General features: G+C 50.5%; 192 protein-coding genes, 4 tRNA genes, 1 other RNA gene and 1 pseudogene. 147 read left to right on the plus strand and 51 right to left on the minus strand.

Annotation, left to right across the window (positions count from 1 at the left end; all coding sequences use genetic code 11):
- Positions 1-163: 163 nt before the first annotated feature.
- The 8 genes from NFR55_RS00005 to NFR55_RS00040 all read left to right on the plus strand — a co-directional run bounded on the left by NFR55_RS00005 (position 164) and on the right by NFR55_RS00040 (position 9289).
- Positions 164-1366: an acetate/propionate family kinase gene (locus NFR55_RS00005; RefSeq protein ID WP_251545087.1), complete on the plus strand. Its 1203-nt coding sequence runs from the start codon at positions 164-166 to the stop codon at positions 1364-1366.
- A 2-nt stretch (positions 1367-1368) separates the two neighbouring features.
- Positions 1369-2181 (plus strand): hypothetical protein, encoded by an 813-nt coding sequence (locus NFR55_RS00010; RefSeq protein ID WP_251545088.1) that lies wholly within the window; start codon positions 1369-1371, stop codon positions 2179-2181.
- Between the two features lie 178 nt (positions 2182-2359).
- Entirely contained in the window at positions 2360-4882 is a 2523-nt protein-coding gene (locus tag NFR55_RS00015) for a glycyl radical protein (RefSeq protein ID WP_420851534.1), read from the plus strand.
- Positions 4883-5192: 310 nt separating this feature from the next.
- Positions 5193-5984 carry a glycyl-radical enzyme activating protein gene (locus tag NFR55_RS00020; protein ID WP_251545090.1) on the plus strand — a complete coding sequence of 264 codons (792 nt, stop codon included), beginning with the start codon at positions 5193-5195 and terminating at the stop codon, positions 5982-5984.
- Between the two features lie 131 nt (positions 5985-6115).
- Positions 6116-6466: a BMC domain-containing protein gene (locus NFR55_RS00025; protein ID WP_251545091.1), complete on the plus strand. Its 351-nt coding sequence runs from the start codon at positions 6116-6118 to the stop codon at positions 6464-6466.
- 126 nt (positions 6467-6592) lie between these two features.
- The gene (locus NFR55_RS00030; RefSeq protein ID WP_251545092.1) at positions 6593-7408 is read left to right on the plus strand and encodes a class II aldolase/adducin family protein; all 816 of its coding nucleotides are present in this window, start codon (positions 6593-6595) and stop codon (positions 7406-7408) included.
- Position 7409: 1 nt separating this feature from the next.
- Positions 7410-7907, plus strand: a complete 498-nt coding sequence (locus tag NFR55_RS00035) for a GlcG/HbpS family heme-binding protein (protein WP_251545093.1) — start codon at positions 7410-7412, stop codon at positions 7905-7907.
- Entirely contained in the window at positions 7898-9289 is a 1392-nt protein-coding gene (locus tag NFR55_RS00040) for an aldehyde dehydrogenase family protein (RefSeq protein WP_251545094.1), read from the plus strand. The genes NFR55_RS00035 and NFR55_RS00040 overlap by 10 nt, the downstream gene beginning before the upstream one ends.
- 39 nt (positions 9290-9328) lie before the next feature.
- On the opposite strand, the gene NFR55_RS00045 is transcribed toward NFR55_RS00040, so the two are convergent.
- The gene (locus tag NFR55_RS00045; protein ID WP_251545095.1) at positions 9329-9487 is read right to left on the minus strand and encodes a hypothetical protein; all 159 of its coding nucleotides are present in this window, start codon (positions 9485-9487) and stop codon (positions 9329-9331) included.
- 374 nt (positions 9488-9861) lie between these two features.
- On the opposite strand from NFR55_RS00045, the gene NFR55_RS00050 reads away from it, so the two are divergent.
- The 13 genes from NFR55_RS00050 (at position 9862) to malQ (ending at position 18822) form a co-directional block, all read left to right on the plus strand.
- Complete coding sequence (locus tag NFR55_RS00050) at positions 9862-11064, plus strand: zinc-dependent alcohol dehydrogenase (RefSeq protein ID WP_251545096.1); 1203 nt, start codon at positions 9862-9864, stop codon at positions 11062-11064.
- A gap of 11 nt (positions 11065-11075) precedes the next feature.
- Entirely contained in the window at positions 11076-11390 is a 315-nt protein-coding gene (locus NFR55_RS00055; protein ID WP_251545097.1) for a BMC domain-containing protein, read from the plus strand.
- Between the two features lie 18 nt (positions 11391-11408).
- Positions 11409-11690 carry a BMC domain-containing protein gene (locus NFR55_RS00060; RefSeq protein ID WP_251545098.1) on the plus strand — a complete coding sequence of 94 codons (282 nt, stop codon included), beginning with the start codon at positions 11409-11411 and terminating at the stop codon, positions 11688-11690.
- A gap of 24 nt (positions 11691-11714) precedes the next feature.
- Positions 11715-12083 carry a BMC domain-containing protein gene (locus NFR55_RS00065; RefSeq protein ID WP_251545099.1) on the plus strand — a complete coding sequence of 123 codons (369 nt, stop codon included), beginning with the start codon at positions 11715-11717 and terminating at the stop codon, positions 12081-12083.
- Between the two features lie 89 nt (positions 12084-12172).
- Positions 12173-12451, plus strand: coding sequence for a BMC domain-containing protein (locus NFR55_RS00070; RefSeq protein WP_251545100.1), 279 nt, complete (start codon positions 12173-12175; stop codon positions 12449-12451).
- A gap of 132 nt (positions 12452-12583) precedes the next feature.
- Complete coding sequence (gene pduL / locus NFR55_RS00075; protein WP_251545101.1) at positions 12584-13234, plus strand: phosphate propanoyltransferase; 651 nt, start codon at positions 12584-12586, stop codon at positions 13232-13234.
- Positions 13235-13492 carry a EutN/CcmL family microcompartment protein gene (locus tag NFR55_RS00080; protein WP_251545102.1) on the plus strand — a complete coding sequence of 86 codons (258 nt, stop codon included), beginning with the start codon at positions 13235-13237 and terminating at the stop codon, positions 13490-13492.
- 12 nt (positions 13493-13504) lie between these two features.
- The gene (locus NFR55_RS00085; protein WP_251545103.1) at positions 13505-14821 is read left to right on the plus strand and encodes a 4Fe-4S dicluster domain-containing protein; all 1317 of its coding nucleotides are present in this window, start codon (positions 13505-13507) and stop codon (positions 14819-14821) included.
- A gap of 52 nt (positions 14822-14873) precedes the next feature.
- A complete protein-coding gene (locus tag NFR55_RS00090; protein WP_251545104.1) occupies positions 14874-15422 on the plus strand; it encodes a BMC domain-containing protein in 549 nt (182 codons plus the stop codon).
- 145 nt (positions 15423-15567) lie between these two features.
- A complete protein-coding gene (locus NFR55_RS00095) occupies positions 15568-16341 on the plus strand; it encodes a DeoR/GlpR family DNA-binding transcription regulator (protein ID WP_251545105.1) in 774 nt (257 codons plus the stop codon).
- Positions 16342-16348: 7 nt separating this feature from the next.
- Positions 16349-17134 (plus strand): ParA family protein, encoded by a 786-nt coding sequence (locus NFR55_RS00100; protein WP_251545106.1) that lies wholly within the window; start codon positions 16349-16351, stop codon positions 17132-17134.
- 22 nt (positions 17135-17156) lie between these two features.
- Positions 17157-17339, plus strand: a complete 183-nt coding sequence (locus NFR55_RS00105; RefSeq protein ID WP_251545107.1) for a hypothetical protein — start codon at positions 17157-17159, stop codon at positions 17337-17339.
- A 16-nt stretch (positions 17340-17355) separates the two neighbouring features.
- Entirely contained in the window at positions 17356-18822 is a 1467-nt protein-coding gene (gene malQ / locus NFR55_RS00110) for a 4-alpha-glucanotransferase (protein WP_251545108.1), read from the plus strand.
- Positions 18823-19463: 641 nt separating this feature from the next.
- Here the strand turns inward: malQ and NFR55_RS00115 are convergent.
- The 3 genes from NFR55_RS00115 to NFR55_RS00125 all read right to left on the minus strand — a co-directional run bounded on the left by NFR55_RS00115 (position 19464) and on the right by NFR55_RS00125 (position 20654).
- A complete protein-coding gene (locus tag NFR55_RS00115; protein ID WP_251545109.1) occupies positions 19464-19724 on the minus strand; it encodes a helix-turn-helix domain-containing protein in 261 nt (86 codons plus the stop codon).
- A gap of 378 nt (positions 19725-20102) precedes the next feature.
- The gene (locus NFR55_RS00120; protein WP_251545110.1) at positions 20103-20339 is read right to left on the minus strand and encodes a helix-turn-helix domain-containing protein; all 237 of its coding nucleotides are present in this window, start codon (positions 20337-20339) and stop codon (positions 20103-20105) included.
- Positions 20340-20426: 87 nt separating this feature from the next.
- The gene (locus NFR55_RS00125) at positions 20427-20654 is read right to left on the minus strand and encodes a helix-turn-helix domain-containing protein (protein ID WP_251545111.1); all 228 of its coding nucleotides are present in this window, start codon (positions 20652-20654) and stop codon (positions 20427-20429) included.
- Between the two features lie 86 nt (positions 20655-20740).
- Here NFR55_RS00125 and NFR55_RS00130 point away from each other — a divergent pair, with 86 nt between their 5' ends.
- The 3 genes from NFR55_RS00130 to NFR55_RS00140 all read left to right on the plus strand — a co-directional run bounded on the left by NFR55_RS00130 (position 20741) and on the right by NFR55_RS00140 (position 22733).
- On the plus strand, positions 20741-21400 hold the full coding sequence (locus NFR55_RS00130) for a hypothetical protein (protein WP_251545112.1): 660 nt from the start codon (positions 20741-20743) through the stop codon (positions 21398-21400).
- 74 nt (positions 21401-21474) lie between these two features.
- A complete protein-coding gene (locus NFR55_RS00135) occupies positions 21475-22008 on the plus strand; it encodes a hypothetical protein (RefSeq protein ID WP_251545113.1) in 534 nt (177 codons plus the stop codon).
- A 14-nt stretch (positions 22009-22022) separates the two neighbouring features.
- The gene (locus NFR55_RS00140) at positions 22023-22733 is read left to right on the plus strand and encodes a hypothetical protein (protein ID WP_251545114.1); all 711 of its coding nucleotides are present in this window, start codon (positions 22023-22025) and stop codon (positions 22731-22733) included.
- A 31-nt stretch (positions 22734-22764) separates the two neighbouring features.
- Here the strand turns inward: NFR55_RS00140 and NFR55_RS00145 are convergent, their stop codons facing one another.
- Positions 22765-24027, minus strand: a complete 1263-nt coding sequence (locus NFR55_RS00145) for a hypothetical protein (RefSeq protein WP_251545115.1) — start codon at positions 24025-24027, stop codon at positions 22765-22767.
- 176 nt (positions 24028-24203) lie between these two features.
- On the opposite strand from NFR55_RS00145, the gene NFR55_RS00150 reads away from it, so the two are divergent.
- Positions 24204-25688: a uracil-xanthine permease family protein gene (locus NFR55_RS00150; RefSeq protein WP_251545116.1), complete on the plus strand. Its 1485-nt coding sequence runs from the start codon at positions 24204-24206 to the stop codon at positions 25686-25688.
- Positions 25688-26323 carry a uracil phosphoribosyltransferase gene (gene upp / locus NFR55_RS00155; RefSeq protein ID WP_251545117.1) on the plus strand — a complete coding sequence of 212 codons (636 nt, stop codon included), beginning with the start codon at positions 25688-25690 and terminating at the stop codon, positions 26321-26323. The genes NFR55_RS00150 and upp overlap by 1 nt, the downstream gene beginning before the upstream one ends.
- Before the next feature lie 129 nt (positions 26324-26452).
- On the opposite strand, the gene NFR55_RS00160 is transcribed toward upp, so the two are convergent.
- On the minus strand, positions 26453-26935 hold the full coding sequence (locus NFR55_RS00160) for a hypothetical protein (RefSeq protein ID WP_251545118.1): 483 nt from the start codon (positions 26933-26935) through the stop codon (positions 26453-26455).
- Positions 26936-27071: 136 nt separating this feature from the next.
- On the opposite strand from NFR55_RS00160, the gene NFR55_RS00165 reads away from it, so the two are divergent.
- The 13 genes from NFR55_RS00165 (at position 27072) to recR (ending at position 39206) form a co-directional block, all read left to right on the plus strand.
- Entirely contained in the window at positions 27072-27827 is a 756-nt protein-coding gene (locus NFR55_RS00165; RefSeq protein WP_251545119.1) for a hypothetical protein, read from the plus strand.
- Positions 27828-27885: 58 nt separating this feature from the next.
- Positions 27886-28422, plus strand: a complete 537-nt coding sequence (locus NFR55_RS00170) for an RNA polymerase sigma factor (RefSeq protein ID WP_251545120.1) — start codon at positions 27886-27888, stop codon at positions 28420-28422.
- Positions 28409-29410 carry a TM1812 family CRISPR-associated protein gene (locus tag NFR55_RS00175; protein WP_251545121.1) on the plus strand — a complete coding sequence of 334 codons (1002 nt, stop codon included), beginning with the start codon at positions 28409-28411 and terminating at the stop codon, positions 29408-29410. Before NFR55_RS00170 ends, NFR55_RS00175 begins: the two co-directional genes overlap by 14 nt.
- A 91-nt stretch (positions 29411-29501) precedes the next feature.
- The gene (locus tag NFR55_RS00180; RefSeq protein ID WP_251545122.1) at positions 29502-30449 is read left to right on the plus strand and encodes a hypothetical protein; all 948 of its coding nucleotides are present in this window, start codon (positions 29502-29504) and stop codon (positions 30447-30449) included.
- A gap of 223 nt (positions 30450-30672) precedes the next feature.
- Complete coding sequence (locus tag NFR55_RS00185) at positions 30673-30909, plus strand: TM1266 family iron-only hydrogenase system putative regulator (protein ID WP_251545123.1); 237 nt, start codon at positions 30673-30675, stop codon at positions 30907-30909.
- A 369-nt stretch (positions 30910-31278) separates the two neighbouring features.
- Positions 31279-32280 carry a substrate-binding domain-containing protein gene (locus NFR55_RS00190; protein ID WP_251545124.1) on the plus strand — a complete coding sequence of 334 codons (1002 nt, stop codon included), beginning with the start codon at positions 31279-31281 and terminating at the stop codon, positions 32278-32280.
- Positions 32277-33026: an ABC transporter permease gene (locus NFR55_RS00195; protein ID WP_251545125.1), complete on the plus strand. Its 750-nt coding sequence runs from the start codon at positions 32277-32279 to the stop codon at positions 33024-33026. The genes NFR55_RS00190 and NFR55_RS00195 overlap by 4 nt, the downstream gene beginning before the upstream one ends.
- 34 nt (positions 33027-33060) lie before the next feature.
- Positions 33061-34008: an asparaginase domain-containing protein gene (locus NFR55_RS00200; RefSeq protein ID WP_251545126.1), complete on the plus strand. Its 948-nt coding sequence runs from the start codon at positions 33061-33063 to the stop codon at positions 34006-34008.
- 137 nt (positions 34009-34145) lie between these two features.
- Complete coding sequence (locus NFR55_RS00205; protein ID WP_251545127.1) at positions 34146-35573, plus strand: hemolysin family protein; 1428 nt, start codon at positions 34146-34148, stop codon at positions 35571-35573.
- Positions 35574-36572, plus strand: coding sequence for a putative manganese transporter (locus tag NFR55_RS00210; RefSeq protein ID WP_251545128.1), 999 nt, complete (start codon positions 35574-35576; stop codon positions 36570-36572).
- A 54-nt stretch (positions 36573-36626) separates the two neighbouring features.
- A complete protein-coding gene (dnaX, locus tag NFR55_RS00215) occupies positions 36627-38168 on the plus strand; it encodes a DNA polymerase III subunit gamma/tau (RefSeq protein ID WP_251545129.1) in 1542 nt (513 codons plus the stop codon).
- Between the two features lie 121 nt (positions 38169-38289).
- On the plus strand, positions 38290-38619 hold the full coding sequence (locus NFR55_RS00220) for a YbaB/EbfC family nucleoid-associated protein (protein ID WP_251545130.1): 330 nt from the start codon (positions 38290-38292) through the stop codon (positions 38617-38619).
- Positions 38620-38621: 2 nt separating this feature from the next.
- Positions 38622-39206 carry a recombination mediator RecR gene (gene recR, locus NFR55_RS00225; RefSeq protein ID WP_251545131.1) on the plus strand — a complete coding sequence of 195 codons (585 nt, stop codon included), beginning with the start codon at positions 38622-38624 and terminating at the stop codon, positions 39204-39206.
- Between the two features lie 31 nt (positions 39207-39237).
- On the opposite strand, the gene NFR55_RS00230 is transcribed toward recR, so the two are convergent.
- A complete protein-coding gene (locus NFR55_RS00230) occupies positions 39238-39867 on the minus strand; it encodes a hypothetical protein (protein ID WP_251545132.1) in 630 nt (209 codons plus the stop codon).
- Positions 39868-39879: 12 nt separating this feature from the next.
- On the minus strand, positions 39880-40773 hold the full coding sequence (locus tag NFR55_RS00235; protein ID WP_251545133.1) for a hypothetical protein: 894 nt from the start codon (positions 40771-40773) through the stop codon (positions 39880-39882).
- Between the two features lie 297 nt (positions 40774-41070).
- On the opposite strand from NFR55_RS00235, the gene NFR55_RS00240 reads away from it, so the two are divergent.
- Positions 41071-41562, plus strand: a complete 492-nt coding sequence (locus NFR55_RS00240; RefSeq protein WP_251545134.1) for a hypothetical protein — start codon at positions 41071-41073, stop codon at positions 41560-41562.
- A 77-nt stretch (positions 41563-41639) separates the two neighbouring features.
- Here NFR55_RS00240 and NFR55_RS00245 read toward each other — a convergent pair whose 3' ends face one another.
- Positions 41640-41888 (minus strand): Veg family protein, encoded by a 249-nt coding sequence (locus NFR55_RS00245; protein WP_251545135.1) that lies wholly within the window; start codon positions 41886-41888, stop codon positions 41640-41642.
- Positions 41889-42019: 131 nt separating this feature from the next.
- Here NFR55_RS00245 and NFR55_RS00250 point away from each other — a divergent pair, with 131 nt between their 5' ends.
- Complete coding sequence (locus NFR55_RS00250) at positions 42020-43525, plus strand: DUF3794 domain-containing protein (RefSeq protein WP_251545136.1); 1506 nt, start codon at positions 42020-42022, stop codon at positions 43523-43525.
- A 20-nt stretch (positions 43526-43545) separates the two neighbouring features.
- Here NFR55_RS00250 and NFR55_RS00255 read toward each other — a convergent pair whose 3' ends face one another.
- Complete coding sequence (locus tag NFR55_RS00255) at positions 43546-44331, minus strand: histidinol-phosphatase HisJ family protein (RefSeq protein ID WP_251545137.1); 786 nt, start codon at positions 44329-44331, stop codon at positions 43546-43548.
- A gap of 93 nt (positions 44332-44424) precedes the next feature.
- Here NFR55_RS00255 and NFR55_RS00260 point away from each other — a divergent pair, with 93 nt between their 5' ends.
- Positions 44425-45372, plus strand: a complete 948-nt coding sequence (locus NFR55_RS00260; RefSeq protein WP_251545138.1) for a M23 family metallopeptidase — start codon at positions 44425-44427, stop codon at positions 45370-45372.
- A gap of 74 nt (positions 45373-45446) precedes the next feature.
- Here NFR55_RS00260 and ssrA read toward each other — a convergent pair.
- The 4 genes from ssrA to NFR55_RS00280 all read right to left on the minus strand — a co-directional run bounded on the left by ssrA (position 45447) and on the right by NFR55_RS00280 (position 48921).
- Positions 45447-45818: a transfer-messenger RNA gene (ssrA, locus tag NFR55_RS00265) on the minus strand.
- 36 nt (positions 45819-45854) lie between these two features.
- Positions 45855-47255 carry a rhamnulokinase gene (locus tag NFR55_RS00270; RefSeq protein WP_251545139.1) on the minus strand — a complete coding sequence of 467 codons (1401 nt, stop codon included), beginning with the start codon at positions 47253-47255 and terminating at the stop codon, positions 45855-45857.
- 13 nt (positions 47256-47268) lie between these two features.
- Positions 47269-48531 carry an L-rhamnose isomerase gene (locus NFR55_RS00275; protein WP_251545140.1) on the minus strand — a complete coding sequence of 421 codons (1263 nt, stop codon included), beginning with the start codon at positions 48529-48531 and terminating at the stop codon, positions 47269-47271.
- A gap of 314 nt (positions 48532-48845) precedes the next feature.
- Positions 48846-48921: transfer RNA gene (locus NFR55_RS00280), tRNA-Met, on the minus strand.
- Positions 48922-49029: 108 nt separating this feature from the next.
- Between NFR55_RS00280 and NFR55_RS00285 the strand changes: the two genes are divergently transcribed.
- Complete coding sequence (locus tag NFR55_RS00285) at positions 49030-49287, plus strand: hypothetical protein (protein ID WP_251545141.1); 258 nt, start codon at positions 49030-49032, stop codon at positions 49285-49287.
- Here NFR55_RS00285 and NFR55_RS00290 read toward each other — a convergent pair whose 3' ends face one another.
- The 3 genes from NFR55_RS00290 to NFR55_RS00300 form a co-directional block, all read right to left on the minus strand.
- Positions 49288-50211 carry an SPFH domain-containing protein gene (locus NFR55_RS00290; protein ID WP_251545142.1) on the minus strand — a complete coding sequence of 308 codons (924 nt, stop codon included), beginning with the start codon at positions 50209-50211 and terminating at the stop codon, positions 49288-49290.
- Positions 50212-50228: 17 nt separating this feature from the next.
- Positions 50229-51875: a hypothetical protein gene (locus NFR55_RS00295; protein ID WP_251545143.1), complete on the minus strand. Its 1647-nt coding sequence runs from the start codon at positions 51873-51875 to the stop codon at positions 50229-50231.
- A 63-nt stretch (positions 51876-51938) separates the two neighbouring features.
- Positions 51939-52739, minus strand: coding sequence for an SDR family NAD(P)-dependent oxidoreductase (locus NFR55_RS00300; protein ID WP_251545144.1), 801 nt, complete (start codon positions 52737-52739; stop codon positions 51939-51941).
- A gap of 152 nt (positions 52740-52891) precedes the next feature.
- Between NFR55_RS00300 and NFR55_RS00305 the strand changes: the two genes are divergently transcribed.
- From NFR55_RS00305 to NFR55_RS00330, 6 genes are all read left to right on the plus strand, one after another.
- Entirely contained in the window at positions 52892-53665 is a 774-nt protein-coding gene (locus NFR55_RS00305; RefSeq protein ID WP_251545145.1) for a metallophosphoesterase, read from the plus strand.
- 67 nt (positions 53666-53732) lie between these two features.
- Positions 53733-54386, plus strand: coding sequence for a hypothetical protein (locus NFR55_RS00310; protein WP_251545146.1), 654 nt, complete (start codon positions 53733-53735; stop codon positions 54384-54386).
- Between the two features lie 61 nt (positions 54387-54447).
- Positions 54448-54522: transfer RNA gene (locus NFR55_RS00315), tRNA-Val, on the plus strand.
- 401 nt (positions 54523-54923) lie between these two features.
- The gene (locus tag NFR55_RS00320; RefSeq protein WP_251545147.1) at positions 54924-55694 is read left to right on the plus strand and encodes a GNAT family N-acetyltransferase; all 771 of its coding nucleotides are present in this window, start codon (positions 54924-54926) and stop codon (positions 55692-55694) included.
- 224 nt (positions 55695-55918) lie between these two features.
- Positions 55919-56635, plus strand: a complete 717-nt coding sequence (locus tag NFR55_RS00325; RefSeq protein WP_251545148.1) for a Pr6Pr family membrane protein — start codon at positions 55919-55921, stop codon at positions 56633-56635.
- A 14-nt stretch (positions 56636-56649) separates the two neighbouring features.
- Positions 56650-58035 (plus strand): DUF4832 domain-containing protein, encoded by a 1386-nt coding sequence (locus NFR55_RS00330; protein ID WP_251545149.1) that lies wholly within the window; start codon positions 56650-56652, stop codon positions 58033-58035.
- A gap of 135 nt (positions 58036-58170) precedes the next feature.
- Here the strand turns inward: NFR55_RS00330 and NFR55_RS00335 are convergent, their stop codons facing one another.
- Positions 58171-59046, minus strand: coding sequence for a LysR family transcriptional regulator (locus NFR55_RS00335; RefSeq protein ID WP_251545150.1), 876 nt, complete (start codon positions 59044-59046; stop codon positions 58171-58173).
- 194 nt (positions 59047-59240) lie between these two features.
- On the opposite strand from NFR55_RS00335, the gene NFR55_RS00340 reads away from it, so the two are divergent.
- Genes NFR55_RS00340 through NFR55_RS00355 form a run of 4 tightly spaced genes read left to right on the plus strand, consistent with a single transcriptional unit; the run spans position 59241 to position 61398 of the window.
- Complete coding sequence (locus NFR55_RS00340) at positions 59241-59729, plus strand: sugar O-acetyltransferase (protein WP_275556895.1); 489 nt, start codon at positions 59241-59243, stop codon at positions 59727-59729.
- A complete protein-coding gene (locus NFR55_RS00345) occupies positions 59729-60016 on the plus strand; it encodes a flavodoxin family protein (RefSeq protein WP_338052304.1) in 288 nt (95 codons plus the stop codon). The genes NFR55_RS00340 and NFR55_RS00345 overlap by 1 nt, the downstream gene beginning before the upstream one ends.
- Before the next feature lie 25 nt (positions 60017-60041).
- Positions 60042-61208, plus strand: coding sequence for an iron-containing alcohol dehydrogenase (locus NFR55_RS00350; protein ID WP_251545152.1), 1167 nt, complete (start codon positions 60042-60044; stop codon positions 61206-61208).
- A 19-nt stretch (positions 61209-61227) separates the two neighbouring features.
- A complete protein-coding gene (locus NFR55_RS00355; protein WP_251545153.1) occupies positions 61228-61398 on the plus strand; it encodes a hypothetical protein in 171 nt (56 codons plus the stop codon).
- A 210-nt stretch (positions 61399-61608) separates the two neighbouring features.
- On the opposite strand, the gene NFR55_RS00360 is transcribed toward NFR55_RS00355, so the two are convergent.
- Positions 61609-62562 carry an ArsR/SmtB family transcription factor gene (locus NFR55_RS00360; protein ID WP_251545154.1) on the minus strand — a complete coding sequence of 318 codons (954 nt, stop codon included), beginning with the start codon at positions 62560-62562 and terminating at the stop codon, positions 61609-61611.
- Positions 62563-62752: 190 nt separating this feature from the next.
- Here NFR55_RS00360 and NFR55_RS00365 point away from each other — a divergent pair, with 190 nt between their 5' ends.
- The 14 genes from NFR55_RS00365 to secA all read left to right on the plus strand — a co-directional run bounded on the left by NFR55_RS00365 (position 62753) and on the right by secA (position 85710).
- Positions 62753-64513: a glycoside hydrolase family 2 protein gene (locus NFR55_RS00365; protein WP_251545155.1), complete on the plus strand. Its 1761-nt coding sequence runs from the start codon at positions 62753-62755 to the stop codon at positions 64511-64513.
- A gap of 19 nt (positions 64514-64532) precedes the next feature.
- On the plus strand, positions 64533-65492 hold the full coding sequence (locus NFR55_RS00370; protein ID WP_251545156.1) for a carbohydrate ABC transporter permease: 960 nt from the start codon (positions 64533-64535) through the stop codon (positions 65490-65492).
- Between the two features lie 16 nt (positions 65493-65508).
- Entirely contained in the window at positions 65509-66411 is a 903-nt protein-coding gene (locus NFR55_RS00375; RefSeq protein WP_251545157.1) for a carbohydrate ABC transporter permease, read from the plus strand.
- 26 nt (positions 66412-66437) lie between these two features.
- Positions 66438-67802, plus strand: coding sequence for a hypothetical protein (locus NFR55_RS00380; protein WP_251545158.1), 1365 nt, complete (start codon positions 66438-66440; stop codon positions 67800-67802).
- 28 nt (positions 67803-67830) lie between these two features.
- Positions 67831-69405 carry a type 2 periplasmic-binding domain-containing protein gene (locus NFR55_RS00385; protein ID WP_251545159.1) on the plus strand — a complete coding sequence of 525 codons (1575 nt, stop codon included), beginning with the start codon at positions 67831-67833 and terminating at the stop codon, positions 69403-69405.
- 6 nt (positions 69406-69411) lie between these two features.
- On the plus strand, positions 69412-73098 hold the full coding sequence (locus NFR55_RS00390) for a hypothetical protein (RefSeq protein WP_251545160.1): 3687 nt from the start codon (positions 69412-69414) through the stop codon (positions 73096-73098).
- A 258-nt stretch (positions 73099-73356) separates the two neighbouring features.
- Entirely contained in the window at positions 73357-74910 is a 1554-nt protein-coding gene (locus NFR55_RS00395; RefSeq protein ID WP_251545161.1) for an ADP-ribosylglycohydrolase family protein, read from the plus strand.
- A gap of 4 nt (positions 74911-74914) precedes the next feature.
- On the plus strand, positions 74915-75613 hold the full coding sequence (locus NFR55_RS00400; protein ID WP_251545162.1) for an SGNH/GDSL hydrolase family protein: 699 nt from the start codon (positions 74915-74917) through the stop codon (positions 75611-75613).
- Positions 75595-76848 carry an MGH1-like glycoside hydrolase domain-containing protein gene (locus tag NFR55_RS00405; protein WP_251545163.1) on the plus strand — a complete coding sequence of 418 codons (1254 nt, stop codon included), beginning with the start codon at positions 75595-75597 and terminating at the stop codon, positions 76846-76848. Before NFR55_RS00400 ends, NFR55_RS00405 begins: the two co-directional genes overlap by 19 nt.
- A gap of 4 nt (positions 76849-76852) precedes the next feature.
- Positions 76853-78850 carry a beta-glucosidase gene (locus NFR55_RS00410; RefSeq protein WP_251545164.1) on the plus strand — a complete coding sequence of 666 codons (1998 nt, stop codon included), beginning with the start codon at positions 76853-76855 and terminating at the stop codon, positions 78848-78850.
- Positions 78851-78982: 132 nt separating this feature from the next.
- Entirely contained in the window at positions 78983-79741 is a 759-nt protein-coding gene (locus tag NFR55_RS00415) for an ABC transporter ATP-binding protein (protein WP_251545165.1), read from the plus strand.
- A 1-nt stretch (position 79742) separates the two neighbouring features.
- Positions 79743-82085, plus strand: coding sequence for an ABC transporter permease (locus NFR55_RS00420; RefSeq protein ID WP_251545166.1), 2343 nt, complete (start codon positions 79743-79745; stop codon positions 82083-82085).
- A gap of 56 nt (positions 82086-82141) precedes the next feature.
- Entirely contained in the window at positions 82142-82981 is an 840-nt protein-coding gene (locus tag NFR55_RS00425) for a prephenate dehydratase (protein ID WP_251545167.1), read from the plus strand.
- 20 nt (positions 82982-83001) lie between these two features.
- Positions 83002-85710 (plus strand): preprotein translocase subunit SecA, encoded by a 2709-nt coding sequence (secA, locus tag NFR55_RS00430; protein ID WP_251545168.1) that lies wholly within the window; start codon positions 83002-83004, stop codon positions 85708-85710.
- A gap of 47 nt (positions 85711-85757) precedes the next feature.
- On the opposite strand, the gene gdhA is transcribed toward secA, so the two are convergent.
- Complete coding sequence (gdhA, locus tag NFR55_RS00435) at positions 85758-87089, minus strand: NADP-specific glutamate dehydrogenase (protein ID WP_251545169.1); 1332 nt, start codon at positions 87087-87089, stop codon at positions 85758-85760.
- A 236-nt stretch (positions 87090-87325) separates the two neighbouring features.
- Here gdhA and NFR55_RS00440 point away from each other — a divergent pair, with 236 nt between their 5' ends.
- On the plus strand, positions 87326-88207 hold the full coding sequence (locus tag NFR55_RS00440; protein ID WP_251545170.1) for a mechanosensitive ion channel family protein: 882 nt from the start codon (positions 87326-87328) through the stop codon (positions 88205-88207).
- 70 nt (positions 88208-88277) lie between these two features.
- Here NFR55_RS00440 and NFR55_RS00445 read toward each other — a convergent pair whose 3' ends face one another.
- Positions 88278-88490: a helix-turn-helix domain-containing protein gene (locus tag NFR55_RS00445; RefSeq protein ID WP_251545171.1), complete on the minus strand. Its 213-nt coding sequence runs from the start codon at positions 88488-88490 to the stop codon at positions 88278-88280.
- Positions 88491-88595: 105 nt separating this feature from the next.
- Between NFR55_RS00445 and NFR55_RS00450 the strand changes: the two genes are divergently transcribed.
- The gene (locus tag NFR55_RS00450) at positions 88596-89246 is read left to right on the plus strand and encodes a DUF975 family protein (protein WP_251545172.1); all 651 of its coding nucleotides are present in this window, start codon (positions 88596-88598) and stop codon (positions 89244-89246) included.
- 72 nt (positions 89247-89318) lie between these two features.
- On the opposite strand, the gene NFR55_RS00455 is transcribed toward NFR55_RS00450, so the two are convergent.
- Together NFR55_RS00455 and NFR55_RS00460 are read right to left on the minus strand one after the other, a co-directional pair.
- On the minus strand, positions 89319-90209 hold the full coding sequence (locus NFR55_RS00455) for an ATP-binding protein (RefSeq protein ID WP_251545173.1): 891 nt from the start codon (positions 90207-90209) through the stop codon (positions 89319-89321).
- A gap of 10 nt (positions 90210-90219) precedes the next feature.
- Positions 90220-91638 (minus strand): DnaD domain-containing protein, encoded by a 1419-nt coding sequence (locus tag NFR55_RS00460; RefSeq protein ID WP_251545174.1) that lies wholly within the window; start codon positions 91636-91638, stop codon positions 90220-90222.
- Between the two features lie 107 nt (positions 91639-91745).
- Here NFR55_RS00460 and NFR55_RS00465 point away from each other — a divergent pair, with 107 nt between their 5' ends.
- The 11 genes from NFR55_RS00465 (at position 91746) to NFR55_RS00515 (ending at position 106236) form a co-directional block, all read left to right on the plus strand.
- Positions 91746-92882 carry a metallophosphoesterase family protein gene (locus NFR55_RS00465; RefSeq protein ID WP_251545175.1) on the plus strand — a complete coding sequence of 379 codons (1137 nt, stop codon included), beginning with the start codon at positions 91746-91748 and terminating at the stop codon, positions 92880-92882.
- The gene (locus NFR55_RS00470) at positions 92879-95545 is read left to right on the plus strand and encodes an AAA family ATPase (protein ID WP_251545176.1); all 2667 of its coding nucleotides are present in this window, start codon (positions 92879-92881) and stop codon (positions 95543-95545) included. Before NFR55_RS00465 ends, NFR55_RS00470 begins: the two co-directional genes overlap by 4 nt.
- 84 nt (positions 95546-95629) lie before the next feature.
- On the plus strand, positions 95630-96172 hold the full coding sequence (locus NFR55_RS00475) for a hypothetical protein (RefSeq protein WP_251545177.1): 543 nt from the start codon (positions 95630-95632) through the stop codon (positions 96170-96172).
- Positions 96169-96432 carry an ACT domain-containing protein gene (locus tag NFR55_RS00480; RefSeq protein WP_251545178.1) on the plus strand — a complete coding sequence of 88 codons (264 nt, stop codon included), beginning with the start codon at positions 96169-96171 and terminating at the stop codon, positions 96430-96432. Before NFR55_RS00475 ends, NFR55_RS00480 begins: the two co-directional genes overlap by 4 nt.
- A 430-nt stretch (positions 96433-96862) precedes the next feature.
- Positions 96863-98224: a PFL family protein gene (locus tag NFR55_RS00485; protein ID WP_251545179.1), complete on the plus strand. Its 1362-nt coding sequence runs from the start codon at positions 96863-96865 to the stop codon at positions 98222-98224.
- A 38-nt stretch (positions 98225-98262) separates the two neighbouring features.
- Positions 98263-100038, plus strand: a complete 1776-nt coding sequence (gene pepF, locus NFR55_RS00490) for an oligoendopeptidase F (protein ID WP_251545180.1) — start codon at positions 98263-98265, stop codon at positions 100036-100038.
- A gap of 1 nt (position 100039) precedes the next feature.
- Positions 100040-101008, plus strand: coding sequence for a hypothetical protein (locus tag NFR55_RS00495; RefSeq protein ID WP_251545181.1), 969 nt, complete (start codon positions 100040-100042; stop codon positions 101006-101008).
- Between the two features lie 74 nt (positions 101009-101082).
- Positions 101083-102906 carry a translational GTPase TypA gene (typA, locus tag NFR55_RS00500; RefSeq protein WP_251545182.1) on the plus strand — a complete coding sequence of 608 codons (1824 nt, stop codon included), beginning with the start codon at positions 101083-101085 and terminating at the stop codon, positions 102904-102906.
- A 16-nt stretch (positions 102907-102922) separates the two neighbouring features.
- A complete protein-coding gene (dnaB, locus tag NFR55_RS00505) occupies positions 102923-104488 on the plus strand; it encodes a replicative DNA helicase (RefSeq protein ID WP_251545183.1) in 1566 nt (521 codons plus the stop codon).
- Between the two features lie 497 nt (positions 104489-104985).
- Positions 104986-105462 carry a DUF308 domain-containing protein gene (locus tag NFR55_RS00510; RefSeq protein ID WP_251545184.1) on the plus strand — a complete coding sequence of 159 codons (477 nt, stop codon included), beginning with the start codon at positions 104986-104988 and terminating at the stop codon, positions 105460-105462.
- A 150-nt stretch (positions 105463-105612) separates the two neighbouring features.
- Positions 105613-106236, plus strand: coding sequence for a M23 family metallopeptidase (locus NFR55_RS00515; RefSeq protein ID WP_251545185.1), 624 nt, complete (start codon positions 105613-105615; stop codon positions 106234-106236).
- 270 nt (positions 106237-106506) lie between these two features.
- On the opposite strand, the gene guaA is transcribed toward NFR55_RS00515, so the two are convergent.
- Positions 106507-108048: a glutamine-hydrolyzing GMP synthase gene (gene guaA / locus NFR55_RS00520; RefSeq protein ID WP_251545186.1), complete on the minus strand. Its 1542-nt coding sequence runs from the start codon at positions 108046-108048 to the stop codon at positions 106507-106509.
- A gap of 120 nt (positions 108049-108168) precedes the next feature.
- Between guaA and NFR55_RS00525 the strand changes: the two genes are divergently transcribed.
- From NFR55_RS00525 to asnA, 5 genes are all read left to right on the plus strand, one after another.
- Positions 108169-109827: a 2-isopropylmalate synthase gene (locus tag NFR55_RS00525; RefSeq protein ID WP_251545187.1), complete on the plus strand. Its 1659-nt coding sequence runs from the start codon at positions 108169-108171 to the stop codon at positions 109825-109827.
- 27 nt (positions 109828-109854) lie between these two features.
- Positions 109855-111243, plus strand: a complete 1389-nt coding sequence (locus tag NFR55_RS00530; protein ID WP_251545188.1) for an MATE family efflux transporter — start codon at positions 109855-109857, stop codon at positions 111241-111243.
- A gap of 85 nt (positions 111244-111328) precedes the next feature.
- Positions 111329-112549 (plus strand): zinc-binding metallopeptidase family protein, encoded by a 1221-nt coding sequence (locus tag NFR55_RS00535; protein WP_251545189.1) that lies wholly within the window; start codon positions 111329-111331, stop codon positions 112547-112549.
- Positions 112550-112614: 65 nt separating this feature from the next.
- On the plus strand, positions 112615-113997 hold the full coding sequence (gene asnS / locus NFR55_RS00540; protein ID WP_251545190.1) for an asparagine--tRNA ligase: 1383 nt from the start codon (positions 112615-112617) through the stop codon (positions 113995-113997).
- 354 nt (positions 113998-114351) lie between these two features.
- Positions 114352-115359 (plus strand): aspartate--ammonia ligase, encoded by a 1008-nt coding sequence (asnA, locus tag NFR55_RS00545; protein ID WP_251545191.1) that lies wholly within the window; start codon positions 114352-114354, stop codon positions 115357-115359.
- 2 nt (positions 115360-115361) lie between these two features.
- On the opposite strand, the gene cysS is transcribed toward asnA, so the two are convergent.
- The 3 genes from cysS to NFR55_RS00560 form a co-directional block, all read right to left on the minus strand.
- Positions 115362-116750 (minus strand): cysteine--tRNA ligase, encoded by a 1389-nt coding sequence (gene cysS, locus NFR55_RS00550; RefSeq protein ID WP_251545192.1) that lies wholly within the window; start codon positions 116748-116750, stop codon positions 115362-115364.
- A 25-nt stretch (positions 116751-116775) separates the two neighbouring features.
- Complete coding sequence (gene cysE / locus NFR55_RS00555; protein ID WP_251545193.1) at positions 116776-117405, minus strand: serine O-acetyltransferase; 630 nt, start codon at positions 117403-117405, stop codon at positions 116776-116778.
- Between the two features lie 138 nt (positions 117406-117543).
- Positions 117544-117912, minus strand: coding sequence for a MarR family winged helix-turn-helix transcriptional regulator (locus NFR55_RS00560; RefSeq protein ID WP_251545194.1), 369 nt, complete (start codon positions 117910-117912; stop codon positions 117544-117546).
- A 561-nt stretch (positions 117913-118473) separates the two neighbouring features.
- Here NFR55_RS00560 and NFR55_RS00565 point away from each other — a divergent pair.
- The 5 genes from NFR55_RS00565 to NFR55_RS00585 all read left to right on the plus strand — a co-directional run bounded on the left by NFR55_RS00565 (position 118474) and on the right by NFR55_RS00585 (position 131548).
- Positions 118474-126783 (plus strand): substrate-binding domain-containing protein, encoded by an 8310-nt coding sequence (locus tag NFR55_RS00565; RefSeq protein ID WP_251545195.1) that lies wholly within the window; start codon positions 118474-118476, stop codon positions 126781-126783.
- Between the two features lie 237 nt (positions 126784-127020).
- Complete coding sequence (locus tag NFR55_RS00570) at positions 127021-127560, plus strand: phosphoribosyltransferase family protein (RefSeq protein ID WP_251545196.1); 540 nt, start codon at positions 127021-127023, stop codon at positions 127558-127560.
- A gap of 205 nt (positions 127561-127765) precedes the next feature.
- Positions 127766-129175 carry a spore germination protein gene (locus NFR55_RS00575; RefSeq protein ID WP_251545197.1) on the plus strand — a complete coding sequence of 470 codons (1410 nt, stop codon included), beginning with the start codon at positions 127766-127768 and terminating at the stop codon, positions 129173-129175.
- Positions 129172-130341, plus strand: coding sequence for a GerAB/ArcD/ProY family transporter (locus tag NFR55_RS00580; protein WP_251545198.1), 1170 nt, complete (start codon positions 129172-129174; stop codon positions 130339-130341). Before NFR55_RS00575 ends, NFR55_RS00580 begins: the two co-directional genes overlap by 4 nt.
- Entirely contained in the window at positions 130328-131548 is a 1221-nt protein-coding gene (locus NFR55_RS00585) for a Ger(x)C family spore germination protein (RefSeq protein ID WP_251545199.1), read from the plus strand. The genes NFR55_RS00580 and NFR55_RS00585 overlap by 14 nt, the downstream gene beginning before the upstream one ends.
- A 9-nt stretch (positions 131549-131557) precedes the next feature.
- Here NFR55_RS00585 and NFR55_RS00590 read toward each other — a convergent pair whose 3' ends face one another.
- Genes NFR55_RS00590 through NFR55_RS00605 form a run of 4 tightly spaced genes read right to left on the minus strand, consistent with a single transcriptional unit; the run spans position 131558 to position 135072 of the window.
- Positions 131558-132250 carry a potassium channel family protein gene (locus NFR55_RS00590; RefSeq protein ID WP_251545200.1) on the minus strand — a complete coding sequence of 231 codons (693 nt, stop codon included), beginning with the start codon at positions 132248-132250 and terminating at the stop codon, positions 131558-131560.
- A 36-nt stretch (positions 132251-132286) separates the two neighbouring features.
- The gene (locus NFR55_RS00595; protein ID WP_251545201.1) at positions 132287-133690 is read right to left on the minus strand and encodes a TrkH family potassium uptake protein; all 1404 of its coding nucleotides are present in this window, start codon (positions 133688-133690) and stop codon (positions 132287-132289) included.
- A 19-nt stretch (positions 133691-133709) separates the two neighbouring features.
- Positions 133710-134846 carry a 2-C-methyl-D-erythritol 2,4-cyclodiphosphate synthase gene (gene ispF, locus NFR55_RS00600; RefSeq protein WP_251545202.1) on the minus strand — a complete coding sequence of 379 codons (1137 nt, stop codon included), beginning with the start codon at positions 134844-134846 and terminating at the stop codon, positions 133710-133712.
- On the minus strand, positions 134833-135072 hold the full coding sequence (locus NFR55_RS00605; RefSeq protein ID WP_251545203.1) for an RNA-binding S4 domain-containing protein: 240 nt from the start codon (positions 135070-135072) through the stop codon (positions 134833-134835). The genes ispF and NFR55_RS00605 overlap by 14 nt, the downstream gene beginning before the upstream one ends.
- A gap of 249 nt (positions 135073-135321) precedes the next feature.
- Here NFR55_RS00605 and NFR55_RS00610 point away from each other — a divergent pair, with 249 nt between their 5' ends.
- The 6 genes from NFR55_RS00610 to queF all read left to right on the plus strand — a co-directional run bounded on the left by NFR55_RS00610 (position 135322) and on the right by queF (position 138743).
- Positions 135322-135537, plus strand: coding sequence for a hypothetical protein (locus NFR55_RS00610; protein WP_251545204.1), 216 nt, complete (start codon positions 135322-135324; stop codon positions 135535-135537).
- A gap of 362 nt (positions 135538-135899) precedes the next feature.
- Positions 135900-136319, plus strand: coding sequence for a 6-carboxytetrahydropterin synthase QueD (gene queD, locus NFR55_RS00615; RefSeq protein WP_251545205.1), 420 nt, complete (start codon positions 135900-135902; stop codon positions 136317-136319).
- Positions 136320-136323: 4 nt separating this feature from the next.
- Positions 136324-136986, plus strand: coding sequence for a putative 7-carboxy-7-deazaguanine synthase QueE (gene queE / locus NFR55_RS00620; protein ID WP_251545273.1), 663 nt, complete (start codon positions 136324-136326; stop codon positions 136984-136986).
- Positions 136987-136994: 8 nt separating this feature from the next.
- Entirely contained in the window at positions 136995-137561 is a 567-nt protein-coding gene (gene folE / locus NFR55_RS00625; RefSeq protein WP_251545206.1) for a GTP cyclohydrolase I, read from the plus strand.
- Between the two features lie 2 nt (positions 137562-137563).
- The gene (gene queC, locus NFR55_RS00630; protein WP_251545207.1) at positions 137564-138250 is read left to right on the plus strand and encodes a 7-cyano-7-deazaguanine synthase QueC; all 687 of its coding nucleotides are present in this window, start codon (positions 137564-137566) and stop codon (positions 138248-138250) included.
- Position 138251: 1 nt separating this feature from the next.
- Entirely contained in the window at positions 138252-138743 is a 492-nt protein-coding gene (gene queF, locus NFR55_RS00635) for a preQ(1) synthase (RefSeq protein ID WP_251545208.1), read from the plus strand.
- A gap of 194 nt (positions 138744-138937) precedes the next feature.
- Here the strand turns inward: queF and NFR55_RS00640 are convergent, their stop codons facing one another.
- Entirely contained in the window at positions 138938-139561 is a 624-nt protein-coding gene (locus NFR55_RS00640) for a DUF6064 family protein (RefSeq protein ID WP_251545209.1), read from the minus strand.
- A gap of 159 nt (positions 139562-139720) precedes the next feature.
- Between NFR55_RS00640 and NFR55_RS00645 the strand changes: the two genes are divergently transcribed.
- Entirely contained in the window at positions 139721-140323 is a 603-nt protein-coding gene (locus NFR55_RS00645) for a TetR/AcrR family transcriptional regulator (RefSeq protein WP_251545210.1), read from the plus strand.
- A 284-nt stretch (positions 140324-140607) separates the two neighbouring features.
- On the opposite strand, the gene NFR55_RS00650 is transcribed toward NFR55_RS00645, so the two are convergent.
- Positions 140608-141078 carry a hypothetical protein gene (locus NFR55_RS00650; protein ID WP_251545211.1) on the minus strand — a complete coding sequence of 157 codons (471 nt, stop codon included), beginning with the start codon at positions 141076-141078 and terminating at the stop codon, positions 140608-140610.
- A 107-nt stretch (positions 141079-141185) separates the two neighbouring features.
- Between NFR55_RS00650 and NFR55_RS00655 the strand changes: the two genes are divergently transcribed.
- The 6 genes from NFR55_RS00655 to NFR55_RS00680 are packed head-to-tail and all read left to right on the plus strand — an operon-like array spanning position 141186 to position 144245.
- Positions 141186-141638: an AraC family transcriptional regulator gene (locus NFR55_RS00655; RefSeq protein WP_251545212.1), complete on the plus strand. Its 453-nt coding sequence runs from the start codon at positions 141186-141188 to the stop codon at positions 141636-141638.
- Between the two features lie 6 nt (positions 141639-141644).
- The gene (locus tag NFR55_RS00660; RefSeq protein WP_251545213.1) at positions 141645-142304 is read left to right on the plus strand and encodes a nucleotidyltransferase domain-containing protein; all 660 of its coding nucleotides are present in this window, start codon (positions 141645-141647) and stop codon (positions 142302-142304) included.
- Positions 142301-142765: a GNAT family N-acetyltransferase gene (locus NFR55_RS00665; protein WP_251545214.1), complete on the plus strand. Its 465-nt coding sequence runs from the start codon at positions 142301-142303 to the stop codon at positions 142763-142765. The genes NFR55_RS00660 and NFR55_RS00665 overlap by 4 nt, the downstream gene beginning before the upstream one ends.
- A 41-nt stretch (positions 142766-142806) precedes the next feature.
- Positions 142807-143007, plus strand: coding sequence for a 4-oxalocrotonate tautomerase DmpI (dmpI, locus tag NFR55_RS00670; RefSeq protein WP_251545215.1), 201 nt, complete (start codon positions 142807-142809; stop codon positions 143005-143007).
- Positions 143004-143765, plus strand: coding sequence for an MBL fold metallo-hydrolase (locus tag NFR55_RS00675; RefSeq protein ID WP_251545216.1), 762 nt, complete (start codon positions 143004-143006; stop codon positions 143763-143765). Before dmpI ends, NFR55_RS00675 begins: the two co-directional genes overlap by 4 nt.
- A 21-nt stretch (positions 143766-143786) precedes the next feature.
- On the plus strand, positions 143787-144245 hold the full coding sequence (locus NFR55_RS00680; RefSeq protein WP_251545217.1) for a YbhB/YbcL family Raf kinase inhibitor-like protein: 459 nt from the start codon (positions 143787-143789) through the stop codon (positions 144243-144245).
- Between the two features lie 39 nt (positions 144246-144284).
- Here the strand turns inward: NFR55_RS00680 and NFR55_RS00685 are convergent, their stop codons facing one another.
- Positions 144285-144683 carry a winged helix-turn-helix transcriptional regulator gene (locus tag NFR55_RS00685; RefSeq protein ID WP_251545218.1) on the minus strand — a complete coding sequence of 133 codons (399 nt, stop codon included), beginning with the start codon at positions 144681-144683 and terminating at the stop codon, positions 144285-144287.
- A 152-nt stretch (positions 144684-144835) separates the two neighbouring features.
- Between NFR55_RS00685 and NFR55_RS00690 the strand changes: the two genes are divergently transcribed.
- The 3 genes and pseudogenes from NFR55_RS00690 (at position 144836) to NFR55_RS00700 (ending at position 147439) form a co-directional block, all read left to right on the plus strand.
- Positions 144836-145720, plus strand: coding sequence for a radical SAM protein (locus tag NFR55_RS00690; protein ID WP_251545274.1), 885 nt, complete (start codon positions 144836-144838; stop codon positions 145718-145720).
- 667 nt (positions 145721-146387) lie between these two features.
- Positions 146388-147200: pseudogene (mobV, locus tag NFR55_RS00695) on the plus strand (MobV family relaxase); the annotation flags it as partial.
- 50 nt (positions 147201-147250) lie between these two features.
- Positions 147251-147439 (plus strand): hypothetical protein, encoded by a 189-nt coding sequence (locus NFR55_RS00700; RefSeq protein ID WP_251545219.1) that lies wholly within the window; start codon positions 147251-147253, stop codon positions 147437-147439.
- Positions 147440-147604: 165 nt separating this feature from the next.
- On the opposite strand, the gene NFR55_RS00705 is transcribed toward NFR55_RS00700, so the two are convergent.
- Positions 147605-147931, minus strand: coding sequence for a winged helix-turn-helix transcriptional regulator (locus NFR55_RS00705; protein ID WP_251545220.1), 327 nt, complete (start codon positions 147929-147931; stop codon positions 147605-147607).
- 177 nt (positions 147932-148108) lie between these two features.
- Here NFR55_RS00705 and NFR55_RS00710 point away from each other — a divergent pair, with 177 nt between their 5' ends.
- Positions 148109-148459: a cupin domain-containing protein gene (locus tag NFR55_RS00710; protein ID WP_251545221.1), complete on the plus strand. Its 351-nt coding sequence runs from the start codon at positions 148109-148111 to the stop codon at positions 148457-148459.
- A 134-nt stretch (positions 148460-148593) separates the two neighbouring features.
- On the opposite strand, the gene NFR55_RS00715 is transcribed toward NFR55_RS00710, so the two are convergent.
- A tRNA-Leu gene (locus NFR55_RS00715) sits at positions 148594-148676 on the minus strand.
- A gap of 93 nt (positions 148677-148769) precedes the next feature.
- The gene (gene pnuC / locus NFR55_RS00720; RefSeq protein ID WP_251545222.1) at positions 148770-149462 is read right to left on the minus strand and encodes a nicotinamide riboside transporter PnuC; all 693 of its coding nucleotides are present in this window, start codon (positions 149460-149462) and stop codon (positions 148770-148772) included.
- A 130-nt stretch (positions 149463-149592) separates the two neighbouring features.
- On the opposite strand from pnuC, the gene NFR55_RS00725 reads away from it, so the two are divergent.
- The 3 genes from NFR55_RS00725 to NFR55_RS00735 are packed head-to-tail and all read left to right on the plus strand — an operon-like array spanning position 149593 to position 152784.
- Positions 149593-150717: a galactokinase gene (locus tag NFR55_RS00725; protein WP_251545223.1), complete on the plus strand. Its 1125-nt coding sequence runs from the start codon at positions 149593-149595 to the stop codon at positions 150715-150717.
- 14 nt (positions 150718-150731) lie between these two features.
- Complete coding sequence (gene galE, locus NFR55_RS00730; protein ID WP_251545224.1) at positions 150732-151742, plus strand: UDP-glucose 4-epimerase GalE; 1011 nt, start codon at positions 150732-150734, stop codon at positions 151740-151742.
- Positions 151743-151755: 13 nt separating this feature from the next.
- On the plus strand, positions 151756-152784 hold the full coding sequence (locus NFR55_RS00735) for an aldose epimerase family protein (protein ID WP_251545225.1): 1029 nt from the start codon (positions 151756-151758) through the stop codon (positions 152782-152784).
- On the opposite strand, the gene NFR55_RS00740 is transcribed toward NFR55_RS00735, so the two are convergent.
- Positions 152777-154267: an MATE family efflux transporter gene (locus NFR55_RS00740; protein ID WP_251545226.1), complete on the minus strand. Its 1491-nt coding sequence runs from the start codon at positions 154265-154267 to the stop codon at positions 152777-152779. The genes NFR55_RS00735 and NFR55_RS00740 overlap by 8 nt on opposite strands.
- Positions 154268-154427: 160 nt before the next feature.
- On the opposite strand from NFR55_RS00740, the gene cysK reads away from it, so the two are divergent.
- Complete coding sequence (gene cysK, locus NFR55_RS00745) at positions 154428-155354, plus strand: cysteine synthase A (protein ID WP_251545227.1); 927 nt, start codon at positions 154428-154430, stop codon at positions 155352-155354.
- Positions 155355-155560: 206 nt separating this feature from the next.
- Here cysK and NFR55_RS00750 read toward each other — a convergent pair whose 3' ends face one another.
- Both NFR55_RS00750 and NFR55_RS00755 read right to left on the minus strand, forming a co-directional pair.
- Positions 155561-155878 carry an L-rhamnose mutarotase gene (locus NFR55_RS00750; protein WP_251545228.1) on the minus strand — a complete coding sequence of 106 codons (318 nt, stop codon included), beginning with the start codon at positions 155876-155878 and terminating at the stop codon, positions 155561-155563.
- A gap of 10 nt (positions 155879-155888) precedes the next feature.
- Positions 155889-157568 carry a M3 family oligoendopeptidase gene (locus NFR55_RS00755; protein ID WP_251545229.1) on the minus strand — a complete coding sequence of 560 codons (1680 nt, stop codon included), beginning with the start codon at positions 157566-157568 and terminating at the stop codon, positions 155889-155891.
- Positions 157569-157968: 400 nt separating this feature from the next.
- Between NFR55_RS00755 and NFR55_RS00760 the strand changes: the two genes are divergently transcribed.
- The 6 genes from NFR55_RS00760 to NFR55_RS00785 all read left to right on the plus strand — a co-directional run bounded on the left by NFR55_RS00760 (position 157969) and on the right by NFR55_RS00785 (position 165141).
- Positions 157969-158787: a polysaccharide deacetylase family protein gene (locus NFR55_RS00760; protein ID WP_251545230.1), complete on the plus strand. Its 819-nt coding sequence runs from the start codon at positions 157969-157971 to the stop codon at positions 158785-158787.
- A gap of 203 nt (positions 158788-158990) precedes the next feature.
- The gene (locus tag NFR55_RS00765; protein WP_251545231.1) at positions 158991-159788 is read left to right on the plus strand and encodes a sugar phosphate isomerase/epimerase family protein; all 798 of its coding nucleotides are present in this window, start codon (positions 158991-158993) and stop codon (positions 159786-159788) included.
- A 45-nt stretch (positions 159789-159833) separates the two neighbouring features.
- Positions 159834-161309, plus strand: a complete 1476-nt coding sequence (locus NFR55_RS00770) for a hypothetical protein (protein ID WP_251545232.1) — start codon at positions 159834-159836, stop codon at positions 161307-161309.
- A 75-nt stretch (positions 161310-161384) separates the two neighbouring features.
- A complete protein-coding gene (locus tag NFR55_RS00775) occupies positions 161385-163208 on the plus strand; it encodes an ABC transporter permease (protein ID WP_251545233.1) in 1824 nt (607 codons plus the stop codon).
- 4 nt (positions 163209-163212) lie between these two features.
- Complete coding sequence (locus NFR55_RS00780; RefSeq protein ID WP_251545234.1) at positions 163213-164358, plus strand: ABC transporter ATP-binding protein; 1146 nt, start codon at positions 163213-163215, stop codon at positions 164356-164358.
- A gap of 123 nt (positions 164359-164481) precedes the next feature.
- Positions 164482-165141, plus strand: coding sequence for an MgtC/SapB family protein (locus NFR55_RS00785; protein WP_251545235.1), 660 nt, complete (start codon positions 164482-164484; stop codon positions 165139-165141).
- Positions 165142-165200: 59 nt separating this feature from the next.
- On the opposite strand, the gene NFR55_RS00790 is transcribed toward NFR55_RS00785, so the two are convergent.
- On the minus strand, positions 165201-165746 hold the full coding sequence (locus tag NFR55_RS00790; RefSeq protein ID WP_251545236.1) for an inorganic diphosphatase: 546 nt from the start codon (positions 165744-165746) through the stop codon (positions 165201-165203).
- A gap of 75 nt (positions 165747-165821) precedes the next feature.
- Between NFR55_RS00790 and NFR55_RS10485 the strand changes: the two genes are divergently transcribed.
- Entirely contained in the window at positions 165822-165950 is a 129-nt protein-coding gene (locus NFR55_RS10485; RefSeq protein WP_275556896.1) for a hypothetical protein, read from the plus strand.
- Between the two features lie 404 nt (positions 165951-166354).
- Here NFR55_RS10485 and cls read toward each other — a convergent pair whose 3' ends face one another.
- On the minus strand, positions 166355-167887 hold the full coding sequence (gene cls, locus NFR55_RS00795) for a cardiolipin synthase (RefSeq protein WP_251545237.1): 1533 nt from the start codon (positions 167885-167887) through the stop codon (positions 166355-166357).
- A gap of 89 nt (positions 167888-167976) precedes the next feature.
- On the opposite strand from cls, the gene NFR55_RS00800 reads away from it, so the two are divergent.
- Complete coding sequence (locus tag NFR55_RS00800; protein ID WP_251545238.1) at positions 167977-168234, plus strand: hypothetical protein; 258 nt, start codon at positions 167977-167979, stop codon at positions 168232-168234.
- A 1-nt stretch (position 168235) separates the two neighbouring features.
- Here NFR55_RS00800 and NFR55_RS00805 read toward each other — a convergent pair whose 3' ends face one another.
- Positions 168236-169018 (minus strand): hypothetical protein, encoded by a 783-nt coding sequence (locus tag NFR55_RS00805; protein WP_251545239.1) that lies wholly within the window; start codon positions 169016-169018, stop codon positions 168236-168238.
- A 58-nt stretch (positions 169019-169076) separates the two neighbouring features.
- Here NFR55_RS00805 and NFR55_RS00810 point away from each other — a divergent pair, with 58 nt between their 5' ends.
- The 12 genes from NFR55_RS00810 to NFR55_RS00865 all read left to right on the plus strand — a co-directional run bounded on the left by NFR55_RS00810 (position 169077) and on the right by NFR55_RS00865 (position 180018).
- Positions 169077-170081, plus strand: a complete 1005-nt coding sequence (locus NFR55_RS00810; protein WP_251545240.1) for an L-threonylcarbamoyladenylate synthase — start codon at positions 169077-169079, stop codon at positions 170079-170081.
- Positions 170082-170287: 206 nt separating this feature from the next.
- Positions 170288-170770: an arsenate reductase/protein-tyrosine-phosphatase family protein gene (locus tag NFR55_RS00815; protein WP_251545241.1), complete on the plus strand. Its 483-nt coding sequence runs from the start codon at positions 170288-170290 to the stop codon at positions 170768-170770.
- A gap of 102 nt (positions 170771-170872) precedes the next feature.
- Positions 170873-171319, plus strand: coding sequence for a ribose 5-phosphate isomerase B (rpiB, locus tag NFR55_RS00820; RefSeq protein ID WP_251545242.1), 447 nt, complete (start codon positions 170873-170875; stop codon positions 171317-171319).
- A complete protein-coding gene (locus tag NFR55_RS00825) occupies positions 171316-171636 on the plus strand; it encodes a hypothetical protein (RefSeq protein ID WP_251545243.1) in 321 nt (106 codons plus the stop codon). The genes rpiB and NFR55_RS00825 overlap by 4 nt, the downstream gene beginning before the upstream one ends.
- Positions 171637-171646: 10 nt before the next feature.
- Positions 171647-173608, plus strand: coding sequence for a V-type ATP synthase subunit I (locus NFR55_RS00830; RefSeq protein WP_251545244.1), 1962 nt, complete (start codon positions 171647-171649; stop codon positions 173606-173608).
- A gap of 173 nt (positions 173609-173781) precedes the next feature.
- Positions 173782-174246 (plus strand): V-type ATP synthase subunit K, encoded by a 465-nt coding sequence (locus NFR55_RS00835; protein WP_251545245.1) that lies wholly within the window; start codon positions 173782-173784, stop codon positions 174244-174246.
- Between the two features lie 64 nt (positions 174247-174310).
- Positions 174311-174898 carry a V-type ATP synthase subunit E gene (locus tag NFR55_RS00840; protein ID WP_251545246.1) on the plus strand — a complete coding sequence of 196 codons (588 nt, stop codon included), beginning with the start codon at positions 174311-174313 and terminating at the stop codon, positions 174896-174898.
- Position 174899: 1 nt separating this feature from the next.
- Positions 174900-175856 carry a V0D/AC39 family V-type ATPase subunit gene (locus NFR55_RS00845; RefSeq protein WP_251545247.1) on the plus strand — a complete coding sequence of 319 codons (957 nt, stop codon included), beginning with the start codon at positions 174900-174902 and terminating at the stop codon, positions 175854-175856.
- Between the two features lie 2 nt (positions 175857-175858).
- On the plus strand, positions 175859-176173 hold the full coding sequence (locus NFR55_RS00850; protein ID WP_251545248.1) for a V-type ATP synthase subunit F: 315 nt from the start codon (positions 175859-175861) through the stop codon (positions 176171-176173).
- 23 nt (positions 176174-176196) lie between these two features.
- Positions 176197-177960 (plus strand): V-type ATP synthase subunit A, encoded by a 1764-nt coding sequence (locus NFR55_RS00855; RefSeq protein WP_251545249.1) that lies wholly within the window; start codon positions 176197-176199, stop codon positions 177958-177960.
- A 25-nt stretch (positions 177961-177985) separates the two neighbouring features.
- Positions 177986-179356 (plus strand): V-type ATP synthase subunit B, encoded by a 1371-nt coding sequence (locus NFR55_RS00860; protein ID WP_251545250.1) that lies wholly within the window; start codon positions 177986-177988, stop codon positions 179354-179356.
- Between the two features lie 26 nt (positions 179357-179382).
- Entirely contained in the window at positions 179383-180018 is a 636-nt protein-coding gene (locus NFR55_RS00865; RefSeq protein ID WP_251545251.1) for a V-type ATP synthase subunit D, read from the plus strand.
- A gap of 67 nt (positions 180019-180085) precedes the next feature.
- Here the strand turns inward: NFR55_RS00865 and NFR55_RS00870 are convergent, their stop codons facing one another.
- The gene (locus tag NFR55_RS00870) at positions 180086-180361 is read right to left on the minus strand and encodes a TIGR03905 family TSCPD domain-containing protein (RefSeq protein ID WP_251545252.1); all 276 of its coding nucleotides are present in this window, start codon (positions 180359-180361) and stop codon (positions 180086-180088) included.
- Positions 180362-180388: 27 nt separating this feature from the next.
- Positions 180389-180913 (minus strand): DUF4364 family protein, encoded by a 525-nt coding sequence (locus NFR55_RS00875; protein WP_251545253.1) that lies wholly within the window; start codon positions 180911-180913, stop codon positions 180389-180391.
- 141 nt (positions 180914-181054) lie between these two features.
- On the opposite strand from NFR55_RS00875, the gene NFR55_RS00880 reads away from it, so the two are divergent.
- Positions 181055-181642, plus strand: a complete 588-nt coding sequence (locus tag NFR55_RS00880; RefSeq protein ID WP_251545254.1) for a biotin transporter BioY — start codon at positions 181055-181057, stop codon at positions 181640-181642.
- Between the two features lie 251 nt (positions 181643-181893).
- On the opposite strand, the gene NFR55_RS00885 is transcribed toward NFR55_RS00880, so the two are convergent.
- The 4 genes from NFR55_RS00885 to NFR55_RS00900 form a co-directional block, all read right to left on the minus strand.
- Positions 181894-181968: transfer RNA gene (locus NFR55_RS00885), tRNA-Arg, on the minus strand.
- 44 nt (positions 181969-182012) lie between these two features.
- Complete coding sequence (locus tag NFR55_RS00890) at positions 182013-182549, minus strand: SIR2 family protein (protein ID WP_251545255.1); 537 nt, start codon at positions 182547-182549, stop codon at positions 182013-182015.
- Positions 182550-182584: 35 nt separating this feature from the next.
- Complete coding sequence (locus NFR55_RS00895) at positions 182585-182932, minus strand: hypothetical protein (protein ID WP_251545256.1); 348 nt, start codon at positions 182930-182932, stop codon at positions 182585-182587.
- Positions 182925-183344, minus strand: coding sequence for a winged helix-turn-helix domain-containing protein (locus tag NFR55_RS00900; protein ID WP_251545257.1), 420 nt, complete (start codon positions 183342-183344; stop codon positions 182925-182927). Before NFR55_RS00900 ends, NFR55_RS00895 begins: the two co-directional genes overlap by 8 nt.
- Positions 183345-183569: 225 nt before the next feature.
- Between NFR55_RS00900 and NFR55_RS00905 the strand changes: the two genes are divergently transcribed.
- The 15 genes from NFR55_RS00905 (at position 183570) to NFR55_RS00980 (ending at position 211826) form a co-directional block, all read left to right on the plus strand.
- Positions 183570-185528 carry a DNA gyrase/topoisomerase IV subunit B gene (locus NFR55_RS00905; RefSeq protein ID WP_251545258.1) on the plus strand — a complete coding sequence of 653 codons (1959 nt, stop codon included), beginning with the start codon at positions 183570-183572 and terminating at the stop codon, positions 185526-185528.
- A gap of 8 nt (positions 185529-185536) precedes the next feature.
- A complete protein-coding gene (locus NFR55_RS00910; RefSeq protein WP_251545259.1) occupies positions 185537-187975 on the plus strand; it encodes a DNA gyrase/topoisomerase IV subunit A in 2439 nt (812 codons plus the stop codon).
- 458 nt (positions 187976-188433) lie between these two features.
- Entirely contained in the window at positions 188434-188694 is a 261-nt protein-coding gene (locus NFR55_RS00915) for a hypothetical protein (protein WP_251545260.1), read from the plus strand.
- Positions 188695-188760: 66 nt separating this feature from the next.
- Positions 188761-190224, plus strand: coding sequence for a M1 family metallopeptidase (locus NFR55_RS00920; RefSeq protein WP_251545261.1), 1464 nt, complete (start codon positions 188761-188763; stop codon positions 190222-190224).
- Between the two features lie 16 nt (positions 190225-190240).
- Positions 190241-190930, plus strand: coding sequence for an N-acetylmuramoyl-L-alanine amidase (locus tag NFR55_RS00925; RefSeq protein WP_251545262.1), 690 nt, complete (start codon positions 190241-190243; stop codon positions 190928-190930).
- A gap of 283 nt (positions 190931-191213) precedes the next feature.
- Entirely contained in the window at positions 191214-198794 is a 7581-nt protein-coding gene (locus tag NFR55_RS00935) for a leucine-rich repeat protein (RefSeq protein ID WP_275556897.1), read from the plus strand.
- Positions 198794-199939: an InlB B-repeat-containing protein gene (locus tag NFR55_RS00940; protein WP_251545263.1), complete on the plus strand. Its 1146-nt coding sequence runs from the start codon at positions 198794-198796 to the stop codon at positions 199937-199939. The genes NFR55_RS00935 and NFR55_RS00940 overlap by 1 nt, the downstream gene beginning before the upstream one ends.
- Positions 199940-199977: 38 nt before the next feature.
- Positions 199978-202569 (plus strand): ABC transporter substrate-binding protein, encoded by a 2592-nt coding sequence (locus tag NFR55_RS00945; protein WP_251545264.1) that lies wholly within the window; start codon positions 199978-199980, stop codon positions 202567-202569.
- A gap of 15 nt (positions 202570-202584) precedes the next feature.
- Entirely contained in the window at positions 202585-203577 is a 993-nt protein-coding gene (locus NFR55_RS00950; RefSeq protein WP_251545265.1) for an ABC transporter permease, read from the plus strand.
- A gap of 16 nt (positions 203578-203593) precedes the next feature.
- A complete protein-coding gene (locus NFR55_RS00955; RefSeq protein WP_251545266.1) occupies positions 203594-205219 on the plus strand; it encodes an ABC transporter permease in 1626 nt (541 codons plus the stop codon).
- Between the two features lie 151 nt (positions 205220-205370).
- Positions 205371-206414 (plus strand): ABC transporter ATP-binding protein, encoded by a 1044-nt coding sequence (locus tag NFR55_RS00960; RefSeq protein WP_338052306.1) that lies wholly within the window; start codon positions 205371-205373, stop codon positions 206412-206414.
- Position 206415: 1 nt separating this feature from the next.
- Positions 206416-207438: an ABC transporter ATP-binding protein gene (locus tag NFR55_RS00965; RefSeq protein ID WP_251545267.1), complete on the plus strand. Its 1023-nt coding sequence runs from the start codon at positions 206416-206418 to the stop codon at positions 207436-207438.
- Positions 207431-207673: a hypothetical protein gene (locus tag NFR55_RS00970; protein ID WP_251545268.1), complete on the plus strand. Its 243-nt coding sequence runs from the start codon at positions 207431-207433 to the stop codon at positions 207671-207673. Before NFR55_RS00965 ends, NFR55_RS00970 begins: the two co-directional genes overlap by 8 nt.
- Before the next feature lie 16 nt (positions 207674-207689).
- Positions 207690-210389, plus strand: coding sequence for a hypothetical protein (locus NFR55_RS00975; protein ID WP_251545269.1), 2700 nt, complete (start codon positions 207690-207692; stop codon positions 210387-210389).
- A 108-nt stretch (positions 210390-210497) separates the two neighbouring features.
- Entirely contained in the window at positions 210498-211826 is a 1329-nt protein-coding gene (locus NFR55_RS00980; RefSeq protein WP_251545270.1) for an MATE family efflux transporter, read from the plus strand.
- Positions 211827-211853: 27 nt separating this feature from the next.
- Here NFR55_RS00980 and NFR55_RS00985 read toward each other — a convergent pair whose 3' ends face one another.
- Positions 211854-212432 (minus strand): folate family ECF transporter S component, encoded by a 579-nt coding sequence (locus tag NFR55_RS00985; protein WP_251545271.1) that lies wholly within the window; start codon positions 212430-212432, stop codon positions 211854-211856.
- A gap of 44 nt (positions 212433-212476) precedes the next feature.
- A complete protein-coding gene (locus NFR55_RS00990) occupies positions 212477-213979 on the minus strand; it encodes an oligosaccharide flippase family protein (protein WP_251545272.1) in 1503 nt (500 codons plus the stop codon).
- Positions 213980-214313 lie beyond the last annotated feature (334 nt).

The raw sequence follows: 214313 nt of genomic DNA on the forward strand, positions 1-214313 counted from the left end.
GGAACAAGTACAGTCACTATTCCGTTCTCATGCAAGAGATTGCTTCGTCGCAGTGCTCCTCGCAATGACAAGAAAGCAGTGGCAATCCCATCCGTTAGAAACTAAACCAACACTGTTGCGTTAACGTCGAACAAAAAATAAAAAAGAAAGGAAATAGGAAAAAATGAAAATACTTGTTATAAACGCGGGAAGCAGTTCTCTGAAGTATCAGCTCATAGATATGGAAACCGAAGCCGTTATGGCTAAGGGCGTGTGCGAGCGCATAGGCATAGACGGAAGCATGCTCACGCATAAAGTCGGCAAAGCCGAAACGGTTATAAAGTCGCCCATGCCCGACCATAACGAAGCCATTCGGCTTGTGCTCGAGGCTCTCGTGGATAAAAAGCACGGAGTTGTAAAGAGCATGAGCGAGATTGGCGCGGTGGGGCACAGAATGGTGCATTCCGCCGAGGATTTCACCGAGTCGGTGCTCGTTACCGATAAGGTAATGGAAATCTGCCGCAACAACGGCGAACTTGCGCCGCTCCATCAGCCTGCGAACATAATAGGGGTGGAGGCGTGCAAAAAGGCTATGCCGGGCGTTCCCATGGCTTTGGTGTTCGATACGGCGTTCCACCACACAATGCCCAAAAAAGCGTACATGTACGGACTGCCTTACGAGTATTACAAAGACTACAAGGTGCGCCGCTACGGCTTCCACGGAACGAGTCATAAGTTTGTGGCGAGCGAAGCCGCAAAGTTTGTGGGCAAAGATATAAAAGACCTTAAAATCATAACCTGCCACCTCGGCAACGGTTCTTCGATAAGCGCGGTAAACGGCGGCAAGTGCGTGGACACCTCCATGGGCTTCACGCCGCTCGAGGGGCTTCCCATGGGCACGCGTTGCGGCGATATAGACCCGTCGGTAATCGAGTACATGATGGGCAAAACGGGCATGAACGTGCACGATATGCTCAACGTATGCAACAAAAAGTCGGGCATGCTCGGCTTGAGCGGAGTTTCGAGCGATTTCCGAGACCTTACCGCGGCGGCGGAAAAGGGCGACGAACGTGCAATTCTCGCGCTCGACGTGTTCGGCTACACCGTTAAAAAATTCGTGGGCGCGTATGCCGCGGCAATGAACGGACTCGACGTTTTGGTGTTTACCGCGGGCGTGGGCGAGCACACCCCCGAGGTGCGCGAGCGCGTTGCCGAAAACATGGAATATCTCGGTATAAAGATAGACGAGAAGAAAAACTACAGCGGCGAGCGCGGAATAGCACGCGAGCTTTCCACTCCCGACTCGCGCGTTAAAGTGCTCATTATTCCCACCAACGAAGAACTCGTTATAGCGAGAGAAACAAAGGAACTCGTGGAGAGTAAGTAAAAGTGTCGCTTAAAACAAGACGCATACTGTTTATACTGTTTTTTGCTTTGTGCGCAGGCGTGGTATCTTTGGGCGTAGTGCTCGACATAAGAGAGTTGACCGCCGCGGGCATAATCGTGTTTGTGAGCGGTTGCGTTGCCGTTGCGGTTATTCTTTCTATGGTTTCCGTCGTGAAAATCGTTAAAAAACCTTCGGGCGACGAGGACGATGAAACGTGCGAGGACTCCGAAACCGACGAATACGCAACCGACCGCGACGAAAAAAATGCGAACTCCGCAAACGATGAGGAACTTCGCATGATAGAAGAGATAAACTCCGCGTCGGGCGCGGAAAACCGCATTGCCTATGCTCGGCATGCCGTATCCGACGCAAAAAAGGCGTATGCCGCTTCCGATAAAAAAACGAGAGTTTTGGGGCGTATATTTTTGACGGCGCTTCTCGCATTGATTTTCGGCGGCGTGGCGTTTACCTTTTTGGGCTATTACGTAGTCGGGCTGTCGTGTTTGGGCGGTTTTGCGGGCATTATTCTTATTGCGGTTATAACCGTATCTATAAAACAGCGCATTTCGCTTGGCGGCAAAGGTTTCGAAGAAGAAGTTTTCGACGCTACGGTTAAGTTGAGCGTGATTTCGAGCAAGCGCACGCAAGAAAACAACGACGTAATCACGATAACGGACGTGGTGTATAAAATTATTTTAGACGTGAACGGCGAAGAAAAAATCGCTTATTCGCGCACTTGCTACAACGAGGGCGACTCGGTAAAAGTCCGTTTGCACGAAAAGAGCAAATCCGCCGCCATGATAGATGAAGATTAGAGGCGGCAAACGCCGTATTTGCAAATAACCACAAGAACACAATTTGGTTTTTGTGGTTTTTCTTTTATATAACCGTTGACATGTGTGGGATTATGTGGTATACTACACTAAACGGTATACTCATAGCGACTATACCGTAGAGCAAAATTTGCTTTGCAAAATCAAGAGGGACATGAGCATGAAATTCGAAATAAAAGAGTGCGATAAAACGCCGAGAATAACCAAACTCGTAGACGACCTTTTCAAAAAGATGCCGCAGATTGAGCATTACCGCGCCGTGCTTTATACGGAGTCGTTCCGTTCAACCGAGGGCGAGCCCATAGTGCTCAGAAAGGCGAAAGCGTTTTACAACGTGTGCAAAAACATTCCCATAGTTATCCGCGACGGCGAACTTATAGTGGGAGCGAACTCGGTGAGCCCGCGCTCGTGTCCCACCTTTCCCGAGTTTTCGTTCGAGTGGCTGGAGAGCGAATTCGACACCGTTGCCACACGTTCCGCCGACCCTTTCGAGATAAGCGAGGAAAGCAAAGCGGCATTGCGCGAGGTTCACAAATATTGGCGCGGAAAGACCACGAGCGAGCTTGCAACCTCGTATATGGCGCCCGAGGCACGCACGGCGTTTGCGCACAATATGTTCACTCCCGGCAATTACTTTTACAACGGCATAGGGCACGTAACCGTGCAATACGATACCGTTATAAACGAGGGACTCGACTCGATAACCGCTCGCGCCGCGAAAGAGCTTGAAAAAGCGAGCGTTGCCGACGCCGACTACGCCCGCCGTTCGGCGTTCTTAAAGGCGGTAATAGTTGCGTGCGAGGCGGCAAAACTTTACGCCGCGCGTTACGCCGAACTTGCCGCGTCGCAAGCCGCCAAAGAAAAAGACCTCGCTCGCAAATCCGAGCTTGAAAAGATAGCGCAAAACTGCGCGAGAGTGCCCGCCAAGCCCGCACGCGACTTTTGGGAAGCGTGCCAATCCTTTTGGTTCGTTCAGCAACTCTTGCAGCTCGAGTCGAGCGGCCACAGCATAAGCCCCGGCAGGTTCGACCAATATATGTATCCCCATTACGCCGCCGACCTTAAGAGCGGCAAAATCACGCGCGACAGGGCGCAGGAACTTATCGATTGCATATTCGTTAAACTCAACGACCTCAACAAAGTGCGCGACGCGGCTTCGGCGGAGGGCTTTGCCGGCTACTCGCTTTTCCAAAACATGATAGTGGGCGGGCAGAACGCCGACGGCATAGACGTAACCAACGACTTGTCGGTTATGTGCATAGTGGCGTCTAAGCACGTGATGTTGCCGCAACCGTCGCTTTCCATAAGAGTATGGAACGGCAGTCCGCACGAGCTTTTGATAAAGGCGGCGGAACTTACGCGCACCGGCGTGGGATTGCCCGCATACTACAACGACGAAGTTATAATACCGTCGCTCATAAGCCGCGGGCTTACCATGGCTGACGCTCGCAACTATAATATTATAGGTTGCGTAGAGCCGCAGTGCCCCGGCAAAACCGACGGCTGGCACGACGCGGCGTTCTTCAACATGTGCCGCCCGCTCGAAATGGTGTTTTCGCGCGGCATAGATAAGGGCGAGCAGGTGGGGCTCGATACGGGCGACGTGCGCGACTTTGACACTTACGAAAAGTTTAAGCAGGCTTACGTTAAGCAGATGAATTACGCAATAGAACTGCTCGTAAACGCCGACAACGCCATAGATTACGCGCACATGGAGCTTGCTCCGCTCGCGCTCGAAAGCTGTCTTGTAGACGATTGCATAGCGAGCGGCAAGAGCCTTCAGGAGGGCGGCGCGATTTATAACTTTACCGGTCCGCAGGGCTTCGGCGTGGCTAACATGGGCGACGCGCTGTACTGCGTGAAAAAGCTGGTGTTCGACCAAAAGAAATTTACGCTCGAGGAATTAAAACGCGCACTGTACTACAATTTCGGCAATCTTACCGAGGAGCGGGTTGCGGATATCACCGCCGACGTGGTTAGAGCCATGCAGGCGAGCGGCAAAGCGGTTTCGGAAAAGGAAATACCCACGGTGCTCGGCGGCGTTATTTCGTCGCTTACCGACTCCGACAAAAAGCGGTTTGCCGACATAAAGAGCATGATAGACGGCGTTGTGCATTTCGGCAACGACGACGACGAAGCCGACGCGTTTGCGAGAGAGGCGGCGTACATGTATACCCGTCCGCTCGAAACCTACAAAAACCCGCGCGGCGGAATGTTTCAGGCGGGGCTGTATCCCGTTTCGGCAAACGTGCCGCTCGGAGCGCAGACGGGAGCTACTCCCGACGGAAGATTTGCCTACGCGCCCGTTGCCGACGGCGTAAGTCCCACGGCGGGGCGGGACGTGAGCGGGCCTACCGCCACGGCTAACTCGGTGAGCAAGCTCGACCATTTCATAGCGAGCAACGGAACTTTGTTCAATCAGAAATTTCACCCGTCGGCTCTTGCGGGCAGGGAGGGGCTTGAAAAGTTCGTTGCGCTCATTCGCACCTATTTCGACCAAAAGGGAAGCCACATGCAGTTCAACGTGGTTAGCCGCGAAACGCTTTTGGACGCGCAAAAACACCCCGAAAATTACAAGCACCTCGTTGTGCGCGTAGCCGGTTACAGTGCGCTCTTTACCACTCTTTCGCGCTCTTTGCAAGACGATATTATTAACCGCACGGAACAAGCCTGGGGAAATTAGCGGCGGCATATACAAGCACATATACGCGCTACGTGCTTGTGCCCACGTGGTCACGTACGTTTAAGTACGCTCCCGTGCGGGCACTGCGCCTGTTGCGCGTCTCTGCACTTGTCTCTGCAGCCTCGGCACCTTGTCATTGCGAGCGTAGCGAAGCAATCCCCTGCATGAGAAAGCAAAAGTAACTTTTCCTGCTCCATGCCCGAGATTGCCACGGGTGCGAGCACCCTCGCAATGACAATATTACTAATCCCGTCATTGCGAGGCATGAAATGCCGAAGCAATCCCCTGCATGAGAAATATTTGAGGAAATATGACCGACAACGACGTAAAAGGACGAATATTCGATATTCAACGCTACTCGATACACGACGGGCGGGGCATTCGCACCATAGTGTTTCTCAAGGGGTGCGTTTTGCGGTGCAGATGGTGTTGTAATCCCGAGTCGCAAAGTTACGAGATACAAACCATGAAAACGCAAGACGGAGTAAAAACCGTTGGGCGCGACGTAACCGTGGGCGAGGTTATGGAAACGGTGGAGCGCGACCGCGGCTATTACAGGCGGAGCGGCGGCGGGCTTACTCTTTCGGGCGGAGAGAGTTTGTGTCAGCCCGAGTTTGCGCTTGCGCTCCTCAGAGAAGCCAAATCGCGGGGCATAAGCACGGCGATAGAGAGCATGGGGTGCGCCGAGTGGAGTACCGTAGAAAAACTGTTGCCGTATATAGACCAATATCTGCTCGATATAAAACATACTAATCCCCAAAAGCACCGCGAATTTACGGGCAAGTCCAACGAACTCATGCTCGAGAACGCGAAAAAGATTGCGGCGAGCGGACTCACCGAACTTACGGTGCGCGTGCCCGTTGTGCCCACGTTCAACGCGAGCAGGGAGGAGATTGCCGCCATAGCGAGGTTTGCCGATGCTCTTTCGGGAGTTGCGGGGTTGCACTTACTGCCGTATCACCGTTTGGGGCAAGATAAATACGAGGGACTGGGGCGCGAATACTCCATGGCGGATATAGTTCCGCCGAGCGGCGAACTTATGAACGAATTACTCGAAACGGCGAAGGCAAATTGCAATTTGCACTGCCAAATCGGAGGCTGAACGGGCATAATGCCCGAGATTGGGCTGTTCGCATAGCACCCTCGCAATGACGAGAACCGCACCCCTGTCATTGCGAGCGAACGCAGTGAGCGTGGCAATCTCAAACATGAGGAAAATCAGGAGGCTGAAAAATGGAACTCGAAGAAAAAATGCGCATAGTGCAAGAACTCGTGCCGGGCAAACAAATCTCGCTCGCGCACATCATAGCAAATCCCGACGAGTCGTTTTATGCCGCCGCGGGTTTGGAAAACAAGGGCGGCGCGATAGGAATAGTGAATACCTCTCCCGCGGAGTTCGCGCTCATTGCGGGCGATATTGGGGTAAAGGCGTCGGGCGTGAAGATTGTGCACATTGATTATCACGACAGCGGCACGCTCATTCTTACCGGCGAGGTGAGCCAAATGCAGTCGGCTCTTTCGGCTATTTCGGACTACTGCCGCAGTAAACTCGATTTTTCGGTGTGCGAAATAACAAAGACCTGATAAAACCATAACAATTCACGCAAAACCACATAAAAAGTATTGACATTTTGCGCGGTACGCGTTATAATATAGAAAAACAACAACAAAAAACAAAAAGAAACCACACAAAACAAGGAGTAAATAAAAATGGTAAACGAGTTTGAAATCAAAAAGCAGATTTGCGATATCGGCAAGCGCATTTACAACCGCGGCATGGTTGCGAACAACGACGGAAACATTTCGGTTAAAATTTCCGAAAACGAGTTTCTTTGCACTCCCACCGGCGTTAGCAAAGGATTTATGACTCCCGAGTTCATATGCAAAGTAGACGCAACCGGCAAGGTTATACAGGCGAACGCGGGCTTTAAGCCGTCGAGCGAAATAAAGATGCACATGCGCGTTTACAAAGAACGCCCCGACGTTAAATCGGTAGTTCACGCTCACCCGATGTACGCAACGGCGTTTGCCATAGCGGGAATCCCGCTCACTCAGCCCATAATGCCCGAAGCGGTTATCGCGCTCGGTTGCGTGCCCATCGCAAAATACGGCACTCCGTCCACCAACGAAATACCCGACGCCGTTTCCGAATACGTGCAGTATTTCGACGCGGTGCTCCTCGAGAACCACGGCGCGCTCACTTTCTCGGACAGCCTTTTGGCGGCATACAACAAAATGGAGTCGGTGGAATTCTACGCTCAGCTCCTTTACCTGTCCCGTCAGCTCGGCGGACCCAAAGAGCTCAGCGACGCGCAGGTACAGCGTTTGTACGAAATTCGCCGTCAGTTCGGCATGACGGGTAAGCACCCCGCAAACCTTTGCCCCAACAACAAAGACGGAAAGCCTTCCTGCCACAACTGCGGCGGAAAGAATTCCTGCTCGGGCAACTGCGGCGGCTCGGCTAACGCGAGCGAAGAACTCGTAAAGAACATCACCGCAAAAGTTATAAAGGAACTCGGTTTATAAAATGAACGCCGCGGACGTGGAAAAAATAGTGAGTGCCGCGGTAAAGCAGGCTCTCGGCAAGCGCACATGCGTGCGGAAAGAGCACGCCGTAACGCTTGCATGCGCCGAAGCGGTAATAAAGAAAGTGTTCGAAGAAGCCGCGGCAATGGGGCTTAACGCCATAGCGGCGGTAGCCGACGAGGGCGCGAACACCGTTGCGGCAATGCGCATGGACGGCGCGATACTCGCAAGTTACGATATCGCGGTGAACAAGGCATACACCTCGGTTGCGCTCAAAATGCCCACCGAAAAACTCGCCGAACTCGCCGCGCCGGGCGGGGAACTGTACGGAATACAGCACACGAACGGCGGCAAAATAGTAATATTCGGCGGCGGCGAACCGCTTTACTCAGGCGGCGAGGTAGTGGGAGCTATAGGCGTATCGGGCGGCACGCTTAAACAGGATACGGAGCTTGCGAAAGCGGGCAGAAAGTATTGGGAGAACGTAATATGTCATTAAACGAAAACATGGTTTCGGATATCGTAAAAGAGGTGATGGCTCGGCTCAGCTTGAGCGACGCGGGCGACGCGCCCATGCGCGGCATTTTCACCGATATGAACGAGGCGATAGCCGCAGCCAAGAAAGCGCAGCAAGTAGTTAAAAAGATGACTATGGACCAGCGCGAAAAGATAATAACCAACATAAGAAGAAAGGCGAACGAAAACGCCGAAATAATGGCGAGAATGGCTGTGGAAGAAACAGGCATGGGCAACGTGGGGCACAAGATACTCAAAAACCGTCTTGTAGCCGAAAAAACGCCCGGCACGGAGGATATCACCACCACGGCGTGGAGCGGCGACCGCGGACTCACTCTCGTGGAGATGGGACCGTTCGGCGTGATAGGAGCCATTACTCCTTGCACCAATCCCACCGAAACGGTGCTGTGCAACTCCATGGGCATGATAGCGGGCGGCAACACCGTTGTGTTCAATCCGCACCCCGCGGCGGTAAAGTGCAGTAACTTTGCCGTAAATCTCATAAACGAAGCGTCGCTCGAGGCGGGCGGACCCGTGAACATAGTTTGTTCCATGGCAAAGCCCACGCTCGAAACAAGCGCGATAATGCTAAAGCACAAAGACATACCGCTAATCGCGGCAACGGGCGGACCGGGCGTGGTTACGGCGGTGCTCAGCAGCGGCAAGCGCGGCATAGGCGCGGGCGCGGGCAATCCTCCCGCACTCGTGGACGATACCGCCGATATAAGAAAGGCGGCGGCGGATATAGTGAACGGTTGCACGTTCGACAACAATCTGCCTTGCATAGCCGAAAAAGAGGTTGTTGCGGTGTCGAGCATTTGCGACCAACTCATGAAATACATGATAGAGGAGCAGGGGTGTTACCTTGCAAGCCCCGAGGTGCAGAAAAAGCTCGTTGACTGCGTGCTTACTCCCAAAGGACTTAACCGCAAGTGCGTGGGCAGAGACGCCAAAACCCTCCTTTCCATGGTGGGCGTGGAAGTGCCGAGCAACATTCGTTGCATAATATTCGAAGGACCGAAAGAACACCCGCTCATTACCGAAGAGCTCATGATGCCCATTCTCGGCGTAGTGAGAGTGAAAGACTTCGAGGAGGGCGTGGAAACGGCGGTTTGGCTCGAACACGGCAATCGCCACTCCGCTCACATACACAGCAAAAACATAGACAACATTACAACTTACGCCAAAGCGATAGACACGGCGATACTCGTAAAGAACGCGCCGAGCTATGCGGCGATAGGTTTCGGCGGCGAGGGCTTCTGCACCTTTACGATTGCCAGCCGCACCGGCGAAGGGCTTACGAGCGCGTCAACCTTTACGAAACGCAGGCGGTGCACTATGAGCGACAGTTTGTGCATACGATAACCGCTGACGCGGTGTCGCCCAAACGCAACACCCGCTGCGCTAACGCTTGCTTAACCCGTGTTGGGCGAACTTAAAAAGGAGTCCTTTCGCGGTACACGCCCGCGAAAGTCCGATATTAAGTTCGGTGCGGTGCGGGCACTGCGCCTGTCGTGCGCATCCGCAACCCTTCTCCGCCGCCTTTGCGGGATACCGTGTCATTGCGAGCGGCGTAGCCGCGTGGCAATCCCCTGCGGAACACCCCTGTCATTGCGAGCGAGCAACGCGAGCAGCCCAATCCCCTGCATGGAACAAGTACAGTCACTATTGCTTTCTCTCGGCTGAGATTGCCACGGGTGCAAGCCCCCTCGCAATGACGTTGTTTCGATTAACCCGTGTCATTGCGAGCGAGCAACGCGAGCGTGGCAATCCCCTGCATGGAACAAGTACAATCGCTATTGCTTTCTCTCGGCTGAGATTGCCACGGGTGCAAGCACCCTCGCAATGACGTTGTTTCGATTAACCCGTGTCATTGCGAGCGGCGTAGCCGCAACCCAATCCCCTGCATGAGAACAAAAATATTCGAGGAATAAAAAATGGAACAAGGCAAAATCGAAGAAATCGTAAAAAAAGTGCTCGGCGAGCTTAACGCGAACAGTTCCGCGACGGGCTCGGCAAAAGCGAGCGGCGGCGCAATTCCCAAAACCGCGCACGTTGCCATGCTTACCGGCATAGAAAAAATGGAGATAAAAGAATTCCCCATGCCCGAGGTGGGCGACAACGATATGCTCGTTAAAGTGGAGGGTTGCGGCATATGCGGCACCGACGCTCACGAGTATCGCAAAGACCCGTTTTCGCTAATACCCGTTGCGCTCGGTCACGAGGGTACGGGCGAGATAGTTAAGATGGGCAAGAACGTAAAAACCGACAGCGCGGGCAAACCTCTTAAGCTCGGCGACAAGGTGGTTACGTGCATGATATTCAAGGATAACCCCGATATAACCATGTTCGACCTCAACAAGCAGAACGTGGGCGGCGCGGACGTATACGGACTTTTGCCCGACGACGACGTGCATCTTAACGGGTGGTTCGCCGATTATATACTCGTTCGCGGCGGTTCCACCGTGTTCAACGTGTCCGACCTCGACCTGTATTCGAGAGTGCTCATAGAGCCGTGCGCAGTGCTCGTGCACGCAGTGGAGCGCGCGAAAACCACCGGCATACTGCGCTTTAACTCGCGCGTGGTGGTGCAAGGTTGCGGACCTATAGGACTCATTTGCATAGCCGTATTGCGCACTTTGGGCATAGAAAACATCGTTGCGGTAGACGGCGAAGAAAAACGGCTTGCGTTTGCCAAAGAGATGGGTGCGGGCAACACCGTAAACTTTAAGGAGCACAAGGGCATAGAGGCTCTTGCGGGCGCGGTGAAGAAAGCGTTCGGCGGATACGAAGCCGACTTTGCGTTCCAGTGCACGGGCTCTCCCGCGGCTCACTCCAACATATACAAGTTTATCCGCAACGGCGGCGGACTTTGCGAACTCGGTTTCTTTATAAACGGCGGCGACGCCACCATAAATCCGCATTTCGACTTGTGCGCAAAAGAGATTACGCTTGTGGGTTCGTGGGTGTACACGCTTCGCGACTACGCCACCACGTTCGACTTTATAAAGAGAGCGAAAGGCATAGGGCTTCCGCTCAACAAACTCGTAACTCACGCGTTCCCGCTCGAGGAGATAGACGAGGCGTTTAAGACCAACATACGCATGGAAGGTCTTAAGATAGCAGTTATCAACAAGTAAGGACGGCGAATATGGGAGAAGCACTCGGATTACTCGAAGTATACGGACTCGTGGCGGCGTTCGCGGCGGGCGACGCGGGAGCAAAGGCGGCAAACGTAACGCTCGAACCGTTCGACCGCAACAAACCCGCAAACGCCGATAAATTGCCGGTTCCGCTTCTTATAACGGTGAAATACCGCGGAAGCGTGGCGGACGTGAAAGCGGCGGTTGCCGCGGGCGAAGAAGCTGCAAAAAAGGTGTCGGGCGTGGTTACGAAACACATAATAGCAAAGCCCGAACAAGATACGGAAAAAATGTGCAAGTTGTGCGCATTCGATAAAAACTGAAAAGGAGACTGAAACAAAATGGCTAATTTGGCACTCGGAATGGTTGAAACGAGAGGACTCACGGCGGCGATAGAGGCGGCGGACGCAATGACCAAAGCCGCGGAGGTAACTCTCATAGGCACCGAAAAAATCGGCAGCGGACTCGTAACCGTTATGGTTCGCGGCGACGTTGGCGCGGTTAAAGCGGCGGTAGACGTGGGAACGGCTTCGGCGAGCAGACTCGGAGAACTCGTGGCGGCGCACGTAATTCCTTCGCCTCACACCGACGTGGAACTCATTTTGCCCAAGTTCAACGGCTAAAGGCAAACGGGGAAACGCTTTAAGATGTATAACGCACTCGGATTTATAGAAATATCCGGAACTACCGCGGCTATAACCGCGCTCGATATCATGTGCAAGACAGCAAACGTGGAACTTGTAACGTGGGAGCGCAAACTCGGCGGCAGGCTGGTAACGCTTGTTGTTACGGGCGAGGTATCGGCTGTTACCGACTCTATAGAAGCGGCGAAGAGAAACGGTTTGATTGCGCCGGTTGCAACTCTCGTGTTGCCCAATCCCCACGGGGAAACGCTCAAACTCGTGGAGCTGAGCGCGGCTCGGCTCAAGCGCAAAAACGCGCCCGACGATACGAGCAAGCTCGCGCCCGATATGCGGCAGAGCGAGCCCGTCGCAAGCAAGAAAAACAGCAAATAACTACTTAATTCAGTGTAATTTCGGCAAAACAAAAAACGCCGTTTACAACAATAAAGAAAAAAAGAAATATTTTTCGGAGGTAAAGAAAAATGGCACAGGAAGCACTCGGAATGGTTGAAACCAGAGGTTTGGTAGCTGCGATAGAGGCGGCGGACTCCATGCTCAAAGCGGCGAACGTGGTACTCGTAGGCACCGAGAAAATCGGCAGCGGACTCGTATCCGTTATGGTTCGCGGCGACGTAGGAGCGGTTAAAGCCGCAGTTGAAGCCGGCGCAAACAACGCAAGCCACCTCGGAGAACTCGTTGCTACGCACGTAATTCCCCGTCCTCACACCGACGTTGAAAAAATCCTTCCGTCGCTTAAATAAGGCGGCTTAAGGGCAAGAGCGTCATTGCAAACAAATCGAATGCCGTCCCGCGCGGAGATGAATTCGCGCGGGGTGGAATTTCGGTTTACTTAAAACAAAGTATTTTCTCGTATTTTATACAAGGAAAAGCATATGGAACAGTCTAACGTAGAAATGATAACAAAACTCGTGATGGAAGCTCTCGAGCATAAGCAGACCTGCGGTTTTGCCGTGCCCATAGGCGTGAGTGCGCGGCACGTGCATCTTACGCAAGCCGACGTGGAAACGCTGTTCGGCAAATGCTACGCGCTCACTAAGAAAAAAGAGCTTATGGGCGGTCAGTACGCCGCAAACGAAACGGTTACCATAGTTGGGCTTAAATTACGCGCAATAGAAAACGTGCGCGTGCTCGGTCCTACGCGTAAGGCGAGTCAGGTGGAGATATCCGCCACCGACGCCGTAAAGCTCGGCATAAAAGCTCCAGTACGCGAATCGGGCAATATCAAGGGCAGTGCGCCCATAGCGATTGTGGGACCCAAAGGCGCGGTGTATTTAAGCGAAGGTTGCATAATCGCAAAGCGGCATATACACATGGCTCCCGCCGACGCGGCGGCGGCAAAAGTGCAAGACGGCGACATAGTTTCGGTGCGCGTAGACAACGAGCGCGGCACTACGTTTAACAACGTGCAGATACGCGTAGACGACAGCTTCACGCTCGAAATGCACATAGATACCGACGAAGCCAACGCTTCCAAGATATCCACGGGCGCGGTTGCCGTAATAGTCGATAACAGAGGTGCGTAAATGATAATAGGTAAAGTGGTCGGCTCGGTTGTTTCCACCCGCAAATGCGAAAACCTGACCGGCAGTAAATTTATGATAGTAGAACCCGTGCCCAGCCTTAAAATCGATAACCGCATAGTGGCGGTGGACAGAGTGGGGGCGGGCATAGGCGAATACGTGCTCGTAACCACGGGAAGCGCGGCGAGAGTAGACGCGCCGTCCGCGCCCATAGACGCGGCGATAGTGGGAATTATCGACGACGGAAGCAGTTTGGAATAATTCGGAAAAATAATGACCCTTGACGAGATAAAAACTCAATTGCAGACCGCGGGAGTGGTAGGCGCGGGCGGCGCGGGATTTCCTTCCTACGCCAAACTTGCGAGCGGCGCGGACACGCTCATACTCAACTGCGCCGAATGCGAGCCGCTGCTCACTCTGCACCGTCAGCTCCTTGCCGACAAAAGCGTGGAGATTATTTCCGCGCTGTCCGAACTCGGCAAAGCTCTCGGTGTGAAACGGTGCGTGATAGGAATTAAAAGCTCGTACAAAACCACGCTCGAGGCAATCACCCCCGTAGTCGCCGAATTCGACAACGTGGAGATAAAAACGCTCAAAGAAATGTATCCCGCAGGCGACGAAATCGTGCTCATATATCAAGTTACGGGCAGACGGGTGGACGCGGGCGCGTTGCCCTTATCGCAGGGCGTGATAGTTTACAACGTGGAAACGGTGTACAACGCCTACTGCGCGTTGCACCGAAATAAAGCGGTTACCGATAAACTCGTAACGGTTGCTTGCGAGGTGAAAAAGCCGCAAACGGTGCGAGTTCCGCTCGGCACTGAAATAGACGAACTCGTAAAATTTTGCGGCGGCGCAACCGTGCCCGAGCCGGTGTATATTTCGGGCGGCGCAATGATGGGCAAGATTGTTTCGGGCAACGATACCGTAACCAAAACCACCAACGCCATACTCGTGCTCTCGCCCGAGCATGCGGTGGTGAAATCCAAGCGCAGAAATCCCGCCATCGACGCGCACAGGGCGGCGAGCGCATGTTGCCAATGCCGTATGTGCAGCGAGCTTTGCCCGCGGCATTTGTTGGGTCACCCTATAGACCCCGCGAGATTTATGCTTGCCATAGCTCACCGTAATTTGAGCGACACCGAAGCGTACTACAACGCCCTCTACTGCTCGGGTTGCGGACTTTGCGAGTCTTACTCGTGCATGCAGGGGCTAAGCCCGCGAGTGTTGCTCGACTTGGCGAAACGCGAACTAAGGGCTGGCGGCATTAAACCCGAGGTGAAAAAGGCGGAAGGCGTTCATCCCGCTCGCGACTCGCGCAGAGCACCCGTGGAGCGGCTGTCGTCGCGGCTCGACCTTGCGCGTTATAACGTGCCCGCGCCGCTAAGCGGCAGTATGAAAGTAAAATCGGTGCGAGTGCCGCTAAGTATGCACATAGGCGCGCCGAGCGAACCCGTAGTTAAAGCGGGCGATAAAGTTACCGAAGGGAGCATGATAGCAAAGCCCGCCAAAGGGTTGAGCGTTGCGATACACGCGCCCATAAGCGGAACGGTGAAACTCGTGGGCAAAGATATTTATATCGAGAGTTAGCGAGCGGCGAGTTAAGCAGGCGAGTTAAGATTGGTTGAACCGAGGAGTAAAAATGGCAAAAGCGATAGCTGTATCGGAATATAAAACGGTGTCGGCGGGCGTGACCGCGGCGGACGCGATGCTCAAAGCCGCCGACGTAGACGTTGCGGAAGCGGCAACCGTTTGTCCCGGCAAATACATTATAATCATTACGGGCGAGTTAAGCGCGGTAAAGGCGGCGTCCGACGCGGCGAAAACGGCGTATCCCGCCCAGCATATAGGCACGTTCGTGCTCGGCAATCCGCACGAAGGACTTTTCGAAGCAATGTACGGCACGGCGGACGTTAAGGAACTTAAGGCTCTCGGCGTGCTCGAAACTTTCGACGTGGCGAGCATGCTCGTTGCCGCCGACAACGCCGCGAAAACGGCGGACGTAAAACTTATAGAAATGCGCCTTGCCCGCGGAATGTGCGGCAAAAGTTACCTCATGCTCACGGGCGAGGTTGCGGCTGTGCAAGCGGCGATTGACAGGGCGAAGAGTACCGCCGAAAACGAAGGCATGTTTCTCGACAGCAGCGTGATAGCGCGTCCCGACTCTAAACTTATAAAGTCTATAATATAGAAGCGTGTCATTGCGAGGAGCGCGACAGCATTACGCGGCAATCCCATTCACGGCATCTCTCCGTGTCATTGCGAGGAGCGTAAGCGACGAAGCAATCCCATTCATGAGAAAGTAAAATCTCTGCGCCGAAAAAAGGAGAAAACGTATGCTTGCATTAGAAAGAAGAAATCAAATTCTCGAACAGTTGCAACGGGAAAAGCGCGTTGTGGTGAGCGAACTGAGCGCGTTTTTCGGCGTGAGCGAAGAAACCATACGGCGCGACCTCGAAAAGCTGAGCGAAGACGGGTTTGTGATTAAAACATACGGCGGCGCGGTGCTCAACGAAGACAACGTGGTGGATATGCCGTTTGTGATACGCAAAAACATCAACGCGGGCGAAAAACAAACAATAGGCAAACTCGTTGCAGCCATGATACAGGACGGCGAACACCTCGTACTCGACGCCAGCTCCACGGTGGTGAGTGCGGCTCGATTTTTGAAATCGAAGAACAATCTTACCGTAATTACCAACTCGGTGGAACTGCTCATAGAAATGAGCGACGTGTCGGGATTTAACATAATCTCCACGGGCGGGGTGCTCAAAGAGGGCACGCTGTCGCTCACGGGCGCGCAGGTGGGCAGGAGTTACGCTTCATACAACGTGGATACCGCCATATTTTCGGCAAAGGGAATGGACGCCGAATGCGGCGTAACCGACGCGAACGAAACCAACGCTTACATAAAGCAAACTTTGCTTTCGCAGGCAAAGCGCAAGGTGCTCGCGCTCGACCATACCAAATTCGATAAAAAAGCGCTCGTGCGCATTTGTAACGTTAGCGATATTACGCACGTTGTTACCGACGAAAAACCGAGCGACGAATGGCTCAACTGCTTTGCGGCCAATAATATTACTTGCGTTTATCCGAAAAGTGTAATATAATAAAACTATGGGCAATACAAAAATAATCGCATTTGCGAACAATAAAGGCGGAAGCGGAAAGAGTACGAGCTGTTCGTGTATAGCCGCCGCGCTCAGTAAGCGCGGCAAGCGGGTGCTTGCGGTAGACGGCGACATGCAGCTCAATCTTACGCTTTCGTTTTTTAGTGAAGAAAAGGCGTTCGAGTTTGCCAAAAGCGACTTTAATACCTACACGCTTTTGACCCGCAACGCCCACGTTAAATCGTGCATACGCCGCACCGAATTCGAAAACGTAGACGTTTTGCCGAGCAGTACGCTCATGTCGGGCGTGGAATACGAGCTGTTTTCCAAATGGCAACGCGAAACCATTATGCGCCGCGCGTTCGAGGATTTGCGAAAATCGGGCGAATACGACTACATACTGCTCGATGCGCCGCCCACGCTCGGTTGCCTTGTAATGAACGTGCTCGCCTGCGCCGACTATCTTATAATACCGCTCGAGGCGAGCCCGTGGGGGCTTTTCGGACTTGCAAACATGTTTGATTTCGTGGAAACGGTAAAGGGCATAAACCCCGCGCTCGAGGTGCTCGGCGTGCTCGTAACCAAGGTGGACACGCGCAAAAACTACTTTAAGCAAACCATAGAAGCACTCGAGAATTTGGGCAACGTGCATGTGTTCAAAGAGGTGATTAGGCTCGATAGCGCGGTGGAATGGGCGCAAGACAACAGCAAGCCCGTAGTGTTTTACAAACCGAGCAGTCGCGCGAGCAAGGAGTTTGAGAGTGTGGCAGAAGAAATAATGGATTTGGTATAAAATATAAAAGAGGTGAAAAATTATGGCAGTGGGAAAATCGAGTTTGAACAGAGTGGCAAACGCCAAAGTAATTGCGGCGGCGGAGCCGGAGGTTGCCGCGGCGGTTATGCCGCAGGAGAAAGAGCCCGAAAAGAAGGCGACGAAAAAGAACACGCGCGTAAAGATTTACGCGGTGGGCGATAAGTTGCCTACGTATTTGTTGTAACGGTTCGTTTCTTATAATGAAAAAAGACTGCGGAGTATTATTGCATATTTCGAGTTTGCCCGCCGACTACGGCATAGGCGATATGGGGCGGCGAGCTTACGAGTTCGCCGACTTTTTGCATGCGGCGGGGCAGAGCTATTGGCAGGTGTTGCCGCTCGGACCTACCTCTTACGGAAACTCGCCCTATCAGTCGCCGTCGGCGTTTGCGGGAAATCCCTATTTTATAGATTCGGAACGGCTTTGCGAGAGCGGTCTTATTACTCGCGACGAACTTTCTTCGGCGCGTATGCCTGCGGGCGAAATCGATTACGGTGCGCTGTTTGCTACGCGCATGCCGCTTTTGCGCAAGGCGTTTGCGCGGTTTAAGCCGAGTGCCGAATATAAAGAATTTTGCGAACGTAACAAAGATTGGCTCGAGCCTTACGCGCTGTTTTGCGCTCTTAAAGAGCGGTTCGAGTTAAAGCCGCATTGGGAGTGGCAAAGCGAATACCGCGATTACAATTCCGCAGAGGTAAAAAAATTTGCCGCCGACAACGCCGAGCAAACGGAATTTATATGCTTTACGCAGTATTTGTTCCACACGCAGTGGAAGCGGCTAAAGGCGTACGTAAATTCGAAAGGCATAAAAATAATAGGCGACGCGCCCATATATGCGGCTTACGACAGCGCGGATTTTTGGCGTTTTCCAAATATGTTCGCAGTAAACGGGCAGGGAGAGCCGAGCGAGGTTGCGGGCGTTCCGCCCGACTATTTTTCCGCCGACGGTCAACTTTGGGGCAACCCTTTGTATAATTGGCAATATCTTTCGGAGCACGGATACGGCTTTTGGGTAAAGCGCGTTACCCGTGCGCTCGAGCTGTGCGATTTATTGCGTATAGACCATTTCCGCGGCTTCTGCGCGTATTACTGCGTGCCTGCGGGTGCGAACACCGCTCGGGAGGGAACGTGGCGCACAGGCCCCGGGAAGGCGTTATTCGACGCGCTCGAGTCCGCGCTCGGCAATCCGAGCATTATAGCCGAGGACTTGGGCACGTATTCTCCCGAGCTCGGCGAACTGCTCCGCGCGTGCGGATATCCGGGCATGAAAGTTGTTCAGTTCGGGTTCGACGGCGCGGCGAAACAAAACGCGCACGCCGTATGCAACTTTACCGAAAATTCCATAGGATACACGGGCACGCACGACAACGACACCGCGCTCGGGTGGTACGGTTCGCTTAATGCTCATATGCGCAAACGTGTGCGCGGCAGACTGCCCGCAGGTTGCGGCGATATTGCCAAAGCCATGATTTGCGCGCTTTACGGTTCTAAATGCAAAACGGCAATAGTGCCCGTGCAAGACTGGTTGCGGCAGGGGAGCGAAGCTCGAATGAACACACCGGGCGTTACCTGCGGAAATTGGCGTTACAGACTGCAAAATATTCCGCCCGAGTCGCTCGCCGAAGAAATGAAACAAACCGCATTAAAATACAATCGTGCAAAATAATTCGAACATACGCAAAACGCCGCCAGGTTATCATGACGGCGTTTTGCATTCTTGCATGCATGGTGAAATGTCGTATTGGGTTATTGTATGCGGTTTATCTCGTCATTAACGAGGATACGGGTTGCATTGTCATTGCGAGGGCACTTATGCCCGTGGCAATCTCCTGCGATGTTACGTTGTCATTGCGAGGGTGCTTGCACCCGTGGCAATCCCATACATGGAGCATGTAAAGTTGCTATACCTTTCTCATGGCTGAGATTGCCGCGCTCGCGTTGCTCGCTCGCAATGACAAGGTTACCCGTCATTGCGAGGGCATTTATGTCCGTGGCAATCCCATACATGGAACAAGTACGGTTGCTACACCTTTCTCATGGCTGAGATTGCCGCGCTCGCGTTGCTCGCTCGCAATGACAAGGTTACCCGTCATTCCCATACAATGACAACGCCTGCCTGTCATTGCGAGGGTGCTTGCACCCGTGGCAATCTCTTGCATGGAGCAAGTAAAGTTGCTACACCTTTCTCATGGCTGAGATTGCCGCGCTCGTTTCACTCGCTCGCAATGACAAGGGTATACCGCATGAGATTGCCGCGCTCGTTGCACTCGCTCGCAATGACATAATAACCCGCATGCAATTATGTGTTTACGTAATGTCAAAAAATTCTTCGTAATCGATATCCAAAACGTACATAATGTTGAATAAATCAAAAATTTTCGGTTCGCGCCGTCCTTGCTCCCAATTTGCATAAGTGCTCGGCGGTATACCCAATTTTTCCGCAAAAGCTATTTGAGAAAGATTGCTTGCTTTGCGTAATCGGGCAAGGTGCTTGCTGAAATTTTGGGACACTGCGCCCGTGTATTTCATTCTTTCCGCTTCTATAAGTTGTTTAAGTTTGTTGTCCATATTTTTAGAAAGAGGGTTTGCCCGTCATTGCGAGGGTGCTTGCACCCGTGGCAATCCCATACATGGAGCAAGTAAAGTTGCTATACCTTTCTAATGAGGGAGATTGCCGCGCTCGCGTTGCTCGCTCGCAATGACAAGGTTACCCGTCATTCCCATACAATGACAACGCCTGCCCGTCATTGCGAGGGCACGCAGTGCCCGCGGCAATCCCAAACATGAAACAAGTACAGTTGCTACACCTTTCTCATGGCTGAGATTGCCGCGCTCGTTTCACTCGCTCGCAATGACAAGGGCATACCGCAGGGGATTGCCGCGCTCGCGTTGCTTGCTCGCAATGACGGGAAGGGCAACATTACGCTCGCAATGACGGGGAAAGAGTCAGTTGAATTTTCCGCGCAAACTTTCTACGTCAAACAGTTCGTTCGGCGACATATCCAATCTCTCGCAAAGAAACACAATTTGGTCGTAATTAAGTTCTATGTTGCCCGTTTCGTAGTCGCTGTAGTCGGGTTGATATTTTTTCAGTTCGTCAGCGAGTTGCTTTTGCGTAATATTGCGTGCTTTTCTTGCCTGAGCAAGATTTCTTCCGATTTGTTGCGCATTTGTAAGGCTCATTTTTTTGCTCCTTCAAAATTATAGGATTTATTACAATAAAACACTTGACATATAGGAGTTTTATCTATATAGTATAAGTATCGGAATTTAATTTATTCCGAATAAATCGTTTGGCGTAATATCTAAACGATTGCATAGATATACGATTTTTTCATAGTCAAGTTGAATTTTGCCTGTTTCGTATTCGCTGTAATCTGGTTGATATTTATGTAATTCTTTTGCAAGTTGAGTTTGCGTTATACCCATAGCTTTTCTTGCGGCGGCAAGATTTTCGCCTACTGTTTTAGCAATATTAGATGCAACTGTTCTTTTCATATTTGCAGTATAGGAGAAAATCCGCTATATATCCGTAAATATAGGAAATATTACTATCCACAATACTTAAGGAGTAAAAAATAAAAATGTCACTGTTTGATTTCAGATTTGAACTGCAAGCGCAATCGAGAGTAGTTTTGGAGCTTGACGAGCCGAGAGAGAGTATAACGTGGAACAGAATAGGGGATAACGACGTTTTCGAAAACGGGGAGTTAAATCAAGTATATTTCAACCCTTTGAGTTTGGAAGATTGCCGCCGTAACTTTTACAATTACAATATGTTCCGCATACTTGTGAGCTGCAGCGTTCGTAAAGACGAGAGCGAAGACGAATGGGAAGAATACAAAAAGCAACTGCTTGATTACATAAACGAAAATTTTGCGCTGTTTAACGAGGTAGTGAGCACAAAAATAGAAGACACGCCGAACGAAACAACATCGGCGTATGAGTTTTGGGATTTGGTTTCTTCGCGGCTTGGTATATCCAAACTATGGCGGCAAATATATTTGGGGCGGAAAAAGGTAGGAGATAAAGTAAAAAGTTATTTTGATTTTGAAAACTACTTACCCGAATTTGTGAAAAAGGTTGTACGTATAAACAAAAACGGATACGTGCTTAGGGTTGCCGACGCGAGCCGTTTGGAATACAAGCTCGGGCTGTTTTCATTGTTTCTTTTCTTGATGGGAGAGGAATGCGGCGTAATGGAACTTAAATGCCGAAAATACTACGAGTTGCATGCAAAATAAAAAAGACTTGCTTTATAAGCAAGTCTTTTGCTTTCTCATGCAAGAGATTGCCGCGCTCGTTTCACTCGCTCGCAATGACAAGGGTATACCGCATGGGATTGCCGCGCTCGTTGCACTCGCTCGCAATGACAACGCCCGCCCGTCATTGCGAGGGCATTTATGCCCGTGGCAATCCCATACATGGAACAAGAAAAGTTGCTACACCTTTCTCATGGCTGATATTGCCGCGCTCGTTTCACTCGCTCGCAATGACAAGGGCATACCGCAGGGGATTGCTTCGCTATGCTCGCAATGACAAGGACATACCGCATGAGATTGCCGCGCTCGTTGCACTCGCTCGCAATGACAAGGGCATACCGCAGGGGATTGCCGCGCTCGTTTCACTCGCTCGCAATGACAAGGGCATACCGCAGGGGATTGCCGCGCTCGTTGCACTCACTCGCAATGACAAGGGTATACCGCAAGAGATTGCCGCGCTCGCGTTGCTCGCTCGCAATGACAAGGTTACCCGTCATTGCGAGGGTGCTTGCACCCGTGGCAATCTCCTGCGTAATACCCGTACTATTCGCTTGAAAAATCGGGGCGGGCATGCTATACTTTACGTATAGGAGAGAGCGAAAATTTGAAAGCCAAAGAACGTATAAAAGAGCGAATAAAGCGCAACCGATACGGCAAAATGTTTTTGGAGCTATACGGCTTCAAAACTGCTGTTTTGGCGGTATGTTCTGCGGTAATAAATTTCGGGTTTGCGGTAGGAAACCTTGTGTGCGCCTTTGTTTACGGTTCTGCGTGGTATTACGCTTTTTCGGCATATTATTTCGCTCTCATAATCTTTCGTTTGGCGGTGGTGCTTGCCGACAACAAACTTGGCAAAAAATATGCCGAAGACGACAAAAAACACCTGCTCGCTCGCAACAGAATACAGCTTGCCGGCGGCATATATTTGGTGCTTGTTGAAATAGCAATGGCGGTGGGAATATCGCTCACTATAATATTCGGCAGACCGGCAAAAAGCGGCGAGATTATGGCTATAGCAACGGCGGCTTACGCATTTTTCAAAATAACTATGGCGTCGATAAATCTCGCTCGCGCAAAGCGGCACGGCGACCCCGTTGTGCAATCTTTGCGCAATCTGAACTTTGCCGACGCGTGCATGACCATGGCTTCGCTTACCGTGATACTGCTCGCCACGTTCGGGAAGAGGGAGGAGGCTCGTTTCGCAACCGTTATGAACTCCGCCGTGGGATTTGCCGCATGTTTGGCTGTGCTCGCGCTCGCCGTCTTAATGATTTCGGACGCCTTAAAGAACATAAAAAGACTTACGCGAAATTAGCGTAAGTCTTTTTGTTCGGGGGAGTTTGCGGTCAGTCGCAGTTTCTGCCTACGTCGGTGTTGTCGCAGGTGCGGCAACGCAGTTCTTTTACGGGATGTTGGGTTTCTTGGAAGCGGTAATCTTCGCCCGCCTCGGTGATATACTGCTCTATCACGTTGTGGCTTGCCACGCTTCCCGACGAACCGTTTACGGTATCGTTGTATTTGAAAAATTCGTAATTTTCGGGAACGGAGCACACCTCGGCATATTCCTCGAGCACGCTCGTGTTTTTAACGGTGTTTTTGAGTACGTCGCGCACATGTTTTTTGTTGTTTTCGATATTTTTGTTAAACGACAAAAGCATGGGGAATTCGCCTACGGGGATTACCTGTTGCCAATCCTTGCGCTCGTATTTTTTGAGCATGTTGGCGGCGGCGTGAAGGTGCGCTATTTCCATGTTGAAATGTTCTTCCCAAATATCGCGCACGTGCGAGTCGGTTTCGTCTTCCATCATGGAGTAGTAGAGGTAGCACTCGGCGTATTCGTGGCAAAGCGCCATTTCCATCCAGGTGGAGTTGGGGTCTATAAGGCTTTCGTACTGCGTTACGTGCTGTTCTTCTATCATGGCGATTTCGCTGTAGAGCCTGCGCCCCAGCTCGCTCTTGTGCGTTTGACCTATATTCATATAGTAGTTCATGGTTTGCTGTTCGGCGGCGGTGATTATCATGGTGTGCAGATTGGTGAGCATATCGCTCGACCCTATGGGCGCAAATCTGCGCACGTCGTCGAAGGGATAGCGGTGCTCGCTTATGGTGGGTCTGCCCGGCATTATCTCGGTGTAACTGCCAACGAGCCTTTCGCCGCGAATGCCTTCTTCCATTTCGAGCAGGTCGCTGTAGCGGTAAAGGTGGTCGAAATCCTCCAAAAGCGCAAAGTCGAGCGCGGCTTTCACGTAGGGGTCGGGGTCGTACTGCGCCATAATCGCGGTGAGGTCTACGGCGAGTTGTTCGTAAGAAATGGTGGTTTCGAGAGTGCTCTCGTCTATGGGCTTAAGCATGCTGATTTTCTTTTGCTGTTGCTGTTCTATGCGGCGGGTGAGAGCAAGCTCTCTGCGTATATCGTTGTTGTTGCAGTGCCGCGCAAAGTTGTGCAAAAACCATTGCGCTTCGAATTCGGTGCCGTTCATGAGAATTATGCGCACCTTGGTGTAGGGGTCTGCTTCGTTTTTGTCGTATGCCTTGGGGTAAAGTTTGTTCCAGTTACCGAAGCACTTGTTCATGGGCATCGGCTTGAGAGTGAAAGGGTTTAATGACATGTTTCGTCTCCTTGTTTTTGATACTCGGTAGTTTGCCCGAAAAAAGGTAAAATTATACAGCGTTCAAACGTGTCGAATATTCGCGAATTATGCCCGTTTCGGTTGACTTTTGAAGCCGCGAAGTCTATAATAAAAACTCGGGAGCTTTCCTTAAAAAACAAAGAGAGGGTATTGAAATGAAAATGATTTACGGCGTAAAAGACAAGCCGCCCGCAGGCAGACTCATACTGTTTGCACTCCAGCAATTGCTTGCTATTTTGGCGGCAACGATAACCGTTCCGATTGCGGTAAACGGCATTACCGGTGCGCAACCCGACAAGTTTTTACCTGCGAATTTGTCTACTTCGGCGGCGTTGGTGGGCGCGGGAATAGGCACGCTCGTTTACCTGCTGTTTACTCGTTTTCGCAGTCCCGTATTCCTCGGCAGTTCGTTTGCGTTTATAGAGTCTATGGCGGCGGCGTTCGCCGGCGGCGTTTCCATGTCGCTCGGATATCTCGGGCTTATCATAGGCGCGGTTTTTGCGGGGCTTGTATACGTTGTTATATCGCTTGCCGTTAAATTCGCGGGGACAAAATGGATAGATAAAATAATGCCTGCGGTGGTTATAGGACCTACCGTTGCAATTATAGGACTTTCGCTTTCGGGTAGCGCCGTGGGTAATCTTATGCAGGGCGGCATGGCCGTTGAATTTTCGCCTTACGCCGCGCTTGCATGCGGACTTGTCGCGCTCGGAGTAACTATAGTGTGTTCGGTATACGGCAAGAAAACTCTTAAAATGATACCGTTTATAATAGGCATTTTATCGGGCTATGCGCTTGCCGCAATTCTTACGGGAATAGGGCATGCGGCTAATGTAGACGCCATAAAACTTATAGATTTTTCGGCTTTCAAAAATATGAAATGGTATCCCGATTTTGCGTTCGTGGAAATTTTCAAAGGCAAGTTTACCGCCGATATAGGAATAGGGGCTTACATAGGAGCTATAGCGGTTGCATACGTGCCCGTTGCGTTCGTTGTGTTCGCCGAGCATCTTGCCGACCATAAAAACATTTCGTCTATAATAGAGCATGATTTGCTCAAAGACCCGGGGCTTCATAAAACGCTTCTCGGCGACGGTATAGGTTCGGTTGCGGGCGCACTCTTCGGCGGTTGCCCCAACACCACTTACGGCGAGTCGGTGGGTTGCGTGGCTATATCGGGCAACGCGTCGGTGCGAACTATATTCGTTACGGCTCTTATGGCTGTGGTGGTTGCGTTCATTGCGCCGTTCGTTACATTCCTTTCGACTATTCCGCCTTGCGTAATGGGCGGCGTGTGCGTTGCGCTTTACGGATTTATAGCCGTATCCGGACTTAAAATGGTGCAAAAGGTAAATCTGAACGATAACCGCAATCTCTTTACCGTTTCGGTTATTTTGGTTGCGGGCGTAGGCGGACTCGCGCTCACTTTCGGAAAGGTGACGATAACCAACGTTGCCTGCGCGCTCATACTCGGCATACTCACGAATTTGCTCGTGAACATAGGCAATAAAAACAAAGCGGTAAAAGAGGATAACGCCGAGGGTAGCGCAGAGGTACAAGACCAAACCGAAGAAATACCCGCCGAACAAAAAGCGGAAATGCCCGCGGACGAGGCGGCGGCTACGGAGGAAACGAAATAATGAAAGAATACAAAAACGTGCACGTTTTGAACCACCCGCTCATATGCCATAAAGTGGCGATACTGAGAGACGAGAACACGGGCACGAAACAGTTTCGCGAACTTATAGAAGAGATAACCACATTGCTCACGTTCGAGAGCTTTAATAACGTGCCCACCAAAACGGTGAAAGTAAAAACGCCGCTCGAAGAGTGCGAACAGCAAACGGTAGACGGCGAGATAGCCATAGTGCCCATACTGCGAGCGGGGCTGGGCATGGTGAGCGGAGTGCACACTCTTTTCCCTACGGCAAAAGTGGGGCACATAGGCATGTACCGCGACGAGCAAACGCTTCAGCCCAAAGAGTATTATTGCAAGCTCCCCGAGGGCATAGAAAAAATGCGGGTTATACTGCTCGACCCCATGCTCGCAACGGGCGGCAGCGCGTGCGACGCCATAGACCTGTTGAAGCGCAGAGGGTGCAAAGATATAAAACTCATGAACGTGATAGGCGCTCCCGAGGGTGTGGAACGTGTGGCGAAAGCTCATCCCGACGTGAACGTATACATTGCCACGCTCGATAGGTGCCTTAACGAAAACGGATATATTTTGCCGGGGCTGGGCGACGCGGGCGACAGGTTGTTCGGCACGAAATAGAATAACCCATATAAAATTTCACACCGCAAAATCAGCCTACGGTAAGCTATAGGCGGATTGGGCAAATTTTCAGTCGGCGTTTTTCTCAATCGGTTTATAAAGCGCAAATTTTTGATATACGCCGCGAATTTATAAAAGATTACGGTCGTCTGTTCTGCCTAAAAGGTAGTCGAGGCTCACTTTGAAATAATCGGCGAGAGCCTCGAGGTATATTAAAGAGGGCAAAGTTTTCTTGTTTTGCCACTCGTAGAAAAAGGTTTTTCCGAACGGCATTTTGTTTGCCAATTTGCAGTACGTAGTGCCTTTTTCCGCAACAAGTTCTTCTATGCGCGTATGGAAATCAGACGGGTTGTCGCTTTTGTCGAACTCCTTGCAATCCGTTTCGCCGAGTATATACCGTATGGATGCGCCGGCATAGTCGGCAAGTTTTATGAGCAACCGCAAACTCGGGATTATTCCGTAAGTGGCGGCGTTGTTTATCACAGAACCGCTTACGCCCACGAGCTTTGCAAATTCACTCTTTTTGCAGTCGGAGTCTTGTATGAGCGATACTATACGTTGTTGGAACGAGGTGGAAATACGTTTGTCTGCTTCTGCTGGTATTTTCGGCATAATTCTACATTTTCCTACAAAATTGTTAGTTCAGATAAATAGATTTTCTGACTTTATTATGATATGATATTTTCAAATACGGAAAGTACATATAAACACTTATATATACTAAATATTTACGAAGAGGAGAAATTTTATGCAGACCAACGAAACACAAACGAAGCAAGCCGATATTAAAAACGCTCTTTCCTCGCTTTTCGCGAACGAAGACTTGAACAATTACGCAATGGAAAACGCTGTGCTCGGGAAAATCAGTGCGGGCGACGACGTGCCCGTGCAAATCTACGCCAAAGAATTGAAACTGCCCGAAACACTGTTTTCGGAGCTCGAGTCGAACTCGGAGGGGAGGGCTATAGACGAAAACGGCAAACTGCGCGAAAATCTCGAGGACGAAAACTTTCGCAAAGATTTTTACACGTTCGGCATGAGCATAGTATTCGACAAAGCTCCCAAAAACTCGTACGATTTCGACGACGACGGACTGTTGCCGTTTAAGTTCGGGTTAAAAGAGTATTTGCTCGAATTGTTTCCCTTATTCGAACAAATTGCGGCTTATCCCATAGAGCACGACGCGTTCGATTTGATGCGTGCGGACTCGGAGCAAGCTCAAGAAAGCGTTTGCGCCTGCCGCGAGCTGATAGCGAATATCAAAATAAAAGGTATTAAGCAAGGCAAATGCGTGAACAAATACGTAAAAAGTTTTTCGCATATTCCGTACTTTGCTTGCAAACTGCTTACCGAAACCAAGGGCAAATTCGTTTTGAGCAACGCCGACGTACAGTCGCTTGACTATAAACTCGCGCTTTTATCGCTGTTGCCGTTTCGCAATCCCGAAAACGCGGCGTTGTTCGAACTTAAGGCAAAAGCATGGTTCGAAAAAAATTATCGATAAATTTTAACCGAAGCGAGAATTTCAAGCAAGTATTTTCGTATATAGATTGGAGCGAAAAGTGACCGGCAGACTCATTGAATTGATACGGCGACTTAAGCGGGGCGATAAAAACGGCTTCGAAGAGTTTTACCGCCTCACCAAAAGTGCGGTGTGGTATGTGATTTCGCGCAAGCTTTTCGACAGGCAAAAAGCCGAAGACGTAATGCAGGAAACCTACGTTAAGTTTTTGAATTCGCTTCAAAAGGTTGACGAAGAAGGCAATCCCATGGCGTATTTGCTTACCATAGCCAAAAACAAGTCGCTCGACGAGTACAAAAAAAACGCCAAAGAGCAACTTTCGGACGAGATGGAAGAGCATGGCGGCAGAGCGGATTTTTATTCGCCGCTCGCCGACTCGCCGCTTTTGTGCCTGTGCAAAGAAAAGCTCGCCGCGGAGGAATTCGAACTGCTCGAACTCACCGTTGTGTTCGGTTACAGGCGGGTGGAGGCCGCGAAAATGCTCGGAAAGCCCGTTTCCACCGTAAACAGGCAATACCACTCCGTTCTGAAGAAAGTTAAAAAACTGTACAAGGAGGCTTACGATGAACGCAGGTAAAAAGATACGTAAAGAATTGAATTGCGCCGCGCCCGACCTTGCCGACAAAATAGCCGAGTCGGTGAATTGGGACAAAATCGCCGCCGAAAATTCGACTGCGAAAAAAGAGAAGAAACCCTTCGAAAAATCGTTTGTATGGAGTTTGGCGGCGGCGTGTTGCGCAGTGGTTTTGTGTTTGGGCATATTGCTTCCCATCTATTTATCGGGCGGAGAGGGCGGCGGCAAACCTCGCGTTTCCGCCTATTCGGTAACGATACAGGTAAATCCGAGCATACGGCTCGATTTCGACGAGCACGATATCGTGACTCGTCAGTACGGGCTTAACGAAGACGGCGTTTTGTTTTTGCACAAAGAAAATTACGTGGGGCAAACGGTTGACGAGGCGACGGAGGCGGTGGTGCGAAAACTCGGAAAGCACGGCTTTTTGAAGGGCAACGCCGTGAAGGTGTGCGTTAAAGACGGCAAGGGAAACGACTACGACTCCAAGCAGAGCGCGGTTGCGAAAACCATGGAAAAATATCTTACCGCGCTCGGGAGCGGAAGCGTTTCGTTTTTGGACGAAGACGAGTTCAAAAAGCTCGAAGACGATTTCAAAGACAAAAATCTCGGAGAATACGAAAAATCACTGATAGAGCGTTACAAAAACACCGTTCTCGAACTTGCCAAAGAGAAAGAAGCGACTATGCGAAATTTGATTTCGCTCGTTTCCCCTTATGCGGAAAAAGACGGTAAAAAGCCTATACCGAATTTGCCGTGTTTATCCGAGCTTACCGGTTTTGCTCAAAAGTACGGCTACGAATACGATTTCGAAACGGATGAAATAACGGGCAAAGACCTGTACGAACTCATAAAAGACTTAAACAAAGAAATCGAGGACTTGCTCGAAGCCGTGGAAGAAATAGAAGATGGCAAGGATGAGGACGATTTCAAAGACCTTTTGAAAGATTTGTACGAGCTTGCCGAAGACCACTTGTTTGAAGAAGACTGAAAAATTTTTTGAAAATTTATATAAAAAGCGAGAATTTTTTCGATTGCGTTTCGTATATAGGGTAGATGACATTTTCGGAGGTACGAAAAAAATGAAAAAAGCACTGTCTTACATTTGTTCGGCGTTGATAGTCGCCGTGTTCGCTTTGGGGCTTACCGCATGCGCGAACGATAAACCGTCGGCGCAAAGAGTTTCTTCGCGCGACGTTTACGCGCTCAGCGCGATTTCGGGCGCGTCGTATTTGCGCACGTCGGGCGCGGCAAGCTCGAGCGTGCTGTACGGCTCTCGTTCCGCGCTTAATACGGGCGATAAAGCGGATAAGACCCGTCCGTCGACGATTACGGACGCCGACGTTGCGGGCATAAAAGACTGCCTTACCATGTTCGAAGGCATTTTGACGAGCGGAGTAAAGCAGACTGTTACCGAAAACAACGATACGGGCGAATATGCCGATTACGCTTTTGTAATGACTATGAACGTGCCTGACACGGCGGGCGGATACGAACGGTTCGTAATGTATTACAACGAGGTGGAAACCGAGACCGAAACGGAAATAAAGAACGGCGTGGAAGAAAGCGAAGTTTCCACCAAGCTCGATGGCGTAATGGTTGTTGGCGACGAAGCGTTTGACGTGAGCGGCGAACGCGAGGTGGAAAAAGAGGGCGACGAAATAGAGTCGAGCATAGAGTTTACCACCAAGAGCCGCACTCATTCCGATGATTTCGTTAAGGTAAGTCAGTCGGTGGAAAACGGCGAAATAGAATACGAATACGAGATATACAAAGACGGAAAGAAGATACGCGAACTCGAGGTGGAAATAGAGCAGGACGAATTCGGCGGCGCGGAACTTGAATTTTCGCTCAAAGACAAGACGGGCGACACGTTGAACAAGACCAAATACAAGGCGGAAAAGAAAGCGGACGAAGACGCGTTTGAAATAAAGTTCTCCACCGAAACGGCTACCGACTCCATCGTTGCCAAAAAAACCGAGGGCGGCTACGAATTCGTTTACTCGAACGGATTTACCGAAACGGTATAAATTCGTTGACAAATTCGTAAATCGGCGTTATAATATTTTCGAACCTGAACTCTAAGCGGACTTACGCTGAAAGCAAAGGGGAGAAACATAAGGTAAATTCACGCTCGGGCGCTTTGTGTTCGAGCGGTCGCCGCGCTACGGTGCGTGCGGCTGAATTATATATTACCGTTACTCCCCGCGGAGTAGCGGTTTTCTTATTTTATGCTGGGTAGCGGAGATAAAAATGATAGCTCTTGTGGGAATAATAGTACAAGACGAAAGTTCGGTTGAAAAGGTAAACGCGGTTTTGCACGATTACGGCGATTGCATTGTGGGCAGAATGGGTTTGCCGTTGCGCTCTAAGAGCATGAACGTAATCAGCATAGTGCTCGACACCGACTCGGGGCGCATAAACGCGCTTACGGGAAAGTTGGGGAGCGTGGGCGGCGTTCGCGCCAAAGCTCTTTACGGCAACGTATAGCGGCGCACCTGCGACTATTTTCCGTCATTGCGAGGAAACTTGTTTCCGAAGCAATCCCTTGCATGAGAAAGCAACAGTGGCTGTACAAGTTCCATGCCCGAGATTGGGCTGCTCGTTTCACTCGCTCGCAATGACATAGGCATGTGTACTTGTCATTGCGAGGAAACTTGTTTCCGAAGCAATCCATTGCATGAGAAAGCAACAGTGGCTGTACAAGTTCCATGCCCGAGATTGCCGCGCTCGTAAACTCGCTCGCAATGACGGTGTAACCGGCAACCGTGTCATTGCGAGCGGCGTAGCCGCGTGGCAATCCCTTGCATGAGAAAGCAACAGCTACTGTAATCAAACACATCTTAAAGGAGAAAAAACATGAAAAAAATACTTGCGGTTGTGATTTCCGCGTTGCTCGGATTGAGCGTGCTCATAGGGTGCAGTTCGGATACTCCGTCGGGCAAAGTGGAAGAACTCGAAGGGCTTAAAGGCAGAGTGGTTTACAGCATAGGGCAGGGCAACGTGCCCGATTTGGTTTTTCGTTGGTTGCTTAAATCGGCGGGCGTGGAATACGGCTTTTCGGACAAGGCGCAAGACGGAAAAGTGTCGCTCGCATACGTGGCGGAAGGCGCGGAATTTATAGGCGGACTTGCGGCGGGCAAGATGAATTACGGCGTGATAAGCGAGCCTGCGGCAACGCAGTCGCTCGGAAAAGCAGAGGGTGCGACTCGCATGCTCGATATACAAACGCTATATAAAAACGCGGCGAAGTCCGAAAAGGGATATCCGCAAGCCGCGCTTGTGGTTAAGAAAACTTTTCTTGCCGAGCACCCCGGCTACGTTGCGCAATTCGCGGCGGCGTTCGAGTCGGGCGCAAAGTGGGCGGAGAACGAACCCGCGCTCGCGCTTGCGGCAATCAAAAAGGCGGGAAGCACAACCGTGCCCGCTCTCACCGCGGAAATAGCGAAAGGTTGCAACCTCGGATTTACGCGGGCGGCGGACGTTAAGACCGACCTGTTGAATTTTTACGCCGCGCTCAACGAGGTGAAGCGCGAGGGCGAAAGCGGAGTGGCTGAAATGCCCGAAAACGAATTTTTCGCGGGTCAAATCTCGGGCGAGAGCGAAACGGGCGTATCGGCAAAAGTATACGTGCCCGACGGTGCGCCCGCGATAGGCATGGCGAAACTGATTGCCGACGGGTACGAGGGCGCGGAGTTTCACGTAGTGCCGCCCGCGCGGATAATGGAAAACTTTGTGAGAAACGCCGATATTGCGGTAATGCCCACCAACGCCGCGGCGATACGCTACGCCGCCGATAAGAGCATAATCATGCTCGGAGTAACCAATTTCGGCAGCTTGTATTTGATAGGCAGGGAATGAAAAGCAGAGCCGTCAAAAACGTAATATATACGGTTGCGGGTGCGGCGTTGTTTGTTGCGGTGTGGTGCGTAGCCTCCGCGGTTTACGGCAAGGAAACGATTTTTCCGTCGCCCGCCGTCGCGCTCGAGCGACTCGTGCAAGAACTCGCGAGCGCGTACTTTTGGCGCGGTTTCGCGCTTACGCTTTTGCGGTCGGTAATGGGATTTTTGTGCGCCTGCGTGCTCGCGCTTTTGTGTGCCTTTGCGGGCAAGGCTTTTTCGCCGCTAAGGAACGTGCTCGCGCCCGTAGTGGGCATACTCCGTTCGCTTCCCACCATGAGCGTTATTTTGTTTTTGGTGATTTGGACGAGCGGTTTTCTTACCCCCGTTATAATTTCGGGACTCGTGATATTTCCCGTGCTGTACAGCGGTATAGACGCCGCGTTGTGCTCTGTTCCGCGCGAACTCGAGGAAACGGCGCGGCTGTACGCCAAGTCGTCGGTATACAAGTTTTTTCGCATATATCTTCCCATGTCGGCGCCGCCCTTTCTCAAAGTGGCGGGCGGGGCGGCGAGCCTGTCGCTCAAACTCACCGTTGCGGCGGAGGTGCTCGCGCAAACGGCGGACAGCATAGGGTTTATGATGCAACAAACGCGCATAGTATTCGATATAGGCAAGCTCATGGCTCTCACCGTTGCGGTGGTGGTTGCCGCGCTCGCGCTCGAGTTTGCGGTGTATCTCGTGCGGAAATTGTTTGAATACGATTGAAGATATTTCTTTTTTACATATAAGGAAAAAGCATATGAAAAAAATTACGCTTATAAACAGCGGCGGCACTATATCGAGCGACTACGACGGCATGATTATGCGCCCCGGTTTGGTAACGAGTTTCGACGAGCTCGGCGACAGAATACAAAAGGTAAAAACGCCGTTTTGCATGCTCAGCGAAAACATGACCTGGAATACTCTTCGCGCCCTCGGCGATTGCATAGAAGAGGAGCTTGAGAGCGCGGAAGCTGTAATTGTTACGCACGGCACGGATACGCTTGCGTATACCGCCGCGTATCTCGGCTTGCGGCTCGCGGGCACGAGCGTGCCCGTTATGATAGCTTCGGCGGATATGCCGCTCAGCAATCCCATGAGCAACGGCGGCGCGAACCTGATGTGCGCCCTTTCCGCCATAGACGGCGGAGTCGGCGGCGTTTTCGTGCCGTATCGCAACCCCTACGAACGACCCGTTTTGCACGTTTCCACAAGGCTGTTGAGCAGTAGGGATTTCGACGGCGGATTGTATTCCGCGCTCGGAAAGATTTGCGGATACACCGACCGTACGGGCAAATTCATGTTGCAGGAAAAAATCTCCGCGCATAAGTTCGCTCTTTCGGGAAACGGCGACGGCAAAGCCGTGCGGCTTGTTTTCGCAAATCCCGGCATAGACTACGCCGCGCTCGCGCGTTCGGCAAAGCAGGAAAATTCCGCAATTGTGTTTGCGGGCTATCACACGGGAACGATAAACAGCGGGGCGGACGGCATAGGGCAGCTCGACGGCGTGGAAACCTATCTTGCGGGCGGCTTGAGCGGTGAAAAGTATCAATCAATCGAGCAGATGCCCGGTTTTGTGCGCGTTATAGACAACATTGCGCCCATAACTTTATACACAAAGGTGCGTTTGGCGCATGAAAATTTCTCGTCGGAAAAGGAGCGCGAAGCCTACATAAACGCCGACACGTTCGGAGAATATTTTCAATAGCGCGTAAAAATCTTATAATACGCACTCCAAAAAAGTTGTACGTTGCGAAAAAGTATGGTATAATATACTAATAAAACCTAATTTAATTTTTCAGGAGCAACACGAAAACTTAAATGCACCCATCTCAGATAGGTATATTGGTAACCGTTGTAGTGATGATACTCATGTCGGGATTTTTCTCGGCAACGGAAATGGCGTATTCAACCGCCAATAAAATCAGACTTCGCACGCTCGAGGCGGACGGCAACCGTTCGGCAAAAAAGGTACTGCGCCTGCTCGACAGGTACGACAGGCTTTTGAGCACCATACTCATAGGCAACAACATAGTAAACATTGCGGCGTCTACTCTCTCCACGCTTTTGTTTGCGAGTCTTATAGCCAACGAGCAGTTGGCGGCTGTGGTTTCCACCGCGGTGGTTACCGTCGCCGTGCTCATTTTCGGCGAGATAACGCCCAAAACTTTGGCGAAGAACTTTGCCGAAGGATACGCCATGCGCGTGTGGCCCTTTCTTTGGTTTTTCATAATTCTGTTTTTCCCCATAGATATACTGCTTGTGCCGTGGAAACGGCTTATAGGCAAAATCAAGAACAAGAACGCCGCGGCAATCACCGAAGACGAACTTATCACTTACGTTGAAACGGCGCAGAACGAGGGCGGCATAGACGAGCACGAGTCGCGCCTTATTCGTTCGGCCATAGAGTTCGAGGACCTCGACGTAGACGATATCATGGTGCCGCGCGTAAACGTGGTGGCTATAGAGGAGCACGAAACGTTCGATTACATTGCCGACCTGTTTTTAGACAACGGATTTTCGCGCATGCCCGTGTTCAGCAAAACCATAGACAGCGTGATAGGCATTATACACGAAAAGGACTTTTACAAGCTGTACCGCATGGCGGAAGACAAACGCCCCGAGTCGGTTAAGAGCATAGTTCAGCCCGTGGTGTGCGTATCGCCGAGCATGAAAATAAGCACGGTGCTTCGCATGCTCCAAAAAGCCAAGATACACATGGCGATAGTAGTGGACGAATTCGGCGGCACCGAGGGCATAGTTACTCTCGAAGATATCCTCGAGGAGCTTGTGGGCGAAATATACGACGAGCACGACGAGGTGGAGGTGCTCAGCCGCAAGGTGGGAGACGACACCTATCTCGTAACGGGCACGCACAACCTCGAAGACTTGTTCGAGGAATTCCGCATGAACGTAAAAGAGGAGTTCGACTCCACCACGGTGGGCGGCTGGATAACCGAACAGCTCGGAAAAATTCCCGCGGCGGGCGAGAAATATTCTTTTGAAAATCTCGATATAATAGTTACCAAGGCGAACAACAAGCGCGTTCTCGAACTCAAGATAAAAGTAAATCCCGTAGAGGAAGAGGAGCACGAGAGCGGACTCGAAAAGTTGCTTTCCGCGCTCGACCGCGAGAAAGAACACGCGGGAGAAAAGAAAGCCGACCGAAACGAGGACGTACAACCCGTTCTTATAGGCGGCAACAGCGATACGCAAGAAGAGTCGAACGAAACGCGGGAAGAAGAAAAATCCGTTAAAAAAGAGAGTGAGTAAATGCCCGAACTGCTTTTAGACGCTCTTTTGGATACTCTCAAGCTCGTGCCCTGGCTTTTGGTTATGCACGTGCTTATAGAGGTATTCGAATATAACGCCGTATCCAAAATAAAACTCAATAAGGTGCTCAGAGGACCGCTCGCGCCGCTTATAGGCGGAGCGTGCGGTATTTTGCCGCAATGCGGCTTCGGAGTGGTGGCGGCGGATTTGTACAGCCGCCGCAGTATCAGGCTGGGTACAATGATAGCGGTGTTTATCGCCACGAGCGACGAAGCCGTGCCCATACTTTTGAGCGCGCCCACCGCCGACTCGGTGATTAAACTCGCGGTACTGCTCGGCTTTAAGCTACTTGCCGCGCTCGTCGCGGGCTACGTTCTCAATTTTATTTTGAGAAATCGCGAACTCACGGAGATACAGCCCGAGCGGGCTGTGCTTAAAGGTTGCCATCGTCACGAACTCGGAGAACACACTCACGAGCACGGAGAAGAAAAAAGCCTCGTTGAGAACGAACAAAACGGCACGCTGCCCGACGGGGGTGCCGTCATTGCGAACGAGCGTAGCGAGTGTGGCAATCTCCCGCATGAGAAAGAAAAACGTCCGTTTGATTTCAAGTGTTTCGTGGTGCATCCTCTTTTGCACACTCTCACCGTAACGGCGTACATTTTGGGCGTAAACCTGCTTTTCGCCGTCGCGCTTTATTTCGCGGGCGAAAACCGACTCGCCGACTTTTTGGTTTCGGCAAAGCATTTTCAACCCATGCTCGCGGGACTTGTGGGACTTATACCCAATTGCGCGTCGAGCGTGATAATAGCGCAACTTTTCGCCCGCGGCGGCATCACGCTCGGCGCGGCGTTTGCGGGACTTAGCGTTAACGCGGGTTTGGGGCTTGCCGTGCTTCTGCGCAAAAATCGCCCGTTTAAGCACACGTTCGCCATTGCCGCGGGTTTATACCTTTACAGCGTGGCTGTGGGCATGCTTCTCGGCTTTGTTCCGATGTAACCAAACAACACCATAAACTTGACTCCGAGCGGCAAAAATGATATACTTGAATTTATGAGTTATACCGCACTTTACAGAAAATATCGCCCCACGGTTTTCGAGGACGTGATAGGGCAAGACCATATCACCGAAACGCTTAAAAATCAGCTCAAATCGGGCAGGGTGGGGCACGCCTATCTTTTCACGGGAAGCAGAGGAACGGGCAAGACCACGTGCGCCAAAATTTTCGCCCGCGCCGTAAATTGCCTTGAGCCGGTGAAAGGCTCGCCGTGCGGAAAATGCAAAACCTGCCAAGCTCTTGCGAGCGCGTCGGATATAGACATACTCGAGATAGACGCGGCGAGCAACAACCGCGTAGACGAAATCCGCGAAATACGCGAGCGCGTGAAATATCCGCCCGTGAACGGCAAGTACAAAGTCTATATTATAGACGAGGTGCACATGCTCACGGACAGCGCGTTTAACGCCCTGCTCAAAACGCTCGAAGAACCGCCCGAATTCGTTATATTCATTCTTGCCACTACCGAGGCGCACAAGTTGCCCGCAACCATACTTTCGCGTTGCATGCGTTTCGATTTCAGACTTGTATCCATAGAGCTGTTGGCGGAGAATATAAAGAAGATATTCAAAGCCGAGGGCAAAAAGTACGAGGAAGAAGCGGTGCGCTACATAGCCGGCGCAGGCGAAGGAAGCGTGCGCGACTCGCTCTCTATTGCCGATATGTGCTTGAGCCGAAGCGAGGGTAAACTCACGCTCTCTGACGTGCTCGACGTTTTGGGAGCCGCCGACCGCGGAAAGATACGCTCGCTTACCGAAAGCATACTTACGGGCAACGCCCGCGAAATACTCGTTAAAATAGACGAACTCGTCTCGCTCGGCAAATCGGTGGGCAGAATAGCGAAAGACGTGCTTTTGTGCGCCCGCGACTTGCTTGCGATTCGCACGGGAGCGGAGTCGCTCGTGATAGATACCGCCGAAAACATAGCCGAACTGAAAGAACTTGCCGCTTCGGCGGGCGAAGAAGAACTCGCGGCGGTTATACGCTTGCTCGGCTCGACAGACTCCGAAATACGCTACAGCGTGAGTCCCAAAATCGTGCTCGAAACGGCTTGCCTGCGTGCGGGCAAACTCGTCGGCGACGACTCCGACGTGCTTGCGGCTCGCATTGCAAGACTTGAAAAGCAGGTTGAAACTCTGATTGCAAACGGAGTTTCCGCGCCCGCGAGAGCGGCGGAAAAACAGCCCGAACCCGCGCCCGCCGCGGAGCAAACGCCCGACGACAGGAGCATATGGGGCAGGCTGATAACCTATTTCAGAAAGAACGGACCGATGAACGTGTACTCGCTGTTGTGCAACGCGCACGACGTTACGGCAGACGGCGGCATTATATCGGTATGCCCCGACACGGACGCGGAGTTTTTGCAGTTTTCGGATGCGGAAACGCAGTCGCAACTTACTCGCGCGCTTGCGGAAATGGGCTTGAATTTCACCTTCAACATAGTTAAGCGCGACTCTAAACCCGATATGGACAGCGAGATAGACCGCATAAAGAAGATGATTGCGGGCGGCAAAGCAAAACTCAATATAACGCGGTAAGGGTATGACTAATGCCGAAGCAATCTCATACGGTGAGCTCATGTCATTGCGAGGAGGGCAACGCCCGACGAAGCAATCTCATACGAAAGAACATAAAACATATAACAAGGAGTGTAATATAATGGGTAAAGGATTTAACGGTTTCGGCGGCGGCGGTTTCAATATGCAGCAAATGATGCGTCAGGCTCAAAAGATGCAGGAGCAAATGGCAAAGGCGCAGGAAGAGCTTGCCGAGCTTTCGGTAACGGGCAGTGCGGGCGGCGGCATGGTGGAGATAACTCTTTCCGGCAAACGCGACGTTGAAGCGGTGAGCATAAAGCCCGAGGCGGTAGACCCCGACGATATCGAAATGCTCGAGGACCTCATTGCCGCGGCGTTCGGCGACGCGCTCGCGAAAGTTGCCGAAGAGGAAAAAAGACTCATGCCCTACGGTGCGCAGGGGCTGATGTAGGCATGAAACAGCTCGATTGCATAATGCGGCTGAGCAACAAGTTCGCGCGGCTTCCGGGCGTGGGCGCGAAAACCGCACAGCGTTATGCGTACAGCATAATAGATATGCCTTGCGCCGACGTAGAGGACTTTTGCGCCGCGTTGAAAGATGTGAAAAACAGCGTGCGCTACTGCGCCGAGTGCGGCAATTTCACAGATAAAGAGGTTTGCGAAATCTGCGCCCGCCGCGACAAAAGCATAATATGCGTGGTTGCTTACCCCAAAGACGTACTCGCGCTCGAGAGAGTTTCGGGCTACAGGGGAGTGTATCACGTTTTGCACGGAACTCTTTCGCCGCTTGAGGGCAGAGGACCGGACTCGCTCAAAATAAAAGAACTGCTCGCCCGTTTGGAGGGCGCGGAAGAGGTCATACTCGCCACAAACACCGACGTTGAGGGAGAAGCTACGGCTATGTATCTCGCGCGGCTCATAAAGCCTATGGGCGTTAAAGTGAGCAGAATTGCGCAGGGCATAAGCATTGGGAGCGAACTCGAGTATGCCGACGAGGTTACGCTCACGCGTGCGCTCGAAAAAAGAACGCCGTTATAAAAAACGGCGTTGGTTCTATACGTCTAAAAAATTATTCTTCTTCCGCCGGTACGAATTCCACGTTGCCGGCGTTTGCTTTGTAAAGTATTTGCCGCGATATAAAACACGTAACCGCCGACGCCGCCGAAACCGCAATGTTTATCGCGCCCCATACTCCGAATTTGTATACCGACACCGCTATTTCCGCGGCGGCAACCAAAACGTGCAGAGCGTTAAACAGTTCGTAAGAGGTGAACGTGCGCCTGTCGAGTCCAGAACGCGGAGCGTCGCACTCGCGTATTTCGCGCTTTATCTTTTGGCGCGTGCGGTTCATAACCGATATAAACACCGATAGGGCAATGAGCACCACGAGCGATATCACGTAAAGAGTGAACAGCGCAAACAGCGGCTTGTTGTCGCTAAGTCGCGCCCGCCCTTCCACTTCGAGGAATAGCGAAATCGCAAAAAAAAGCGTGCTCAAATACATGAAAAGCGATTTCTTGCGTTGCAACGCGTCAAGCTCTTTGTCCGAAAGTTTGGATACGAACTTGCCGTCGCGCTTGCGCCTTTTATACATGTTGAGGGCGAGTTCTTCGGTTTGTTCCGCGGTTTGTTCGGTTTCCGCTTGCTCTTTTTCGGTTTGTTCTTCTATTTCGTTTTCGTTTTTCTTTTCGTCTTGCATGTTAGTTTTTGTTTATGCCGCGCCGTCTATCACGGCGAGAGCGGCGGAATTTCCGTCCGCCAAAGCGTTGTCGCGCAGAGATTTGCCGCCGTAGCAGTCTTTGGCGGAGTAGCCGTGCGCAAACATGTATTTGAGCATTCTGCCGCCGTCGTTGAACGCGGCTCGCGCCGCTTTTTTGAGAAACTCGGGGTTGTGCTCGAAGGAGTAGCCGCAGGCGATAAGCATATCGAGCACTTCGGTACTGCCCGTGAATATTGCCTGACTAACCGCTTTTTCGCTCGGCTCGAGTTTTACTTTGCCGCCTTTAATGAGGTATTCGAGCACCACCCAGTCGCCGCCCGACACCGCCAAGTCGAGTGCGGTGGGGTCTTGCCAATCCACGTGCCCGTTTATGAATTCCAGCATTTCGTCGTGCGTGTTGAGAATTATTTCGAATATGATGCGTATGTAAACCGATTTCGCCACCTCGGCTTCGGTAAGATAGTATCTTTTCATGAGAGCGCGCAACTTGTCGAGCCTGCCTTGCACCGCCATGGAATTTATGTACGGCACGAATATATCTATATCGGCGTTGCCGTTAACGCGGCGAACGTTGTCGAGCACCTCGAAAAACTCGGCTTCGCACTCTTCCGAAAAGCCTTTGTTGTTGCACATGTTGGCTATTATACTGCGGCTCACGGGTTCGGCGAGAACGCCGTTATCCACCAAAAAGGATACGAGCGAAAACCTATTGAGTTTTGCCGCCCAGTGCAGAGCCGCCGCGTGCTTATAGCAAACGTCGGCGCCGTTTAAGCACATTGTGCGCAGGGTATCGAAATTGGGACTGTCGGCGCGGCACTCGGCTACAAGTAGCTCGCCGAGCGTTTTTGCCCGCTCCTTTTGCAGCAGTTGCTCTTTGCTTGCCATAAAGCCTCCTTAAATCGGATTTTTAACGATATTTAATTATAGCACAGCCCGACCGATTTGTAAAACGTTTTTGCGATTTGCCGCCGCAAGACCTGTCGAAAATAATCGAACGCGAATACATGAGGCACGAAAAAGCGGAATTTTACGTACCGTTTCTTTTAAGTTGCATAAAGTAAAACGAGGGGAGTGAAAAATATTATCGAAATTTATGAAAAATTTATTAAAAACACCTCGAAAACAGTTTACAAATAGAAAAATTATGATATAATAGTTCCGAGAAAAACGGGGGCGTGTTCCGTGAAAAAAGAAGAAAAGAAACAAGCGTATATTTTGTGTCCGAGATGCGAGCTTAATTATATAGTGAGCAAGGATAAATACTGCACCGTGTGCAAAGCCGAAATGGGTTTGTTGGACCCCAGCATTTTGTTACCCGACGACGAGGAGGCGGGCTTTGAAAAGCTTTGCCCCGTTTGTCAGGTGAACTATATAGGCGAAGACGAAGAAATTTGCTTTTTGTGTCAGAAAGAGCGCGAGGAACGCGAAGCCGCCGAGCACAAGAGCGAGTGGGACGAACTCGACCGCGACGACGACCTCGACGACCCCATAGGCATAATACCGCTCGAGGAAGACACTCTTTTGAGTTCGGACGACGAGCAGGAAGAGGAGGACGACTCCGAGCCGGATAAAGAGGACGATTTCGATTATCCCGATTTCGAAGAAGAAGATTTCGAAGACGACGATTTTGACGACGAGGACGAAGAAGAACTCGAAGAAGACGACGATATGTAACGGCGTATATATAATATAGAATAAAAAAACAGGCTCGGGCAAACTCGCCCGAGCTTATTTTTTCGTTGTGCGCTGATTTATCTTGCCGTGGCTTCGCTTAGTTTGATATCGCCGCAAATGATATCGGAGTAGGAGCAGGAGAGCAGTTCGAGGTTTTTGTTGTCGGCAATCTTTAGGGTGAAAACCTGCGGATACACCGCGAGCACGCTTCCGCTGTAACGTATTATTTTTTTCCTGCCCTTGTTAACCGAAATCTTGAGAGGGCTTCCCACAAGATTACGCACGTAGTCTTTTACTTCGTCTATACTTTTGGCGCATTTTCTCATGATAAAAGTTTTTCCGAGCGCAAAAACAATTATACGAACTATTTGAAAATTTTGTTCTAATCGGGACGAGCGCGGTATATAATATAGTGTTATTTAGGACAAATCATGTTTTTTTAGGAGGCAAGATACTTATGGCATTTGAACCTGTTTATTCGCTTCTTTCTCCGTCTTATCCCGCGACGATGGCGTCGGGGCAGGCGGTGGTGGAAGCGAGACTGCTGCCGTCGGGCTTTGCGGTGGGCAAAGTATTGTCGGCGTCGGCGGACGTGAGCGTGACTGCGGGCGAAGTATTCACCGGAGAAGCGCGGTACAACGGCAAGGCTACTTTCCGCGTGCTCGTGCTCGACGAAGAAGGCGTTTGCCGCAGTTTGGACTACGTGGCGGAATTTTCCGACAAGCTGACCGGCGAGGGCATAACGGCGCAGACTCAGCCGCAATTGAGTTGCAACGTGCTCGACACCGACATAGTGCTTGCAACCGAGCACGAAATAAAACTCGCCTGCGTGGCGGAGGTAAGGCTTTGCGCGGTTGCGGGCGAAGACGTAAGGTGTCTTACCGCGGGCGGCGACGGCATATACACTCACGACGACAGAGTGGATTTTACGAGACTTAGCGCGCGCGGCGGCGAAACTCACTCGTTTGCCGACAGCATAGAAGCGCAGGGTGCGGAAGAACTGCTCTTTTGCGAGCCGCGTTGCTGCATAGTAAAGCGCGTTACGGGCAGCGACTGCGTGAGCGTGGAGGGCATAATAGTTACCGATATCGCGGCGCGTACCGGCGACACCGTGACTTCGTTGCGCGGAGAAACTCCCTTTTCTTTGGAAATAGGGGCGATAGGTTGTCATGCGGGCGACTTGTGCACCGTTTCGGCTTGCATTCGTTCTTCTCACGCCGAACTCGTGGGCGGCGAGAGCGCGAGCGTGGCTTGCGACTACACCGTGGAATTTACCTGCTGCACCTTTACCGAGGACGTGATAAATCCCGTTTGCGACGCGTTCAGCGTAAGCAACGAACTGCTCATTTCGGGCGAGTCGGTTAAAATACCCGTGCCCGTGTGCGAAGATACGTTTTTCGAGAGAGTGGAAGGCAAAGTTCAGCTTGACGAGAATATGCCCGCGGCGGACAGAATTTGCGCGGCGTGCGGCTCGCGGCTCAACATTACCGACGCGCTTGCGGGCGACGGCAAACTCACGGTGGAAGGCATGGCTTCGGCGAGCATAATTTACTGCGCCGAAGACGGCAAAAAGGCGTCGGCGGCGGTGGAATTGCCCTTTGCGATAACCGTATCCGCACCGCTTCGCGAGGGCGACTCGGTTTCCGCCAAAGGAGTTGTAACCAACGTGAGCGTAAAGATACGCCGCGACGGAGAACTGGAAATAAAAGCGGATATCGCCGTTGAATATTCGGCTACCCGCTCCGAAGTTAAATACGTTATATGCGAGCTTGCGCTCGGAGAAGAGCGCGCGTTGCCCACGGGCGCGGTGGCTATCCACATTGCCCGCAAAGGCGAAACTTTATGGGAAGCGGCGAAAGCTCTCGGCACAACTCCCGAAAACGTGCTGTTGCAAAATCCCGGAATATCGCTCCCTCTTTCGGGCGGCGAACGCGTAATAACTTACAGATGCTTGAGTAACTGACGCAATCGCGCAAAAACCTCCTAAAACGGTAACTCGCTCTCCTTGCCGCCTATAACCGCGGTTTGGCACAATATGCCCGCTTCGGCGGCAAGGGAACGGGCTGCTTCGTAATTTCGGCAGAGGTCTTGCGCGGTGTGAGCGTCGGAGGCGAAACACAATTTTTTGCCGCCGAGGGCGGCGTAACGCAATATTATTTCGCGCGGAGGAAGAACTTCGCCCGATTTGTAACCGCTCGTGTTTATCTCGAGTATTTTTCCTTTTGCGACTGTCTTGCCGAGTATTTCGTCTACGAGGTCGGGGCGGAGCGAATAAACGGAGTCGTTAAAGGGAGCTTTGCGCGTAACGTAGCCGAGATGCCCTACGGCGTTGTATTCATACGGCGCGTCGAGAGAGTCGAGCACGGCTTTGAGATATACGGAAACAGCCTCGTAAGGCGTTTTACCTACAAAATATTGCGGATAATAGGGGTCTGAACCGTCTGCTTCGTGAACGGAATTTATCACGTAGTCGGGGCGGTGTTTTTTTATAAGCTCGGCGTTGAGCGTTTTGTTGGCGTTCGTGTAGCCTATTTCCAATCCCGCCGCTATACTTATGCGCCCCGCGTACTTTTCTTTGAGCATGCGCATATGAGCAAAATAGGCGGTGAGGTCGCCCGTTTGAAACGAGGGGTCGAAGTACAGCAAATCCGCGTGTTCGGTGAAAGCAACGTGCTCGAGTTTAAGCTCGATTGCTCGCAAAACGAAATCTTCGGGGTTTCCCTTTCCGTCGGGTGAAAAGGATGTGTGAATGTGATTGTCGGCTGTCATGGCTTGCTCCTTTATTGTATAAAGTATAGCACGAGTGCGCTTATGTGTCAAGATAAGTATAAAAATACGGTGCGGGCGCACAAACTATAGCGTATGAAAAAGAATAAATTCATTGCCGCAGTATTGCTGTTGTTCGCCGTTAGCGCGTGTTTCGGTTTCGTTTCCGCACCTACGGTGAAATGGGTTGATTTCAACGCGAGCGAGTGGGCTTTGCGCGAATGTTTGCGATACGAACAAAAATTTTACGGAGGCGACTCGGGTTACGATTTCTCGGACGCCGTAGCCTATCTCGCGCTCAAAAACGGCAATCGCTTTTCGGTGAGCAAAGACAAAAAGACTCTCTCGGGGCTTGTGAAGCGTTTGGAGAGCGGTGAGAAGATGAACGATATTTTTCCCGAGAGCGATTACGCCGACTATCTGAGAACGTGCTACAGGGCTGTGCTCGGCAATATGGTGGGCGATTACACCGACGGCGAGGGCGGAGAGGTAAAGCACGGGCTAAGGTGCTGTTTTCCGCTTGCGGCGGGGCACTGGTATAATCATTACGACGATTTCGGCAATTCGCGCAGTTTCGGCTACAAGCGCAAGCACTTGGGGCACGATATTATGGGCAGCGTGGGCACGCCCATAGTTGCGGTGGAGGGCGGCACGGTAACAGAGTGCGGCTGGAACAAATACGGCGGCTGGCGCATAGGAATACGTTCCGACGATACTTTGCGCTACTATTATTACGCGCACCTGCGCAAAGACCGTCCGTTTGCCGCGGGCATGGAGGTGGGCAAACGCGTAAACTCGGGCGACGTGATAGGCTATCTCGGCGTAACGGGATATAGCAACAAAGAAAACGTAAACTTAAAATCTTGCAGTCCGCACCTTCATTTCGGCTTGCAACTCATCTTTTCTCCCGAGCAGGAAAAGGGACCAAAAGAGATATGGGTTGACTTATACGCGCTTACCCGTTTTCTCTCCTCGTACCGCGTTACTACCGCAAAAGACGAAAGCGGCGAACATCATGTAACCTCCCGCCGCATTTGGGCATAACCCGTTCGCTTAAATTTAATTTCAGACTCGAAAGAAATGCGCACGCCGAACAACGGCATGCGCATTTTTCGTAGTGGTGGAGGTGATGAGAGTTGAACTCATTTCCGACTCGGGATAGAGCGGGCTTTCTACAAGCTTAGCTTTTTGCAAGGTTTAACGGCAGGGGAGCAAAGAGCAAATCCCACAGCCGCGAGTTTTTTGAATTTCGCCCGCGCGGGCAAAAACGAACCGCGCGAACTACCTCGCCTTAATGTTTGCGCCGCACCCGTTCAAGCGAGCCGAAAGGGATTGACGACAGCTTATAAGTTAAGCTGCAAGGGCAAGCGCGGGTGCGCTTACCGTTTTTTGAGTTTTAGCGTTTAATTTTTTTCGCGTTTTTGAGGCAGCCGACGCCTGCCGCTTGCTTTTCCCACGCCGCACCGAACCGTCGAAGCCGGTACACCCCCATGGGAAAATAAGCATATCACAACTTTGCGATTTTGTCAAGAGGGTAAATACTCTTTGAGCGAAACGCTTCGTTTTATTATCTTGCGGGCTTCTTTCAAGTTCTTTATCGCGCCTATCGCTATGAGCTGAACGGCGGCGTTGCCCATTACCGTGGCTTCGCTCGGACCCGCATACACGGGCAGGCGAGTGGAGTTTGCGGTGAGTTGACATAATAAGGTTGCGTTGATGCCGCCGCCTATCATGTGTATCGCGCTCTTTTTGCCGGTGAGTTTAACGAGCAAATCGGTTGCTTCGCGGTAGCAGTCGGCAATGCTGTCGTATATGGCGCGGGCGATTGGACCTATGCCTTCGGGAGCGGGTTTGCCGCGTGAAATGAACCAGTTGCGAACTTTTTCGGGCATATCGCCGGGATACATGAACTCGTCGTCGTTTACGTTAAATATGAACTTTCCGCCCTCTTCCTTTTCGGCAAGAGCGGCGATTTCGCCGTAGCCGAGCGATTTGCCTTGCTTATCCCACGTGCGCTTGCTTTCGTTTATTATCCACAAGCCCATTATGTTTTGCAAGTACCGCACTGTGCGGTCGTAGCCTATTTCGTTGGTGTAGTCGGGGCAGTCGAACAGCGGCTTTTTGAGTTCGGTGCCGAGCAGACTCCATGTGCCGCAACTTATGTATTCGAAATTGTCCTCTTCGGAGGGAACGGAAACCACTGCGGAGGCGGTGTCGTGGCAACATACCGCGATTACGGGCACCGACTCCACTTGCAGTTCGGCGCACACCGCTTCGGAAAGATTGCCGTACACGCTGCCGCTGTCGACAATGGCGGGGAAGAGCGAACGCTTAAGACCGAGTTTGTCTATAAGCCCCCATGCCCAGTCGCCCGTGCGGGGGTCTACGAGCTGACCCGTGGACGCAATCGTGCGCTCGCAAACTTGTGCGCCCGTGAGGAAATATGCGAACAGGTCGGGTATCATTATGAATTTGTCGGCGCGTTCGTACTCGTCGGGGCAGTGGTTTTTGAGATACATGAGTTGGTATACGGTGTTAAAGTCCATAAACTGTATGCCGGTTGCGTTATATATCTCTTCGCGGCTTACGAGTTTGAATACCTCTTCCTGCATTTTTTCGGTGCGACGGTCGCGGTAGTGCACGGGATTGGAAAGCAACTTGCCGTTTTTGTCTATGAGACCGAAATCCACGCCCCAAGTGTCTATGCCTATGCAGTCGAAACCGCCCGCGAGTTTAGCCTTTACTATACCCGTTTTAAGCTCGTGATAGAGGCGCAAAACGTCCCAATACAGTACGCCGCCCACCTCTACGGGGCTGTTGTCGAAACGGTGAAGTTCCCGTATGTCTATTTTGCTTCCGTCGAACGAGCAGAGCATGGCTCTGCCGCTCGTTGCCCCGAAATCTATAGCAAGTACGCGTTTTGTCATGATTTTTCTTCCCTTAGCGGTTGGCTATGTATTTTTTGGTGTAGTCGCGAACCGACTCGAGCCAATCTTTGCCTACGGGCACGCCCGCTTTGAGGCACGCCATATCCCAAACTGCGTTGAACGGGAGAGCTTTGGCTTCTTCGCTGAGCGCAAGGCGCTCGCTGTAATCGCCGCCGAGTTCGGCTTTTTTAATCATTGCGGTGGGTTCGAGTATTGCGCGGAGCATTGCGCGAGATGCGGCGCGCATGCCTATTGCCGACGCGTATACGCGGTTTATGCTCGCGTCGAAATAGTCGAGTCCTATGTGGAAATGTTCGCTTCCGAGAAGGTTTGCGCGTTTTGCTTCGGTCATGATGGAGGTGAGCGAATCGTCGTCTATTACAACGTGGTCGCTGTCCCAGCGAACGCCGCGGCTCACGTGAAGGAGTATGTCTTCGAAGAAGAATTTGAGTGCGCTGAATTTATCGGATATTTGCTCGGTGGGGTGGTAGTGCCCGCTGTCGAGGCAGATGCCGAGATTGTTTTTCATGGCGTATGCGAGATAGAAATCGTAACTGCCCGCAACGAAACATTCCGTGCCTATGCCGAACAGCTTGCCCTCGAGCGCGTCAACAAGGTGCTTTTTGTCGTATTTCTTTTCAAAGCCCTTATCGAGGCTGTCTATCAAAAGTTCGCGCCAATACGAGCGGTCGGCGGGATTGTCTTTGAGTCCGTCGGGTATCCAGGTGTTGAGAACGCACACGTCGTTCATTTTCTTGCCTATATTATAGGCGGTTTCGCGGGTGGACTTGAGGTGCTCAATCCAAAAATCGCGTACCTCCTTTTTGGACGAGGTGAGCGAAAGAGTGCCGTCCATCATCTTGTGAGCAAAGAACGAACCGTTATAATCTATGCCGGCGTTGTTCTCTTTTGCCCAGTCTATCCATTTATCGAACGCGGTAACGTCGAGTTTTTCGCGGCTCGTGGGTTTGTGCGGCTCGGCGTATACCGAGTGTATGTTAATCTTTTTGCCGCTCGGCGTGAGAGAGAAAACGTACGCAAGGTCTTGCCGAACCTCTTCGGCGTTGCGAGCCGCTCCGGGAAAATTGCCCGTTACCACGTTTTGGCTCTCGGCTTGCCCTTCTTCGAAACCTTTTATGTCGTCTACCTGCCAGCAGTGAAGCGAAATGCGCGCTTTAGAAAGCGTTTCCATCGCTTTGTCGGTATCCACTCCGAAATCTTTATACGTTTCTTTCGCAAGCTCGTATGCTTTCAATACTTTATTGTCGTTTGCCATTATATTTGTACCTCCGATTGTTACATTCATTGTAACATATCCCACAGGATTTGGCAACCGAAAACAATAAATTTGTTACCGATTAAGTGGTTTTTTTTGTGGTTTTGTGGTTTTTGTAAAAGGACATAAAAAAAACGCTTTCACATGAAAGCGTTTTTAATGGTTGCGGGAGTAGGACTTAGTCAATGCGCCGCAGGCGTATTCACGGAGCGAAGCGGAGTTACCTACGACCTTCGGGTTATACTCGCTGCGCTCGTGTTGCATAAGAGCCCGACGAGCAAGCAAAAAACGCTTTCTCATGAAAGCGTTTTTAATGGTTGCGGGAGTAGGACTCGAACCTACGACCTTCGGGTTATGAGCCCGACGAGCTACCGACTGCTCCATCCCGCGGCAGTGTGATAAGTTTAGCATAATAAAACCGAATTGTCAACCGAATTGGGGCATTAAATAGGGATAAATAAATTTGCAAGCGGCAAACTATACGTGGAGGAACACACAATGCAAAACAACAACGATAACAATAACGGTTTGCAAACCGAGCGCGAAATGCTGAAAAAAATTCTCTTGCGCCGTTGCGGCAACTGCGAAACCGACGAATTTGCCGCCGACGAGTTGGAACTTATGGAGCGGCTCGAAGGGCGCGATTGCGAGTGCGGAGAAGATAATCCCGAGATAGGCGAGAGCGAATATTTTTCCACCTGCGAGTATACAATGATACCCACCGACGACGACGCGATAAACAGTCAGGGGAGCTGATTAAATAAGTTTGTTTCCGCACTCGGGACAAAATTTTGTTCCGGGCGCGAGCTTTGTTCCGCACTCGGGGCAAAATTTGGGGGTAGGCGAACCTGCGGCTATGCCCGCGCCCGCGGCGGCTTCTTTACCGAGCGCAACGCCGATTCCCACGCCCATAACCGCGCCCGCCGCTCCGCTTTTTGCGGCTTCTTTCAGGGCGTCGGCTTGAGCGAGTTTGGCGTAAACGTCAACGTTGTCGCGCATGATGCCGAGTCGAGCGTTTTCGTCGAGGGCTTTTTCGAGTTCGGGAGGAACCGAAAGATTTTCTATATCGAACGCGGTGAGAGTTATGCCGAGTTCGGAGCAACGGGGCGCAACCGAGTTTTTGACTTCGGCGCCGAGTTCGGCATAGCGCGAAGTCATGTTTGCAAGCGTAACGCCGCACGCACCGAACGCCGTGGAAATACCGCCCACCACAAGCGAGCGCAAAGAGTCGCACACTTGCCTTAACGCATAGTAACTTTCCGTTCCGCCCATAGACGAAAGGAACGCCGCGGGATTTGTTATTTTGAACGAGTACGAGCCGAAGCCGCGCAATCTGACTACGCCCGCCTCGGTACTTACGGGCACGGGATTGGATGTGCCCCATTTTATGCCCGTGAACTCTTTGGTGTTTACATAGTATATTTCCGATTTGAAAGGCGTTTCAAATCCGTATTTCCAACTTAAAAGTTTTGTTATTACTGGCAAGCTGTCGGTGTTCAGTTTGTATGTGCCGGGTAAAAATACGTCGGCGGTTTTGCCCTTGTCGCAAAATACCGCGGCTTGTGTTTCGCGCACGGTGAGAACCGAGCCTTTTTTAATAACGTTGCCCTTAAGGTCGAACTTTTGCATTACCGCTTCGCCGTCGAAGCGGGGGAGTTCTATGCTTTTGAGTAGTCCCATTTTTTATCTCCGATAAATCATATTTTGTTGAATTGCATTGTTTTTACCGCGTGCTCGAAGACGGGCGCCCAAAACCAACGGTCTTTGCTCAGGCAGTTCCACGAGCCGATGCCCTGCTTGCCGAAATGCGAAAAGAAGAACATTGCGTTGTAAATGCCTTGGTCTAACCCCGCCGTTATAAAGTCTACGAAAAAGACGTTTCGAGGTTCCGTCAGTTTTACGGCTTCGCCGAATTTAGCCGTAGAGTGTACGTTTTTGAGAGCCGCAAGCATTTGTTGACCGAACGCGAACACGTCTTTTTCTTCGAGCGGACCGAGAAAATTCACGTTGAAATTTACCGTTGCGTCGGGCGTGGTGTATATGTATTTGGGTGCGTTCGCGGGATATTTTATGCGACGGATATCTTCGGACATGACCATAAAGTTTTTGGGCATTACGGCGGTTATCGCGCCTTCCGCTATTTTTGCGCGTACGAATTGCACTTTGGGCAGTTCCGCGCCCTCGGGCATATCGGCTTTTATGCTTTCGTAGTCTAAGCCCGTAACGCCGCTTTTTAAGTCGCTTCCGCTCACGGCAAAGGTTGTGCCGCATGCCGAGCAGTATGCCGTTTTGCCGTTTTCGTCAAGTTTTACGGGCGAGCCGCATTGCGTGCAAACGAGGGCCTCCACGTTTTTGCCTTGCCTTATCGTTATGTTGCCGCTATCGTTTTGTTCCGCGGACTTTCCGCAAGCCGTGCACGTGCCGCCGAAATCGAGCGAGCCGCCGCAGTAGGGGCAAACGTTGCCCTTAAGTCTGCCTTCGTCGCTCACTTTTATGTTTACGTCGGCGGCGGAGAGAATTTTCACGCCGTCTTCCGAGGTTTTCTTTTTGCCTTCGGTTTTGGCTCCGTAATGAAAATACCGCTTTCCGTCTATGTACGCGTCGCCCGCGCGCAAGTTTACCTTTTCGGCTATGCGCGAGAGTATTTCGGTCAAATCGTCGCCGAGTTCGCGTTTGCGCGCGTCTTTGCCTTTTCCGCGTTCGTAAGCTATGTATACCGTTTCGTCTTCGGTTTCACGCCCGTTTTCGTGCAAAAGCCGCATGTTTACCCTGTAGCCCGACTTTATATCGGGGTAAGAACAGTCTTTTTCGAGCGGTACTACGTCTGCCGTAAAGGCGTAAAATCCTTTGTCGCGCAAAGCCTCCGCCGCCCAACGGTCTATAGATACGGTAAGTATTGCCGAGTCGGTTTCGGCAATTACGTCGCCGTTCTTTTTGTACTCTTTTACGAGCCGCTTGTGTGCGTCCTTAAACGCCTCTTGCTCCAAAACGGCAAGGCTGAATATCTCCTTTTCTTTGTCGGTGTATCTGCCGTTTTTCATGGCGTACAGCCAACTGCCCACCATCGCCGCGTCTTCGTTTAGGTTGAGCAGGGAGCGCTCGAGGTATTTCATATCGCTCGCTACGAGAACGTCTTCTTCTATGCGTTTGCGAACGTAATATACGGCGGCGTAGTCGTCGCCGTTGTCCGCAAGTTGCTTGAGTCGGTCCGTGCTCGCCTTTTCGTATTCTGCGCGTATAGCTTCTTCTTCGTCGATTGCCTCGCCGAGTTGCTCGAAAAATTCTTCGGCAAGGTCGAGTCGGTTGTTCTTTACAATATCTTCAACTTGTTTATTGCTGAACACAAATATCACCTCGCAAATTCGTTACGGTAATATTATAGTACTTGCATAAAGCTTTGTCAATTGTTAGCTTAAATTGTATTTGTCGTTAACAAAGTGCCGGGTAAGTTTTTCGGGCAGTATCTTTTGCGTAAGGTAATACGCTTTGTTGGCAAGTCCCGAAGCTACCACTGCGGGCGGGTTGTCGGATAACAGCGTTTTTATTATAGTGTCGGCAACCTCGTCGGCGTCCATGCCGCCTTGCTCCATGCCTGCGAGCGAGCCTACCGACTTGTCCATATCCGCGGCGTATACGCCCGCCTTTTCTTCGGGATAAACTTTGCGCTTAAACGTGAAGCGCGTTGCGGTGCCGCCGGGGAGCACAGCCGACGCGTTTATTCCGAAAGGCGCGACTTCCATGTTAAGCTCTTTGGCAAGCATGATGAGCGCGGCTTTGCTCGAGGAATAAAAGGCGTCGTACGCTATGGGAAGAACGCCGCCCATAGACGATACGAGCGCAATTCTTCCGTATGCTTGCTTGCGCATATGCGGCAATACCGCGCGTATAGCCGCGAGTGCGCCGAAATAGTTCACGTCGAACAGATAGCGGTAGTCTTTTTCTTCCGCAAACTCCACGGGCGCAGCCATAGAGCAGCCCGCGCTGTAAATAAGTTGTTCTATTCGTCCCGTTTCTTCGGTTATGCGAGTTACCGCGTCGAATACCGTCTTTTCGTCGGTTACGTTAACGCAAAGAGAGGTAACTCGTTCGTCGGGGCAGGGCGTGCGCGAACCGCAATAAACTATATTGCCTTCGTCGCAAAGCTTTTTTGCCGTGGCAAGTCCTATTCCGCTGCTCGCGCCTATGATGAACACAACTCGTTTTTTCATATTATATATAACTCCTTTCGGATTTAGTGTAAGCAATAACAAAATAAATATTAGTTTTGTAGACATTTTTCTCGCCTTGTGATACACTCGTAGAGTACGCAATCGTTAAAATGCGGTTATAGAAAAGGCAAAGAAAGCATATAATTATGAAAATGATTACATCGGAGTACAAAATAGTTTCCCAAAGTGTGCCGCCCGGCTTCAACGGTTTTACCGTTGCCCACGTGTCGGACTTGCACAACCGCGAGTTTAACGGCGAACTTGTCAGCCGCATAGCGGAGGTCAAGCCCGATATTATAGTGATTACGGGCGATATGATACACCGCGAAAACGAAACCGAGGCGGCGGAAAAATTCGCGCTCGGGGCGGTGCAGATTGCGCCCACGTACTACGTTTCGGGCAATCACGAAAAAGTACTGTTGTGCTATCCCGATTTTGCGTCGCGCATAGCGGATATGGGCGTGAAAGTAATGAAAAACGAATACGCGCTAATCGAGCGCGGCTCGGATAAGTTGGCTGTGATAGGCATGAGCGACCCCACGTTTTTCGCGGGCGGCAAAACCGATTTTACGGCGGAACTCAATTCGCTTAAGATTAGAACGGAAGAGGAACAGGCGGATTTTACCGTTCTGTTGAGTCACCGCCCCGAAATGTTTCCGCGCTACGTTGCCGCGAGAATAGATTTGAGTCTGTGCGGACACGCGCACGGCGGGCACGTGCGTTTGCCGTTTATAGGGGCGTTTTACGCGCCGAGTCAGGGGCTTTTTCCCAAATACACCGAAGGCGTGTACGAGCACGGCGGCAAATTCATGGCGGTGAGCAAGGGGCTGGGCAAAAGCAGCTGGGTGCCGCGCATGTTCAATCCGCCCGAACTTGCGGTTGAGATTTTGTGCCGCCCGCCCGAAACGACCGCCCAAAAAGGTTAAATCGCTTGCCTTTTGTTTTCGGGGAGAGTATAATAGTAACATAACTGTATCCGAGGTTTACGCGTATATGAAAAAGACTGTAACACTGCGCTGCCCGACTTGCGGCAATACTTATACTTTCAATGTGGGAGCGGGTTCGGAAATGAGCTGTTGGCGCGAAATATCCGCGCTCATTCCCGATAAAAAAGAAGCGGAGAAGCTCAAGGAAATATACGTTAAACTTTCCGAAAAGAGAAGCAAGGCCGCAATAAGCGAGCTTACGCGCAACCATGCCGACGCGCTCGGCAACGTGTGCTATTCCGATTTGGGAGAAGACGTTGTAAAACTTTTGAGCGAGGAGCAAGCCGAGGAGTACTCCGCGCTTTTGAACGACAAAGCCAAAGAGAGCGTTGCCTCGAGTGCCGCCAAGTGGCAGGCGGCTTTGCAAAAAGAGGGACTTACCGCGTTCGAGGCAATATACATATGCCCCAAATCGCGCAAACCCAAGCAGGGAATGCACGTGTCGCTCCGATACAAAGACGATAACCGGCAAGACAACGTATACGTTGTAAAGAACAAGTGCGACGACTGTTCCGCCGCGCCCGTACTTGCCGATGACGGCGGCGCGGGTTTTATGCACGAGGGTTGCGTAACGTCGGCATACTGCGATAAATGCTCCGTACCGCTCGTAATAGACTCGGTATCGTTCCGCATAGCTCAAAAAGAAAATCCCGAAGCGTAAAAAGCAATTACATAAAATAGTTTGACAAACAACCGCCGTAATGCTATAATAATACGGCTTAGGGCAATTAACTCAGCGGGAGAGTGCTACCTTCACATGGTAGAAGTCACAGGTTCGAACCCTGTATTGCCCACCAACGCACAGCGCACCCCTTGCGGGTGCGTTTTGCGTTGGTGAAACATATAGGGATGAGGAGACGGAGCCGCAGGCGACTGTTCGCGGTGGCGCGGACGAATATTCGGAAAAGTTGAAATAAGTTCCGTGCGCCACCAAGGGAGCGAAGCGACCGCCACCCTGTATTGCCCACCATATAAAACCTAAAATCAGTTTCTTTTGCGGGAATTGTTTTTAGGTTTTTCTTTTGCATTATTTTAGCCGCCGCTTTGCTTTTTCGGCGGTTTCTCGGTTTGCCTTTTTTGTTTATTCAGGTACACGCCACAGTGCCATTTTGTAAATTGATTTTACAAAAACATTGATTTTAGTTTCCTTATATGCTATAATCAACTTACGATAATAGTAACTTATTAAAGAGGAAAAATGACTAACGAAGATATTTTGCGAGTTGCAATGCGTCAATCGGCTGTGGATTTGGGGTGCAATGAAGAAGACTTCTTAAACAAAGAAAACCGAATTGTAATTTCAAAAAAAGATAATCATGCGAGGAAATATCTCGAACTTCCTTTTGAATGTAACCTTGTTTCATACGGCAACAATATTGTAGCGTCGGTTCGTGAGGATATTAAATACGTGGTAAAAGATTATATCGAGCGGTATCGGATTGAGCATTGTTTTGAAACACCTAATTTAAATGTGTTGAGTGAAGCTTTGGCAAGATATGATTTGAAGATATGTTTTATGGCGGAATATTTTCTTCCCGATGTAACACTCTTGCAAAAAAAACATTGCATATACAAAACAAATCTTTTAACCCAAAAAGATTTTGCGGATTTGTACAAACCGGAATGGAGTAACGCGCTTTGCGAAAAACGCAAGGAACTTGATATTCTTGGCGTAGGGGCATACGATAACGGCAAATTGGTTGGTCTTGCGGCGTGTAGCGCCGACTGCGATGATATGTGGCAGATAGGTGTAGATGTTTTGCCAAATTATCGTCGTCAAGGTATTGCCACAGTCCTTACGTCGAATCTTGCATTGGAAACATTGAAACGCGGTAAAGTTCCGTTCTACTGCACGGCATGGTCTAATGTAAAATCGGTGCGCAATGCAATCAAAAGCGGATTTCGCCCCTCTTGGGTCGAGATGACTGCAAAAAGCAGTAAATTTGTTGACGAAATGAACAAGATTTAACTTTTAATTAAGCGTGAAAATTCGTTTTAAGTTACTACCGCTCTCACCATATAAAACCTAAAATCAGTTTCTTTTGCGGGAATAGTTTTGGGTTTTTCTTTGCTGCATAAATATGGTTGCGTACTTGGTTGCGAATTTGTGAGAGATTTTGCTTAAAAAACTTGCGTGAAATGCAATTTGATGATAAAATATACTGCGCATGATTATATACGGAGGGTTAAATCGTGTTCGGTAAAAATTTGCTTACGCAGTTGATTTACAGAGTTGTTTTGTGTTGCGTGTCCGCGCTTGCGGTGTTGCTTACGTTCGGCATATTTTATGCGGGGCAAGGACCCGAAGAGCTCAGTTGGGAATTTTTGAAATACTATACCAATTTGAGCAATTACTTTGTGTTCGCGGTGTCGGTTATTATTCTTGCCGATACGGCAAAGCGGGTGCGAGCGGGCGAGAGAGAAGGGTATTGCAACAAAGTGAAAATGCTCAAGTTCATGACAACGGTTATGATACTCGTTACTTTCCTTGTTTATTTGATACTTTTGGGCAAACCGTTCACCGCCGATTTTTGGCGCAATCTCGGCAACATTTCCTATCACGTTTTCGCGCCCCTTATGTTTATTGCGGATTACTTTTTATTCGAGCAAAAAAAGACGGTTTCGGTTTTTGCGCCGTTGTTCAGTCTTATAATTCCGCTCGCGTACGTATGCTACACGTTCATACTCGGCGCGGCGATAGACGGGTTCGAGTATCCGTATTTCTTTTTGGACGTAAACGACTTGGGCTACGGCGGAGTTATGGCATGGGTGGGCATACTCGTAGCCGTGTTCACCGTGCTCGGATATCTGCTTTGGTTGTATAACAGAATAGTAAATACGGACGGCAAACTCAAAGTAGATTTGAAAAACATTAAATGGTTGCGCGCGCCCTCCGCCGCCCGAGAATAAAAGAGGGAAGAAATATGAAAGTGCGTTTGTACGCCGCGTTAGCCGCGGTAATTATGGCTTCCGCGCTGTTTTCGGCTTGCAAAAACGAAACCGAGCTTACGGGCACGGTTCAGGCGCTCGATTACAATGAGAGCACGGTTGCGATATCGAATCCAGACAGAGGATTTTACGGCGCAGTGTACGTTACCGTAAACGAAAACGGCGCGATATACAATAAAGCCGTGTTCGGCGACGCGCACTCGCTGTATCATTTGCGATGCGATATCGGCGCGTTTTCCGCCGCCGTGAACGGCAAAGAAGATATGCCGCTTACTCAAAAGGCGGTAGACGGTTTGGACGGACTGCTCGCGTATCTCAGAGAAAACGACAAAAACGCAATAGTGCGATTTGCATACGACCCCAAATTCGGCGGCAGTGCAAACAAAGAGCCGTCGCTCGGCGTTATGCTCGGGCATGTGCGGCAGATTTGCGAAGTGCTCAATCGCTACCCGAACACGGTTACGGCGATAGAAACGGGTCTTATAGGTCCGTGGGGCGAAATGCACTCGAGCAAAATAGCCAACGCCGAGCACATAACGCCGCTTGCGGACGAGTTTTTAACTCAAACCTCGGGTATTCCCGTTTTGTTGAGAACGCCCAAAATGATATACGATTATCTGCAAAAGAAACCGTCGGAAGCGGAAGATATAGTTTTGACGCCTGCGGACAAAGCGTACATGCTCGGAGTGTATAACGACGGATATCTCGGCTCGGAAAACGATTTGGGAACGTATACCGACAGGCGGCGCGATATAGCCTTTCTCTCCCGCCAAACCGCGCATTTGCCGTTCGGCGGAGAGGTGGTCGTGCCCGAGAGCAAACTGCACGATATAGAGGTGTGCTTGCCGGAGATGAACGAGTTGCATTTGAGCTATCTCAATATAGCTTGGAACAACGTAGTGATAGACAAATGGAAAAAGAGCTATTACACTCAAAGTTGCGGGTCGGACTCGGCGTATTACGGCAAGACCGCGTTCGACTACATAGAGAGCCGCATGGGTTACAGGTTCGTTTTGAAAAACTCGGTTTTTTACGGTTCGAACGCTCAATCGGATATTAAAATAGAACTCTCTTTGCAAAACGTAGGGTTCGGCAATCTTTGCAAGAAAAAACGCGCAAAACTCCTCTTTACGGACGAGAGCGGCGCGGTTGCGTTCGAGTGCGACGCGGGAGAATTTAACGGCGAGAACGGTTTTACCGCGAGCGCGTCGCCTACTCTCGCAAGCGGAAAATACGACGTATATCTCAGGCTTTACGGCGAAGAGCACAACGGCGCGCCGTTGTACTGCGTGCGCTTTGCGAACGACGGCTTGTGGAACGCCGAACTTAAAGCCAACAAAATAGGGAATATAGCGCGATAGGCGCCGAACAAAAAAAGCACCCGTAAGGGGTGTATTTCATAGGGGATTTGGAAAAAATGAAATTTAATATGAATACACCGATTTAGGGCAAGTCAAAGAAAACAGGATTTGGTTATTCCAAATCCTGTTTTTCTACTATATAATTTCTTGTAAGCGTTTCAAAAATATTTCTGCACATTTAGGAAATACCTGATATTTCTTCCACGCAATATCGAGGTGCGATATAAGTTCGGGGAAAAGCGGTCTGAAACATAAAAAAGAATTGCCCGACGTGTTTATCAATCTGTCCAAACTTACGGCATAGCCTATTCCTTGCTCAACGAGAATGGACGCATTGTACAAAAGATTATAGGTAGCTACGATATTGAGTTCTTCCGATGGTTTGCGAAACCAATCTGATATTATGCCTTTACCCAACGAGTGTTTGGAACGTATAAGAGGCTTATCCCATAAATCTTCGGGCGTAATAAATTCCTTATCGGCAAGCGGACTGTCTTTTTTCATAAGTACGCCCCAAGTATCGACAAGAGGTAACCGCATATATTCATATTTTGAAAGGTCGGCAGGTTCTATGAAAATGCCGAAGTCAATAAGACCTTTATCAAGTTTTTCGCCAACGGCAACCATATCACCGCTGAATAGGTGAAAGCGAACATTGGGATATTGTTCCTGTACTCTATGCGCCGCCTTTGCTATGATACCCATAACGTAGCTTTCGCCGCCGCCGATATAAATATCGCCGCTAATATCCGTAATGGGCGCATTGAGTTCATTTTCGGTTTTATTATACAATTCTATAATTTCTTCCGCACGCTTGCGAAGTAACTGACCTGCTTCCGTGAGCGTGATTTTTCTTGTTCCGCGAATAAAGAGTTGCTGCCCTATTTCCTTTTCAAGATTTTGCATTTGTCGGGACAAATTAGGTTGCGTAACGAATAATGCTTCTGCCGCTTTGGAAATGCTTTGTTCACGGGCAACCGCCAAAAAATATTTTAACACTCTTAATTCCATAATACACCGCCTTTGATATAATATAACATAAATCAATATGCGTGTCAATTATGGGTTTAATATAAAATATAAGCATTTGACATATTTATGGGCGCAATCTAAAATATCAGTATGAATATCGAACAATACAAAGAGCTGATGAAAAGCAAACGTATATCGTAGCAAATTCCGAAATGCACCTGCATATGCACGAAATGGCGCAGAGGGCGAGAAAGATAACCGTTGAAATGAATAAAGAATACCGCACGCCCGAAGAAATACGCAAATTGTTTTCCGAGCTTATCGGACAGGAAGTTGACGAGGGCTTCGGACTGTTCCCGCCGTTCAATGCCGACTACGGACAAAATATTAAAGTGGGCAAAAACGTATTTATCAATTCCGGTTGTTGCTTTCAAGACCAAGGCGGCATAGAAATCGGAGATAACGTACTTATCGGGCAACAAGTCGTAATGGCTACAATAAACCACGACTTAAATTCCGAAAAGCGTAAAAATATGTTGCCTGCACCCGTTAAAATCGGTAACGGCGTATGGATAGGCGCACACGCAACAATTTTGTCGGGCGTAACAATAGGTGAAAATTCGATAGTTGCGGCGGGCGCAGTTGTTACAAAGGACGTACCCGAAAATGTTGTAGTTGCGGGTGTTCCTGCTAAAATCATTAAAAAAATAGAGGTGAAATAATGAAAGTCTTATTATTCAACGGAAGCCCGAGAGCTAACGGCTGTACTTATACCGCTCTTTCGGAGATTGCGAGCGTACTCAACGTACAAGGAATAGAAACGGAAATATTGCAAATTGGGAACAACCCTGTGCAGGACTGTATCGGCTGTAACGGTTGCGTGAATAAAGGCAAATGTGTATTTAATAACGATTGCGTAAACGAGTGGATGGAAAAATCGAAAGCGGCAGACGGTTTTGTGTTTGGAACGCCCGTATATTACGCCCATCCTACCGGACGAATTTTATAAGATAAAAATTATTAGGAGATAAATTATGTTAGGAAACTTTACTTATTCAAATCCCACAAAACTCTATTTTGGCAAAGATGCGCTTGACGGTCTTAACGAAGAACTGCCCAAATACGGCAAGAACGTATTGCTTGTTTATGGCGGCGGCTCTATTAAGAAAAACGGCATTTATGACAAGGTGGTTGCCATTCTCAAAGCAAACGGCAAAACCGTTTATGAGGACGCAGGCGTTATGCCTAATCCAACGAGCGAAAAACTGAACGAGGGAATTGAGCGTGCGAAAAAGGCAAAAGCCGATTTGATATTGGCTGTCGGCGGCGGCTCGGTGTGCGATTACGCAAAAGCGGTTTCCGTTTCGGTAAACTGCAACGACGACGCTTGGGATAAATATTTTATACGTTTTGAAGAGCCCGCCTGCGAAATAATCCCCGTCGGTTGCGTTCTTACAATGGTTGGTACGGGCAGCGAAATGAACGGCGGCTCGGTTATTACCAACCACGCACAAAAACTCAAAATAGGACACGTTTTCGGAGATAAGGTGTTTCCAAAATTCTCTGTAATGAACCCCGAATTTACCTATACGCTTCCTAAATATCAAATGGTTTCGGGGATTTACGATATAATGTCGCACATTCTCGAACAGTATTTTTCGGGAACGGACGACAACACTTCCGACTATATTATGGAAGGGCTTTTGCGCTCGCTTATCCATAGCGCAAATATAGCGGTGGAAAATCCCACCGACTATGAAGCAAGAAGCAACATTATGTGGACTGCGACTTGGGCATTAAACACGCTTGTAGCAAAAGGCAAGACTACCGATTGGATGGTACATATGCTCGGTCAAGCGGTTGCAGCTTATACGGACGCAACGCACGGAATGACGCTTGCGGCAGTAACTATGCCGTATTACAAATATATCTTACCTTATGGAACGGCGAAGTTTGCTCGCTATGCCGTAAACGTCTGGAACGTAAACCCCGAAGGCAAGACAGACACGCAGGTTGCTTACGAAGGCTTGGCGGTTATGGAAAAATGGATGCGCAAAATCGGACTTGTAATGAACATAGCCGAACTCGGCGCAACCAAAGAAATACTTGACGGAATGGTAAAAAGTACGCTTGTTATGGACGGTGGCTATAAAGTTATGGACGAGAAAGATATTCGTGCCGTTTTGCAAGCAAGTTTCTAATTGATTGCAGAGGAACGATATGAAAAAACTTTTAGGAGTAATATTGGTAATCATTATGGCAATATTCGGATTAGCGGCTTGTAATAGTAACAGTTCGGCTGATAACGGCGGTACGGGCGGAAACGGAAATTCAGGCAGTGGGAATAACAATCCACCCATAATCACTACAAACAATGTCTTGATTATCTAATAAATAAGTCAAATAAATAAAAATTTTAATACGGCAAGCGTCGTCAAGCCGTTGAAATCATCTACAACTGTGTGGGAGTGATTCCAACCCCCACGCAAGAGTAGAACAAATATCCCAACACGGAAAAGCGGCATAGCTTTTCACTATGCCGCCACCCGAAGGGATTAAATAATCCCTATGAAATACACCGTCAAGGGTGTTTTTTGTTTGCTATTTGAGAGTCATTATTATGGATTGCGGGTAGTCGCCGAAGTTTTTGCCGAAAAGATTTAGCCCGCCGCGGTGCACGGCGTCGTCTTTTATGCCGATATCGAGCTTGATTGCCGAGCCGTCGTATAACTTTAGGTCGGAAAGGCGCACTTTGTCGGATACGAAGCTGTTGTCTACATAAACGCCGTTTTCGTTCACGGTGATTTTTTTAAGCAGTCCGAACTGCGTGCTCGTAACGGGCCAGTAGAGCGGAGTGTATTTGCCGCGCCTGCCGCCGAAATCGCCCGGCGATTTGAAAGTTACCGTTTCAACGTCGTTAATGCGTATTGTGATATCGCTCGGCCAGTTGTTGTTGTAGTATATCGTTTCGGAGCATATTTCGAACGAAAAAGTAATTTCGGAAAACTTTTGATTGCGGGGGAAATCGGCGGGGAAGTTGTAGCTTATAAATCCGCAGTCGAACCAAATGCACTCGGCTTTGAGTCGCACGGGCGAAAAGAAGATATTGGGGTTGTCGAAGCCCGCGATTTCGCCCTCCGCCCCCGTCATGCCGCAGGGAGCTTTTATGTGGCAGTGACTGAACATGCCGAGCGGCATTTCCACCGTGTATTCGGGCTTCACGTCCTTTTCGGTTTCGAGCGGCTCGAGCGACAGCGTAAACGACAGCACCGCCTGCGAGCAGTATTTGGTGTGCCCTTTGGGTCCGGGCTGATAAGATGTGAAGATAAGCCCCGCCTCGGTGAGGATATCAACGTGCCGCGCCACGCTCGACACGGGCATATCAAGCTCCTCGGAGAGCATGGAAAGATTTTTAGACGACTTGAGAAGGCTTTTGAGAATTGCCACTCGCTCGGGCACCGAAAAAGCCCGCCCCAAGTTGGCTATAATCTCGTGGTCGGCGAGGTTGTCTACGTTTAACACAAAGTGCTTTTGCGGCGTTAAAATATCGCTCATGGCGGTTCCTCCGTAATTACATTATCCGCTATTTTAACGGGAATGTCAACAAAATTTTGTATTCTTTCCGAAATTTGGGAAGATACGCTCGACAAACAGTCAAATATCGGAAAGGTCAAACCCCTTGAATTTACAAAAAAGCGTGTTATAATGATAGTGCGATTAAGGAAACGACTAAACGAAAAGGAAAATGACAGTGTACAGGAACGAACATCCAAATCCCCAATTTGAAAGAGACGGATACGAATGCTTAAACGGTGTTTGGGGTTTTTCTTACGGAAAAGTTGTAGGTAGGGAGAACTGTGCGCTCGATAAAACCATACAAGTGCCGTTTTGTCCCGAGTCGGAACTCTCGGGCATAGGCAACACGGAGCTTAACGCCGATTGCGTGTACACTCGCGAGATAGAGGTTAAAAAAGCCGACCTTGCGGGAAAGCTGTGGCTCAAGTTCGGCGCGGTGGACTACGAGGCTTGCGTTTACGTGAACGGCGCGTTCGCGGGCAAACACGCGGGCGGATACACCGCTTTCGATATAGATATAACGCCGCACGTAAAAGCGGGCAAAAACCGCGTTACCGTTGCCGTGCACGACGACGTGCGCGAGAACGTGCCGAGCGGCAAGCAAACGGCAAAGGCGGTTTCGTTCGGCTGTTTTTATACTCGGGTAACGGGAATATGGCAAACGGTGTGGCTCGAGCGAACGCCGCTCGATTACATAAAAAGCGTTAAATTTTATCCCGACGCCGAAAACGCAAAAGTAAAAGCGGTAATACTAACCGAGGGCGAGGGAGAGATAGAAACTTGCGTAACCTACCGCGGGCGCGAAACGGGAAGAGCCGCGGGCGCGACGAACGGCGGGGTTTGCGTTTTGGAAATCCCCTTAAGCGAAACTCATCTGTGGGAAGCGGGTTGCGGCAGACTGTACGACGTATCCGTAAAATTCGGCGCGGACGAGGTGAAGAGCTATTTCGGACTTAGGAGCGTTGAGTGCAAAGACAAAAAGTTTTTGCTTAACGGCAAAAGCGTGTTTCAGCGGCTCGTGCTCGACCAAGGCTATTATCCGAGCGGCGTGTACACGGCGCAGTCCTCGCTGGAAATGCGCGAAGATATATTGCGAGCCATGGATTTGGGCTTCAACGGCGCAAGACTGCATCAAAAAGTGTTCGAACAGCGTTTTTTATACGAGTGCGACAAAGCGGGCTACCTCGTTTGGGGCGAATACGCGAGCTGGGGCGTTGAGTACGAAAACACCCGCGGCATGGGCGCGTTTTTGGGCGAGTGGACGGAAACGGTTGAGCAGTATTTCAACCACCCGAGCATAATAACCTGGTGTCCGCTCAACGAAACGTGGGAAAACATTCATAACGGCAAAACGGTGCGCGACGCGCGAGTGCCCGAGTGCGCCTACGCCGTTACCAAAATACTAGACCCCACGCGCCCGTGCGTGGATACGAGCGGCGGATATCACGGCAGGTTCACCGATATAGCCGATTTCCACAGCTACGAGGACTACCGCACTCTCAAAGTGCGCATAGACAAAGCGGCGTACGCTAAGCCCGATTTCGCAAAGATGTATCTCGACGGAGAGCAAACGGGCTACGGCGGCGAGCCGCTCCACTTGAGCGAGTTCGGCGGCGTTACGTTTACGGGCGCGTCCGTGCCCGAGTGCGCCTGCGTGTGCGAAACCGAAGCCTGGGGCTACAACGCCGTTGCCGACGAAGCCGCGTTTGTGGCCAACTACGTAAAAACGGTGAAAATGTTGCTTGCATGCAAAGCTCTTACGGGCTTTTGCTACACGCAGCTGTACGACGTGGAGCAGGAGCAAAACGGATTTTACACCTACGACCGCAAGCTCAAGCTCTCTGCGGAGGCGGTAAAAAAAATCGCGGAATGCAACCGCGAAACGGCGGCGACGGAAGCTGACGAACAGTCCGTTGCGCTCGCGAGGTAAGGAGGTAAAGGAGTAGAAAATGGAACTGTTGCCCGTTGTTGCAAAAAAGCGGAAGCTGACGAAAAGAACGCTCAAAGAGTGGCTTTTCGTGTACGGCATGCTCTTAATTCCGCTCATTCAGTTCGCAATATTCTACATTTGGATAAACGCGAACTCCATAATCATGGCTTTTCGGGAGTTCACTTTCGAGTGGGACGAAAACGACAATGAAATATACGTGTGGTCGTTTTACAATTTCACGCGGTTTTTCAAAGAGTGGTCAAACCCCGAGTCGGTCATAGTTTCCGCACTCATGAATACGCTCAAGTACTTTGCGGCGGGCGTAATCATGGTGCCCGTAACCTTCTTCGTGTCTTACTTTTTGTACAAAAAAATATGGGGATACAAGATGTTCCGCGTGGTGTTCTTCTTGCCGAGCATAGTGAGCGCGGTGCTCTTCGTAACCACGTATATAGAGCTTATTAAGTTCGGAGGAGCGCTGAGTACCGTTTGGAGTTGGTTCGGCGCGGAACTGCCCGAGCTTATAAACGACCCCGAGCGCACGACGGGCACCATAATAGCGTTCACCGTTTGGACGGGGTTCGGCGTAAACATGATACTTTATCAGAGCGCGATGAGCCGCGTTCCGCAGGAAATAATAGAGGCGTCAAAACTCGACGGTTGCCCGTGGTATAAAGAACTGTGGTCTATAATAATACCCATGGTTTGGTCCACCGTTTCCACCACTCTCATATTGCAGTTCACAACGCTGTTCAACAGCACCGGTCCCATACTGCTGTTTGCCGACGCGGGGCGGCAGGCACTGCTCGACAACAAAGAGGTCACCACGATAGCGTTTTGGATATACCAAAAAACTCGGGGGGGGGTAGACCTTAACTATCCCGCCGCGATAGGCTTGTTCTTCACGGCGGTAAGCGTCCCGCTCGTGTTCTTGGTGCGTTGGGTGTTCAACAAAATCGACCCCGACGTAACGTATTGACGGGAGGGAGGAGAATATGCAAACCGCTGTAACTCAAAACTCGGCGACAGTCGAGAACGAGAATAAGAAAGCAAAAAAATTCGATAAAAGTTATCTTCCCGTTAAGATAATAGTGTTCGTGCTGTTCGCGCTGTATGCGTTCACGCTGTTTTACGCCATGCTTTGGGCAATCGGAACGTCGCTCAAAACTCAAGAGGAGTATTACGAGAACATAAACGGCTTGCCCGAGCAGTGGAAATTCATAAACTATGTCACCGCGTTCAAGTCTGTTAAAGCGGGCGAAAACGGCATGATAACGATGTTTATAAACTCGCTGTGGTACGCGTGCGGCGGCTCGATTTTGGGCGTGCTCACCTCCGCCGTGGTTGCCTACGTGGTGTCTAAATATAAATTTCCGGGCAGGGGCTTTTTGTACGGACTCGCGCTCGTAACGATGATGATACCCATAGTAGGCTCGTTTCCTTCGCAGTATCGCGTGTATAACATGTTGCACATTTTGGATAACCCCATGATACTCGTTACCAAAATGGCGGGCTTCGGCTTCAACTTTATAGTGCTGTATTCGTTCTTCAAAACGCTCTCGTGGACTTATGCCGAGGCGGCGTTTATAGACGGCGCGAGTCACTTAAGAGTGTTTTTGCGGGTAATGCTTCCTATGTCGTTGCCCGTAATGGGTTCGCTGTTTTTGGTTGCCACGATAGGCGCGTGGAACAACTACATGGAGCCCATACTGTTCTTGCAGTCTTATCCCACGCTCACGAGCGGACTGTATATATTCCAGCTCGAAACCTCGCGCAACGTGGATTATCCCGTGTTGTTTGCGGGACTCATAGTAAGCGTAGTGCCCGTAATACTGATGTTCGTCTTCTTCCAAAACACCATTATGGAGTCGATGAGCGTGGGCGGAATAAAAGGTTAATAAATCCTATAGGAGGAAAATAAATAATGAAAAGAAAAGGCAAAATAGCGGCGTTGCTGCTCGCGCTCGTAATAGGCGCGTCTATGTTCGCGGGGTGCGCTACGGAGATATCCGAGGACTATCCCGAGTACGCCGACGACAAAGCGATTTGGATAGGCGGTTGGGACGTTCCCATAAACACGCTCGAAGATTATCAAATGGCGAAAGACATGGGGCTCACCCACATGTTTATAGACAACATGTTTGCCAAAAAAGGCACGCCCGAATACTTAAAGCAGCTCGAATATTGCGAGCAGGTCGGATTAAAAGCCATAGTGGGCTCAGACACCTCGCTTTCGGGCGAGGGACTGGGAAGCCCCGAAAACGTAACCATAGAGGAATTCGACTACGCGCAGTATCCCGCCGTGGATATGCTCAATATTTGGGACGAACCCGGCTCGGCGCATTTCGGAGAGGTTGCAACGCGCATAGAAAAACAGTATGCGTTTTATGAGAAAGAGGGCAAAACCGCTCCCACAATGTACGTTAACCTCGACCCCGCATATCACGTATCGCATCAAACCAACGCGGTTGAAGAAGGCATGCGTCCGTACGCCCAAAAGTTTGTAAACGAAGTGCTTACAAAAGTTAAGGGCAGAAAGATAATAAGCACCGATATTTACCCGCTCATGTCTTCGCCCGACGGCAGTCATTTTTCGATACTCGCCACATGGCTCGTAAATATGGAAACGCTCAAAGAGGTAGCCGTTGAGGCCGACGCCGAGTTTATGATGTTTATACAAAACTACAGCGAAAGTACGCGCCGCGAAATTATGAACAAAGAGGACCTTTCGTTTCAGGTTTATACCGATATGGCTTTCGGCATAAACGGATTTTCCTACTTTACCTATCGCCAGTCGTTCCTCAATTTCGGCGGCGGTTGCGTGAGCAAAGACGAGAGCTGCACCCCGTTCGATAACTACTACTGGGCGCAGACGCTTAACGCCGAGATAGCGGAGTGGGACCACGTGTTCCTCGCGTTCGATAAGTGGAAAGGCGTTATGACGGTGAACGGAACGAACAACCTCGAGGAGTACGACGAATACAACAACGACTGCTTCGTGCTCGAGCATCCGGTGAAAAAGCTGGACTGCGCAAAGAGCGTAACCGCTACCGAAGATACGATAATAGGTCAGTTCGAAGACAAAGACGGCAGAAGCGGACTCATGGTGGTAAACTTTAACGACCCGCTCGACAAAATAACGGACACCGTTTCTTTCACGTTCGAAAACGCCAACCGCGCAATGGTTTACGTCGGCGGCAAGCGCAAAATATACGAGGTGAAAGACAACAAGCTTACGCTCGATATAGGCGTGGGAGAGGGTATATTCGTAATACCCCTTGCAATGTAATAAAGTAATCTAATTCCGGGAGGAAAAAATGAAAAAAATATTAAGTGTAATTATGTGTGCTTTCCTTGCGCTCGGCATATGCGTAGGGTGTAGCGTAGACGGCGGCTCGGGTAGCGGCACGAACGGCACGGGCGGCAAAAACGGCTCTATAACCGTGCACTACATGGCGGGCGGCTTCGGCGACGACGCTTACAAGAACCTTGCCGCCGACTACAAAGCTCTCACGGGCGTAAGCGTTGTGTATAAGCCCAGCTATTCGCAAGGCGAAATACAGCAGCTCTTAAACAGCAAGCAGGAGCAGTACGATATTGTTATGCCCCTTCTCAACATGTACGCCGCGCAAGACTCGGGCAAACTCGAAAACCTCGACGAAGTATATAACGCAATACCCGAGGGCGAAACCGTAGCCATAAAAGACAAGATGAACAAGGATATGTGCGATTACCTGTTGGCTGACGACGGACACCGTTATCAAATGGTTTCCAACGACTCGGTTTCCGCCATCTGCTATAACGCCGACACTTTGGACGAAGCGTTCGGCGCGGGCAATTGGGAGCTTCCGCTCACCACGAACGAGCTTTTGAAAATGTCGGACGATTTGGTTGCAAAAGGCTATTACGCTTTTTCCACCTCCGCCGCCATAAACTACTATTGGGAGTATATGGGCATAGTGTGGTGGGCGCAGTACGAGGGACTCGAAAGTTTCGATAATTTCTACGAGGGCAAATATCTCGACGGAACGGAATGGAAATACGGACCGGCAATAAACGACGCCAAGGGCAGAGAGATTGCGCTTACCACTCTTTCCGAGATAATGAACGTAGGCAAAGGGCGCATGCACTCGCGCGTAGTAAACATGGACTTTAAGAGCGCGCAACGCGCCTTCCTCGGCAAAGGCTACGTGAACGACACCAAGAAAGTGGGCTTTATGGTTAACGGCGACTGGCTCGAGAACGAAATGGCTTCCGTGCTCATTTCTTCGCCGCAGAATATAGGCATGATGCGCGCGCCCGTTGTGAGCGAACTTGCGGATAAACTCGCTTCCGTTCGCACCGAAGTCCGCCTTGCCGCTATCGTGAAAGCGGTAGACGAAAACAAGACCTATGCCGAAACGGCTACGGGCGACCTTGCCGACCTTACCGAAGCGGACTATGAGCACGTGCGGGAAGCTCGACTCATGGTATACACCGCAACGCCCAACTATCCCATAGGCATACCCTCGTATCGCCCCGAGTCCAAAAAGAAGCTCGCAAAAGATTACCTTGTGTATCTTTACTCCGACCGTGCGCAGAAAATAATAGCGCAGTCTTTGAAAGGACTTACGTATCCCGCGGGTTATAACGTGCTCGAAGCCGAAAACGTGAACGTGAGCGACTTTGTAAAATCCCGCCACGTAGCGTTCGGCAACGACAAAATAAACATATTCCCCCGCAACTCCTCGCCGCTCGTGTATCTCGGCGGCTTGGGCGACACTCCCGGTTCGGGTTCGGGCATAGACAGTTCGCTTTGCTCGGGAGCTAAGGCTTCGTCGCTTTTGCAAGCGAGCAAAACCAACCTCGAACACAATTGGGAAAACATAAGTAAGTATATTAAAACCGAATAAGGAGAAATGATGATGAAAAAGGGTAGAAGCAAATTCGGCGTTTGGCTTTGCTCGGCTTTTATGGGCTTAATCATGCTCACAATGGCTATGGGACTTGCCGCTTGCGGCGACGCCAAAGACCTTAAAATAGACGTGCCGAGCCGCATGGAAGCCGACCTCGGCACAGGCACTTACGTTGTGCCGCGTTACGACGTGGTAAACAGCAAAGGACTTATAATGGCGGGCTATAACGTGCGCTTAAAGTCCGCCAAAAACCCCGACGGCACGGCTGCGGATATAGCGCAGGAAGCGAGCACCGTGGTTACACTTTCGGGCGCGGGCGAGTATACCTTTGTGTATACCGCCGACAACAAGAACGTGCCCGACGCAACCGTGATAATGGATTTTGCGGATAGGAAAGCTCCCACGATAAAACTTTCTTCGTCGCAGTTCCCGTCCTTCTTTATAAAGGGCAACACCTACGCGGTTCCCGAGTATACGCTTGAGGGCAACTACGACGCCTCCAAGTGCTACACTAAAGTGTATTACAATTCGGGCGCGGAAAACGAGCAAGACTCCGAAATTACGCTCACCAACGGCTACTTTGCCGTAGACCGCGAAACGGGCAAATATACCGTGCTCATTCACGTTGAAAACGCTTCGGGCGTGGGCAACGATTACCGTTACACGCGCAGCGTTTACTCGCCCGAAAACTACGAAGAAGATATAGTGATATATTTCAACGAAAAGTTCGGCGAGCGTCAGGTTGCGCCCGATGGCAACTACGCGGGCGAGTACGTTTCCGTGCTTGACGGCGGCAAAGCCTACGGCGACGAGCTCGGCTCGTATAAAGTGGAATTTACGGGTGAGACAACCGAAAATAACGAAGCGTATTTCGCGCTCAACGTGCCCGCCATAACCAACGTTATGGACAACAAAGAGCTTGAAATGTACGTGTATATAGACGATGCGGACTGCCAAAACGAAAAAAAACAGTGGGTGATAGGCTCCAAATGGTGGAACGACCAAACGGTAAAAGTAGGCGAGTGGACTCGCGTTACCTGGAGCATAGACAACTGGGGTAACGGCAAGGGCGCGAACTGCGGCGCGAATACAACGCAGGTAATTTCCACAGATAACATTTCCGGCACGCGTATACGCCTTATTCCGGACTCTGACTACGGCAGTAAAACGCCTCCGCACGGCACGGTTTATTTCTCGGCAATGCGCCTTGTGCCGCACAAGTGGGCAACCATAACCGCCGAAAACGGAGTGGTTGCGCCCAACCGCGCATATGTGGGGCAAACTATCACGCTCACCGAACCGCAAGCTCCCGCGGGCAATTATTTCGATTGCTTCATTATAGACGGCAAACCCGTTTCGGGCAACACGTTCGTGGTGAACAAAGAGGGTACGCTCACCGTAGGCGCGAAATTCTCCGATAACGAGATTAGCAAAGACAACTTTACTTGGGGAGAATTCGAGTTCTCCGCGCTCTCGGGCAACGACGCTCAAACCGCCAAAATAGGCAGTTCCGAATACTGGGCGCTCGAATACGAGGTTTACGGCATGGAAAGCGGCTGGACTTACACGGCGGCTTACGTGGGCGGCACCCATCAGCTCGTAGGCTTCGAACTTAACGGCAAGAACGACAAACTTTCCACTTACGGCGGCGCATGGAAAACGCCCAACGTGATAAGTCTTACCGAGGCGCAGAGCGGAATATTGCGCAACGCAACCGAAAGCAGTCCCGCAAAGGTTACTTACGTTCGCGCAGCCGACAAAATAGCGGTGCTGTTAAACGGTGAATTAATGGGCGTGTACTCCTTTGCCTCGCTTGAAATTAAGGGCGACGGTTTCGGAATAGGCGGTCGTGCCGGCACTATCAAAAACGGCACTCTTAAAAACATAAAATACGTTGTGGGCGAAACCCGCGTAGGCTTCGTGCAAGAACAGTACCTCGGTGTTACCGTTACGGCGCAAAACGGAGCGCATGCCGATAAAACAATTTATTTTATAGGCGATACCGTTACTCTCACGCACGACGCGCCTTCGCAAGAAGGCAAAGAGTTTGCGTATTACACGGTAGACGGACAAAAAATAAGCGGCGACTCGTTTGTGGCAACAAAGAAAAATCACGTCGTTAAAGCCGTGTATGAGGATATATGCAGTCTTACTCTCGCTAACGGTATAACAGCCAACGGACAAAGCGGCGCAACCGTAAGAGTAGTTAAAGGCTCGGTGGTAACGCTCGCTTATACCGGCGAACCCGAGCAAGGCAAAGTGCTTAACGGCTATAAATTAAACGACTCTCAAACTATATACGGCAATATGTTCGTTGCAACCGAAAATACGTACGCGATAACCGCCGACTGGGTGAACGCGAGCGATATAGTTTGGGGCGAAAAGAACGACTCGCACGACTACAAAACCGTTATGAGCGGTTCGGACGCGACTTTGCAAAATTACAAATACGTTGGCACGGCGTTCGGCACGTCGGAATACTGGGCGATAAAGTTAGACGTTAAACATACCCGCGAATGGGAAAATCTCGACTTTGTCGTGGGCGAAAAAGTTATGCTCCGTATGCGTTATCATCAGGGCGGCTATTTCGGTATAGGTTTGCACGTTAAACCCGGAGGCGACGATACTTACCCGCAAACGCACAGCGAATTTTATCCCGCATACCCGCACCATTCCGACGAAAGCAAAGCTATAGCGGCGAAATTCGTTGCCGGCACTACCGTTACTTGCGTACGCTACGGGAACAAACTGTCTTTGTATGCCGATAACGAACTGTTCTTTACTACCGAATACGCCATAGATTACACGGGCAACTGGTTCGGCGTAGGTTACGACACCGAAAGCCCCGATAACGTTGCGGCAGACAACAGTCTTCAAGTTCCCAACCATAAAAACGTTAAGTTTATCATGGGGCAAGACAAAATAGACGCTTTTATGGAATCGGTAAAGAAATTAAACGCGCCCGAGTACGACAGCCTCGTGAAATATGCGGGGGGGGGAACGTTTGAATATACTTTGCCCGTAGCTACGGTAACCGACATGGCGGGTAAAACCGTTAATCAAAACGTAACCGTTACTGCTACAGGCATAAACGGCGCAATTACCGTAACCGACGGCAAAATCACGCTTCCCGAATATAACGGAACGCAAAACGTAACCGTCACGTATTCGTCGGCAGATTGCATAAACGTTTCTATAACCGTAACTTTCTACAATACCTCTGTTGCTCAAATCAATGAAATTAAAAATGCGACCGCAAAAGACTCGTCTGCAATAGAATACATTTCGTCGAATATTCCCGAGGGAAGACCCGATGAAATAAGCGAGTCGGGAGTGCTTAAAGTATTAGCCGGCAGTGGTGACGTAGGACTTACTACTAATGTAAATTATAATACCATATCGGCGAATTATTCTGAAATTTACTTTTATATATACATGGAGTCGGAAGCCGATTTGAATAATATCGGATGCGGCGCTTATTGGCTAAACGGAGAAGGCACTGTGGTTAAAAATCAGTGGGTAAAGATAACGTTTAACAGTGAAATGATTGCACAACTTTCCAGCGGAGCCGCCGATGATTTAAGTAAATTTACTTTTAGAGTAAACACGCAATCGTGGTTGCAAGGAACGGAAGTTTCGGGTAAAACATTCTATATTACTTCTTTGTACGGAGTAGAGAAACAGGCGTAAAACTGCTTGCCGAATTATCGCGAAGTCCCCGAAAGCCGATACTTTCGGGGGCTTCCTTTCTTACCGAGTCATTGCGAGGGCATTTGGTTTTACTGTCATTGCGAGGGCGCTTGCGCCCGCGGCAATCCCATACATGGAGCAAGTACGGTAACTGCTCGTTCCTCATGCCCGAGATTGCCGCGCTCACTGCGTTCGCTCGCAATGACAGCGGTTTGAAACTTTCTTGACTTTATAAAGGAATTATGACATAATACCACCATGAAACTTAACTACAAAGAATACAAAAACAAAGTGAAAGGGTGCTTCCTCGGCAAAAATATAGGCGGCACGCTCGGTGCGCCGTTCGAGTGCTATAGGGGCGTGTACGATATTGACTTTTTCATGCAAGACGTGTCGAGTCCCGTGCCCAACGATGACCTCGACCTACAGCTTGTTTGGCTTTCGGCGATTGAGCACGAGGGCAAAAACGTTGACAGCCGCGTTCTTGCCGAATATTGGGAAAACTACGTAAGCGCGGTAATAAGCGAATACGGCACTGGCAAAAACAACTTTGCCATGGGCATTATGCCTCCGCTGTCGGGTTATATGCGCAACGAAAACCGCGAGAGCAACGGCGCGTGGATACGCACGGAAATTTGGGCGTGTTTGTGCGCGGGCAATCCCGCTCTTGCGGCAACGTATGCGTATTACGACGCTTGCGTGGACCACAGCGGCGAGGGAATATATTCGGCGGTGTTTATCGCGGCGGCGGAAAGCGCGGCGTTTTTCGAGACCGATACGAACGAACTCATAAACATAGGGCTTAGCTATATACCCGAAGACTGCGCCACACGCGGCGCGGTAGAGCTTGTGCGCAACTGTTTCGAAAGCGGCGACGGCTTGCAGACGGCTCGCAAAAAACTGCTCGCGGCGTACCCCTCGAGCTTCGGAGAAATAGGCGGCGAGTGGCAGGGTACGGAGCTTGTTGCGGCGTGCGAAAAATGCCCCGCGCAACAAAAGGACAAATCCATACCGGCGGCTACTCACGGCTACGACGCGCCCGCGCACGTGGGCATAGTGCTTATAGGCTGGCTGTGGGGCGGCGGAGATTTCGGCAAGAGCATATGCCTTGCAACAAACTGCGGCGAGGATACCGACTGCACGGCGGGCACTTTGGGCGCACTGCTCGGCATAATACGCGGAGAGAGCGGGTTGCCCCAAAAGTGGAAAAAGGGTTGCAGTGAAAAAATCGCAACGTGCACGCTGAGGCACGACCTTTTGCTCAACGCACCCGCAACCGTTTCCGACCTGTGCGAGCGGGTGGTGAAGCAGTTTCCCGTTGTGTCGTCGGGCGCGTGCGAGTTTACCGAGCGCGGGTTCGAAATCACGCCCAACAAGAGCTTGAGATATTCTCAAACCGAGTTTTATCCCTACCAACAGGAAGACTGCCTGAAAATCATATCCGAGCAAAAAGACACCGCCCGTTTCAATTTCCGCCCGTATACGGTGAAAGTAAAGTTTAACGATACTCTCGCTTATATTCGCGAGGGCGAGCAAAAGGAACTTACCGTAACGGTGAGCAACAATTTGTATTTGCCGCAGTACGTTACCGTGCGGGCGTTCGGATTGCCCGAGGAGTGGAAGATTACGGGCAAAGAGCGTTGTTTGGGGCTCGAGCATTGGCACGGCAGTAAAACCGAGCACACGAAAAGTTATACGTTGAGCTTTGTGCCCGAGTCGGTTTGCTCGGGCAAATACACGCTCACGCTCGAAATCACGGCGAACGGGCGGGGCGAACGCAACTACGTGCCACTGACTTTTATAGCGGAGTGACAACGTGAAAATTTGTTCCGATTTGATACGCAACGACGTGCCCGCCAAAGGTCAGCTCGCCGATGCCGAACTCGTTTCGTTTTGCGTTTGCGATAACGCCGACTTGAAGATTTTGTTTGCGGGCAACTCCATTACTCGGCACGGCGTTGCCGAGAATTTGGGTTGGCTCGGCGATTGGGGCATGGCGGCTTCGGCGCGGGAAAAAGACTATGTGCATTTGGTTGTGAATAGCCTCGAGCTTGCGGGCAAGAAGGTATCTTACTGCGTTGCAAATTTCGGCGAGTGGGAACGCAGTTGGAACGACTCTTTGCTTGCCGAAAAGTATTCCGCGGTGCGCGATTTCGGCGCGGATATCGTTGTAGTTCGATTGGGCGAAAACGCGCAACTTTTGAACCGCGCGGACGAGTTCATGCCGCACTACGAAAACTTGATACGCTTTTTTGCGGGCGACCGCGCCCGAGTGGTGCTCACCGACTTGTTTTGGCAATACGAGCCGTTCGATAAAGCTGTTGAGCGGTTGGCGAAAGATAAGGGCTACGGCTTTGCGAGTCTGCGCGATTTGGGCGACCGCGACGAAATGAAGGCGCACGGAAAGTTCGAGCATGCGGGCGTAGCGGCACACCCCGGCGACAAAGGCATGGCGGAAATAGCGAGCCGAATTTATAAGCAAATAGAGAAAATAATATGGAAACCGAAAACATAAAGAAATATTTTTTGCAAAACATAAAAAACATACTCAAGCCGCCCGCCGCGAATTTGCGCTATCCGTTTATAGTGCCCGGCGCGGGATACATGAGCGAGCTTTGGGGTTGGGACGCCTACTGGGTTGCTTTGGCGTTGCGAAAGGCGTTCGGAGTATTTGACGAGAGCGAGTTGGAAAGGGCGGGAATATCGCGCGAAACGGCTATAGCGCACATGCGCGGGAGCGTTCTCGACTTTTTGGACTCGCAGCAAGCGGACGGCTACATACCCGTTATGACGGCGAGCGAGGGCTTGTTTGCCGGCTTTTTCGAAAGCGAGTACAAGAAGGGCATACCGCACAATCAGCACCTGCCGTTTTTGTGCAGGTTCGCTTTGCTTGCGAGCGAGTTTTCGGGCGAATACGATTGGTTCGATACGGATAAGCTCGTTGCCTACACGGAGTATTTCGAGCAAAAGCAGTATTGCAAGCGGTCGGGACTGTACTTTTGGCAAGACGATATCATGATAGGCATAGACAACAACCCCACCGTGTTTGCTCGCCCGCCCGCGAGCAGTGCCGATATATTCTTGAACTGCTTTATGTATCTCGAGTATGACGCGCTTTACGAATTATTGAATAAGTCGGGCGACGGCAGGGCGGAGCACGCGCTCGAAATGCGCGAAAAGCTCAAAGAGGCGGTAAATTCCGAAATGTGGGACGAGCGCGACGGAATTTACTATTCGCAAGATATAAACTTGCACCGCACGAAATGCGTTGTTAAGGGCGTTGAACTGCACTCGGGTTTGCCGCCGCATTGGAACTCCGTTCCGCTCAAAATTCGTTTTTGGGGCTGTTTTCTGCCCATGTACGCGGGCATTTGCTCGCCCGAGCGAGCGCAAAGAATGTGCGCTCATCTAACCGAAAACGACGATATTCTTGCCGCATTCGGTATTCGCACTTTGGCGAAAAACGAAAAGGCGTACAGTCTTGTAAAGAGTGCGGGCAATCCCTCCAACTGGCTCGGCGCGATTTGGACGATTGCCAACTACTGCGTATACAAGGGGCTATGCAGATACGAAAAGGCGGAGCTTGCCGAGAAAGTGCGCGGCGCAACGCTCGATTTGCTTAATAACTCGCTCTCGAAATACGGCGACTTTTTCGAAAGCTACAATCCCGACAGCGGCGCACCGTTTATGCACGCGGGCTTTTTGAGTCACAATCTGCCCGTTATAGATATGCTCGAAAAGGAGAGTTAAAACGATGAAAAAGATTACCGTAAAAGATTTAACCGCGCAGGAAAAGTTGCGCCTAATTTGCGCCGACGGTTTTTGGTACACCTCCGATTTGGGCGGCAAATTGCCTACGGTGTGCGTATCCGACGGACCCGTGGGGTTACGCGCCGAGCGCGTGAACGACAAGGGCGAAAAGTACACCGTGCCCGCCGTATCGTATCCGAGCGTGCAAATGCTCGCAAATTCGTGGAGCACGGAGTGCGCGAGAGAAACGGACGAGTGTCTTGCCTGCGACTGCGCCGAACAAAACGTGGATATACTGCTCGCGCCCGGCGTGAACATAAAACGCCACCCGCTCAACGGGCGCAATTTCGAGTATTTTTCGGAAGAGCCGTATTTGGCGGGTGTGCTCGCCAAAGAGTATATTTCGGGATTGCAAAACAACGGCGTGGGCGCGTGCTTAAAGCATTTTTGTTGCAACAATCTCGAATACAACCGTTTCAATCAGTCGAGCGAAGTGGACGAGCGCACGTTGCGCGAAATATACTACAAGCCGTTTGAAATCGCGTGCGAGGCAAAGCCCGTTTCGGCAATGTGCTCGTACAACCGCATAAACGGCACTTACGCGTCCGAATACAAAAAGGGCTTTGACGTGCTCAGAAACGAATTCGGTTTTACGGGCGCGGTATATTCCGATTGGGACGCCGTGCGCGACCGCGCCAAGGCGGCAAAGGCGGGCGTGGATATAGAATTTCCGTACAACGGCGGCAACTACGAAAAGCTCGTTGCCGACTACAACGCGGGCAAACTTACCGACGAAGAACTCGACGCTTGCGCCGCGCGGGTTATAGAGCTTGCGTATAAGTGCGAGGAGATGAGAAAGAACCGCAAGGCGGGCAAGACTCGCGCCGACCGACTGGAGTTGTCGCGCAAGGTTGCCGAGGAGAGCATGGTGCTCTTGAAAAACGACGGCGCGTTGCCGCTTAAAAGCGGGTCGGCGGTTGCGGTGTGCGGCTGTTACGCCGTGCCCGAGCCCAACATGATAGCGGGCGGCGGCAGTTCGCACGTTGAGTGGATAGGCAACGGATTTAACTTGCCCGAGCTGCTTGCCGAGCGGCTGAATAAGGGCGTAAAATACGAAAAGATGTTTTCTTACGACGGAGTTGTGGGGCACGGAGCATACGGCGCAAATCCCGCAACGGGACTTTTATACGCGGCGGAGTCGGACTCGGTAATCGTGTGCGTTGGCACGGGCACTCCCTTTGAATACGAGAGCGTGGACCGCAAAACCATGCGCCTGCCCGAGGTTCAGGAGCGAGCCATACTCGATATAGCCGAGATTAACGAAAACGTGACGGTTGCGGTGTTCGCGGGAGCGGCAATCGATATGTCGGCGTGGATAGACAAAGTTCGCGGCGTTGTGTTCGCGGGATTTTGCGGCGAAAACGGCGGAGCCGCGCTCGCCGATATTCTCACGGGCAGAGTCAATCCGAGCGGCAAACTTTCCGAAACTTTTCCCCTAAGCGCGGAAAAAGTGCCCGCGGTAACCGCGCACACGGACACCCGCGTAACGCGCTACTCGGAGGGCTTGGACGTGGGGTACAGGTATTTCGACCGCCACGCGGACGGCGTGCTTTTTCCCTTTGGCTTCGGGCTGAGCTACTCGCGGTTCGAGTATTCGGACTTGCGCGTTGCCGCATGCGCGGACGGCGCGGAAATAGAATACGCTATAAAGAACGTATCCGATACGGACGGAAAAGAGGTGAGTCAGGTTTACGTGCGCGAGGTTGCGCCGCCCGTATACCGCCCGTACAAAGAGCTCAAGGCGTTCGATAAACGCGCCGTTTCGGCGGGCAAGACTCAAAAAGTAAAGCTGTCGTTGCCGCTTTCCGCTTTCTCGCACTGGTCGGAAGCGCAAAGCGCGTGGGTTATATCCGACGGCTTATACGAAATTCTCGTTTGCTCGAGCAGTGCGGATATTAAACTTAGAACCCGAATTCGCATAAATGACGGCAAGATAAATTAAGATATGGCGGTGCGCGGTATATTTTTGCGAATATTACCTATAGGAATAATCTCCTTTTATTTTGATTTTTTAATCTGAAATTAAAGACAACGCGATTAAAAAGTTGTATAATTATGATAAAAGGAGACGGGAATGAAAGAAGTTATACTTAAAGCCGAAAATCTCTGCAAGACTTTTTCGGACGGCGGAGTGCAACGGCACATTTTGAAAAACATAGATTTGGAGCTTTACCGCGGCGATTTCACCGTTATAATGGGCGCGAGCGGCGCGGGCAAGTCCACTCTTTTATACTCTCTTTCGGGCATGGACGCGCCCGACGAGGGTACTCTGACTTTCGGCGACAAGGTTATTTCCGACCTGTCGCAAGACGGACTCGCTGTTTTCAGGCGGGAGCATTGCGGCTTTGTTTTTCAGCAAATATATCTCATAGACGGTATGAGCGTAACGGACAACGTGCTTTGCGCGGGATTGCTTGCGAGCAAAGACAAAAAGCAAATTATAAGCAGGGCGAAAGAACTTTTCGCTTCGGTGGATATTTCGGAGGATACGCAGAAAAAGTTCCCGTATCAGCTTTCGGGCGGCGAGGCGCAACGCGCGGGTATAGTTCGCGCGCTTATAAACAGCCCCGAAATTTTGTTTGCCGATGAGCCGACGGGTGCGCTTAACTCCAAAACGGGACTCGACGTGCTCGACACTCTCACCGAATTCAACGAGCGGGGGCAAAGCGTTGTGATGGTCACGCACGACGTCCGCTCGGCGCGGCGCGGTAACCGCATTCTGTACTTAAAAGACGGCGTGATTATGGGCGAGTGCGATTTGGGCGCGTACGAGCACGGCAACGCGGAGCGGCACGAAAAACTCGCGGCTTTTCTCAAAGATATGGGGTGGTGACGTGAAAAAGAGTTTTCTGATGGCGCGTTCCAACTTGCGGAGAGCCAAGGGGCAGACGGTTGCCATTTCGGCTCTTGTATTGATTGCGGCTATGATGCTCAATTTATGGCTTATGCTCGCCACCGATTACGGCGAAAATTTCGTGCGCTGTCACGAAAAAGCCAACGCAGAGCACGTCACCGTGGCGGTAAGCGGCACCGACGACGAAATAAAGAACTTTCTCGCTCAAACGCTGGACTCCGAACCGAACGTGAGCGAGTATATAATGAACGACTGCTTTAACATGACTTGCACGTTTGACTACAACGGCGGCGAGACGAACGGTTGGTTTGTGTTTATGAACGAACAAACCGCGCTTTCCCGCTCGGTTGGCAAAGTGGAAATAACGGAGAACGGCGGTGCGCAGAGCGGCGTTTATCTTCCCATGATATACGAAACGGGCGATATTCGCGCGGGCGGGACTATAGATATAAACATAGGCAGCAACACCGTAACGTATAACGTGTGCGGATTTTTCAACAGCGTAATGATGGGTTCGCACAACTGCGGGCTTGTGCAGGTTATACTCACTCAAGACAAATACGACGAGCTCTCGGAGTTAGGCTACGCCTTCGGCGCAACGCTTTGTTCCGTTCGCCTGAAAGATATTTCGGTAAACGCGGACTACGAAGCCGAACTCAAATCCAAAATATCCGAGCGGTTCAACAATATCATGATAAACGGCAACTGCTACGACTTGGTGCGGCAGTCGCGCTACATCGCGCAGATGATTTGCTCGGGCGTGATAAGCACTATGGCGTTGTTGGTGCTCATGATAGCCCTCGTAGTTATAGCCTCGAACATTGTAAACTACATACAGGTAAACATGAAAAATCTCGGCGCGCTCAAAGCGGTGGGCTACACCTCGGGTCAGCTCGTACGCACGCTTTTGTTGCAGTTTACGGGGCTTTCAATGCTTGCGGCTTTGGCGGGCGCGGGGCTTTCTTATTTGCTGTTTCCCGCGGTGAACGATATGATGATATCGCAAACGGGCATACCTTACGCCGTGCGGTTTTTGCCGTTTCCTATGTTTGTAGCGGTGGCGATATCGGCGTGCGCGGTGTCGCTCTCGGTGTGGCTCTCCGCTCGCAAGATTAAAAAAATAGAGCCGATAACCGCCTTGCGCTCGGGCGTGCAGGCGCAAACGCTCAAGCGCAATCATATTCCGCTCGATAAAGCCAAAGTGCCTCTGAACGCCGCTCTCGCGCTCAAAACCGCGCTTTCGGGAATTAAACACAACGTAACGGTTTGCGTAACCGTGCTCGTGCTGTCGCTCGTGGTGGTGTTTTCGGGCTTAATGGCGGAGAACGTAATCGGCGATTTCACGCCCTTTCTCAATCTCATAGTGGGCGAAACGGCGGACAGTTGCATAAACGTGGAAGCGAGCGCGGAGCAAGAGTTTTTGCAACAAATGCGCTCCGACGACCGCGTGGAAAAGATTTATCTTTTCCACTCTCTCAATGTGGTGCATGCGGGCGGTGCGGAACTTATGGCAACAATGTACGACGATTTTTCGGAACTGAACAATAAAAGCGTTGTGTACGAAGGGCGGTTTCCCGAGCGCGCCGACGAGATTGCCGTAGCGGGAAAATACGCGGGCGAAAACGATTTGAAAATAGGCGACGAAATAAGCATAACCGCCAACGGAAAAACCGAAAAATACGTTATATGCGGATATACGCAGATAAGCAACTATCTCGGGCGGGACTGTTTGCTCACGCGCAAAGGGTATGAGCGGCTCGGCTCGATTATAAGCGCGAGCTACTATATAAATCTTGCGAACGGCGTGGATATAGACGAGTTCAACGCAGAGGCAAAAGAGAAATTCGCGGGCAAAATAAGCACCGCGGTGAATATAAAAACGGTTATGGAGGGCGCGGCGAAAGTTTACGTAACGCTCATGAAAATCATAGTTATAGCGATACTCGTTTTGTCCGCTCTCATTATCGCGTTCGTGCTCTACCTTTTGGTGCGCACCATGCTAAACAACAAAAAGCGCGACTACGGAATACTCAAATCGCTGGGCTTTACCTCGGGTCAGCTCGTTATACAAACGGCTTTGGCGTTCATGCCCGCCGTAATACTCTCTACCGTGGCGGGGCTTATTCTCGGCAGTATCGTGATAAATCCGCTTATGAGCTTGTTTTTGAGCGGCATAGGCATAGTGAAATGCACCTTTACCGTGCCCGCGGGATTTGTGACTGCGGCGGGCGCGGGAATTATCGCGCTGTCGTTCGCCATTGCGTGTTTGCTGTCGCTTAAGGTTAAAAAAATCGCGCCGTGCGCTCTTTTGCGCGGCGAATAAACGCTTTACAAACTTTCGCACTTATGATATAATCGAATTTGGCAAAAATTGCATAAGTGCGGAAAGGAGCCGAAGAAAGCGCGTTGAAAATAGCCTATTTCGGAGACAAGTTGAGTCATACCTACGCCGCCGCCGTTGCTTTATACGGAAGCGGCGGTTTTTCGGATAGCGAGTTTTGCGGTTTCGACACGCTGTACGACGCGCTCGAAAGCGTGCGCACGGGCGAGTGCGAGGTTGCGGTTGTGCCCATAGAGAACAGTTTCGAGGGCACGGTTGCGGCGAGCGAAGACGCTCTCGGCGAACTCGGACTTTTCATTGTTCGCGAAACGGTACTGAAGATAGAACAAAAGCTCATTGCAAACGGCGGCGTAAAATTGGGCGACGTAAAGAGGGTGTACTCGCACCCGCAGGCGCTCGCGCAGTGCTCGGCTACGCTCAGAAAACTGTTGCCGAATGCGAAAACCGTTTCGGTGGCGTACACGTCGGCGGGGCTCGATATGCTCGACGGCGAGAGCGCGGCTATAGCTCGCGCACCCAAAGAAGGGCAGTGCGTTTTGCGTGAAAACGTAGCCGATTCCGAAAGCAACTGCACGAGGTTTTTGGCGGTAAAGGCGAATTCGGAGCAAAGCGGCGAAAAGGTGAGCGTAATGTTTTCGGCGGAAAACAAACCGGGCGCGTTGCTCGGAGTGCTCGAACTACTGCGCGAGCGGGGGCTCAACATGACCAAAATAGAGTCGCGCCCCGCAAAGAAGCGCATGGGGCAGTACGTGTTTTACGTAGACTTTTTGTTCGGCGGCACTCGGCGCGAGTTGAGCGGACTGCTCGGCGAGCTTGACGGCAAATGCGAGGGCATACGCTTTTTGGGCAGATACCCCGAATACAAATTCAGTAAATAAGCATAGAGGATATAAAAAGAATGGGACTTATCAGTTTTATAACGGGCAGCGACAACCGCAAGCATCTTAAAAAGCTCGAGGCTATCGCGCTCAAAGTGGAAGACTACGAAGAGGAGTACAAAAAGCTCTCCGACGACCAACTCAAAGCCAAGACCGAGGAGTTTCGTCGCAGATACAAGGAGAACTACGAAACTCTCGACGACCTTTTGCCCGAAGCGTTCGCAACGGTGCGCGAAGCAAGCGCGCGAGTGCTCGGCATGCGGCATTTCCACGTTCAGATACTCGGCGGCATAACCCTTCATCAAGGGCGCATAGCCGAGATGCGAACGGGCGAAGGCAAAACGCTCGTTTCCACTCTTCCCGCATATCTCAACGCCGTAACGGGCGAGGGCGTGCACATAGTAACGGTAAACGACTACCTTGCCAAGCGCGACGCCGAGTGGATGGGCAAAGTGCACCGCTTTTTGGGTCTTACGGTGGGCGTTGCGGTATCGGGCATGACTCCCGAGGCGAAACGCGCGGCGTACAACTGCGATATAACGTATGCAACCAACAACGAGCTCGGGTTCGATTACCTGCGCGACAACATGGTTATATACAAAGAAGAGATGGTGCAACGCAAGCTCTCCTACGCCATTATAGACGAGGTGGACTCCATTCTCATAGACGAGGCTCGCACGCCGTTAATCATATCGGGCAGGGGCGAAAAGTCGAGCGACCTTTATATAAGAGCAAATCAGTTCGTTAAGCGCGAAATAAAGGAAGACGATTTCGAGTTCGACGAGAAGAAAAAGGCGATAAACCTCACCGAGTCGGGCGCGACCAAAGCCGAAACCTTTTTCGGCATAGAAAACTTTGCGGATATAGAAAACAGCGATATAGCGCACCACGTAAACAACGCCCTTCGCGCTCACAAGATAATGAAGCGCGACCAAGACTACATTGTGTCGGACGGCGAAGTTGTTATAGTAGACGAGTTCACCGGCAGACTTATGGTGGGGCGGCGTTATTCGGACGGCTTGCATCAGGCGATTGAGGCAAAAGAAAACGTAACGATACGCAACGAGAACAAGACTCTCGCAACGATAACTTTCCAAAACTATTTCCGACTTTACGACAAGCTCGGCGGCATGACGGGTACGGCAAAGACCGAGGAGAGCGAGTTCAAGGGCATATACGGGCTTGACGTAGTGGAAATTCCCACCAACGTGCCCAGCCGGCGCGTAGACGAAAACGACGTAATCTACACCACGGTAAACGGCAAACTCCGCGCTGTGATAGACGATATAAAGGAGTGCACCGACCGCGGACAACCCGTGCTCGTGGGCACAACCAACGTGGAAAAGAGCGAAGAACTTTCTCGGCTTTTAACGGGCAAGCGCATAACTCACAGCGTGCTCAACGCGAAGAACCACGAAAAGGAAGCGGAGATAATAGCTCAGGCGGGCAGAGTGGGCGCGGTTACCATAGCCACCAACATGGCGGGCCGCGGCACCGACATACTGCTCGGCGGCAACCCCGAATACGCGGCGAAAAAGCGTATGCGCGACCTCGGAGTGGACGAAAAACTCATAAGCGCGGCAACAGCATATTTCACCACCGAAGACGCCGACGTGCTTGCGGCTCGTGCGCAGTATAAGAAATTCTACGACGAATACAAGAAAGAAGCCGACGAGGAGAAAGAGAAAGTAATAGCCGTGGGCGGCTTGCGCATAATAGGCACCGAACGCCACGAGTCGCGCCGTATAGACAACCAGTTGCGCGGTCGTGCGGGCAGACAGGGCGATATGGGCTCGAGCATATTCTATCTTTCCATGGAAGACGATTTGTTGCGTTTGTTCGGCGGCGACAGAATGAAGCGCATTGCCGAGATGTTCCATGCCGACGAAGACACTCCGTTTTCAATGAAACTGCTTACCCGCCAAATAGCCAACGCGCAACGTAACGTGGAGGGACGCAACTACTCCATACGTAAGCAGGTGCTCGAGTACGACAACGTAATGAACACCCAGCGCACCATAATATACAAGGAACGCAACAAGGTGCTTCAGGGCGAGAGCGTGCACGAGCAGATAGACGTAATGATGCACGAGCAGATAGAGAAGATTGTAGACACCTACACCGACCCCAAAGTGGATTGGAACGAATGGGACTACGAGGGACTCAACAAGGAAATAGAGCGCAAGCTAATCCCCGGCGACACCACGTTCTTAACCGAGGACCGCATGGAAAAGTGGGCGCTCGAGGAAATAAAAGAACAGGTTTACACGGCAATGCAAACCTATTACACGCAGAAGACCGACAACGCAAAGGAACTCGGCGTGGATTTCGAGGAGATAGAGCGCGTTATACTGCTTAAAGTGGTTGATAAGCAGTGGATGGACCACATAGACGCCATGGACGCGTTGCGCCGCGGCATAGGGCTCAAAGCCTACGGTCAGCAAGACCCCGTAATAGCTTACAAGCAAGAGGGCTTTGCCATGTTCGACGATATGATAGACCGCATACACGAAGAAACGGTTGCTCTTTTGATGCGCGTTAACGTGGAGCGCGCGCCCAAGCGCGAGGGGCAGAACCTCGACTTGGTGGTTTCGAGCGGCGGAAGCAAGCAAGCCAAAGCTCCCAAAGCGAACCGGAGCGAAAACAAGGACGTGGGGCGCAACGACCCTTGCCCTTGCGGAAGCGGCAAGAAATACAAAAACTGCTGCTGGGACAAAGACCATAAATAGAAAAAAATCCTCGTCTAAGCAGACGAGGATTTTTTTGTTGCGTTTTTTTACTGTATGCCTTGAGCCACCATTGCGTCGGCTACTTTCTTAAAGCCCGCTATGTTCGCGCCTACGATAAAGTTGTCTTTGCTGCCGTACTTTTCGGCGGCGGCAGCCATATTGCGGTATATGTTTATCATAATGCCGTGCAGTTTGGCGTCCACTTCTTCGAAAGTCCAACTCAGGCGTTGGCTGTTTTGGCTCATTTCGAGCGCACTCGTTGCCACGCCGCCCGCGTTTGCCGCCTTTGCGGGAGCGAACAGCACGCCGTTTTTAAGGAATACTTCTTGCGCCTCGGGGGTGGAGGGCATATTCGCGCCTTCGCCAACGGCGATAACTTTGTTCTTTACAAGCGTTTTGGCGTCGGACTCGTCGAGTTCGTTCTGCGTGGCGCAGGGCAGGGCGATATCGCACTTTACCTGCCACACTCTGCCGGAGGCGGAGTATTGCGCTTTGGGGCGATAGTTCTTGTATTCGGAAAGTCTGCCGCGCTTAACCTCTTTGATTTCCTTTACTGCGGCAAGGTCTATGCCGTTTTCGTCGTATATCCAGCCTGTGGAGTCCGACATGGTTACTACCTTTGCGCCGAGTGCCGTTGCTTTTTCGGCGGCGTAGATTGCCACGTTGCCGCTTCCCGATATTGCCACGACAGAGCCCTTAAAGCTCTTGCCTTTGGCTTTTAGCATTTCTTCGGTGAGATACACAAGCCCGTAGCCGGTTGCTTCGGTGCGGGCAAGCGAGCCGCCGTAGGTAAGACCTTTGCCCGTGAGCACGCCCTCGTAAAGATTGGTTATCTTTTTATAAGTGCCGTACATAAAGCCTATTTCTCTCGCGCCCGTTCCGATATCGCCGGCGGGAACGTCTACGTCCGCGCCTATGTGGCGATAAAGTTCGGTCATGAAACTGCGGCAAAACTCGAATATTTCGCGGTCGCTCTTGCCTTTGGGGTCGAAGTCGCTGCCGCCCTTGCCGCCGCCTATGGGCAGACCGGTCAAGCTGTTTTTGAATATCTGCTCGAAGCCGAGAAACTTTATAATGGATAGGTTAACGGAGGGGTGCAAACGTATGCCGCCCTTGTACGGACCTATGGCGTTGTTGAATTGAACGCGAAAGCCGCGGTTAACGTGCGCCACGCCTTTATCGTCCGTCCAGGGAACGCGAAACATTATTTGGCGGTCGGGTTCTATGATGCGCTCGAGTATGGCGTTGCGGCGATATTCGGGGTGTTCGTTTATAACGCTTTCCAAACTTTCGAGCACTTCCTTTGCCGCCTGCCTGAATTCGGGTTGCCCGGGATTGCGTGCGTCGAGTTCTTGCATTGCTTCGCTTACATAAGACATATTGAGTTATCCTCCTGAAAATTTATGAAAAAAGACGCCGTTCCTGTTTGGGGACGACGCCTTTGTCCTTAACTGATTTGTGCAATAAATATACCACAATGAGTTGCCGATGTCAAGCGTTTTTTATGGGAAAGAAACATTGTTTTTCGGCACACAAAGCCCTTAAAACTTTGACATTTTATTTAATAAGGCGTATAATATGTTTGTAAACCGAGTCAAATAAAAAAGGAGAACACATGAACATATTCGCAATGATTGCGTCCGCCGCCGAACCCGGCTTTTTCGAGAGGATTGCGGCGTCGCTCAAGGGGTGGTTTATAGACGAACGCGGCTGGGTGCGCATACTCGTATTCTTGGCCGTGGTCTTTATAGGACTGCTCGTAATTAAGATTTTGCTTACCGTTGTGCGCAAGATAATAGGGAGAAGCAAACTCAAAGGGCTTGCGGGCGATTTCATTACAACCATACTTAAAATAGCGTTGGTGTTTATTTACCTTATGGTGATACTCGGCGTGCTCGGAATAGACACAACGAGTTTCGTGGCGTTGTTTACCGTGGGCACTCTCGCCGTTTCGCTTGCAATTCAGTCGGTTATATCGAATTTTGCGAGCGGACTCATACTCGTTACAAATCATCCCTTCCGTGAGGGCGATTTCGTAGACGTTGCGGGCGTGAGCGGCACGGTAATCAAAATTTCGCTGTTTGCAACCAAAATTAAAACCACCGACAACAAGGTTATTTTCGTTCCCAATTCCGCGGTGGCGGGCGGCAGTATAGTTAACTATTCCGCCGAGAAAAAGCGCAGGGTAGACCTTGTGTTCGGCGTGGCTTACGGCACGGATATAGACAAAGTGAAACTTACCGTTCAGTCGGTGCTCGACGAACACGAGCTTGTTTTGCACGACGACGGCTACACGGTGCGCCTTAACGAGCAGGGCGACAGTTCGCTGAATTTCGTGTGCCGCTGTTGGGTGAACAGCGAGGACTACTGGACGGTGTATTTCGATATAAACGAAGCCATAGTAAAACGCTTCGAACTCGAGGGCATTGAAATACCGTATAACAAACTCGACGTAAACATTATTTCCAAAGCGGAAGAACAACCCGCAAAACAATAATATAGTATTTTACCCGCTTGAAAAACGCGCCGCCCGAACATTCGGACGGCGTGTTTTTTCGGTGCGCAAATCAGTCTTCGAGCCCTAACAGGTAATCGGCGGATACGTCGAGAAATTTACATATGAGATAAAGCGTGTCTATGCTCGGTACGCTTTTTCCGGATTTGTAATCCGAAACACATTGTTTCGATACGTTTACCGCCGCCGCCAAATCTACTTGCTTTACGCCCGAAAATTTCAAACACTCGGTAAACCTTTCGTGGAACGCAGTCAGTTTATCCATGATTTCAGTATAACGCAACAGTACGTTTTTACTTGACAAGTACGTTATAGGCGTACTATAATATAAGTACGTTATTAACGTACTATTTTGCGGAGGAGCGAATTTATGTTGAAAGCAAAAGATTACAGGAAGGAGGCTTGGGGCAAACTCGGCGGCAAATGGGGCACGATGGCTCTTTGCACGCTTATCGTGACTATAATAGGCGGCGTGTGCGCCGGGTTGTCGTTTTTCGTTGTGGGCGCGTTTGCGTCGCTGTTGATTACCGGGCCGCTTGCGGCGGGTACGGCTTTGCTTGCCGTAAGCGTTATACGCGGCAACAACGTAAGCGTTGAAATGCAGTTTTCGGGGTTTAAGAACTTTGTAAAAACGTTTTTGCTAAACCTTATTAACGGTATATTTATCTTTCTTTGGTCGTTGCTGTTTTTTATTCCCGGCATTATAAAGACTTTTTCGTATTCCATGAGTTATTACGTATTGCTCGATAACCCGTCTATGTCTTCTAACGACGCGCGCAAACGCTCCATGGAAATCATGGCGGGCAATAAGTGGCGTTTGTTCTGTTTGGAATTCAGCTTTATAGGCTGGGGAATATTGTGCTTGCTCACTTTGGGCATTTTGTCGTTTTGGGTCGGTCCTTATATGGAAAGCGCGAAAGCGGCGTTTTATCAGAGCTTGGTTAAAAAGGACGAGGCGGAAAAACCCGATGCGGAACAGCCCGAGGTTAAGCCCGAGGAAAGCGAAGCTACGGCGGAATAACAAGAATACAAACGAAAAGACTGCTCGCGCGGCAGTCTTTTTTTATATGCGTATTTATTGCGGTGAAAGCAGTCACAGTGCTTTTCTTATATCTTTGCCCGTAAGATAGGCGGTGAAAGAAAGCGACTTATCGAAAAGGCGGCTGTATATGCGTTCGCCGTAACGGGAAAGGATATTGTCGGGGAAGAGATTGGTTGTAATCAAAGTGAGTTTGCCGCGGGTGTTGCGCTCGTTTACAAGTTGGTAAAGGTATTCGAGAGTTACGTTTTTGAGTATGCTCTCCGTGCCGAGGTCGTCTATTACGAGCAGTGCGCAGTCGAGCATAGTATCGAGATAAGCCGATTTGTTTTCGTCGAAAGTGGTGTGATATTTCAAAAACCTGTCGTTTGCCGCAAACGCCGTAACAGCCATTACGCTCATGCCGCGCTCGAGCATTTTTTGCGCCGCGCAACCCGCAAGATAGGTTTTGCCGTTGCCCGTGCCGCCGCCTATTATAACGCACCGTTTTTTGTTGGCGGGGTAAGTAGAGCAAATTTTTTCGATTTTATCGAACAGAGTTTTGTATTCCGCGGCTTTTTCGCCGTATACCGAAAAATCCACGTTTGCGAATGTGTGCATAGGTATGCCTATCTCGCCCGCGCCGCTCTTAACCGCGAGCGCGACGGCGCAGTCGCAGTATTTGCCGCCCGTCTTGCCCGTGTCTTTGCAGTGCGGACAGCGCGGGGCGGGGGGAAACAGTCCGAGTTTTGCGCGTATCCGCTTGTTTTCGGCGGTGATTTCTTTGAGCCGCGTCTTATCCGTGCTTTTTCCGAGCGTGATATCGAGAGTGAGCGAGCGCAGTTCCTTTTCATTTCGGGCAAATTCCGCGTTGGAGGAGAGCAGGTCGAGTTCGGCTTGCTCGTATGCGCATATGCGCCGTTTATAGTCGGCAACTATTTGCCGCACCGCTTCGGGATAAGTCATGGCTTCTCCTTTATAATTCTTCGTTGAGTTTCGCAAAGGCGGCGTTTATTTCGTCGGCGGAAAAATTGGTTACTATCCTGTGTTCCGCGGCGGGCTTTACTATCGCCGAGCTTCCCTCTTTTTTTGCCGCCTCAACCGTGCTCACGCCCTTTTCGTGCCATGCGGCGAGTACGGAGTTCAGATAGGATAGGGGGCTGTCCGCCTTTTTGCTTTGGCTCGCGGCGTATAGTATAACCTCTTTGGGCATGTTCCAGCCGTAAGTCCAGGTGCGGAAATAGTCGCGGTCGCGCGAGGTTACCGCGCGGCTCACTCCCGCCGCCTCGAAAATTTCCTTTATTTCGTCGTCGCTCCTTGCAGCGTCGAGCACGAATTCGGCTATGCTTTCGCCCGTTACAACGCCCTTTTTGTAGAACTTTTTGAGAGTGTCGTTCATTGCCTCGAGTGTGCGCAACCCGTGCTTAAAGCAGTAATCGGCTACGTTTTCCAGCGTTTGCGCGTCAAAGCCCATATCCAGCCACTTGAGAGTGTAGGTTTCTATCACGTAGTCGAGTTGTTCGTAGTACACGCCTATAATGCGGTTTACGTTTTTGGTGAGTTCGTAAAGCTCGTCGCGCTTTTTCTCGTAGTTGTTTATTTCCGCGGCGGTGAATAAGTGCAGTTCGTAATATTTGGTAAGTTTGGAGTCAAGCCTGCCCATGCCGCCTTTTTTAATCTGCTTGGCTACCTGTATCACCGTTGCCGAGTCGAACCCCAAACTTTTGGTCCACTTTATGTATAGCCTGCGGTCTTCGTGGTCTATGTTCTTTTTGCCCACCGCTTTCACCACGGCGCGAAGCTCGTCGGTATAAAGTTCGAGCTCGCTTATTTTTTCGTTTACGCGGTCGAAAGTCACGTATCCTTCGGCGGCGAAATTACGCGCAACCGCGGCTATGTATGCGTAGTTTATATCCTCGCCCTTAAGCTGTTTGCAATACCCGATTATGGTGAGCATGGCTTCGATTTCAATATTGAAAGTTTCCATAACGGAGTAATATTCGTTGTATTCGGCGGGGAGTATGTTGCGCGACGGAAAGAGCGCGTGCAACTGGTCGTTGAAAGCGCGGTATTTCTCCTTGCTGAACTTGCGTATCTGCCGCGAGCGGGGCACTACGGGCAGATATTCCACCGCGCCCGAGTCGGCGGCTATGTGCACAAGTCCCTGTTCTTGCCAGTACAAAAACGCTTCGGAAACGGTCTTTTCGTCGCAAAACAGCCGTGCCGCAACCGTTTCGAACGCTCTGTCGGGCGAGGAGAGTGCGCAAAACAAACCGGTAAGATAAATCTTAACGTAATTTTCGGGCGCGGACGGCATGTATTCCGTAATAAACGCGCCGTCTACGGTGAGTTTTTGTTTGTTCGCCAAACTTTCGCTGATACGTATTGAGCCCATTGCCTTCCTCTCTTTATAAAAAGCATTGCAATTTTCGACGGTATATACTATAATAACACTATACGCGGAATTTTTCAACCTAAAAACGTGCGGCAGAGGAAAATAATTTGAAAATAATACATACCTCCGATTGGCATCTCGGAAAAAAAACGGAAGGCAAGAGCAGACTCGAAGAACAAAGACTCGCGCTCGACGAACTGTGCGAACTCGCGAAAAGCGCGAAAGCCGACGCGGTTATTGCGGCGGGCGATATCTTCGACACCGTAAACCCCTCGGCGGAAGCCGAAGAACTTTTCTATTCGTACTGCCTTAAACTCAGCAGAACGTGTCCCGTAATAGCGGTTGCCGGCAACCACGACAACCCCGAGCGATTGAACGCGCCCCGCGGCATTGCGGGCGAGTGCGGCGTTTTACTGTGCGGCGGCATGGACGATTCGCGGGCGAAAGAGCCGTTTTGCGGCGGCGAGGGGTTCGTGACTTTGCGCAAAGGGACGGAGCGGGTGAATTTCGCGTTGCTTCCGTATCCGTCGAGCGCGAGAATGTCCGCGCTCGGATACGTTCCCGACCCCGAAAAATCTTACGCCGAAAACGTGCGCGAGTGGCTCGCTGTTTGCGCCCGCGGCTTTACCGCCTCGGACTGCAACATAACGGTGAGTCATCTCTTTATGGAAAAGAGCGAGAGGGCGAGCGACGAAGCCGAGCTAGGCACGGCCGCGCTTTTGCCGCTCGGCGTTTTGCCGGATGCGCACTACACCGCGCTCGGGCACGTGCACAAGCCGCAGTGCGTGAGTAAGTCGCGTAGCGTTTACTACAGCGGCAGTTTACTGCGCTACTCGTTCGACGACACGAGCGAAAAGTTTTTCAACGTGCTGAATACCTCGGCGGCGGGCGTGAAACTCGAAAAAGTTCGTATCGAGTCGGGCAAGAAACTCGTTACCGTGCAGGCGGAAAGTTTCGACGAAGCAATGCGTGCTCTCAAAGAAAACGCCGACGCCTACGTGCGAATTTTGTATAACAGTCCGCAACCTCTTAGCGCGGGGCGATACGCCGAAATGCGAGCGGAGCAAAGTTTCGCTGCGTTTAGGAGCGTTTACGTTTCGCCCGAAATAAAACGCGCCGCACGGCGACTGCGTTCCGACGGCGAGTATTTTTCCGATTATTACAAGCTCGGGCACGACGGAGAGGAGCCGCCGCGCGAACTGCTCGAAATGTTCGAAAAGGCAATGAGGGGGGAAGAATTATGAAACCGCTCAAACTCGTTATAGAGGGCATAAACAGTTTCGTGCAAGCACGTGAAATAGATTTCGAGCGGTTGGGCGCGCACGGCATATTTTGCGTGTGCGGTCCTACCGGCAGCGGCAAGACCACCATACTCGACGGCATTATACTCGCGCTGTACGGCGAAAACAAAAACCGCGGCAATCTTGCCGACTACATAAACACCAAGTGCGACAAGGGCAAGATAACTTTGGAGTTCGAACTCGAGGGCGAGCGTTACTCGGCATACAGAGAACTGCGCCGCAAGACGGGCACTGCGGCGGCAAGGCTGACTAAAATCAAAACGGGCGAGATAGTTGCCGACAGGTCGGACACGGTGAACGCGTGCGTAAAGGAAATGCTCAAACTCGACAAAGACGAGTTCACCAAAGTCGTGGTGCTCGAGCAGGGCAAGTTCGCGCGTTTTATGCAAATGACGGGCAAGGACAGGAGCAAGACCGTAGCCAAGCTGTTTTCGCTCGAGCGGTTCGAAAAGCTGAAAGAAACTTTGGCTACGGCAAAGAACAAATACGATAAACTCGCCGACGCGGCGGAAGCCGCGCTCAAGCAGTACGAGGACGCAACCGAAGAAAAGTTTGCCGATAAGCAAAGGGAGATAAAGCGGCTTAAAAAGGAAACGGAGCAAAAGCAAAATGGCGTGGAGCTTGCCGAAAACGAGCTTAAAACCATGGAGCAGTTAAAGGCGGCGGCGGATAAGCGAGCCAAAGCGGAGTTTGCAGTGGCGCAAGCCCGAGCCGAGCTCGAGAAGATAGCGGAACAAAAGCGCGAACTTTGCGCCGAGCGCGAAAGTTTGGATACGCTTAAGCGCGAACTTGCCGAGCTTAAGGTTGCGGCTGACTCTGCGCAGGGCATGATTGCCAAAATAGCGGAGTGCGTAGCCGACGAAGAAGCGAAGAAGAAAAAGGAACAAGAGCGCGGCGAGCTTTTGAAAGCGTATAAAGATACGGACGGAAAGATAAAGGAGATAACGGAGCGAACAAAGTCGCAAAACGAAACAAAAGATAAAAATTCGTCGAAAGCGGCGAGTATTATGCGTGACGTATCACTGCTCGGCTACTCCGGAAAAGAGGTTAGCGAAGCGGCGTTTTCCGCCATTGCCGCAACCGCTCTGGCGGATTACAAAACCTTGAAAGATGCGGAGAGCAAGCGAGCGCAGGCGCAAAAAGAGCTTGAAAAATTCACTCTCCTTGCGGAGAAATACATAAAAGGTGAAAACGAGTCCAAGCAAAAAACGGAGAGTTTGAAAGCGGAAGCGGAGCGAGCGAAGAACGAGTACGAAACGGCGCGAATAAATTTCCAAGCCGAGTCGGTGCGGGCTTCGTTGCACGATGGCGATATTTGCCCCGTGTGCGGCGGAGAGTATCGCGGAGCGCGTAATACCGATAACGGCAACGCCGCCGAACTCGCCGCACTCAAAGAGAAAAGCGAGAGTGCGGCAAAGCGGTACGAAAAGGCGGCGAACGAATACAAAGATATTTTGCGCGAACAGCAAATTAACGGCGAGAACAGGGCGAGAGCCGAAAAGGATTGCGCCGAGCAGGGCGAGATACTGAGCGGCAAGAGTTCGGAAAACGCATGCCGAGCCGCGGAACTTGCCAAAGAGGGCGCGGAGTCGGCAAAAGCCGCGGCGGACGCGGAACGGGCTATTTCCGATTACGCCGCGCCGCTCGCTACGGCGAGGGCTAAACTCGAAAAGATTGAAGCGGACGGCAAGCGACTGCGAGCCGAAATAGACGGGCTGAACGAAAAGATAGCGGAGCGGCTCGGCGGGGCGAATATAGCCGCCGCCCAAGCCTCGGCGAATAAAGCCATACAAGACCACAAAGCCGCGCAGGAAAAGTCGGACAAGCTCACGGAAGAGCTTAACAAAAAGAGCGAGGATATAACCGGCCGAGAGTTCTCCGCCAAAGCCGTAGAGGAGGAGAACAAAAAAACTCTCGCCCAGCTTCCCGCCTCCGATTTTAACGCGGAGCTGTACGGCGAAAAGCTCTCCGCTCTAAGCGAGTTGAAAGAAAGCGTTGCCGTTTTGCAAAAGGACGCGGGCGGCATGGAAGCGGAAGCGAAATCGCTCCGCGAGCGTTTGAACAAAAAGAAAGAGCTTGCGGCGGAAAAGCGCGAAATATCCAAAACGCTCGAGCGCGTGCTCGAACTCAACGCCTGCGTGAAAGGCGACAACAAACTGCTCTCGTTCGTAGCCGAAGAATACGTGCAGTCGTTTACGGCGGCGGCGAGCGAAACGCTTTCGCGGCTTACGGGCGGCAAGTACACGCTAATATACGAGGGCGGCGAATTTTGGGTGGAAGACTTTTTCGCCGACAACGCGCGGCGCAAGGTAAAAACGCTTTCGGGCGGCGAAACTTTCCTTGCGAGCGTTAGCATAGCCATGGCGATATCGCGCGAGATTGCCGCCGACCGACGGTACGAGTTTTTCTTTTTGGACGAGGGCTTCGGCACGCTCGACGAACGCGCAATAGAAACGGTGACGGAAGCTCTCGTGTCGCTTAGCCGCGACACTACCGTGGGCATAATTACCCACAGGGCGGAACTCGCGGAAAGGATAGGGGCGCGGCTCTCCGTAATACCCGCCACCGAAGACGAGGGCAGCAGAGTGGAATTTACGGGCGTGTAAGCGGGTAAAGCGGTCATTTACTTTACTTTTTGTATTATGCTGTGATATAATATTTCAGTATGCTCGGCATGCAACGGAGATAATATGACTTACGTATTCGACGAAAAAGAAAAGGCGGCGGCAAGGCGGGAAAAGAGCGTTTTGTTTTGGACGTGGTTTGCCGTGCTCGTTGCCGCGCTCGTGATTATAGCCGTGCTCGTCACCGTGGCGGTGTATCAGGTTGAGGTGAACCGCAACCGCGACTACACGGTGCTCTTGGGCGTGATATGCGGCTTTATCGCGGTAACGTACGGGTGCTACACGCTGTTTTTCTTCGCCATAAAGTTCAGGCTTACGCGCAAGTTCGTGCGCATGCTCAAAGATATGGACCGCGGACTCAAGGACTCGTTTGACGCAAAGTTCGTATGCTATGAAGACAATCTTTCCATGAAAGACGGCGTGTATTTCTACACCATGGTGCTCAAAACCAAACCTTTGCGGCGCGACGATATAGACGAACGCAAACTGCTCGTGGAACACACCGTGCCCAAAATCGAGCTTACGGAGGGCACGCGGCTAAAGCTAATCAGCCACGCCAACATTTTAGTTGCATACGAAATAATAGAAAACGGAGATATAACACAATGAAAGCGGTTGTAACCGTAGTAGGAAAAGACAAATCGGGCATAATTGCCAAAGTTACGTCGTTTTTGGCGGACGCGGGCGTTAACGTGGAAGATATAAGCCAAACCGTGTTGCAAGATTATTTCGCAATGATAATGCTTGCCGAAACGGGCAAAGCCAACATATCCGACTTAAGAAAGAGCATGCTCGAACTCGGCAAAAAGATAGGCGTGGAAATATCGGTACAGCATGAGGATATATTTTCCGCCATGCACAGAATATAGTACGGCAGGCGTATAGCGGCACATCTACGCACTACGTGCTTGTGCCCACGTGGTCACGTACCAAAAAGTACGCTCCCGTGCGGGCACTGCGCCTGTTGTGCGTATCTGCACCGCTCTCCGCCCGCCGTTCGGCGGTATCCGCGCGTGCGTTGCCCCTGTTGTTGCAATCCGCAACCCTTCTCTGCCGCCTTTACGGGCTACCGTGTCATTGCGAGGGCACGCAGTGCCCGTGGCAATCCCCTGCATGGAACAAGTACAGTAACTATTATTTTTCTCTCGGCTGAGATTGCCGCGGGTGCAAGCACCCTCGCAATGACGTTATACCGCAGGACACCCGTGTCATTGCGAGGGCACGCAGTGCCCGTGGCAATCCCCTGCATGGAACAAGTAAATCTGCCTAACTATCTTGACTTATATGGAGTTAAACTCAATGATAAATTTCAATAAAAACGAAATACTCGAAACGGTGCGAATGATATCCGACCAAAATCTGGACGTGCGCACCATAACGATGGCGTTGTCGCTTTTCGATTGCGTGGGGCGCACAGCCGACGAAACCGCGGAGCTTGTGTATAAAAAGATTATTTCACGCGCGGGCAAGCTCGTTAAAACGGGCGACGAAATAGCCGAAAAGTACGGCGTGCCCATTGTGAACAAGCGCGTTTCGGTAACGCCCGTGAGTCTTATAGGCGCAAAGTGCGGCGGCTACGCAAAGATTGCCGCGGCACTCGACAAGGCGGCGGAAGAAATAGGAATAGACTTTATAGGCGGATACACCGCGCTCGTGCAAAAGGGCATTACGAGTTACGAACGCGACTTTTTAGAAAGCATACCCGAGGCGATAGCCGCCACCAAAAAAGTATGTTCGTCGGTAAACGTGGGCGGAACGCGAAGCGGCATAAACCTCGACGCGGTGCGGCTCATGGGCGAAAAGATTAAAGAACTTTCGCTTCTCACCGCAGACAGCGGCGGACTCGGTTGCGCCAAACTCGTAGTTTTTTGCAACGCCGTGGAAGACAATCCGTTTATGGCCGGCGCGTTTACGGGCGCGGGCGAGGGCGACGCGGTGATAAACGTGGGCGTGTCCGGGCCGGGCGTTGTGTACAGCGCACTCAAAAGGCTGGGCAAAGAAGCCGATATTGCGGAGGTTGCCGAGGAGATAAAGCGCACTGCGTTCAAGATAACGCGCGTGGGTCAGCTCGTGGCAAACGAGGCGGCGGAGCGACTGGGCGCGAGCTTCGGCATTGTGGATTTGAGCCTTGCGCCCACTCCCAAAGTGGGGGACAGCGTTGCGCAGATACTCGAAGAAATGGGACTGGAGAGCGTTGGCGCGGCGGGCACTACGGCGTGCCTCGCCATACTCAACGACGCGGTGAAAAAGGGCGGCGTTATGGCGTCGAGCAGCGTTGGCGGATTGTCGGGCGCGTTTATACCCGTATCCGAAGACGCGGGCATGATTAAAGCGGTGCGCCGCGGTGCGCTCACCCTCGAAAAGTTGGAAGCCATGACTTGCGTGTGCAGCGTGGGGCTCGATATGATAGCCGTTCCGGGCGACACCTCGGCGGCAACGATAAGCGCGATAATAGCCGACGAGTGCGCGATAGGCATGATAAACAACAAGACCACCGCGGTGCGCATAATTCCCGCGCCGGGCAAAAAGGTGGGCGACGAGGTGGAATTCGGCGGGCTTTTGGGCACTGCGCCGGTAATGCCCGTAAATCCTTACGCGGCGGACGCGTTCATTAAGCGCGGCGGAAGAGTGCCCGCGCCCATACATTCTTTGAAAAATTAACCCCCCCCAAAAAAAAATCCAACCGAGAGGTAATAAATATGAAAAGAAGCGAAGTAAACGAAAGAGATATTTGGCGCACCGAGGATATATTCGGCTCGGTTGCCGAGTGGGAAAAAGAATTTTCCGAACTCAACAAAACACTGCCGGGGATATTGCAATTCAAGGGTAAGCTCGGCGACAAGTACGAATTTCTTGCGTGCATGGAGTTCAATTCGTCTGTTTGCCAAAGACTCGAACGGCTTTACTGCTACGCGCACTTAAAACACGACGAAAACAGTGCGGACGAAACGGGTCTCGGGCTGTTCAGCCGTGCGCAGGATATGTATATGCACTACTCGACTTACGAGTCGTTCGTAACTCCCGAGCTGGGAAAACTCGACGAGGTTACGCTTTCGGCGTATATGAACGACCCCGAGCTTGCCACCTATAAGTACATGCTCAGCGAAATTCGCCGCAGTAAAAAGCACATACTTTCGGCGGAAGAGGAGAGAATACTCGCGCTCGGGCAAACTGCGTTTTCGGGCTTTACGAGCGTGTTCGGCATGATAAACAATGTGGATTTGCCCTTTCCCAAAGTGGATATAGACGGCAAAAAAGTAAAACTCACGCACGGACTTTACGCGCAGTGTCTCGCTTCGCCCAACGCGCTTGTCAGAAAAAAAGCGTTTGAGGGCATGTATAAGGCTTTGGGCAGTTTGATAAACACCATAGCGGCGAACTATGCGGCGTCGGTTGCAAAAGACAACTTTTTGGCAACGGCGAGAGGATACAAATCGGCGGTGGAAAAATCCACCGATAACGACAACGTGCCCGGCGAGGTTTACACGAAGCTCGTTAAAACGGTGGGAGCGCACCTCGAACCCGTGCACCGCTACGTTGCTCTTCGCAAAAAGGCTCTCGGCGCGGACAAGCTCCATATGTATGACCTTTACACCTCCATCGTGCGCGAAGCCGACTTAAAGTTGCCCTTCGAGCAGGCGTTCGAGCTTGTGCTCAAAGGACTCGCGCCCATGGGCGAGGAGTACGTGGGGCTTCTCAAAACCGCGCGCGAAAACCGTTGGATAGACGTGTACGAAACGGAGAACAAGCGCAGCGGAGCTTACAGCATGGGCGTAACGGGCGTTCATCCGTATGTGCTACTCAATTACAGTTCCACGGCGCACGACGTGTTCACCATAGCGCACGAGCTGGGGCATTCCATGCACTCATATTATTCCGACAAAGCGCAGGACTACGTGAACGAGGACTACTCCATTTTCGTTGCCGAGGTTGCAAGCACGGTGAACGAAGTGTTGCTTCTCAAGCACATGCTTTCGAGCGAGAAAGACCCCGCAATGCGCAAGTTCCTGCTCTCGTATTACCTCGATATGTTCCGCACCACGCTTTTCCGTCAGACCATGTTTGCCGAGTTCGAGCTTAAGAGCCACGCAATGGCGCAGGAAGGAAAGCCGCTCACGGTGGAGTCGCTTTCCCGCGAGTATCTCAAACTCAACAAAAAATACTACGGACCCGACGTTGTGCACGATAAGCAGATTAGGCTCGAGTGGGCGAGAATACCGCATTTCTACTCGGCGTTCTACGTGTACAAATACGCAACGGGCATTACGAGCGCGGTGAATATTGCGCACTCCATTCTCACCGAGGGCGAAAGCGCGGTGAAACGCTACAAGGAAAAATTCCTTTCGGCGGGCGGAAGCAAATCGCCTTACGATATTTTGTGCGACGTGGGCGTAGACCTCAAAACCGACGAGCCGTATATGGTAGCCATGGACGAATTCGCAAAAACTCTCGCCATGCTCGAGGAGTTGATATAATTTGAAAGCCGCGTGCAAAACGGTAAAAGCGTTTGCGCTTGCAGTCGCGCTGATTGCAACTGCGTTGTTCGCGGGTTGCGACGCGGGCGTTTCGCTGTATGAAGCCCGAGGCGAGGACGGTTGGTATTTCGCTTTGGACGTGAGCGTGGACTCCGCGCTCGAGAGCGAACTCCACGCCAATGCGGCGTATTCGGATAAGCTCGGCAAAGAGTGGACTCTCGGCGACTGGCTTTACGATTATTTCGGTCTTACGAGCGAAATTTACGGCTACGAATTCAAGTACGACGGAGTGCGCAACGAAAAGGGCGGGCGCAGAGTGTACGGTTTTTACGATATATTCGTGCCCGATAAAACTTTGCGCGGAGAGCTTAGCGACGGGCTTACGCTCGAAGGCGAAACCGACGTGACCACCAACCTGTTTATGCGCACCGTGCGCGTTGTGCGCGACGGGCGGTTCGACTTTTGGATACGCTCGCTCGAAGACGCCGTTTCAAGCGGCGACTCGGGCGAGGGCGGCAAAACGCTTATGGGCATGATTTTATACGGCGTGGGGCACTACGAAACCAAAGACGGCGAACTTACGTATGTGGAAGATTTGCCCGGATTTACAACTGCGTTCGGCGTTCCGCTCAACGGCTATACCGAAATGCTGCTCACCGATTTTTGGCTGGCTTCCAAAAAGATGAACGTGGCGTGCGACGCGAAATTGGGCACGGACGACTCCAAAAACGTGTATTACGTGTTCAACAGGCGGCTGGGCGACGAGGACGAAAAAGTGGAGTACGAGTATTTTCGCGCCGACCCCACGGGTTGGTATCTCGTTGCGATAGCGGCGGGCGGCGCGGCTGTGGGCATAGGCATACTTGCGGCGAACATAATAAAACGCCGCAAAGACAAAAAGCCCAAACCGACCGTGCGCGACAATTTCCCTTACGACCCTTTCGACGGCAACATAGACCCGTTTGCATAACGAATACACAAAAAACCAACACGAGGAGAACGGATACTTTTTAAGAACAAACGCGGTGTCCGAGAATTAAAAAAATGACTAACGAACAAATAAGAAACGTGGCGATAATCGCGCACGTAGACCACGGCAAAACCACGCTCGTGGACCAAATGCTCAAGCAGGGCGGCGCGTTCCGTTCCAATCAGGTAGTAGCCGAGCGCGTTATGGACTCCAACGCCCTCGAGCGCGAGCGCGGCATAACCATACTTGCAAAAAATACGTCGGTGAAATACGGCAACTATAAGATAAATGTGGTTGATACTCCGGGTCACGCCGATTTCGGCGGCGAGGTGGAGCGCATACTCAAAATGGTTAACGGCGTGGTATTGCTTGTAGACGCATACGAGGGAACGATGCCGCAAACCCGTTTCGTGCTAAGCAAAGCTCTCGAGCTGGGGCACAGAGTAATAGTTGTGGTAAACAAGATTGACCGCCCCGACCGCAGAGTGAGCGAGGTTTGCGACGAGGTGATAGAGCTTTTAATGGAACTCAACGCAACCGACGAGCAACTCGACAGTCCCATAATATACTGCTCGGGGCGCAACGGCACGGCAACCGTCAATCCCGACGAGCCGGGCACCGATTTAATCCCGCTTTTCGAAACCATAGTAAGGCACATTCCCGCGCCGAGCGGCGACGCGTCCGCTCCCGTGCAAATGCTCGTTTCCGCACTCGACTACAGCGAGTACGTGGGCGCGATAGGCATAGGGCGCATAGAGCGCGGCACGCTGCGCACGGGCATGAACGTGCTGTTATCCAACTATCACACCGACCGCCCTCCGCTCAAAGCCAAAGTAACCAATATATATCAGTTCGAGGGACTCAACCGCGTAGCCGCGGAGGAAGCCACCGTGGGCGATATAGTGTGCGTTTCGGGCGTGGAGGGAGTGAGCATAGGCGACACGCTTTGCGACCCCGCCGACTCAACACCCATAGAGTTCCCCAAAATAAGCGAACCGAGCGTTGAAATGACTTTTTCGGTAAACGACAGTCCGTTTGCGGGCAAAGAGGGCAAGTTCGTAACGAGTAGGCATTTGCGCGCCCGCCTTTATAAAGAAGCGGTGCGCGACGTGAGCATTCGCGTGTCCGACACCGACACGAGCGAGGCTTTCAGAGTGTGCGGCAGGGGCGAAATGCACCTTTCCATACTCATAGAAAACATGCGAAGGGAAGGATACGAGTTCCAAGTATCCATGCCGAGAGTGCTGTTTAAGGAAGAGGACGGCGTTGTAACCGAGCCCATAGACTTGCTCATTGCCGACGTTCCGAGCGACTGCGTGGGCGTAGTAATGGAAAAAATGGGGGTGCGCAAGGGCGAACTCAAGAGCATGACGCCCATAGGCGAGCGCATGCGGCTCGAATTCGAAGTGCCCAGCCGCGGACTGTTCGGCTACAAGTCGGAATTCCTCACCGACACCAAGGGCGAGGGCATACTCACTTCGGTGTTCGAAAAGTACGACTCTTACCGCGGCGAGATAGACCGCCGACCCGCGGGCAGTCTTATAGCGTTCGAAACGGGCGAAGCCGTGGGCTACGGACTTTTCAACGCGCAGGACAGGGGAACTTTGTTCATAGGCGCGGGCACTAAGGTGTACGAGGGCATGATAGTGGGCGAAAACCCCAAGGGCGACGATATAGCCGTAAACGTGTGCAAGCGCAAGCAGATGACCAACATGCGAGCTTCGGGCAGCGACGACGCGCTCAGGCTCACTCCGCACAAGGTGATGAGTTTGGAGCAGTCGCTCGACTTTATAGCCGACGACGAATTGCTCGAGGTTACGCCGAGCAACATAAGAATAAGAAAGAAGATATTGAACGCCGAAATGCGCGCCAAAGCCAAAGCGCACGCCAAGAAATAAACAGAAGGAGAAAGCCATGCCTAAAAAGTATGCGGGCGAGCCCGACCAAAACCACCCCAACTTAAAAGCGAGAGTACTTCCGCACAACAACGAGGCGGAACAGGCGGTGCTCGGTTGCGCCTTGCTCGATAACGACGCAACCATACATATCATACCCGAGCTTACTCCCGCCGACTTTTACGGCAAAGCGCACGCGAACATTTACGACGCAATGGTGCGCATATCCCGCCGCGACGAGCCGATAGACGTGGTAACTCTCACGCAGGAGCTTGACACAATGGGCATGCTCGAGAACGTGGGCGGACTGACTTACCTTGCCGACCTATCCAACTGCGTGCCCGGCGCGTCCAACTACAAGCATTACGTGGGCATAGTAAAAAAGCTGTCAACGCTCAGAAAATTGATTTCTTCGGCGCAAAAGATTACCGACGTTGCGTTTGTGGGCGACCCGCAAAACGACGCCATTGCATTTGCGGAGCGCGAGATATACGCGCTCAGCGAGGAAAACGACCGTAGCAGTCTGCGCGAGATACAGCCGAGCATAGTGGAAGCCATATCGCGCATGGAGCTTATGTATCGCGACCCCACCGCGGGCAAGGGCATACCCACCGGCTTTAAGGGGCTTGACGCCATACTGAACGGCTTTCAGCCCTCCGACCTCATACTTATAGCCGCCCGCCCCGGTCAGGGAAAAACGAGTATAGGCATGAACTTTATTTCGCACGCCGCAATGCACGCGAGCCGCAAGACCGCCGCGGGCAAAGACGACCCCTACCGCTGTGCGGTGTTTAACCTCGAAATGCCCGCAATTCAGCTTGCAAAGCGTATGATTTGCAGCGAAGCCCGCATAGATATGAGCAAGGCGAATTCGGGCAGACTTTCCGCCGACGATTGGAAAGCCATAGTTGCGGCAAAGGCGCGACTCGATAAAGCGCAGATATATATAGACGACAGCTCGCTCACCAACCCCATAGAAATACTTTCCAAGTGCCGCAGGTTAAAACGCGAAAAGGGTCTTGACCTCGTTATGATAGACTATTTGCAGCTCATGACGAGCGGCGAGAGGGTGGAGAGCCGTCAGCAAGAGGTGAGCACCATTACGCGTATGATGAAGATAGCCGCAAAGGAACTCAACGTGCCCATTCTGTTGCTCAGCCAGATGTCGCGCGAGGTGGAAAAGCGCACCAACAAAAAACCGCAGATGTCCGACCTTCGCGAATCGGGTGCGATAGAGCAAGACGCGGATATAATAATGTTTATTTACCGCGAGTTCGATAAAGACGACGTATCGGTAGACGAAGAAAAACGCAACAAAGTAGAGCTTATAATAGCCAAGCACCGTAACGGCGAAACGGGCTCGGTGGAACTCAAATGGGACGGTCCTTCGGTGCGCTTTTTGGACGTGGACCGCTCGCGCAACACGGCTTCGCTCGAAAGGAACATACCGCCCGAGCGCGGCGGCGGCAGTTTCGGTGGATACGACGACGTACCGCCTCCGCCCGAACCGTTCGTTATGAGCGAAAAGACGGCGGAAGAAATTTTGGCGGTGCCGGACAACGCCGACCCCGACGACATCTTTTAATGCGGCGTATAAGGGCGCATCTACGCACTACGTGCTTGCTCGCAATGACACAGTAAGCCGCTACTACCTGTCATTGCGAGGAGGGCGTGCCCCCCCCATGTCATTGCGAGGAGGGCGAAGCCCGACGAAGCAATCTCAGCCGAGAGAACTGAGCAGCTACTTTACCTGTTCCATGTAGGGGATTGCCACGCTCGTTTCACTCACTCGCAATGACACAGTAAGCCGCTACTACCTGTCATTGCGAGGAGGGCGAAGCCCGACGAAGCAATCTCAGCCGAGAGGACTGAGCAGTAACTTTACATGTTCCATGTAGGGGATTGCCACGCTCACTGCGTTTCGCTCGCAATGACGGGTTGCCCTTTCGCAATAGCGGTACAAAAATATTGCGGGGTGTGGAATTTTAATTTGCCATAAAGTGTTTTTCGCTTGACAAATAATGTGCGCAGGATTAAAATAGAAACAACAGTAAATAATATTCAATATAAAGGAGAAGAAAAATGGCAAAATCAAAGCTCAGTTTGTCTATGACAAACATCCTCAACTGTGTGCTCTATGCGGTAATCGGCATATTGCTCCTCATCTTCAAAGCAGGCTCGCTTGATATTCTTTTCACGATTGTAGGTATCCTGTTTATCGCGCTCGGCGTGTACGACGTGATAATGAAGAGCCTTATTCGCGGCGTTATAGAGGCTGTGATAGGTATCGTAATCCTTGTCTGCGGTTGGACTATTGCGGAATGGGTGCTTCTTATATTCGGTATCCTTCTCATAGTTAAAGGTGCGCTTGACCTTATCCAAAACTTGCACAGAGGACTTATTGCATGGGTAATGCCCATAGTTACCATTGTGCTCGGCGTACTTTTGGTTGTTTCGAAATTCCAGGCTCTCGATATCATATTTATCATTGCCGGCATCATCTTCCTTGTTAACGCCGTTCTCGCGCTTTTCGGCACGAGTCTTAGCAAGAAGAGATAATTTCCGATAAGATTATAAAAAGCGGTTTCTGCAAAAACGAAGCCGCTTTTTGTTTTGTAAAAAAATTTTTCTTTTTATGCGTATAAACTCCGAAAATGTGTTCATAATTCATGTGCAATAAAAAAAGAACTTTTTCGGAGGTAAACAAAAATGAGAACGTATAAGAGTAACCGCCCCTCGGCGGAGAAGACCAAGCAACGCATGCCCAAACGCGGAGTGCAAGCCGCCGTGATTAGCGCGGCTATAATAGTTATAGCCGTTGTGCTCACGCTTTCGCTCGTGTTCGGACTGCGCAAAGCTCCCGTTGAAAACGACGTGCCCACCGTAACGCCGCCGGTAGAAGAGAAGCCCAACCCCATAACCTTCTCCGCTCCGCTTACGAGTTGCACCGTTATCAAAACCGCCGCGCTCGACAAGCTCGTGTATAACGACACCCTCAAGCAGTGGCGCACCCACAACGGCGTGGATTTCGAAGCCGCCGCCGGCAGCGACGTGTTCACCATAGCGGCGGGCACGGTAACGAGCGTGGAAAACACCATTTTGGACGGTATGGTTGTTACCGTAGAACATGCGGAAGGATACTCGTCCACCTATAAAGGACTCGAAAAAGCCGCCGTTGCAAAGGGCGACAAAATAGAGTCGGGTGCTAAAATCGGCACTGTAGGCAACATGATGAGCGAACAAAACTCGGGCGCACATCTTCATCTCGAAATGAAGAAAGACGGCAAATTCGTTGTAGTCACCGACTACATCAACGTAGAAAACGACAAGTAGATATGCAGGAAAGCCTTCCGTTTTTATGCGGAAGGCTCTTTTGTTTTCTAATGAAGGAGATTGCTTCGTCGCAATGCTCCTCGCAATGACACGGAAATGCTCCATGGAGATTGCTTCGTCGCAATGCTCCTCGCAATGACACGGAAATGCTCCATGGAGATTGCTTCGCTACGCTCGCAATGACACGGTTACCCTATAAAACGTCATTGCGAGGGCACGCAGTGCCCGTGGCAATCTCATGCATGGAACAAGTACGGATTGGGGTGCGTTTTATTCCCATTCTATGGTTGCGGGGGGTTTGCTCGTGATATCGTATACTATGCGGTTAATGTGCTTAACCTCGTTTACTATGCGCACCGATACCTTTTCGAGTACGTCGTAGGGAATGCGCGAAAAGTCCGCGGTCATAAAGTCGGTGGTGGATACGCCGCGAAGCGCGAGCGTGTAGTCGTAAGTTCTGCCGTCGCCCATAACGCCCACCGAGCGCATGTTGGTGAGCACGGCAAAGTATTGATTTATGCTCCTGTCCAGTTTCGCCGCCGCGATTTCTTCGCGGAATATGGCGTCGGCGTCTTGCAGTATCGCCACTTTTTCGGGAGTGATATCGCCTATAATGCGAATTGCAAGCCCCGGACCGGGGAAGGGTTGCCGCCAAACGAGTTTGTCGCTGAGTCCGAGCGCAATGCCGAGCGCGCGCACCTCGTCTTTGAAAAGCAGTCTTAAAGGTTCTACTATCTCTTTGAAATCCACGTAATCGGGAAGTCCGCCCACGTTGTGGTGCGATTTAATCACGTCGGCGTCGCCGAGTCCCGACTCGATAACGTCGGGATAAATGGTGCCTTGAGCCAAGAAATCCACTTTGCCGATTTTTTTAGCTTCTTCTTCGAACACGCGAATGAATTCTTCGCCTATTATCTTTCTTTTGCGCTCGGGGTCGGATACGCCCGCGAGCTTTCCGAGAAAACGCTCGCCCGCGTTCACGCGCACGAAATTCACGCCGCTGTCCTTAAACGCCGCTTCCACCTCGTCGCCCTCGTTTTTGCGCATTAGTCCGTGGTCTACGAATATGCAGGTAAGCTGACTGCCTATGGCGTTTGCCAACAGCTTGCAGGCAACCGAGCTGTCCACTCCGCCCGAGAGGGCGAGCAAAGCCTTGCCGCTTCCTATTTTTTCGCGCAGTTCGCGCGTTGCGGTTTCGGCGTAGCTTTCCATCGTCCAGTCGCCGTTGCAACCGCACACGTTTTTAAGGAAATTTCCGAGCATATCGAAGCCCTGCTCGGTGTGGTTAACCTCGGGGTGGAACTGCGTGCCGTAAAACTTTTTCTCGGCGTTTTCTATAGCTCCGTAAGGGCACTTTTCGCTGTGCGCTATGGAGCGAAAGCCGCTCGGCAGTTTTTTTATGTAGTCGTTGTGGCTCATCCAAACAACCGATTTTTTCTTGAGTTTGGAGAAAAGGGGCGAGCCCGTGTCGAACTCGCAGTCCGTTCTGCCGAATTCCGCCGCGGCTTCCGCGCTTGCCGCGCCTATTTCGCCGCCGAGTCCGTAAACCAAAAACTGCGCTCCGTAGCAAATGCCCAAAATGGGCACGCCGAGCGTGAAAATTTCTTTGTCCATTCTGGGGGAGTCGGCGAGATACACGGATTTGGGACCGCCCGTAAATATTATGCCTGCGGGTTGCATGGCGCGTATTTCGCTAATCGGCGTTTTGTAAGACTTCACTTCGCAGTATACGTTTTGTTCGCGCACTCTGCGGGCGATAAGTTGGTTGTACTGCCCGCCGAAGTCGAGCACCAAAACGGTTTGTTTTTTCATTATGAGAGTTCCTCTTTGGATAATATATAAATAAGTATACTACATAGCAATGGAATTTGGCAATTAAATCGGCGCGTTTGACTTGACAATATGCGAAAAGTCATGTAAAATGTTTGCAACATGAAAGCGAATAAATACAGTCGCGGCTACTTTATGCCGCCCGAAGAATGTTTGGATTGGACGCGCCGCGAATACGTGGAGCACGCGCCCGTTTGGTGCAGCGTGGATTTGCGCGACGGCAACCAAGCGCTCGTAAACCCCATGAGTTTGGACGAAAAAGTCGAGTTTTTCGCAAAGCTCGTGCATATGGGATTTAAGGAAATAGAGATAGGTTTTCCTGCGGCGAGCGACACCGAATACGCTTTCTGCCGAAAACTTATAGACGACGGACTCATTCCCGCCGACGTTACGATACAGGTGCTTACGCAGGCGCGGGAGCACATAATAAACAAGACGTTCGAGGCGGTGAAAGGGGCGAAGAAAGCCATAATTCACCTGTACAACTCCACGAGCGTGGCTCAGCGCGAGCAGGTATTTCGCAAGAGCAAAGAGGAAATAAAGAATATCGCGGTAGAGGGCGCAACCCTTCTGAAAAAACTCGCCGACAAAACGAGCGGAAACTTTTTGTTCGAGTATTCGCCCGAGAGTTTTACGGGCACCGAACCCGAATACGCGCTCGAGGTGTGCAACGCCGTGCTCGGCGTATGGAAGCCCTCGCCGAATAAGAAAGTGATTATCAATCTGCCCGTAACTGTGGAAATGAGCTTGCCGCACGTGTACGCGAGTCAAGTGGAATATATTTGCAAGAACATAAAGTACAGAGACGGCGTGGTTATATCTCTGCACCCGCACAACGACCGCGGCACGGCGGTTGCCGACGCCGAACTGGCGCTTTTGGCGGGCGGCGAACGCGTTGAGGGCACGCTTTTCGGAAACGGCGAGCGCACGGGCAACGTGGATATTATCACGCTCGGCATGAACATGGTTATGCACGGAGTAGAGCCGAAGCTCGATTTTTCGTTTTTGCCCGAGCTTACCGAAATGTACGAGCGGCTCAGCGGCATGACGGTAAGCCCGCGCCAACCTTATTCGGGCTCGCTCGTGTTCACGGCGTTTTCGGGCTCGCACCAAGACGCAATCGCAAAGGGGCTTGCATGCCGCGAGAAAAACAAAGACGGCGTGTGGAGCGTGCCGTATCTTCCCGTAGACCCCGCCGACGTGGGCAGGAGTTACGACGCCGACGTAATACGCATAAACTCGCAGAGCGGCAAGGGCGGCATAGGCTATGTGCTCGAAAACAAATACGGCTTTTCGCTTCCCGCAAAAATGCGCGAGCACGTGGGCTACTCGGTTAAACGCGTTTCCGACGTTGCCCGCAGAGAACTTTCTACGGACGAAGTTCGCGACGTGTTCGTGCGCGAATACGTAAATCTCACCTCGCCGGTGGAACTCGAATATCACTCGTTCAGCAAGCACGAAGGCAAAGTGTGCGTAACGATGTACATAGTTAACGAAGGCTCGCGCGACGCGATATACGGAGAGGGCAACGGTCAGCTCGACGCGGCGGCGGACGCGCTCAAACGCGCTTTCGATTTGGACTTTACCATAACCGACTACACCGAGCACGCGCTCGACAGCGGCTCTAATTCTCGTGCGTGCGCCTACGTGGGAGTGAACGGCGCAAGCGGCAAATTAAGTTACGGCGCGGGCATAGACACCGATATCATGTCGGCTTCGATAAAAGCGCTTATAGGCGCGGTGAACAAACTTTTGATTTGATTTTAATCGTTTTGCGTTTGATTTTCAATGGAAAGAACGGAGAAAAAAGCCAAACCTCAGGCGGATTTATGCACGCGCCCTCTTCTTAAAAAGACGGTGCTGTTTACGTTGCCGCTCGTGTTCACGTCGGTGTTGCAACTGCTTTACAGCGCCGCCGATATCGTGGTGCTCGGGCAGTGGGCGAGTTCAAACCCTGCGGTGCGCGAGGCGGCTGTGGGCGCGGTGGGGAGCACGGGCGCGCTAATAAACTTAATCACAAATCTTTTTATAGGGCTTAGCGTGGGCGCGCTCGCAGTCGTAGCCCGCTTCGTCGGCGCGCGAGACAACGAAAAGGTGAGCCGAAGCGTGCACACCGCCGTGCTCGTATCGGTCATAGGCGGCTTTATTGTGGGCGTGTTCGGCTTTTTCGCGTCGGGCGTTATGCTCGAGTGGATGAACACTCCCGAGGCTGTGTTGCCCCTTTCCGCGCTGTATCTCAAGATATATTTTTGCGGCATGCCCTTTAATTTGCTGTACAATTTCGGGGCGAGCATACTGAGAGCTTGCGGCGACACGAAACGCCCGCTCATAGTTCTCGCACTTGCGGGAGTGGCGAACATAGGGCTGAATATTCTTACCGTGGCGGGGCTTAAGATGAGCGTGGCGGGCGTGGGCGTAGCCACGACGGTTGCGCAGGCGATAAGCGCGGCGGGCGTTGTAATCGCGCTTATGCGCAGGCGCGACGCGGCTCGGCTTGTATTCAAAAAGTTGCGCATACATAAAGCGGCGTTTTGGGATATAATCAAAATAGGGCTTCCCGCCGGCGTGCAAGGCACGGTGTTTTCCGTATCCAACGTGGTAATTCAGTCGTCTATAAACGGCTTCGGAGAAACCGCGGTTGCGGGCAACGCCACGGCGGCAAACATAGAGGGTTTTGTGTACGTTGCCATGAACTCGGTTGCGCAGGCGTGCCTGACCGTGGTGGGGCAAAACTACGGCGCGGGCAAGCCCGAAAACATAGACCTTTCGCTCGTGCAATGCCTGTTGCTCGTAACGGGCGCGGGGCTTGTGCTTGGCGTGGGCGCGTGGCTGGGCGGCGGTTTTTTGCTCGGACTGTACGGGAGCGAGGGCGCGGCTCTCGAGTACGGCATAGAGCGTATGAAAATCATATGCGTAATGTATTTCATGTGCGGCGTAATGGACACTCTCGTGGGCGCACTGAGAGGAATAGGCAGTTCGCTCGTGCCCATGCTCGTATCGGTGTTCGGCGTGGTGGGCGTGCGCATACTGTGGATTTTTACGGTGTTCGGAAAGTATCACACCCTTACCGTGCTGTACATTTCCTATCCCGTGTCTTGGTTTATTACGCTTTCGGTGCACCTCGTTTGTTATTTGGTTTTGCGCAAAAAAAAGTTCGCCCAACTCCGCGGACAATGACGTTATGCCGCAGGTTATCCGTCATTGCGAGCGAGAGAAACGAGCGAAGCAATCTCATGCATGAGAACATAAAAAGGAGAAAATAATGGAACTCAAAGAATTTTTGAACAATTCGTATACCTGCTACCATGCCGCAAAACTCGGGGCGCAAATGCTCGAAAAAGCGGGCTTTGCGGATATAGACTCAAACGCCGACTTTAAGAAAGCGGCGGGCGCGTACCGAGTTTGCGGCGGCTGTCTGCTCGCTGTAAAAAAGGGAAACGACAAAATAAATCTCGTATTGAGTCATACCGACTCACCGAGTTTGCGACTGCGCACCGACGAAAACGCCTCCGCCGCAAATTCCATAACTCTCTCTACCGAAAAATACGGCGGGGGACTGCTCCGCTCCTATTTCGACCGAAAAATGAAAATTGCGGGCAGGGTGATACTCAAGCAGGGCAACGCGCTTGTGAGTAAGTGCGTAAGCTCGGATTACAACGTGGTAATTCCCTCGCTCGCCGTGCACCTCGGCGCGGGCAAAGAGGGCGAAACCTTTTCTGTTTCGCGCGATATGCGCCCGCTTGCAGGCGATTGCGAAAACCTCTGCGAGTCGCTCGGGGCGGCGGACGCCGTGGACTCCGACCTTTTCTGCGTGCCCGCCGAGGAGGCTTACGACTGCGGCGTTCGCGGCGAATACGTGTGCTCGCCGCGCATAGACAATCTCGTCAGCGTGTATGCGTCGCTACGCGCTTTAATCGACTGCAAAAACGTATCGTCGGCGGTTGCGGCGTGCTACAACAGCGAGGAAACGGGGAGCGAAACGCGCGAGGGCGCGGAAGCGAACATGCTTGAGGAGTTTTTGCAAAAGGCGTTTGCGGCGTTCGGGCAAAAGGCGGACGCGCGTTCTGTTTTGCGCTCGTCGTTCGCGCTCTCCTGCGACGGAGCGCACGCGTTGCACCCCAACCGCAAAGAGGTGTATTCGGACAACGCGCCCGTGCTCGGCGGCGGCGTTGCGATTAAGCGCAACGACCGTTACGCAACCGACGCGCTCACCTGCGCCGCGGCTCGGGAGATTTTCGCACGCGCGGGCGTGAGTGCGCAAACGTACCGTCATCACGCCGATATGCGGTGCGGCTCCACCATAGGGCTTACGGCGGCGCACACGCTCGGATGCGCCGTGTGCGATATAGGCGTGGCTCAGCTTGCCATGCACTCCGCCGTGGAAACCGCGGCAAAAAAGGATATTGCCGCGCTAAGAGGCGGACTTACGAAATTTTTCGAGAGCGATATAGCGGTGTCGGCGGACAGGATAGAAATAAAGTAAGGAAAAACAGTTGCCTATAAGGGGCGCAAAGTGGTATAATAATCAACAAAAAGAGAGGGCATACAATGAAACGCATAGAACTCGGCGAACTTACCGCGCAAAAAGAAAAGTATCTCGGCAAAGAGGTTACCGTTTGCGGCTGGGTGCGCACCTCGCGCGACAGCAAGAACGTGGCGTTTATAGAGCTTAACGACGGCTCTTCGCTCAAACACACGCAGGCGGTTTTGGATAAAAGCAAATTTACCGCGGATAAACTTGCGGGCTGTTTGAACCTCGGCGCGGCTGTGCGCGTGCGCGGCAAACTCGTTGAGGGCATGAAAGCCGAAGCGGTGGAAATTGCCGCCGACTCGGTGGAACTTTTGGGCGAGTGCCCGCTCGAATATCCGCTTCAGAAAAAGCGGCACACAATGGAGTATCTGCGCACAATTCCGCACTTGCGCGTGCGTAGCAACACCTTTAACGCAATGTTCCGCATACGCAGCGAACTTTCTTACGCCATACACGAGTTTTTCCACAAGAACGGATTTTACTACGTGCATACGCCCATAATTACGGGCAGCGACTGCGAGGGCGCGGGCGAGATATTCAAAGTAACCACAATGGGTTACGCGCCCGCCGTTAAATCGGAAGAAGAATATTACGCGTCCGACTTTTTCGGAAAGCAAGCGGGACTTACCGTTTCGGGACAGCTCGAGGGCGAGGTAATGGCAACGGCAATGGGCAAGATTTACACGTTCGGACCCACGTTCCGCGCCGAGAACTCCAACACCACTCGCCACGCCGCCGAATTTTGGCAGGTTGAGCCCGAGGTTGCGTTCGCCGAAATAGACGATATAATAGAAATAGCAACCGATATGATAAAGTATATCACCCGTTACGTGCTCGACAACTGCGCCGACGAACTCAAGTTCTTCGAGGAGCGTTTCGAGCAGGGGCTTACCGCCAAACTGCGCAACGTAGCGGAGAGCGAGTTTGCTCGCGTGGACTACGCCGAGGCGATTGAGCTTTTGCTAAAGAGCGGCAAAAAGTTCGATTATCCCGTGGAGTGGGGGTGCGACTTGCAAACCGAGCACGAGCGTTATCTCACCGACGAGGTGTTTTGCAAGCCCGTGTTCGTGGTGAACTACCCCAAAGAAATCAAGTCTTTCTACATGAAGCTCAACCCCGACGGCAAGACCGTTGCCGCAACCGACCTGCTTGTGCCGGGCGTGGGCGAGATAATAGGTTGCTCGGAGCGCGAAAACGACTATAAAAAGCTGTTAAAGGCAATCGAGGTGCGCGGCATGAAAATGAGCGACTACGAACAGTATCTCGACTTGCGCAAATTCGGTTCTGTGCCGCACAGCGGTTTCGGGCTCGGACTGGAGAGAATGCTTATGTACGTTACGGGCATAGGAAACATACGCGACACGCAGATATACCCCCGCACCAAAAATTATTTGGCGTAAATTGTATGCTTGTCATTGCGAGCGGCGTAGCCGCGCGGCAATCCCCTGCATGGAACATGTGCAGTAACTTTTATTTCCTCATGTTTGGGATTGCTTCATCAGGCTTGCGCCTTCCTCGCAATGACATGTTGGTGTGACGCTTGTCATTGCGAGCGGCGTAGCCGCGCGGCAATCCCCTGCATGGAACATGTGCAGTAACTTTTATTTCCTCATGTTTGGGATTGCTTCGTCAGGCTTGCGCCTTCCTCGCAATGACATGTTGGTGTGACGCTTGTCATTGCGAGCGGCGTAGCCGCGCGGCAATCCCCTGCATGGAACATGTAATGACGATATTGCCGTTTCGGAGAATTAAAAATGTATAAACTCAAAACCGTACAGGGCTACGCGCCCAAACTCGGACATCGCGATACGGAAAAGGCGATAAAGCTCGTTAAAGACGAGTTTCAAAAAAATCTTGCCGCCGCGCTCGGACTCGAGCGCATTTCCGCGCCCGTTATGGTTCGCGCTCACAGCGGATTAAACGACGACTTGAACGGCGTGGAACGACCGGTAAGTTTCGACGTGCCCGAAGCGGGTTTCGAGGTGGAAATAGTCCATTCGCTCGCAAAGTGGAAGCGCATGGCGTTGTACGAGTACGGATTTAAGCACGGCGAGGGACTGTATACCGATATGAACGCCATCAGGCGCGACGACGCAATGGACAATTTGCACTCGGTATACGTAGACCAATGGGACTGGGAAAAGGTAATAAACCGCTCGGAACGCAACGAGCAGTTTTTGCAAGCCGCGGTGCGCAAAATAGCGGGCGCGCTCGCCGACACCAAAGAGTTTATAAACGGCGTATATCCCGCGCTAACGCACGAGCTTTGCCGCGAGGTGTATTTTATCACGAGCGAAGAACTGCTTAAACGTTATCCCGATAAGTCGGCGAAAGAACGAGAGTACGAAATAACAAAACTGCACAAAACGGTGTTTATTCAAAAGATAGGCGGAACGCTCTCCGACGGAACGCGCCACGACGGGCGAGCCCCCGATTACGACGATTGGGAGCTTAACGGCGATTTGTTATTTTGGCACTCGGTGCTCGGCGAGCCTATAGAGATATCGAGCATGGGAGTGAGGGTAGACGAAACGAGCCTTCGCGCCCAACTTGCGGCGGCGAACGCAACGGAGCGCGAAAAGTACGCCTACCACAAAGCAATACTTTGCGGCAAACTCCCGCTTACCGTAGGCGGAGGAATAGGGCAGTCGCGCCTGTGCATGTTGTTGCTTGAAAAACTCCACATCGGAGAGGTTCAAGTTTCCGTGTGGAGCGACGAAATGCTTGCGGCTTGCCGCGAAGCGGGTATTCCGATTTTATAAGATTATATTTTTTCCACAGTGTAGCCGTCTTTCGAGTCGGCTATTTTGTATCCGAGCGCGGCTATTTCGTCGCGCAGTTTGTCGCTTTGCGCCCAGTCTTTTGCTTTGCGTGCGGCAAGCCTTTTGTTTGCAAGCTCAATCACGTTTTGAGGCACGGGTTCTTCCGATTTTTCGGGCGCGTGCGCTTTGTCGAGCGACAGTCCCAAAACGCGGTCGAAGTCGAGCGCGGCTCGGTAAACGTTCTTGCAAGGAGTTTCCTTTGCCATAGTCCAAAGCACGCCGAGCGCGAGCGGCAGATTTAAGTCGTCGTTTACGGCGGCGCAAAATTGAGCCTTGTAGCTTTCGAGTTTTTCGCTCGGTAAATCTTCTTTGGAAACTTTGTGTTTGTAAAGCGTTTCGAGCAGGCGAGTGTAGGCGGTTTGCGCCGCGTCCATGCCCTCGAAAGTGAAATTGAGTTTTTTGCGGTAGTGCGCGTTCAGGCAAAAATATCTGAACGCGAGCGGGGAGTATCCGCGTTCTTCGAGTTGCGCTATAGTGTAGGTGTTGCCGAGCGACTTGCTCATTTTGCCGCCGTCTACGAGCATGAACTCGCCGTGCATCCACACGTTAACCGTTTTGCAACCCTCTCGCGCTTCGCTCTGCGCTATCTCGTTTTCGTGGTGCACGGGTATGTGGTCTACGCCGCCCGTGTGGATATCGAAAGTTACGCCGAGATACTTGCGGCTCATTGCCGAGCACTCTATATGCCAACCGGGATATCCCATGCCCCAGGGCGACTGCCACTGCATAATGTGGTTTTTTTCGGCTTTCTTCCATAGCGCGAAATCGGCGGGGTTGCGCTTTTCGGCGTTCACCTCCACGCGCGCGCCCGCAATCTGGTCTTCGAGATTGAGTCGGCTGAGTTTGCCGTATTCGGGGAATGCGGAAATATCGAAATATATGCCGTCGCTCGTTTCGTACGCGTAGCCCTTGTCGAGCAAATCCGTCACGTACTTTATCATATCGTCTATGTGGTCGGTGGCTTTGGCGATTATTTCGGGCTTGCCTATGTTGAGCAGTTCGAGGTCGCGGAAAAAGATTTCGGTATAGCGGTCGGCTATCTCGCGCGGAGTCTTTTTTTGTTCCTTCGCCGCCTTTTCCATTTTGTCTTCGCCCTCGTCGCCGTCCGAAAGCAGATGCCCTACGTCGGTTACGTTCATTACGCCCTTGATTTTCAAGCCGTTGTATTTAATGGCTCTGCGCAACATATCCATAAACACGTACGTGCGCAGATTGCCTATGTGCGCGTAGTTGTACACGGTAGGTCCGCACGAATACATGGTTACTATGCCCGGCTTTATGGGTTGCAGTTCTTCTTTTTCGCGTGTGAGCGTGTTGTATACTTTCAACATATGGTTTTCAAGTCCTTGCGGAAATTTATTTGTCTGCGAGTTTGCGCTCGAGTGCGGCTACGCGCTCGCATAACGCTTTTATTTCGTCGCCCGTAGGGTCGGGCAGGCACTGGTCGAGGTCGTCTATGCGCTCGTTGCCGATTTTTACTATCTTTCCCGGTATGCCCACCACCGTTGCGTTGGGCGGCACTTCTTTGAGTACTATGCTTCCCGCGCCTATCTTGGCGTTTTTGCCCACGGTGAACGGACCGAGCACCTTTGCGCCCGAGCATATCATTACGCCGTCCTCTATGGTGGGGTGGCGTTTGCCTTTGTCTTTGCCCGTGCCGCCGAGCGTTACGCCCTGATAAATGAGCACGTTGTTGCCCACCTCCGCGGTTTCGCCGATTACCACGCCTTCGCCGTGGTCTATCACCACTCCGTAACCTATCTTTGCGGCGGGGTGAATTTCGATTCCCGTGAGAAACTTTGCGAACTGACTCACCATACGCGCGAGCAGTCTGTAGCGGTGTTTGTGCAAAAAGTGCGCGAACCTGTGCATTACAAGCGCGTGAAAGCCGCTGTAAGTGAGTATCACCTCGGCTTTGCTTCTTGCCGCGGGGTCGTGCTTGAATACCGCCGCGAGGTCTTTTTTTATTTTGGTGCTTGTGCGCATGGGGTTTCCTTTTTTTGGTGCTTTCGATTTCTCATGTATGGGATTGCTTCGCTGCGCTCGCAATGACGTTTGGGTTGCCTGTCATTGCGAGCGAACGCAGTGAGCGCGGCAATCTCTTGCATTAAACCCGTTTAGTTGCTACAAATACGAGAGCAGTTCGGCGGCTTTATCCAAACTTTCCGCAGCTTCGGCTTTTTCCTTTTCGTCGGTTATTACTTTGTCGAACTTTTTTTCTATGTCCGTAAGCCTGTCGGTTAGTTCCGTTTCGCCTTTTGGGGTGAGATAATAGGCTATCGCCCGTCCGTCGCTTTGCTTGCGCCGCTTTTCTATGAGTCCGTCGCGTTCGCATTTGGCGGCAAGCAGAGCAAGGTTGGATTTCGCCATGCCCAAAATTTCCATGAGTTCGCGTGGCGGCAGGGGAGAACGACGCAAGCAAAACAGCATGCGCTCGCGTAAGCCGAAATTGCCGCGCTCCGAAGCGGTGGTTTTGCGCGTATACAGCAACAAGTCTATTATTTTGTCGGCAAGCTCGGTTATGTGAATATTTCTCCGTAAATAATTTTTCTCATGCGTGGGATTGCTTCGTCGCTAACGCTCCTCGCAATGACGGGGTGAAGTTTCTCACGGCCGGGATTGCTTCGTCGCTAACGCTCCTCGCAATGACGTTCGAGTTTCCCGTCATTGCGAGGGCACTTGTGCCCGCGGCAATCTCCTGCATGGAACTTGTATGTAACTATCATTATATAGTATATGCGCGGATTTGTCAACTTTTCTCATATCTCCTTTTTATGGCAGTGTAAGCCCGAGAGTGTTAGCACTCGCATGGCTCAAGTGCTAATTTATATTTGAGATTTACCTAAAACAAATATTCGGCGGGTAAGAGCGCATGCCTGAAAACTGCCAAAAATACCCCCTTTTCGGGCGGTTTTAGGGTTTGCGCCCCTTTGCCGAAAGTTTTAGATGAGTGTAAAATAAATGTATTTCGGCGCGTCGCTATATTGACATTTTTGCGTAAATACTGTATTATTATAGTGACAAACCGTAAGTATACTCGAGAGAGGTTGAAAAATGGCTATTTCCGATAAAGTAATAGAGCTGGAAACCAAAAAGAAAGGGCGTACCGCTTTGTTTATAGTGCTTATCGCGCTGCTTGCCGCCGCAAGCGCGGCGTTTGCCGTGCTGTGGGTAATAAAAGCTCCGGCGGTAGACCCTCCCGCGGTGGAACGCATAGTAATATCGGGCGGCGACCTTTGCCAATCGGGTACTACTCAAGACTCTCAACCCATGTACAAGGTTGCTCCGAGTTGCAAATATTCGGTAGTGTTCGATATGGAGATAAAGGCGGGCTTTTCTGCGCAAGACGTAAACGCGCTTATAAACGTAACCTCAGAGCCCTCCAAAGAAGCGTTGGTAAACGCCAAAATAAATTCGGTTAAAGTTATGCAGGCGGAGGAGGGCGTTTCCGAACGCGATATATACCGTTGCGAACTCGAGTTCACCGTAAATAAAGACGCAAAGAACGATTTCGATATTATAGTTACGAGCGAATACTCCAAAGACGTGGGCTTAAGGCTGCCGTGCAAGGTGGATACCGCCTCTTACGCCGAGCATTTCGACGTGGTTTCGCGCGACGGCGTGCGCGTGCTTTACGAGAGCAACAACTCCAAAAACTTTGTGTCGCTCGTAAAAGACCCCGCAAAATCGTCGGATACTCTCACCTATCTCAAAGTAGACGAAAAAAATCAGCTCGTGTATTACGTACAGGGCAATTCGGGCGCGAAAGGAAACGTGAACTACCGTTTGGACTTAGAGCAACTCGGCGCGCTCGGCGAAAACGGTCAGTATGCCAAAGTGTATAACGGCGGCGACCAAAAGCTGGATATAATCAAAGTCGAAGCGGGCGCGGGAAGCGACTGGGAGTCGGCTCAATACACCGAAATGACCGAGAGCTTTTGGCGCACCGACTATCTGAATTTCAGAGATTTGAGCTACTGCCACAACGGCGTGGAGTTCAAAGCCGAGGGTGCGAACAACGGCAATCTCAGCTTTATCAAACTTACGGCAAACACCAAGCGCGACGGTGCGCCCGAGCTTGTGATAGTGCTCGAACTCGAATTCGTTTCGAGCGATACTTTGGATAAGATTACCGAAATAGTCGTTACCGACCCTTACACGGGAGAGGCTTTCGGCAAAGACGACCCCGCCGTGATAAATTTGTATAGGGGGAAGCTCGTGGACGCGTCCGATTTGGCGTTCACTCTTTCCGACTGCATTTCGGTAAAGCGCGGCGGCAGAATTGTTAAACCGAGCTGGGACACCGACGGCTTGAAGGGCACGTTAAGTTCGCCCAACAGCTTGTTTACCACCGACCCCAACGGGTACGGCATAGTTCTTAAAATCACCTCTTTATATGATACGGGCTCGTGCAAAGTGCAGGTGCGCGATACCGACCCCCGCGGTTTCAAGGCTTATAAGGATATCACCGTAAACCTTTTGGCGCACATAGAAAACGTGAGCATAGGCGGAAAGACCGCGCACATTATAGACACCACGTCCGACAAAGAGAATACTTTCAATTTGGATTTTACGCTCGCTCAAAACGTAAAATTCGCCGACGTTAAAAACAGCTTGAACGCCCAATTCAGCGTAATATATCCCGAGGGATTTGCGCCGCCCGCCGCGAACGCCACCGCCGCGCAGCGCGATAAAACTTTTGTGATAGACGGGCTCAAAAATTCCGCAATCACACCCGCGCTCACCGCAGGGCAAGCCGCCAACGCGTTTAAGGGCGGAGTAAAGATTAAAGTGGGCAAGAGCATTGCGAGCGGACAGTACGACTTTAAGTTTGTGCTTGCGTCGCAGGGGTTCAAAGACCACAAGAACGGCGTATATACGCCGCTTGAGAGAAAGGAAATAACGGTAACACTCAAAGTAACGCATATTGCGGGAAGCGTAGGCATTGCCCCCGAATTTGCGAAACTGTTTTCAAACGGACTCCCCACAGGCTCGGACTTTGAGTGCGACGAACACACCGTGGTGGAATCTAATGATTACTCGGAGAGTAAGCCGTACGACGCCCTTCTCACAATAGGCGTGGGCACGGGCAAAGACGGTTACACCGCTTTTGCCATAAGCGATATGGTTGCGTTTTACACCAAAAACGATAAAGGCGAAGACGTGCGCGTTACCGAATCGGGCGATATTACGGGAAACCTCGGCGAACTCGGAGTAAACTCCACGCCCGCGCTTTCTCAGAGCGGCGCGGTTTCCGAGCGCAAATTCGTTGTGCCGAGCGAATACAAAGCCGACGTTTACGACGTGCGCCTTTCGCTCGGAGACGATACTTGCGTAATCCGCGTGGAATACAAAATGCCCGTTACGGGCGTGTCGCTCAAAAATCCGGACGCAAAGCGCGAAAACTATTATAACAGACCAGCAAGTGCGGATAATGCAATCGGCGACGGGTATATTTCGAGCACGGGAACGCAAGATGAGCTTAAAATAAGTTCGGGTAACTTGCAGATAACCAACGCGAACCAAGTAAAACGCTTTGACCTTCTCAATTTCGATATTGCGGTTTTGCGTGCGGATACCGCCAAAATTCTTCTCCCCAAAAAATTCATAGACGGTGACTGGCACTACTTTTTGCCGGATACGGACTTAAACAAAGCGGATAAAAGCAAAGCGATTTTCCGCGTGGGCTACGCGAGCATACTCAGCGGAAACAACATAACGATTTTGCGCGACTTGTACGAACTCACGTTCAGAGCTAACAAAGTAGACCCGTCTTTAACGGGAACGGAATACGAAAAAGACCAAATAGACTTTCAGCACGTGTTCTGCTATTACAGCTACGGAACGCAAGCGCAAATCACAAATGAAATAACCGACGTAAATCCGCACGGCAACGTAATTCTTACAAACGGCAGAGATGTTGTGAGTTGGATTAACAAACAGTTTGTGGCTGTTGCGGAATGGAACTTTATTCGCAACATAGACGACGTAAAAATTTTCGACAACGACGATTACGATAACGAGATTGATTATAATCGGGAAATGAATGTTTGGTCGAGTGCCGATTTCGGAGTTTATTATTCCGGAATAATCAAATTCGGAAACTATTACGACGTTATTGTGGAAAAGTACGCAAGCAAACTCGAAAAATTCGCTTGCGGCGAGCTTGAAACCAAAATCGACGGAAACGCAAATATAACTCGCAAAACCGCAACCGGCAATGTGTTTACGGCAAGTTGTCCTACGGGTAAAAGCGCGAGCGGCACAATTAAGTTTTCTTACGGAAGCATAAGCAAATCCGTAAACATAAACGTATCCAATACCGCCGTAAAAGTGGAAAGCATAAAATTTTACTATACCAATCCCGAAATCGACACGCAGGCAAAAGAAATATCCGATTTGTCGCTTGTCATAGGCGGCGTGAACAGAATAGTTTTCTATTACCAAGTGGTATATGAGGAAAGAAAAGACACAGACAACAGGTTCGAGGTATTTTCGTTAAAGTATTCTTCTTTCGGCAACGGTATTGAGACTACGGCGGATTTGCCGTCCGATTTCAGCGTTCCGCCTTCGAGCAAGCCTCAAAAACACAAGCGTAGCGGAGAGATATCGTTTGAGCTGACCGACAAAGCGCAAACGGGCGATTACAAGTTCCGCATGGAAAATGCCGCCGGAAATATCGTAGCGGAAAGAAATTTGAGCATTACCGTGCCGATAATAGAAAAAGATTTCAAAGCTACGGGCGTTGACGGCGAAGGCAACAAGTGCGATATTTGGGCTTTTGAGAGTGCGGACATCGGAACCCAAAGCGTTGAAACGATAGGCTATGCTTTTGACAATGCGCCTAACGCAAACAACGAATATGACTTTGCATTTGTTTTCGGTAACGCGGATAAGCGCAATTTGACTTACGAGTTCGTAAATACGATAAACGGAGTAAACGCAACGTTTAACGGCGACGGTGCGGGGTGCGTAGGTTATAGAATTGCGCTTACAAACAAGAGAATAAAAAAGCAACTGCTCACCGTTAAAGTTACCGAAACGTATAAAGAATATAACTCCGCAACAAATGAGTTCGAAACGGTAACGCACGAATACTATTTCCACGCGTATATAAACGTAGACGTGCCCGTGACCGACCTTACGCTTACTATGCAGACGGGTACGGAAAGTGCGAAAACTTACAACAACGGCGACTCGGTTACGTTTACCGCCGACGGTGTGAGCGGCAAAGTTATGTATAACCTCGGCGCGATAATAAACAACGGCGACTCCGACCGCGTGCCTGCGAACCCTGCGTTCAAGTTTGCGCTTGCCAACGCGGGCGCGGAAAATGCGTTTGCGCTCAGCGGCAACGGCAATATTCTCACCGTTGATTTGAACGTGCTCAAGCCCCAAAGCGCAACGCTCAGCTTAACCGCGGGCAACAAAACAATAAGCATAACGCTTAGCACGCAAACAAACAAGCGGCTCATTAAATTTAAGAACGATAAATGGAATTCGGCTTTTGCCATTGCGGATAACAACGCCGTAACGGTGCTTGCGGGCATTTACGACGCGGGCAATCCGAGCAATGAAATAACGGGCGAGGACGCGCGCATAGAATATTCGGTGAATATTTTGGGCGGTTCGCTTACCGTTACCCAAACCGAAAATAAGGGTACGTTTACCTTATCGGGCGCGTACGGATTGTTTACCGTAACCGCAACTTACACGTACGGAAACGAAACCGTTTCGGTTACGAGCGGCGTTATAACCGTGTCCGTTCCTCTCGGCGATATCACCGTAAAGCAGGGCGAAAACGAAATAGACTATAACAGTGAGTTCACCGTGGTTAGCGGGCAGACGGCGGCGTTCGGCGCGTACCTGCCTTATACCGTGCCCGCCCTCGGAAATGTTACGAGCGGCATAACCGTAACGAGTTCGGATATAAGCGTTGCCGTGGCAATCGTGGATAACTCGGGCAATATTACGGTGCGCGCGCTCAAGTCGGGCAACGCGAACGTAAGCGTATCTTACGGCGACAAAACGCCCAAGGTTATAAAAATTCGCGTTACCGACGGACCGGAACTCGTGATTTCTGCGAACAAAACCGCGATTAACGCGTTCGATAGCTCTGCCGTGCTCACCGTAACGGCGGCGCAAGCGAGCGGCTACGATATGACCGTTTCTCTTCCCGCGGTAAGCGGCAACAACAGCGGACTGTTTGCGGTTGCTCGGGTAGGCGACGGCAACGAGTATACCGTTACTCTCGATAAGAGCAAAACCGCGGAGATAGCCGACGCGCTTGCAAGCAACGCGCAGTTTGCGATTTCCACTACGGCAACCGTGCAAAATCTCGGCAATGCCGTGCTTGTATCCAACACGGTGTATTTCACTCTTACCGCGAGCGGCTACGAGCCTACGATAAGTTTGGAGCTTAACGGCAGTACCGCCGCAAGCAACAAGCTCGATAAGAAAAATCTCGGCAACTACAAGTTCAAAGTAAGCTCGCCCGAAGGATTTACGCCGAGCGTAGTGTTCTCGAGCGATGCTCTCGATATAAACAACGATACGGAGAGCGGCAAGGTAATAGGTTTCAAAGCGGGCTACAACAGCGCAAGCGGTACTGTTGGCGCAACCGTAACCGTGCTGGGAAAAACTTATACCGCAAGCTACGGTTTCGAATTTACCGAAGAGCATGCGAATATAACGAGCACGCTTTATTACTCCTCTGATAGCGTAACCTCGGTGCAAGAACTTATAACCGAGAACGGAGAGGTTGATACAAGCAAGCTTTCTTCGGCGAACGGCGGCGTTAACATTGACTCGCCCAAATTCATCACCGTGGTGGTGGAATACACGAACGCGCCCTCCGCCGTGCTCGGCGCAACCAAAGACAATTTCAGCATTGCCGCGAGCGCAAACGTAACCGCGCTTGGTAACGGCGATATCGTGAAGAAAAATAACAAGTATTTCTACGTTGCGCAGTTCTCTGCGAATAAAACGGGCGAAGCGGTGTTTACGGCGTACACCTCGGCGATAGGCGGCGTGGCGTATAGCGCACAACCCGCAAGAGCGATAATCACGGCAACCGAGGCGGGATTTGCGTTGAGCTCCGCTCACGTATCGCTCGAGCCGGGCGCGAGCAAGACGGTTAGCGTTAGCAAAAACGCGAACTTTAGGGGCAACGTAGCTTATGAATGGCAGTTCTCCGACTCTAAAAACATTGTGACGGGTAGCGTTGCCGATACCGCGACGAATAACGACGCGTTCACTCTTACGGCGAACTACAACGTGACCGACTCCGTGAGCGCAACGCTCACTCTTCAAGCAACGGTGACGGGCGGCGCATACGACGGCGTTGTTTATACTCTTTCCGTTCCCGTTACGGTGGATAGATACGACGCGCCCGCAATAAGCGTAAAGCAAAGCACGGTGTGGCTCAAAAAAGGCGAAAGCCAAAACCTTAATGATTTGCTCGCAGTTTCCCGCGATTCGCGCGATACCAATCTTACGTATAAAGTTACGTTTACCGTGGGCGGCGTGGAAATAGCAGGCGGCGTATATTATGCGAACGCGACCGAAAACGTACCTTTGAGCTATTCGTACGAGATAACGGGCGGATATTTCAAGGGGCGCACGGGCAGTGCGAGAGAAGATATAAATATAATAGTAGCTCCCGATATTTCGTGGACTCACGAGGGCGATTACGGTATTACGCAGATACAAACCGCCGATTTGAGCGTGACGGTTTCGCAGGGTGCTTTGGAAAGCGTAACTTACGTTTTGGATAATCCCGCGGCGGGCATAATCGCGAACGGCGTGTTTACTCCGAGCCGCGACTTTACGGGCACGGTAAAGGTTACCGCTATTGCAACGGTAAGCTATGCGGGCGCGACAGGCGAGGCAATAGCTATAGAAAAGAACATTACGGTAAGCGAGAAACCCGCGCCCCAACTTGTGCTTAAGGGAACTGATAACAGCGGTTTCGAAGAAAACGCCGATAAGACGGGCGGCACGCTTGAGTTTGAATTGAGTGGCGGCTATACCGCGGATTGCGCTTATTCCACGGTGGGCAACGGGCTCACGCTTAACAGTAACGGAACGTATACTTATATAAAGGGTAAGGACGAACAAACGGTGAAAGTAATTATCACCGCCGTTATCAAAGAGGGCGAGGACAACAAGCCGTATGAAGGCACTGTGCTTGCTATAGAGGTTAGCATAACCGTTCCCGCCGACTCCAAACCCGAATTTGAGGAAGGTGCGCTTACGCTCGGCGTAAACTCGGGCGCGGGCACTGCGGCAAACGCGCAAATCACGGGTAAACTTAATTTAACAGTTCCGAGCGGCATGGCGTTTATGCGCTACGAGTGCGACTCCGAGCTTCTCGCAATAGACAACGCGGGCAACTGCGTAATCAAACCCGCGGCAACCGATACCGAGGTGAGCATTACCGTGCATTACGTGATAATCTCGGGCGCGTATGCGGGCACTGTGGAAAGCAAGGAATTTATCGTAACCGTGCGCGGACTCGGCGGCGCGGGAAAACCCGAGCTTAACGAAGCAAGCAAAACGATTGCGTTTGCGCCCGCGGGCTATACCGTGAGTTACTCCGTAACGAGCGGCGGCGAATATATAGTGCTTACCGCGAATACGGGCGGATATTCTTACGCGTTCAAGCCCCAAGCGAACGGCAAAGAAATTAAAGTAACCTTTACCGCAACGGTATCGAGCGGCGTTTACGCGGGCTACAATACTACCGTAACTCTCGATATTCCCACTCCGCCCGTAGTTGTTCCCACCGAATATACGCTCACTCTTGCGGTGGATTATACGGCTAAAACCGTTACGCCTACGCTTGAGGCAAGCGACAAAACCGACGTATCGGGAGCAACGTTTGCGTATTCGGTTGATGACCAAAGCGTTATCACCATAAACGAAAACGGCGTGTTCACCGTTGTGGGCGCGGGCACGGCGAAAGTTACCGTGACTGCTTCGCTCGGCGGTAATAAAGTCGCCGAAGCGGTATGCGATATAGTTGTGTACAGCGTAGAGGTGGAGAAACCCGTTCCCGTTCCCACCGTTTACACGCTTACCCTCGAAATAGACGAAACGAACGGAAACAAACTCGTATACGAACTTACCGCAAATCCGAGCTCGGATATTCCCGAGGGCGTAACGTATGAATTTACCGTAACGCAAGACGGCGATACGCCCGCCATTAGGTTTGACGAAACAACTCAAACTTTTGAGAAGATAGCGGAGGGCAAAGCGACAGTAACGGTAATTGCGAAACTGAACGGCGAAGTAATAGCTACGTCGAACGTTTTGGAAATAACGGTTACGGCGAGCGAGTTGCCTACGCCTCCTATCGAATGAGATTGCCGCGGGTACTGCGTACCCTCGCAATGACGTTTGGGTTACCCGTCATTGCGAGGAGGGCGTAAGCCCGACGAAGCAATCTCCTTCGGTATACCTTTGTCATTGCGAGGAGGGCGTAAGCCCAACGAAGCAATCTCCTTCGGTATACCTTTGTCATTGCGAGGAGGGCGTAAGCCCGACGAAGCAATCCCATACATGAGCAATAAAAAACACATACAAAAGGAACATACCCCAATGAAAGAATTTTACACCGTGGATATATGCGGCAGAAAAGAAGACCTTCCCGTGCTTCGGCTCGAAAGCGGACCTAAAATAGCGTTTTTCAATTTGCACGGCAACACAGAACTAACCGAATTTTGCGGCAGAGAGCTTGCGGCAAAAATAGGCGACAGGGCGGACGTGCTACTCACGGCGGAGAGCAAAGGTCTTCAACTCACGCACTGCGTTGCGCGTAACTTAGGGCATCCGTTTTATGCGGTTGCGCGTAAGAGCAAAAAGCTGTACATGCAAGACGGCATTTCGGTAGAGGTTAAGAGCATAACCACAAAGGAGAAACAGCGCATGTATCTTTCCGCGCACGACGCCGAACTTATGCGCGGCAAACGCGTGGCGGTGGTGGACGACGTTGTGTCTACCGGCGGCTCTATAGAGGCTCTCACCGAGCTTGTGAAAATGGCGGGCGGCTCGCTCGCGCTCAAAGCCGCGGTGCTTGCCGAGGGCGACGCAAAATATCGCAAAGACGTTATAGTGCTCGGCGATATCCCGCTATTGTAGTTTTCTACCGCCTGAGATTGCCACGGGCACAAGTGCCCTCGCAATGACGGGTGGGAGTATTATATTGTCATTGCGAGCGAGCCATGCGAGCGCGGCAATCTCCCGCATGGAGCATGTGTAGTTACTATTGCCATATAAAAACGGGTTGCGAAAAGCGCGCCCGTTTTTTTGTATTATTTTCCTTTCAATATCGCACAATATGCGTATGGAAAGAGTAGACGCCTTACTTAATTCGTTTGAAAATCCCAAAACCATCTTTCAAAGAAATTTTTCTTTGGGTAAACGCCGCGCAGTGGTGCTTTTTCATCCCGACCTAAGCGACACTTATACTTTGCGCTCCATTTTGCGCGCATGCGCGGGCAAGGGGAGCAAAGACGCGAGTCTGTATGATTTGCTCACCGATATTTTGGTGGTAAGCGAAGCCGAGATAGTAAAAGAGAGCGAAGCGGTTAATCACATTTTGGAGGGCGACGCCGTAATTTTTCTTAACGGCATACCCGACTGCATAACCGTAAACACCAAGAACTGGGAAAAGCGTTCCATAACCGAGCCGCCCACCGAAACGGTTGTGCGAGGTCCGCGCGAGGGATTTACCGAAGATTTCAAAACCAACATAACGCTCATAGAAAAGCGGTTGCGCACCCGCAAACTCGCCATAGAAAAATTTCATATAGGGCGGGAGAGTCACACCGCCGTGGGAGTTTGCTATATAGGCGGTATAGTTCGCCCCGGTCTTGTGCGCGAGGTGGTGGAGCGCATAAAGAGCATAAACATAGACTCCATATCGGACAGCCATTATCTCGTGCCCGTGCTCGAGGAACGACCGTATTCGCTGTTTCCGCAGGTGGGCACAGCCGAAAAGCCGGACGCCATAGCTTCCAAACTGCTCGAGGGCAGAGTCGCGGTTGTGGTCGACGGCTCGCCCATAGTGCTCACCGTGCCGTTTATGCTCATAGAGGATTTCCATTCGGGAGAAGACTATTACGAGCGCAACAGTTTCGCTACGTTTTTGCGAGTGTTGCGCCTTATAGCCGTGGCTTTTGCGGTGTTTTTGCCCGGGCTTTACGTTGCGGACTTAACATATCATTACGAAATGGTCCCGCTGAAACTGCTGATTACGGTGATTAACTCCCTAAAGGGAATACCGCTCACGCCTATGTGGGAAATACTGTTTATAATGCTGCTGTTCGAGATTATACGCGAAGCGAGTATTCGAATGCCCAAAAGTTTGGGTACTGCAATGAGCATAGTGGGTGCGCTCGTGCTCGGCGACACCGCCGTTAAAGCGGGCATAATATCGTCGCCCGGCGTAATGATAATCGCGCTTTCGAGTATTGCGCTTTATACCGTGCCGGCCATAGTGGGCACAACGAGTTTACTGCGCATTTTGTTCACGCTCGTGGGCGGACTCGGCGGCGTTTACGGGCTGTTGCTCGCGAGTATCGCGCTCGTGCACTACCTCGCCTCGCTCAACAGTTTGGGTACGCCGTCGCTCGCGCCGTTCGCGCCTTTTATCTCCGGCGACTTAAAAGACGGAGTTGTGCGCGCGCCGCTGTTCAGTCTTAAAACGCGACCCGAGGCGATAGGCTCGCCCAACAAAAGGAGGATAGGTTGATTTCCACCGAAAAAAGAATAAGCACGGCGCAACTTTTCGCGTTGGTGTTCATACTCGGCATGAGTCTTAAAATGATGATGCTTCCCGTGCTGTTGCTCAAGTCTTGCGGGCGCGACTCGGTGATAGCAATGTTCGTTATACTCGTTGCCGAACTCGTGTGTCTTGCGGGCGCAACAGCGGCAATCGCGCTGTCGCCGCAAAAGAGCTTCGGGCAACTGCTTAAAGCAACGGTAGGCAAAATCGCGGCTAAGATAATATTCGCGCTTATGGCGGCTATGTTCTTTTTGAAACTGCTTTTGCTTTCGGGCGAGGTGCGAATATTCTTTGCCGAAAACCTGTTTACCGAATTTCCTTGGTGCGTTTACTCGGTGCCCTTTTTCGCGCTCACAACGGTGATAAGCATTGGCACGGCTCGAGCCATAGGGCGCACCGCGCAGTTTTTGTTTCCGCTCATTTTGGCGGCAACCGTTTTAATGCTCTTTTTAATCGGCAGGGGCGTAGACTTTACCGAGGTGCTTCCGTTCGGCGAGTTCGCCGCTCGCGACGTTGCCGCAGACTCTCTCAGATACGCTATGTGGTACGGCGACTATTCCGCGCTCGTGGTGTTTCTCGGCTCGGTGAAACGCTCGCGCAAAACGGTTGCAATCTCCATGATTTCGGGCGTTACGGCTTCCGCGGTGGTGCTGTTTTTCACTTTGGGACTTACCGCTTCTTTTTCCAACGTGTGCTATATAATTCATTTCGGGCAAAACGTAACGGGCATGTCGCACTACGCGCTCGGCAACATAATGCAGGGCAGAATAGACCTCATACTGTTTTGCGTGTGGATGATGTCGGTGTTTCTCAAAGGAGGAATGTTCGCTTACGCGGCGGCGTACTGCATACGCGCAATCGCGCCCATGAACAGGACTTTGCCCGCTCTCATACTCGGCGTAACGCTGTTCGTTATTTCCTGCTTTATTCCGTCGGCAACGGGACTGCACACGGTTATGGCGGACTACGTGGCAATCCCCGCGATAGCGTTTCAGTTCGCCGTGCCCGCGCTCATGCTCACGGTGTCTTTGCTCGGCAGGCGGCGGGAGAGAAAGGGCGAGGAGTGCGAACGAATGGGCGAGGACTGCGAACAAATAAACGAACGGGAGTGTGCGGAAGATGATGACGCGTAGGAGAAGAATACTCGTATACAAACTGTTTTGCATACTGTTCGGGTTGGTACTGCTGTGCCTGCCTTATCGCGGCATGCCGTATTCGGATTTGCGCGTTGTGGCAACGGTGCTCGGCATAGACGGCGGAGTGGGCGAGGTTTCCGTAGCCGCGCAACTTGCCGTGCCCGTTGCGCAAAACGGCGACGGAAAGGCGAGCACGGTTGCTACGGCAAAGGGCGGCAGTATAAGCGAAGCTCTCGAAAATTTGGAGATAGGGCTCGGGAGGCGCGTGGACTACGGACACCTTTCCACCGTGGCTATAGGCGAGGGCATGACGCTCGAGGACGTTACCGAGCACGTGAGCTATCTTATGTCGTCGGGCAAGGCTGGACCGGGCGCGTATCTCGTTTATTGCAACGCGTCAAAAGCGGTTGACTTTATAGAGCAGGCGCAACAGATGGGCGAAAGCTCGGACGCCGAGCTCGGCAGTTTGATTTCTTACAGCAAGAGCGGCAACCACGTAGCCACAACCACAGCTCTGCGGTTTTTGCAAACGCTCAATTCGAGCTCGCATGCGGCTATCATGCCGTGCGTGGAACTCGAAGGCTCGGAGTCGGACGCTCAACCCGCCGCGGCCGGCGGCACGGGCGGCGGAGGCGGGCAGGGAAGCTCGTCGGGCGGGCAGAGCGGACAAAGCTCGGGCGGCGGCACGGAACGCAAAAAACTCGTTGCCGCGGATACCGTAGCCGTGTACGGCGGCGAGAGTAAGTTGCCCGTAATGCTCGACGCCTACACCACCAAAGGAGTTGTGTGGCAGGATAAGAATTCGGATTTCGGCTTGGTGGAACTGCGAAACGTGCTCGTAGACGGCGAGGAGGTAAAGAGCCTGTCAACCCGCATTACGAAGAAAAAAGTGAAACGCTCGGTTAAACGCGAAAACGGCGAGAACGTAATGGAGTATAAAATAAAGATGAAATTGCGGCTCGACGACTCGCGCATTTGCGGCAGTCCGTTGTTTTACGACAAATGGAAAAACGCTATCGAAGACGAATTCGAAAGCGTTATACAAAACAATCTGCTTGCCGCCGTTTCGTTCTCCAAAGAGAACAAGGTGGACTTTTTGGGAATACGCGAAACATTTCGCAAGTTTTGCCGAGAGGGGTTTGACTCGTTCGAGCTCGATAACGTGGTTGTAACGGTAAAAGCCGACGTGAGCATTCAAACTTGATTTTGAGTTTTATTCCAAAGTGTCGAGCACCGTTTGAGTGGCTTTCGCGCTCAAACGCTTTGTGTCGGTGTACGTGCCGGCTATAACGAGAATATCGTCGGGCAGAAGCTCGCAATCGGCGGCGGGAGTTACTATAATTTCTTCGCCGCGCTTAACGAGTATTACCGATACTTTTTCGGTGTTGCGCAGGTTGAGTTGAATCAGAGTCTTGTGTTGCCACTTGAGCGGAGTTTTTATTTCCACTATGCGGAAATTGTCGGAGAGCGACATAACCTCTATCATGTTGGGCTTTACGAGATTTGCCGCGAGCTTCGCGCCCATTTCTTCCTCGGGCACTATCACCATATCCGCGCCTATCTTTTTGAGCACGTGGCGGTGCTTGTCGTTTTGAGCTTTGGTTATTACCTGCGGCACGCCCAGCTGTTTGCAGGTGAGCGTAACGAATATGCTTGCTTCTATATCGCCCGCCATACATACCACAGCTACGTCTAAGTTGCGTATGCCTATCTTTTCGAGCACGGCTTCGTCGGTTGCGTCGGCGCAAATCGCCTGCGTGCAATAAGGCTCTATATCGTTTACTTTGTCGGGGTCGCTGTCTATAACGAGCACCTCCGCGCCCTCCGCGTTAAGCCCGCGGGTGAGGGCTATTCCGAACCGTCCGAGTCCTATTACGGCGTACTGTTTTTTTATAGCTTTTGCCATTTGAGTTTATCCTTTGCGCTTTTGCGCCCTTGGTATTTATCCTATCATTAAATCCACTTCGGGGTAGGTTATGCGGTCGTCTATTCCTTTTTTGTGCAGGAACATAAGCCCTATGGTTACCATACCCACTCTGCCGAAGAACATAAGCAACGACATGATTATTTTGCCGGGGATTGAAAGCGTGCCCGTTATTCCGCACGAAAGTCCCGCGGTGGTATATGCCGATATGGTTTCGAACAGCACGTTTTCAAAAGTGAGCGTTTCGGGCGCGGCGTGACCCTCTTCGGTAATGAGCAGTATAAGCGTGGCTAGTATAACCGCGAGCAGACTCGCTACGAATACGCCCACGGCTTTGCGCGAGTTGCGCGAGCTTATCTTGCGTTTGAATACCGTTACCTCGTCGTTGCCGCGTATGCCTGCGATTGAAACGAGTATTATTATGGCGAGCGTGGTGGTGCGTATGCCGCCGCCCGTAGAGCCGGGCGACGCGCCCACGAACATCAACAGCATTGTCATAAACTTGCTTGCCGACGTCATGTTGCTTTGCTCTATGGTGGCAAAACCGGCGCTTCGAGGCGATACCGACTGAAAGAACGACGCGAGCAGTTTGTCGCCCGCCGTCATGCCGCTCATGGCTTGTCCGTAATATTCCGCGCCGAAATAGAACAGCCAACCTATTACTATGAGCACGAACGAGGTTATTATAACTATTTTGGTGTGATACGTGAATTTGCGGAAATCGCCTTTTTTTCTTCCTATATCCATAAGCACGGTAAAGCCGAAGCCGCCCGCTATAATAAGGAAAGACACCGAAAGGTTTACCGTAACGTTGCCCGCAAATCCCATGAGCGAAGTGCCCGCGCCCTGCGTTACGCCCATTACGTCGAAGCCCGCGTTGCAAAATGCGGAAACGGACGTAAACAACGCTTGCCACACGCCTATGCCGCCGTTGCGCTCTACGAAGGGGTAGAGCAGGAGCAAAAAGCCTATGCCCTCTATGCCGAGGGTTACGAGCATTATGTTGCGCCCCAGCCGCACCATGCCGCGGTTGTCTGTTTGGTTGAATTCGGCTTGCATAACCATGCGGTCGCTAATGGTTATCTTGCGGCGCAAAAGCATCATGATTAGGGTGGTTATGCACATAAAGCCCACGCCGCCGAACTGTATGAGAATTAGGAGCACGGCTTGTCCGAACGCGCCGAAATACGTTGCCGTGTCGCCCACAACCACGAGTCCCGTTGTGGAAACCGCGCTCGTTGCGGTAAATATCGCGTCCAAAAAGTTCATCCATTCGCCGCTTCTCGAGCTTACGGGCAGGCAGAGCACGAACGCGCCCGCGAGTATTACGAAAAAAAATCCGAGCACTATTTTATGTGCGGGGTTGAGTCGGAACTTTCTTTTCCGTCCGAATAATTTGCGTTGTCGTTCTGTATCGGTCATATATTTCGCGTTTATGTTTTCAGTAAAACAGCAGGCAGGTCGCGCTTGCCGCAATGCCTTTCTCTTCGCCCGTTATGCCGAGCGTTTCGGTGGTGGTGGCTGACACGTTTATTTGCGATATTCGTATGTTTGCGGCTTCGGCGAGCGTTTGCCGCATCGCTTCTATATGCGGCGCGAGTTTGGGTTTTTGCGCCATAATCACAGCCGATATATTTCCTATTATATAGCCGAGTTCGGTTATTCGCCGCACCGCGTCTTTGAGAAAAACCATACTGCTTATGCCCTCGGTTGAGGGGTCGGTATCGGGAAACAGCACGCCTATATCGGGCAGTCCCGCCGCCGACAGTATCGAGTCGGTAATCGCGTGGGCGAGCGCGTCCGCGTCGCTGTGCCCGAGCAGTCCTTTGCAGTGCGGTACGGTAACTCCGCCGAGCACGAGCTTTCGGTCGGGCACGAGCTTGTGCACGTCGAACCCCAAACCTATCTTGCTCCGAGCGGGCGCACCGCGAAACAAGTCCGCGGGAGTGGTGACTTTTACGTTTTCGTATTCGCCCGCAACTATTCGGGCTATGTTGCCCGCGTTTGTCCACACTGCGGCGTCGTCGGTGAAACTGCCTTGCGCCGAGTCGTATGCCGCGCATATGGCTTTGTAGTCAAACGATTGCGGCGTTTGCATGCACATGAGTTTGCTGCGGTCGAGCCCGCGCGTTATCACGTTCGCTTCGCACTCTTTCACGGTGTCGGTTGCGGGAACGGCGGCGATGCCGCTTCCGAATTTTGCCGCCGACTCTATCGTGGCGTTTATGAGAGCGGGGGAAACGAATGGACGCGCTCCGTCGTGTATAACGGCTATGCCGCAGTCCGCGGCGGCTTTAAGACCGTTTCTTACCGAGTCGGTGCGGGCGTCCCCTCCGTAAGCGATTGTTACGTTTGCGAATTTGTCGGCTATTTCGCGTATTTGCGTCTCGTCGCGCTCGTTTATTACGAGCACCGTGCGCGATACCGCCGAGCGGGAAAACGCGCCCAAAGTAAGTTCGAGCAGCGGAGTTTTGCCCATATGATAAAGTATCTTGTTGTAGCCGAGGTTTGTTCGCTCGCCCGAGCCCGCGCAGAGTATTATTGCCACGGCTTCGGGAAAACCGTTACACGATTTCATACAGCCGCGAGGCTTCCTCCTTGCTCGCTTTTTCGTTAAGTTCCTTTACCACAAAACGCAGTTCTCCCGAAGAAAACCGTACCCGCACTATATCGCCCACTTTGAGGCGGTAGGCGGGTTTTACCTGTTTGTCGCCCACGAACACTTTGCCGCCGTCGCACGCCGAATTTGCCACGCCGCGCCGCTTGAGTATTCGCGAGACTTTGAGAAACTTATCTATACGCATATCTTAGATTATATCACATTATTTTTTCTTTCGCAACCGAATTGCTCAAACTAAAATAGGCGTATTTTGCGCTTTTGTCGATAAATGCAATAAAATGTAACACTTTGAAACAAAATATAATTTTACGCCGAATTTATGTAAAATTATGTAATAAAGCGTGCAAAAGCGTTTGAACGTAAGTATTAAATATTTGACAAACACGGTAAAATGTGATATTTATATGTTGAAAAAGGGAGAGAAATACATAATATGTATGATTTGATAGCAGAATACAAGCGCGTGGATTTCGAAATGAAGCGCGACAGAATATTGCAAAGGAGCACGTTCGACGAAACGATAGACAAGTACGTGAAAAAGAAAGCGGAACTTCTCGGTAAAATGTCTAAAGAAGAATTGAACGAACTTATGAAAGACGCATGCGGATACGAGAAAACCGTATTGCAAGAATTTCTCAATCGGGCGTAGCCGTTTGCTTGGATTTTGTTCAACGCCTTTTGGCTAATCGATAGCGTAAACGTGCTTTGTTTACCCGTCGGTATCTTTTCGCGTTATCTAAACGCTTGAACGATTTCGTTATATGCAATTCGCGTTTTTACTGCGGCGGGCAATCAGCTCTCCGAATTTTTCTTAAAAACAAAAAACGAATCGTTTGCCTTTCGATTGAGTTGACATACGCGTTTAGGCGTGGTATTATATAGTCAATTAAAAAGACAGTTCGTTTGCGCCATCCTGTCGTTAAACAAAACCAGGGCATCTGAATGGGAAGAGTCTTTTTTTGGGTGCGGTCGTTTTGTTGCGACCGTATCTTTTTGCGCAAAAGGAGAGATATGTATTACTTAAAAACTTCGGCATGTTTCGACAGTGCGCACTTTCTTCACGGATACAACGGCAAGTGCGCGAATATCCACGGTCATCACTGGATTGTGGAAGTAAAGATAAGCGGTAACAAATTGCAGGCAAGCGGAGAAAAGCGCGGCATGCTTCTTGATTTCGGCGATTTTAAGCGGGCTGTAAAAGAGCTTGCGGAAGGCTTTGACCACACGCTTATTTACGAAAAAAACACCCTTAAACCCGCGACTGTTGCCGCGCTTAAAGAAGAAGGATTTTCATTGGTCGAAACCGATTTCAGACCCACTGCCGAAAACTTTGCCGCACGTATTTACGCCGACCTTTGCGAAAAGGGGTTGCCGGTTTGTTGCGTGACCGTTTACGAGTCGCCCGAAAACTGCGCGGTGTACGGTGAGTGATATGTTGCGTTATAAAGTTGCCGAAAAGTTTGTAAGCATAAACGGCGAAGGGCCGCGTGCGGGCGAGCTTGCCGTGTTTTTGCGGTTTTGCGGCTGTAATCTCGATTGCGGTTACTGCGACACGCGCTGGGCAAATACCGCCGACGCGGAATACGAGCTTGCTTCCGAGGAAGAGCTTGTTGCATACGTGAAATCCACCGGAGTAAAAAACGTTACCCTGACGGGCGGCGAACCGCTTTTGCAAGCGGGTATTGCGCGGCTTATAAAACTGCTTGGAGAGTCGGGCGCGGAAGTGGAAATAGAAACCAACGGAAGCGTGCCGTTGAAAGATATAGTCGCCCTTTCGCCCCGTCCCGCCGTTACCGCCGATTATAAGCTTCCTTCGAGCGGAATGGAAAAACATATGATTACCGAAAACTTTTCTTACCTTACGCAACGTGACGCGGTAAAGTTTGTGGTGGGGGATAAGCGCGATTTGGCGCGTGCGGAAGAGATTATAAACGAGTACGGACTTACGGACGGATGTCGCGTTTATTTCAGCCCGGTGTTCGGAAAAATCAGACCCGAAGAAATAGCGAAGTTTATGAAAGAGCGTAAACTTAACGGCGTACGTTTGCAATTGCAGTTGCATAAAATCATCTGGAAGCCCGATATGCGCGGGGTATAGGAGAAATTATGGATATTAAAGAAATAGAAAAACATATCCGCGGGCTATTGGTCGCCATAGGCGAAGACCCCGACAGGGAAGGTTTGCGCGAAACGCCCGCCCGCGTGGCAAGAATGTACGAAGAAGCGTTTGCGGGTATAAAATACACAAACCGCGAAATTGCGGAAATGTTCGGAAAAACTTTCGAGGTTCCGTCCGACCCGAATTCGGGCGGCGCGGTGGTAATAAAGGATATAAGCGTGTTCAGTTATTGCGAGCACCATATGGCGCTTATGTACGATATGAAAGTAGACGTGGCGTATATCCCGCGCGGAAGAGTTTTGGGACTGAGCAAAATCGCGCGCATCTGCGATATGGCGGCTAAGCGGCTGCAATTGCAGGAGCGTTTGGGACGGGATATTGCCGAGATAATTTCGCTTGCGGCTTTATCGCCGGACGTAGGCGTAAGAATAGAGGGTTGCCACAGCTGTATGACTTCGCGCGGGATAAAAAACGTATCGTCTAAAACGGTTACGAAAAATTATTTCGGCGCGTTCAAAGACGACGTTTCTTTGCAAAATCTTTTGGGGGACTGAAAATGAAAGCACTTGTTTTATTAAGCGGCGGCGTAGACAGCGCAACCTGTCTCGGACTGGCGGTTAAAGAATACGGCGCGGCGGAAGTTTGCGCCCTTTCCGTTTACTACGGGCAGACTCACTGTAAAGAACTCGAAGCCGCGCAAAAAGTTGCCGACTTTTACGGCGTTAGTCTAAAGCGGCTTGACCTGTCCGTAATATTCGAAGGTTCGGACTGCTCGCTTTTGGCGAGTTCGCCGAAAGATATACCGTTGCAAAGTTATGCCGAACAGCTTTCCGTAACGGGCGGGAAACCCGTTTCAACCTACGTTCCTTTCAGAAACGGGCTGTTCCTTTCGGCGGCGGCAAGCGTGGCGCTGTCGCACGGGTGCGAAGTGATTTATTACGGTGCGCACAGCGACGACGCGGCGGGCAACGCCTATCCCGATTGCAGCGAAAAGTTCAATTCCGCTATGGGCGAAGCTATTTATACGGGAAGCGGCGGGCAACTTAAAATTCTCGCGCCATTTGTAAACTTAAACAAATCGCAGGTTGTAAAAATAGGGCTTGAACTCGGCGTTCCGTATAAATATACTTGGAGTTGCTATTCGGGCGGAAGAAAACCTTGCGGCGTATGCGCTACCTGTCGTGACCGCGCCGCCGCATTTGAAATCAACGGGATAGATGACCCAGCTATAAAAGGAGAATAATATGCCGAGAGAAAAACATAACGAAGGTATTACCCTGCTCGGGAACAAAAACACGAAATATCCGCAAACTTACGACCCGTCCGTTTTGGAAACGTTTGCCAACAAACACCCCGAAAGGGACTATTTCGTAAAGTTTAACTGTCCCGAGTTCACAAGCCTTTGTCCCATTACGGGTCAGCCCGATTTTGCCACGCTATACATTTCGTATGTGCCGCGCGAAAAGATGGTTGAAAGCAAGTCTTTGAAGCTGTATCTTTTCGGGTTCAGAAACCGCGGCGATTTCCACGAAGACTGCGTGAACATAATTATGAACGACCTTATCGATTTGATGGACCCGGCATATATCGAAGTATGGGGTAAATTTCTGCCGCGCGGCGGAATTTCAATAGACCCCTTTTGCAACTACGGCAAAAAAGGAACGGCGTGGGAACAGGTTGCTTGGGACAGGCTTTCGCGCCACGATATGTATCCCGAAAAAATCGACAACAGATAATAAAATTCTTTATTTGCTTAAAGATTTATTCTGTTGTTAGGTTTTATCTGATAATACTTTTTGAATAATGATTTTGCCGTCCTTGATTTCTATTTGTAGTTTTACTTTGCATTTCGGACAATATATTTCTACATTCGAGCCGTCACCAGCCTTGAATAATTTATACCCGCAGTCGGGGCATACAACGTATGAGGTCATAGACTTTTCCGCTCCTTATTTGCTTTTATTCTGCCGTAAATTTCTTTTACTACAATAACGACACCGTAAACACCGCATATCAACAAAATAATATCTTCGTAAGCATTAGCAATAAACGCCTTTACACCTGTTAATCCCCAAATTGTCATTAAAATGAGTAGAGGTAAATTTCTTTTGCCGTAGCAAGAATATACTGCTATACTCAAAGAAATTATCGGACAAGGCATTATATAAGTTACCATATGCGGAAACTTATTGCCAAGTAAGAACGAAACAAGCGGGTAAAACAAATACAAAGTAAGTAAAAGCATTTGTATGATGTTCGGTTTATGTAAAGTGTCTTTCGGGTTTTTAATACACTCATAACAAAACAATAGTCCAACGCTTATATATAAAGGTGCGGCAAAAAAGAATTGTATGGGCATTTTTCCGAAAATTGCAAAATGTGTTATACCAATAAATAAATTAGTTATTCCCAAAGCAAATTTTACTGTCCAATTTGCAACACGACAATACGAAAGTATAATTGCCGTTATAATTGCGATTAACAGCACAATTTGAATTATATACGTTTGCTGATTATAGTTTTCTATAACTTGCCAAAAAACTTCTGCGTTCATTTTTATTCCCCGACATAACTTTTCAATATTTTAATCTGAAAAATATGTCAGATTAGATTATATCACTTAAATCGACATAAGTCAACTAATATGAAACTTTTGTCAGATTAGCATAGTTTAATTGACTTTTAACCTTATATCAGTTATAATCTTTACATTATGACAGAGATTAGACAACCAATAAAACGAACATCTATTGAGAAAAAACAAAAAATTATCAATGCGGGTTTACAAGTGTTTAGTGAAAAGGGCTATTATAACACTACTACCGCCGAAATAGCGCAAATTGCGGGTGTATCAACGGGAATAGTGTATAACTATTTCAAAGATAAAAAAGATATTTTATTACAAGCCTTACAGGTTTGTTTTGAAAATACTTTTAAGCCAATACTTAACGCTCTAAATCAATGTGATTTTAGGTGCGATTTTGAAGGCAGTATCAGAAAGTTTGTTTTAATATGTTTACAAGCCCATAATACTGAAAATAAATTTGCTCATCGGGAAATTATGGGTATGTGTATGTTAGACCAAGACGCGGGCGCGTTATTAAATCAAAAGGAAAATAATGTGATTAACGCAATTATAAAAGCATTATCCGATAATGGAATAACTGCGCCTAATATAACCGCAAAAATTAAAATCTTATATCATAATATTAGAGATTTTTGTCATACTGCTATTTTTGAGAACTACTCCGAAAATTATATAAATACTGTACTTAATGAAATTTTAGAAATCGCAAAAAATATGTTTTTCTCGTAAGCACTTTATTATTTTGTTATTCGCTTGTGCTTACCGTCTGTGGAGGGAATACGCCGCCTTGACAAATTATCAAGGGCGGCTATTTATTTCCCGTAGGGCATAAAGCCGCCGTCGCCTACGGCTTAATCTGAAAGGCGGTCAGAAAAACGAACTGCTTTTGAACTTGATTTTTCCCGATTACCCGGACGGGAACGGCGGCGAAAACGAGAGCGCGGACGAAAACAGCGTAAAAGAAAAAGAAACCGAAAATTCGGTTTCTCTCTCGGGGTGTTAGTATACCCCTGTTATGGTGCACCGTTTGAAAACAAAGTTGAACTTTCGAGTTCTTCAAGCGATACAATTTCTTCTTTACCGTTCGCGTTATATACGATTTTCATATAATCGTCGTAAAGGTAAATCGAGTTTATGAAGGTATCAATAATCTTTCGTTTTCCGTTCTGCGTGGATATATCTATCTTACGGAAGTTATATAGTGCCATTTTGAAATGGTCTTGCGTGAATATCGGTGTTTTTAACTGTTCCTTTGCAATCGCGTCCGTTATTTCTTTTTGCTCTGTTTCAAGGGCGGACAGCCGCTTTAACAGTATTTCCGTTGCATAACCCTTCTGAACGGCGTTCACGATATTCTCAATCTCTTTTTCTTTCTGCTTACACTGTTCTTGCAACTTGGGAAGTAGTGTGCTTTCCGTATATTGTAATTCAAACAGCTTTTCCGAAAGTCTTTCAATCACACCGTCGTCTTTCAAAAATTCCATTGTCTTATAAACGATAAAATCTTCTAAACAAATTAAGGATAAAATAACGCTTGAAAATTATTCTTTGATGTGCTATAATTTTATAGATTAAATTTCGGAGGAACACTATGGCATACTCATTAAAGAGTGTAACGATACGCACAGACAATTCCGAGAGCGGAATGGCAAAAATCAACGAGCTTTGGGCGGATATTATGACGGGCAAAATTCCGCTTGACTTTGTAAAAAACGGCGTACCTGTAAAAGGTCTGTCGCCTATATCTGCATACAGCGATTACGAGAGCGACGAGAAAGGCAAATATAACTTATCCGTTATGACCGTAACCGCCGCGTTTTTTGCAAAAATGGAAGAATTGGTTGCGCAAGGCAAGTATGTCAAAATTGACGAGAAAGGCGAAACGATTGCCGACTGCGCTAACAAAGCGTGGTCGAAAGTTTGGCAACTTACCGCAAGCGGCGAACTTAAACGTGCTTTTACAATCGACTATGAAAGCACCGTACCCGCCGAATATACCAAAGACGGTAAAGCGCATTGCTATTTATACATAGCGGTGAAGTAAAAAATTATGATTGACATTAAAACTTGGATTAAGGAATTTACAGACAAAGCCCTTCAAACTTTTTCCGAACGCGTATGGTTTATAGGTTTGCAAGGCAGTTACGGCAGAGGCGAAGCAACTCAAACAAGCGATATAGACGTGGTTGTAATTCTCGACGAACTGCGTATAGACGATTTGAAAGCCTATCGGGATATGCTCGATACTTTGCAGAACAGAGAACTTGTTTGCGGTTTCATTTCGGGCAAGGACGAACTTTTGAATTGGGAAACGAGCGACCTGTTTCAATTCTATTACGATACCACGCCCATAAAAGGAACGCTCGATTGCCTGCTTGAAAAGATAGATAAGCACGCTGTAATGCGTGCTATAAAAATAGGAGCGTGCAATATTTATCACGCCTGCGTGCATAACTTCGTTCACGAAAAAAGCGAAGATATACTGCGCTCATTGTATAAGTCGGCTGCCTTTGTTTTGCAAGCGGTATGGTTTTACGAAACGGGTAAATATATCAAATCAAAGGCTGAATTGCAAAATGCAATCAATCCGCCGTCTGCCGTACTAACAAATGCACAAGAGTTAAAGAACGGTGCAAGCGTAAAGTTTGAGGAAATGTCGGAGTTGCTACTGAATTGGGCGACGGCGCTAATAAGAGGATATAACGAATGACCATAGAGCTTATAAAGGAAAACGAAATACAAGAAACTTGCGATATGGTAGCCCGCGCGTGTAAAAATTCGGTTTTTGCCGAGTTTTATCCGCAACAGCCGAAATATTTTTCTATTGCGTATGACGAAATAAAGCAAAAAACCGAATACGGACATTTCTATGTTGTGAAAGAATGCGGCAAAATTATCGGATGCGGGTGTATCGGCGCTTATTGGGACAGTTTGACGGAAAGTTGGATAAACACTATTTTTGTTGAGCCGTCCCATCAACATAAAGGAATCGGCAAGAAAATCATAGAACATTTGGAAAGCGACGAATATGCGAAGAGAGCAAACCGCATTGAAATTCATTCGGCAATATCGGCGATACCGTTCTATCGCAAATTAGGCTACGAACATAAACACGGAGATTTGTCTTATAAGGACGGAATGTTCGACCTTGAAAAGTTTTTTAATAAATAGATTTTAACGGTTGTTCGCCACAAAATAAAAAGGAGTAAATAATGCCTTATATCAAAATCGAAAGCGGTAAATTGACCGACGAACAAAAAACGTTGCTTATAAAGCGCGTAACCGAAGTCTCCGCGGAAATTATGAATATTCCGCAAGAGTTTTTTACAACTACCATTACGGAACTGCCCGATACAAACTTCGGTATCGGCGGCAAAACCATCGATATTATCAAAGACGAGTACAAAAAATGAAAGATTGGTTTACAATAGATAAAATCGACGAAACGACTTATATTATAAGCGAATACCGCCATTGGGAGGAAACGCATTGCTATCTTTTAATCGGCAGTAAGCGTTGCCTTTTGATTGATACGGGACTCGGCATTTGCAATATTTATGACGAAGTACGCAAACTGACGGACAAACCCGTTACCGCAGTTGCAACCCATATCCATTGGGACCACATTGGCGGGCACAAATACTTTCCCGATTTCTACGTACATAAAGCCGAGTTGGAATGGCTAAACGGCAAATTTCCGCTTTCTATTCAAACCGTACGCGATATGGTTGTTGACCGTTGCGATTTGCCCGAAGGCTTTGACGCAAGCAAGTACGAGATGTTTCAGGGAACGCCGACAAAGGTGTTAAACGGCGGCGAAATAATTGATTTGGGCAATAGAAAAATCGAAGTCTTACATACCGCAGGGCATTCGCCGGGACACCTTTGCTTTTGGGAGCGAGAGCGCGGCTACATATTTACGGGCGACTTGATTTATAAAGATACGTTGTTTGCTTATTATCCGTCCACCGACCCCGAAGCGTATTTACAGTCGCTCGAAATTATAGCCGCATTACCGTCTAACAGATTGTTTCCCGCTCATCACTCGCTTGATATTCAGCCCGAAATTGCCGTGCGTATGCGCGACGCTTTTCGGGAACTGAAAGCGCAGGGCAAACTAAAACACGGCGCGGGTACTTTTGATTACGGCGATTGGGCGGTGTGGTTATAAAAATTATAACGGAGTTGAAATATGGAACAGTTGATATTCAGTTTACCCGATTTTGCAAACGGTGATACGTTTCCTATCGACCACACAGGCAGAGGGAAAGATTTGTCGCCCGAAATTGTAATTGAAAATCTTTCCGATAACGCCAAAACACTTGCGGTTACTTTGGAAGATATAAGCCACCCGATAAAAAACTTTACGCATTGGATTATTTGGAATATTCCGGCAACAAGCAAAATCGAACAGGCAATCCCGAAAGGAAAATACATTTCGAATATAGGCGCAACACAAGGTATAGCATACGGTATGCACAGATACGCCGGTCCGAAACCGCCGCACGGTAAAACGCATAAATATCGCATAACGGTTTATGCGTTAGATTGTTCGATAGACTTATCTGCGATTAAACGGAAAAAGCACTTTCTCAAAAAAGCCGAAAATCATATTTTGCAAAAAGGTTCTCTTGAATATAAGTTTGAGTAAACCAAAAGCCGAAAGATCTGTTGACCTTTCGGCTTTTTATTATTCTTGGTTTAACAATTCTTTTATTTGTTCTTCCGTGTACGGACTGACATAATCGGGCAAGCATAAATGCGTTTGGCTCCAAATCATCATTTGCGTAAGTACAGGCACAAAACTTTTACCGAGTTCCGTCAAAGTATATTCTACTTTCGGCGGAATTTCTTTATAAATTTCGCGGTGTATAAATCCGTCGTCCTCTAATTCACGCAACTGTTTTGTTAAGGTCGATTGCGTGATACCGTCCATTCGGCGTAATAATTCGCCAAAACGTTGCACTTTATAAAAAGCGATATACCAAAGAATAAGGAATTTCCATTTACCGCTTAAAACGGCTTGCAACGTATTCATAGGAACACACCGCGCCATAACTTCTCTTTTTCTAAACTTGTTATCTGTCATATTAACTCCTTTTTTTCATTATAGCGTATTAAGAAAAGTAAGTCAAACCTATTAGTATCATTTTTGATAGTACTACTAAATAAAGACAGTACTTGTGTTTCAATACTATTATGCTTTATAATAAAGAAAAACAAAAGGACGGTATTTTATTTATGCACTACACGGGAACAGTTTGGCGTCCACCTTATGAGGCTTGGTCGGCTCTATTGCAAGTTACAGCGGGTTGTACACACCATAAATGCAAATTTTGCACATTATACGAAGATATACCTTTCAAATTCAAAATGTCGCCTATTGACGAGATAGAGGACGATTTGAAAGAGTTGAATCATTTTACGCCCGATGTAACGAGAATGTTTTTAGTCGGAGCAAATCCGTTTGTATTATCAATGGAAAAATTACGGCAAATAGCATATTTATCTAAACAATATCTCAACCGATTAAACACTATCGGCTGTTTTGCGCGTATAACCGATATAGCGCCGAAAAGCGTTGACGAATTAAAACAGTTGCGTATTTGCGGTTATAACGGTATTACAATCGGCGTTGAAACGGGCGATGACGAAGCGCTGTCTTTTATGAATAAGGGCTATTCTTCTGCCGACATTTTAGAACAATGCCGCAAACTTGACGAGGTCGGGCTGGAATATAACTTTTTCTATCTTACGGGTATTTACGGCAAAGACAAAAGCAAGCAAGGTGTTGAAAATACATTGAAAATATTTAATCAACTTAATCCGAAAATCGTCGGCGCGTCTATGCTTACGATTTATACCGCGTCGGAATTGTACGGCGAAATTCAAAACGGAAATTGGACGGAAGAAAGCGAAACGGAAAAATACGAGGAGTTGAAAATGCTTGTAAACGGTTTAGATATTAAAACGCATTTTGCAGCTCTCGGTGCGTCTAATGCCGTACAATTACACGGTAACTTACCGACCGAAAAAAACGAATTGATTGCCATAATTGACGAGATTTTGAGCCGTTTTGGGGAAAGCGAATTGAAACGGTATAGGAAAAATTTGAAACACCTTTAATATGCCTTTCGACAAAAGTTTTCATAAAAAGTGTTTCACTGTCCGTTTATGGGCGTTGAACATATTGCAACGAACAAAAGTTTGTGATATAATGCACACTACCACAATGTAGTTTGTGGTGGAGTACCCTTAAAGGGTAGTAGTTCCGCGACAAGCGTTTGCTTGTAGAATGCGGAAGGTTTTGGGCGATATAGCCGCCCGCGTCTTAGCTTACGAAAAGAGCGTAGTTTTGTAATGTTACGCAAAATTCGTGAGCCGTGATAGGCTTTTATAAGTGTACAATTTTTTCGGTTAAGGAGTGTCTTTTGAGCTAAAACATTACTAACAATTCCATAGAATGGCTAACCACCATAGAGCAATTTAATGTTGCTAAATACGGTTAGAAGTCGGTGAAACGTTAAGCGTTCAGCGGCTTTTTTCGCGCCTTTTTTACAGTATCTATCCCGCGCTTTCTTGCGTGGACGAAGATATAAAAACTAACAATTCGGAGGTAAATCTATGACAATAAGACCGCCTTAATACGGCAATCAAACGGTAAGCATAGTTCTATCGTTCTGTGGACGGAAAGCCCCGCAGGGCGAACGAAACTTATGAAGCGAAGCGAAATAAGTGTAGTGAGCTACACTTAAAGAATTTAAGCCATTAGGAGGACGAAACTTACGAGGCAACCAATCCGCAAATAGACAGTTCGCGGACGAAAGACAACTACCACATTGTAACTCCGTCGGGCAGATATATGGATGTTATCGAACAGCGAATTGCAAGACTGCATTTGAAACGCAAGGTGCGCTCGGATGCCGTATATATTGTGTCGTTTGTTCTCGGTGCAAGTCCCGAATTTTTCAAGGTGTCCACATGGGAAAAACAGTATGCTTTCTTTCGGGATTGCGTCAAGTTCTTTCAAGACAAGTACGGCGAAGAAAACGTGCTGTCGGCTATCGTCCATATGGACGAAACAAATCCGCATATGCACTTGAACCTTATACCGATTACCCACGGCAAGCTATGTGCAAAAGACTTGTTAGACGGAAAACTCGCCGCACTTCAAACGGAGTTTTGGAAAAAAGTCGGAGAAAAATACGGACTTGACAGAGGCGAGCCAAACAGTCAAGCCGAACATTTGGATACTGCGGAATACAAGGCGAAAAAGATTGTAGAAGCTGCCGAGCAAAAACGCGCCGAAGCGGAAGAATATTCGGAAGCGTTACAGCAAGCCGAGCACGGCGAAATCGCTCACAGCAAAAGCGGAATGCGAAAGCAAATTGTAGCCGTAACTGCCGACAACGCCGACCTTAAAAAGCGGTTGGATAAAGTAATGCAGGAAACGCTTGACATTGACAAAGAGAACAAAGAACTCAAAGCGTATAAAGTCCGAGCGGCAAAGGCGCTTGAACTGCTTGCAAAGTTAGAGCGTGAAAACCCGTCGGCTTACAATGCACTCTTTGAAAGCAAACAAAAGCCGCCCGTACCATCATCATAGAATTAGTGGTCAAAGTAATTTTTATAGGAGGAAAATGTATCGAGTAAGTTATGTCGAGAAAGAAACAAGCACCCAAAACAGACTTTGATATTCCCGAATATCAAATGGAATCGCTTGCAAGAGTATTGCTACCGATTATGCAGGAATATCTATCGTCTGAACAAGGACAAAAAGACTATGCCGAATGGCAAAAATCACAACTTAATAATCAACAATCTAATAACAAAGAGTCCCGATAAATAGTATAGGGATAGCCGTTGAAATAAACGGTATAAGGAAAACCGCCGAAGTTGAGCGGTATAAAAATGAAAGATGTAAACCTAATCAAGTTAGGTAGCCGAACATAATATGATAGAAACGGCAACCGCCGATAGAGCAAACAAACTCTATCGGCGGTTTTTGTTTTACTCACTTGTTTTATAATTTGTTCCCCAAACGTACATAGCATCCAAAATAGGCTTTAACGATTGTCCAAGCGGCGATAAAGAATACTCCACTCGTGGCGGTACTTCTGCGAAAACTTCTCTTTCTACGAGTTTGTCTTCTTCCAAAGAACGAAGGTTATCTGTTAAAACCTTTTTGCTTATAGCAGGAATTGTTTTGATAAAATCTTTGAAACGTTGTTTATTATCGTACATTAAATTACGTAAAATAAGTAGCTTCCATTTGTTGCCGATAAGTTGAACAGTCGTTGCAACGGGACATTCGGGTAATTCGTCTTTAGTCAGCATAAGCGTTACTTCCTTTTATATTTTAATAGAGTATAGCAGAAATGAGAAATTATGTCAATAGTTCAAAAATGAAACTATGTTACTATTCTATTATCATATAATAAAAAAGTAACATTATGGCAAAGGTTTTCGGTATTTGGTATAATAGATTTACAAATTCATTTCGGAGGCATCATTATGAAAAACTACAACAAAATCAGCATTACGGAAGATTCTCGCATTGAACTTCACGACAAACTCGGTCTAACCGGTGCAGAAGTAAGCATAAACACCTTACCCGCTGGTGCAAATGTTCCTTTTATTCATTCGCATAAGAATAACGAAGAAATATATGCGATATTAGATGGAGAAGGCTTGGTTATTATTGACGGTGAAAAGATAACTATCAAAACGGGCGATTTTCTTCGTATTTCACCTTCGGCAAAACGACAATTTTTTGCCGCACCGGACAAAGGAATAAAGTATATATGTATTCAGGTCAAAGCCAACTCATTAACCGCTTACACGCAATCCGACGCAATAATCTGAAATCAAAAAATAATCCGATAGCACATAATGTTCTATCGGATTATTTTTTATTCTCGGAAGTTCTCAAATTCTTCCATTAAACAAAATAGCCCGAACGTTCTTTTTACGGTAAAGAAGTTCAAGCTATTAAGACTTGGTGCGGTCGACAGGACTTGAACCTGCATGGTCGCCCACAAGATCCTTAGTCTTGCGTGTCTGCCAATTCCACCACGACCGCTTAGCTTAGTTATTATACTCTAAGCGCATTTATTTGTCAAACGTTTTATCGAGCTCGAGCAAAAAAATGTTGCAATATTTTTGTTGCGATATTTTATTGCGCGGCGGCGGTTTGACGGCTAAGCATTCTGCGCCAGTTGTAAAAACCGTATAAGTCGTTGAACATGAACATCACGAAACAAAATATCATGGGAAGATAGGCTACGTTTTCCACGGTGGCGAGCACCCAAAGGATTATAAGCACGATATCGTTTGCCGTGTAGCCGAGCGCGTAGAGGGGAGAGCGCATCATGGTGAGTATTGCGGCGAGCAGGCTTGTGGCAACCGATACGGTGCTGAACGCGAGGTTTGCCGTGCCGAGCGCGCGCAGTATGAAATAGAAAGCCGCAGTAAGCGCGGCGGTGAGCGAAAACAGCAGGCATATCTTTTTGGCGTTCAGTTTTCCCACTTTCACCTCGGATTTTTTGTACGGGTGGCGCAACCACGTAATAAGCGAAATAACGGCGGCGGGGAGAGCCATGCAAAGATAAGTTATCATTTCGCCGTAGTAGCGGAAGAAGAACGAAACAATGCCGTAAAGCGAGGCGAAAACTATCATTATTATTTGCCCTAACGCGTTGCCCTTAGCTATGAATATGAGCGACGACACGCCCGCGAGCGACGCGGCGAGCGTAAGATAGTCTTTGTTCGGCGCGAGCAAAAAGGAGAGAGTCACCACCGCGGCGGAAACGCTCCAGAGCGCGATTTCGAATTTGGTGAGAGTTTTGAACGGGTTTTGTGCTTTCATAAGTACCCGCTATAATAGCACACAGCCCGTTTATTGTCAAGAAGAATGGCGGCGGAAAAGTTGACAAATGAGCAAATGTGCGGTATTATGGTATTGACAAACAAATATACATACAAAGGGCGTAACTCAAATGGTAAACGAAAAAGATTACGAGTGGAAAGTGTCTGCCGCGGGCAGAGTAAACATTATAGGCGAGCACGTGGACTATTGCGGCGGCAAGGTGTTTCCCGCCGCGCTCGACATGCGCAACACCGTGTATTTGCGGCGCAACGGCACGAACAAAATCAACCTGAGCTGGACGACGTTGCCCGACAAAGTAAGTTTGGATATAGACAAACTCGACTCTTACCGCAACCTCAAGTACGGCAACTATCAGGCGGGGAGTGCGCTTTTGTGGCAAAAGGCGGGGCACAAACTCGTGGGTTGCGATATGGTGCAAGACTGCACCGTGCCGTTCGGCAGCGGATTGAGTTCGTCGGCGGCAATCGAGGTTTCCACCATAGCCGCGCTCGCGGTTGCGGCGGGCGAGGAGTTCGACCCTGTGGCGGTTGCGCTCACGGCGCAGAGCGCGGAACGCGAATACGCGGGCGTGAACTGCGGAATAATGGACCAATACGCCTCTGCGTGCGGCAAGCGCGGCAACGCAATGCTGCTCGACTGCAACACTCTTGCGTGCGAGTACGTTCCCGTGCAAATAGGCGACTGCTCCATAGTGATAATAAATTGCAACAAGCCGCACAGTCTTGTGGAAAGCAAGTACAACGAGCGGCGTGCCGAAACCGACTCCGCGCTGGAAATTCTCGCAAAGCCCGCGGGCATAAGTTGCCTTGCCGAGCTTACGCCCGAGCTTTTCGAAAAGCACGGCAAACTGCTCTCGGGCAAGGTGTACGACAGAGTAAAGCACGTTGTGAACGAGTGCGAGCGAGTAAGAAAAGCCGCCGTTGCAATGAAGGCGGGCGATATGGTTGCGCTCGGAAAACTGCTCAACGAGTCGCACGCATCGCTTCGCGACCTCTACGAGGTTACGGGCAAAGAGCTCGACGCGCTTGCGGCGGCGGCTCAAAGTCACCCCGCTTGCCTCGGCTCGCGCATGACGGGCGGCGGGTTCGGCGGTTGCACCATATCCATAGTGAAAACGGCTAAAGCGGAAGATTTCAAAAAGCATACTGCGGAAAAATACAAAGCGGCGACGGGATACAACGCCACTTGCTACGAAACCGAAATAGGCGACGGCATCACCGTTGAAAAATTATAACAGGGAGGCAAAACATGAAGATACTTGTTACGGGCGGCGCGGGATATATAGGCTCGCATACCTGCGTGGAGCTTTTGGCAAAGGGGCACGAGGTTGTAATAGTAGACAACTTTGTAAACGCATCGCCAAAGAGCGTTGAGAGGGTGCGCAAAATAAGCGGCAAGAACGCGGAATTATACGAGGGCGATATACGCGACTCCGCGCTTTTGGACGGGATATTCGCCCGCCACAAAATAGACTGGGTAATACACTTTGCCGGCTTGAAAGCGGTGGGCGAGTCGTGCGCCAAACCCGTGGAATATTACGACAACAACATAGGCGGCACGCTCGTACTCTTGCAGGCGATGAGAAAAGCGGGATGCAAGAAAATAGTGTTTTCTTCGAGCGCGACGGTGTACGGCACGCCCGAGCGTTTGCCGCTCGACGAAACTTGCCGAGTGGGCGGAACTACCAACCCTTACGGGTCGTCTAAGTTCTTCCAAGAGATAATGCTCGAAGACGTGTACAAAGCCGACAACGAGTGGACCGTTGTGCTGTTGCGCTATTTCAATCCCGTAGGGGCGCACGAGAGCGGTCTTATAGGCGAAGACCCCAAAGGCATACCCAACAATCTCACTCCGTACATAGCGAAAGTGGCTATAGGCGAACTCAAAGAGGTGGGCGTGTTCGGCGACGATTACGACACGCACGACGGCACGGGCGTGCGCGACTACATACACGTTGTAGACCTTGCAAAAGGGCACGTTGCGGCGATAGATAAGATTAAGAACAGCGGCGTGCATGTTTACAATCTCGGTACGGGCGTGGGCTACAGCGTGCTCGACGTGATACACGCGTTCGAAAAAGCGTGCGGGCACAAACTCGCGTATTCCATAAAGCCGCGCAGAGCGGGCGACATAGCGGCGTGCTACGCCGACGCGGCGAAAGCCAAGCGCGAACTCGGTTGGCAAGCCGAACTCGGCATAGACGAAATGTGTTCGTCGCTGTGGAAATGGCAGAGCAAAAATCCCAACGGCTACAATTGAGAGGTGAAGATATATGAAGATAAAGAAGAGCAAAATAAACGATTACGCGAATATCACGGTTGAAAACGACTCGGGCATGGAGCTTGCGCTGTGCACGCTCGGCGCGGCGATACGCGATATTAAAGTTCCCGACAAAAACGGCGAGAGCGTTTCGGTTACGCTTTGTCCCGCAAGCGAGGAAACTTTCCGCGCGAGCTACTACGGCAAAACCATAGGGCGCACGGCGGGCAGAATAAAAAACGCCGCGTTTTCCATAGACGGCAAAACGGCTACGCTCGAAAAGAACAACCACGGGCAAGACAATTTGCACGGCGGCAAAACTGGCTTTCATTCCAAAATATTCGATTGCGAAACTTGCGACTGCGGCGAGCACGTAGACGTTGTGTTTAAGTGCTTTTCGCCCGACGGCGAGGGCGGATATTTCGGCAACGTGAACGTGACGGTTACGTACCGCGTGTGGAAGAAAGAAAACAAGTTCCGCATTTTGTACGACGCAACCTCGGATACCAAAACGCTGTTGAACCTAACCAACCACGTGTACCTCAACATGAGCGGAAACCTGCGCGAAAAGGCGAGCGAGCACACGCTCTTTATAAACGCGCCCAAAGTGGCAAAGCTCAACGAGCGACTCATAATAGAGGATATAATACCGGTATCGCGCGAAATGGACTTTACCGCGCCGCACGCCATAGGCGACTACATAGAGAGCGAGGAGGCTCAGCGTTACACTCGCGGCTACGACCACCCGTACTTTTTGGCGGAGAGCGGCATGGACAAAACGGCTTGCGCCCTGTATTCGCGGCACAGCAAAATCGCGCTCGAAATGTTTACCACATATCCGTGCGCGGTGTTCTACGCCAACAGTTGCCCGCATGAGGGAATGGAGCTTGTGGGCGGAAAGCAAGACGAAAAATATCTTGCGGCGTGCCTCGAGTGCGAATATCATCCCGACGGCATACACAACGGCATTGCCGATTGCGGAATAACCTCGCCCGAAAATCCCTACCACGCCGAGGTTGAATACAGGTTTTCGGTTAGGTAATTGATTGGGGCGTTTGGTTGGAAAGTTTTCTCATGTAATATACCGTAGCTATGGCAAGCAGTATTGCGGCGGCGAACCAGGCTACGGCGTCGCCCAAGCCGAGGCAGAAAAAGGAAAGCGACGACGCGCTCGAATTTATCGGTCCGCCGTTTGCGAGTAGCGGCAGGAAAATGCAAATAACTATGCGTGCTATAAGTTCGGCTATGCCCGCAAGGAAGGGAAACAGCGGTTTGCCCAGTCCTTGAATTACGTTGCGCAGTACGAGCAATACGCCCAAAACAAACGCAAACGGCAGGGCGGAATATAGGTACGTGTTCCCGAAGCGTATGGTTTCGGAATTGATTTTGTCGCTTGCCAAAAAGAAATGCTGATACATGCCGTTTACGGATAACAGCAAACCCGCCGTAATCTCAATCGCGCTTATAACGAGCATGATTAGCATGGTTTGCATAATTCCGCGCCTGATGCGGTCGTGTTTTCCCGCTCCGTTGTTCTGACCCGTAAACGATATCATGGCAGTGCCGAGCGCGTTGAACGGCGTGAAAAATATGTTGTCGAGCTTGCAAGCCGCGCTGTAACCTATTTGGGCGGGAGTGCCCGCAACCATTGCGCCGTTTGCGGTTTTATCGAACGATATCACCCCGTTAGACATGGTGAGTATGCCGAACGAGAGCACCGAAAACTGCAAGCCGAGCGGAATGCCCTGCCAAAGGGTGCGGAGCGACGTGCGCATATCCATTGCCTTAAAGTCGGCGAGTTTTAGTCGCAGTTCTTTGTAGCGCACAAAAGTGAATATAAAGCAGGCTATTGCCGAAAGCAGTTGGGATATAACCGTTGCCGCCGCCGCGCCGGCCACGCCCCAGCCGCACGCCATGATAAACACGAGGTCGAGCGCGATATTGAGCGCTGTGGAAATAACGAGGAAAATAAGCGGAGTTAGGGAGTTTCCGAGCGAGCGGAGAACGCAACAAATGAGATTATAGGCGAACTGTCCTATCATGCCGCCGCAGATAATGGAAATATAGGTAAAAGCCGCGTTATATACGGCGTTGTTCACCTCGCTTGTGTCGCTCGGAGTAACTCCGAGCAGGGCAAGCAACGGATTTATTGTGAACAAACTTATTACCGTTACGGCAACCACTATAAAAAAGCTGAGTACGATTTGGGTTGCGAGAGCTTTGCGCACTCCGTCGGAGTCGTTGCGCCCTATGCGGGTGGAAAGTATTACGCTCATGCCCGCCGTGCAACCGAATGCGAACTGCAAAAAGATAAACGATATGGAGTTTGTGTCGTTTACGCCCGCCACCTCGCTCGCGCTAAGCGTGTAGCCGCAAATGGCAGCGTCGGCAACCGAGTAAAAGTTTTGCAATAAATACGATAAAAGAATGGGCAGACTGAAACGAACTATAGTCTTCCAAATGGAACCTTGCGTTAAATCGCGGTTATTCGACCTTTTGCGGTCTTTTTCGATTGATTTCGTCATAATCTCTTTTGCAATTATACATCAATCGCAGAAAATGTCAACGATTTTAACGTGTGTTTGAGCAAATGAATTTATTAAATTTGCTTGACATATTGTGTGACGCGAGTTATTATATATAAAATCCATACTAAATTAGTAGGAATTAAGGGAGGTATAAGCTATGGCAATTTACAAAAGCGTATCCGAACTTGCGGGCAACACGCCGCTGTTCAAAGCGGAAAGGTACGCCGAATTTTGCGGCGTAAAAGCGGCGATATTCGCTAAGCTCGAATACTTCAATCCGGCGGGCTCGGTAAAAGACCGCGTTGCCGTTGCAATGATAAACGACGCGGAAAAGAGCGGACGGCTTAAGTCGGGCGGCACTATAATAGAGCCCACGAGCGGCAATACGGGCATAGGACTTGCGGCGGTGGGAGTGAGCCGCGGCTACAGAGTTATACTCACCATGCCCGAAACCATGAGCATTGAGCGGCGCAAACTTATAATGGCTTACGGCGCCGAAATAGTGCTTACCGAGGGCGCAAAGGGAATGAAGGGCGCAATAGCCAAAGCCGAAGAACTAAACGCGCAAATACAAGGTTCGGTTATTATGGGGCAGTTCGTTAATCCCGCCAATCCCCGTGCGCATTTCGATACCACAGGACCGGAGATTTGGCGCGATACCGACGGTAAAATAGATATATTCGTTGCGGGCGTGGGTACGGGCGGAACGGTTACGGGCGCGGGAAGGTATCTCAAGAGCAAAAACAAGGATATAAAGATAGTTGCGGTAGAGCCCGACGGCTCGCCCGTTTTAAGCAAGGGCGTTGCGGGACCGCACAAATTGCAGGGAATAGGAGCGGGCTTTGTGCCCGATATACTCGATACTTCGGTTTACGACGAGATACTTGCCGCGAGCGCCGAAAACGCATATGCGGCGGCGCGTTCGTTTGCCAAAACCGAAGGGATTTTGGCGGGGATATCTTCGGGCGCGGCTCTTTGGGCGGCGGCGGAATTGGGCAAAAGAAAAGAAAACGCGGGCAAAAACATAGTTGTGCTTTTGCCCGACGGCGGCGGAAGATACCTGTCCACCGAACTTTTTGAGTGAATGCGTTTTCTATAGCATGGGATTGCTTCGTCGTTCTGCGAACTCCTCGCAATGACGTGAACACCCAAAAAAGTCATTGAGTGAATGCGTTTTCTATAGCATGGGATTGCTTCGTCGTTCTGCGAACTCCTCGCAATGACGTGAACACCCAAAAAGTCATTGCGAGCGAACGCAGTGAGCGTGGCAATCTCCTGCTACAGAACTGTTCAGTTGAATTCGAATACTTTTTCGAGCAGGGGTTGCGCACCCGTTACGGGGTCATGCTCCATTACTATTACGTCGCGCATATACTCGTCCCATTCGGCAACCACGGGCGAGTTTTTTTGCACGTTCGCGGCAAATTCTATTCCTTTTTCGCACTCGTAGTAGCCGAACAGTTCGTTGCCGCAAGTCCATATGCTGTAATTCACAATGCCCGCCTCTTTGAGCACGTCTTTCATTCTCTGCCAAATTTTATTGTGCCGAAGAATGTATTCGTCGCGTTTGCCTTCTTTTATCGTTGCTTTCCAAGCGTATTTTTCCATTTTTTAATCCTTAGCCGCCTATGATTTTTACTGCGTTGGCGGCGATTTCTTTTAACGCGCCGTTTTCAAACGGAGAGCAAAGACCCGCCTCGCTCACGAGCGCGGGGAACTCCTTTTGCGAGCCGTGCTTTACAAACCGAGCGTAAGCCTCGAAAGCCGAAGAGTAGTCTTTGCGGCTTGCAAAGTAGAACTGTACGGCAACGCTTTGCGCAAGGCAGTAATCTATATAGTAGAACGGGTTTTCGAATATGTGCGCCTGATACTGCCAGCGCGTGCCCTTTTCGAGATAGGGTATGCCGTCAGAGTTAAGCCACGGGTGAAACTCTTTTTCCAACCTGTTCCAAAGCGCGTTGCGCTCGGCGGGAGTCATTTCGGGATTTTGATATACGAGCTCTTGGAAATAGTCCACTATAGTGCCGTAGGGGATAAAGTTTATCGCGTCGAAAAAGTGATAGTGTTTGTAGTCGTCCGCGCGGTCGCCGAAGAAATCTTTCATGTATTTGTAGCAGAAAAACTCCATGCCCATGGAGTGGGTTTCGGCGGTTTCCATGCCGAGACTTATATCTTGGTCGTGCTCGAGAACGAAACTCATATACGAGGCGAACGCATGACCCGCCTCGTGGGTGAGCACGTCCACGTCGCCGCTCGTGCCGTTGAAATTGGCGAGAATAAACGGTTGCTTAAAGTCGGTGAACTGCTCGCAGTATCCGCCGCCCCATTTGCCCTCGCGGGGGAACACGTCGAAAGCCTCGGATTTAAGCATCATATCGAAAAACTCGCCCGTCTCGCCGCTCATATCGTGATACATTTTGTTGGCGGCTTCAAACATTTCTTGCGCGTTGAGCACCGGCGCGGGGTTGCCGTTTTCAAAGTAAGTATCGTTGTCGTAAAGCATGAATTTGTTTATGCCCAGCTTTTTGCCGAGTTGGGTTTTGAGTTTCGCCACGGCGGGAACTATATCGGATTTTACGTTTTGGCGGAACGCGCGGAGCATATCGCGGTTGTATGATATGCGCCCCATGAGATTGTCGCCGAGCTCTACGAAATTTTCGTAACCGAGAGCTTTTGCGGTTGCGGTGCGCACCTTTACCAGCCTGTCGAATATATCGTCGAGCTTGTCGCTTATAGCCTCGAGCGTTTTGCCGAGCGTTTCATACGCCGCCTTGCGCACATTGCGGTTTGTGTCCGCCATGTATTTGCGGAGCGAGGCAAGGGGAATTTTTTGCCCGTTATACTCGTAGAGAGTTTCCGCCATGAGTTTGGAATACTCGGTAACTATCTTGTTTTCTTCCACGCGGAGCGGCACGGTTTTGTCGTTTGTGCACTTCGCGCTCAGTTCGTATTGCTTTATCACAAGCGGATTTACGAGCTTTGCCGCTTCTTTAATGTGCGCGTTCTCGGTAAACGCGCGTTTGAATTTAACGAATTCGGCATCCACTTTGGGAAACGTTTCGTCGTAGTAGTCCTTTTCCGCGCAGTAAAACTCGTCGCGGGTGTTGAGCGTAAAGCGGGTGAAAGCGAGATTTGCCATTGTGGAAAATCTCGATATGGGCTTTAGGCACTCTTCGCGCAGTTTTACGAGTTCTTCGCCGCTTAGCGCGAGTTTTGCTTTTTGCGTGCACTCGTTTATACGCTTTACAACCTCTTTGCCGTCTACGCGCTCGTAGGGCAGTTCGCTTACTTTTTGCATGGTGTTTCTCCTTGAACGTTTTTCGCATACAGTATACGCCAATTACATAAATTAGTCAAGCATGCGGCAACCCGTACGTGTTCCATGAACGGGATTGCCGCGCTCACTGCGTTCGCTCGCAATGACATTATGGCGGTTATCTTGTCATTGCGAGGAGGGCGTCGCCCGACGTGGCAATCTCAGCCGAGAGAAAGGAGTAGTAACTTTAAGTGTTCCATGAACGGGATTGCCGCGCTCACTGCGTTCGATACTCGCTACGCTCGTGGCGTTCGCGCTACGCGCTCGGCTGAGCGCAATGACATTCGGATTCCCCTGTCATTGCGAGGAGGGCGTAGCCCGACGCGGCAATCCCATACGGGAGAAGGGTATAATATACATACATGTAAAAAATACTATATATATGAAAAAGACTATATTGCTTTTGGCGGCGGCGTTTATTGCGTGTTGCGGCTTTACTCCCGCCGACAACGCTTCGCAGTCGCGGAGAGTTCCCGTTATAATGTATCACAGCGTTTGCCGCACCAACGTGGGCGAGTTCGTAATATCGCCCGACAGCTTGCGGTCGGATTTTCGGTATCTCAAAGAAAGGGGATATACGGCGGTTTCCATGCGCGATATAATAGAATACTGCGACGGCAAAGGCGATTTGCCGCTCAAACCCGTAGTGCTCACGTTCGACGACGGGTTTTACAACAATTTGTATTACGTTGACAAATTAGCCGAGGAGTTCGGCATGAAATTTTCGGTGAGCGTTGTGGGCGCATATACCCAAAAGGAGAAAGGCGAAACAAAGCGCAGTCCCGTTTATTCGTATTTGAGCGAAGAGGAAATTAGGCAACTGCATACGGGCGGCAGAGCGGAACTGTGCAACCACACTTACGATATGCACCGCACGCACCCGCGCAAAGGGGTAAGCCGCAAGGCGGGCGAGAGCGACGAAGATTACCGCGCCGCCCTTGTTGCCGACAGCGAAAAGTGCCGCGCCATGCTCGAAAAGGCAATCGGCGACAGGGTGGAGGTGTTTACCTATCCGTTCGGAAGCTACGGCAAGGGAACGGCGGAAATTTTCCGCTCGCTCGGATACCGCGCGCTTTTAACCTGCAAAGGCGGCGTGAACGTGTTCTATAAGGGCAGTACGGAGGGGCTGAATTGCGTGATGCGCTACAACCGTTCGGGCAGAGCGAACACCGAGGCGTTTTTCAAAAAAATAGGGGTGTAGGGTGAGTGTTAACGCGAAGTCGATAAAAAAATATCGAAAAAACTCAAAAAAATTTCAAAAAGGGTATTGACAAATTAAGTAATAGGTGATAAAATATAGGTAAGATAAAAATCGCCGAAAGGGGCATGCCCCTTTTCTACATTGTGAAACAATGTAGAAGTAATAAAGATTAGCTATTTACAAATTACAAGAAGAGATGAGATATGGTGCTTGGGCAGAACTTCAGATGCGGGTTCTATGAAGTATCCGCAAACGAACGGTTGAAACAAATTAAGCGTGCCGGTTTCGACGCCGTTATGTTTTGGTGGGGCGACGAATTCGAAGCTACCGACGGCAACCGTTACGATTTGATAAACTCCGCTTTCAAAGAGGGGCTTAGCGTAAACACGTTGCATTTCCCTTCTTTGCACGCCGATTATTTGTGGCGCGAAGAAACTACGAAAGCGTACGCCGAGCAACTCGTTGCGGCAATACAAGACTGCGCGAAATACAGGGTTGAAAATCTTGTGGTGCATACTACTCGCTATCTCATTACTCCGCCTTACAATCAAACGGGACTCGATACCATGGGCAGAGCGGTGCAAGTCGCCGAGCGCGAGGGCGTGAATATCGCGCTCGAAAACACGCGTTTTCCCGATTACAACAAATTCATTTATTCCAATATAGAGTCGCCTCGGCTCAAACTTTGCTACGACACGGGGCACGAACACTGCTACACGCCGAAGCGCGATATACTCGGAGAATTCGGCGACAAACTCGTTACCACGCACATACACGACAATTGCGGCAAAGAGGACGACCACCACGTGATGGGAGAGGGTAACATAAATTTCGCGCCTATTTTCAAACGCTTGCGCGAGTTAAACCTAAAGTATTATAACACCGAGTGCTATTGCAACGAAACGAGCAGATACTACGGCAAAATAAGTTTGGAGCAATTTCTCAAAATATCGTACGATACGTTGAGAAACGCTGTAGAGAATTCAAGTTGCGGCGGGTAATTCCTTCGCGTTTGGATAAAAAAATTTACTATAAGGAGAAGGAAAATGAAAAAAGTGTTAACCTACCTACTTGCAGTCGTGCTCGGAGTAGCATGCTGCTTCACGTTTATCGGCTGCGGCAAAGACGAAGACCGAGATATCACTCCTCAAATTAACGAAGGTCAGAACATGACCGCAACCGAACTGTTGGAAAAAGCAAAGACCGAAAGCGGCAATTTCGTGGCTTACGGCAACACCTCTCGTATCACAACGGCAATGTCTAATTTCATTGCTTCCGATTACGGCAAAGCTCTCGGGCTTACGAGTTCCAACGCTATGGCGCAAAAGCAGAACGACTCCGCCATATACAAATTGCTCGAAAACGAAAAGAGCACGCCGGGCGGCAGCGATAACGCGTCTATGGTGCTCATTCAAGACAGTGCGTCGCTCATGCTGTACCGCAACAGCACGAACTTGCTCGCCAACTACGTTCCCAAAGATATGAAAGACAAAGTTGACGAAAACAATCAGCTTCCGCTCGCTCATCAGTTCATAAACAAACTGTTTATGTACAACGTGAAAGACGCGAACAACACTCTTAAGTTCACCAACGTGTGGGAACTGACGGATACAAAGTATAAGAACAACATATATTTCAAAAATCCCAACAACGAGCAAGTAAACAAAAACTTCCTCATAATGCTTACCAAAGAGGATTGGTCGGCTAAACTCGAGGCGGCTTATAAAAAATTGCACAATAACGCCGCCGCCGAAGACGTAGGTTCGGCAAAAGCCTATAAGAATTACGGCTACAAGTGGGTTGCCGAATTCCTCAAAAATTGCAATTTCTCCATAAACAGCGACACCACCATTGCGCAAGACCTTTCCAAAGATACCAACGCGGGAAAAATGGGATTGTTCGTTTTGAGCAAACTGCGCGACGCGTCGGTTAAAGGCGAGAACTTGCAGGTTTCCGCTTGGGATAAGAAAGCGGGAAGCGACACCGAATTCGAAACCATAGAGCCGTTTGCCGGATTTATGTATTCCATTTACGCGCAACTTTGCACCTACGGACCTCGCCCGTACACCGCAATGCTTTTCGTTAATTACCTTATGACCGAAGAAGGTTTCAAACCTTGGAAATCGCTCGGCGGATACTCTTCCAACAAAGACGTGCCCGTATACGAAGGTTCTATAACCACTCCCGTGTATTTCAAAGACACCGGCAAGCAGATATTCACCGACAACAACAAAAAACAGTTGGTTGAAACGGGCAAAAACGGCGATAAGAAAGTTTACACATATATAGAGAACGGCGAACTTACCGACAAAACCGTTACCGAAGGCGATAAAATAACCGTAGGCGACAAACAGGAAACTCTCAGTCTTAAGGGCGTTACCGAAGAGGTAACCACAGTGAAAGACTCTCCGCTCAGCTTCTGGAATCAAACCCTCGTGGTAGAGGACGGCAACTATATAAACACCGCAATAGCCGACCACGTAGACGATTGGATTAACCAACAAATATCCCAAAAATCCTAATTGAATTAAACCCGAATGAGAGGGGAGCGTTTCTCCGCTCCCCTTGATTTTACAACTTTGAAAAGGAGAAAATCGATGAATGACGATAACAATGTCGAAATCGAACGGGAAGAAAGCGTAAAAGCGGGCAAATGGCTTAAATTTCGCTTTTGGCTTAAACGCTTTTTTACAAATCCCGCAAACATAATACTTGTAGTATTTTTCGTATTTTTGGCATTCTTTATTTTTTACCCGCTCATTACGCTCGTTTACGACACCTTTGCCGTAAGTTCGGTTACCGAAACGCGGTACGGCGTGAAGATGGGCGAACTGACGGGCTTGTGGTGGTACAGAATGATAGCTTCCGAGTACAACACCATGTACTTTTGGAAGCCGCTCGGCAACTCTATGCTTATGTCGTTTTTGGCGAGTATAATAGCCATACTGTACGGCGGCATAGTGGCGTTTTTCATAACGCGCACAAACATGAAAGGCAAGAGCATAATATCCATGATATTCGTATTTCCGTATATCATGCCGAGCTGGACTCTCGCCACGTTTTGGAAAAACTTTTGGCAAAACCCCGATATAGGCTCGGGCACGGGCGGAATGGTTTATAACCTTACCGGATTGAAAGTGCCCGAAGGCATGGTTTACGGACTTGTGCCGTGCGCAATCGTGCTGGGGCTTCACTACGCGCCGTTTGCCTATATTTTGATAGGCGGCATACTGCGCAACATGGACGCCAACCTCGAAGAAGCGGCAACCATACTGCACGCTTCGAGATTTAAGATAGTGCGGCGCATAACTCTTCCCATAGTGTTGCCCGCTCTAATGTCTACGTTTTTGTTGGTGTTCTCAAGTTCTATGAGTGCGTACGCCGTTCCGCAGTATTTGGGAAGCGGCAGGTTTTACGTGCTCACAACCTACATGAAGAGCTTTCTCAATCAAGGCTATTACGGGCAAGGTTACATCATGGGTCTTGTGATGATACTGTTCGGCGTGGCTATTTTGGTTGCCAATCAGTACGTAACGGGCAAGCGTAAATCGTTCACCACCGTTTCGGGCAAGTCGGGTCAGGTTTCTTATATAAACCTCGGCAAAGCCAAATGGGTGGTTTCGGTTATACTCATTGTGCTCAGTATTTTCTTTGCGGTTATGCCGCTTATAACTTTTGCTCTCGAGTCTTGTTGCGTGGTTGCGGGCGACTACAGCACGCTCACGCTTCAGTATTGGATTTCCAAAACTCCCACCGACGCGCAAAACGGTTTGGTAGGACTGTTCTTCGAAAAGCAGGTGTGGCGCGCGTTCGGAAACAGCCTGTTGCTATCCTTCCTGTGCGCTATTATCGCAGGTTCGAGCGGCGTTCTCATCGGCTACGCGGTGTCGCGCAGGCGCGGCACTAAACTTGCCAAGGGAGTAGACAGTTTGGCATTCTTGCCTTATCTGTTGCCTTCTATGGCTTTAGGCGGCGCGTTCCTCACAATGACCACGATATTCGGCATAGGAAAGTCGTTCTTTATACTCGTTTTGGTGGGCGCGATAAAGTACCTGCCCATGGCGAGCCGAAGCGGCATAAACGCAATGCTTCAGCTCTCGGGCGAGATAGAGGAAGCGGCGGTTATAGTGGGCGTTCCGTGGTGGAAGCGCATGGTGCGCATAATTTTCCCCATACAAAAATCCACGTTTATATCGGGCTACCTGTTGCCGTTTACATCGTGCATGCGCGAGCTTTCGCTGTTCGTGTTGCTCGTAGCTCCCTCCACAACGCTTATGGCAACTTTGCTTGACGAATGGATGCTGTGGTGGCCGCAGTCGGCTAACGCGCTCAATCTGCTTATAATAGTTACCGTGCTCGTGATAAACTTTGCCGTAAACAAACTTACGGGCGCGTCTATAGACAAAGGCGTAGGAGGTTAATAACATGCCTGAGATAGTATTGAAAAACATTACCAAGCGTTGGGGCAATTTCGTGGGCGTGGATAATCTTTCCATGACAATCGAGGACCGCGCGTTTATAACTTTGCTCGGTCCGAGCGGTTGCGGCAAGACTACCACTCTTCGCATGATAGCGGGTTTGGAAACTCCCACCGAAGGGCTCATCACCATAGACGGAGTGACCGTTTTCGATTCCGACAAGGGAATAAACCTGCCGCCGCAAAAGCGCGACGTGGGATTTTTGTTCCAAAATTACGCGCTGTGGCCGCACATGACGGTGTATAAAAACATAGCGTTCGGACTGGAAAACCTCAAGTGGAAAAAGCCGGAGATAGAGGAGAGGGTGGACGAACTTTGCAAAATGCTCAAGATAGAGCAGTTCAAACAGCGTTATCCGTCGGAGCTCTCGGGCGGTCAGCAGCAGCGCGTGGCTATAGCCCGCACGCTTGCGCCGCGCCCCAAAGTTCTCTTTATGGATGAGCCGCTTTCTAACCTCGACGCCAAACTGCGCCTCGAGATGCGCACCGAGTTGAAGCGTTTGCACGTAGACACCGACTCCACGTTTGTATACGTAACTCACGACCAGCTCGAAGCCATGACTCTCGCAACCAAAGTGTGCCTTATGGAAACGGGCGTTATGCAGCAGTACGACCCGCCGCTAGTAACGTACAGTTTGCCCAACAACCTGTTTGTTGCCGATTTTGTGGGCAACCCCACAATGAACTTTTTGGATGCGAAAGCCGAAAGGGACAAAAACGGCAAGTTGCGCATAAATATGTACGGTATAGAGGCGGAAATGCAAACCGAGGACGTATTCGAAATGCCCGTTAAACCCGAGGGCGAGGAAAACGCGCAGTCCGACGTGAACGTAGTGGTGGGCGTGCGCCCCGAATTTTTGGAGATAGGCTCGAGCGGCATACAAGCCAAAGTTCATGCAACTCTGCCGTCGGGCATGGAAACAACGGTTAAGATTGCTTACGGCGAACAAATATTCACGTCGGTTGTGTTCGGCGGCGTGGACTACGCAGTAGACGAGCAAATCAAAGTTTCTTTCCGCGGCAACGGCATTTTGCTGTTCGATAAATTTACGGGCAAGCGGCTTTGCTCTGGCGCGCTTAAGCTCGCAAAATAGCAAGTATTATTCGCAAATAGGATATAATAATAAAAAAAGCCGATTTGCACGTCAAATCGCTTGACTGTTTTTGAAATCGGCGTATAATAGTGCAATATCGTTTCTTTTCGGAGGTGGACTTTTATGCCCGATTGGGGTGTTTATTTGCTTAGAATGTTGCTCGCTTTGGGGTTGGGGTTCGCCATGGGCGTGGAGCGCAAAATTCGCTTTAAGGAAGCGGGAATGAGAACCCATTCCATTGTGGCTGGCGGAGCGGCTCTCTTTATGCTCGTTTCCAAATACGGTTTTGCCGATATTCCCAATTACGACGCCGCTCGCGTTGCCGCGCAGGTCGTTTCGGGCATAGGCTTTTTGGGCGCGGGCATGATATTGCACCGCAAACAAGCCGTGCACGGACTCACTACAGCCGCGGGCGTGTGGTTCACCGCCGCCATAGGCATGGCGTGCGGCGCGGGCATGTATTGGGTTGCCGCGGGAGCTACCGTTATAATAATACTCGTGCAGTGTTTACTGCATATAAATTGCGGTTTTTTGCGCGGCAGGCGTTATATACAGTTCAAAGTTGTGTATGAAGAGCGCGGCGACGCAAGCGAACAAATACGCGAACTTTTCGGCGTGAAGAGCTTTATAGAGGTTAACGCCCGCAGGAGCGAAACCACCGACTGCCTTGTGTTTAGCGTGGTGCTTCGCACCGAAAAAAATCCCGACGCTTCGTTTATTGCCGGGATATTGCGGGATTATGCTTTTGTGCGTTCGGTAACGAGAATAAACGATGAAGAATGATTAAATGTCATTGCGAGGGCGCTTGCGCCCGCGGCAATCTCTGACGAGAGAACTTTTCGTCACGGTTGCGGCGCACGGTCTTTGTATTTTAATTCGTAATTGCGTATGCACGTTTCGATTATTTTTATCGCGGCGCGGCGGTCGGCGACTTCGTCTACCGCCGTTTGCTTGTTTTCGAGTTGTTTGTACACCGAAAAGAAATGCCGCATTTCGTCGAATATGTGCTTGGGCAGTTCGGATATATCTTTGTATTCGTTATACGTGGGGTCGGAAAAGGGGATGGCTATTATCTTTTCGTCGCTCGAGCCGTTGTCGAGCATGGTTATAACGCCTATGGGATAGCACCGCACCATGCTTAGCGGCTCGAGGCTTTCGCTGCAAAGCACGAGCACGTCGAGCGGGTCGCCGTCGTCGGAGAGCGTGCGGGGAATAAGCCCGTAGTTTGCGGGATAGTGCGTGGACGTGTAGAGTATGCGGTCGAGAATGAGCAGACCCGTTTCTTTGTCAAGCTCGTATTTTTGCTTGTAGCCCTTGGGTATTTCTATTACGCCCACAAAGTCTTCGGGCGAAATGCGCGACGGGTTGATATCGTGCCAAATGTTCATTATATGTATGCTCCTTTACGTTTTTACGTGTTTTTTCGCGTTTGTATCCGCATACTATTTGCGGAGGAATTTGTTATGCGCAAAATCGAAGATATTCTCAAAGACGAAGACGCCGACCCTATGGGCAGTTATACGGGAGTGGTGACCGACGAGTTCGGTAACCCGCTTTACGAAGAACCCGTTCAAGACGCCGACGATTTGTAGCCGCAAACCATGTCATTGCGAGGGCGCTTGCGCCCGCGGCAATCTCAGCCGAGAGAACGGTGCAGTGACTGTACATGTTCCATGCAGGGGATTGCCGCGCTCACTGCGTTCGATACTCGCTACGCTCGTGGCGTTCGCGCTACGCGCTCGGCTGAGCGCAATGACACGGGTATAAATGTCATTGCGAGGGCGCGGGGCTATAATGTCATTGCGAGGGCGCTTGCGCCCGCGGCAATCTCAGCCGAGAGAAATGTGCAGTGACTGTACATGTTCCATGCAGGGGATTGCCACGCTCACTGCGTTCGCTCGCAATGACACGGGTATAAATGTCATTGCGAGGGCATTTGGGGTGCATTGTCATTGCGAGGGCATTTATGCCCGCGGCAATCTCAGCCGAGAGAACATTACATCAACGGTGCGAACAGGCGCAAAAGCGAGCGGGCGAGCTTGGTAAACGCGGTAACGTCCGTTGCGTCTTCGTAGGTAATTTGTTTGCACCTCTCAAGCGTGGCGAGGTAGTCGGCTTTCATGTCGGCTATTTCGGGCACGTCGTACATAAACGCGCCGCACTCGTAGTGCAGGTAAAACGAACGGTAATCGAGGTTGCAAGTGCCTATATATGCTATAGAGTCGTCGCACACCGCGCTTTTCGCGTGCACGAAACCGGGGAGATATTCGTATATTTTTACGCCCGATTTGAGAAGAACGGGATAGAACGAGCGCGACATAACGAATATCAGTTTTTTGTCGGGCACGTGCGGCATGGTTATGCGCACGTCAACTCCGCTCTCCGCGGCAAGGCACAGCGCGGTAACAAATTCGTTGTCGGGTATTAAATAGGGCGTGTTAATATACACGTAGCGGTCGGCGTTGTGTATCATGGTCATTAGCCCTTTTTCTATCAATTGAAAATTTTTGCCGGGGTCGGAGGATATGGGCTGAACGAGTCCGCGCGTGTTTTGCTCTTTGGGCGCGGGCAGGTATTCGCCTATGGGTGCGCTTTCGTTGCCTATCATAAGCCAAAACTGCAAAAACATTATGGAAAACGAATGCGCCGCTTCGCCCTCTATGCGTATCGCCGTGTCTTTCCAGTGCCCGAAACGGTCGATTTCGTTTATATATTCGTCCGCAAGATTAACGCCGCCCGTGAACGCCGTTTTGCCGTCTATAACGGTGATTTTGCGGTGGGTGCGGTTGTTCATGCGTATGTTGAACGTGGGCTTGAGCTTGTTGAATATTCGCGTTTTTATGCCCGCGTCGGTCAGCTTTTTGTGATAGTGCCACGGCAGAGTGAACAGACACCCTATATCGTCGTATATAACGCGAACGTCAACGCCCGCCGCGGCTTTGCGGGTGAGAACGTCGAGAACCGCGTTCCAGCACTTGCCGCGCTCTATTATGAAATACTCCATGAATATATAGTTCTCGGCTTTTTCGAGGTCTTCGATTAGCGCGTGCCAAAAGTCTTCGCCGAGCGGATAGTATTTAACCGTGCAGTCGGCGTAGGCGGGATAGCCGCCCTGCGAGAGCATGAGCTCGCTCAGCTTTCGCGCGTCGTCGCGCAAGTTTTGCGAGAGTTCCTGCGAGCGCGTTCTTGCGGTGTTGTAGTAGTGGTTTGTGTCGCGCTCCACCCGTTTTAAGCGTTTGCGGGCTTTGCGCCTCAGTCGCGCCGTTCGACCGAACGAAATATACAGCATTCCGCCGAACAGCGGCATGAGCAAAATGGGCACTACCCAAGCGAGTTTGTAGCCGGGATTTGCGTTTTTGCCGAGTATGAACAGGCACACGAAAAGACTTAAAAGACTGAACCCGAAATACACCCACGCGGAAATTGCCGAAAGCAATATCAGCAAAGCCGCCGTAAACAGTATTTGCAGTAAAAAGAAGAACGCCGTTACGGCGATTTTATTGGTGAGTATCTTGAAAAGTTTTTTCATTAAACTATATTATAACACCCGCTCGGTTAAATATCAAATCTTTTTTTCAAATTGTTGCATATTCGTTGTCGATTTGATATAATTGATTTATGAACGGCAACAAGACAAGACGTATTCTCGCGATTATCGCGCTGGTTTTCATGGCGATTTTTTCCGTAACCCTCGTGCTCACCTTTGTGTCGCCCGATATGTGGAACGGCGCGGTTGCATACGCGGCTCTCGTTTCGGGGCTTTTGGGAGCGGGGCTGTTTTTGGTTTTGCGCTTTTTGCTCAAACCCGAAGAGAGCAATCCCGACGGCGAACGGGAGGGCGAACAAGAGAGCGAACCGGACGACGAACAAAAATAATTCACCCGTTGCGCTTTTTGGCTTTTAGCTTTTCGGTAATGTTGAGCCGCGACAGCAGTGCGAGAGTGAGCGAAACCGAGGCTATAACCACGTAAAACACCGAGTAGGGCATAAAGCGTGCGAACAGCAAAGTTATCACTGCGGAGAAAAGATATCTGCGTGCGTTTTCGCGGGCGAGCGCGCCCGAGAGCACCGCTCCGAATTTCTTCTTTCCGCTTGCGAGCTTTAGCGACTCGGTGGGCGCACAGCCGAGGTGCGAGTAAAAATCGTATACTTTGGCAAAGTCCCATATTTCCGCGGCGGGAGTGCCGAGCAGTCCGCAAAATTCGGCGGCGTCCGCCTGCGCCCCGTAAGCCGAGAGTATAACGAGCCGCGAGCACTCGTTTTTGGCGGCGGCGGCGTAAACCGAGGCAAGCTCGGCGCAACTTATTTTTTGAGGAGTGAGTTTTACCGAAAACGCCGTTTTGCCCGCTATTATCAGTCCGTCGCGCTCAATCGGCTCGCGCTTGCGGCGTATGGCGTTAAGCGTGAAATCATAGGCGTAGTCGGGCATGGAAAACAAAAATTTGTTGAGTATCTCTTTTTGTTTTTGGCGCAGTTTTTTGGGACGGGCTCTGTGCGCCGAAAGTTTGCCGGTAAAGAAAGTTGCGGCGAGCGCGACTATGGCGGCGGATATCGTAACGGCGAGCGTATCGCGTGCGAAATAACCTATCACCGCGGCGGCGAGCAAAAACGTGGCGGCAAAAGTCAAAAACGCGTCTATAATAACCGAAGTTTTTTTCATACCTCAATTATTTACCGAACGTATAGATTATATAACCTAACGCAACAAAGGAAAGAAAATGGAAACACGCATACTCCAACCCAACCCCGAAAACATACGCCTGTGCGCACAAAGAATAAAGAGCGGCGGCGTTGTGGCTTTTCCCACCGAAACGGTGTACGGTTTGGGCGCGTCGGCGTTCGAGCCTCGGGCGGTGAGAGAGATATTCCGCATAAAGGGCAGACCCAACGACAACCCGCTCATAGTGCACGTGAGTTCGCTCGAGCAAATACGCGAGGTTGCGGACCTCGTTTCGCCGCTTGCCTTAAAGCTGATATCCGCTTTTATGCCGGGTGCGCTCACCCTCGTTATGAAGCGCAAATCCTGCGTGCCCGACTGCGTAACCGCGGGGCTTGACACGGTGGGGGTGCGCATGCCCTCCAACGAGGCGTGCCGCAAGTTTTTGGCGGAGTGCGGCGTTCCCGTTGCCGCGCCGAGCGCGAACACGAGCACCCGTCCGTCGCCTACTTGCGCCGAACACGTATACGACGATTTGCGCGGAAAGATACCGTACGTGCTCGACGGCGGCGAATGCGAGATAGGGTTGGAGTCAACCATACTCGACGTGAGCGGCGTTGCGCCCAAACTCCTGCGTGCGGGCGGGATTTCCATAGAGGAACTCGAGCGCGTTTGCGGACTCAAAATACAAACGGCGTCGAGCACGGGCAAGGCGTTGTGCCCCGGCATGAAATACAAACATTATTCGCCTAAAGCCGAGGTTTATTTTTCGGCGTATTACGGCAATATGTTCGGAGGAATAAACGCGCATTACGACTTGCTCGTTAGCTCCGGTAAAAATCCCGTGATACTTTGTTTAGATAAAAACGCATCTTTGTACGGCGCAAGGAAAGTGTACCGCATGGGCGCGGATTATGGCGATTATGCCCGCATGCTTTTTGCTTCTCTCCGCCGTGCCGATTCCCAAAATTACGACTCCGTAATAGCCGAGGGCGTACCGAGCGAAGGCATAGGCGCGGCGATTATAAACAGGCTTGTAAAGAGTAGCGGGGGTAAAATCATCTAAATCGGCGGGCTTGCCTGTCATTGCGAGCGTAGCGAAGCAATCCCCTGCGGGTAACCATGTCATTGCGAGGCATGAAATGCCGAAGCAATCTCCTGCATGAGAAAGCAATAGCTACTGCTTCGTTCTCTCGGCTGAGATTGCCACGGGCATAAATGCCCTCGCAATGACGCTCCGCCTACAACAAACAATTCCCAAGGTTGTGAAACATGAAAAAACAAACGGCGAAAAAGAAAAAGATAATATTCGTGTGTACGGGCAATACTTGCCGCAGTCCCATGGCGGAAGCGTTGTTCAGATATTATTTGGGCAAAAAGCGCAAACTTTCCAAATACGAGGTTATGAGCGCGGGGCTTGCGGCAAACGAGGGCGAACCCATGACGGATAACGCGTTGAACGCGCTCGGAAAACTCAAAGTTTCGGTAAGGCGCAAACATTCTGCCAAAATGCTCACGCGGGAAATGTGCGAGCAAGCCGACTTGATAGTGTGCATGACTTCGTCGCACGCCCGCGCTCTCGCCGAGTTCGGAAACAAAGTGCGGTCGGTGGGTGAAATTACGGGAGCGCACGACGTGCCGGACCCGTACGGGGGCGACTTGAAAGTGTATCTCAATACCGCCGAATATCTGCTTTACGCGTGCGACGACGTCTTTGCTTTGGCGGAGTCGGTAAACGCCAAATCGCTTTCATAAGTATTTCATACAAAGCGGATACGAAATTTCTTGCAAAATAATGCGCGTTGTGGTACAATATATATTATATAGTTTTATTCCATTTCGAACGGAGAGCAAAAAATGATTGCCATAGCATGCGACCACGCGGCGTTAAAACTCAAAAACACCGTTAAAGAACGCCTTGAAAGCAAAGGTTTCGAGGTGAAAGATTTCGGATGCCACACGCCCGAGGCTGTGGATTATCCCGACTACGCCAAAGCCGCGGCTTGCGCGGTTGCGAGCGGAGAGTGCGAAAAAGGCGTGCTTATATGCGGCACGGGCATAGGCATGAGCATTGCGGCAAACAAGGTAAAGGGCATTAGATGCGCGCTTTGCGGCGATACTTTTTCGGCTCGCGCCACGAGAGAGCACAACGACGCCAACATGCTCGCGCTCGGCGAGCGCGTAACGGGAGTAGGGCTTGCGCTCGAAATAGTAGACGTGTTCTTTTCAACCGAGTTTTCGGGCGAACCCCGTCACGCTCGGCGCATAGCGGGAATAACCGCGATAGAGGAAAGCGCGAAATGATAGAACAGGTTCTCGCCGAAATAAGAGCCGCGGAAGAAAAAGCCGCGCTCATAATAGAGGAGGCGAACGCGAAAGCCAAAGAGATTGCGCAAAACTCGGCGGCGGAGTGCGACGCGCTCAGAGCCGAGATAAACGCCGAAATAAAACTCGCGGTGAAAGAAATTTTGGCGGAGGCGGAAAAAGAAGCCGAACTCGAAGCCGCGGAGGCGCAAAAGAAGGCGGAAGCGGCGGCGCAGGAGCTTGTGAGAAACGCGCAAAAGAACGTGCGCGGCGCGGGCGAATGGATAGCCGAAAACATAATAAAAGGAAAGATATAGGTGGGCGTAAATGGCGATAGCAAAGATGAGCCGACTCCGCATTTTGGGGCTGAAGTCGGACAAAAACGCTATAATGAACGAGCTTATAGAAAGCGGAGCGTTCGAAGCTGTTCCTTCCGTGAGCGGAAAGGAAAATTTTGCCGACCGCTCGCATCTCGAAAAAGCGTTCGCTCGTCAAGCCAAAGTTGCGTTTGCGATAGAATTTCTGGATAAATGCGCAGACGAATACGAGAGTATGCGTTTCGCCGCCGCCAAAAAGGGCAACGCCGCGCTTGCGGAGTTTCCCGAAACGGAAATAAAAAAGAGCGGCGGGCGCAAAATAATAGGGTACGACGATTTTTACGACGTAGCCGCCAAAGAATACGAGCTCGGAGCGGTGTGCGACGAGCTGGAAAAATTGAGCTTCGCGCGGGTGGAATACAAATCCGCGATACAAAAAAGCAAAAACAAAGTTAAGGCGATAGAGCCGTATTCGGCGTTTCCGCTGAAGTTTTCGCAACTCGGCGACGGCGAGTCGGTTTCGGTCATGCTTGCGTTTCACCCCTCGGGCGCGGCGGTGAGTTTTGGCGACTATCCCGCGTTTACCGAAAAATATCCCTGCGCGAGCGGTTCGCTTACGGGCGTGATAGTACGGCTGTGCGATAAAGAAAAGGCGGTTGCCGCCCTTTCTTCGGCGGGTTACTCGCTTTGCGCTCTTACCGATAACTCCACCGCAGAGCAATTGCTCGGCAGTTACGGGGAGGAGATACGCGCCGCGGAAACGAAGAGCAAGGAAGCTCTCTTGCGTGCGCTCGGCTACCGCAAATATTATTCGGACTTGAAAATACTGTACGACGTTATAGGGCGCGATATAGAAAAGACTTCCGCTGAACTGGAGTTCTCGTCTACGCAAAGCACGTTCATAGCGGAAGGGTGGGTGCCCTCCGACGCCGCGGAGTCTGTGCTCGAAAGGATAAAGAGCAAAACGGAGCGCATAGTTGCGAGCGTGGAAAAGCCCGCGGATGGCGACTCGCCGCCCACTTTGATAGTGAGCAACAAAATAGTTAAGCCTTACGAAGACGTCACCAACATGTACAGCGTGCCCGCCTACAACGAGATAGACCCCAACCCGTTTATGGCCGTGTTCTTCTTCGTGTTCTTCGGCATAATGATAGGCGACGCGGGCTACGGCATTATATTAAGCATAGTCGCGGGGCTCGTTCTCAAATTCGTTAAGCTCGAAAAGGGTACGGCGCGACTCGTTGCGCTCGTTGCAATGGGCGGCGTGTCGGCAATAATATGGGGCGCGTTGTTCGGCGGATTGTTCTCAATTTCGGGCATACCGCACCTGTGGTTTAATCCCACCGAAGAGCCGCTTATGATGCTCGGCGTTTCCATAGTGCTCGGCGTGGTTCAGCTCCTCACGGGTTACGCGTTAAATTCCGCAAAAAAGTTCCGCGAGCACAAACCGCTCGACGCCATACTCGACAGCGCGTTTATATTCCTGCTGTTCGGCGGCTTGGCGTGCTTGGCTCTTTACATGTTGCTCAACCTATCAAAAACGGTTATGACGGTAGGTTTGGGGCTAATGATAGCTTCGCTCGCGGGAATACTGCTCACGGCGGGCAGACACAATAAAGGCGTGCTCTCCAAAATAATGGGCGGCTTCTCGGGGCTTTACGGGCTTGTAAACCTTTTGAGCGACGTGTTGAGCTACGCCCGACTGTTCGGACTGGGGCTTGCGAGCGGCGCGATAGGAATGGCGTTCAACACTCTCGGCTCTATGTTCTTCTCCATACCGATAGCGGGCTACGCGATAGGAATAATAATTCTCGTGCCGCTGCACGCCTTTAACCTCGGCATAGGAGTGCTCGGAGCTTACGTGCACAACGCAAGACTGCAGTTCCTCGAGTTTTACGGAAAGTTTTACGAGGGCGGCGGCAGACCGTTCAGCCCCATGGGCGAGAAAACCAAATACGTGCGCTTTTCGTAATTTTCACGTTGTTATCCCGTCATTACGAGGGCACTCGTGCCCGTGGCAATCTCAGCCGAGAGAAAGTTATCGTTACCGTAAGCTTTCTGTGCAAGAGATTGCCGCGGCGCCTACGGCTCCTCGCAATGACACGTAAAAAAATCATTACAAAAAAGAAAGGAGAAATATTAAAAATGACAATGGGTTTGTTTTGGGCGCTCTTGGGCGCGGCGGTAGCCGTAGTGTTTTCGGGAATAGGCTCGGCGATAGGCGTGGGGCGTGCGGGTCAGGCTTCGGCGGGACTCCTGAGCAAAGACCCCACAAAATTCGGCAGCGTGCTACTGCTGCAACTTTTGCCGGCAACGCAGGGACTTTACGGCTTTGTAATAGGCTTTATGGTGTTTATCCAAACGGGCGTGATGGGAAATCCCGCGCCGCTCGAGCTCGCGCACGGACTCTCATACTTTGCGCTGTGCCTGCCCATAGCTTTTGTGGGACTCGGCTCGGCTATAATGCAGGGCGCGGTTGCCGTGGGCGGCATAAACCTTGTGGGCAAGCAGGATAAGCAGATGGGACACGCAATGACCATGGCGGTGCTCGTTGAGATATTCGCCATATTCGCGTTTATTATATCGTTCCTCGGCGTTATGACGCTCTGACGGCTTATACTTCGCGTATCTAAGCCGTCGGCGTTAAAGGAAAGTTTTTATATAGGAGTACAACATGGACGGAAAAGAGGCAATAGTATCCGATATAGTGGAAAAGGCGAACCAAACCGCAGAAAATATCACTGCGGAGGCTCGTACGCGCCGCGACGAAACTATGGATAAACTCAAAGCCGAGCTTGCGCGTAAACGCGAGCAGGCTCTTACGAACGCCCGCAAGGACGCCGACGATATCGTGGCTCGCCGCCGCACGCTTTCCAATTTGGAGGCTCGCAAAACCGAGCTTGCGGCGAAACAGCGCGTTATAGACGCCGCGTTCGACGAAGCGGCTAAAAAGATGCTCAACATGACCGACCATATCTATCGCGAGTTTATAGCCAACCTCATGGAAAAATTCGGCGAAGACGGTGACAAAGTGATAGTAGCCGAGCGCGACGTTAAGCGTTTGCACCCCGAGTGGCTGGATAGCGTATGTAAAGAAACGGGCAAGAATTTTACGTTCTCCGACGAAACGCACGCGGGCAAAGGGGGCATAATACTCTCTGGAGTAAAGTGCGATAAAAATCTTACGTTTGAAACAATGCTCGACGCCGCTCGCGAAACCTCGCTTTCGGGCGTGGTAATGCGCATATTCAAAAATCGCTGAAATGGTAACGAGGATTTACGCAAACGCGGTCGCGCGGTATAACGAAGGAAAACTTTTGGACGGCGAAAAGCTCAATAGGTTGATAGACGCCGAGTTTTCCGACGCCGTGAAAATGCTGTGCGACTACGGCTACGGCGGCGGCACTGCGGACGAAAAGAGCTACGATATAGACGCGTTCATTTCGCGCGAAACGGCGGCTCTCATAGATTACGTTATTTCTTCCGCGCCCAACGAATACGTTGCGAGAGTCCTTATAAACGGCTTTTTGTACGGCAACGCAAAAGCGTATTACAAAGCGCGGGTAAGCGGCAAGGAAAACCCCGCCGCGGTTTTCGAAATGCAAGACGAGGAGATAAAGGCGGCTGTGTATAAAGGCGATTACGCGGCTTTGCCCGAGCCTATGGCGGACGCGCTCGAAAGGTTGGACTCGATGTTTACCGAGCAAAAGCCCAATCCCAAAACCATAGACATTATGTTGAGCAAGGCGAGATTTGCCGACTCGATAGAGTGCGCAAAAAAAGCCAAAGACAAATCCCTCGTTAAATACGCGGTGAGCGAAATAGATTTGGCAAACGTATTATCCGCTTTGAGAGCGCGTGCGCTCGGCATGAGCGAAGCGAGTTTTGCCGAACTTTTTATAGAGGGCGGCAAGCTCGATTACGACGAAGCTCTCGCGGTGTTCAAAGCCGACGACGCGGTAAAGGCGTTGCAAAACACCGAATACGATTTTATTGCGGATAACGCCGAAACTTTGAGTTTGCCGCATGCGGAAGCCAAAACGAGCGAATACCTCGCCGAGATTTGGGAGCGCAAAGCCGACGATATGCGTTCGCTTTCGCCGTTTGCGGGATATTTTTTGGCTCAAATGAGAGAATACAAAACGGTAAAGCTGATACTCGCGTGTCTTAAAAACGGGGCGCGTTCGGAAATATATCCGCGGCTTTACAAAGGAGCGTAACCGTGTCCGTAAACGGAAAGATAGCGGTAATAGGCGATAAAGACAGCGTGCTCGCGTTCAAAGCCGTGGGAGCGGATACTTTCGGGGCGCAGAGCATGTTCGAAACCAACGACCTGCTGCGAAGGCTCAAAGACGAATACGCGGTAATATTCATTACCGAAGATTTGGCGGCGCAAGTGGCGGAAACCATAAACAAGTTTAAGACTCGCGCATATCCCGCCGTGATACCCATACCCGGTTCGGCGGGCACGAACGGGTTCGGAATTAAGGGTATACGCCGCGACGTGGAAAAGGCGATAGGCGCGGACATCCTTTGAAAACAGGAGAACGACTCACAAATATGAAAGGTAAAATCGTAAAAGTTTCCGGTCCGCTTATAGTGGCGGAAAACATGCAGGACGTGAAGATGTACGACGTTGTGCGCGTGAGCGAACGGCGGCTTATAGGCGAGGTGATTGAGCTTCGCGGCGACCGCGCTTCTATTCAGGTTTACGAAGAAACGAGTATGCTCGGGCCGGGCGAAGAGGTGGTTTCCACCAACGCGCCGCTTTCGGTGGAGCTTGCGCCGGGGCTTATAGAAGGAATTTTCGACGGCATACAACGCCCATTGAACCAACTTGTGAAAAAGAGCGGCGACCGTATCGGCAGAGGTATAGGGGTAAGCGCGGTGAGCCACACCAAAAAGTGGAACTTTGTGCCCAAAGTAAAACCGGGCGACAAAGTGATTGCGGGCGATATAATAGGCACGGTGCGCGAAAACGAGGTGATTGAGCACCGCATAATGATACCGTTCGGCATGAGCGGCAAGATAACCGCCGTGTACGAGGGCGAGAAAACGGTAGACGATATAGTTGCCGCGCTCGAGGACTCGGAGGGAAATTCACATTTCGTTACCATGCTTCAAAAGTGGCCGGTGCGAAAGGGCAGACCGTATCGAGAAAAGACCTCGCCCGAAATGCCCATGATAACCGGTCAGCGCGTAATAGACACGCTGTTTCCCATAGCGAAGGGCGGAGTCGCCGCCGTGCCCGGTCCGTTCGGAAGCGGCAAAACGGTGGTGCAACATCAGCTCGCCAAGTGGGCGGACGCCGATATAATAGTATACGTGGGTTGCGGCGAGCGCGGCAACGAAATGACCGACGTTCTCAACGAGTTTCCGAATCTACTCGACCCCAAAACGGGTCAGCCGCTCATGAAGCGCACGGTGCTCATAGCAAACACTTCGGATATGCCCGTTGCGGCGCGTGAAGCGAGCATATACACGGGCATAACCATTGCCGAATATTTCCGCGATATGGGCTACAACGTGGCTATTATGGCGGACTCGACTTCGCGTTGGGCGGAAGCTCTGCGCGAAATGAGCGGGCGGCTCGAGGAAATGCCGGGCGAGGAAGGATATCCCGCATACCTCGGCAGTCGACTTGCCGAATTTTACGAACGCGCGGGTATTGTGAAACTGCTCGGGAGCGACGACCGCACGGGGTCCGTAACCGCGATAGGCGCGGTTTCTCCTCCGGGCGGCGATATGTCCGAACCGGTGAGTCAGGCAACGCTTCGCATAGTAAAAGTGTTTTGGGGACTCAGCGCGTCGCTTGCGTATAAAAGGCATTTCCCCGCGATAGATTGGCTTACGAGCTATTCTCTGTATTCCGACAGGCTTGCGGGTTGGTATGCGGACAACGTTGCGCCCGACTACAACACCTACCGCGCCGCGGCTATGCGAGTGCTGCAGGAGGAAGCTCAGCTTGACGAAATAGTTCGGCTCGTGGGCGTGGACGCGCTTTCGCCGCGCGACCGCCTGACTATGGAGGCGGCGAAATCCATACGCGAAGACTATTTGCACCAAAACGCGTTCCACGAAACCGACACTTACACCTCCATGACAAAGCAGTACAAAATGCTCAAGTTGATTATAGATTATTACCGTTTCGGTTTGGAGGCTCTCGAAAAATCGGCTTCATTGAATGATATTCTTTCTATAGCGGCGCGCGATAAGATAGGGCGCAGCAAGTACGTGCCCGAGAGCGAAATAGAAACGCTCGATAAGGTTTTCGCGGATATGAAAGTACAGCTCGGCGAACTGAAAGCCTCCGAAACTTTTTGATTTTTACGAGTAAGGAAACGACAAAATGCAAAAAGAATACCGTACCATAAAAGAAGTAGTAGGGCCTTTGATGCTCGTTGAAAACGTGGAGGGCGTTAAGTATAACGAACTCGTGGAAATCGAGCAGGCAGACGGCGAAGTTCGGCAAGGCAAAGTGCTCGAAATAAACCGCGACCGCGCTCTCGTGCAGTTGTTCGAAGCGAGTCAGGGTCTTAAAATATCCAGCGCCAAAGCGCGGTTTTTGGGCAAGAGTATCGAACTCAAAGTTTCGCCCGATATGCTCGGGCGCGTGTTCGACGGCATGGGGCACCCCAAAGACGGGGGTCCCGAGATAATTCCCGAGAAAAGCGTGGATATAAACGGCACGCCCATAAATCCCGCGGCTCGCGACTATCCCGACGAATTCATTCAAACGGGCGTGTCGGCTATAGACGGACTCAACACCCTCGTGCGCGGGCAAAAGCTCCCCGTGTTTTCGGCGAGCGGGTTGCCGCACGCGAACCTTGCGGCGCAGATAGCGCGGCAAGCCAAAGTGCTTAACGCCGACAGTAAGTTTGCCGTGGTGTTCGCGGCAATGGGCATAACGTACGAAGAGGCGGATTTCTTCATTTCGGATTTCCGCAAAACGGGCGCGATAGACCGCACGGTGCTGTTTATGAACCTTGCCAACGACCCCGCCATAGAACGCATCGCAACGCCGCGCATGGCTCTTTCAGCCGCCGAATATTTGGCGTTCGACCTCGGCATGCACGTGCTTGTTATAATGACCGATATTACCAACTACGCCGAGGCTATGCGCGAGGTGAGCGCGGCTCGTAAAGAGGTTCCGGGGCGGCGCGGCTATCCGGGATATTTGTACACCGACCTTGCCTCTATCTACGAACGCGCGGGCAAAATACGGGGCAAAGAAGGCTCTATAACGCAAATCCCCATACTCACCATGCCCGAAGAAGACAAAACGCACCCCATTCCCGACCTTACGGGATACATCACCGAGGGGCAAATAATATTATCTCGCGAGTTATACAAAAAGGGCTTTAATCCGCCAATCGACGTGCTTCCCAGCCTAAGCCGACTTAAAGATAAAGGTATAGGAAAGGGCAAGACTCGCGAGGACCACGCCGATACCATGAACCAGCTTTTTGCGGCGTATGCTCGCGGCAAAGAAGCCAAGGAACTGAGTTCTATACTCGGCGACGCCGCACTCACCGACGTGGACAAAAAGTATGCGAAATTTGCCGAAGAGTTCGAGCGCAAATATATTTCGCAGGGGTTCGACTGCAACCGCAGTATAGAGGAAACTCTCACCATCGGCTGGCAACTGCTTTCCATTCTGCCCGTTTCCGAACTCAAGCGCATTAAAGACGAATATATAGAAAAGTATCTCGGGAATTGATTAACCCGAAACTGTAAAGGAGCTATATGGCAAGACTTGCGGTAAATCCCACGCGAATGGAACTCAGGCGGCTCAAAACCCGACTCGCCACAGCCACGCGCGGGCACAAACTGTTAAAAGACAAATCCGACGAAATGATACGCCGTTTCATGGAACTCGTGCGGCTCAATAAGTCGTTGCGCGAAGAAATAGAAGGCGAGGTGAGCGACGCGCTTCGCAGTTTTATGCTCGCCCGCGCCGTATCCTCGAGCGAGGATATAGAGCAGGTGCTGTCTATGCCCAAAGTGGAGGTTAAGCTCGAAACGTACTCTAAAAACATAATGGGGGTGGACGTGCCCGATATGCGCGTTACAATGCCGCCCGCCGAAGATTTGTTGCCTTACGCGTTTGCGGGAACTCCGTCCGACCTCGACTCGGCGGTGATTAAAATATCCAAACTCACCGAGCGGCTTTTGCGACTCGCCGAGGTGGAAAAAACATGCAACATGCTTGCCGACGAAATAGAGAAAAACCGCAGGCGTGTTAACGCGCTCGAATACGTTATGATACCACGGCTCAACGAAACCATTAAATATATTTTGATGAAGCTCGACGAAAACGAGCGCGGCAATCTTACCCGACTTATGAAAGTTAAATCCATGATGAACGACCAACAGCTTTAACGCAAAAAGCGACTGTGCGCATACGCAGTCGCTTTTGTAATATTCGCTTATATCGTTTTTGCCGAAATTATCTCGACGATTTTTCTTCGGGGTGAGCCTTGCGCTCTTTGTAGTCCATGAGAGCTTTTGCGAGTTGGTCGGGGCAGGAGGTGCGCTCGCGGCAAATGATACCGCCGAGTTTTTCTATCAAATAGTCTATCTTTTGCCCTACGGCGAGTTTGGCTATGCCCTGAAGATTGCCGCTGCATCCGTTTATGAATTTAACGCTTGTGAGTACGTCGTTTTCGTCAACCTCGTAAATTATCTGGCGGCAGCAAGTTTTTTGCGTTCTGAAAGATTCCATTTTTCGTTTCTCCTGATTTTCTCTTTTTTAGTCTACAAGCTGCTCGTGTAGCGAGTAAAACACTTGAGCGGCCTTTTCTTCCCATTTGTTGTAAACGAGTTTGGCAATATGGCGGTTGGACACGTTGAGTTTTATTTCGAGCATAGTTTGCGCGGGGTCCATGATTTTGAGCTGTACGGTGTAACTGCCGTCGGCGTTTTTGTAGTAGTTGCGGAAATACTCCTGCTTGCGCCGAAAGCTCATGCGGTTTTCTTTTACATACTCCGTAATCTCGGCGCGGAGCGAGGAGGGGATACGGGTGTAAAAGTGCGATAAGCACATGCGACCGTCGGGCGTAATGCTGTAATAAACTTTGTTTTCGTGCACGGACTGATATATAAAGCCCGTTTCGAGCAGTTGCGCAACCGTTTCTTTGCATTCCATCCAAGATATCCAAGAATTGCTCATGGTGCACAAATTGAAAACCGTATCTTCCATTATGGGAAAATCCATTTTGTCGAAAACGAACAACATGATTAACTTGTTGATTGTCGTGTTACCCGACAGTTCCATGCTCTTTCCCTTTTATCTTCAGATAAAAAATCCGCTTAAGTTAAGACGCGGTTTATTTATTATAGCATATTCGCAAAAAAAAAACAACCGTTTTGCGCTTAAATATTTGCAAAGCGCACCGCTAAATGATATACTGTTTTCATGACAACCAAACGACTCGTTCGAATAAGTTATTTCACCATGCTCACCATAATAGGCGGGCTTATAAGCATACCCATACCGGGTGCGCCCATTAAACTTACATTTCAAACGCTGTTCGTAATTCTTTCGGGCATGATACTCGGCGGCAAAGACGGCGCGTTTGCCCAAATAGCTTATATGGCGATAGGACTTATTGGCTTGCCGATTTTTTCGGCGGGCGGCGGTTTCGACTACGTTTTGCGCCCGTCGTTCGGTTATATTTTGAGTTTTCCGCTCGCGGCTTTCGTTACGGGCGCGCTCATCTCCAAACAAAAAACGCTAAATCCCTTTAAGCTGTTTTTGTGCGCCTTTTGCGGCTGCCTTTGCAACTACGCAGTGGGGGTAAGCTATCAGGTGCTGATAGTGGCTTTTTATACGGGAAGCGGCATTATAGCCGCGCTCGGCGGGCTTGCAACCATTCCTCTCATGTTGCTTAAAGACGCGGTGCTCATATTCCTTGCCTGCCTGCTTTATCCGCGCATAATGACAATGATAGGAAAGCCCAACGAACAAATCGAGAAGAACGAGGAAACGGGAGTACAGCCTTAAAATCCGACAGTGCTTTTGGCGGCTAAGCCGATAGAACTTTTAATTGTTCGCGGCAATCCTCTGCGGGAGAACCCGTAACTCAAAATGTCATTGCGAGCGGCGTAGCGGGAGTTAAATACGACAACAAAACATACGTATATCGCAAAAACGCGCAAGGGGATATAATAGCACTACTTGACAGCTCGGGCGCGGTTGTGGTAAATACTGTCATAATAACAAAAAGCTCATTTCAACGAAACGAGCTTTTTTTGTGGTGTTCCCGCCGGGAGTCGAACCCGAAACTACGCCTTAGGAGGGCGTCGTTATATCCATTTAACTACGGAAACGCGATAAAGGTATTTTACTATATTTGCTTATCGTTTGTCAAGAGTTATGAAACGAGTGAATTGAGAATGGCGGGGATTTCCGAGTAGTCGTTTACCCATATTACGTTTATGCCTATGGATTGGAAATAGTTGTTTCGCACGTTGCGGTCTATGTCGGAGTATATTTTTATGAGGTCGTCGTTGCAAGAGTCGGCGGCGAAAGTTTTGTTTTTCATGAAAGCGAAATGCTTGGCGTTGTCTTTGTTTTTTACGGCTACGTCGAGCAGGCGGCGAAGATTGGGGTCGGTGAGGGAACAGCCTATAAACAAACAGGTGCTGCTCTTAAATGCGTTTAACTGCGCTATGTTGGACCAACAAAAGGAGTCGCGGTATATGCGGTGATAGTCCTCTTCCGAAAATACTATTTCCGAGCTCGAGTCGTAGGAGTCGTTCAGCTCTTTGGACAGGTAGCCGTGCACGTGATAAATATTGAGGTCGCTGTTGCTCGGCTCGTCCTGTTCGCGATAAACCACGTTGTGAGCGAGCTTGCCGAACTGCTGTTCGAGCAGGTTGTCGAAATTATATGTTATAATGCTTTTCACGCCCATGTGATGGCGACGCGGCGTGCTCACGTTTGCTATGGCGGAGAGAGCATGTTGTTTATGAGTTCGTTCCAAAGCGGCACGCCCGCGCTCATGGATACTCCCGCGCCCAAACACAAAGTGACGTCTTCTGCGTCGTATGCCTTTTTCAAAGCCGCAAGCAATTTCGCTTTGGTTGCGGCTTCTTCCGCGGGCGTGGGCAGATTGCGTATCGCGTCTTCGAGCAACGCTTTTTTGGGGTTTTCGAGATAGGGAGAGGAGTCGTTTTCCGTCCGTTCGAGTAAGTCGTCGTAATCCCAAATTTTTACAATTCTATTTCTTTCGGAGTTGTCTATGCTTGCCGCTATGTTTTGTTTTTGCGCTTCCGACAAACTGTCAGACACTTACCAAATCTTTGTTTTGATTTTTCGCATACTTGAAGAGGACGGAGAGCGCAAACTTTTCAAACGCCTTGCCGCTCTCCAAATTTGTAAGCTCGGGGCTTTCGCGAGCTTTGAAACGCTCTTTTCGCACCTGCCGTTTTATTTCGAACACGTCTGTTTTGTCTATTTTGTTTGTATCGAAATTTTCGGCAAAACTCCAAACGTGCGGCTTGGGCGATACTATAATTCCCGCCTTTTTCAAGTAGTTGCGAGTCCAAGTAAGTCTGTATTCCACCTCGGTGAGCTTGGACGCCGCCGAGTGCATGGCTCGGCATATCTCTTCGGATAATCCCATTACCTGCTCGGTCTTGCGGTTAAGCTCTTTAACGGTTGCCGTTCCGCCCAAATCCTTTTGTATTATTTTGTCAAGCATTATATGCGCTAAATATGATATGCTTGTATAAATATTCATGCAATTGCATAAATATACGAAAAAAGTATGTTGCGGCAAATCGAGACGAAAAACCGACCGAAAAAATGCATAAATATGTAGCGCAAAATGCTTGAAAAAAAGTGCGGCGGTATGTTACAATGATATAGTTGTGCAACGGCAGGCTGTTGCACGCTTACTACTAAGACGACTGCAAGGAGGAACGCAATGCACGATTACAGCGCAGGCGATATCAGGGTACTCGAGGGGTTGGACGCGGTAAGACTGCGCCCCGGCATGTATATCGGTACTACCGGTATCAAGGGCTTGCATCATATACTTTGGGAAATAGTGGACAACTCCATGGACGAGGTTGCCAACGGGTTCGGCGATACCATAACGGTTACGCTTTACACCGACGGCAGCGCGAGCGTGGAAGACAACGGGCGCGGCATACCCGTAGACGTTCATCCCACGCTGGGTGTTTCGGGCGTGGAGGTTGTGTTTACTCAGCTTCATGCCGGCGGCAAGTTCGATAACGAAAACTACGCGCACAGCGGCGGCTTGCACGGCGTGGGCGCGTCGGTTACAAACGCGCTCAGCGAGTGGGTTACCGTAGAGGTTTACAAGAACGGCAAGACCTACCGCATGGAATTCGAATCCAAAGAGGTTAACGGCGAGGTTAAGGGCGGCATACCCAAGTATCATTTGTTCGATACGGGCGTAGCAACCGAAAAGCGCGGCTCGTTCGTGAGATTTTTGCCCGATAAGCGCATATTCGAGTCCACTCATTTTCAGATAGAAACCATATCGCGCCGACTCAAAGAGCTTGCGTTTCTTAATAAAGGCGCGCGCATAATTCTTATTGACGAGCGCGTTCCCATGGGCAACACCGTGCTCAAGCGCGAATACTGCTACGAGGGCGGACTCAACGATTTCGTAAAGTATTTGAACGAAACCAAGATACCCGCTTTCGAAGAGCCTATTTTCCTGTCGGGCACGAAAGACAACATCGATATGGAGCTGTCTTTTCAGTATACCGACGCGTACACCGAAAATATTTTCTCGTATGTAAACAACATACCCACAACCGAGGGCGGCACGCACGAAACGGGATTTAAGGCGGCGCTCACAAAGGTAATGAACGACCTTGCCCGCAAGACGGGAACTCTCAAGGAAAAGGACGCCAATCTTTTGGGCGACGATTACCGCGAGGGACTCACCGCCGTGCTTTCGATTAAGATGCAGAACGTGCAGTTCGAGGGGCAGACCAAAACCAAGCTCGGCAATCCCGAGGCGCGGATAGCGATAGAATATCTCGTTAACCAAACGCTTTCGGAATTTTTCGAGAAGGACACTAAGGGACTTGCGGATATCATATTGAAAAAAGCCGTGCTTGCGGCTAAAGTTCGCGAGGCGGCTCGTAAAGAAAAGGAAATTACCCGCGCCAAAAACAGCCTTGACAACAACTTTAACCTTGTGGGCAAGCTGTCGAGCTGCACAGGCAAAAAGCCCGAAAACAACGAACTTTTCATAGTGGAGGGCGACAGCGCGGGCGGCACGGCGAAACAGGCGAGAAACCGCAGTTTTCAGGCGATACTGCCGCTTCGCGGAAAGCCGCTAAACGCCGAGAAAAAGCGCATAGACCAAGTGCTTGCCAACGAGGAAATCCGCACCATAATATCCGCGCTCGGGAGCGGCATAGGCGAAGATTTCAACGTGGATAATCTCAATTACCACAAAGTAATAATTCTTTCCGACGCCGACCAAGACGGAGCGCACATAAGGGCGATACTTTTAACTTTCTTCTTCCGCTACATGAAAGACCTCATAAACGAAGGGCACGTATATATAGGGTTGCCGCCTTTGTACCGCATTTCCAAAAAGGACACCGTGGAATACGTGTACGACGACGTGGCTCTCGAGGACGCGAAGAAGCGTTTCGGCAAGGGCGCGGGGCTTCAGCGTTACAAAGGTTTGGGCGAGATGAGTGCGGAACAGCTTTGGGAAACCACCATGGACCCCAACCGTCGCACGCTCGTGCAGGTTACCATAGAGGACGCGGCAACCGCCGAAATGCTGGTATCTACGCTTATGGGCGACGCCATAGATTTGCGGCGCAGATACATCATACAAAACGCGAATTTCAACAAAGAAGACAATTTCAAAGTTCAGGAGGCTAAGTAGGAGGGCGTATGGCGGAACAAAAGACACCGAGCATTATAGCAAAAACCATGGAAGACGTCATGCACGAGTCCATGATGCCTTACTCCGAATTCGTTATTCTCGACCGCGCGTTGCCGCGTGTGGAGGACGGCTTGAAACCCGTGCAAAGGCGCATACTCTACAGCATGTCCGAACTCGGAATTACCCCCGATAAACCGTACCGCAAGTCGGCTCGTATCGTGGGCGATTGCATGGGTAAATTCCACCCGCACGGCGACAGCTCCATATACGGCGCAATGGTGAGAATGGCTCAGCCGTTCAGCATGGGCGCGTGCCTTGTGGACGGTCACGGCAATTTCGGAAGCGTAGACGGCGACAGTCCCGCGGCGATGCGTTACACCGAGGCGCGACTCACTCCGCTCGCGCTCGAACTGCTCAGAGATATAGACAAAAACACCGTTAAGTGGAGTTGCAACTTCGACGACACGCTAATGGAGCCGGATATGCTCCCCGGCAGGTTTCCCAACCTGTTGGTAAACGGTGCGAGCGGCATAGCTGTAGGCTTATCCACGAATATCCCGCCGCACAACCTAATGGAGAGCATAGACGGCGTGATTGCCTATATAGACAATCCGCGCATTAAGCTCTCCGACATGATGAAGATTATCAAAGGTCCGGACTTTCCAACGGGCGGTTTCGTGATAGGCGGCGAAGAACTCGTAAAGGCTTACGAAACGGGCAAGGGCAAAGTTATAATGCGCGCCAAACTTCACATAGAGAACGGCGACAACGACAAAAAGCTCATAGTTATAGACGAGCTTCCGTATCAGGTTAACAAGGCGCAACTGCTCGAGAGCATACTCAAGGCTCGCGAGGAAAAGAAGGGAGTGCTCACGGGCATTACCGAAATTACCGACGAAAGCGACCGCGGCGGCATGCGAGCCGTGATAAAGGTGAAGCGCGACAACGACCCCAAACCCATTATAGACGCGCTCATGAAATACACCAATCTTTCCACGTCGTTTGCCATAAACATGGTGGCAATCGCCGACGGCAAGCCCCAGCAGATGGGACTGCTCGATATCATAGCCTACTATGTGAATTATCAGCGCGAAGTGGTGTTGCGCAGAACCCGTTACGAGCTTGACGCCGCAAAAGAGCGCGAGCACATTTTGGAAGGGCTTGTGATAGCCGTTCGCAACATAGACGAGGTTATAAAGATAATAAAGGCTTCGGCGTCTACGAGCGAGGCGAGGGAGAACTTGAGAAAGCGTTTCGACTTGAGCGAACGTCAGGCTCAGGCAATACTCGATTTGCGCCTTGCCCGTCTTACTCATTTAGAGGTTTACAAGCTCGAAAAAGAACTTGCCGACGTTCGCGCTCTCATAACAAGGCTTACGGCGATAGTTGCGAGCCGAAAATTGCAAATGGACCTCGTAAAAGCCGAACTCGCGCAGATACGCAAGGCGTACCGCGAAAACCGCAAGTCGGTTATGCTCAAGGCGACGGCGGATTACGTTGTGCCCAGCGAAGACGACGAAAAGCCCGTTGAGGATTATATAATCGCCGTTAACGCTAACAACAATATCAAGCGCATGTTTGTGAAGAATTTCACAATGGCAACCAAAGACTTTACCGAAAATTCGTCGCGTAACGAGATATGCTCGGCTATAGTAAAGGCAAACAGCCTCGAGAGGGTGTATTGCTTTACCAACCTCGGCAACTGCTACAAGCTCGACTCCGAGTCTATACCCGAAGGCAAGTGGCGCGAAAAGGGCGTACCGCTCAAAAAGGTTGTGCCCGAAGCTCTCGACGGCGAGCGCATTGTGTTTATGCAGACGGTTGCCGACAATCTTCCCAAAGGAAACCTGCTGTTCTATACTCGCGCGGGCATGGTTAAGCGCAGCGAGTGGAAGGAGTACGGCGTGGTTAAGAGCGCGTTTGCCGCAATCAAACTCAAAGAGGGCGACGAGGTAATCGCCATAGAGCACGAACGCAAAAACTGCACTCTCATGTTCGTAACAAAGAGCGGCATGTGTCTTAACGCCGATATGAGCGATATTCCCGTTCAGGGCAGAATTGCCGCCGGCGTAAAGGGTATTCAGCTCTCCGACGGCGACGACTGCCTGTTTATAGGTCAGATAAACGGCGACGGCGAGGTGGTGCTCGTATCCGACCGCGGATACTCCAAGCGCGTGCTCGTATCGCAGATAGACGTAATGGCGCGTTACCGCAAAGGCGTTAAGATAGTTGATTTCAACAAGAAAGACAACGGAACGTCGCTCGCGTTCGTGTCGTACGTTACCGAGCCGTACAAAATAGTGCTCGTATTCGAAGACGATTATCTTTCGAGCTATTCTACCGAAGCTCTCAGCATAGAGAACCGCACTCACAGCGGCAGACCCATAATAAAGGGGCGCGCACGCATTAAAGAGGGGCTTATATACAACGACAAGGTAACAAACTAAATTTTACGGCAACGTATAGCGGCACATCTGCGCACTACGTGCTTGTGCCCACGTGGTCACGTACCTCAAAGTACGCTCCCGTGCGGGCACTGCGCCTGTTGTGCGCATCTGCACCGCTCTACGCCGCCTTTACGGCGGTATCCGTGCGTGTGCGCACACAGCTGTGCCAATCCGCAACCCTTCTTCGCCGCCTTTGCGGAACACCCCTGTCATTGCGAGCGAGCAACGCGAGCGCGGCAATCCCCTGCATGAGGAACTTTGTCTACCGTGTCCTCAGCCGAGCGCACGCAGTGCGCGAACGCCACGAGCGCAGCGAGTATTGCGAGGCATGAAATGCCGAAGCAATCCCCTGCATGGAACAGGTACAGTCACTAATGCCTTCTCGCGGTTGAGATTGCCGCGGGTGCAAGCACCCTCGCAATGACATTATGCCGCGAGTCTCCGGAAAAAGGAATTATATGTTCAAAATTTGGGCGAAAACAATAAAGAGTCATAAAATAACGCAAAGTTATATTTACCATAGCGCGGATAAATTCGACAGCGAAGAATTTTTGCAGTATCTTACCGAAATTTGTCACGATATGGATATTCCTACGCCCGTGATACTTAAGAGTCATATCCGCAATTACAATTTGTTCAATATCGCAAAATTCCGCAAAGAGGATTTCGTGGAAAGCGTACCTTTCGACCTTTTGCAACTCGAAAACGCGGGCGACTGATTTTTACGTATATTTCGCATTGAATTTTCATATATTTAACCGACACCATAAAACTCGGAGATAAATATGAAAACAAAGCGAATTTGTAAATTTATGGCAATACTGTTTGCCTTGGCGGCGGTAGCGGGCTGTTTTGCGGCGTGTTCCGAACAGGGCGACGAGCCGCGCAGTTCGTATACGATTACCGCGCAGGTGGACGCTCGGCAGATGTCGGTATCGGCACTGTGCGAAATAGAATACGTAAACCGCACCGAGGTGGAACTTACCGAAGTGTGGTTTCACCTTTATCCCGCGGCGTACCGCGACGGAGCGCGTTACACGCCCGTGAGCGCGGCGGAGGTGGAAGGAGCGTATCCGCACGGCGTTTCTTACGGCGGCATAGAAATAAACGGGGTAACGGGCGGCGAGTACGAAATAGGCGGACTCGACGAAGACATACTTATAGTTAAGTTGCCCGAGTCCATTATGCCCACCGAAAGCGTGCGCATTACGGTGGACTACAAGTTGAAATTGCCCAACATGCGCCACCGTTTCGGATATTGCGACGACAAAATAAATCTCGGCAATTGGTTTCCCATAGAGTGCGCGTACGAGGGCGGTTTTGCGAGCGCGCCGTACTACTCGAACGGCGACCCGTTCAATCTTCCGGTTTGCGATTATAACGTAACGATAATCGCGCCCAAAGAATATACCGTGGCAATGCCCGGCGAGTCGTCGCGCACCGAAGAGCAAGAGCAGGGCACGGCTCGCACCGTGTGCAAACTCGATAACGCGCGGGATTTCGCCGCAGTTCTCGGAAAATTCCAAACCGCAACGGCGAACGCGAACGGCGTGGAGGTAACCTATTACTACACGTTCGACGACAAAGCCGAAGAACATCTCAAAGCGGCTTGCGACGCGTTGAATTATTTTTCGGGCGCGTTCGGAGCGTATCCCTATAAAACTTACAGCGTGGTGCAAACGCCTTTCAATCAGGGCGGAATGGAATACACCGGACTCGTATACATATCCGACGCGGCTCGCGACAAGATGATTACCGAGGTAATCGTGCACGAAACGGCGCATCAGTGGTGGTACGGCATAGTGGGCAACGACCAAGTGGCGGACGCCTGGCTTGACGAGGCTCTCGCCGAATATTCCACCTCGCTGTTTTACAAAAACCACGCGGACTACGGCGTAAAGTACGAGGACCGCATAGCCGACGCGATGGGCGGGTTCTCGCTGTACTGCGAGCTTAGCAAGTGCTCCGACACCTCCATGAACAGGTCGCTCGCCGATTTTGCCAACGCTTCGGAATACACGTACATGACCTACGTTAAAGGTCAGCTCATGTACGACACGCTACTGCACATGCTCGGCGAAAAAACGCTTGTAGGCGGACTCGAAAATTACGTGTCCAAATGCGGATTTACCACCGCCAAGCCAGATAATCTCATAGCTTGTTTGGAAGAAACCTCGGGGCGTAACTTAAAGTCGCTCATGACGAGCTATATAGACGGAACAGCCAAACTTTACAGCATAGGCGGCTGACGGGAGGGAGTAAAGCGTGTTTATCTTACTGAAAAGACGTAATATATTGATAGGACTGCTCGTAGTCGCGCTTACGGTGGGAGTGTGCTTTGCCGTAACCGCTACGGCAACGAGCGCGTACTCCGTGCCCAAAATCGGCAAAACCATAGTGATAGACGCAGGGCACGGCGGGGCGGACGGCGGCGTGGTGGGAGTTACCACCTCGGTTAAAGAAAGCGATATAAATCTTTCTGTGGCGCGTTCGCTTAAGCACTTTCTCAAAACCAAAGGTTACGACGTTATCATGACCCGCACCACCACCGACGGTCTTTACGGCATGACCACCAAAAACAAAAAGCTCAAAGACATGCAGGAGCGCAAAAAGATAATAGAAAAGGCGAACGCCGATTTGGTGGTGTCGGTGCACTGCAATTCTTATCCGAGAGCGGACCAAACGGGCGCGCAGGTGTTTTACGCGCCGGGCAGCGAGGACGGAAAGCAAAAAGCCGAAGCCATGCAAAGCGTGCTGTGCAATTCTCTCGGTTCGCGCCGCAACGCAATGAGCGGAGATTATTTCATTTTGCAGTGCTCGAAAACTCCGTCCCTTCTCGTAGAGTGCGGTTTTCTCACTACTCCGTCCGAAGAAAAGCAACTGGTTACGGCGTCTTATCAGGAAAAAGTGGCTTACGCCATATTTACGGGCATTCACACCATACTCGAGGGGTAGTCGGCTCGAAAAATAGGTGGAAATTTTTGAAAATTTGTATAAAAGGCTTGCAATAATATACGTTTTGTGGTATAATAACTGCGATATTTATCGGTGCAAGGGAGCATATATATTGCTCCCTCTTTTTTATTAAGCGTGTAAAACGCATGAAATCGCCATGAAAGCGGCGTGAAAGCGTATACGTTATTAAAAATGCTTGCCAAAATTGCGCCGCGTATGGTATCATAATATGTATGCGAGTTGCATGGTTTTTTCGGCTTGCAATTCGGAGGGCCTTTACAGAATGAAAAAGTTACCGAAATTCATAGTATTCATACTCGTTGCGCTGATGTCGTTTAGCAGTTTTACCGCTTGCGGCGATTTCGGCAAGGAGGGCGGTGCGTCGAGCGGAGCGGATAGCGGCGCGGTTACGGAGACTCCCGAGGAAATTCTCGGCAGTCTTAATATGAATTTCATAGACGATTTGAACAAAGACCTCGTAAAAAAGATTGACGACGGCGACGTAAAAGGCGACGTGAACGTAATTGTCACGCTGTCGGACAGTTCGCTCGTTTCGTTATATAATGAAAAAGGCGCGGAATACGAGAGCGTAAGCGAATTCGGCAAGTCCGAAAGCGCGCGCGAATACCTTTCCTCTTCGGCTTCTCGCAGGGCGAGGGTGGAAAGTCGCTTAAAGTCGGCGGGGCTTATTTCCGAGGTTGTGTACGGTTATGATACCGTGCTCGACGGCTTGTGCGTATCCACTACATACGACAAGGTTGCCGCGATATGCGACGTTCCCGAGGTGGAGCGCGTTATGATATCGCAAACTTACGCGCCCAGCGAAACTGTTACAAACGAGGTAAACGTACACGATACCGGCATTTTCGACAGCAGCGACGTGCCGTATACGGGCAAGGGCACGGTTGTGGCGGTGCTCGATACGGGTTGCGACTACACCCATTCCGCGTTTACGTCGCACCACGTTGTAGAACCGCGTTTGGACAAAGACGATATAGAAGAACTTTTGCGGGACACCAAAGCGTACGGTTATAATTCGAATATCGCCGCTCGCGACGTTTATTACGGCAACGTAACCAAAAACAAGATAGCGTTCGGTTTCGACTACGCCGACCGCGACGCCGATATCATGCCTTTCGAGCAGTCGCACGGCACGCACGTTGCCGGCATAATCGCGGGTAGCGACAGCCGCATAACGGGCGTTGCGGTAGACGCGCAACTTGCCATAATGAAAGTGTTCAGCGATTACAAATCGGGCTCGGAAGAGAGCGATATACTCGCCGCCCTCGAAGACGCGGTTATTCTCGGCGTTGACGCGATAAACCTCAGCTTGGGTATGTCTTGCGGTTTCAGCGACGAGTCGCACGACGAATACAAAGACGGAATTTACAATTCCATTAACGACGCGGGCATTTCGCTTGTGGTTGCCGCGTCCAACGATTACAGCAGCGCGTTCGGTTCGGAACTCGGCGACACCAACAAAACGAGCAATCCCGATTCCGCCACCGTAGGCTCGCCGTCCACCTATGCCGCCGCTCTCAGCGTTGCCTCCATAGAAGGACAAAAAGAGAAATTCATGGTGTCGGACGCGGGCAGAGAGATATTCTTTATAGAGTCGTCTAACCTTGCGGGCAAAGAGTACGACTTTTTCCAAATGCTCGGAGTGAGCGAAACCAACACCCGATTATCGTATCAGTACGTAACCGTGCCCGGCGTAGGCTCGCGCGACAATTACATGGGGCTTGACGTTAAAGGCAAAATCGCGCTCGTTCGCAGGGGCGATATTTCGTTTGAAGAGAAAGTTCGTTTTGCCGCGGAGGCAGGCGCGGCGGCGATAATCGTGTATAACAACATATTCGGCGATATCAAGATGTCGGTCGGTAACAACCCCAAAATACCCGTAATATCCATAGGCAAAGACGACGGCTTTGCTTTGGCGGAGAAAAAAGAGGGCACGCTCGTTTTCGATTTCGGCAACGTGGCGGGTCCGTTTATGAGCGATTTCTCGAGTTGGGGACCTACCCCCGATTTGAAAATCAAACCCGAGATAACCGCTCACGGCGGCAACATACTGTCGGCTGTGCCGGGCGGCGGATACGATTCGCTCAGCGGCACGAGTATGGCGTCGCCCAATATGTGCGGCATAACCGTGCTTATCCGTCAGTACGTTAAAGAGAAATTCCCTTCGCTCACCGTAAACGAAATGCGCGATATGGTGAACAGACTTTGCATGTCTACCGCAACTATCGCTCTCGATAAAGCGGGCAACCCGTATTCGCCCCGCAAGCAGGGCGCGGGACTTGCCAGCCTTTACAATTCGGTAAATACCAAAGCGTATTTGTACGTAGACGGAATGGATAAGTCTAAGCTCGAACTCGGCGACGACCCTTCGCGCACGGGCGTGTACGAAATGAGTTTCAATCTCGCGAACATTTCGAACGAAACGGTAAGTTACCGTATAGACGATTTTACCATGACCGAAACTCTTTCTTCTACCGATAAAGAGTTCGTTGCCGAAATGGCGTATATGCTCGATAACTCCACCGATATCACGGTAGAGGAGGGGGGCACTCTTTCGGGCTCCACAATAACCGTGCCCGCGGGCGATACGGCTAAAATAACGGTAACGGTGCGGCTTTCAAAATCGGACAAATCTTATCTTAACGCGAATTTCGAAAACGGTATGTATGTTGAGGGATACATTACTCTTAAAAATACCGACGCAAACGGAGTGGACTTGAATATTCCGTATCTCGCTTTTTACGGCGATTGGGCGGACGCTCCTCTTTTCGACAAAACATATTACGAGGTGGAGAGCGAGGCTCACGACGGCTCGATTGACGAAGACGACAAGCTCAAAGCCGACCACTATGCAACCACGCCGCAAGGCAAGTATTTTTACGATTACGTGTTCCCGCTCGGAACTTACGTGTACAATCTCGACGAAGACAAATATTCGGCGATACCCGCAACCGAGGAGCATGCGGCTATGTCGTATTATTCGGACAGCATTTCGGGACTTTTCGGACTGTATGCCGGACTTTTGCGCGGCGCGAAACAGCTCGATTTGGAAATGATAAACACCGCCACCGGCGAGGTTGTTTGGAAGAATACCGAGTATAACTGCTATAAAGCGCACAACACAAAGCCGTATTTCAGCGAGATAGAATTGAGCGCCATGGATATCGGCGAAAACAATATGCACTTTCAGGTGAACGTAAAGGCTACGCTCGATTGGGACGGCGACACGCGCAACAGCCGAGATACGTATTCGTTCTCGTTCTATATAGATTACGAGCCGCCTACCATAGTGAATTCGGAATTCCGCACCGAATACGACAAATCGAACAAAAAGAACCGTTACTACGTAGACTTAACGGTGTACGATAACCATTACGCAATGGCTGTGCGCCCCGTGTTGGTATATTCCACCAAAGACAGCGACGGCAAGACCAAAAGAACGTATACGTCGCTTTCCGAAAGCGCGATACCCATATATCAAGACGAACGCGGAAGCGAAAGCAAAGTAACGATTGAAATCACCGATTACATGCAGAGCATCAAAGCGTCGGATATTCCCGACGGAATTGTGTTCGCCATAGACGATTACGCGCTCAATACGAGCGTGTGCTACGTGCCTTTCCCCGAGACCGACTCCGAAACGCTTGCGTTTACGCGAAGCGAACTTTCTCTTTGTCCCGGCGAAACGCAGGACCTCACGAAATTTGTAACGGGTAACGAAAACGCCACCGTAGACAGCGAACTTTACTATTCTTATCTCTCGCACCTTAAGTGGAATTCGAGCAACGAAAACGTGGTAAAAGTTAGCGGCGGTCAAATCGAAGCTGTTGCGGCGGGTACGGCTACCGTAAGTTTTACTTGGAAAGATATGGGCGGCAAAGAACATACCGCCAATATTAAAGTAACGGTGCAGGGCGATAAAGTTACCGATAATCCGCAAGCGGGAAATAACGTAAATCTCAAAGAGTTGAAATTCACGCATTACGATACCGTAAAGGCTTTCAACGGCGATATTTCGCGTTCCGATATAGGGTCTACAGGCTCGGTGAATTATTTCGACGGAGCGTGCAACGTGTCGTTCTATCCGTCCGAGCAAATCAGATTGCACTATTTGCTCGAACCGTGGAATTTGTCGCCCGAAAGATATACTTTGAAATATTCTTCCGATTCGCCCAAAATAGCAACCGTGGACCAAAACGGATTGGTTACGGCGCAAGCGGAAGGCAATTGCACCATTACTCTCGAGATTACCGTAGACGGAAAACTTTCAATCATTGCCGCAACTTGCGACGTTGAGGTAAAGAACGAATTCGTAATCGAACACAACGAGCTCGTTGCATATAAAGGCAAAGGCGGCGACGTAGTGATACCCGACGATAAGGGCATACTGTATATCGGCTCGTTCGCGTTCTGCCACTATGATATGGTAAACGACCGCGAGGTGGAAGACGATTACGATATCGACGCAAAGAAAGACCCGCTCGGCAACGACACCGTAACCTCGGTTGTGATACCCGACGGCATAGAAGAGGTGCGCAAGTACGCGTTTTATAATTGTACCGCGCTCAAAAAAGTTACGCTCGGAAAGGATTGCGAAAGACTGCTCGATTATGCATTCTACGGCGATACAAAACTCGAGAGCATAAACCTTGAAAACGTGCTCGTTATAGGCGCGGCAGGCTTCTTCGGTTGCACGAGCTTAGAGAGAGTAAACACGTCGAACGTAGTTTCCTTGGGCATGTACGCTTTCTCGGGTTCGCATATCACGTCGGTAAATCTTACTAATTTGCGTTGGTGCGGAACTCGCGCATTCGGCAGAGTGCCCGACCCCGAAGACGAAAGCAAAGTTTTGGCGAACGGCGCGGTATGGCTTACTACCGTTACCGTAGGCGCAAACACTCAACTTTCGGTGGGAATGTTCGAAGGTTGTTCCCGTATAGCAACAATAAGGGGAGATATAAACGCCGTGCAAATTCCGGATAAGGCGTTTGCGGGTTGCTACAGCTTAAACAGCGTTTCTTTCTCCAACAACATAACATATTTGGGCGTAAATGCTTTTGCCGATTGCACAAACCTTTCTTCGGTTACGTTTAAGGGCGAGTGCGAGTATATTGCCGACAGCGCGTTCAGCAATACTCCCAAACTGAAAACCTTTACTTTGCCGAGCGGCGAAATTACGTTCGGCAACATGGTGTTTGCGCGAAGCGGCGTAAGTAACGTTGTTTTCGCAAAGACCTCGCGCATTAAAGATATCGGCGTGTCTGTTTTCTCGGGCATGACGAACGCAGTTTCGCTTACCGCTACGGGCAGCGATTATTACGAGTCTAAAAACGGTGATTTGTATTCCAAAGACGGCAAGACTTTAATACTCGTTGCTCCCAATAAGAATTTGGGTGCGTTCACGCTTCCCGCCAACGTGGAAGAAATAGGCGCGGGCGCGTTTGCGGGCAACTCTTCGTTAACCTCGTTTACCGCGAGCGGTTCGGCTCTTAAGAGCATAGGCAACGCCGCGTTCTCCGATTGCGTAAATCTTACGAGCGTGACTTTGCCGAATACTTGCACGTATATAGGCGATAACGCGTTCTTCGGCGCAAACAAACTCGCTTCGTTTACGGGAAATAGTGTAACGCATTTCGGAGAGTATTCGTTTGCAAATACCGCTCTTACCTCGGTTACCGTTCCCGCGGGGGCGGAGGTGGGTGAAGCTGCGTTTGCCGCGGTTGGCAACTTTAAGTCGGTGCTCAAAACCGTGAACGTCGGCGCGGGGGCAACTCTCGGCGAAGGCGCGTTTATGGAGTGCGGCGCGCTCGAAACGGTTAATATGCCCAATGCGGGCGGCGTAACGATAGTGGGCATGACTTTCTACAATTGCGCTAAGCTTACCACTATTGATATGAGCAAGATAGGTAGCGACGGGGAAAACTGCATAGTAGGATACGCAAGTTTCTACGGTTGCTCGAGCTTGACTACGGCTGACCTTGCAAACGTAACCGCTATCGGCGATTATTGCTTTGCCGGTTGCCGTTCGCTTGCAACTGTCAGTCTTCCCAAAGTGCTGTATATAGGCGCGGACGCTTTCACGTCTACGAATTACAGCGTTAACAATGCGCCCGTAATCACGGAGCTCGATATGCCCGAAGTGCAGTATATCGATACGGGAGCGTTCGACGGCTTGAAATCGCTTACTACGGTGAGCATGCCGAAAATTGTGGAAATAGCCGACGGCGGGGCGTATACCATGGGTTCGAACCAATCGTATATATTCTCGGGCGCATTCAGCAACTGCGAAAATCTTACAAGCGTTGAAATGGGCACGCTTGCTCGTTTACCCGATTTCGTGTTCTACAATTGCGGCAAACTGAGCGACATAGACCTTTCGAAAGTGGAATATATAGGCATAATGGCTCTCGGCGGCGTGCCGATTACCGAGGCAAATCTTACCGAGTGCATAGAGATAGGAACACAGGCGTTCTCGCTTTACAATCAAAACAACGAAAAACTCGTTTCGGTAAACGCACCCGAATTAGCCGTGCTTAACGACGGCGCGTTTAGCAGCTGCGTAAAGCTCGATTCGGTGAATATGCCCAAGCTCCAAAGTATGGGCGTAAGCGCGTTCGGCGGTTGCACGAGCCTTACCGAGTTCGCTCTCTCGGCGAACTTGAAAAACGTGGATTACAGGGCTTTCTACGGCGCGGCGGCTCTTACCGGCTTTACCTACAACGGACAAAGCGACGCCGCAACCGATAACTTTGTGCTCGATAAAGGCGTGCTGTATACGGTATTGCCCAACGGCGGCTATCAACTTTCGGTATATCCCGCGGGCAAAACCGATAGCGAGTACAGCGTGATAGAAAATACTCGCCGCATAGAGTTCGGCGCGGCGGAAGGCAATAAGTGGCTTCAAAAAGTTATATTGCCGTCGTCGCTCAAAAACATAGGCAACATGGCGTTCTACGAGTGCTCCGCGCTCAAAGAGGTGGTGTTCAACTCTTACTACGCGCCGCAACTCGAAGGCACGGTGAGCATAGAGGTGGAGATTACGCTTGAAAACTTGAGCGAATATCCCAAGTATGCGGAGCTGTACAAATATAATTACAATTTCCTTTTCGCGGGCAACGTGCACATGTCGGAAGCGTTCTATTACCAAAATTTCGTGGATACCGTAACGAGCAAAAACGCGTCGGAACTTGTATACACTTATCCCAAAAACGGAAGCGGCTATAAAAGCCCGCTCTACAGAGCTTATTTCAACGATAACTTAGACAGCGAGGGAAACCGCGTAGACTCGGGCACCGCTACGGGCGCGAACGTGTTGGCGTTCCTCGCCGCATACGAGAAACTGCCGAGCGGAAATATCGCCACCCGTTTCGATGCGGATGCGATAATAAACGCGCGCACCGCCCTCAACGCGTTGAGCGCGAGCGAACGCGCCGAATTGGACCCCGCAAAGGTTGCCCGTTTCGAGTCGCTTGAAAAAACTTATAATGCGGACGTGGTTTCGTACGCCATAACGCGTATATTCGACGTTGACCGTTCGGAATATTCGTACAACCTTATCCGCGATGTATTCAAGAGCTACAACGCTCTCACCGAAGAAGAAAAATCGCTTGTTACCAACTATTCGGTTCTGCAAGGCAAGTTAAGCGACTTGAGAAACGAAATGGCGAACGAAATAGATTTTAACAAAGACTATTCCGAATACACGTTCCCGAGCGAAGAGAAAGGCGGTTGCGGATGCGGTAGCGCAATGGAAACCACCGCTACGTTCGGCGGCATTCTCGCCGTATGCCTTGCCATGGTTGCGGGTATAATTTTCGGTCGCAAAAGGAGAACGAACAGATAATGAAGCGGCTTAGGTTTGTTTTATTATTATTGCTCTTTGCGTTGTGCGTAGGCTCTTTCGCCGCGTGCAACAGCGTAGGCGATATAGACTACGAGAAAGAGGGGTATACCGCCGTAGTCAAATTCGACTTTCAGGGCGGCAAGATGAAAACCGACGTTTTCGAAGCCAGCGGCTACATTACTTACCGATATAAGCCCGGCTCTCTCGCGGTAGACCCTCTCACCATGGACGATTATTCGCTTACTCTCGAGGGAAACCGCTTTTTGGGTTGGTATATAGACGAGGCGGGCACGAGAGAATGGGATTTCAAAACCCCGCTTAAAGACCACGAAACCGTTACGTTATACGCAAAGTGGGAGAAGAGAATAAGATACAGCTACTCCGTTTGCTATAAAGACGAAAACGGCGAAATCAAAGAGCTGTATAATTACGCGGTTAACCCCGGCAATAAGTTTAATTCGGAAATCGCTTTATCAAATCTCAGGCGCGAGGGCTATACCGCTCATTACGACGTGAGCGAACGCTATTGGAAAGACGCCGAATGTACGCAAAAGTGGGATATGGATTTCGAGCATCCGGGCGGAGATATCGACCATGCCGAGCGCGTGTTTGTTAAGTTTATAAAGGGCGAGTGGGAATACGTAAAAGATTTCTCGTCGCTCAGAAGCGCAATCAACGCCGACTTAAACGCGTATATGTTGAACGACATTGACTGCAACGGCAGTGCTTTTCAGATAAGAGATTATTCGGGCGTTCTCGAGGGCAACGGACATACCGTAAGCAATATCACTCAAATTTTGGACAGCCCCGTTGCAAGAATTTGTCTGTTCGAAAAATTGAACGACGGTGCGCAAATACAAAACATTACGTTTGCCAACGTAAAAATATTTACCGAAAAGAACCGCAATTACAGCGATTTCATGGTTTCGGCGTTGGCGCTCGAAGCCGCAGGCAATGTAAAAATAAACAGTGTTAACGTAAACGGTACGTTTACTATGGCGGAGGGCGTGCGACTGAACAGCGCGGCTCTCACCGCAAAAGATATCGAGAGCATAAAGAGCGGGCTGAGTAAGCCGTTTGTAAGCGGCGATAAAGTAACCGTGGAAGCGTTCGCGGCTCAAATAGCCTATGCGGAAAGTCTATAGGAAAAAGTAAAAACGCACGAGAAAGAGGTGTATTAAATATGAAAGGTTTTAAGAAAAAATCATTGGCGCTGCTGTGCGCGGTTATCATGAGCGTAGTCGGCTTGGGCGGACTCGTAGGTTGCGGAAGCGACCCTATTTCCAACGAGTCTACCCGTTTGGTGCTTACCACGCAGGCGCTCGACGGAGTATTCAATCCGTTCTATTCCGCAAGCGCGCCCGACAGCAACATTGTGGGCATGACTCAGCTCGGCATGCTTACCTCCACGTCCGACGGCAGTATTGCCTACGGCGACGACGAGGCATGCCTTGTGTATGACTACGAAGAAACCGTTGCGCCCGACAACAGCAAAACCACATATAAATTCGTGCTTAAAAACAACGTAAAGTTCAGCAACGGCTCTCCCGTAACCATGAAAGACGTTCTTTTTAACCTTTACGTTTACTTAGACCCCATGTATTACGGTAGCTCTACCGTATATTCCACCGATATCGTAGGGCTTAAAGAATACCGTACTCAGCAATCCGCGGGTTCGGCGGAAATAGAAGATTTCGAAAGCATCTATCTCGAGAAAGGTATTCGCAGATTGCAAAGATTGAACGATATGTTCGTTAAAATTTATAAAAACAACGTATCGTATACCGACGAAGAGATGAAGGCGGAGATTAAGAAATACGAGCAGGAATTCGGCGGTAATACCGACAAGTATTCCAAAGATTACGAACAGGCGAAATATCGCTTGAAAACCGTTGCGGAGTCTACTTGGAACGCTTCCGAAGGCACCGCAAAAGATATTAAGCACTACGACGACAACAAGAAAGAATATACCCTCAATACCGACGCCGAAGCCTTCTTGTATAACTGGGGCATTATTACTTGGAACGAAAAAGAGAACAAGTTCGAAAACGCTTGGGCGCCCGAAAGCTCGAATTGGAGCAAACAGCAGGTGCTCGACGGGATTTATAAAAGACACGTTCCCAACAAAATGACCGAAGTTATTCAGATGTATGCTTACGAAGACCTTGTTTCCGATTTGACCGCGTTTGAAAAACAGGATTATTTCGATAATCTCGAAGACTCCGACAAAGTTAAGAACATAAGAGGTATAACTTTTGCCAACCTCGGCAAATCCGTAGAGGTTAAGAGCAAAAAAACGGGAATTACCACTACTTACCCCGCAATAAAAAAAGACGCGGATTATAATGCCGACGGCAGCATTCAAACAGGCAACTACGAGGTATTGCAGATAGAGGTTGAAAAGGTAGACCCCAAAGCTATATGGAACTTTTCGTTCCCCGTAGCCCCCATGTATTACTATTCCAACAGCGAGCAAATAGGACTGTTCGATTACGAAGAGCATTTCGGCATTAAGTTCGGCGACAGGGACTTTATGGACAACGTAATAAAGTCGCCGGATAAAATAGGTTTGCCCGTAGGCGCGGGAGTATATAAGGCTACAACGCGTACCGGCGACTCCAAAAACGTAACGCCTACCACTTTCAGCAGCGACAACGTAGTTTATTTCGAGAGAAACGAGCATTTCATGTTCCCTTCGAAAATAAAATACGTTAACTATCAGGTTGTTGCAAGCCGCCAAATGCTTACGTCTTTGTTCTCGGGCGACGTTCACTTTGTTGAGCCCGAACTTAAAGACGAGTACGTGCAAGAGCTTGACCGCAAAAGCAAAGACGGATTTTCGTATACCACGGCGCGTTCAAACGGCTACGGCTATATAGGCATAAACGCGTCCAAAGTACCCGATTTAAGCGTTCGTAAAGCAATAATGCACGCGATAAGCACCGATTTAATGGTTAGTTATTTCGGAGCAAACGCGCAAAAGATAAACCGCTCCATGTCGAGAGCAAACTGGGCTTATCCCGAATACAACAGCAGAGAGCCCGAAGACGTGCATCTTGACAGTTACGTTGAAAACGACGAACAGTATTATGAGTTTGACGAAACCGGCGACACGAGCTACAACCTCGTATACGAAGACGGTTACAGACCGAGCGGAAGAAAGAACAGCGAGGGCGTTGCCGTTCTTCAAAAGAAAGGGCACTACCTTAAGTATACGTTTACCGTTTCCGGAGAAACCGAAGACCACCCCGCGTTTACCGCATTGTTCCGCGCGGCTCAGATACTCAACAAAAAAGGTTTCGATATAGAGGTTAAAACCGATATCAACGCGCTTAAAAAACTTTCCACCGGCGATTTGGCTGTGTGGGCGGCGGCTTGGAGCTCTACCATAGACCCCGATATGTATCAGCTATATCATAAAGACTCCACCGCGGGTGCGGTAAAGAACTGGGGATATAACGCCATTCTTTCAAGACCGGATAAATATCCCGAGGAAACCAAAATACTTGCGGATTTGTCGGATAAGATAGACGCGGGCAGAGAAACGCTCACAAGGTACGGCGAGGGCGGCAGAAAAGATATTTACGCGCAGGCGCTCAAACTCGTAATGGACCTTGCCGTGGAGCTTCCCGCATATCAGCGTAGCGATTTGTTTGCTTACAATTCTTCCATAATAGACAAAAGCACGCTTATAACCACGGATGAGCAAGGATTGTCGCCTTTCAACGGTCCGCTTTCCAAAATGTGGCTTCTTTCCTTTAACGAAACCAAATAAGCGGTAAGAAACATTATGTTGAAATATATAGTAAAAAGACTGCTGCTGTCTATCTTGATTTTGTTCGGCGTGTCGCTCATAATATACTTTTTGGTTCGCATGATGCCTATGAGCTATCTCGATACCAAATTTTCGGCGCAAATTCAAGCCGGCACGATAAAGCAAGAGCAAGTGGACGCGTTCAAGGAAATATACGGTTTGGCGGATAATTCCTTTTTGGGAATACTGAAGGGCTATTTCGTGTGGGTGGGTAATATGCTTAAGCTCGATTTGGGCGTTTCGTTCGTGCATAGCGAGCCCGTCGGGAAAGTTATAGCCGAGCACATGTGGGTGTCTTTCTTCATTGCTTTTGTGGCAACCGTATTGCAGTTCCTTATCGCCATACCTCTCGGTATCACGAGCGCGACTCATCAGTATTCGGTTCGCGACTACTCGGTAACCGTGCTTACCATGGTGGGCATTTCGCTTCCGTCGTTCTTCTTCGCGGCACTGCTCATTCGCGTGTTTGCGAGCGGACTCGGTTGGTTTCCCGTTCAAGGTCTCGTTTCGGGCGGCGCGTCGTATTCGGGCATAGCCTATTACCTCGATATGCTGTGGCATCTCGTGCTTCCCATGATAGTGCTCGTGGTGCTTTCTATAGGCGGACTCATGCGCTATACCCGTACGAACATGCTCGAGGTTCTCAATTCCGATTATATCCGTACCGCTCGCGCGAAAGGACTTTCGGAAAAGAAAACCATATACGTGCACGCTTTTCGTAACACCATGATACCGCTTGCAACATTGCTTGCGGGCATACTGCCGAGTTTGTTCGGCGGCGCAATGATTACGGAAGAGGTCTTTGCAATTAAAGGTATAGGTCAGTTGGCTTATGCGTCGCTAAAGCAAGCGGATATACCGTTTATTATGGGATACAACATGTTTTTGGCGGTACTTACGGTAATAGGCACGTTGCTGTCGGATATAATGTACGCCATAGTAGACCCCCGCGTTAAGCTCGGAAAGTAAGTCGGTAGGATAAATAATGAGTAACGAACAAAAACAACCGAATAAATTCGTAACTAAGGTAAAAGCCTTTTTCGGCAAATTCAAGAGAAAGAAAAAGTCGGAAGGGGTGCCTTTCGAGTCGCTCAATATATGGGAGCAATCGGTTTACGCCGCGGCGCAAGCCGAAATCGAAGAGGAGAAAGCTCGCGTTGCCGTAGAAAAGGCGGAAGAAGCTCGCATAAAAGCGGCTATCATGACTCAGGCTGAGCACGCCGCGGCTACTGCGGAGCAAAACGAGATAAGCGGAGAAAAATCCGCCGATAACAAAAAGGGCAAGGAGCTTTCGCCCGAGGAAGCCGCAAACGCAGCCGCGGAGGTTGCGAGAGAGGCTCAAAAAGCCGCGGATGAGCAAACCGAAAGGGCAAAGCAGGCGGCGCAAAGGCTTATAGACGCCAAAGCCGCGGTATCTCAAGCCGCGGTGAATTGGGAAGAGTATCGTAAATCCGCCGCAGAGCGACTTACGCGCGAGAACGAACTTGTAAAAAAAGAGCAGGCGCAAAAGTCTAAGGCGGAAAAAGAGCAACGAGCCGCGGTGCAAATTGCGGCGGACTCCGCAGTATCGGAAACCGAACCTACCGAACCTCAAGCAACCGAAGGCGGCGAAGCCGCCGTGTTTTACAAAGAGATGTCGCCCACGAGAATGCTTTTCAGGCGGTTTTTCCGCTCGCGGCTTTCGTTGGTGGGGCTCGTTATGCTTGTTGTGCTGTTCCTGTTCTCTTTCTTGGGTCCGCCCGTATTCCACATGTTCGGATACAATTGGGGCGAGGTGACCATAGACACCACCCGCACGCTCAACACAAACGTGGTTTTGGTAGAAGCGGAAGACGAAGCGGGCAATAAGGTGGAAAGTTATCAGATAATAGAGAGCTATGTTGATTTGAACGCGAAAGCCGCTCCGAGCGCAAAGCATTTGCTCGGCACGGACGAGCGCGGAATGGATATATTCATACGCCTTATGTACGGCGGCAGAATATCGCTCACGCTCGGATTTGTAGTTGTAATTCTCGAAACCATAATAGGCATTATAATGGGCGGACTCGCGGGCTATTTCGGCGGGTGGGTAGACCAAGTAATAATGCGTATCGTAGATATACTGAACTGTATTCCCACGCTTCCCATACTGCTTATAGCAAGTGCGGTGCTCACGAGCTTTGAAATACCGGGGCAATCGAACATATACTTTTTGATGCTCATACTGACGGTGTTCGGGTGGAGCGGTACTGCGCGAATGGTCCGAGGGCAGATACTGTATCTACGGGAACAGGAGTATATAGTCGCGTGCGAGGTTATGGGTATTCCTACCTGGCGACGGATATTCTTGCACCTAATTCCCAATATTATGCCACAGCTCATAGTGTCCATGACTTTGGGACTCGGCAGTATAATATTGTATGAGTCCACTTTGAGTTATCTCGGGCTCGGCGTGCCGAAACCTTATGCCGCATGGGGAACTATGATATCTTCGGCTTCCGACCAAATCATGCTTGTATATTATCCCAATTTTTGGATACCTGCCGGCATACTCATAATAATAGCGGTTTTGGGCTTCAACTTTGTGGGCGACGGATTGCGCGACGCAATGGACCCCAAATCCAAGAGGTAATAAGAATTTGAAAAGCACGGAAAAGAAAAAAAATCCGTATCTGCTTTCGTTTAAGGAAAGCCGCGCGATTATAAAAAGCAATATGAAGGCAATGAAAACTTACGAAAAGCGTAAGCGTGCCAAAGTATTGCCCGAGCAGTACACCACCGTTATGAAGAATGCCGACAACGTGCTCGAAATAGAAGACCTGCACACCTATTTCTTCACCGATAACGGCGTTGTTAAGTCGGTAAACGGCGTTTCGCTCGAGGTTCCGCGCGATAAGATAGTGGGCATAGTAGGCGAGAGCGGTTGCGGCAAAAGCGTAACCAGTCTTTCGGTTATGCAGCTTGTGCAAGCTCCGCAGGGTCAGATTACAGGCGGGGAAATACGTTTTAACAACGACACTCTCGGCTACGACGAAAAGGGCAATCACAAGTGCTACGATATAGTTAAAATGCCCACGTCGGCAATGTACGGAATTCGCGGCAAAGACATTTCCATGATTTTCCAAGAACCTATGACCAGCCTTAATCCGGTGTTCACCATAGGCAAACAGCTCGACGAAGTAATACTTTTGCACGGCGAAAACATGGATAAAGAAAAGGCGAAAGCTCATTCTATAAATATGCTGTCGCTCGTGGGCATACCCATGCCCGAAAAGATATACGGCTATTACCCGCACCAGCTTTCGGGCGGAATGCGTCAGCGCGTAATGATAGCCATGGCTCTCTCGGGCAGTCCCAAACTGATAATAGCCGACGAGCCTACCACTGCGCTCGACGTTACCATTCAGAGCCAAATACTCGACCTACTGAAGAAGGTGCAACGCCAAAGCCATGCGGCGGTAATGCTCATCACTCACGATTTGGGCGTGGTTGCCGAAATGGCGGATTACGTTGTGGTAATGTACGCGGGCAAGATAGTGGAGAAAGGCACGGTGTTCGATATTTTCGATAACCCGTTGCACCCCTACACCATGGGTATACAAAAGGCGAAACCGAGTTTCAGCGCAGATAAAAAGAGCGGGCACGAACAGCAGGATTTATACAGTATTCCCGGCTCGGTGCCCAATCCCATCAACCTGCCCGACACCTGCTTTTTCAAAGACCGTTGCGACAGGTGCAAAGAGTGTTGCTCCGGCGGGTATCCCCGCGAGATAAAAGTGAGCGAAACGCACAGCGTGTTCTGCCACTTATATGAGGACGCCGAATAATATGGAACAAGAATTGCTTACCGAACAACCCAATACACAGCCGCAGGAGCTTTCGCCCAACATTTTGGAGGTTAGCGGCTTAAAGCAGTATTTTCCCATGAAGGTGAACTTTTTGGGCAAGCCTTTGGCGTACGTGCACGCGGTAGACGGAGTGAGTTTCAACCTCGAGCGCGGCAAAACCATAGGCATAGTAGGCGAGTCCGGTTGCGGCAAAACCACTCTCGGCAAAACCATACTCAAGCTCTACAAAAAGTATGACGGAAAAGTTATTTTCGACGGAAAAGACACCGACGAACTTACCCGCGCGGATATGCCCAAATTCCGTTGCGACATGCAGCTCATATTCCAAGACCCGTATTCGAGTTTGCCGCCGCGCATGACGGTAGGTTCGATTATAAGCGAAGCGGTTAAGGTTCACAACATTGTGCCCAAAGAGCAGGTGCGCGAATACGTGCACGGCGTTATGGACAGGTGCGGCTTGCAACAGCATTATTTCGACAGGTATCCGCACGAGTTCTCGGGCGGTCAGCGCCAACGTATTTGTATAGCGCGCGCGCTTGCCGTTAAGCCCAAACTCGTTATATGCGACGAGCCCGTTTCCGCGCTCGACGTTTCCATTCAGGCGCAGATAATAAACCTACTCAAAAAATTGCAGAAAGAAGAGGGCATGTCTTACATGTTCATCTCCCACGACTTGTCGGTAGTGAAATACATTTCCGATACAATCGCGGTTATGTATCTCGGCAACATAGTGGAATACGGCACAACCGACCGCATTTGCGGCAATCCGTTGCACCCGTATACGCAGGCGTTGTTTTCCGCCGTTCCCAATCCCGACCCGCACGCGAAGTCGGACAGAATTGCGCTGGAGGGCGACCTGCCCAGCCCCGCAAATCCGCCCAAAGGGTGTAAATTTCATACGCGTTGCAAATACTGCTCCGAGAAATGCACTTTGGTAACTCCCGAATTCAGAGAGATTGCGCCGGGGCACAGCGTGGCTTGCCACTTGTACGCAGATGAGTAAAAACAAGAACAAACCCAAAGTGGTATACAAAGAGGACGACGGGCGCACGCTCTATCCCGTGCTCGGCAAAGACGGCAAGCCCGTATCCGAGCAAAAGAAAAATTCGGTAAAAGTGAGCCGCAAAGAGAAGCGAGCCATGATATGCGCGGCGTATAAAGCCGCACTCCCCGCATTTTTATGTATTGTGGCGGGCTTCGGAGTGGTGTTCGCTCTGTTGTATTTAATGTTGATATAGGAGGTCAGGCATAATTATGAAAAAACGTATTTCGGTAATTTTGCTCGCGCTTGTCATGTGCTTTGCCGCAGTCGGTTGCAATAACACGCCGAGCGACGAAACGGGCGAAGAGTATAGGCTCGTAGCCGCGGGCACCGATATAGAATGCATTATAGGTCAAACTCCCGATTGGAGCAAGGGGCTTATGTTCATGCTCGGAGAACAGGTGTTTCCTTTCGATAACGCCAACGTGGTTGCCGCAAACGTAGTGGGCGGCAGTTTGCCGAGCGAGGTGGGGCGTTGCAAGTATCAGGTAACTTATGCTTACTTGGGAAAGGAATACAAGCAGGTTGTTTGGGTTCGCTACACTCAAGAGCAACAAAAACCGCCCGTTGACCCCGACGACGAATTGCACGAGAGCAACATGACCGAAGCTCAGCGCGAAGTTCTCGAAACGGCGTTTAACCGCACGTATAAGTCGTTCCTGTTTAACATGGACGTGGATTACGGCTTTGCTAAGTTTATCAAAACGGAAAACTTCGCGGTGCGTAGAGAAGAGAGCGAAGACGTTTCCAAACTTATACGCGAAGAAAAGCACAACACTAAGCGAGTGTACACCGTTACGACGCCGGACATTCATGACGACAAAGTTGAATTCACCGACGAATGGTATCTCAAGCGCACGCAAGAGAGCAAAGGCGGAGAGGTTACCGACGATATGATTTCGGTGTATTTGCCGCTGAGCGAAAACTCGGAAAGCGAAACCGCCGCAACCGAGGGCGAGGGCACGGAACAAAACCCTGCATACAAATGGGTAACGCGTACCGTGGAATACTCGGAGTTTACCGCCAACACCTCGGTATACGAAAGTTTCTATCCCGCAAGTTTTGCCATGAGCGACCGCGAGGTTAAACTCGATTGGTTTGACGCGGCGGAAGGAAAAGACCGCGTGTATAACGTTCACACCGACTACCTTCTCAAAGTTGCGAGCGCGATTTTCGGAGTTATGTCGGACGAATTCCCGCAAAAAATCGAGCTCACCGTATCGCCGAACGGCGACGTGACCGATATGCTTTACGAGTACGAAGAGAGAGACAGCAGCAGCGTTCAAAGCATAACGATTAACGCAAAATGGGAGAACTTGGTGTTGCAAGACAGCTCCGCAGCTCCCAAGGTGGATTTGCCGCCCGCAGAAGAATATACTATGCCTCCGCCCGCAGATTATGACGAGGCTACTATGAAGCCGAGTAGCGGCGAGGCTATCTCCGACGAAGACGAACTCGCGAAACTCAATAGTGCGTTTGATAAAAAGTATAGCGACGTAACGTATAAGTCGGAGCAAAATTTGCAGTCCATTAACACCTACACGGAAGGAAAGACCGTAGGCAACAAACGCTATAATTCGGAAAAACAGTGCGTTGACAATCTCGGCAACGAAACTTTGATTAAAACCAACGGAATGTTTGCGGAGATAAACGCAAGCGGCTCTACCGTGTATCAGCTCAGCGGAAATCAGGGCGACTATCTCAAATACGAGAGCACCGCGGGCGCGGATAAGTTCGATTTCTTTATTCAGCCTAAGGATATGAAGCTCAACGCCGAGTGGTTTGCTAAGAAAGGCGAGAGCAAGACCGAATACGTTATTACCAAAAGCGCGTTGCCTGCTCTTAAAATGAATATACTCGAAATTTTCAGCGGCGTAGACAAATTCATTAAATGCGAGCCCGAAACTTTCACCGTAACGCTTGACGAACAAGGCAATTTGACGGCATGGTATATGCTGTTCGAGTATCAAGAAACAAAGAATTCCATACCGTCGTATTGGAAATTCACGTATGAATATTCTAGTATAGGCAAAACCTCTATAGTGTTGCCCGCGGGAAACAACGGCGCTCTCATTGGGCTTGACGAAACCAAAAAAAATACGCTCGCCGCGTTTACTACGGCTGATGTTTATAGCAACGTAACCGTGACCGATACCGCTACGGATATAACCGCGACGTTTGACGAAGATAGGTCCGTAAGAACGTACTACGAAGACTTTATAGGCTATCCCATCGAGATTACGAGCGATTACGAAAAAAGGACTGGTACGGAAGGCGACAAATACGTTAGAATAGACTACAATTACGAAGAGGGCGAATACGAAGAAACAGAACTCGACGCAACGGGTACGGGCAGTTACGCCTATTTCATGCCGTATTTCGATTTCACGGCTCTTAAGGCAGACGTTATCGACAAAATGGGATACGACTCCGCCGCAAAAGCGTTTGTTCTTTCGGTAAACGATACGTTTACGCTTGAGAACATGAGAGCGTTTATCAAGCAGTTTGCATACTATATCTACGACGAAAACTACGTGTACGATGCCGTTGTGATAGAGCTTACCGCCGACAAAAAAATATCCAACATAAGAGTTGCCGTTAAAACCGTGCAAGACGGAAGCGAGATTTTGAGCACTGTAAGCGCGCAATTCGACAAATACGGCACTACTGTGGTTAAGTACGCATATGAAAAGGACGCCGAGTCAGTGACTGCGAAAATAGACGCACTGCCTACAGTGATTAACGCCGATAATTACGAAAAAGCTAAGAAAGCAATAGAAGCGGCTCGCGCACAGTTAGACGACCTTGCGGAAAAATCAAAACCGCTTGTGTCGGCTGATACATTGAAAAAACTTACCGATGCCGAAGCCGCGCTTAAAAGTTACGAAGCAGGCTTACAGCAAGCGGCGTAAAAGCAAAAACGCAATAAAACGCGAAACGCTCCCGATAGATTGAGTCGGGAGCGTTTTTTGCTTGACTTTATATTTTTTAGCGGTTATAATGGGCGGACAGGTGCAAAAATGAAAATAAAACTTTCCGACAGTTTCACTTATAAAAAGTTGTTGCGCTTTGCTCTGCCGTCGGTGGTGATGATGGTATTCACGTCGCTTTACGGAGTGGTGGACGGACTGTTCGTATCCAACTTTGCGGGCAAGACCGCCTTTACGGCGGTAAATTTCATCATGCCCTTTATAATGATACTCGGCGCGGTGGGCTTTATGTTCGGCGCGGGCGGCAGTGCGCTTATAAGCAAAACGCTCGGCGAAAAGAAACCCGAAAAGGCGAACGCGCTCTTTTCGCTGTTCGTATATTCGTCGTTTGCTTTGGGCGTTGTTTTGGCTGTTGCGGGCGTGTTCGCGATTCGCCCCATAGCCTCGCTTCTCGGCGCGGAAGGAAACATGCTTTCCGACTGCGTGCTTTACGGGCGCATTATTTTGATAGCTTTGCCCTTTTATATGTTGCAGTTCGAGTTTCAAAGTTTCTTCGTAACGGCGGAAAAACCCAACCTCGGACTTGCGGTTACGGTGATATCCGGTTGCACTAATATTGTGCTCGACGCGCTGTTGGTGGGCGTATTCAAATGGGGCGTTGCGGGCGCTGCGGCGGCGACTGCGGCGAGCCAAGTCGTGGGCGGGATAATTCCGCTGTGCTACTTCTTTCGCGCCAACAGCAGCCTTTTAAGGCTGGGAAAAACGAGGTTTGACGGAAAGTCGCTCGTTAAAGCGTGTACGAACGGTTCGAGCGAACTGCTTTCCAACATATCCATGTCTATAGTGAGCATGCTGTATAACTCGCAACTTTTGCGCTACATAGGCGAAGACGGCATTGCCGCGTACGGCGTGCTTATGTACGTAAACTTTATATTCTTTGCCGTGTATATAGGTTACGCCGTGGGCACCGCGCCGGTTACGGGTTATCACTACGGAGCGGGCAATTACGGAGAGCTTAAAGGAGTGCTCAAAAAGAGCGTTGTTATAATTTCGGTAACCTCGCTTGTAATGTTCGGTGCGGGCGAGGGACTTGCCGTGCCCATGTCTAAGATATTCGTAGGTTACGATACCGAGCTGTTCGCGCTTACCAAAAGAGCCTTTTTCATATGCTCGTTCATGTTCCTGTTCGGCGGCATAGGAGTATACGGCTCCTCGTTTTTCACCGCGCTGAACAACGGACTTATTTCCGCGCTCATATCCTTTTTGCGAACGCTCGTGTTCCAAATCGCCGCGGTGCTGTTGTTGCCGCTCGTTTGGGGAGTAGACGGCATATGGGTTTCCATAGTTGCCGCCGAATTCCTGTCGGCAGTAGTCACCGTGATATTCTTATTTGCGTACAGGAAAAAATACCGATACTGATATCGGTATTTTTTATTGCGCTTTTAATCAGGTTTTGTCTATAAGCCCCAACTTTTTAAGCGTGGGGAACAGGAACACCGTTGCGGCGGCGTTTACCGCTACCATTACGGCTTGAGATATTCTGTCTACAAACATTACCCAAAACGGCATGTTGTAAAAATCGGCAAGGGCGTAAGTGGACAGTCCGAGCGTGCACACGCAAATAACCACAGCAGTGCCTATAAGAGTTTTGAGCCTTAAGTTGAGTTTGGGAATTTTGAACGCCAAACCCATAATGAGTCCGAAAAGGGAATTCGATACCACTATAAGGGGTAACGGCAGTCCTACCGTAGGCAATATTAACGTGCCTATAACGTCCGTTGCGAAACACACCGTCATGCCGCCTATCGGTCCCATAACCAAAGCCGATAATATCCAGGGGATATATACTATGGTGATTTTGAAACCGCCGAACGTGAGCACTTGTCCCAATAATTTGAAAGCAAGTGCGGCGGCAACGAGTGTGGCGAGATACGTTATCCGCTTGGTAGGGTTGAGTCGTTTTTTTGCAGTGCCGTATTCCGCTTTCGTGTTTACGGTTGCAATTTCCTGTGAACTTTTGTCCATGTCGGGCAACCTCCTATTAAGTTGTTACGTTTAGTATAACTTGCTTATGCGTTTTTGGCAACCGATTTGAGGGCTTTTTTGGGATTTTTTCTTCCGAACACAATTCCGAGGTCTATAATGCCGAACACCATAGAAAGCACGAACATGAATACGCAACCCACTATTCCCGCAAGCGCGATAGAGAACAAAAGCGGCATAGGTCCGCACAGCGAGAATACCGTTTTGGTGAGAAAGGCGGCGGGTATTATAAGCATGGAAGAAACAACGATATGAGTTATAAAACCGAGTTTTATGCCGGTGCGCTTGCGTATGCTGAGAATATCGAGCGCGCTCGAAACGCACAAACTCGCGCCCAGCCCGAGCGAAAGTATTTCTATGGAGAAATTTTTGCAAAAGGCGGCGATAAGTCCGAACAGCACCGCCGAGCCTATCATGTAGTTGAAAAATCCGCGCTTTTCGAGGTCGAGAGAGTTGAGCATGCTCGAAGCTATGTTTTCAACGCTTATCGGCACGAGTAGCCATGCCGAGTATGATAGAAATCTGCCCGCGTCGGCGTTGTCGTACACGAATTGCCCTATGGGTTTGCCGAGCGCCCAAAACGCGGGCACGAACATTGCCGCAACCACTACCGAGAATTTAATCGCCGTTTCTATCTGCCGCCGCGCGGAGTCCATGTTGCCCGAGGAGTACGCCGACGAGAGCGTGGGTATCATGACGTAGGCGAGAGAGCCCACAACGGTGATGGGGATATAAAGGAGCGGCAGAGCCATGCCTATGCTCGAGCCGAAAATATACATTGCCTGTTCGTTGGTGTGCCCCATGCCCACGAGTATCATGGGCACAACGAGAGCTATCACCGAGTTTACTATGCTCGAGGAAGCTCGCACGAAAGTTATGGGCACGGAGGAGGCGATAAGGGGAACTATTTTCCCTTTGGGCGAAGCCATCTTGCCTTTGCCCGAGAAATAGCAGGCGATACAGCAAACTGCCGTTACCGCGCAAGACGCGCTGAGCGACACCGCGGTAACTTTGAGTTTATCCAGCCCGATAAGAAACAAAATAACGGTGAGCAGTATTCTCGCCGACTGTTCTATAACCTCAATCACGCTCATTACGGTGTATTTCTGCTTGCCCCAAAGGTTGCCGCGGAAAGCCGCGTACACGCCGGAGAACACCACGCCCGGCAACATGAAAAACAGTATCACCATGCTTTCGGGGCTTGCCATGAGTTTGCCTATGGGCGCGCGCAAAAGAACGGTTGCGCCGCATACGAGCACCGCGCTCCCGAGCCCCACGATTAGCGCGGCGGAAACCACCGAGTGCGACTCGCGCGGATTTCTTTCCAGCTCGTACTTAGCCGTAAGTTTGGAAACTATGAGAGGAATTCCGCTCGTAGTGGCGGTGAGCAGCAGAAAAAATATGCTCAAAGCCACTTGATACACGCCCATGTTTACCGCGCCGAGCTCGCGCGAAAGATATATTTTGAAAATAAAGCCGAGCACTCGGTCTATAACGGTAAAGAAAGTGACCGAGAGTACCGCCTTCATAAGATAATTTTGTGCACTTTTCACGTTTTCACCTCTGTATGCGTAGGCATACCTATGCATATGTATATTATTGCGGGCATTGCCGTATTCCTAAATAGCTTTGTAAAAAATTCGTATAGCGGCAAGGTTTTCTCTCGGCTGAGATTGCCACGCTCACTGCGTTCGCTCGCAATGACAAGAAACCCCGTGTCATTGCGAGGCGCATCGGTTGCCCTGTCATTGCGAGCGGCGTAGCCGCGCGGCAATCTCATGCATTAAACACGTACAGTTGCTTTTCATTTCTCATGCGTGGGATTGCTTCGCAGTTCTGCGCACTGCTCGCAATGACAAATAA

This window comes from Pumilibacter intestinalis, from assembly GCF_943193005.1.
Taxonomy (GTDB): domain Bacteria; phylum Bacillota; class Clostridia; order Christensenellales; family Pumilibacteraceae; genus Pumilibacter; species Pumilibacter intestinalis.

Excerpts from the sequence above, each read along its gene's own strand:
- NFR55_RS00005 (WP_251545087.1), top strand. The coding sequence starts at position 164 with ATGAAAATACTTGTTATAAACGCGGGAAGCAGTTCTCTGAAGTATCAG.
- NFR55_RS00015 (WP_420851534.1), top strand. The coding sequence starts at position 2,360 with ATGAAATTCGAAATAAAAGAGTGCGATAAAACGCCGAGAATAACCAAA.
- NFR55_RS00020 (WP_251545090.1), top strand. The coding sequence starts at position 5,193 with ATGACCGACAACGACGTAAAAGGACGAATATTCGATATTCAACGCTAC.
- NFR55_RS00025 (WP_251545091.1), top strand. The coding sequence starts at position 6,116 with ATGGAACTCGAAGAAAAAATGCGCATAGTGCAAGAACTCGTGCCGGGC.
- NFR55_RS00030 (WP_251545092.1), top strand. The coding sequence starts at position 6,593 with ATGGTAAACGAGTTTGAAATCAAAAAGCAGATTTGCGATATCGGCAAG.
- NFR55_RS00035 (WP_251545093.1), top strand. The coding sequence starts at position 7,410 with ATGAACGCCGCGGACGTGGAAAAAATAGTGAGTGCCGCGGTAAAGCAG.
- NFR55_RS00040 (WP_251545094.1), top strand. The coding sequence starts at position 7,898 with ATGTCATTAAACGAAAACATGGTTTCGGATATCGTAAAAGAGGTGATG.
- NFR55_RS00045 (WP_251545095.1), bottom strand. The coding sequence starts at position 9,487 with ATGACACGGTATCCCGCAAAGGCGGCGGAGAAGGGTTGCGGATGCGCA.
- NFR55_RS00050 (WP_251545096.1), top strand. The coding sequence starts at position 9,862 with ATGGAACAAGGCAAAATCGAAGAAATCGTAAAAAAAGTGCTCGGCGAG.
- NFR55_RS00055 (WP_251545097.1), top strand. The coding sequence starts at position 11,076 with ATGGGAGAAGCACTCGGATTACTCGAAGTATACGGACTCGTGGCGGCG.
- NFR55_RS00060 (WP_251545098.1), top strand. The coding sequence starts at position 11,409 with ATGGCTAATTTGGCACTCGGAATGGTTGAAACGAGAGGACTCACGGCG.
- NFR55_RS00065 (WP_251545099.1), top strand. The coding sequence starts at position 11,715 with ATGTATAACGCACTCGGATTTATAGAAATATCCGGAACTACCGCGGCT.
- NFR55_RS00070 (WP_251545100.1), top strand. The coding sequence starts at position 12,173 with ATGGCACAGGAAGCACTCGGAATGGTTGAAACCAGAGGTTTGGTAGCT.
- pduL (WP_251545101.1), top strand. The coding sequence starts at position 12,584 with ATGGAACAGTCTAACGTAGAAATGATAACAAAACTCGTGATGGAAGCT.
- NFR55_RS00080 (WP_251545102.1), top strand. The coding sequence starts at position 13,235 with ATGATAATAGGTAAAGTGGTCGGCTCGGTTGTTTCCACCCGCAAATGC.
- NFR55_RS00085 (WP_251545103.1), top strand. The coding sequence starts at position 13,505 with ATGACCCTTGACGAGATAAAAACTCAATTGCAGACCGCGGGAGTGGTA.
- NFR55_RS00090 (WP_251545104.1), top strand. The coding sequence starts at position 14,874 with ATGGCAAAAGCGATAGCTGTATCGGAATATAAAACGGTGTCGGCGGGC.
- NFR55_RS00095 (WP_251545105.1), top strand. The coding sequence starts at position 15,568 with ATGCTTGCATTAGAAAGAAGAAATCAAATTCTCGAACAGTTGCAACGG.
- NFR55_RS00100 (WP_251545106.1), top strand. The coding sequence starts at position 16,349 with ATGGGCAATACAAAAATAATCGCATTTGCGAACAATAAAGGCGGAAGC.
- NFR55_RS00105 (WP_251545107.1), top strand. The coding sequence starts at position 17,157 with ATGGCAGTGGGAAAATCGAGTTTGAACAGAGTGGCAAACGCCAAAGTA.
- malQ (WP_251545108.1), top strand. The coding sequence starts at position 17,356 with ATGAAAAAAGACTGCGGAGTATTATTGCATATTTCGAGTTTGCCCGCC.
- NFR55_RS00115 (WP_251545109.1), bottom strand. The coding sequence starts at position 19,724 with ATGGACAACAAACTTAAACAACTTATAGAAGCGGAAAGAATGAAATAC.
- NFR55_RS00120 (WP_251545110.1), bottom strand. The coding sequence starts at position 20,339 with ATGAGCCTTACAAATGCGCAACAAATCGGAAGAAATCTTGCTCAGGCA.
- NFR55_RS00125 (WP_251545111.1), bottom strand. The coding sequence starts at position 20,654 with ATGAAAAGAACAGTTGCATCTAATATTGCTAAAACAGTAGGCGAAAAT.
- NFR55_RS00130 (WP_251545112.1), top strand. The coding sequence starts at position 20,741 with ATGTCACTGTTTGATTTCAGATTTGAACTGCAAGCGCAATCGAGAGTA.
- NFR55_RS00135 (WP_251545113.1), top strand. The coding sequence starts at position 21,475 with ATGACAAGGGTATACCGCATGGGATTGCCGCGCTCGTTGCACTCGCTC.
- NFR55_RS00145 (WP_251545115.1), bottom strand. The coding sequence starts at position 24,027 with ATGTCATTAAACCCTTTCACTCTCAAGCCGATGCCCATGAACAAGTGC.
- NFR55_RS00150 (WP_251545116.1), top strand. The coding sequence starts at position 24,204 with ATGAAAATGATTTACGGCGTAAAAGACAAGCCGCCCGCAGGCAGACTC.
- upp (WP_251545117.1), top strand. The coding sequence starts at position 25,688 with ATGAAAGAATACAAAAACGTGCACGTTTTGAACCACCCGCTCATATGC.
- NFR55_RS00160 (WP_251545118.1), bottom strand. The coding sequence starts at position 26,935 with ATGCCGAAAATACCAGCAGAAGCAGACAAACGTATTTCCACCTCGTTC.
- NFR55_RS00165 (WP_251545119.1), top strand. The coding sequence starts at position 27,072 with ATGCAGACCAACGAAACACAAACGAAGCAAGCCGATATTAAAAACGCT.
- NFR55_RS00175 (WP_251545121.1), top strand. The coding sequence starts at position 28,409 with ATGAACGCAGGTAAAAAGATACGTAAAGAATTGAATTGCGCCGCGCCC.
- NFR55_RS00180 (WP_251545122.1), top strand. The coding sequence starts at position 29,502 with ATGAAAAAAGCACTGTCTTACATTTGTTCGGCGTTGATAGTCGCCGTG.
- NFR55_RS00185 (WP_251545123.1), top strand. The coding sequence starts at position 30,673 with ATGATAGCTCTTGTGGGAATAATAGTACAAGACGAAAGTTCGGTTGAA.
- NFR55_RS00190 (WP_251545124.1), top strand. The coding sequence starts at position 31,279 with ATGAAAAAAATACTTGCGGTTGTGATTTCCGCGTTGCTCGGATTGAGC.
- NFR55_RS00195 (WP_251545125.1), top strand. The coding sequence starts at position 32,277 with ATGAAAAGCAGAGCCGTCAAAAACGTAATATATACGGTTGCGGGTGCG.
- NFR55_RS00200 (WP_251545126.1), top strand. The coding sequence starts at position 33,061 with ATGAAAAAAATTACGCTTATAAACAGCGGCGGCACTATATCGAGCGAC.
- NFR55_RS00210 (WP_251545128.1), top strand. The coding sequence starts at position 35,574 with ATGCCCGAACTGCTTTTAGACGCTCTTTTGGATACTCTCAAGCTCGTG.
- dnaX (WP_251545129.1), top strand. The coding sequence starts at position 36,627 with ATGAGTTATACCGCACTTTACAGAAAATATCGCCCCACGGTTTTCGAG.
- NFR55_RS00220 (WP_251545130.1), top strand. The coding sequence starts at position 38,290 with ATGGGTAAAGGATTTAACGGTTTCGGCGGCGGCGGTTTCAATATGCAG.
- recR (WP_251545131.1), top strand. The coding sequence starts at position 38,622 with ATGAAACAGCTCGATTGCATAATGCGGCTGAGCAACAAGTTCGCGCGG.
- NFR55_RS00230 (WP_251545132.1), bottom strand. The coding sequence starts at position 39,867 with ATGCAAGACGAAAAGAAAAACGAAAACGAAATAGAAGAACAAACCGAA.
- NFR55_RS00235 (WP_251545133.1), bottom strand. The coding sequence starts at position 40,773 with ATGGCAAGCAAAGAGCAACTGCTGCAAAAGGAGCGGGCAAAAACGCTC.
- NFR55_RS00245 (WP_251545135.1), bottom strand. The coding sequence starts at position 41,888 with ATGAGAAAATGCGCCAAAAGTATAGACGAAGTAAAAGACTACGTGCGT.
- NFR55_RS00250 (WP_251545136.1), top strand. The coding sequence starts at position 42,020 with ATGGCATTTGAACCTGTTTATTCGCTTCTTTCTCCGTCTTATCCCGCG.
- NFR55_RS00255 (WP_251545137.1), bottom strand. The coding sequence starts at position 44,331 with ATGACAGCCGACAATCACATTCACACATCCTTTTCACCCGACGGAAAG.
- NFR55_RS00260 (WP_251545138.1), top strand. The coding sequence starts at position 44,425 with ATGAAAAAGAATAAATTCATTGCCGCAGTATTGCTGTTGTTCGCCGTT.
- NFR55_RS00270 (WP_251545139.1), bottom strand. The coding sequence starts at position 47,255 with ATGACAAAACGCGTACTTGCTATAGATTTCGGGGCAACGAGCGGCAGA.
- NFR55_RS00275 (WP_251545140.1), bottom strand. The coding sequence starts at position 48,531 with ATGGCAAACGACAATAAAGTATTGAAAGCATACGAGCTTGCGAAAGAA.
- NFR55_RS00285 (WP_251545141.1), top strand. The coding sequence starts at position 49,030 with ATGCAAAACAACAACGATAACAATAACGGTTTGCAAACCGAGCGCGAA.
- NFR55_RS00290 (WP_251545142.1), bottom strand. The coding sequence starts at position 50,211 with ATGGGACTACTCAAAAGCATAGAACTCCCCCGCTTCGACGGCGAAGCG.
- NFR55_RS00300 (WP_251545144.1), bottom strand. The coding sequence starts at position 52,739 with ATGAAAAAACGAGTTGTGTTCATCATAGGCGCGAGCAGCGGAATAGGA.
- NFR55_RS00305 (WP_251545145.1), top strand. The coding sequence starts at position 52,892 with ATGATTACATCGGAGTACAAAATAGTTTCCCAAAGTGTGCCGCCCGGC.
- NFR55_RS00310 (WP_251545146.1), top strand. The coding sequence starts at position 53,733 with ATGAAAAAGACTGTAACACTGCGCTGCCCGACTTGCGGCAATACTTAT.
- NFR55_RS00320 (WP_251545147.1), top strand. The coding sequence starts at position 54,924 with ATGACTAACGAAGATATTTTGCGAGTTGCAATGCGTCAATCGGCTGTG.
- NFR55_RS00330 (WP_251545149.1), top strand. The coding sequence starts at position 56,650 with ATGAAAGTGCGTTTGTACGCCGCGTTAGCCGCGGTAATTATGGCTTCC.
- NFR55_RS00335 (WP_251545150.1), bottom strand. The coding sequence starts at position 59,046 with ATGGAATTAAGAGTGTTAAAATATTTTTTGGCGGTTGCCCGTGAACAA.
- NFR55_RS00340 (WP_275556895.1), top strand. The coding sequence starts at position 59,241 with ATGGCGCAGAGGGCGAGAAAGATAACCGTTGAAATGAATAAAGAATAC.
- NFR55_RS00345 (WP_338052304.1), top strand. The coding sequence starts at position 59,729 with ATGAAAGTCTTATTATTCAACGGAAGCCCGAGAGCTAACGGCTGTACT.
- NFR55_RS00350 (WP_251545152.1), top strand. The coding sequence starts at position 60,042 with ATGTTAGGAAACTTTACTTATTCAAATCCCACAAAACTCTATTTTGGC.
- NFR55_RS00355 (WP_251545153.1), top strand. The coding sequence starts at position 61,228 with ATGAAAAAACTTTTAGGAGTAATATTGGTAATCATTATGGCAATATTC.
- NFR55_RS00360 (WP_251545154.1), bottom strand. The coding sequence starts at position 62,562 with ATGAGCGATATTTTAACGCCGCAAAAGCACTTTGTGTTAAACGTAGAC.
- NFR55_RS00365 (WP_251545155.1), top strand. The coding sequence starts at position 62,753 with ATGACAGTGTACAGGAACGAACATCCAAATCCCCAATTTGAAAGAGAC.
- NFR55_RS00370 (WP_251545156.1), top strand. The coding sequence starts at position 64,533 with ATGGAACTGTTGCCCGTTGTTGCAAAAAAGCGGAAGCTGACGAAAAGA.
- NFR55_RS00375 (WP_251545157.1), top strand. The coding sequence starts at position 65,509 with ATGCAAACCGCTGTAACTCAAAACTCGGCGACAGTCGAGAACGAGAAT.
- NFR55_RS00380 (WP_251545158.1), top strand. The coding sequence starts at position 66,438 with ATGAAAAGAAAAGGCAAAATAGCGGCGTTGCTGCTCGCGCTCGTAATA.
- NFR55_RS00385 (WP_251545159.1), top strand. The coding sequence starts at position 67,831 with ATGAAAAAAATATTAAGTGTAATTATGTGTGCTTTCCTTGCGCTCGGC.
- NFR55_RS00390 (WP_251545160.1), top strand. The coding sequence starts at position 69,412 with ATGATGATGAAAAAGGGTAGAAGCAAATTCGGCGTTTGGCTTTGCTCG.
- NFR55_RS00395 (WP_251545161.1), top strand. The coding sequence starts at position 73,357 with ATGAAACTTAACTACAAAGAATACAAAAACAAAGTGAAAGGGTGCTTC.
- NFR55_RS00405 (WP_251545163.1), top strand. The coding sequence starts at position 75,595 with ATGGAAACCGAAAACATAAAGAAATATTTTTTGCAAAACATAAAAAAC.
- NFR55_RS00410 (WP_251545164.1), top strand. The coding sequence starts at position 76,853 with ATGAAAAAGATTACCGTAAAAGATTTAACCGCGCAGGAAAAGTTGCGC.
- NFR55_RS00415 (WP_251545165.1), top strand. The coding sequence starts at position 78,983 with ATGAAAGAAGTTATACTTAAAGCCGAAAATCTCTGCAAGACTTTTTCG.
- secA (WP_251545168.1), top strand. The coding sequence starts at position 83,002 with ATGGGACTTATCAGTTTTATAACGGGCAGCGACAACCGCAAGCATCTT.
- gdhA (WP_251545169.1), bottom strand. The coding sequence starts at position 87,089 with ATGTCTTATGTAAGCGAAGCAATGCAAGAACTCGACGCACGCAATCCC.
- NFR55_RS00440 (WP_251545170.1), top strand. The coding sequence starts at position 87,326 with ATGAACATATTCGCAATGATTGCGTCCGCCGCCGAACCCGGCTTTTTC.
- NFR55_RS00445 (WP_251545171.1), bottom strand. The coding sequence starts at position 88,490 with ATGGATAAACTGACTGCGTTCCACGAAAGGTTTACCGAGTGTTTGAAA.
- NFR55_RS00450 (WP_251545172.1), top strand. The coding sequence starts at position 88,596 with ATGTTGAAAGCAAAAGATTACAGGAAGGAGGCTTGGGGCAAACTCGGC.
- NFR55_RS00455 (WP_251545173.1), bottom strand. The coding sequence starts at position 90,209 with ATGACTTATCCCGAAGCGGTGCGGCAAATAGTTGCCGACTATAAACGG.
- NFR55_RS00460 (WP_251545174.1), bottom strand. The coding sequence starts at position 91,638 with ATGGGCTCAATACGTATCAGCGAAAGTTTGGCGAACAAACAAAAACTC.
- NFR55_RS00470 (WP_251545176.1), top strand. The coding sequence starts at position 92,879 with ATGAAACCGCTCAAACTCGTTATAGAGGGCATAAACAGTTTCGTGCAA.
- NFR55_RS00475 (WP_251545177.1), top strand. The coding sequence starts at position 95,630 with ATGACTTACGTATTCGACGAAAAAGAAAAGGCGGCGGCAAGGCGGGAA.
- NFR55_RS00480 (WP_251545178.1), top strand. The coding sequence starts at position 96,169 with ATGAAAGCGGTTGTAACCGTAGTAGGAAAAGACAAATCGGGCATAATT.
- NFR55_RS00485 (WP_251545179.1), top strand. The coding sequence starts at position 96,863 with ATGATAAATTTCAATAAAAACGAAATACTCGAAACGGTGCGAATGATA.
- pepF (WP_251545180.1), top strand. The coding sequence starts at position 98,263 with ATGAAAAGAAGCGAAGTAAACGAAAGAGATATTTGGCGCACCGAGGAT.
- typA (WP_251545182.1), top strand. The coding sequence starts at position 101,083 with ATGACTAACGAACAAATAAGAAACGTGGCGATAATCGCGCACGTAGAC.
- dnaB (WP_251545183.1), top strand. The coding sequence starts at position 102,923 with ATGCCTAAAAAGTATGCGGGCGAGCCCGACCAAAACCACCCCAACTTA.
- NFR55_RS00510 (WP_251545184.1), top strand. The coding sequence starts at position 104,986 with ATGGCAAAATCAAAGCTCAGTTTGTCTATGACAAACATCCTCAACTGT.
- NFR55_RS00515 (WP_251545185.1), top strand. The coding sequence starts at position 105,613 with ATGAGAACGTATAAGAGTAACCGCCCCTCGGCGGAGAAGACCAAGCAA.
- guaA (WP_251545186.1), bottom strand. The coding sequence starts at position 108,048 with ATGAAAAAACAAACCGTTTTGGTGCTCGACTTCGGCGGGCAGTACAAC.
- NFR55_RS00525 (WP_251545187.1), top strand. The coding sequence starts at position 108,169 with ATGAAAGCGAATAAATACAGTCGCGGCTACTTTATGCCGCCCGAAGAA.
- NFR55_RS00530 (WP_251545188.1), top strand. The coding sequence starts at position 109,855 with ATGGAAAGAACGGAGAAAAAAGCCAAACCTCAGGCGGATTTATGCACG.
- NFR55_RS00535 (WP_251545189.1), top strand. The coding sequence starts at position 111,329 with ATGGAACTCAAAGAATTTTTGAACAATTCGTATACCTGCTACCATGCC.
- asnS (WP_251545190.1), top strand. The coding sequence starts at position 112,615 with ATGAAACGCATAGAACTCGGCGAACTTACCGCGCAAAAAGAAAAGTAT.
- asnA (WP_251545191.1), top strand. The coding sequence starts at position 114,352 with ATGTATAAACTCAAAACCGTACAGGGCTACGCGCCCAAACTCGGACAT.
- cysS (WP_251545192.1), bottom strand. The coding sequence starts at position 116,750 with ATGTTGAAAGTATACAACACGCTCACACGCGAAAAAGAAGAACTGCAA.
- cysE (WP_251545193.1), bottom strand. The coding sequence starts at position 117,405 with ATGCGCACAAGCACCAAAATAAAAAAAGACCTCGCGGCGGTATTCAAG.
- NFR55_RS00565 (WP_251545195.1), top strand. The coding sequence starts at position 118,474 with ATGGCTATTTCCGATAAAGTAATAGAGCTGGAAACCAAAAAGAAAGGG.
- NFR55_RS00570 (WP_251545196.1), top strand. The coding sequence starts at position 127,021 with ATGAAAGAATTTTACACCGTGGATATATGCGGCAGAAAAGAAGACCTT.
- NFR55_RS00575 (WP_251545197.1), top strand. The coding sequence starts at position 127,766 with ATGGAAAGAGTAGACGCCTTACTTAATTCGTTTGAAAATCCCAAAACC.
- NFR55_RS00585 (WP_251545199.1), top strand. The coding sequence starts at position 130,328 with ATGATGACGCGTAGGAGAAGAATACTCGTATACAAACTGTTTTGCATA.
- NFR55_RS00590 (WP_251545200.1), bottom strand. The coding sequence starts at position 132,250 with ATGGCAAAAGCTATAAAAAAACAGTACGCCGTAATAGGACTCGGACGG.
- NFR55_RS00595 (WP_251545201.1), bottom strand. The coding sequence starts at position 133,690 with ATGACCGATACAGAACGACAACGCAAATTATTCGGACGGAAAAGAAAG.
- ispF (WP_251545202.1), bottom strand. The coding sequence starts at position 134,846 with ATGAAATCGTGTAACGGTTTTCCCGAAGCCGTGGCAATAATACTCTGC.
- NFR55_RS00605 (WP_251545203.1), bottom strand. The coding sequence starts at position 135,072 with ATGCGTATAGATAAGTTTCTCAAAGTCTCGCGAATACTCAAGCGGCGC.
- NFR55_RS00610 (WP_251545204.1), top strand. The coding sequence starts at position 135,322 with ATGTATGATTTGATAGCAGAATACAAGCGCGTGGATTTCGAAATGAAG.
- queD (WP_251545205.1), top strand. The coding sequence starts at position 135,900 with ATGTATTACTTAAAAACTTCGGCATGTTTCGACAGTGCGCACTTTCTT.
- folE (WP_251545206.1), top strand. The coding sequence starts at position 136,995 with ATGGATATTAAAGAAATAGAAAAACATATCCGCGGGCTATTGGTCGCC.
- queC (WP_251545207.1), top strand. The coding sequence starts at position 137,564 with ATGAAAGCACTTGTTTTATTAAGCGGCGGCGTAGACAGCGCAACCTGT.
- queF (WP_251545208.1), top strand. The coding sequence starts at position 138,252 with ATGCCGAGAGAAAAACATAACGAAGGTATTACCCTGCTCGGGAACAAA.
- NFR55_RS00640 (WP_251545209.1), bottom strand. The coding sequence starts at position 139,561 with ATGAACGCAGAAGTTTTTTGGCAAGTTATAGAAAACTATAATCAGCAA.
- NFR55_RS00645 (WP_251545210.1), top strand. The coding sequence starts at position 139,721 with ATGACAGAGATTAGACAACCAATAAAACGAACATCTATTGAGAAAAAA.
- NFR55_RS00650 (WP_251545211.1), bottom strand. The coding sequence starts at position 141,078 with ATGGAATTTTTGAAAGACGACGGTGTGATTGAAAGACTTTCGGAAAAG.
- NFR55_RS00655 (WP_251545212.1), top strand. The coding sequence starts at position 141,186 with ATGGCATACTCATTAAAGAGTGTAACGATACGCACAGACAATTCCGAG.
- NFR55_RS00660 (WP_251545213.1), top strand. The coding sequence starts at position 141,645 with ATGATTGACATTAAAACTTGGATTAAGGAATTTACAGACAAAGCCCTT.
- NFR55_RS00665 (WP_251545214.1), top strand. The coding sequence starts at position 142,301 with ATGACCATAGAGCTTATAAAGGAAAACGAAATACAAGAAACTTGCGAT.
- dmpI (WP_251545215.1), top strand. The coding sequence starts at position 142,807 with ATGCCTTATATCAAAATCGAAAGCGGTAAATTGACCGACGAACAAAAA.
- NFR55_RS00675 (WP_251545216.1), top strand. The coding sequence starts at position 143,004 with ATGAAAGATTGGTTTACAATAGATAAAATCGACGAAACGACTTATATT.
- NFR55_RS00680 (WP_251545217.1), top strand. The coding sequence starts at position 143,787 with ATGGAACAGTTGATATTCAGTTTACCCGATTTTGCAAACGGTGATACG.
- NFR55_RS00685 (WP_251545218.1), bottom strand. The coding sequence starts at position 144,683 with ATGACAGATAACAAGTTTAGAAAAAGAGAAGTTATGGCGCGGTGTGTT.
- NFR55_RS00690 (WP_251545274.1), top strand. The coding sequence starts at position 144,836 with ATGCACTACACGGGAACAGTTTGGCGTCCACCTTATGAGGCTTGGTCG.
- NFR55_RS00700 (WP_251545219.1), top strand. The coding sequence starts at position 147,251 with ATGTCGAGAAAGAAACAAGCACCCAAAACAGACTTTGATATTCCCGAA.
- NFR55_RS00705 (WP_251545220.1), bottom strand. The coding sequence starts at position 147,931 with ATGCTGACTAAAGACGAATTACCCGAATGTCCCGTTGCAACGACTGTT.
- NFR55_RS00710 (WP_251545221.1), top strand. The coding sequence starts at position 148,109 with ATGAAAAACTACAACAAAATCAGCATTACGGAAGATTCTCGCATTGAA.
- pnuC (WP_251545222.1), bottom strand. The coding sequence starts at position 149,462 with ATGAAAGCACAAAACCCGTTCAAAACTCTCACCAAATTCGAAATCGCG.
- NFR55_RS00725 (WP_251545223.1), top strand. The coding sequence starts at position 149,593 with ATGGTAAACGAAAAAGATTACGAGTGGAAAGTGTCTGCCGCGGGCAGA.
- galE (WP_251545224.1), top strand. The coding sequence starts at position 150,732 with ATGAAGATACTTGTTACGGGCGGCGCGGGATATATAGGCTCGCATACC.
- NFR55_RS00735 (WP_251545225.1), top strand. The coding sequence starts at position 151,756 with ATGAAGATAAAGAAGAGCAAAATAAACGATTACGCGAATATCACGGTT.
- NFR55_RS00740 (WP_251545226.1), bottom strand. The coding sequence starts at position 154,267 with ATGACGAAATCAATCGAAAAAGACCGCAAAAGGTCGAATAACCGCGAT.
- cysK (WP_251545227.1), top strand. The coding sequence starts at position 154,428 with ATGGCAATTTACAAAAGCGTATCCGAACTTGCGGGCAACACGCCGCTG.
- NFR55_RS00750 (WP_251545228.1), bottom strand. The coding sequence starts at position 155,878 with ATGGAAAAATACGCTTGGAAAGCAACGATAAAAGAAGGCAAACGCGAC.
- NFR55_RS00755 (WP_251545229.1), bottom strand. The coding sequence starts at position 157,568 with ATGCAAAAAGTAAGCGAACTGCCCTACGAGCGCGTAGACGGCAAAGAG.
- NFR55_RS00760 (WP_251545230.1), top strand. The coding sequence starts at position 157,969 with ATGAAAAAGACTATATTGCTTTTGGCGGCGGCGTTTATTGCGTGTTGC.
- NFR55_RS00765 (WP_251545231.1), top strand. The coding sequence starts at position 158,991 with ATGGTGCTTGGGCAGAACTTCAGATGCGGGTTCTATGAAGTATCCGCA.
- NFR55_RS00770 (WP_251545232.1), top strand. The coding sequence starts at position 159,834 with ATGAAAAAAGTGTTAACCTACCTACTTGCAGTCGTGCTCGGAGTAGCA.
- NFR55_RS00775 (WP_251545233.1), top strand. The coding sequence starts at position 161,385 with ATGAATGACGATAACAATGTCGAAATCGAACGGGAAGAAAGCGTAAAA.
- NFR55_RS00780 (WP_251545234.1), top strand. The coding sequence starts at position 163,213 with ATGCCTGAGATAGTATTGAAAAACATTACCAAGCGTTGGGGCAATTTC.
- NFR55_RS00785 (WP_251545235.1), top strand. The coding sequence starts at position 164,482 with ATGCCCGATTGGGGTGTTTATTTGCTTAGAATGTTGCTCGCTTTGGGG.
- NFR55_RS00790 (WP_251545236.1), bottom strand. The coding sequence starts at position 165,746 with ATGAACATTTGGCACGATATCAACCCGTCGCGCATTTCGCCCGAAGAC.
- NFR55_RS10485 (WP_275556896.1), top strand. The coding sequence starts at position 165,822 with ATGCGCAAAATCGAAGATATTCTCAAAGACGAAGACGCCGACCCTATG.
- cls (WP_251545237.1), bottom strand. The coding sequence starts at position 167,887 with ATGAAAAAACTTTTCAAGATACTCACCAATAAAATCGCCGTAACGGCG.
- NFR55_RS00800 (WP_251545238.1), top strand. The coding sequence starts at position 167,977 with ATGAACGGCAACAAGACAAGACGTATTCTCGCGATTATCGCGCTGGTT.
- NFR55_RS00805 (WP_251545239.1), bottom strand. The coding sequence starts at position 169,018 with ATGAAAAAAACTTCGGTTATTATAGACGCGTTTTTGACTTTTGCCGCC.
- NFR55_RS00810 (WP_251545240.1), top strand. The coding sequence starts at position 169,077 with ATGGAAACACGCATACTCCAACCCAACCCCGAAAACATACGCCTGTGC.
- NFR55_RS00815 (WP_251545241.1), top strand. The coding sequence starts at position 170,288 with ATGAAAAAACAAACGGCGAAAAAGAAAAAGATAATATTCGTGTGTACG.
- rpiB (WP_251545242.1), top strand. The coding sequence starts at position 170,873 with ATGATTGCCATAGCATGCGACCACGCGGCGTTAAAACTCAAAAACACC.
- NFR55_RS00825 (WP_251545243.1), top strand. The coding sequence starts at position 171,316 with ATGATAGAACAGGTTCTCGCCGAAATAAGAGCCGCGGAAGAAAAAGCC.
- NFR55_RS00830 (WP_251545244.1), top strand. The coding sequence starts at position 171,647 with ATGGCGATAGCAAAGATGAGCCGACTCCGCATTTTGGGGCTGAAGTCG.
- NFR55_RS00835 (WP_251545245.1), top strand. The coding sequence starts at position 173,782 with ATGACAATGGGTTTGTTTTGGGCGCTCTTGGGCGCGGCGGTAGCCGTA.
- NFR55_RS00840 (WP_251545246.1), top strand. The coding sequence starts at position 174,311 with ATGGACGGAAAAGAGGCAATAGTATCCGATATAGTGGAAAAGGCGAAC.
- NFR55_RS00845 (WP_251545247.1), top strand. The coding sequence starts at position 174,900 with ATGGTAACGAGGATTTACGCAAACGCGGTCGCGCGGTATAACGAAGGA.
- NFR55_RS00855 (WP_251545249.1), top strand. The coding sequence starts at position 176,197 with ATGAAAGGTAAAATCGTAAAAGTTTCCGGTCCGCTTATAGTGGCGGAA.
- NFR55_RS00860 (WP_251545250.1), top strand. The coding sequence starts at position 177,986 with ATGCAAAAAGAATACCGTACCATAAAAGAAGTAGTAGGGCCTTTGATG.
- NFR55_RS00865 (WP_251545251.1), top strand. The coding sequence starts at position 179,383 with ATGGCAAGACTTGCGGTAAATCCCACGCGAATGGAACTCAGGCGGCTC.
- NFR55_RS00870 (WP_251545252.1), bottom strand. The coding sequence starts at position 180,361 with ATGGAATCTTTCAGAACGCAAAAAACTTGCTGCCGCCAGATAATTTAC.
- NFR55_RS00875 (WP_251545253.1), bottom strand. The coding sequence starts at position 180,913 with ATGGAACTGTCGGGTAACACGACAATCAACAAGTTAATCATGTTGTTC.
- NFR55_RS00880 (WP_251545254.1), top strand. The coding sequence starts at position 181,055 with ATGACAACCAAACGACTCGTTCGAATAAGTTATTTCACCATGCTCACC.
- NFR55_RS00900 (WP_251545257.1), bottom strand. The coding sequence starts at position 183,344 with ATGCTTGACAAAATAATACAAAAGGATTTGGGCGGAACGGCAACCGTT.
- NFR55_RS00905 (WP_251545258.1), top strand. The coding sequence starts at position 183,570 with ATGCACGATTACAGCGCAGGCGATATCAGGGTACTCGAGGGGTTGGAC.
- NFR55_RS00910 (WP_251545259.1), top strand. The coding sequence starts at position 185,537 with ATGGCGGAACAAAAGACACCGAGCATTATAGCAAAAACCATGGAAGAC.
- NFR55_RS00915 (WP_251545260.1), top strand. The coding sequence starts at position 188,434 with ATGTTCAAAATTTGGGCGAAAACAATAAAGAGTCATAAAATAACGCAA.
- NFR55_RS00920 (WP_251545261.1), top strand. The coding sequence starts at position 188,761 with ATGAAAACAAAGCGAATTTGTAAATTTATGGCAATACTGTTTGCCTTG.
- NFR55_RS00935 (WP_275556897.1), top strand. The coding sequence starts at position 191,214 with ATGAAAAAGTTACCGAAATTCATAGTATTCATACTCGTTGCGCTGATG.
- NFR55_RS00940 (WP_251545263.1), top strand. The coding sequence starts at position 198,794 with ATGAAGCGGCTTAGGTTTGTTTTATTATTATTGCTCTTTGCGTTGTGC.
- NFR55_RS00945 (WP_251545264.1), top strand. The coding sequence starts at position 199,978 with ATGAAAGGTTTTAAGAAAAAATCATTGGCGCTGCTGTGCGCGGTTATC.
- NFR55_RS00950 (WP_251545265.1), top strand. The coding sequence starts at position 202,585 with ATGTTGAAATATATAGTAAAAAGACTGCTGCTGTCTATCTTGATTTTG.
- NFR55_RS00955 (WP_251545266.1), top strand. The coding sequence starts at position 203,594 with ATGAGTAACGAACAAAAACAACCGAATAAATTCGTAACTAAGGTAAAA.
- NFR55_RS00960 (WP_338052306.1), top strand. The coding sequence starts at position 205,371 with ATGAAGAATGCCGACAACGTGCTCGAAATAGAAGACCTGCACACCTAT.
- NFR55_RS00965 (WP_251545267.1), top strand. The coding sequence starts at position 206,416 with ATGGAACAAGAATTGCTTACCGAACAACCCAATACACAGCCGCAGGAG.
- NFR55_RS00970 (WP_251545268.1), top strand. The coding sequence starts at position 207,431 with ATGAGTAAAAACAAGAACAAACCCAAAGTGGTATACAAAGAGGACGAC.
- NFR55_RS00975 (WP_251545269.1), top strand. The coding sequence starts at position 207,690 with ATGAAAAAACGTATTTCGGTAATTTTGCTCGCGCTTGTCATGTGCTTT.
- NFR55_RS00980 (WP_251545270.1), top strand. The coding sequence starts at position 210,498 with ATGAAAATAAAACTTTCCGACAGTTTCACTTATAAAAAGTTGTTGCGC.
- NFR55_RS00985 (WP_251545271.1), bottom strand. The coding sequence starts at position 212,432 with ATGGACAAAAGTTCACAGGAAATTGCAACCGTAAACACGAAAGCGGAA.
- NFR55_RS00990 (WP_251545272.1), bottom strand. The coding sequence starts at position 213,979 with ATGAAGGCGGTACTCTCGGTCACTTTCTTTACCGTTATAGACCGAGTG.